The following is a 206756-nucleotide window of genomic DNA, read 5'->3' as shown; positions in this document are numbered from 1 at the left end:
GGGCCATCGCTCAACGGATAAAAGGTACTCCGGGGATAACAGGCTGATACCGCCCAAGAGTTCATATCGACGGCGGTGTTTGGCACCTCGATGTCGGCTCATCACATCCTGGGGCTGAAGCCGGTCCCAAGGGTATGGCTGTTCGCCATTTAAAGTGGTACGCGAGCTGGGTTTAGAACGTCGTGAGACAGTTCGGTCCCTATCTGCCGTGGACGTTTGAGATTTGAGAGGGGCTGCTCCTAGTACGAGAGGACCGGAGTGGACGAACCTCTGGTGTTCCGGTTGTCACGCCAGTGGCATTGCCGGGTAGCTATGTTCGGAAAAGATAACCGCTGAAAGCATCTAAGCGGGAAACTTGCCTCAAGATGAGATCTCACTGGAACCTTGAGTTCCCTAAAGGGCCGTCGAAGACTACGACGTTGATAGGTTGGGTGTGTAAGCGCTGTGAGGCGTTGAGCTAACCAATACTAATTGCCCGTGAGGCTTGACCATATAACACCCAAGCAATTTGCTTAAGAAGCGAGTTGCGGTGTGTGAAGACGAAACAAACCGAAAGTTTGCACCGCTCACAAAGCACACAAATCTATTACATACCCATTTGCTGGCACGTTGCATAAGCGACGGTCTGGCTACCGAATTTCTTGACGACCATAGAGCGTTGGAACCACCTGATCCCATCCCGAACTCAGAAGTGAAACGATGCATCGCCGATGGTAGTGTGGGGTTTCCCCATGTGAGAGTAGGTCATCGTCAAGATTAAATTCCGAAACCCCAATTGCGAAAGCAATTGGGGTTTTGTTTTTGCGCTGAGAAAAAATCGTTCTTATTCGCAAACAAATTTGCACAGTTATTTTCAAATTGGAACACTAGAATAGCCGCTACTCTTTTCACTTCCAGAGCCCTCTATGTCAGATCCGGTTGACGCCTCCGGGTTGTCAGAACTACCACTGGACGACTTGGTTGCCTGCCATGAGTGCGACTTGCTGATGCGCAAGCCAAAGCTCGCCCACGGTGAGAAAGCCCAATGCCCGCGCTGTGGCTATGAGCTGTATGCCCATCGACACAATGTCGTTGAGCGCAGTCTGGCTCTGGTAATTGCCGCCTTGTTGCTCTACGTGCCGGCGAACTTTCTTCCCATCATGCAACTCAATCTATTGGGACAGTCTTCCGAAGATACCGTCTGGAGCGGCGTGCAAGGCCTGTTCGATACCGGCATGGAAGGTGTAGCGCTGGTGGTGTTCCTCTGCAGCATGGGCATTCCATTGCTCAAGCTGATTTGCCAGCTGCTGGTCCTGTTGAGCATTCGCTGGGACATCGGCCGCAGTTACGGCCTGCTGCTCTATCGCATTTATCATCATCTGCGCGATTGGGGCATGCTCGAGGTCTATCTGATGGGTGTCCTGGTGGCCATCGTCAAGCTGGCGGATATGGCGTCCATTACCGTGGGCCTTGGCCTTGTGTGTTTTATCAGTTTGTTGTTGGTGCAGGTCTGGCTGGAAGTGGTGATGTCGCCGCACCAGATCTGGCAGGCGTTATCTGGAGAAGATGTGCATGCGGGCGATTGATGCAGGCATTCTGATTTGTACCGAGTGCCATGAATTGAACCGGCAGGAGGCCGACAGCGACGAGCAGACCTGCACTCGTTGCGGAGCTTTGGTACACCCACGGCGTCCCAATAGCATCCTGCGCACCTGGGCCTTGTTGCTTACCGCCGCCATTCTCTACATTCCCGCCAATGTCCTGCCGATCATGACCGTCAGCTCACTGGGGCAGGGCGATCCCAGCACCATCATGTCCGGAGTCATCCAGCTGGTGCAGCACGGTATGTTCCCCATCGCCGCCGTGGTGTTTGTCGCCAGTATTCTGGTGCCCACCTTCAAGCTGGTGGGCATTGCCCTGTTGCTGTTCTCGGTGCAGCGTCACCAGCCACTGTCAGCGCGGCAACGGATCATCATGTACCGCTTTATCGAGTTCATCGGTCGTTGGTCGATGCTGGATATTTTCGTCATCGCCATTCTGGTGGCGGTGGTCAACTTTGGCCGGCTGGCCAGTATCGAGGCCAATCTCGGTGCGGTCGCCTTTGCCAGCGTGGTGATCCTGACCATGTTGGCCGCAGTAACTTTCGATCCCCGACTGATCTGGGATAACACGGAGTCGGACGACGACCATGAGTGATTTGCCTACTGCCAAAACCCGCCCGGCCTCCAACTGGTCGGCTATCTGGGTGCTGCCCCTGATTGCCCTGATCATTGGCGGTTGGCTGGGCTGGCGTGCCTACAGCCAGACCGGCATCGAGATCCAGTTGCGCTTTGAAAGCGGTGAAGGGATACAGGCCAACAAGACCGAAGTGGTCTACAAAGGCATGCCCGTGGGAAAGGTCAAGACTCTGGCTCTGGACGATGAGGGCAACTCCAAGGGAGTGATCGCCACGGTCGAAATGAACAAGGATGTCGAGCAGTACCTGAAGACCAACACCCGCTTCTGGCTGGTCAAGCCCAGTGTCAGCCTGGCCGGGATCACCGGTCTGGAAACCTTGGTCTCAGGCAATTACATTGCGGTCAATCCCGGAGAAGGAGAACCCACGCGCAAGTTCAAGGCCCTGGCCGAAGAGCCGCCGTTATCGGATGCCAAGCCCGGCCTGCACCTGACCATCAAGGCCGAGCGCCTGGGTTCGTTGAACCGCGGCAGCCCGGTCTTCTACAAACAGATCCAGGTCGGACAGATCAAGAGCTTCCTGCTTTCCGAAGACCAGAACACAGTGGAGCTCAAGGTCTACATCGAACCGACCTACGCCAATCTGGTGCGCAAACACACGCGTTTCTGGAACGCCAGCGGCATCAGCATCGACGCCAATCTGTCCGGGGTAAAAGTGCGCAGTGAGTCCCTGTCCAGCATAGTGGCCGGCGGTATCGCGTTCGCCACTCCGGAAAATCGCAGGGACAGTCCGCCTACCGACCCGAGCCTGCCGTTCCGCCTTTACGAAGATTTCGATGCCGCCCAGGCCGGTATCCGGGTCAAGGTCAAGCTCACCGATTTCGAAGGCCTGCAGGCTGGGCGCACGCCCGTGATGTACAAAGGCATCCAGGTCGGCAGCCTGAAAGCCCTGAAGGTCGACTCCGATCTCACCAGCGCCACCGCCGAACTGACCCTCGATCCACTGGCCGAGGACTATCTGGTCCAGGGCACTCAGTTCTGGACCGTCAAACCCTCGATCTCCCTGGCGGGTATCACGGGGCTCGAGGCCCTGGTGAAAGGTAACTACATCGCCATCCGCCCCGGTGACAAGGGCGCCGCCCCCCAGCGGGAATTTGAAGCTCGGGCCAAGGCGCCTCCCCTGGACCTGCGAGCACCTGGCCTGCATATGGTGCTGTTTACCGACAATCTCGGCTCTCTGGATGTGGGCAGTCCGATTCTCTACAAGCAGGTCAAGGTCGGTTCGGTACAGAGCTACCAGTTCTCCCACACCCGTAAGCAAGTGGTGATCGGTGTTCATATCGAGAAAGAGTACGAGGGGCTGGTCAATGGCTCGACGCGCTTCTGGAACGTCAGTGGCATCACCCTCACGGGCGGCCTCACCGGCGGCATCCAGATCAAGAGTGAGTCGTTGCAAAGCCTGATGGCCGGTGGCATTTCCTTCGAGACACCACAACCCAACGTCCCGCTGAAAAAACGCATCCCGCGCTTCCGTCTGTTCGCTAACCAGGAAGAAGCCGCACAGCGGGGGATCCTGGTGAATATCAAGGTCGATCGTGCCGATGGCTTGCGTGCCGGTACTCCAGTGCGCTTCAAGGGCCTGGATGTAGGCAAGCTGGAAGCGGTGACTCTCAGCGCCGACATGCAGTCAGTGATGCTCAAGGCGCGGATCACCGAAGTGCCCGAGCGTATTGCCCGAGTCGGCAGCCAGTTCTGGGTGGTCAAGCCGGAGCTGGGCCTGATGAAAACTTCGAACCTGGAAACCCTGGTCACCGGTCAATACCTCGAGGTCCAGCCCGCAGCGAAGAACCTGGGCGTGCAAACCAGCTTTGTCGCCTTGCCGCAGCCGCCGGAAGCCAGCGTCCAGGAAGCGGGTCTGAGTCTGGTATTGAGCGCTGCTCGCCGCGGCTCGTTGAAGGTGGGTGTACCCGTGACTTATCGCGAAGTGACAGTGGGCAAGGTTACGGGCTACGAACTGGGACAGACCGCCGATCGGGTACTGATCCATATCCTCATCGAGCCCAAGTATGCGCCACTGATTCGCGGTGGTACGCGCTTCTGGAACAGCAGTGGATTTGGCGTGGACTTTGGTCTGTTCAAGGGCGCCACAGTGCGCACCGAATCCTTGGAAACTCTGATCCAGGGCGGCATTGCATTCGCTACCCCGGATGGCGAGCGCATGGGCAACCCGGCCCGCCCGCAACAGACGTTCCCGCTGTTCGACAAGTTCGAGGATGAATGGCTGACCTGGGCCCCCAAGATCCCCCTGGGCAAATAACCCTCTTGTAGGAGCCGGCTCGCCGGCGAAAAGGTCTTCAAGCGCAGAGGAGGCCTTCGCTGGCAAGCCAGCTCCTACAAAAGCTATCCAATAAAAAGGCCGCACTCGAAAGAGTGCGGCCTTCTTCGTTACAGCGTTAGCAAATCAGACTTCGTCCAGTTCCGCTTCTGCCTCGGCTTCGGGTTCCACGTTCAGAGTCGCTTTGACCTGATCATGACGACGGATGAACTTCCAGTCCGCCTCGTCGATGTAGATACCGTTCGGTCCGCTGCCGCCTTCCAGGTCGATGGCTACCTGGGCCGACACCTGCGGCTTCACACTGGCCAGGATCGGTACGAAGCCCAGCTGCAGGCTGGTTTCCAGCAGCGCCGCCTGGTTGCGTTCGTCGATGTCCGCGGCCTCGTCGAGGTAGTAGGGCAGGCGAATGCGCCCGGCCTGGTCGCGGTCCATCAAGTGCAGCAACAGGTACATGTTGGTCAGCGCCTTGATGGTCATGGTGGTGCCGTTGGACGCCGCGCCATCGATGTCGGTGTGGATCACCGGCTGGCCATTGACCTTGGTGATCTCGAACGCCAGTTCGAACAAGTCCTTCAGGCCCAGCTGGTTGTGGTTGGCTGCTACCAACCGCGCCAGGTACTCCTTGGCCTCTTCGTTCTTGTTGTCCTGCTCGGCGCTCTGACTCAGGTCGAACACCGACAGGGTCTCGCCTTCTTCGTACTGCCCGGCGCTGTGGATGATCTGATCGATGTGCTTGAGGGCTTCCTTGTTCGGCGCCAGGACGATGCGGAAGCTCTGCAGGTTGGACACCTGGCGCTTGTTGATCTCGCGGTTGAACAGCGCCAGCTGGTGTTCCAGGCTGTCGTAGTCGCTGCGGATATTGCGCAGGGTCCGGGCGATATCAGTCACCGCCGCGCGGCGTGCCTTGCCCAGGGTCAGGGCTTCGTCGGTGCGGTGCGCATAGGCGTTGATCAGCAACTGCAGTCGGCGTTCAACGTCATCCTCGCTGTCGAACTTGGCCACGCCCTTGAGGCGCACCTGGGCATACAGCGCCTCGATCTGTCCGTCGACCCGTTGCAGACCCTGCCAGCTGTCCTGGTAGTCGTTGAGCAGTGGCAGCAGGTTGTCCATGGAGTCGTCCACCGGGTCCATGAACGGCGTGCCGAACGGCAGGTCCGCCGGCAGCAACTGACGGCGGCGCAGGGCGTCGTCGAGGGTGCGCTGCTTGGCTTCCATGTCGGCAATCTGCCGGCCCACCAGTTGCAGCTTGGCCGACAGTTGCTGGACGCGTTCGGTGAAGGCGTCACTGGAGCGCTTGAGTTCGTCCTGAGCGGCTTCCATCTGTGCCAGCTGCTCCAGCTTCTCGCCTTCCTCGGCGCTCAGGGTCTGGGCACGGCGGAAGTCTTCCAGGGCCTTCTGCGCATCCAGTACCTGCTGGTACAGGGCTTCGGTCTGGGTCTTGCTCGCGGCGCGGTCGGCAGCCACGGCAGCCTGGGTCTTGAGCTGCTTGAGTTCTTTTTCCAGGCGCTCCTTCTGATCCCGCAGGGCGGCACGGTCAGCCAGGGCCTGCAAGGCTGGCGGCTCGATGTGGGAGATGTCGATGGACAGCCCCGGCACTTCGAAACGCTCGCCCTTGAAGCCATCGAGGATCAGCTCCACGGACTTCACCCACTCGCCGTTGTCGTCCAGGGCAATGCCGTGCTCGCCCAGGGGCAGGCTGAACAGCGCGCTGTTGAACAGACGCATCAGGCGTTCCACGTCCTGTTGGGAGAACTCCTCGCGCAGACGGGCGTAGCTGTTGTTGTCGGCGTGATCGAGCTGTTGCTTGACCGACTTCAGGCGTTTTTCCAGGTCCCGCAGGCGCTCTTCCAGGTCTTCGGCGGAGAACTGCCGGGACTGGGCCAGGGCGCCGGCCAGTTCATCGTGGGCATCCTTGGCCGCCAGCAGTTGCTGTTCCAGGACCTTGACGTCATCCACCAGGGCGAAGCGGTGCTTGAGCACCGACAGCTCGCCGAGCCAGCGCTGGGTGCCGGTGATTTCCCGTTCCAGGCGCATCATTTCCTGGGTGCTGCTGCGTTGGTCGTTTTGCAGCGCGTCCTGCTCGTTGCGGTAGTGCTCGGCCTGGATGGTCAGCTCTTCCTTGCGGGCGCCGGCGTAGTCCGACCAAGTGCCCAGCAGCGAATCCAGCAGTGGCGACAGGCGATGCAGTTTGCCCCGCAGAATGTCCCGCTGCTTCACGCCGTTGGCCAGGGCTTCTACCAGAGGGCCCGCGGCCACCAGGGAGTTGTAGTCTTGCTCCATGCGCCGCACATCGCGGAAGGCTTCGTCGCAGGCGGCGATGTAGTCGACGCTACCAGAGCGCAAGCTGTGCTCGAAGGCATCGAGGAACAGCTGCTTGAGCTTGGCCGCGGTGATCTCGCGCATGTGCAGCAGGTTGATGAACAGCGCACGGAAGGTCTTCAGGCTCTGTTCACTGGTGGAGCGCAGCGGGATCAGGGTCAGGTCCAGGGGGATCGACGTATGGCCGCCCACCAGTAGACGGCGCAGTTCATCCGGCTTGAGTTCATAGGCCTTCAGGCCCTGGCGCTCCAGGTTGGTGAACAGCTCTTTCTGCCGCAGGCAGGTGTCGTCCTTCTGGTAATGCGCCAGGTCCAGCTGTCCGGCGTAGGCGAAGAACTGGTGGCCGAAACCGCCGCCCGGACCGCGCCCGACCACGCCAATCACATGAGGGCCGTGGGGCAGCGAGACTTCCACCAGGATGTAACTGGTGTCCGAGGCGAAGTAGAAGCGCCGGGATTGCTCCAGGCTGTACTTGCCGAAGCTCATGTCCGACATGCGCGCCAGAATCGGGAATTGCAGGGCGTTGATCGACGCCGACTTGCCCAGGTTGTTGGCCCCGTAGACCGACAGCGGCTCTTCCAGGGGGAACAGGCCAAGGCTGTAGCCGGCGGTGTTCAGTAGGGCAAAACGGCGGATGCCGTAGCGTTCCTTGCTCATGCGTCGAGCTCCTGTTCTTCGGCGATGGCCCGGGCCAGCGCGTCTTCTTCACTTTCTTCGGACTCGTCGAATTCGCTCAGGTCCAGCGGGTCATCGGTCTGCAGCAGTTTCTCGTCGCTGTCGTTGTCCACCAGCACCGGGGTCGGCAACGGCAGCACGCTGTGCAGGCTGGCGGCCAGGTCACGGTCCTGCTGCACCGACAGGCAGACATCGAGGAAGCGGTGCATCGGTGGCAGGAAGCGGTAGATCCCCGGCTCCTCGGCGGCAAAACCCAGCTGGGTCATGCGGCGCATGATTTTCTCTTCCAGCTCTTCCTGGGTCTGTACTTCGGCCTGGATAAACAGGTCGCGGTACTTTTCCAGCAGCGAGGGCAGTTCGTCACGGCCCAGGCTGCCACCATCGAGCACGGCGATCGGGTCGCGACCCTGGTCGGCCAGGTGCTCCACCAGGATGAAGGTGAACAGCGCCAGGCGCTGGGCGGTCTTGTTCACCTGGGCGGCGGCGTTGTCGGGGACAAAGTAGTAGAAGCCGCGGGTATCGCACACCAGCTCGAAGCCCAGGGCCTTGAACAGGGTGCGGTACTGGTCCTGGAAGTTCGACAGTTGGGCGTACAGCTCCGGGTCGCGGCGGCTGACGTGATAACCCTTGAACAGCTCGCGAAAGATCGGCGCCAGCTGGGACAGTTCGGAAAGATCAAGATGCATTGGCGTTGCTCGCAGAATGCTCGGCGGCGTCATCGCGGGCCGAGAGCAGGGCGAAGGAGCGCAGGCTGACCTGGTGCTCCTGGGTGTGGTAATCGCGACGTTCGAGGCGCTCGCGCTTGAAGCGTTTTTCCCGGGACAGGCGGGAGAACCAGTACAGCAATTCGTCGGTGGCGCCATCCGGCTCCTGGTCCAGCAGCCAGCTCATCAGGTCCGGCATCGGCAGAGCGTCTTCGCAGCGCTCGAGCATTTCCCGGACCGTGCGCGGCGCCTTGGGGGCCACGCCCTTGTGGGTCTTGTGGGCCTTGGGGAAACGCGCCGGCTTGGGTTCGAAGCGGGCCAGGGCGTAGACATAGGCTTCCACCTGGCCGGAGCTGCCGAGAAAGGTGCTTTGCGGACGGGTGAACATCGGCATGGCGGCCTGAGGCACCGCGTCGATGCCCTTGCGCCGGATCGCCGACAGGGCCAGCGCTGCACCGCGGGTCACGGCGTTGTGGCGGCGGGCTTCCTCACGCAGCGGCAGCAGCAGTTCCCGGGCGTGGCGCAGGGTCAGCTGGGCGCTGGTCTGCATTTCCAGGATGCGCGCGTGGGTGCGCAACAGCATGTCGTCGTCCACCAGGTGGCCCAGGCGCTGTTGCTCGGTGAGCATGCGCAGCAGGACGTTCTCCACCTTGCGCACGCCCTGTTCGAAGGCGCCGTCGGCGTTCACCAGCTGGATCATCGGCTCGACGTATTCGTCCCAGGTGGCCAGCACCTCGGCGTAGCGCTGGCGCAGGGGGATCTGCCGGTCGCTGGTCTTGGCCCGTTCGGCCACGGCCACCAGGGCCTGTTCGTCGTTGGCGAGCTTCTTCAGGACATCGCGCACGCGCATGTCCAGCAGCCGCAACTGACGAGCCAGGTCGTTGCCGTCGCGCACGTCGAAGGCGTCCTGGATGTAACCGGCCAGGCGCTCCAGGTGGCGCAGGTAGGCTTCGATCTCCAGGCACAGGCCCAGGCGGTGTTCACGGCGCAGGTAGGCGAGGAAGTCGTGGATCTGCGCATTGAGCTCGAAACGGTTCGGGCTTTTCGCCACCGGGACCAGGATGTCCAGGCGTATCCATACGTCCAGCAGGTGGGTGATGTCCTGGGGCGTGCTGTCCAGTTGTTGGGCAGACAGCTGTGAACGCAGTTCGGCAAGACTCAGGGTGCCTTGGTCGAAGTGCTCGCACAGCGGCTCCAGAAGTGCCCAGTGTTCGGCGAGGGCGCGCAAGACGCGCTTGGGTTCGATCATCGGAATGGCCGGCTGGTTGGCAATGAAAAGCGGCGATTGTACTGCATCAGGGGGCTGACGATTCACCCCCAGGTCCAGGTATGAGACGGACAGTCGCTTTTGTGGGCAATCAACAGCAGGCGATCTTTGGCGAAGGACGGTAGAATCCCCCACCTCAGTTATCCACAAGTGGCCGACCTTTGCTTATCGAGTCCCGTCGTCGCGCTTATCTGTCCGCCATGCAGGTGGTCAGTTGGCTGCCGCGCAGCGAATTGCCCTTTGCCGCCCCTTCGCGCCCCGAGTTGCTGGCCCTGCCGGAACCGGAGCTTGCGGCGCCGCCTGCCCCTGTGGTCGAGGCCAAAGCCCCGGCGGCGCCAGCGGCAAGGACCAGCGAGCGACCGAAAATCGAAGTGCCGCGGCCATCCGCCACGCCCGCGCGCTTGGCCAGCAAGCCCGTGGTCGAAGGCGAAGAAGCCCCGGCCCCGGTGGTCAAGGCGCCGGTGGTACCGCCGCCGCGCTTTGCCCTGCAACTGCTGCGAGCCGGCCGTTGCCTGCTGCTGGTGGAGTTACCCACAGGGGAAGCCTTTCAGAGCCGCGATCCGGCCTATCTGCTGCTCAAGGATATGTTGCGCGCCGCCGGCCTGCCGGACAGCCCGCAGATCCTTGCCGAGCCCGTGCGCTGGCCGATGCTGACCCGAGGTCACCTCGACCAGGGCCCGGAAGCCGCCCGGGACTTCGTCCAGGCCTTTGTCGGTGTGCGAATCGAAGAAGAGCCCTGCGTCTGCCTGTGGCTGATCGGTCTGCCGGCGGTACGTTTCGCCGGGGAAGCCAACGCTGAATCCTACAACCGCGAACTTCAGGTCGAAGGCCTGGGTTCGGCCTGGGCCTTGCCCGGCCTGGAACTATTAATGGAAGAGCCACAGCGTAAGGCTGATGTCTGGCAAGCCATGCGTCGATTGATGACGCGCTGGAAAAGCACTGATGAGCAAAATGACCAATGAGTGACGCGTTGACCTTCCGCCTGGCCACCGAAGCGGACCTGGATGCCATCCTGAAAATCGAATATGCGGCGTTCAGCCATCCCTGGACCCGGGGCATTTTCATGGATGCCTTCAAGTCCTACGAAGTCTGGCTGATGTTCGAAGGCAGCCAGCAAGTGGGCCACGGGGTGATCCAGGTGATCATCGATGAGGCCCATTTGCTGAACATCACCGTCAAGCCGGAAAGCCAGGGCCGTGGCCTGGGTCTGCGACTCCTTGAAGAGCTGATGAAGCGTGCCTACCAGAAGGACGCGCGCGAATGCTTCCTCGAAGTGCGTTCCAGCAATCAGACCGCTTATCGGCTGTACGAGCGTTATGGCTTCAATGAAGTGGGGCGCCGCCGCGACTATTACCCGGCAGTGGGTGGCCGCGAAGACGCCCTGGTGATGGCCTGCACCCTGGTCGACTGAGCCTTAAACCAGCACGCGGGCAGCTGTAGGAGCTGGCTTGCCAGCGAAGGCGCCATACCGGGCGATGCATGGCTTGAGGGCCTCTTCGCCGGCAAGCCGGCTCCTACGGGAGATGGCGTCATTAAATGTGGCGCCGGGCTCAGGGTTTGCCATCCAGCGGGTCGCGGCGCGCAAGTTCGGCTTCATCCAGACCAGCGCCGCCACCAATGTCTGCGCCATCGACAATACTCAGATCCCAGTCCGCCGGTTTATCGGCTCCGGCTTCCCGGGCGGAACGGGCTCCATCCTCACGGATCAGGGTTTCCGGACTCAGGTCATCGTCGCTGGAGCCGTCGCTGGTGAGGCTGGCGCTGCTTCTGGCGGCAGGTTCGTCGTCATCGAAATGCAGCTCCTCCAGGGAGCCCATGCGGTCCTGATCATCGTCGATGGGGGCGGGCTGGGGAGCGGCGTAGGGGCGTCGTGATTCAGTCATGGCGATTCCTCATACTTTGGGGGCTTGAAGGGTGGACCCCAGTAGCCCGCTGAAGATTCCCCGCAAGGAATAGCCGGTATCTGTAGCAACACGCGTGACCCCGGCAGGCGGTCGTCTGTCAAAGCAGCGCATCATTCTTGAGGCTTCACAGCATGAACGAACTACAAGATCTGATTGATAACAACGAGCGTTGGGCCGAGGCGATCAAGCAGGAAGATCCGGACTTCTTCTCCAAGCTGGCTCGCCAGCAGACTCCGGAATACCTGTGGATCGGCTGTTCGGACGCGCGGGTGCCGGCCAACGAGATCGTCGGCATGTTGCCGGGTGACCTGTTTGTGCACCGTAACGTGGCCAACGTGGTGCTGCACACCGACCTCAATTGCCTGTCGGTGATCCAGTACGCCGTGGACGTACTCAAGGTCAAGCACATCCTGGTCACCGGCCATTATGGTTGTGGCGGTGTGCGTGCCTCGATGCAGGATCGCCAGTTTGGCCTGATCGATGGCTGGCTGCGTTCCATCCGCGACCTGTACTACGAGCACCGTGAGGCGCTGGGGCAATTGGCCACGGAAGAAGAGCGGGTCGACCGTCTCTGCGAGTTGAACGTGATCCAGCAGGTGGCCAACGTCGGCCACACCAGCATCGTGCAGAACGCCTGGCATCGTGGGCAGAGCCTGTCGATCCACGGTTGCATTTACGGGATCAAGGACGGTCGCTGGAAGAGTCTGAACGCGACCATCAGCGGTTTCGAGCAACTGCCACCGCAATATCGCCTGCGTCCCCTCGGCGCTGTCTGAGCGCTGGCTGGCCGCTGCGTCGAAAGCGCAGCGGCCAGCGGCGGACTTCAGATGTGCGGTACCTCGGTGCTTGGCGCCGGGGCCGGCGCCTTGAGCTGGTTGAGTTGAGTCTTGACCGGCGTGCTGGTGCATTTGGCCGCGGCCTGTTGCTCGGTCAGCTTGCGTACCGAGGTGTAGAACAACTCGCAGGTCTGGACTTTCTGCGTCACTTGCCAGGTCTGGGTGCAACGGCTGAGCAGGGTGCTCGGGTCCGTCCCCGGCTTGCTGCCCATACCGGCCTGCCAGCAGGCCGCACTCAAATCCTGTCCCATGACTTTCAGCCCTGCGGCGTCGGCCTTGGCCTCGTCGTTGTCATAGTTGTCCGGGTCCGCTGCGTACCAGATGTAGCTCGGGTGGTTGGAGCCCAGTACCGGCACCTTCACGCCTTCGCTGGGGCTGATCTGCGCCAGGCCCAGCACATTCACCGTGACCCCGTACTGCTGCTTGAGCCAATTGCGCACCGGTGCGCCGAAAGCCACCATCGGCAGGGCTGCGCCGCTGGCGTTCTGGCTGACCTGCTTGACCATGGTGGTCTGGTAGCTGTTGAAGTAGCTGTAGACCCCTTCCAGGTCCTTGCCGGCACTCGATGGCGCAGCGATCGGTGCGATGTCGACAATGGTCTGGTACGCCGGCGTCTGCTCGGCGGCAATGCCGTTGACGGTGAGCAGGGTGGCCCAGCGGTCGGTGGTGGCCGACTCCAGATAGTCCTGGGCCTGGGTCAATGAATAGTCCGGCGGGAAGTGCAGCAGCTCGACGCTCTTGCGGTTTTCCAGGGCCATGCCCAGAGGCAGGAACAGGTACCAGCTGTAGGCCCATTTGCCATCGGCATTGAGCTGGCTGGCGCCCTTGTAGGCCAGGTCGCCGGCATCCAGCAGGGCGCTCAAGGGCTTGTCGTAGCCCTCCGGCACCCCGCTGATGGAGGCCAGGACCTTGTCGCCGGCGGTCTTGACGCTGACTTTTGCAGCGCTATAGCCGTCACGCTGCACGCTCTGGGTCAGGTAGTGAGCCACCGTCTCTTCCAGGGTCCAGTTGCGATAGCAGATGACATTGCAGTTGTTGGGGTAGGCGAAGAGCTGGGTGACGCGCTGGGGACTGCCCAGATCGACCTCGACATCGGCCTGGGCCGTCGTGCTCAGGGCTGCGGCCGCCAGGGCCAGGGGGATTCCTGCGAATTTGAACATGCTCAGATCCTTTTCAGCGTGAACCCCTTCGAAGGGGGCAAGACATACTGAAACAGCCCGGCGCGCAGAAGAAGCCAGGAGCAAAAAAATATCCGCGGCTCCCAGCTGCTCGGGGCTCAGCCCGGGATCAGGCGCGTCCAGGGGAATCCGGGGGCATGGATCTGGCAGGCACGGATGAGCACCACCATGAACAGCAGGTAGACCGGCTGCCAGGGGCTGAAATGATTCCAGTGCAAGGCGCCCAGCCAGGGACTGCGAGCACAGAACTCCGGGTCCGGCTGGCCGATGCGTCGTGCATGCAGCAGGCCGATCAGGGTAAAGCCCAGGTAGGCCAGTACGCCTAGCAACCCCAGCCAGAAGCCGAAAAAACCCAGCATCAGCACTTGCGGCACGCCATGGCGCAGCACCAGCCAGTGCTGGTGCGGGTTCAGGCGCCTGGGCACCAGGCGGTCGCTCAGCCACAGGTCGATGGCCAGCAGGTGGGCGATAGCGGGGACCCAGTTGCTAAGCAAGACCAGCCCGAACATCGTCAGGGCTACACCACAGAGCAGCCCCAGCATCACCGCCGCTACCGGGTCATGTCGCGGCAGGTTAATGAAGAACAGGCACAGCGCCAGGCAGGTGGCCAGCCCCGACCTGATCCAGTTATCCACACCCAGTGGGCGAGGCATCAGTTCTTGCCAGAAAAACACGTCGCTGCGGGGCAGGCGCTTCAGGAGTTCGGGGAAACGTGAGGCCAGGGTGTTCGACAACTCCATGCAGGCTTGCCAGTGCTCGTCCTCGAACTCCCGCGCCAGGGCCACCTGGCGCCGGCGCGGCAAGGGGTTCAGCAGCAGGCGCGCAGCGGCGATGTGCGGGGTCGCCGCGCCGGTTTTTCCGGCGTTGGCCACCAGGTTCTGATAGAACGCCTCCTGGCGGCAGCGCTCGATCAGCGACTGCCAGATCCACGCCGGTTCGGGGGTGTTGCCGCGGCTTTCGTCCCAGCCGAACAACTGGCACACCCGGTCGAACAAGGGCACCTGCCAGGATTGCTGCTGGAGCAACTGCAGCATTTCATGCTGCCAGTTCTGGCGATGGTCGAAGATCCGCAGCCAGGGTTGTGCGCAGTAGTTTGTCAGGCGTTCGAGGAAGGCCCGTTCCTGGCCTGCCTGCAACAACTCCTCCAGCGTCCGCCGGTATTCCTGCAACAGAGTCTTCACCAGGAAGGCTTCCTGCCAGGCTTCCATCGATGGGCGCTGCCAGGGCGTCAGCCAGTCCAGATGCTCGGCGGTCCAGGCGAGGATCGCTGCGTATTGCTCTGGGTGTGCGCAACAGGACACCAGCAGGCGTTGTAGGAAGTCCTCCTCGCATGCTTGCTGCTGAGCCTGTTGCCAGCGCTCTGCCAGGTTTTCGACGCTCAGTCCCTTGAGCAGCGGTAATGCGGCAGAGGCGGGGGCGAGCGTTGGGACGGGCTCGGCTGGGGCTGGCGGGACCCAGTCCGGCAGCGGCTCGACGGACAGCGGGTAGCCCTCGGTCAGGCCGGCCCAGGACTGTGCCTGGACAGGTAGCAGCGGTGCTGGCGCTGGTTCCGGCAGCCCCAGTTCCACCAGGCTGGCCCATTGCTGCAGGTTGTCCGGGGGCGCTGTGTTCGCGGGGGCGGTCTGGGCCTCGGCAACCTCGTCCTCGATCTCGGCCCGCCAGCGGGCCAGCTGCAAGGCGCGCTCATAGGCTTCGCGCAGGCGCTGAAAGCCTTCGGCATCCTCGTCCGGGCGGGTGATCTTCAACTGCCGGGCATAGCTGCGCTTGATGCTGCGCTCATCGGCATCGTCCGGCAGTTCCAGCAGGGCCCAGCAATCCATGTCGCTGCTCCTCAGTGCCAGTGGCCATTTTCCAGGCGTTGCAGTTGTTCGTTGAGCTGGCTGCGCACTTCGCGGATCTTGCGCTCGTCCTGGGTCTCCAGCACTTGCTGGAATTGCCCGGCCCAATAGCCGATCTGTTCGCGCGTGTCCCCCAGGCTTTCCTGATACAGGCGTTCCAGGCGGGCGCTGAGCAGGGTGTTGGCCTGCTGGTCGCGGGGGTGAATCTTCAACTGCGCCAGGGCCTTGAGGCGCTCCTGGATTTCCTCCGGGGTCAGTACGCCGGGGTTGTTCTCGATCACCAGAGAGTGGCTTTCACCGGTCAGGGGAATGCTCACCTGGGCTTCCAGCAAGCCGTTGATGTCGTAGGTGAAGCGCACGTCCAGTGACACTTCGCCGGCCGGGCGCTTGGGCACGCTGATCTCCAGCTGGCCCAGGGCGACGTTGTCGCGCACCAGCCGGCTCTCGCCCTGGAAGATCTTCAGCAGCACCTGTTCCTGATTGTCGTGCAGGGTTTGTACGGTCTTGACCCGGCTCACCGGCACCACGCTGTTGCGCTCGATGATCGGCAGGTAGTGCCCGCTCTCGATCTGGTTGCCGTACTGCTGCGAGGTCTCGATGCCCAGGGTGTAAGAGCAGACGTCGGTCAGCACCACTTCTTCCAGGGCCGCGGACCGTGCCTTGAGGGCCGCCTGGACCGCCGCGCCCTGGGCCACTACCTGGTCGGGGTCGAGGCTGATGGAGGGAAAGCGCCCGAACAGCCCGGCCGCCAGCTTGCGCACCAGGGGCATGCGGGTGGCGCCGCCCACCAGGAGGATCTCATCCAGGTCGCTGACACGGATTCGCGCATCGCGCAGGGCGCGTTCGATGGGCGCCCGCAGGCGCTCCAGCAACGGCGTATAGAGATTGGCCAGTTGCGCCTGGGTAATGGTCTGGGTCCATTGCCGGCCGTCGACCCGCAAGCTGAACTCGGCGCTGGGTTCCTGGCCCAGGGCGCGCCGCACCCGCTCGGCTTCCCGGCGCAGGGCCTGGAGCACGCTCTGACGTTCGGGAAAGTCCGCCGCCTGGCCTTGCTGTTCGATGAAGTGCTCCAGCAGCAGGCTGTCGAAGTCCTCACCGCCGAGGAAGTTGTCGCCGGCGCTGGCACGGACCTCCATGACTCCGTCGAACAGTTCCAGGATCGACACGTCGAAGGTGCCGCCGCCGAGGTCGAAGACCAGAAACGAGGTTTCCTTGTCGCGCTGGTGCAGGCCGTAGGCCAGGGCAGCGGCGGTGGGTTCGTTGATCAGTTTTTCCACCTTGAGCCCGGCCAGTTCGCCGGCGATCCGCGTGGCCTTGCGCTGGGCGTCGCTGAAATAGGCCGGCACGCTGATCACCGCCTCTTCCACCGGCTCGCCGTAGGCGCGCTCGACATCTTCCTTGAGGCTTTTGAGTACCAGCGCCGAAAGCTCTTCCGGGCGGTAGGTCCGATCCCCCAGGCGCACTTCGGTGGCGCTGCCCATGTAGCGCTTGAACAGCGCGGTGGTCTGCTGCGGGTGAGTGTGCAGGCGCTCCTTGGCGGCTTGCCCCACCAGGATCCGGCCTTCGTCGTCGAGGCCCACCACGCTGGGGGTGAGCAATTGGCCCAGGGCGTTGGGCACCAGCTCGCTGGCGGTGTCGCGCCAGACCGCCACCAGACTGTTGGTGGTCCCCAGGTCGATGCCTACGATCATGACGACGAACTCCCTTTGCAATCGGAAAACTGATGAAACAAATAAGTGGCGCGCAGGATATTACCCGTCGGGTGGATGGGTAAAGTGCGTGATATTAGATGGCTATCATTGGCGCCGGTGCCGCAGCGCCGAAGCGGGTCTTGAGCTTCGGTTCTGCGGTGGTTGGCGGGCCCGTTGCGGGCCCCGCCGGGGTCAGACTTTGAAGTGCAGGGCGTTGGTCAGGTCGCCCATGGGTTTCTGGCCCCGGGCAAGCATGGCGTCATCACGCTCCTTGATGCCGTCCAGGGTCTCCAGTTGGAATACCCGGGTGATCAGCCGCAGGATCGAGGCGGTGTCATACACCGTGTGATCCACCGTGCCCTTGCGAGCGAACGGTGACACCACCAGGGCTGGAATCCGCGTGCCCGGGCCCCAGCGATCGCCCTGGGGCGGCGCCACGTGGTCCCACCAACCGCCGTTTTCGTCGACGGTGACGATCACCACCATGTTTTTCCATTGCGGGCTCTCGCGCAGCACTTTCAGCGCCCGGTCGATATGCCGGTCGCCGGCGGCCACGTCGGCATAACCGGCGTGCAGGTTGAGGTTGCCCTGGGGTTTGTAGAAGGTCACCGCCGGCAGCTTGCCGGCCTCGGCGTCGGCGAAGAACTTGTTGGTGCTCGACTCGTCCCCCAGGCCGCCGTCGCGCAGGCGCTTGGCACGTTCGGCTGGATTCTCCGGCCCCTGGCGCACGAAGTAGTTGAACGGCTGGTGGTGGTACTGGAAGTTGGGGATCTTGGGAATCCCGCCGGAATCCTTGAACTGCTCCAGGGTCGCCTGCCAGGCGCCGCCGTACCAGGCCCAGTCGACGTTCTTCTTCGACAGCTTGTCGCCGATGTGCTCGTGGGTTTGTGGCACCAGCACGCTGGGCAGGTCGGGCTTGGCGTAGTCCGGGCGCTCCGGATCGCGGATCCAGGTCGGCCAGTAGGGCGGGGCCATGGTATTGACCGCGTAACCGTCCGGGGTCAGGGCGCTGGGACCGAACTGTGGCGCACCTTCCATGGCACTGGCCGGGGATTTGTCCAGGGGCTTGAGGCGAGTGCCCTTGGGGTCGTCGCCCTGCAAGGTGGCGATCTGCGACTTGGCCACCGAGTTGGCGGCATCGGGGTAGAACGGCACCTTGGCGCTGATCAGGTACTGGTGGTTGAGGAACGAGCCACCGAAAGCTCCCTGGAAGAAGTTGTCACAGAGCACGAACTCCCGCGCCACATCCCACAGACGCAGGGAGTAACGGGTCTGGGCGTAGTGGCCCATGGTCAGGGCGCCGGAGTCGGCCCAGGCCACGAAGCCATCGTTCTTGCCACCGTTGATCTGCATCTGGTTCTGGTAGAACACGTGCCACAGGTCGCGGGTCACCAGGCCCAGAGGCAGGTCCTCGCCGCTCGGGCCCTTGAGGGCGAACGGCGCATTGGGCAGGTTTTCCTGGAACTGGGTTTCCACCGGGTAGGTAATGCCATCCAGGGTTTGTGGGCCAACCTGGAGAATGCCACCCCAGATCGGTGGCAGTTTCGACAGTAGGCTGCCATCGCGGTCCCGTTGCTGGAACGCTTCGGGCTTGAGGGCCGATAGCGGTTTTTCCACGCCGGGGAAGTTGGCGAACAGGTTGTTGAAGCTGCGGTTCTCGGCGAACAGCACCACCACGTTCTTGACCTGATCACGCAGCGCCTTGTCCAGCTCAGTGGGGGACAGCGGGCGCTCATCCGGTTGGCCTGCGGGTTCGCCGGATTTGCTGCAAGCGCTCAGGGTGGCGCCGACCCCAAGAACGGCAACGCCGCCAAGGAAGCGGCGGCGGCTGGTGTCGGTGGGGTGGTCGGTGTTGGTTTCGGCGGTGTCGCGCTGGTCGGTATCGTCGCTCATGTCGGCTCCTTGCACGTCGATCTGAAAAATTCGTTACAAACTATTTCGGTCGCACGGTAACAACCGAATATGACGCAAAGACTACAGGAATGCTTCAAGAGTCCACTGCGATGAGCGGTGAAAAGTCTGAAATCCGTGTCGACAAAGACTTATCCACAGGCCCGCTCCGCTACGACGGAGCGGGCTCGGGGTGCCCTCAGGGAATCACGGGCGGCAAGTAGGCCAAGGTGGTGCCCAGGGCCCAGAGCAGGGCCAGCACCAGGGGGGTGTGCACCAGCAACTGGACGAAGGAGAAACCGATCAGGTCCCGGGCCTTCAAGCCCAGCACTCCCAGCAACGGCAGCATGTAGAAGGGGTTGATCAGGTTCGGCAAGGCCTCGGCAGCGTTGTAGATCTGCACCGCCCAACCCAGGTGGTATTGCAGGTCATTGGCCACCTGCATCACATAGGGCGCCTCGATGATCCACTTGCCGCCGCCCGACGGAATGAAGAAGCCCAGCACCGCCGAGTACAGGCCCATCAGCAGGGCGTAGGTGTCGTGGGAGGCGATCTGCACGAAGAAGGTCGAGATGTGGTGGGCCAGGGTCTGGCCGTCCACACCCTTGACCACGGTCATCAGCGCGGCAATGGAGCCGTACAACGGGAACTGGATCAGCACCCCGGTGGTGGTGGGCACCGCGCGGGCCACTGCATCGAGGAAGCTGCGGGGCCGCCAGTGCAACAGGGCGCCGGCCATCAGGAACAGGAAGTTGTAGGTGTTGAGCCCGGAGATCGCGGTGATCGCCGGTTTGGTGGCGAACTCGTGATACAGCCAGCCGGCGGCCAGCAGCGCCAGGAGAATGGTCAGCAACGGGCTGTACTCCAGCCACTCGCCGGGACGGGTACGGGGCTGAGGCTTGGGCATGCTGAAGCTCGGGTCGACGCCACAGGCCTGGGCATCGCGGGCACTGTTTGGCCCCGGAGCTGTGGCGTAGGCGACGATCAGCGAGACGACGATCAAGGCCAGCAGCATCACCCCCGACTGCCAGAGAAAGATGGTCTGGGTGAAGGGAATCACCCCGGTGATGGCCAGGATCGATGGCGGCAGGCTGCCGGGGTTGGCCTGCAACTGTGCGGCCGAGGACGACAGGCCCAGGGCCCAGACAGCGCCCAGGCCCAGGTAGGCGGCCGCACCGGCCGCGCGGTAGTCCATGCGCAGTTCGGTGCGCCGGGCCAGGGCCCGTACCAGCAGGCCGCCGAACACCAGGGACAGGCCCCAGTTGAGCAGGGACGCGACCATGGAAATCAGCGCCACCCAGGCCACTGCCGAACGGCCGTTCTTGGGAATGCGTGCCAGCTTGTCGATCAGCTTCACCGCCGGCGGCGAACTGGCCACCACATAACCGCCGATGACCACGAAGGCCATCTGCATGGTGAAGGGAATCAGGCTCCAGAAGCCGTCACCGAAGGCCATGGCGGCATCGGTGGGCCTGGCGCCCATGGCCAGGGTGGCCAGGGCTACGATGATCACCGCCAGTGCGGCGAACACCCAGGAGTCGGGGAACCAGCGTTCGGCCCAGTTCGAACAGCGCAGGGCAAAGCGGGCGGAGCGGCTATCTTGAATATCAGCGGCCACGGAAATACCTCGGATTTCTTATGTTTATCAGGAGGTCGGCCGCCCCAGGCAGAGGCGGCCGAGAACTGTGCAAGAATGCGGCAATTGCCACGGACTGCAAAGGACTGAACGTCGATGTCATTTTCCCCTGAAGAACGCGCCGCACTGCTCAAGGTCAAGGGTGTCGGGCCTACCGTGGTGGGTCGCCTGGAGCAATTGGGGATCATTTCCCTGAGCCAGCTGGCCGCCGCCGATGCCCTGGATATCGTTACCCAGGCTTCGGCCCTGGTGGGGTCCAGCTGCTGGAAAAACAGCCCCCAGGCCCGCGCCGCGATCCAGGCCGCCATCGCCATGGCCAAGGGCAACTGAAGGCGTGAGCCGCGATCAGCCCTTCGCCTATCAGGCGGTGTATCGCTACCTGTTGCAGTGGCTCGACAGCGTTGCCAGCGATCAGGAGCAGCGCCTGCCGTCCTTGCGGGAGCTGGCGCTGCGCTTGAAGGTTTCCCTGTCCACCACCAAATACGCCTACGCCCTGCTTGAGGACGAGGGGCGCATTTGCTCGCGTCCGCGCCAGGGTTACTTCACCCGGGTGAAGGCCGGCGCACTTCTGCCCGTGGCTGGCCCCGCCTTGCTTGACGACCTCTATGCCCATGCCCGCCAGCCTGGGCGCCTGGCACTGTGCAGCGACGCCCCGGCAATGCTGCTGTCCCTGGAGCAACCGTTGCTGATGACCGAGCGCGAACTGGCGCGCCAGTACCCGCGAACCCAGGCGCCGCTGTACCAGCCCTTGGGCGAGCAGGAACTGCGCAGCGAGCTGGCCCGGCGCTACACCCGCTCCACCTGCGATTACTGGCAGGCCGACCAGGTGTTTCTAGGGGCGGATATGCGCAGTGTGCTGGAGTTGTCCTTGCAGGCGCTGGACCTGGGCGGCGGCGTGGCCCTGGTGGAGTCTCCCTGTTCCTGGGCGGTGCTGCGGCAACTGCGGGCCGCGCGCCTGCGGATCATCGAACTGCCGCTCAATGCCGCCGGCTGCTTCGACTTGCAACAGGTGCAGGTGTTGCTCAAGCACGAGCCGGTGCGCCTGGCCGTGCTCTCCTCGACGGTGAACATCCCCCACGGCAGCCTGATGCCCGCCGCTGACAAACAGCAGCTGTGTCGCTGGTTTGCCGAACGGGGGATCTGGCTGCTGGAGAACGACAACTATGGTGAATTCAGCTTTGTCCCCGAGGCTGCCCGTTATCGGGATTTCGCCGATCCCGAGCGCCTGCTGGTGTTTGCCAGCCTGGACAAGGCCATAGGGGCCGAAGCGCCCTTCAGTTATGTGTTGAATCGTAGCCTGGGCCCGCAGCTGCATCGGCAGTTTCTCGAGCGCTCCTTCCGGCTTTCACCGATCCGCCAGAAAGCCGTGGCCCGTCTGTTCAGCTCCGGGCGCATCGACCAGCACCTGCACAAGCTGCGGGGCATGCTGCAACAGCGCATGCACCAGTTGCGCCAGTTGCTGGCGGAGCAGGCCGGGGCGCAATTGTTCGCGCCGATCCCGGCCGGCGGTGCCACCTTGTGGGTCGAAGCACGCCGGCCTGTGGCAATGACCCGGGTGTACGAACAACTGCTGGCCCAGGGCATCGTGATCGCCCCGGGAACCATCTTCAGCCAGCAAGGCCTGTGGCAGCATCACTTGCGCCTGAGCTACACCCTGGATTGGAGCAAGGACATCGCCGGAGCCCTGGGCCAGTTGGCCCAGGCACTGGATCAGGCGTCCTGAGCCACCCCATAGCAGTGCCGCGCCTCGGGGAAGACACCGTCCCGAACTTCCGCCGCGAAGCGTTCGCAGGCCTGGCCGATCAGGGCGCCGGCATCGGCGTATTGCTTGACGAAACGGGGCACTTGCGGCCCCCCGAGCCCCAGCAGGTCCTCGGTTACCAGCACCTGGCCATCGCAGGCCGGTGAGGCGCCGATGCCAATGGTGGGCATCGACGAAAACTCGCTGATGCGCCGCGCCAGGGGTTCCGCGATCCCCTCCAGCAACAGACTGAAAGCGCCGGCGTCCAAGTGAGCGCGGGCATCCGCCTCGATCTTGCGAGCCGCCTCGTCATCGAGTCCCTGGGCCTTGAAGCCGCCCATCTGATTGACGTATTGCGGCATCAGGCCGATATGCGCCATCACCGGAATCCCGCGTTGCACCAGGAATTCCACGGTCGGCGCCAGGGCCTTGCCGCCCTCCAGCTTGAGTGCGTCGCAGCCGGTGCGCGCCATGACCTCGGCGCAGTTGCGGTAGGCCTGTTGCGCAGATTCCTGGTAACTGCCGAAGGGCATGTCGGCGATCACGCAGGCCAGACGGCTGCCGGCGACTACGGCGCGGGTGTGGGCGATGATTTCCGTCAGGCTCATGTCCAGGGTCGAAGTGCGACCGTAGCCGACCATGGCCGTGGAATCGCCGATCAGGATGAAGTCCACGTAAGGGTCCATCAGCCGTGCCATGTGGCTGGTGTAGGCGGTGAGGGAGACGATCTTCTGCCGGCCTTTCATGGCCACCAGTTGCGGGACGCTCAGACGGCGGGTGCGGGTATGCATGCTCATGACGACTTTCCTGGTTCTGCTGGGGTTGGAAAGTGCTCGATTATTGGCTCGGCGCCCGGGCATTCAATACACAGAGAACCGCGGAAAACCGACCCAGGACCCGCAACGGGTTGTTCACCGGATCTTTTGCGTAGACCATGGCGCCTTCGCTTTGGACTGCCACCCGAGTTGCCTTTATGACCCCTTCCACAGAATCGTCGCCGGCGCGCTTTTCCCGCTCCGACTACAAGACCCTGGGCCTGGCCGCCCTGGGCGGTGCCCTGGAAATCTACGACTTCATCATCTTCGTATTTTTCGCCCTGACCCTGAGTCAGCTGTTCTTTCCTCCAGAAATGCCTGAATGGCTGCGCCTGCTGCAAAGCTTCGGGATCTTTGTCACCGGCTATCTGGCCCGGCCGTTGGGGGGCATTCTCATGGCCCACTTCGCCGACCGGCTGGGGCGCAAGAAGGTCTTCAGCCTGAGCATCCTGATGATGGCGCTGCCTTGCCTGCTGATCGGCATCATGCCCACCTATGCCCAGATCGGTTACTTCGCGCCCTTGCTGCTGTTGGCCCTGCGCGTGCTGCAAGGCGCCGCGGTGGGGGGTGAAGTGCCCAGCGCCTGGGTGTTCGTCGCCGAGCACGCGCCCCGGGCCCATCGCGGTTATGCCCTGGGCTTCCTCCAGGCCGGCCTGACCTTCGGCTACCTGCTGGGCGCGCTGACAGCGACCCTGCTGGCGCGGGTCTTCAGCCCCGAGGAAATCCTCGATCATGCCTGGCGCTACCCCTTCCTGCTGGGTGGGGTGTTTGGGGTGATCGGCGTTTGGCTGCGCCGTTGGCTGAGTGAAACCCCGGTGTTCATGGCACTGCAGAACCAACGCGACAGCGCCGGCGAATTGCCCCTGCGGACCGTGCTGCGGGAGCACCGGCTGGCGATCCTGCCGGCGCTGATCCTCACCTGCGTGCTGACCTCGGCGGTGGTGGTGTTCGTGGTCATCACCCCGACCATGATGCAGAAGAGCTTCGGCATGAGCGCCAGCCATACCTTTGCCCTGAGCAGCCTGGGCATCGTTTTCCTCAACATCGGCTGCATCCTGGCTGGGCTGATCGTCGACCGCCTCGGCGCCTGGCGCACGGTGATGCTCTACAGCCTGCTGCTGCCCCTGGGCATTGCTGTGCTCTATGGCTGTCTGATCAGCGGCGGCGAGTGGATCGGCCTGGCCTACGCCATCGCCGGCCTGGGCTGCGGGGTGGTGGGGGCGGTGCCCTCGGTGATGGTCAGCCTGTTTCCGCCGCGGATTCGCGTCTCGGGCATTTCCTTCACCTACAACATCGCCTATGCCCTCTGGGCCAGCACCACGCCGTTGTTGCTGATTGCCCTGATGCCCTGGAGCCCATGGATCTGCGTGATCTATTGCGCGGTGATGGGGGCGGTGGGGGCGGCCAGTGCCGGCTACTTTGGTGGGCGCGTGGGTGGGGCTCGGCACGCATCAGCGCACAGTGATGGTTGCTACTGATCAGCTTCGCTGAATTTTCTTCAGAGGATTGCGATTGTGCGAAACAGCGAGCTAGAGCCCTTGCCATTCAACCTCTGAATCCAGGAAGCAATCGGGCTGAAAATTCGCCTTCAGCCCCAAGGTTTTTTCCCGCTACTCTCCCGGAATGCGCGGCCTGCGCTTGGGTTTCCGGGAGCTGTCTTGATTCGTTCGACGCTGTGTTCCTTGCGAAATTTCTCCACCCTGGAGCCACTGTTGCAAGTGGCGCTGGTGAGCTTTGTGCTGGGGCTGGTTTTTGCCCTGATCGAGGCCTGGACCTGCAACCTGGTGGACTACGGCCTGGAGGGCGCCAGTCCCGACAGCCTCAGTGCCCGAGTGCTGGCAGTGGAGACGGGGGCGCTGCTGGTGGAACAACTCGACACTGGGGAGCGCCAGCGTTTACGTCTGAGTCGCGACCTCAGTCAACTCCAGGTGCCGCTCACGCAACTGACAGGGCAGACCCTGGTACTGAGTCACCTGCGGGGTTACCTGCTCAGTTGCAGTCGCGACGATCAATCGTGGTGCACCGCCCAGTGCATCAACGCCGAGCAGTGCCAGGAACGCCTACGCGGGCGCGAGTCTTCCCTGGGCATGCTGTGCTTTACCTGGCTCGTCAGTCTGGCCTGCCTGCTGCTGCACACCTACCGCCCCCGCCCGTTCTCCCGGCGAACGGAACGCTGATGAGCTTCCCCGCCCCGTAGGAGCCGGCTTGCCGGCGAAGAGGCCCTCAAGCCTTGCATCGCTCTCAGGGGCGCTTTCGCTGGCAAGCCAGCTCCTACAACAGGCGGCCGTACACCTTTCTTCCGTAGGAGCCGGCTTGCCGGCGAAGTCCTTCAAGCCCCACATCGCTCTCAGGGGCGCCTTCGCTGGCAAGCCAGCTGCTATAGGGCAAGTGGGGCGGTTACTGGGGCAGCAGTTGGTCCAGGTAGCGGGTGCGTTCGTTGCTCAGGCGGGTCACGCAGAGGTTGATCAGGGTGACGTGGGCCGGCTTGCCCGGTTCCACTTCGAAAGCCTCCAGCACGCAGGTGCTGTCGCGGAATTTGATCCAGGCACGTTGGGCATTCTTCAATTTGCCGAGGTATTCCTGTTCTTGCAGCAGGCTGCTGGGATACAGGTTGTGAACCCGCACCAGCAGCGCCTGATAGCTCTGGTTGAGCGCAGCGTCGGCGCGATCCTTGTCCTGCTGGGCGCAGCGATCGACCTGTTCGCTGACGCTGATGTGCTCGCAGTCCAGCGCAGCGGCTCGGGCAGGCGCCCAGCCAGCGGTACTGGCGAGTACGGCGATGACAAGGCCAAAGATCCATGGCTGATGAGGCATGTCGGTCCCTTGCGCTGAGAATGGAGCAGGCATTCTACAGAGCTGTTGCCGATGCAGAAGGGGCGCACGCGTACGCCCCTTGCGCGGCCGTGGTAATGGCGACCATCGCCGAACCGGAGGCCCGGCTTAGGGCCTTGGGTCGGGGCGCTGAACAGGGCGCCGACGGCAATCGGCGGGTGTTTGCCTGCTTTTGGCGCATTCGCTGCCGGGCTAACGATGCCTGGCTGCAGATAACCGCCCGCTAACGGCAGCATGACAATGGGGTTATCCAGTGCAGGTGCGGCGGGCAATCGAACTATCATCAGGCCGACGCTTGTTTAAGCCACGGGAGGATGTTCCATGGGTGCAGGACACAGTCACGGCCAGGTGCGAGCCGGGCATGAACGCAAGTTGTGGATGGCCCTGGGCCTGACCGGCAGTTTCATGATTGCCGAGGTCATTGGCGCTTTTGTCACCGGCAGCCTGGCGCTGTTGTCGGATGCCGCCCACATGATGACCGACGCCCTGGCGCTGGCGATTTCCCTGGTGGCGATCCAGGTTGCCAAGCGCCCGGCGGACCGCAAGCGCACGTTCGGTTATGCCCGTTTCGAAATCCTGGCCGCCGCATTCAATGCCTTGCTGTTGTTCGTGGTGGCGTTCTACATCCTGTTCGAAGCCTGGCAACGGGTGCAGGCACCGGCGCAGATCCAGTCCATCGGGATGTTGGTGATCGCGATCCTGGGGTTGATCGTCAACCTGATCTCCATGCGCCTGCTGGCCTCGGCCAGCAGCGAGAGCCTCAACGTCAAGGGCGCGTACCTGGAGGTGTGGAGCGACATGCTTGGCTCGCTGGGGGTAATCATCGCCGCCTTGGTGATTCTGTTCACCGGCTGGGGCTGGGTCGATTCCGTGGTGGCGGCGGCGATTGGCTTCTGGGTACTGCCACGGACCTGGACCCTGCTCAAGGAGAGCATGAACGTGCTGCTGCAAGGTGTGCCGGACGGGATCGATATCGAGCAGGTGGAGCAGGGCATTCGCGAGGTGCCCGGGGTCAGCGATGTGCATGACTTGCATATCTGGGCCCTGACCAGTGGCAAGAACGTGCTCAGTGCCCATCTGGTGGCGCAGTTGCAGGGCCGGGATGAACAGGAGGTCCTGGCCCGGGTCACCGAGTTGCTGCAGGAGCGGTTCGAGATCGCCCACGTCACCCTGCAGGTGGAGCAGGTGGGGTTTCATCAGCAGGTGGATGAGCATTGAAGGTGGCCTTGCCGGCCTCTTCGCTGGCAAGCCGGCTCCTACGGGGCGGTGGGGCTGGTGCGCGGCTCAGTCACGCTCTTCGAGTACGTAGCCCACGCCCCGCAGGGTGTGGATCAGTTTGCGCTCGAAAGGGTCGTCGATCTTCGCGCGCAAGCGGCGGATCGAGACTTCCACCACGTTGGTGTCGCAATCGAAGTTCATGTCCCAGACAAAAGAGATGATCTGGGTCCGGGACAGCACTACCCCGCTCTGACGCATGAGCAGGTGCAGCAGGGCGAACTCCTTGGTGGTCAGGTCGATGCGTTGTTTGCCGCGAAAGGCCCGGTGCCGCCCTTGGTCCAGTTCCAGGTCGGCCACCCTGAGTACGTCGGGCACTGGTGCCTGTTCGCTGCGGCGCATCAGGGTGCGGACCCGGGCCAGCAATTCGGGAAACTCGAACGGCTTGACCAGGTAATCATCGGCCCCCAGGTCCAGCCCGCGGATCTTGTCCGCCAGCCGTCCCTGGGCCGTGAGCATCATCACTCGGGTGTTGCTGTCCTCGCGGATCTGGCACAGCACCCCCCAGCCGTCGATCTGCGGCAGGTTGACGTCCAGGATCACCAGATCGTAGGCGTGCTGGCGGGTCAGGTGCAGGCCATCCGCGCCGGTATTGGCGCAATCCACCACATAACCACTTTCAGTCAGTCCCTGATGCAGGTAGTCGGCAGTTTTGAGTTCGTCTTCGATAACCAGGATACGCATGCTGATGAGGTTCTCGGCGATAAGCGGCAATAAAGGAAAGTTGCTGTAAATGACTGGAGTAATAATTGGAAAGTGCACTTTTATACAGACAACTTGAGGCGCCTTTAACTTTGTGCTGGGCGCTTTGAAAGTGTGTCTGGCACTGTCTTTGGATGGCGGAATATTAATACAGAACATTGAGCCAGAGCCTTTGCTAACGGATTTGTAATCTTTGCGCCACCCTGCTGATAAGCAGCGAAAGTTACCCTTGGTCGATATTGAAACTCTCCCTGTCAATGGGCGGAATGTTGCAGTTTCATATCGGCCAGGGCTCTGTTGAATAACCACCGATATGTTCCGCCGCACTTTCGCAGAAACTTTGCCTCTGTAGGGGCCGGAACCTGTTATGCCGACTTTCCCGAGAACACTTCCCCGGGCCGCCTGGCGCTGCTCCGCGGCGTTGCTGCTGGCGCTGCTGGCGCAGTCTCCGAGTGCTGCCGAGCCCGCCTCGCTGAGCCTCGACAACGCTCTGGCCAATGCCTTTGCCAACAACCCTGAACTGGCCGCCGCGCGCTGGGAGATCGAAATCGCCCAGGGCGCTCGCCAACAGGCTGGGCTGATGCCCAATCCGGTGCTGTCGGTGGATGCCGAGGACACCCGCAGGGATACGCGCACCACCTCGGTCAAACTCAGCCAGGCGCTGGAACTGGGAGGCAAGCGCGGAGCGCGGGTGGAGGTGGCCAGCCGCGGACAGGCGCTGGCGGCCCTGGAGCTGGAACGACGGGGCAACCAACTGCGGGCCGATGTCCTGGAGGCTTTCTACGCCGCCCTGCGGGCCCAGGAGCGCACGCAACTGGCCGGGCGTTCCCTGGCCCTGGCCGAGCGTGGTGTCACGGTGGCCCAGGGCCGGGTCAAGGCCGGCAAGGCCTCGCCGGTGGAGGCCACCCGGGCCCAGGTGCAGTTGGCGGAAGTTCGCCTGGAGCTCAATCGTGGCCAGATGGAGCAGGACAATGCCTATCGGCAGTTGGCCCGGGTCACGGGCGCAGCCACCACGGACTTTGCCGCCGTGCAGGAGCCCTCGCTGTCGGTGGCGACTCTGCCGGCTTCGGCGCAATTGCTGAATCGGTTGCAGGACACCGCAGAACTGCGTCTGGCGGAGCAGGAGATTGTCCAGCGCGAGGCGTCCCTGGGCCTGGAAAAAGCCCAGCGCATTCCCGACCTCGACGTCAGCGTTGGCAGTCAGTACGACGCCACCGCCCGTGAACGGGTGAACCTGGTGGGGCTGTCGATGCCGCTGCCGCTGTTCAACCGCAACCAGGGCAATGTGCTGTCCGCCGCCCGTCGCGCCGATCAGGCCCGGGACCTGCGCAACGCCACCGAGCTGCGTCTGCGCACCGAAACCCGCCAGGCCCTGGAGCAATGGAGCACTGCCAGGGGCGAGGTGCAGTCGTTCAACCAGACCATCCTGCCCGCGGCCCAACGCGCGGTGGACAGTGCCACCCGAGGCTTCGAGATGGGCAAGTTCAGCTTCCTCGAAGTACTGGATGCCCAGCGCACTTTGATCGGCGCCCGCAGCCAGTACCTTGCCGCCGTGGCGCAAACCACCGAGGCCTGGGTGCGGATCGAACGCATCTACGGCGACCTCAGCCGTTGGTGAAAGCCTGGTTGAGGGGCCTCGCGTGCCTGGCCGCCCTGCTGGTCAGCGATTGCAGCGGTGCACCACTGGCGCCGCCGGATGAGCCGCCCCGGCACTGGTGTGTCCATGAATGGCACCGGGCTCTCGACGCATTTTTCTTTCCGCCTACCTCGTAAGGCGCTTTTCGCGCTGCCGAACATCGATTGTCAGGAGCACCCATGGATAAAAAACGCAGCCTTGTCATGGCCATTTCAGCGGTGGTCGGCCTGGGAGCGGCGGCCTTGCTGCTGCCGGACCTGTTCGCTACCCCGACCCCCGCCCGCACCCAGGCACCTGCAGTGGCAGAGCCGGCCGGGCATGGCGAGGAAGAACCTGAAGGGCATCTGGAGCTCAGCCCCGAGCAGATCCAGGCGGCCGGTATCGAACTGGTCGAGGCCGGGCCCCGGCGCCTCAACCGCCTGCTCAGCCTGCCGGGGGAAATCCGCTTTGACGAGGATCGCACCTCCCACATCGTGCCCCGGGCTGCCGGCGTGGTGGAGTCGGTGCAGGTCAATCTCGGTCAGGCGGTCAAGCGTGGCGAACTGCTGGCGGTCATTGCCAGCCAGCAGGTGTCCGACCAGCGCAGCGAACTGGCGGCTGCCGGGCGGCGGGTGGAGCTGGCCCGCACTACCTTCGAGCGCGAACGCCAGTTGTGGGTCGACCAGATATCCGCCGAGCAGGATTACCTGTTGGCGCGCCAGACCCTGCAAGAAGCGGAAATTGCCCTCAACAACGCCCGGCAGAAGATGAGTGCCTTGAGTGGCAGTGCGCAGTTGGTGGGAGGCAATCGCTATGAAATGCGCGCGCCATTCGATGGCGTGGTGGTGGAGAAACACCTCAGCGTCGGCGAAGTGGTGGGTGAAACCAGCGCCGCTTTCACCCTTTCGGATCTGTCCCGGGTCTGGGCCACCTTCGGGGTATTCCCCAAGGACCTGGACAAAGTCCGGGTCGGCCAGGCGGTGAATGTCAGCTCCAGTGAGCTGGGGACCCAGGTCCAGGGCAAGGTGGCCTACGTCGGCAGCCTGCTGGGGGAGCAGACCCGGACCGCCACCGTGCGGGTGACCCTGGCCAACCCTGATGACGCCTGGCGCCCGGGACTGTTCGTCTCGGTGCAAGTGGCCACTGAAGCCTTCGAAGCACCGGTCAGCGTGCCGCAGACGGCGATCCAGACCCTGGAAGACCGGCCTTCGGTGTTTGTCCGGGTAGCCGAGGGCTTCCAGGCCACGCCGGTGGTCACCGGAGCCACTCAAGACGGTTTCGTCGAAATCCGCGAAGGCCTGGCCGCCGGTGCCCAGGTCGCCACCCGTGGCAGCTTCACCCTCAAGTCCGAGCTGGGCAAAGGCTCGGCCGACCATGGCCATTGATCGGTCACAGCACAGAGTGATTTCCCATGTTTGAGCGCATCATTCAATTCGCCATCGAGCAGCGCATCATCGTCCTCCTGGCGGTGCTGCTGATGGCCGGGGTCGGCATCGCCAGCTACCAGAAACTGCCGATCGACGCGGTCCCCGACATCACCAACGTCCAGGTGCAGATCAACTCCGCAGCGCCAGGGTTCTCGCCCCTGGAAACCGAGCAGCGCATCACCTTTCCCATCGAGACCGCCATGGCCGGCTTGCCGGGGTTGCAGCAGACCCGCTCGCTGTCGCGCTCGGGACTGTCCCAGGTGACGGTGATCTTCAAGGACGGCACCGACCTGTTCTTCGCCCGGCAATTGGTCAACGAGCGCTTGCAAGTGGCTCGGGAGCAACTGCCCGAAGGCGTGGAGGCCGTGATGGGGCCGATCTCCACCGGGCTGGGGGAAATCTTCCTCTGGACCGTGGAGGCCGAGGACGGTGCCCGCAAGGAAGATGGCACCCCCTACACCCCCACCGACTTGCGGGTGATTCAGGACTGGATCATCAAGCCGCAACTGCGCAACGTTCAGGGCGTGGCGGAGATCAACACCATCGGCGGCTTCGCCAAGGAGTACCAGATCGCTCCGGACCCCAAGCGCCTGGCGGCCTACAAGCTGACCCTCAATGATCTGGTGACGGCCCTGGAGCGCAACAACGCCAACGTCGGCGCCGGCTATATCGAGCGCAGCGGCGAGCAGTTGCTGATCCGTGCGCCAGGGCAACTGGCGTCCATCGAGGACATCGCCAACATCGTCATCAGCAGCAGCGACGGCACGCCGATCCGCGTGCGCAATGTCGCCCAGGTGCAGATCGGTCGCGAATTGCGTACCGGCGCGGCCACCGAGAACGGCCGGGAAGTGGTGCTGGGGACGGTGTTCATGCTGATTGGCGAGAACAGCCGCAGCGTGTCCCAGGCCGTGGCGAAAAAGCTCGAAGAGATCAACCGCTCGCTGCCTGAAGGGGTGGTGGCAGTCACGGTGTACGACCGCACCAACCTGGTGGAAAAAGCCATCGCCACGGTGAAGAAGAACCTCTTCGAAGGCGCGTTGCTGGTGATCGTGATTCTGTTCCTGTTCCTGGGCAACATCCGCGCCGCATTGATCACCGCACTGGTGATTCCACTGTCGATGCTGTTCACCTTTACCGGCATGTTCAGCAATAAGGTCAGTGCCAACCTGATGAGCCTCGGCGCCCTGGACTTCGGCATCATCGTCGACGGCGCGGTGGTGATTGTGGAGAACGCCATCCGCCGCCTGGCCCATGCCCAGCAGCACCACGGCCGCATGCTGACCCGCTCCGAACGCCTGCATGAAGTCTTCGCCGCAGCCAAGGAGGCCCGGCGTGCGCTGATCTTCGGTCAGTTGATCATCATGGTGGTGTACCTGCCGATCTTCGCCCTCACCGGGGTGGCCGGGAAGATGTTCCATCCCATGGCCTTCACCGTGGTCATGGCTCTGCTGGGGGCGATGATCCTCTCGGTGACCTTCGTCCCGGCGGCCATTGCGCTGTTCGTCACCGGCAAGGTCAAGGAAGAGGAAAACCTGCTGATGCGCAGCGCCAAGCGCGGCTACGCGCCGGTGCTCGATTGGGTCATGGGCCATCGTGCGCCGACCTTCGCCCTGGCCGTGGCGATCCTGTTGGGCAGCGGTCTGCTGGCCAGCCGCATGGGCAGTGAATTCATTCCCAGCCTCAGCGAAGGCGACTTCGCCCAACAGGCTCTGCGGGTGCCCGGCACCAGCCTCACGCAATCGGTGGACATGCAGCAGCGCCTGGAGAAAACCCTGCTGGCGCAGGTGCCGGAGATCGAGCGGGTGTTTGCCCGCACCGGCACCGCGGAGATTGCCTCGGACCCGATGCCGCCGAATATTTCCGACAGTTACGTGATGCTCAAGCCCAAGGCGCAATGGCCGGACCCGGGCAAGTCACGGGAGGCGCTGATTGCCGATATCCAGCGCGCCAGCGCCTTGGTGCCGGGCAGCGCCTATGAACTGTCGCAGCCGATCCAGTTGCGTTTCAACGAGCTGATTTCCGGGGTGCGCAGCGATGTGGCGGTCAAGGTTTTCGGGGACGACATGAACGTGCTGAACAAGACCGCCAATGAAATCGCCACGGCCCTGCAGGGGTTGTCCGGTGCCTCGGAAGTCAAGGTCGAACAGACCTCCGGCCTGCCGGTACTGACCATCAATATCGACCGCGACAAGGCGGCGCGCTTCGGCCTGAACGTGGGCGATGTGCAAGACACCATTGCGGTGGCCGTGGGCGGGCGCCAGGCCGGTACCTTGTACGAAGGCGACCGCCGTTTCGATATGGTGGTGCGCCTGTCCGACCAGTTGCGTACTGACATTGACGGCCTGTCGCGGCTGTTGATCCCGATCCCGGCGACGGCGGGCAGTGGCAATGGGCAGATCGGCTTTATCGCCCTGTCGGAAGTGGCCAGTCTCGATCTGGTGTTGGGTCCCAATCAGGTCAGCCGCGAGAACGGCAAGCGCCTGGTGATCGTCAGCGCCAACGTGCGCGGGCGCGATATCGGTTCCTTCGTCGAGGAAGCCACGGCGTTGATCGGCGAGAAGGTCAAGGTCCCGGCGGGGTACTGGACCACTTGGGGCGGCCAGTTCGAGCAATTGCAGGAAGCGTCCCAGCGTTTGCAAGTGGTGGTGCCGGTGGCACTGCTGCTGGTGTTCGGGTTGTTGTTCATGATGTTCAACAACCTCAAGGACGGCCTGCTGGTCTTCACCGGCATCCCCTTTGCCCTGACCGGCGGGATCATGGCCCTGTGGCTGCGGGACATTCCGCTGTCGATCTCGGCGGGGGTGGGGTTTATCGCCTTGTCGGGGGTGGCGGTGCTCAATGGCCTGGTGATGATTGCCTTCATCCGCAACCTGCGGGAGGAGGGGCGTTCCCTGTCCATGGCTATTCATGAAGGTGCCCTGACCCGCTTGCGCCCGGTGCTGATGACCGCCCTGGTGGCGTCCCTGGGCTTTATCCCCATGGCCCTGGCCACCGGCACCGGCGCTGAAGTGCAACGGCCCCTGGCTACCGTGGTGATTGGCGGCATTCTGTCCTCCACCATCCTCACTCTTCTGGTCTTGCCGGCGCTGTATCAATGGGCGCATCGCAAGGAAGAGGACTAGCCCCTTTAGCTGGACTGTTGGCGAAGGTGCTCTTGCGGGCGTCTTCGCTGGCAAGCCAGCTCCTACGGAGGGCAGGTACATCGCGTCAATTTCTGTAGGAGCCGGCTTGCCGGCGAAGGCGATCTTGAGGGTGTCCTCGCTGGCAAGCCAGCTCCTACGGAGGACAGGCACATCGCGTCAATTTCTGTAGGAGCCGGCTTGCCGGCGAAGGCGTTCTTGAGGATGTCTGCGCCGGCAAGTCAGTTCCTGCAGGACGCTGCTCAATGGGCAGGCAAAAAAAAGCGCCCCATGCGGGACGCTAAAAATTCATCTCTTTCCAAAGGAGCATCAAAAAAACGCTTCAAGAGATGAATGTGCTCGGTAGGCAATCGCCGTTAAATATCTTCCTCGGCCGCAGCGGATGCGCAAGCGTCGCAAGGGGGAGTGCCGGTGTCAGCGGCGGCTGTTTCCTGGTTGGCGTCGCCGTGAATCTGTTCCTGGCTGGCCAGGAAGGTTTGGCGGGCCTGCTGTGGGCGTTCGCTGCCATCAGCAGCCCAGATGGCGGAGCTGGTAGTGGCCAGAAGGCCGATCAACAACAGTCGGGTGGGACCCATGGTGCTTCTCCTGACAAGCTCGCCGGCCGGTGGAATCACGGCGGATTCGAGTGTGTTCGGGAGTATATGGAGACCAACCTAACGAGAAGGTGAGGCCGATATTACAGTTCTGAAAGCCATGAGTCTGTGAAGAAGTTTTAACACCGGGCAGGCGTCAACCTGCCCGGCCAGGCACTTCAGAGCAGGGCCAGGGGGTACTCGACGATCAGTCGGAACTCTTCCAGGTCGGACTCGAACTGGCTGGAGCGGATGGTCGCCTGGCGGATACGCAGGGACAGGTCCTTGAGTGTGCCGCCCTGGAACACGTACTTGGCTTCGATGTCCCGCTCCCAGCGACGTTGATCGGTCAGCGGATCACCCGCCGCGTCGCGGCGCATATATACCGAGTTGGCGTTGCTGTAGTCGGCGCCGCTGCCGCGCCCGTAGCGGGTCATGAACGACAGGCCGGGGATGCCCAGGGTTTGCATGTCCAGGTCGTAGCGGACCATCCACGAGCGCTCCTTGGGCGAGTTGAAGTCGCTGTACTGGATCGAGTTGTCGAGGAAGATCGAGTCCGACTGGCGCAGATAATCGAAGTCGTCGTTGCCGTTGTTGCGCTGGTGCGACAGGGCCAGGGTGTGGGCGCCGTAGGTGGCGCCGACCTTGGCGCTCCAGATGTTGTTGTCGAACTCGCCCAACAGTTTCTTGCCCTCATCCACGGCCTTGTAATAGTTGAAGCCGCTGAACAGGCTCAACTCGTCGGACAGCGGGTAATTGCCCGTGACGCCAAGGTAGTACTGATCCCAGGCGTCTTTCAGGCGGCTGCTGTAGAGGCTGAAACCGAGGTTGGAGTTGAGCTTGTAGTCGCCACCGAAGTAGCCGACCCAGGGCGAATCCACCTTGCCCGCGTAGAAGGTGGCGAAGCCATCGCGCATGCCACTGCTGTCGGGCTGACTCATGGCGTGCAGGCGTCCGCCCTGCAAATCCAGGCCGTCGATGCTGGTGTTCTCCAGGGTCACCCCGCGAAAGCTTTCCGGCAGCAGGCGCGAGTCGCCGTAGTGCACCACCGGCGTCTTGGGGAACACGTCGCCCACTTTCAGCGTGGTATCCAGGGCTCGCAGTTTTACCGCGCCCCCAGCCTTGCCGTAGCCGTCGGCGGGCTCGTTGTCGTGGTTCACCGGCAGCATGCCGAAGGAGCCACCGCCACCGCTGCGACCGGTGCCGGAATCCAGCTTGAGGCCGTACATGGCGAAGGCATCGATGCCGAATCCGACAGTGCCCTGGGTGAAGCCTGACTCGAACTTGCCGATCAGGCCCTGGGCCCAGGCTTCGGAGTAGCCGTTGCCGGTGGGGCTGGACTGGCCTTTGCGATCATCGCGGTTGAAGTAGAAGTTGCGCAGCAGCAGGTCGAGGCGGCTGCCTTCGACAAAGCCTTCGGGCCGTTCCTCGGCGGCTACCGCCGCCACGGGACACAGCCCCAGTACCGCGGCAAGCACGGACAGGGACAGAGGGGGATTGATTCGCATGGGGTCGCTCCTGAGTGTTGGCAGCTATCAACTTTTATATCGCCAGAGGCGTTCTTATTGGGGGGACTGACAGGCGCAGAAACGCCATGAAAGTCGCGGTCGATAGTTGCAAACAGTCGATAACGGCGGGGTGACCCGGTGATTACAATTGTGCAAGAAAGCGCCGTGATAGCGGTCGGCAAAAGCCTCTGAATCCCCTATGAACAGGGGCTCTGGCGATGAGGGACGAGGTTGCCTGAAGGGGCATTACAGATAAGTAATGTGCCCGCGATCATTCTGACAGGGTCGGTTCCTTATCCTCGCTGGTGTCAACTGGACGAGGAAACTGTCATGAAGCCTTTCAACTTGAGTATCGCCGCGCTGCTGCTGTCCATTTCTTCCCTGGCTCTGGCCGAGGGCGGCGGTGATCGCACCTTTACCCGCGCCATGGTGGAGAACCAGAAGGCCATGGAGCGCTATGCCGCGAGCCAGGGCAAACCGGCCCCGGTGGTGCAGAACTACCGCTATGGTATGGCGCTGGATATCGCCAGGGTGGTCAACGTGACGCCTCCGATCAAGTCCTGCGAGGTGGTGCCCTCACGCATGACCTATGAAGACTCCGCCGGCCAGCTCAAGACCCTCGAATATCAGGTCGTGGGTCAGTGCCGTAACAACGGCAGCTGACTCTGGGCCCTTGATGCCGTGCCCTCAGGCGTCGCCCGGCTCGGGGTGCAGGGCAACGATCATGTCGACTTCCACCGAGGCGTTTTTCGGCAATTGATAGACCCCCAGCGAAGTGCGTGTGTGCACGCCGGCCTCGGCAAAGACCGAATACAGGATCTCTGAGGCGCCATCTGCCACTTCGCTCTGCTGGGTGAAATCCGCAGCGCTCTGCACATAGACGTTGATTCGCAGAATGCGCTTGATCCGCTGCAGGTCGCCCAGCATCTGTTCCAGGATCGCCAGAGCTCGCAGGGTACAGATCTGTGCCCCGTGCCGGGCCTGTTCCAGGGAGGTATCGGCGCCAACCCGGCCGACCACCATCACGGTGTTTTCGATGCGCGGGATCTGCCCGCTGACATAGACCTCATCACCATTGCGCACCGCCGGCACATAGTTGCCGCCAATGCGCATCTCGCCTTCGAAACTGTGCCCGATCCGGGCTGCCGCCTGCTGGAAAAGTGTCTTGCGTGTTGCATCCATAGTCCAACTCCGTCGATCGCCGTGGAATTTCCCGAAGCCGACTATACGCGCTCCAACGCGGCGATGAATCTTCGGTGAAAGCCCCGTACCGACGGGCTTTGCCTGCCGTTGAAGTTTTTTTGTCGGACAAGTCGCAGTTGCTATTAAGAAAATTCTTTCAGGGCCGATGTTAGGCCCAAAGCAGCCTATTTTTTCAGTCCCCCGCCCCCGGTGCATCCTCATGTTCAATAAACGCTTGAAGCAAGAGCTGTCGGCGCTTCGTGAAGAACTCTCGAGCCTTCAGCAAGTGAAGGAAAGTCTTGAAAGCGAGATGCTCGTGATCAATTTGAGCGCCGATGGACGGATTCAATCGGTCAACCACAACTTCGCCCAGGAAATGCTCTACAAGGGGGGTGATCTGGTGGGCCGTGCCCTGGAGGACATCGTTCCGGATCACGTCAAGCACGACGAGTTCCATCAACGCTTCAAGGCGACCCTGGCACGGGGCGAGCATTTTGCCGGGGCGGTGCGCTTGCTGCGGGGCAACGGTGAGGAAGCCTGGCTGCGCTCCATTTCCCAGCCGATTCGTGACTCCGAGGGACGGATCAAGTACTTCGCGATCTTTTCCAGCGACCTGACCCGCACCATCGAAGCCTCCCGCGAGCACGAGAACCTGATCGGCGCGCTGATGCGTTCCACCGCGCTGATCGAGTTCGACCTCAATGGCCATGTGCTGACCGCCAATGACCGTTTCCTGGTCGGCATGGGTTACAGCCTGGCGCAGATCAAGGGCAAGCATCACCGCATGTTCTGTGAGCCGGAGGAGTACAACAGCGCGGCCTACCAGGCGTTCTGGAGACGTCTGAATGCCGGGGAGTTCATCGCTGAACGCTTCAAGCGGATCGATGCCCATGGTCGCGTGGTCTGGCTGGAGGCCTCCTACAACCCGGTGCTGGATGCCAACAACAAGCTCTACAAAGTGGTGAAGTTCGCCACGGTGATCACCGATCAGGTGAACCAGGAGCTGGCGGTGGCCGAGGCGGCGAACATTGCCTACAGCACCTCTTTGCAGACCGACAACAGCGCCCAGCGTGGCACCACGGTGGTCACCGAGGCGGTGAACGTCATGCGTGATCTGGCCAAGCACATGCAGGACGCCGGCGAAGGCATCGGCGCCCTGAACGAGCAGTCCCTGGTGATTGGCAGCATCGTCAAGACCATCAGCGGGATTGCCGAGCAGACCAACCTGCTGGCCCTCAACGCGGCGATCGAGGCGGCCCGTGCCGGTGAGCAGGGACGGGGTTTTGCCGTGGTCGCCGATGAGGTCCGGCAATTGGCCTCGCGTACCAGCAAGGCCACCGAGGAAATCGTCGGCGTGGTCCGGCAGAACCAGGACATGGCGCGTGAAGCCGTGGAGTTGATGGCCGAAGGCAAGCTGCAGGCGGAGCAGGGCCTGGCCCTGGCCGCGGAAGCCGGCACGGTGATCGTCGAGATCCAGGACGGCGCACAGAAAGTGGTGAGCGCGGTCGGGCAGTTCGCCAATCAACTGTCGACCTGAGTCGTGGGGCCCCGGTGACGGGGCACAGCTCATCCTCCCGGGGCGGCGCTCGCCGGCCCCGACAGCCTTTAGGATTTTTCCGAAGAGGCCTTAAGAATATTCTGAAACGCCGAACACGGCTTGGAGAAAGGTTACGGGGCGCCGATGGCAAGAGGATCGCTGTATCCACTCTCAGTCTGTCGGTGTATCCATGTTCAACAAACGTTTGAAGCAACAGCTTGCCACCTTGAGCGACGAGCTCAATGCTCTGCAGCAGTTCAAGGCCTGTCTGGAAACCCAGGTGCTCAGCATCGAGCTCGATGGCGAGGGGATGATCCGCCGGATCAACCAGAACTTCACTCAAGTGCTGGACCTCGACGGCCAACAGCTCTGTGGACACTCCCTGGAGCGCATCGTGTCGCGCCACCCACAAGCGACTGAGCTGTACCGTGCCTTCAAGTCGGCCCTGGGGCGCAATGAAAGCTTTATCGGTCAACTGCGCCTGCAGCGTGGCAACGGCCGCGATGCCTGGCTGCACACCTGTGTTCAGCCGATTCGCGACAGTGCCGGGCGGCTCGACCATTACACCCTGATCTGCACCGACCAGACGGCGTCGGTGGAAAGCGCCTGCGAGCATGAAAACCTGATGGCGGCGTTGCTGCGTTCCACGGCGGTGATCGAGTTCGATCTGCAAGGCCGGGTGCTGACCGCCAACCCGCGCTTTCTGGCGTGCATGGGTTACCGCCTCGATGAAGTCCAGGGGCAGAACCACCGTCTGTTTTGCGAACCCCAGGAATATGAAGGGTCGTCGTACCAGGAGTTCTGGGCGCGCTTGAACGCTGGCGAGTATGTCGCCGACCGCTTCAAGCGTATCGACAGCCAGGGCCGGGTCGTGTGGCTAGACGCCTCCTACAACCCGGTGCTGGATGCCAGCGGCCAACTCTACAAGGTGGTGAAGTTCGCCACCCTGATCACTGATCAGGTGAATCAGGAACGCTCGGTGGCCGAGGCCGCCGACATCGCCTACAGCATCTCCCGGCAAACCGACACCAGTGCCCAGCGCGGCTCGGCAGTGGTCACCGAAACCCTGGACGTGATGCGTGACCTGGCCAAGTGCATGCAAGAGGCCGGTGACGGTATCGAAGCCTTGAACGAGCAGTCCCTGGTGATTGGCAGCATCGTCAAGACCATCAGCGGGATTGCCGAACAGACCAACCTGCTGGCCCTCAACGCGGCCATCGAGGCCGCTCGGGCCGGTGAACAGGGGCGCGGTTTCGCCGTGGTCGCCGATGAGGTCCGACAACTGGCCTCGCGTACCAGCAAGGCCACCGACGAAATCGTCGGTGTGGTCCGGCACAACCAGGACATGGCCCGCTCGGCCGTGGAACTGATGGCCGAAGGTCGGCAGCAGGCCGAGCAGGGCCTGACCCTGGCGGCGGAGGCCGGCACGGTGATTGTCGAGATCCAGGACGGTGCGCAGAAAGTGGTGGGCGCGGTGGGGCAGTTTGCCAGTCAGCTGTCCAACTGAGTGCCACGCTGAGGGTTCAAGTTTCGCGTCCGCCTGGCCCAGCGGACGCGGAGGGTCTCAGTGCTGCAACGGCCCATGGCATTCGTAATGCAAACGGTCGAACCACTGCCCGTGCAGCAGGAAGCTGCGGCGTGAATGGCCGTAGCAGGAGAACCCGGACGCCTCCAGTACGCGCACCGAGCCGAGGTTCTCCGGTCGGGCGTTGGCTTCGATACGGCTCAGTTGCAACTCCCCGAAGGCTCGTTGCAGGACTTGCTCCACCGCTGCCCGGGCGATGCCGCGACCGTTGAAACGGGCGCCCACTCGATAGCCCAGTTCGGCGCAATTGAAATAGGGGCGCTGCACCCGGTGCAGGTTGATGCGTCCCACCAGCTGTGAGTTTTCACGGATCAGGAATTGATAGCCGCGATCCGCTTCGGCGTCCTGTCGAGCCTGGGCGATGGCCTCGGCGACGCCTTCGGCACAGTAGTACGCAGCGGGTCGGGCGTTGATCGAGGCTTCGAAAAAAGCGCGGTTTTCTTCTTCAAAAGTCAGTAGTTCATGCACGTCGTCAGGCTGTGGGGCGGTGATGTACAGGTGCGTCATGGTCCGGTGGCCTCAATCCGTTGAAGGCGCCTTCATCTCACGTTCTGCAGGTCGGCTTCAAGCCTCCAGGTGCGGTTTGATCAGCTCGGCGAACCATTCGATAAACACATTGAGACGGCGCGAGCGATGGCGGCGGTCGGGGTACAGTGCGCTGATTTCCATGGGCGCCACCGGCAGTTCATGAAGCACCTGCACCAATTCGCCACGCTCCAGCAGGTGCTGCACATCGAAGCGCGGCACCTGGATCAGCCCCAGGCCCTGGCGACAGCAGGCAATGTAGTTCTCGACGTTGTTGACGATCACCCGACTGGGCAGGCCCAGCAGGTGCTCGCGACCTTCCAGCAGGTATTCCCAGGGCTGTTCGCGGCCAGTGTCCGGGGAGGCGTAACCGACCATCCACTGGCCGTTCTGCAAATCCTGGGGCGTGTGGGGTTCGCCTTGTTCGGCGAGGTAGGCGGGGCTGGCGCAGTTGATCAGTGCCAGGCGCCCGAGGGGGCGGGCGATCAGGCTGCTGTCCGCCAGGCTGCCGACGCGGATCGCGCAGTCGATGCCTTCCTGGACCAGGTCGATGCTGCGATCGCTGGCCCCCAGGGACAGTTGCAGGCCCGGGTATTGCGCCAGCCATTGGGGCAGGGCAGGCACGATCAGGCGCCGGGCGATACGGCTGGGCACGTCGATGTTCAAGCGCCCGCTGACGTCCACCTGGCGATGGTGGAACAGTTGGCTGAGTTCGGATGCATCCGCCAGCAGGCGCCGAGCCCGCTCCAGGAGGATGGCGCCGTCGGCGGTCAATTGCACATGCCGGGTCGTGCGGTGCAGCAGGCGAGTACCGAGGCCGGTTTCCAGTTGCTGCACGGCGGAGGAGACGGTGGCCCGTGGCAGCTCCAGAGCATGGGCAGCCTTGATGAAGCTGCCCATGTCGGCCACCTGGATGAACACGCGGTATTGTTCAAGCTTATCCATCGTATGAACGATCCTGGTTCGGGGACGCCGAGCGGCAGTGAATTACTGCATCGTCCGAGGCGATCGATGCAGCGGCTCGGCAGGCCAATTTACCCCTTGAACGCCAGGATTACTTGGTGGTGTAGCCGCCGTTGATCAGTAAGGTCTGGCCGGTGATCCACCAACCCTCGGTCACCAGATGGCGAATGAAGGGCACCACGTCCTCGATATCGGTGAGTCCGGTCTTGCTCGAAGGCGACAGCGCCGCGGCGCTCTTGTGGTAGGCCACGGCGTCGTCCCCTTCGGCAGGGTAGAAGAACGGCGTGTCCATGGGACCTGGTCCTACAGCGGTGACCGAGATGCCCCGGGCACCGAACTCCTTGGCCGCGGCCCGGGTGAAGTGTTCCACCGGTGCCTTGGAACCGCCGTAGGCGGCATAGAACGGGGTGAAGGCCCCCAGCAGCGAAGTCACCAGGGTCACCAGCTTGCCATTGTCCTCCAGGTGTTTGCCGGCTTCCTTGATAAAGAAGAAAGCGCTCTTGGCATTGACCGCAAACATCTGGTCGTACTCGTCTTCGCTGATGTCGACTATGGGTTTTTTCAGCACCTTGCCCACGGTGTTGATGGCGATGTCGATCTTGCCGAAGCGCGCCTTGACCTCACTGAACAGACGCTCCACGGCAGCGGCGCTGGTGAGGTCGGCCTGCCAGGCGTGGGCCTCGACCCCCAGGGCCTTGAGCGCCGCCAGGGTGCGTTCGGCATCGGCCTGGCTGGCGTGGCTGTTGTAGTGCACGGCCAGCGCTTTGGCCCCGTGGCTGGCAAGGTCACGGGCAATCAGGCCGCCGAGGTTTTTCACCCCTCCGGCAATCAGCACGACTTTGTTGTTCAAGGAATGATCAGCCATGGTGCGGCTCCTTCGACGGTTGAGGTGAAGGCTGAGTCTAGTCTCTGGAGGGGTACGGATAAGCCGTCGACGGCTGGACGGATTATCCAGAAAATCCATCTAATGCTGTGGTCTGCCCGGGGGCTGGATAGGGCTACAATCGGATTTTTTCAGGAGCCTGCCATGCCCGCATTTCGTCGTCCGGTCCCTTTGGAAAAGGCTTACCGCCTGCTCAATCACGGGCCGACCGTGCTGGTCAGCGCCGCCCAGGGCGGCCAGCGCAACATCATGGCCGCTGCCTGGGCCATGCCCCTGGATTTCGAGCCGCCGAAGGTGGCGGTGGTACTCGACAAGTCCACCTGGACCCGGCAACTGCTGGAGGCTTCGGGCACCTTCGTTCTCAACGTGCCTTGTGCCGCTCAAGTGGACATTGTGCAGAGCCTGGGCAACAGCTCCGGACTGGAGCTGAACCACGCCGGCCGCGACAAGTTTACCGCCTATGGTTTGTCGACCTTTGCCGGCCAGGCCCTTGAGGCTCCGCTGCTGCAAGGCTGCGTAGCCTGGCTGGAATGCCGGCTGTTGCCCGAGCCCCACAACCACCAGCAGTACGACCTGTTCCTTGGCGAAGTGATTGCCGCCCAGGCCGATGCCCGGGTGTTCAGCGAAGGGCGTTGGCACTTCGACGGTCAGGACCCGCTGCGCACTTTGCACCATGTGGCGGGCGGGCACTTCCTGACCATCGGTGGCGCCGTTGACGGTCACCAGTTGCCCTTGGCCGGCGAGTCCTGAGTCAGGGAATCAGCCGATAGTCACGCAGCCGCTGCAACTGTTCGAGCACGCTCTGATGGCTGTCGATGCAGCCGGTAAAGCCGGCCTGGCGGATCTTGATGGTGCTTTGCACCATGTCGTAGCCGGCGTTGAGCCAGCCATCGACGAAGGGCCAGGCGGCAATCTGTTCCCAGGGCGTGGGGCGCAGCTGCTGCTCCTGGACAATGCGTGCCCACAGCGGTGCCTTGTCGGCCATCTGCACCCCCAGGTGCATCGGTTGCGGTGTTGCGCAGTCCTGGCCGAAGAAAGCGGCAATTTCTGGCCACAGGTGCTGCCAGCGGAAGTGATCGCCATTGGTCACGTTGAACACCTGCTGCTGTGCCTGCGGTGAGGTCAGGGCCCAGAGCACGGCCTGGGCCAGCACCCGGGAGTCGGTGGCCTGGTGCAGCGCCGACCAGGCCTGCAGGCTGCCGGGGAAGCGCAGCGGCAGCTGCAGTGCCTGGCTGATGGCAGCGAAGCTGGCGATGCCGGTGAGGATATTCATCGGTGAGTTGAGGCTGGGGCCCATGATTCCGTCCGGGCGCAACACCGTCCAGGCAAAACCCTGGCGTTCGGCTTCGCGCCACAGCAGGTCTTCCTGATCGTTGTAGAAGATCGGCCCCATGAAGCGCGGATCGCTCTCCCTGGCCGGCGTCTTATAGGGCCCCAGGTGTTCACCGTAGGATTTGCCGCCGCCGATCAGCACCACCTGACGCAGTTTCGCCCCGGCCTGACGCAGGGCCTGGAGGCTGTGGTCGAGCATCGCCAGGTTCGGTGCCACTGTGGCGGCCATGGTTTCCCGCTCGCTGTAGGCGCAGAACACCAGGTCGGTGACGCTGCCCAGTTCGGCAAAGGCGCGGGCGGTGCCGGCGGCGTCCAGTAGGTCGGCGCTGAGATGGGCCGGTGCCGGGCTGCCGTCCAGCAGGCTGGCTGGTGGGCTGCGGCGGGCGGCGGTGGTCAGTTGCCAGCCCGGGGTACGGTGCATCAGCTCGACCACTGCGGTGCCGACCACGCCATAGCCGCCGATCACCAGCAAGTGACGGTCCGGGGAAGTTGAAACGCTCATCGGGGATACCTCGAATAAAGGGATCGCCAGCATAGAGTCGGGCCCTTGAGTGAAATAGACTGCCGGCCGGCACAGCATCTGTGAGTTGAATTCATATGGCGGGCAGCGAGATCAACCGGTTTGCCGAGATGGAAACCTTTATCGCGGTGGTGGAGTGTGGCGGCTTGTCGGCCGCGGCACGATTGAAGCAGGTGACGCCTTCCTCGGTGAGCAAGTTGCTGGCGCGGCTTGAAGCACGCCTGGGGGTGCGCTTGCTCAACCGCTCCACGCGCCAGTTGCAACTGACCCCGGAGGGGCGCGGCTTCTATGAAAACAGCGTGCGCCTGCTGGCGGACCTGCGTGAAGTGGAAGGCGAGGCCAGCAGCGCCCGGGCCCCGGTGGGCCGGGTGCGGGTCAACACCAGCGCGTCCTTTGGCCTGCATGTGCTGGCGCCCCTGGTGGCGGAGTTTCTTCAACTGTACCCGGAAGTTTCCCTGGACCTGGTGCACAGCGATGCCCTGGTGGACCTGCTGGGGGAGCAGACCGATGTGGCGATCCGTACCGGGCCGCTGGCGGATTCGCAATTGATTGCCCGCAAGCTCGGGGAAACCCGCGGCGTTGTCGTCGGCTCCCCGGCCTACCTGGCCCGTTGCGGCGTACCGCAGACCCTGGAGGATCTGGCCGCGCACCACTTGCTCGGCTTCGACTACGCCCGGGCAGTGCCGGGCTGGCGCCTGGGCGTGGCGGGCGAGAGCCAGCTGCTGCAGCCCAATGGCCGGGTCCAGGCCAGCGACGGCGAAGCTTTGCGCCATCTGGCGTTGCACGGCGCGGGGCTGGCGCAACTGGCGGCCTTCACCATCGCCGATGACCTGGCCAGCGGCCGGCTGGTGCCGGTGCTGGAAGCCTTCAACCAGGCGCCGCTGGAAAGTTTTTATGCGCTCTATGTCGGCCAGGGCGGCCACGTGCCGTCGCGGGTACGGGTGTTCGTCGACTTCCTGGCGCAGCGGGTGCGCTTGTAGCCTGCCTCTGGTCAGGTGCGGCGGCGGATGCTTGAATCAACCCCCTGGCGACTTTTCCAAGGACAGAACATGCATGAAGTTTTCCAGCGTCTGGTGAGCCTGCTGGACAGCCACCAGGCGCGCTATCGGGTGATCCTGCACCCGGCCGAAGGGCAGTCGGCGCGGGTTGCCGAGATTCGCGGTACCGAACCGGGGCAGGGGGCCAAGGCCATGCTTTGCAGTCTCAAGGGAGCGAGTGATGTGTATGGGCTGGTGATTCTCTCCGGGGACCAGAAGCTCGACATGAAAAAGGTCGGTGCGGCCCTGGGGGGCAAGAAGGCGCAACTGGTATCGGCGGAGTTGGCCAGAGAACTGACCGGTTGTGTGATCGGTGCCATTCCACCGCTGAGTTTCGATCCGCGCATCCTGCTGATCGTCGATCCGCACCTGATCGAACGCTACGCGCAAGTTGCTTTCAATGCCGGGCGCCTGGATGCGTCCATGGTGCTCGATACCCAGGACTACCTGAGGATCGCCCAGCCTCGTCTGCTGGACGTGACCCAGGATCTGCAAGCCCAGAGCACCGCCCCCGACTGAGCCTTGGCTACCAGCTCACCTGCCCCAGGGCGTCGGCAAAGGCGTTGAGCTTCGGCGAGCATTGGCGTGAGGGCGGGTAGACCAGGGACAGTTCCCGGCAGCGTCCGTCATGGGCCTGAAGAACCGGCACCACAAGGCCTGCGTCGAGGGCATCGCGCACGGCGAACTCCATCAACTGGGCGATGCCGAAGCCGCCCAGCACCGCGTCCACCAGGGCGTCGCCGATGTCGAAGATCAGCCGTCCCTGGACCGCCAGGTCCAGGGGCTTGCCTTGGTCCATGAACTGCCATTCCACCAGGCGGCCGCTGCGCAGGTTACGCACGGTCAGGCAGTTGTGCTGCTGCAAGTCCGCCAGTTGCCGGGGCGTGCCATGGCGCTGCAGATAAGCCGGCGCCGCCACGGTTACCCAGCGCAGGGGCGCCAGGGGCCGGGCGATCAGGCGCTGGTCGTTGATCACCCCGGTACGCAGCACCGCGTCGAAGCCTTCGTCGATGATGTCCACCACCCGATCGGTCATTACCGCCTCGATGCTCAACTCGGGATAGCGGGCGGTCAGCTCGCCAATCACCGGCATCACTACCTTGCGCCCGAACAGTGAGGGCGTGCTGATCTTCAGCGCTCCGGTGGGAGAGTCCCGGCGGTCCAGCAGCAGATGCTCGGTATGGGCCAGTTCCGCCAGCAGCGGTCCTGCCCGGTCCACCAGGACCTGGCCGTCCGGGGTCAGGCTGACACTGCGGGTATTGCGCTGCAGCAGGCGCACGCCCAGTCGCTGTTCCAGGCGGGAGATGGCCCGGGACAGGCCGGATTGAGTCAACCCCAGGTCGCCGGCGGCCCGGGTGAAACTGCGGGTCTCGGCCACGCGGACCAACAGGCGAAGGGCGTTCAGATCCATGATTAAAGTCATTACTGAAAGAGAGAATGGCTTGTTTATCATTTAAACGGCATCGATGACACTGGCCGCCGTTTAATTTCATACAAGGATTTTCGCGATGTCCGCGACCCCGTTAACCAAGCCGTCGGGCTGGATGCTGTTACTGCTGGCCACCGCGCAGTTGATCATCGCCCTGGACGCCACCATCGTCTTTGTTGCCCTGCCGGACATTGGCCAGCGTCTGGGGTTCTCCGCCCAGCAACTGCAATGGGTGGTCAGTGCCTACAGCGTGGCCTTTGGCGGTTTCCTGCTGCTGGGCGGGCGTGCGGCGGACCTGCTGGGCAAGCGGCGTTTCTACATCATTGGCCAGTCCCTGTACGCCCTGGCGTCACTGGCCGGCGGCCTGGGAGGCAGCGCCCTGTTGCTGGTGCTGGCCCGGGCCGTGCAGGGCGTCGGCGGGGCGATGCTGTTCCCGGCCACCCTGGCCCTGATCAACACCTACTACGCCGAAGGCCCGGCACGTAACCGCGCCTTTGCGGTGTGGAGCGCGGCCTCGGCGGCGGGGCTGGCCCTGGGGGCGTTGCTGGGCGGGGTGTTGACCCAGTACTGGGGCTGGGAAGCGGTGTTCCTGGTCAACGTGCCCCTGGCCGGTGCCTGCGCGCTGATGGCCCGGCGCTGGATTCCCGCCGACCCGGCGCGCCAGCGCGGTCGCCAGTTCGATCTGCGCGGTGCCCTGACTGTGACCCTGGGGGGCACTCTGCTGGTGTTTTCCATTGTTCAGGGGCCGGAGTGGGGTTGGACCGCGCCGCCGACCCTGGCTTGCCTGATGCTGTCCCTGGCGTTGCTCTGGCTGTTTGTCCGACTTGAACAGCGCAGCCCGGACCCCTTGATGCCGCTGCGCTTGCTGGGTTATCCACAACTGCGCATGGCCATGGTGATTACCGCATTGTTCATGAGCAGCTTTGGCGTGCAGTACTACTTTCTCAGCCTGTATTTCCAACAGGTCTACCAGTTCAGCGTGTTGCAGAGCGGGTTGGCGTTCCTGCCTTCGACCCTGCTGTGCACGGCCGGGATCTGGGTGGCGGAGCGGGCGCTGCTGCGTATCGGCTTGCGGGCGACCCTGGTCAGCGGCTTGCTGCTTGGGGCGGTGGGCATCGGCATGATGTACCTGGCCTTGCCCGGCAGCAGCGGTTTTGTCGGCCTGTTGCCGGGGATCGTGGTCATGAGCATCGGCCAGGGCATGACCTGGACCTCAATGTGGGTCTCGGCCGGGCAGGGTATTGCTGCGTCCGAGCAAGGGGTGGCAGCGGGGGTGGCCTCCACCAGCCAGCAGATCGGCGGGGCGCTGGGGCTGGCGTTGCTGGTGTCCCTGGCCAATACCTTGAGCCCTACGGGCAACCAGGCTTATGGCATCGAAATGGCCACTGCGGCCAGCGCCTTGCTGGCCTTGCTCGGGGCACTCCTGGCGCTGCGCCTGCCCCGGGCCTCAGCGGCCTTGCCGGCCTGTTCCGTGGCCCAGGGCTGAGGGGGATTTAATCGGGCTGGGGCAAGTGGCGGCGCACGGCCCACAGCACCCCGGCCAGCAACAGCAGGGCTGCCGAGCTTTGCATCAGGCTCGGCAGGTGTTGCAGGCAGATAAAGCCGTACAGCAGGGCGAACAGGGTCTCGAACACGATCAACTGGCCACTGAGGGTCAAGGGCAAGCGCCGGGTCGAGGCATTCCACATGCGATTGCCGAACCAGGAACCCAACACGGCACTGGACAGGCTCAGGCCCCAGAACAGCATCCAGCGTTGATCGCTGGCCTCGATCTGGGTACCCGGCAGTGAAAAGCCCTGGGCCAGCAGCCAGACCACGGCACTCATCAGACCGGTGGTGATACCCCACAGGGTCGACCACTGACCGCTGTTGAAGCGGCTGCTCTTCAGGTAACGGGCGTTGTCGGTGGCGAACCAGGTCCAGCACAGCAACGCACCGAAAGCGCAGAGCAGACCCAGGGCCCGTTGGCCCAGTTCCACGGAATCGCTGTGTGCCGTGAGCAGAGTGTCGAGGTTGATGCAGCAGATGCCGGCGAACACCAGCAGCAGCGGCCAGCGCAGTCGGCGCAGGGGCAGCGCGTCGGCGTCGGCGCGTCCGGCCAGAGTGATGGTCAGGGGCAGCAGGCCGACGATCAGCGCGGTGCTGGCCACTCCGGCCCACTGGATGGCAGTGGCCAGGAGCATGAAATAGATCAGGTTGCCGGTCAGCGCCAGCTTCACCAGCAAGGCGGCGTCGCCCCAGGTCAGGCGTTGTAGCAGCTCCCGGGCCTGGGGCGCAGCCAGGAGCAGGGAGAATGCGCCATACAGCGTGAAGCGGGCACAGCTGAGCATCAGCGGACTGAACTCCGGCAACAGGCTGGGCACCACAATGGCCAGGCCCCAGACCGCGCCGGCCAGGGCGGCGTAAGCAACTCCGCGTTTCATGCACACACTCGCAGCGATTCATCAAAGCGCGCAGCCTAGTCATTGCTGACCGACCGGACAAAGGATATATAGGCACCCACCTATTCTTCTGGGGAATGCCTGATGAGCCGCTTTGCCCGCCATTTACCACCATTGGAAACCCTGGTGACCTTCGAGGCGGTGGGACGCAGCGCCAGTTTCACCCGCGCCGCCACCGAGCTGTGCCTGACCCAGAGTGCAGTGAGCAAGCAGATTCGTGCCCTGGAGCTGTCGCTCAAGACCGAGCTGTTCGAGCGCCAGGCCCGGGGGGTGAAACTCACCGTCAGCGGTGCCTCGCTGTTTGCTGAGGTCAGTACCCAGTTGGAAGCGTTACTGCGCAGCGTCAGCCGTCTGCGGGCCGGGCGCGACGCCAACACCATCACCGTGCAATGCACCCATGCAGTGGCACAGTTCTGGTTGTTTCCGCGCTTGCTGGCGTTCAACAAACAACACCCGGACATCACCGTGAGCATCCACGCCAACAACGACATGGACGAGTCCAGCGTGGCCGAGCACGACTTCGCCATTCTCTACGGCGCCGGGCACTGGTCGTCCCTGACCGCCACGCCGTTGTTCGCCGAGATGGTCTATCCCATCGCCAGCCGGCGCCTGGAGTTGCCGGCCATTGACGCGCTGGCACAACTGGCCGAGCTGCCCTTGATCCAGCTGGATGCCTCAGCCTGGAACTGCATCGACTGGCGCGACTGGTTCCGGCATTTCGGACTGGACTACAGCGCACCGCCAGGGGCCATGGGGTTCAACCAATTGACGCTGATGTTCAGTGCCGTGCAGCAGGGCATGGGGGTTGGCCTGGGCTGGGATTTCATGGCCAGTGAGTTGGTGGCCCAGGGCGAGTTGCAGCGCGTCGGCCAGTGGGCGTTTCGCACCGGGCAGGCAGACTTTCTGGTGCATGTGCGGCACAAGCGCCTGTCCGCCAGCGGCCAGCTGTTTCGCGACTGGCTGGTGGCGCAATCTGTTGAATGAGGGGGCGGGGCTCGGCAGGGAGCCCCGGAGTGCGGTCTAGAGGCTGGCCCGGGGCACGCTGAAGCGGAACTCGCTGCCCTTGCCCACTTCACTGTGGGCCTCGATCTTGCCACCGTGGGCATGAATGATGCCCTGGGTGATGTACAACCCCAGGCCGGTGCCGTTGGGGTTGCCTTCCTTCAGGGTCCAGTAGCGATCGAAGATGAACGGTAGCTGATCGGCGGGAATGCCTTCCCCGGTGTCGCGGACGCTGAATACGATCTGCTCGCCGTCGGACATCGCCACCACCCCGACCTTGCCCTGCTTGGGGGTGAACTTGATGGCGTTGCCCACCAGGTTCGACAGCACCTGGAACAACCGCTCGGGGTCGGCATTGATGGTCAGGTCCGGCTCGGCGTGAAAGCTGATGTCGATGGCCTTGTCCAGAGCCAGGGGCGCCAGCAGCGAATAGGCTTCTTCAAAGATCTGGCTGACCTCCAGCGGCTGCGGCGCAATGCTGTAGCGCCCGGCTTCGATCTTCGAGGTATCCAGCAAGTCCTCCAGCAGGTTGTTCATGCGGCTGGCGGCTTGTTGCATGGTGTCGATGGCCGAGGAAATGCGCCGTGACGTGTGTGGGCCGTCGGAGCTGAAGGCTTTTTGCATCATGCCGCAGAGCATGGAAATCACCGTCATCGGATTGCGCAGGTCGTGGGACACCACCGCCACCAGCTCGTCCCGGGCGCGCACCGCCTGTTGTTCACGCAGTACCTGGCGCGCCAGGTCGTTTTCCAGGGCCGAGCGGCGCAGGTCGTTGGCGGCGAAGAGATCGCCGTGGCTCCACTTGCTGGAAATGCCGGCCATCTCCACTTTCCAGATCTCGAACGAGGTGCGTGGCCGCAGGCGCAGGCCGGCGTCTGAGTTTTCCAGGTCCAGGGGTTTTTCCGGGTTGCCGCTCCAGTTGATGTTTTCCTTCACTTCGGGGCGGAACCACAGCACGCCGTTATCCACAGGCTTGGGCAGGCTCATGGCCAGGACGCCGCTGGCGACCTGTTGATAACTCGCCGCCGGCGGGTAGACGTTGGCCAGGTGATGACTGGCGAACACCGCTTGCCCGGTGCCTTGCAGCCAACGGTACAGGGCGCGGATTTCGTCCTGGGGCGGGCAGTTGCCGAAGCAGTGCAGCTGTTTGTCCTCGATGATCGCCACGCCACCGGCCTGGGTCAGTTCCAGCAGCTGTTGCGACGCCTGGGCCAGGCCGTCGAAGACGCTGTCGGGGGAGTCGCGCATGGCCTGGTCGAGGCTGGCCAGGGCGGCGACTTTTTCTTCTCGCTGGCGACTGATGTCCAGGGCTTGCATGGCACTGATCTGCAACGACAGCACCTGGCCGATGGTCTGGCAGGCAATGCGCAGCTCGTGGGGCACCAGCAGCGGCTGGCGGTTGCCACAGCTGATCAGGCCCCAGAGCTGATCGTCCTTGAGCAGGGAAATGCTCATGGACGACAGCACGCCCATGTTCTTCATGTACTGGCAGTGGATCGGCGACACACTGCGCAGGGTGGCGAAACTCAGGTCCAGGGCCTCCTGGGTGTCCGGGCGCAGGGTCGGCAGCAGCGGCACTGGCTGGTAGTCGGCATTGGGGATGATCCGCAGCCAGTTGCTGCGATACAGCTCGCGCGCCTGTTGCGGAATGTCCGAAGCGGGGAAGAACAGGCCGTTGAACACCTCCATGTCGGGGCGGGTGGCTTCGGCGATCACCTGGCCGTGGCCTTCCTCTTCGAAGCGGTAGATCAGCACCCGGTCGTAGCCGGTCATGGCCTGGATCTCGGCGACGCTGATGCTGTACAGCTCGTGCAAGGTCTTGGCCGCTTGCAGGCGCCGCAGCAGGCGCCCGAGATTCTCGGTCTGCTGCTTGAGGTGCTGGTGTTGCGGGTGATCGGGCTGGATTTCCAGCTCCAGCATCAGCACCCCCTGATGGCGATGCAACAAGCCTTCGAAGCGCGTGCCGTTGAGTGACAGGTGCAGCGGCGGGGCATCGAACAGCCGATCCAGTTGCAGCACTTCACGGATGCGTTGGCCATTCGCTTCTCCCAGCAATTGCTCCAGGGGCTGACCCAGCAGCGGTTCGGCCGGCCGACCCAATAGGATGTCGACGTTGGCACTGATCTGCTGGATACGCAGTTGCGGCTCGGACAGGGTCAGCAACACACCGTGGGGCTGGATCGCTCCCGGGGAGCGGATCGGCTCGTTGGCGCAGTTGGCCAGCAGCTTTTCGAAGGCTTGGGAGTCTTGTGGGGTCATAGCAGCACCTCGCGGCGGTCGAGCCAGCGTTCGAAACAGGCAAATGTGGATTGCGCGGCGCTGACCACTTGTTGGCGTGCCTTCGCGTCTTCGGGCATGCGCCCCAGATAATCGAGAAAGTCCTTCCAGCGCCGGCCGGTGGCCGCGCCATAGATGTCCAGAAAAGCGCCACCGTTATCGGCGTCGAGATCCAGGCGTTGGGCCATCTCCCGGCGCAGGATCTGTCCGCCCAGGGTCGCGCCTTCCAGTACGTAGAGGGTGCCGAGGCAGGCACCGGCGCTGCTCAGGTGCGGCAGTTGCTCACAGCGGGGCAGGGCCTCGATGCTGGCTGCATTCAAGCCCAGGGCATGCAGATCCCCTCGTAGGGCCGGGGTCTTCAGGCGTTGGCTCGGATCGTAGCCCGCAGGGATCAGGCCGCTGTCATGCAGGGCCGCCTCCAGGGGCTGATAGAAGCCGTAGTAGGCCTGGATCAGGCGTCGATACCAGGCGCCATCAAGATGCTCGGAGAAGAACGGCAGGCGTTTTTCCAGGGCTACGTGCAAGGTCGCGGTGCCGGCGCGCAGGTCTTGAAGCAGGGTGGGAGCGGCAGTGTTTTGGTGCGGTTTGGGCATTCAGGGATCAGGGGTCGCAACAGGTAATGGACGCGCCATGGGCGTCATCGAAAGCCGGGACCAGGCTGTAGTCCCTGCACTAGAGCCATCGCACAGAAAAATGAGAGCGTCACTCTACCTGTGCTTTTTGCACCGACGTACAGTTTTTGACGCACCATTGGTCGGCAAAGGGTAGTTGATCGATGACGTGTTGCTGTGTCTGACTCCGTTAATGAGGCAGAAATTCCTTTTTCCGTCTCGCGGATTCTGCGGTGAGGGTCAGATCCAGACGTCGTTCTGGGCGGTGCGTTCGCCACCCTGATCGCCGGTGTTGAGCACGCCCTTGGGTTCGATCAGCAGCAGCTTGACCTCCTGTTCGGCCCAGGGCTTGTGCTCGACGCCCTTGGGCACCACGAACATCTCGCCACTGCCAATGGTCACCCGGCCGTCACGGAAGTCGATGTGCAGCAGGCCCTCGAGCACGATGAAGGTTTCATCGGTGTCGGCGTGGCAGTGCCAGACGAACTCTCCCTGCAGCTTGGAGATCTTGAATTGGTAGTCGTTCATCTCGGCGATCACCTTGGGGGTCCAGTGTTCGCTGAACAGGCCGAGTTTCTGGGCGAAGTTGATGCTCTGGTAGGCGTTTTGCGGGGCAGGGTTTTGCATGTTGCGGTCCACCTCAGTGATGAATGAGCACTGAGGGTAAACAGCCAGGGGCGAAGGTTTCTTGAACGATCGTGTGTGGCTCAGCGGCCGAGCATCTTCAGCCAGCGTGCCGGTGGCAGGCCGTAGGTCTGGCGAAACTGCCGGGTCATGTGGCTCTGGTCGGTGAAGCCGGCGATCAGTGCGGCGTTGGCCAGAGTCTGGCCCTGCACCAGCAGCGCGCGGACCAGGTCCAGGCGGCGCATGCTCAGGTAACGGTAGGGGCTGGTGCCGAACAGCAGGCGAAAATCCCGGGACAGGCTCCAGCGGTCACGCCCGCTGTGGGCCGCCAGTTCCTCCAGGGTCAGGGTACGGTCCAGGGCGCTGTGAATGTATTCCCGGGCTCGCTCGGCCGCCACATAGTCGAAGCGCTGCCGCGATTGGGCGACCCCGGAGACGCTGTTCAGGGCATGGGCCAGGTCGAACAGGGCGTCTTCCTGTTCCAGCGGGTCCATGGGGCTTTCGACCCCGCGCAGCAGGGCCTCGGTAGCGGCGAACAGTCGCGGGTCGTTGGATAGGCCGCCGGTAATGAAGGGCAGGGGCTGGCCGCCGAGGATCTGCTGGATCAGCGCCGGCTCGACATACAGCATGCGGTAGTGAAAGCCGTCATGGGTGCCGGCCTCGCCGTCGTGGGCTTCATCGGGGTGCAGGACCATGGTGGCGCCGGGCAGGCTATGGCGCCAGCCGCCGCGGTACTGGAAGCTCTGGACCCCGCGCAGGGTGCGGCCGATGGCGTAAGTGTCGTGGCGGTGCATGTCATAGCCATGGCCGGCGAAATACGCCTCGATGCGCTCCAGGCCCCGGGCGGGCGGCGCGCGGTGAACCCAGTCGGTGACAGCTGCGGGTTTGGCCATGGAACGGTCCTGATGGATGAAACCGAGGGCGGTACGTTAACTCAGGGGCGCGCTGGCTGTCTTGCCCCTCGGTTCACGCCGTGGCGGTGATGCCGGAAGCCGGGGGCCTTGCAGGAGGGCTCCGGTGCCGCGCGGCCTATTGCCTGAGCCGGGTTTCGAGGCCAATCGGCGGTTGCCTGGGCAGGCGCGAGTGGAGTAGCGTCGTTCCCCCGGACCCCCTTTACGGCCACTCGCACTCATGCACGCCCCACACCTGGTTTACCTTGCCCCGCTGTTGTCGCTGGCCCTGCTCTGGAGCGTGGCGGTGATCACCCCCGGACCGAACTTTTTCACCACCGCACAACTGGCGGCGGGCAACTCGCGGCGCCATGGTCTGTTCGCCGCCCTGGGGGTGGCCAGCGGCACCGTGCTCTGGGGGCTGGCGGGAGGCTTGGGCATCAAGTCGCTGTTCAGCGCGGCGCCGGCGCTGTTCGTGTTGTTCAAGGTTGCCGGTGGCTGTTACTTGATCTACCTGGGGCTCAAGCAGTTCAAGCGCAAACCGGCCCTGGATAATCCAACCGCCAATGGCGCGGTCCATGCTGAGCGCAGCCTGTTCTCGGCCTACCGGCTGGGCTTTCTCGGCAACATGACCAACCCCAAGTCGGCGCTGTTCGTGGCCACTATCTTTGCCACGTCGATGCCGGCTTCCCCGCCACCTCTGCTGCTTGGGCTGGCAGTGCTGACCATGGCCGGCCTGTCGCTGTCCTGGTACTGCTGCGTGGCGCTGTTTTTCGCCAGCAGCCGGGTGGCCGGGTTCTACGCCCGGGCCCGTCGCTGGCTGGACCGTCTGGCCGGTGGTTGTTATGTGCTGTTTGGCGGGCATCTGCTGGCCAACCGCTGAACGGCCGGCGCCTTGCGCTGGCCAGGATACGCCCCCCAACAAGGACGACCCGTCCCCGTATCAGGAGACTGAACATGGCTGTTGTTTTTCGCCCGGTGGCAGAGGCGGACATTCCGCGGATCTGCAGTTTCGTGGGCAATCCCCAGGAGTTGTATTTCTTCTTTCCTGCCGCCACCTGGCCACTGACCCACGCGCAACTGCGCGATTCCATCGCCCAGCGCAGCGACTCGACGGTGATCGAGCGTGACGGGCAGGTGGTGGGTTTTGCCAACTTCTACCGCTGGGCCAGCGGCGGCACCTGCACCATCGGCAATGTCATCGTCGACCCAGAGGTGCGCGGCGCGGGCCTGGCGGCGCAACTGATCGGGCAGATGATCCACATCGCCCACAGCAAGCACCAAGCCTGCGAGGTGACGCTGTCGTGCTTCAACAGCAACGTGGCGGGGTTGCTGCTCTATCCGAAGCTGGGTTTTGTGCCGTTCGCCATCGAAGAGCGCAAGAACAAGGAGCAGGAGCGGGTGGCGCTGATCCATTTGCGCTACAGCCCCAGCTGAAACCAACAGCCGTCAGCAATCACTTTTTCAACGGAAACCATTTATGAGCAAGTTGCGGGTCGGAATTATTTTTGGTGGCCGTTCGGCCGAACACGAAGTGTCGCTGCAGTCGGCGCGCAACATCGTCGATGCCCTGGATCGCTCGCGTTTCGAGCCGGTGCTGATCGGCATCGACAAGCAGGGCCACTGGCACCTCAATGACACCTCGAACTTTCTGATCAACCAGGAAAACCCTGCACTGATCGCCCTCAACCAATCCCACCGCGAACTGGCGGTGGTACCGGGCAAGGCCAGCCAGCAACTGGTGGAGACCTCCAGCCAGGAACTGTTGGGGCATGTCGATGTGATCTTCCCCATCGTCCACGGCACCCTGGGGGAAGACGGTTGCCTGCAGGGCTTGTTGCGCATGGCCGACCTGCCCTTTGTCGGCTCCGATGTGCTGGGCTCGGCGGTGTGCATGGACAAGGACATCAGCAAGCGCCTGCTGCGCGATGCCGGGCTGGCGGTTACGCCGTTTATCACCCTGACCCGAGCCAGTCGTGGCCGCTACGGTTTTGCTCAGATCCGGGACAAGCTCGGCCTGCCGCTGTTCGTCAAACCGGCGAACCAGGGCTCGTCGGTGGGGGTGAGCAAGGTCGAAAACGAAGCCGATTATCTGGCCGCTGTGGAGCTGGCGCTGGGCTTTGACCACAAGGTGCTGGTGGAGTCGGCAGTGCGCGGACGGGAAATCGAATGCGCAGTGCTGGGCAATGACCAGCCGCTTGCCAGTGGCTGTGGCGAGATCGTGGTCAGCAAGGGTTTCTACTCCTATGACAGCAAGTACATCGACGAGCAGGCGGCCCAGGTGGTGGTACCGGCGGCGATCAGCCCGGCTGATAGCCAGCGGATTCAGGCCCTGGCCATCGAGGCATTTCAGGTGCTGGGTTGCTCCGGGCTGGCCCGGGTTGACGTGTTTCTCACCGACAGTGGTGAAGTGCTGATCAATGAAATCAATTCCCTGCCGGGGTTCACGCGTATCAGCATGTACCCCAAACTCTGGCAGGCCGCCGGCATGAGCTACAGCGAGCTGGTCAGCCGGCTGATCGAGCTGGCCCTGGAGCGTCATGGCGAGCGCCAAACCTTGAAAATCACCCGCTGAGGTGGGGCTCAATTGACTAGGGAAGTAACGGATGAGCGTGGTAACAGAAGCATCGGTTTTTCTTTTTTCCTACGGCACTTTGCAGGACAAAGCGGTTCAACTGGCCAACTTCGGCCGTGAGCTACAGGGCAGCAAGGACGCGATGCTTGGTTACGAGCAGAGCTGGGTGGAAATCACCGACCCCGACGTCCTGGCTGCCAGCGGCAAGACCCATCACCCGATCCTGCGCCCGGGGTCGGCAGACAGCGCGCCGATCGCCGGCACGGTGTTTCGCATCACGCCCAAGGAGCTGGCGGCGGCCGACAGCTATGAAGTCTCGGACTACAAGCGGGTCAGAGTGACCCTGGCCTCCGGGATCGAAGCCTGGGTCTACGTCAGCGCCTGATTCCGGGCTCATTCCGGTGGCAGCATCACCCCGATGCAAGCCAGCGCCAGCAGCAGCGCCCCGAGCACGATGAACACATAGTTGATCGGTGTGAAGCGGGCGTTGCTGCGACCCTCGGGATCGCCCGCTGCAGCATTCAGACCCCGCTGGCCGAGCCAGGTGATCCACGCCAGAACGGGCAGCAGCGCCAGACTGGCGATGTCGGTCACCGGGTAGCCGATGTTCTTGCGCGACAGCGCATCCACCACGTTGTTGATGATTAGCCCCACTACAAACAGGGTTGCCAGCTCACCGGGCCGCCAGTCATGACTACGGCCGTCGCGCTTGAGCTGTGCATCGGCTTCGCGGTACAGCGCGTGGGTGAAAAAGATGGCAAAGAAGGCCCGGGCCACCGGCCACAGCTCCTGGCCGCTGGCATGCCTGAATTGATGCCAGTTCTTGTAGGCCCAATACACTTGGTAGATGCCGAAAGTGACGATGTACAGGGTGATGAACTTGACCCGGGACACCACATAGAAGGGCTGTAGCGGCGCTTGGGCATCAGGGGTGACTAGTTCCGCCTTGGGCGGGGCATAGAGGTTGTCAGACACGGGCACTCCTTGGTTGGGTCTGAAGAAGCGGCATTGTTAGCGCCGCTCGGGGGGACGCCTACTGGCATTCAGGCAGGTCTGCGTAGGATGCCTCAACGACCCAGCGGATCTGCCGGGCGAAGGTAATGAATATCCCATTCGCTTTCACTGGCCTGAACAAAACCCAGGCGTTGATAAAAACGATTCGAGTCACTGCCACGCAGAGCATCCAGGCGGATCGGCAACTGTTCCAGGGTTGATCGATCAATCAGCGGTTTCAAGGCCTTCTCGCCGATGCCCTGCCCCTGAAAATCAGGCATGACGTACAGGTGCTGCAAAAGCAAATGATCGCTATAGGCTTGGCTCTGAATGAAGCCTACATGCTGTCCGTTGAGACAGATGAATTGGCATCGTTCGCAAGCAAAACTTGCCACAAAGCGTTCTCGGGCGCGCTGCGGGTCGAAGCGTCCGATGCGTTCCAGGCTGTCGCGCATGGCCGTTATACGCATTTTTACTAGGGTTTCCAGATCGTTCACGGTGGTGGCCAGCAATGCAATCGCCGGGCTCATGTGCGGGCAATCCAGGAGTATTGAAAGGCCTTCTCGTCACCTCGATGGCCCCGGCGCCGGTAGCTGGCCAACTTCGGGGTCGAGCAGTAGGTGCACAGCGGACTGAACTCGACCTGTTCATCATTCACCCCGGCCGCACGCAGCAAGTACAGGGCATAGCGGCTCAGGTCGAACCACAGTGAACCCTCCTGAGTGGGTTGCGGCGGGGTGATCTCGGGCGGCAGCAATGGGGCCGGTTGCTGACGACTCCAGGGGGCCTGCGCTGCGGGCCACAGATGGCCTTGGCTGGCAGACAGGTGATTGACGAAATCCGCGCTGACTTCATAGCAGCAAGGCTTGATCGACGGCCCGATGGCCACGCGCAATTGATGCACGTCGATGCCCCGGGCGGCGAAGTGTTCCAGCACATTGGCAATGATCCCGCCGTGCAGGCCTTTCCAGCCGCCGTGCACCGCTGCCACCCAGGCGCCATCGTGGCTGCTGATCAGCATCGGCAGGCAATCGGCGGTGACCACCGCAATCGGCCGGCTCGAGCGGGTCAGCACCGCGTCGCCGCGAATGATGCCGCTGGGCAGGGTGGTACTGGCTTCGACCACTTCGCCGCTGTGGACCTGGGAGCAGAAGAACAGATTGGCCGGCAGGGCAGCGCCCACGATGGAAAAGTCATGACGGATACCGGTTATCTGCTGCAACACACCTGCCTGGAAACTCATCGGGCCTTCGCTCGGTTACCTGGGAATGGTTGCAGAGCATAACGGCATCTGCGGTACTTTTGCTGACAACGACTGGCCCGGGCAGGGTGCCAGACCAGCGGTCGTCCCAGTGCGGGCCCGTCTGCCGGGCGTTTCAGGCGCTCAACGGGATATACAGCTCCACCACGCTGTGGGGATTCATGGGGCCGAGAAAGCGTTCGCCGCTGTACTCGAATTCCAGGGCTTCGATGGGCCGCAGCCCGGCCGCAGGCAGCCACTCGCTGTAGGCGGCGCGGAAGGTTTCCGGCAAGGTTTGCACCGTGCCGTGATGCTCGACCCTGGCGTAGTGGCGGCCGGGGATTTGCAACTCCACCATGCCCGGCACCAAGGGCGCGTCGGCCGCCACCGGCAAGCCGGCTATGTAACGCCAGTGGCCGTCGTCCAGGGGTTGGCAGATACCGTAAGTGCCAACGGGGTCGGCCAATCGCTGGATCTCCTGCTCACGGGGTTCGAAGCGTTGCCAGAGTTCGGCGATGGAGCCCGGATCATCCTGCTGCCAGGCCATGCCGATGATCCGCAGCGGCGCCAAGAGCACTTTTTCCGGCGTTTGCGGCGCAGGAATCTGGCGTTGCGGTTGAGCCAGATAGCGTTGCAGATGGCCGAGCACCTTCTGGCTGCGGGCAATCTCGCTTTCCAGATGCCGGGCGTGGTCCTGCAGTGATTGCTGCATGTGCAGCACGCTGTCCAGGCCACCTTGATCCGCCAGGGCGCGGATGTCTTCCAGGGACATGCCCAGTTGCCGCAGCCAGACGATGCGGCCCAGGGTCACGATCTGCTCCGGGCTGTAGTAGCGATAGCCGTTGTCACGGCCGGTGAGGGCCGGGGTGAACAGGCCGATGCTGTCGTAGTGGCGCAGGGTTTTGGTGGTGAGGCTGTGGCAGCGGGCCATTTGTCCGATGGTGAGCATGGAGCGTCCTTTGGGTGGTGGGGCTGGACGGCAGTCTGAGGGTTTACCCAAGGGCAAGCTCAAGTCCTGGTTCAGGCCGTTCGTTTCCTGAATTGCAGATATGAGGTTCATTTTTAGGCTGGAAGCGGGAATCGTGATTCGTTTGGACACACCAAGCGTGTTCGTCGATTTTGCTGCGGCAGGCAAACCAAGGCGAGTGGGTAGCACAGCATCTAAGCGGTAAATACCCTGGGGATTAGCAATTAAACAAACCTTGAATCAAAGACTTTGTTAACCCACCAACCAGCTACTATCACCCTCTACCAGTGTGCCGCCATGACTGGTGTTGTCTCCTATACGTGCTACTGGCTTGCCCTCAACGGACATTTGCGGTGAGCCGCTCAGGATCACTGCTCCGCAGCTGATACGGTCTCCCACACGAGCAATGGCCCTGCCATTGACCTTAGCTTCACTGGCACCGCTGACGATGTTTCCGCTGTCGTGAATGGGGCAAAAGTGACGGTGACCAACAAGAGCGATCGGCCGCATAGCGCGTGCCTCCTTTACATTAATTGTGTTGTTAGTCTGGAAATAGAGAATCTAAGTATTGGATTCGGGTGGTTGAGCGCTCGGCATTGCAAGTGTTTATGGCTGTTTCATAAGCTAGTGTTCCTGTTTCTATTATGAAAGCTTCGATTTCACATTCTGAGTCTCTGAGAATCGTCCAGGTTTTTTGTGAGTCTTCTAATTTTTTTGTGAGAGAGGCTTTTAGGTCAGGGGCTTTGGTGTATTGGGTTGCTATTCTTTTTTCAAGGTTTTTGTATGAGATTTTTAATGAAGTGTCAGAATCTTTCTTATAATTTGCTGAGCACTCAAAGAAAGCTTGACTGTTCTCGGCGGATTTGCAAGGAATAGCGGCTTGAATTGTATAAGGGAGGCTAAAAGCTATTGTCATCATAAGTTTTAAGGGTGGATATTTTTGTTTAATGATGTTTTTCATTTGTTTCTCCTTAAGTATTCGGCTCTACGTCTCGAAGGCTCATGTTTACTAATATCTGGAGTGTTCTCAATATACTGGATCAAAATGTCAAAATTATTTTTCATTCCTGCAGTCATTGGTTTCCCACCTTTGGTGAAGCCTTGGTAAACAAAGTCAACTAAAACGTCCTGTATTATTGGTGATAATTCCTCCCAAGGAGTTTTTTCCGGAGTTTCTGAGGTCCAGTAATCATAGTTTTTTATTGTTCTTTCTACATATGTTGGATAGATAGTGTTGAATAAATTTATTTGTTGGTCTTGCGTAATTGTACCGATGTCCAATTTGTAGTTAGATACAAAGTCTTTAGCTGATGCTCCTCTGAGTCCATGAGCTTTTGCTATTTTCTTAGCTTGTGCTGGAGGGATTTCGGATGAAATCATATGGCTATATATTTCATCCTCACTTCTGAAGCCCATGTCGTAGCCTCGACCTAAAGTGACACCAGATAAGTCATTTCCGGGCCAGTGTATTACACGACTAAAGTAGATAGAGCTTGGTTCATCATTACCTTCACCATCAAACGTTAATTTCCCTGCCGTAACTATCGGTGAGAAGGCTTCAAAACATCCAGCCAACCCAATTGGATGAAAGTGATAAACCTTGGCATCCTGCGGCAACCCTAGTGACTTGGCCACTACGCTCCACCACTGCAACATTTGCACACTTGGCTTTTCCGCCTCGAGTGCATGTTGGGCAACTTTACCCAGCCCCGCGGCAATTTCATCAAGCAGGCCAAAACGATCTGCCCAAGAAGGAACATGCCAAGCATTGACATGGTAGGCAATCATGCCGCCGAGGCGGGCGGCCACTACGCGGTTATTTAATGCGGTATCCAGTTCCTTCTCGCTTAGGTGGCCGTCGCCGTCGGTATCAACTAACTCCCTGACTTTGCTGAAGAACGGTGTTTCCTTTGGCCGCAGACCTCTGAGGATATAGCTGAGATACGCTTGTGCACCGCCTTCCCACCAGCACCCACTAGCACTGCTACTGGCATCTACCACTTCGAAACCGCGCCAATGCCAGGGGCTGCAAAGATGGTTGATTTCAGGAACCCAACCTTTTAGTCCCTGAATGTTCACCTGGTACCAACGCTGCCCCGCATTGTCGATGTTGGTCTGCAAGCCCGCGAGAGGGAGGGTCAGGTTATCTGGCAGGCAGAGCAACGCTTCGGCTTCAGCTTTGGGCTGGCTATTTATGCTTTCGCCTTTGCGCAGCGCCAACAGGTTCCATTGCTCCTTGGGTGTGTCTTCAACCCAGTTGCGGCAGAGATAGATGAAGCGGGGTACATCGTCTGCGCTGAAGACTTCAAGATGCATTAAAGGTGAAGAGGCGGGCTGTTCTCCGATTAGTCCGGCCTGTGATGAGACGCCCTCGCCGAGGTGACCGATCAGTGCACCGGCCTTGAGGCGAATGGGTGAGGAAGGTTGGATGATGAGGTCGTAATCTTGGTCTTTCAATGCACGAACTTCGTCTTCCAGTTCTTCGAGGAACACCCAGCCTTTTTCAGCAGGGGTCTCCACGGATGCCCCCGCTGGTGAAACTTCGAGGGTGCCCTTCAGTACTTGCCTGATGCGCCTCCATTTCCTGTTTGGTGAGTGTTCGCCGACTTCAATGACTGAGTCGCGAGGAGCCAGCCCCAGTAATGTGCTTCGTGAAGTTGGTTTTTCACGAATGTTCAGCCCTAGTAGGGGTGGGTTTTTTGCGACCCATGTATCGGTTGCTTTTGCTCCAACCTGATGGGTCGATGGCCACCATGCAGGGACTGAACGAGTTGGCTCATTTGCATAACTGGCAGCATCTGCCAAGTGCATGTAGAGGCTGTAATAGGTCAAGGTCGGCCGCGCCGCTGCAGCTGCACATTGGCGTTGGTAATCGGCTTGGGCCGCTTTGGCGTCGAGCACGGCTTGGAGCTGATCTGGGTGGGGAGTGCAGGCGCTGACAAGTTCGCGCGAGAGGGGGTGGCCGGCCAGGCGTGCGAGCCTTATACCTTGTGGTACTTCTCCCAATGCACTTATGGGTATCCAAGCATCGGCAACTGGCTGTGCCAGCCAGTGCACTTTCTCTCCGGTAACTTGGCCGATCAGAACCCAATCGCGTCTCAACTCCAGCAGTTTGACCCGTGTTCCCAGCGGTAACCAGCCGACGCTTGGGCCGAAGGGGTATTCAGCCAGACGAACGCCATATTCGAGTACTCGTTTTTCGGTCGCGGGCGCCTCTGATGATGGAGCTGAGGGGGGTTGCAGGCTATGGCGCATCAGAACGAAGCCAGTGGAGAGGGGGCGTTTTGCCGGAACTGCAGAGGTAAGGCTTGCGTCTGGATAATGACGATTGATGCGATACGCCACTATTTCTCCATCGGCGAGACACATGACACCGCTGCTTTGTTCAAAACGGTTGGCGGTACCGCTGGTGAAATGAATGCCCCCGTGGAAGAAACCGTTGCTGCCCAGCGGATAGTGGCCACCCTCGGCGCCCGCTAAACCTTCATATGCTGGTTGCGGGTCGGTGAAGCGCTTACTTTCCTGATTTTTGAAGGGGTATCCGATATGTGCACTTGGCTTCAAGGGTTTTGGCATGACCAATGACCTCCGTGGCAGCTCAGCGGTTGAAGCTCCATGACCATGGCTGCTGGTTGAGAGCTGCTGTTTCGAGTTCAGCGTTGATGATGAACGGGTTGCCTTTGCCATCTCCCAGGTGAACGAGAGGACCTTTGAGGTTGATTGCTACACCTTCGAGAGTGATGCCGCTGGCGTCCATGGTGATGGTTCCGCCCGGTCCTCGTAGCACCAGGCGTTCGCTGGTTTGCAGGTGATAAGTACGGGTCTTGGTGTCGATACCATGTCCCACATCAAGACGGAGCTGGCCTTGTATTGTTTGTGCAAGGTCACCGCCAATGTTCATGTCGTGGTTGGCGCGAGTGCTGTCGAAGCGGTTGTTCCCAACGTCTTCCCGCCGATCCTTGGCTGTTCGGATGCTGTGGTTGCGACCAACAAACAGGGAGTCGTCCTGGCCAATGTCGTGGTGTCGGTCCCGGCCTAAAGTGAGTTTTTCATCCTGGCCGACTGTTTCCAGCCGGTCGCGGCCGACGCCTAGACTCTCGTCGTTTTCTACCCGCTCGCTGCGGTCGTGGCCGACGAAAGTGGTCTCGTCATTTTTGATATGTAAGTTCTGATCTTTTTGCGCGTGGAGATAGATTTCTTCTTGGCCGGCTTTGTCTTCAATGCGCAACTCGTTGAAGCCCTTGCCACCAAGACTGCTATTGCTCTTGAACACGCTGCGGGTTTTATGTGCTGGCAGTTCATAGGGCACGGGGTTGGCGCTGTTGGGTACACAGCCGGTGATCAGGGGTTTGTCCGGATCACCCTCCAGGAAGCTGACCAGCACCTCCATGCCGATGCGTGGAATCACTACTTGGCCATATCTGGGGCCGGCCCAGCTGGAGGCCACTCGCACCCAGCAACTGCTCTTGGCATCGTGCTTTCCCTCCCGGTCCCAATGAAACTGCACCTTGACCCTTCCATATTGATCGCAGTGTATTTCCTCATTTTCGGGACCTGTGACAATCGCCGTCTGGCTGGCCAACTGTGGTTTTGGGGGCGGTGCAGGGGGGCGGTAGAAAGTGTCCCATGGGATTGCTTCAAAGCGGTTTTGGTAACCCGGGAGAAGGTCCGGTGAGTCTTGTGTTTGAGTCGGCATTGCCTCCTCAAGAACCTGTGGCTGTTGGCCCTGATGCTCAATCCCAGTTAGTAGCCACAAGTCGTTCCAGGTTGGTTCAGGATGGTTTTGCAGTTTGACGAAATGACCACTTACCAGGGCTGGCTGATCGCTCTCGCCAGTGACCATCCTGTAGTCACTACGATGATGCTCCAAGGCTCGTTCACTCAGACGTTTCCCATCATCTCGATGGGTGAAGCGTCCCGGGTAGCCGTAATCCTCCAAGTCAGGCTGCAGGGTTTGTTGTTCCGGGTGGTGTCTCGACTCCAGCAATAGTCGTGATTTTTTGAAGTCGTAGTCACGACGAGTGGTGCGACTGGTGCGGGTTTCCAGGCGCAGGTCAAAGCGAGTGATCACCGGTTGTTCTGCTACCAGGCCACTTCCCGCTTGAAAAATGGTGGCTTCAGGGAGGCGGGGGAGCGAAGCCTGATGATCACCGAATGACAGCACATTTCCCGCACGGCTATGACGGAAGTGGAAGTGAATGCCTTCCTCGTGACACAGGCGCTGTATGAATTGCAGGTCAGACTCGTGGTACTGCACGCAGTACTCACGCTCAAGGTAGTTGCTGTTCAACTGGAATTGGTAGGCATCGCCCAGGATGCCGTGCTCCTCAAGAATGTGGGCGATGATTGTGGGGACCGACAGGTGTTGGAAAATGCGTTGGTTGATTCGGTGTTTGAGATAGGCCAGATGCGGCTTCAGAGTCAGGTTGTATTGATGCAGGCGCTTGCCCCGGGCGCCTTGTTGAACTTGATAAATCAGTCCATGAATACCGTGGTTACGATCACTGAAAGTCAAATAGGCCGATCGGTGGAGCAGTTGTTCCAGATTCAAGTCCGGGCGTTCGCTGACCAGTTCCACATCGAAGGTATAAGGGCGGCTAATGTATTCCTGACCGGTAAAGGATACGACCCGCAGGTCGTGTTGGAAGTCATTGATCAATAGCTGGAAGTGAGGCTGGTTGGCTGGGCTGAACATCCGATGTTCCTCGATTTCAAATCCTTGAAATGGCTTTGAAGCGTGTTACGGCATTGCTTTGATAAGCAGACGAAAGGGTGGACCCATGGGGCTTTAATAACCACCTGGCGCTGTTAATTCAGCCGTATCTGAATGCTCTGGAAGAAAAGGCGTACCTATTTTCTGCGCACCAATCACGTTATCCGTTGTATTGACCGTTCTTCAGCCACAGTCTTTTGCCATCTCATTGGTCGCGCTCTACCCCTTTCCTTGATAAAGCGGCTGGCCAGCCTCGGTCGCATGTTGTCTTTTGTCAGGCAAAAGACGACATCCCGAGTATCTGTAAGGTTGTGCGCAAGCCCGAAGTGCTCAGCGCAGTGGATGATGTCCAGGCTCAGGACGATTTGATCGGCTTGATCAGGCTCTCGGCGGGAATGCCGAACAGCTGGTGCAGTTTCCAGATCATGGGCAGGGTCAGCGCGCGCTTGCCGTTGAGCACTTCGTAGACGCGGTTGGTGCGGCCGATGGCGGGGGCCAGGTCGGCGGCAGACAACCCGGATTGTTCCATGCGGAACTTGATCGCCTCGATCGGGTTGGGCAGGTCCAGGGGAAACTGTTTGGCTTCGTACGCCTCGATCAGGGTGATCATCACGTCGAAGTAATCGCCTTCAGGTGTTCCGGGCTGCGGTTCGTTGTCGAACAGGGGCGAGACGCTTTTCAGCGCGGCGCGGTAGTCCTGGTCGGTGTGGATAGGGCGGATGTTCATCTGGGTTACTCCATGTCTGCGCTGTCGGCATCAATGGCGTCGTACTGCCGGTGGGTGCCTACGAACTTGATGTACAGCGCGCCGAAACGATAGGCCACGGCAACGACCAGCCGATACTCGTTGCCCTTGATGTTGAAGACCACCCTGCGGCTTTTGAGAATGCTTGCGTTGCGATACTGCTCCTTGATCTGCGCAGGGTTGGACCACTCGGCATTCCTTGCTTCATCGATCCAAGCCAGTAAAGGCTGCTCTGCATCCGGGTACTTCTCCCAGAAGGCCTTCAACTGACTGACTGCAATAATTCTCATGGCGCGATCCTAGTCCCGTCCTGGGACTTAAACAAGTCACCAAGTGCATCAGGCGATGTACGGGCAGATCGCTGGATCTGCCCGCGCAGGCGACGTCGGCTCGGTGACGATCAGGTCATGCAGAGAGCGTGGCGTGCACGTCGTCCATCAGTGCCTTGCCCATCTCCGCCAGGTAGTGTGCCGCCCAAGCATAGCGGTCGCACCGCGGCTCCATGGCCGCCTCCAGAGTGAATTGCTTTGCCAGATGCAACAGGGTCGAGGCGTGTTCCAGGGCGTCGTTGATCGGCACGTCGGCATTCACCCGAAACAGCGGATACGAGTGTTCGCCGCAGTGGGAAAAGCGGATTTCACCGAGGGTAGTCAGGGGCGATTGAGTGGTCATCGGGCACCTCCGGTTTTGTGTGACGGGAGGTGTTGGGGAAGCAGATTGCAGAAGCAGTTCATGGTCACGACTCCTTGATTCGAAGGACCGTCACCGTCTGCCGCCAAGCAGATCAGGGTGGCGGATTGCGCAGGATTGGCGGACCGGGAATCAAGGAACCGGCGAACCCGAAGGTTCTCCCACGCAACCCGCCATAACGCAGGTATGCGGGCGCAAAAAAAGCGCCTGCATGATTGGTGGGGGCGCTGTTGCGCCTCGATTCTATCAGGCCGCCAAGCCTGTTCGCTGATTTTGCAGCGACGGTCGAACCATAGGTTGGACTAGGGGGCGCCGCAACGGCATTACTGCGACATTTTGTGAACCAACCCTTTAGCCGCTGCCGCAGGCTGCGAACGATCGGAACGGTCGCAGCGATCTCCCAGGCGCCGAAGGCCCTTCGGTCCTTATCGCAGCCTGCCGCAGCGGCTACAGAGGTTGTGCCAGCACCTCACGAAACACATCGGGCCTGAGCATCGCGATATGCAGCAATGAACGGGCCGCTCCGGAAGGCGAGCGCCGACCTTGCTCCCACTCTTGAAGGGTCCTTACCGACACGCCAAGCAGTTGCGCAAATTTGGGTTGCGACAACCCGGTTTTACCCCGCGCTTCGGCGGCCTTGGTGATCGGAATGCTATGGGTATGGCCATGCCGGCCGGCTTTGACATCGATGATCGCGTCCAGAAGCTCCTGGCCGATATTGCGCTTGGCATTGCGCTCCAATAGTTCTTTTTCAGTAAGGGGCATGATTCATCTCCTTCGCAATTCTGCGTAGAACAGGTGCTGGAATGTTTTCGGTAGCGCCTTTGCCATAGATCACCAGCGCAACCAGGGCTCCGCATGCGAGCTGGGTGGTATGGATGACCCGCACCGAGCCACTTTTTCCACGTCCATCAACGCTCCATCTGATTTTCCTGCAACCGCCAGAACCCGGGATGACAACGCCGGGCTCTGGGTCGCTGGCAAGAAATGTCATGAACGCTCCACGCTCTTCTTCGGACCAGTAATCGGGCCAGAGTCTGGAAAACAGCGGAGATTCTATGATCGCCAGCATGCGGGAGGGTTTTACGTCTTTGACGTACCTTGCGGCAATGGTGGGTGCTAGGAGATGACTCCTGAAAGATTAAGAACGTGGAGTTGCAACTCCAATGAGCGGAGTCCTGATTTCCAGTCAGCCCATTCGTTTTCTTGTGTGTGATCCATGCCCCCGATGTCACCTTTTGCATGACCTGAAACCCGGGCAACTCTGCTCAGTGCGGCTCTATGATCCAGAGCAGCTAACTCAAGCTTCCAACGCTTTCGCCATCTCGCTGGTCGCTACCCAACCCAGCCCCTGATACAGCGGCTTGCCGGCCTCGGTCGCATGCAGCACCGCAAAGCCCAGCCCGCGCTGGCTGAACTCGGCCTCTGCCAGTTTCATCAGCGCCGAAGCCAGGCCGCGCCGCCGGTAGGCCGGTTCGACGTAGACGTTGAGCACATAGCCGCGTTGATCCTGGGTCGGATGGGAAGGGTGGGGCGGCCAGTCGATGCTCATCAGGCCGATGCTGGCCACGCTCTGCTCGGCGTCCATCAGGGCGAAGCCGTAGTAGCGGCCGTCCTCCAGGCGTTCACGCAACCAGGGGCGAAAGTGCTCGGTCATCACTTGCAAGGTGCAGAGATCCTTACCCGCATCGAGAAACATCGCCTGGCGATGGCGGCAGATCAGTTCAAGGTCCTGGGACGTCAGGCGTTGTGGACTCAGGCCTGGGATATCTAGGTCGGCTGCAATTTCGTTCATCGTCGGTTCCTCGGTGGACAGGGACGATGCTAGGGCAGATCCCCAGGCCGGGTCAGACACAGACCGCCGCAAAATTTTGCATACAGCGCCGTTGTTTCCCGCCCACAAAAAAGGGCCAGCCTCACGGCCAGCCCTCGGGTTCATCCGATTACTCTCAATCCCCCAGCGCTTCCCCTTCGCGCCGTGGATCGGCGCCGCCGGCCCAGGAGGCCTTGCCCTGGGCATCACGCACGCGAACGATGGCCTGGGTGCCGCTGGTCATGTCGATCTCGTTGACCTCATGCCCCTGAGCTTGCAGTGCCTGTTTCAGCGCCGGGCTGAACTGGCCTTTCTCCAGTTCGGTGGGGCCATTGCGGCTGCCGAAGTTGGGCAGGCCGACGGCGGTTTGCGGGTCGAGGTTCCAGTCGAGCATGCCCACCAGCGACTTGGCCACGTACTCGATGATCTGCGAGCCGCCGGGGGAGCCGACGCTGGCCAGCAGTTCACCGCTGGCGCGGTCGAAGACCAGGGTCGGCGCCATGGACGAGCGCGGGCGCTTGCCGGGTTCGACGCGGTTGGCCACCGGCTGGCCATTTTCCTCGGGGATGAAGGAGAAGTCGGTCATCTGGTTGTTGAGCATGAAGCCCTGGACCATCAGGTGCGAGCCGAACGCCGCCTCCACGGTGGTGGTCATCGATACGGCGCCGCCCAGGTCATCCACTGCCACCACTTGCGAGGTGGAGATGCGCATTGGCGAACGGTCCGGTGCGTAGGCCACCTGGATGCCCTGGGGCTTGCCCGGTTCGGCCTTGCCCATGCTGCGTTCGCCAATCAGCGCGGCGCGTTTGGCCAGGTAGTCCGGGGCGATCAGGCCGGCCACCGGCACTGGCACAAAATCGCTGTCGGCCACGTACAGGCCACGGTCGGCATAGGCCAGGCGCTCGGCTTCGGCGATCAGGTGTACCGCTTGTGGCGCTGGCTCCAGGCCGGCGGGCAGGTTGGTTTTCTGCGGTTTGAGGTTGGCCAGGGTGTAGCGCGGGTCGCGCTGTTCCAGGGCCTGCAGGGTGCCGAGAATCTGCGCCACCGCCACGCCGCCGGAAGAGGGCGGCGGCATGCCGCACACCTGCCAGCGCTTGTAGTCGCTGCACAGCGGTGCGCGTTCCTTGGCGCGGTAGCCTTGCAGGTCGTTGAGCGACAGGCTGCCGGGGTTGGCGTGGCCCTGGACCTTGGCGACGATTTCTGCGGCCACCGGGCCTTTGTACAGAGCGTCCGGACCTTCCTTGGCGATGCGCTTGAGCACCGCGGCCAGTGGCGGGTTCTTCAGCAGGGTGCCCACGGCTTTTGGCGTGCCGTCGGCATTCAGGAAGTACGCGGCCATGTCCGGCGAGCGCGCCAGGAACGGATCGGCGCTGATCATGGTGTGCAGCCGTGGCGAGATGGCGAAGCCTTGCTCGGCCAGGCGGATCGCCGGTTCGAACAATTGTGCCCAAGGCAGGCGGCCGTGTTTCTGGTGGGCCATTTCCAGGGCGCGCAGCACGCCTGGGGTGCCCACCGAGCGTCCACCGATCTGCGCCTGAGGGAAGGCCATGGGCTTGCCGTCCGCCTGCAGGAAGAGCTGCTCGGTGGCGCCGGCCGGCGCGGTTTCCCGACCGTCATAAGTGCGCACGGCCTTGCCGTCCCAGAGCACGATCATCGCGCCGCCGCCAATCCCCGAGGACTGTGGTTCCACCAGCGTCAGCACCGCTTGCATGGCAATCGCCGCGTCGATGGCCGAGCCACCTTTGCGCAGCATCTCGCGCCCGGCTTCGGCGGCCAGGGGGTTGGCGGCGGCCGCCATGTGTTTGTCGGCGTGCCGGGTCTGCATGTCGCTGCGGTAGCCCGAGGCGATCTCCGGGGCGGCGGGCAGGGCGCTGGAAGAGGGCGGGTTGTTGCAGGCGCTGAGGCTGAGGGCGGCGGCGAGCAGGCTGAGGCGGGCCAGCCGGTGGTGACGCGGATGGAAGATCGAGAACACGCGTTGAGCTCCGTTCACTGGGAAATGAGGTGTCGTCCGTGGGGGGAATGTACAGCAGTGGCGCTGGCAGTTGGACCCCGAACGCGGTTCAGGGGCGTGCTGGCCATGGAAGCGGCAAGGTGACATGAAACGGCGATCTCCCCTGTTCACGGGGTCGCAGCCACTGTCGCACTCGATCACCGCTTGATCTGAGTCAGGGTAACTGGGGACTGTTGGGCACATGGTGCAGCAAACCATAAGCCTGATGAGAGGACGCCATGCACCGTTGTAAGTGGTTACTTGTGTTCGGATTGCTGTTGGGGGGCGAGGTACGGGGGGAAACCCCCAGTGAACCGATCTTGCCGATACAGCCGGCGAAGATTACCGATGTGGACAAGGTGGAGCTGGGCAAGCAATTGTTCTTCGATCCACGGTTATCCAAGTCCGGTTTCATTTCCTGCAACTCCTGCCACAACCTGAGCATGGGCGGCAGCGACAACCTGCCCACCTCCATCGGCCACAACTGGCACCAGGGGCCGATCAACTCGCCCACCGTGCTCAACTCCGGATTGAGCTTCGCCCAGTACTGGGATGGCCGTGCGGCCACGCTCCAGGAACAGGCCAGCGGCCCGATCACCAACCCGGGGGAGATGGGCTTCACCCATGAGTTGGCGGTGGACGTGCTGCGTTCCATTCCCCAATACCGGGCCTCTTTCAAGCACGTGTATGGCAACGATGAGATCAAGTTCGAGGACGCCACCAACGCCATTGCCGCGTTCGAAGACACTCTGGTGACGCCCAATGCGCCGTTCGACCGCTGGCTCAAGGGCGACAAGGCGGCGATCAGCCCGACGGCGCTCAAGGGCTATCAACTGTTCAAGTCCATTGGCTGCGTGGCTTGCCACAACGGTGAGGCGGTGGGCGGCGGCTCGTTCCAGAAGATGGGCATGATCGAACCCTATGTCACCCAGAACCCGGCCCAGGGCGTGGCCGGGCTGACCGGAAAGGATGCCGACCGCATGCTGTTCAAGGTTCCGACCTTGCGCAACGTGGCGCTGACTTACCCCTACTTTCACGATGGCGCCTACTGGAAGCTGGAAGAGGCAGTGGACGTGATGGCCCGCCTGCAATTGGGGCGCAAACTGGGCGATGAGGAGATCCAGCAGATCGTGGCGTTCCTCGAGACCCTGACCGGTGATCAGCCGGACTTCAAGCTGCCGATCCTGCCGCCATCCTCGGCGCAGACACCGCGTCCGCAACCGTTCAACTGAGCGAAAAAAAACCGCGGCTTGCTGCGGTTTTTTTAGCCCGACGTTCTGGGTCAGCCCTGCTTGTCCCCGGTGGCGCAATTGAACCGGTCATCGATGGTGTGGCCAGGCGAGGGTTCTAAGTCGCCGGGGCTGCGGCAGCTTTCGGCGCGTTGCCAGCGCTGGGGACAAGAACCCATCGAATAGGGGGACTGGTCCCTGAATACAGGGGCTGGCGGTTTATGACGTCCCAGGGCGCGCGCAACACTGGCCATTGCGGGCCAGCGCTGCGCACAGTCTGCCAAGTCCTGTCAGGGCTTGTCCTGCCAGGCCGTTGACGCGGCCGCCGCCTTGAACTTGGCGCGGTTTTCCGGGGTGGCCGGCGGTTCGGAATCACCGAAGATCGCCTTCAGCCAATGGCCGTCGGTGGGGTTGGGGAAGAGGATGAACTTGCGCCCGAACTGTTCCTTGTCCTCGGTCATCAGGCTGTTGCGTTGCTTGACGTCGGCCACGTAGTACTTGCGTTTGAAGTCGTTGAGGTTGTCGCCCAGCATCAGTACCACGTTGTGCTCCTTGGCGATTTCCTGCTGCCGCGGTTCCTTGTTGGAGCTGTCGCGATACACCGTCAGGTGCTGCTCGTCGGCATAGGGCAGCTGGTTCTTGCGCAGGTTGGCCAGGGCGTATTCGTAGGTTTTTTCCCCTTGATCGCGGCTGGTGACGTAGAACACCTCGACGCCCTTGGATTGCGCGTACTTGAGGAATTCCACAGCGCCTGGGGTGGCTACCGGGCCATTGTCGGCGACCCACTTGTCCCAGGCCTCGTCATCGAAGAACTCTTTGCCCGAATTGATCATGTAGCCCCAGTAGCTGTTGCTGCTGAGCACCGTGTCGTCAACGTCGCTGATGATCGCCAGCGGCCGGTCGCCGGCCTTGTGTTCTTGCAGGGCGCGATCCAGTTGCAGGCGGGCGATGTTGAAGCCCTGATAGTACAGCGCCTCGAATTCGGCGGCGGTCTGTTTCCAGGCGACGGCGGCGGTCAGCAGGTTGGAGGGCGGGGTAGGGGCCTGTTCGGCGAAGGCTGGAGTACAGGTGATTGCCAGGAGCGAGAACAGCCAGGGGGCGACTGAAGTCCTGTGGTTTTTTATTGTCATTATCGAGCCCTTGAAGTGAGGATTGCGCAGCTCTCACAAACACTGCCCCGGTGTTCTATCTCACCCCGGGCGGGGGCTCAATGCAGGTGTCGCGTTTGTGGATCAATGCGGCGTAATCTCCGGCACTTTTCTGCAGGCATAAAAAAACGGCCTACCTTGCGGTAAGCCGTTTTTAGTACTTGGTGGCTACACAGGGACTTGAACCCCGGACCCCAGCATTATGAATGCTATGCTCTAACCAACTGAGCTATGTAGCCAAGTGGCGCGCATTATTCGCGCAGAACGACAATGCGTCAAGCGTTTTTATAAAAAAATTATCTACGCTATCAACCGTTTATCCCTTCCCCCCGAAAATCAGCGGCGACGGGCAGCGCTGGAACCAGCGGCTGGCCTGTTCGTAGGCGTATGCCAGTTGCAGGACGGCGAAGTCGGCCTGGTGCTTGCCGATGATCTGCAAGCCCATGGGCAGGCCGCTGGCATTGAAGCCGGCCTGGACGCTGGCCACTGGGCAGCCGGACAAGGTGCCGGGAATCACCACCTCCATCCAGCGGTGGTAGGTGTCCATGGTCACGCCTTCGATGCTGCGCGGCCAGGGGCTGTTCTTGTCGAAAGGGAAGACCTGGGCGCTGGGCAGCAGCAGGTAATCGAAGCGTTCGAACAGCCGGGAGATGGCGCGGTACCAGTCGCTACGAATCACCGAGGCTTCGAATACCTGACTGGCGGAGAGCTTGAGTCCGTTCTCCACTTCCCATATGGCCTCGTCCTTGAGCTGTGTGCGCTTCTGTGGATCGGCATAGGTGCTGCCCAGGGACCCGGCGACCATCCAGTGGCGCAGGGTGCGCCAGCTGCTCCACAGGCGCTCGGGGGCGAAGTCGGGGCTGGCCGGTTCAACGCTGCAGCCCATGCTGCGGAAATCGCCCAAGGCCTTTTCGCAGAGCTCCATTACTCCTTTTTCCATCGGCAGGTAACCGTTGAAGTCCCCCAGCCAACCCAGGCGCGTGCCTTTGAAGTCGCGCTCCAGTGGGGCAGCGAAGCCCTGGCCGGATTCGGCGATGGACAGCGGCGCCCGGGCATCGCCGCCGGCCTGTACCGACAGCAGCAGGGCCGCGTCGCGCACGCTGCGGGCCATGGGCCCTTCGTAGCCGAGCTGGTCGATGAACAGATCGCTGCTGTCGTCGAAGGGCACCCGGCCCTGGGACGGTCGGAAGCCGAAGATGTTGTTGAAGGCCGCCGGGTTGCGCAGCGAGCCCATCATGTCGCTGCCGTCGGCCACCGGCACCAGGTGCAAGGCCAGGGCCGCGGCGGCGCCACCACTGCTGCCGCCGGCGGTCTTGCTCGGGTCATAGGCACAGCCGGTGGCGCCGAACAGCGGGTTGTAAGTCTGGGAGCCGAGGCCGAACTCCGGGGTGTTGCTCTTGCCGATCAGGATCGCACCGGCGGCCTTGATTCGTTCCACCATGATGCCGTCGCGCTCGGGGATGAAATCCCGGTACAGCGGCGAACCCAGGGTGGTGCGGATGCCTTGAGTCAGGGACAGATCCTTGATCGCGTGGGGCAGGCCGTGCATCCAGCCGCGATATTCGCCACGGGCCAGTTCAGCATCGCGCTGCTCGGCCTGGGCCAGCAGGCTGTCGGCCGGTTGCAGGCTGACCAGGGCATTGACCTTGGGGTTGTAGCTTTCGATGTGGGCAAGGTAGGTCTGCATCACTTCCCGGCAGGAAACCTGACGCAGGCGGATACGCTCGGCGAGTTCATGGGCCTGGAGCAGGACCAGTTCGCTGGGGGGGGTGGCGATCATGGCAGGAGGGCCTTTCAAACGGCTTGAGAAACGCCCCGGCATCCAGGCCGGGGCGACAGAAGTCGACGCAGCTCAGCGCATCAGGTTGGTCCACAGACGGTCGGCGAGGCGGATCGCGCCTTCGCCGCAGGTCTGGCTGAAGACCACCTTGGTGCCCTCGGGAATGTGCAGCTCGGGGGCATCCTTCAACCCGGCGTCGAGGAAGGGTTCGACGCCCTTGATCGGGCTCTGGTGCTTGAGAAAGTTCTGGGTCATGGCGGCGTTCTCAGGTTGGCTGAGGAAGGCGATGAAGGCCTTGGCGTTCGCCGGATTCTTGCTGCCCTTGGGGATGACCATGTTGTCCACCCAGGCCAGCACACCTTCTTTCGGATAGAGGTACTTCAGGCCGGGCTTCATCTCCCGGGCACGCATCGACGAGCCGCCCCAGAACATCGACATGTCGATTTCCCCGGCCGCCAGGTTCTCGCGGATCGCCCCGGCCTTGGAGCTGTAGGTCTTGACGAAGGGCTTCTGCGCCTTGAGCAGGCCAAGGATCTGCTGCATCTGCTTGGGGTCCTCGCTGCACAGCGGGATGTTCAGGTACAGGCTGGCCATGTCGATCACTTCGCTCACCGAGTCGAACATGTTGATCCGTCCTTGCAGCTCTGCCGGCGGCTCGTAGAGCACCTTGTAGCTGTCGCTCGGGCCTGTGTAGCGTTCGCCGTTGAGCACCACGCTGGTGGTACCCCAGATGAAGGGCACCGAGTAGGCGCCTTCCGGGTCCCAGGTGGGCTGCTTCAGGTTGTCGACCACGCTGGCGTAATAGGACTGCTTGGCCGGGTCGAAGCGTTCCAGCAACTGCTCCTTGATCAGGATCGGGATGAACTGGTGGGACGGGATCGCCACGTCATAGCCGGTGCCGCCCTGTTTAAGCTTGGCCAGCAGGGTTTCGTTGGAATCGTAGGAGTCCACCGTGACCTCGATACCGGTCTGCTTCTGGAACTTGGCGAGAATTTCCGGCGAAAAGTAGCCGCTCCAGCTCACGACGTTGAGTTTCTCGGCGGCCTGCACGGCCAGTGGCAGGCTCAGCAACAACGAGGTACCCAGGCTTGCGATCAACTTGCTCATGTCATTTCCCCAAGGTCAGTGGAAGGTTCAAGCGTGTTTCTTGCTCAGCAGATAAGAGAGGCTGACGAACAGCACCGAGACGCCGAGGATCAGCGTCGACACGGCGTTGACGTCGGGTGTCACGCCCATGCGCAACAGGCCGAAGATGAAGATCGGCAGGGTGGTGGTGCCAGCCTGGGACACCATCATCGAGATCACGAAGTTATCCAGGGAGACGATGAAGGCCAGCATCAGCCCGGAGACGATCCCCGGCATCAGCAGCGGCAGGGTCACCTTGCGGAAGGTGCGCCAGGGGCCGGCGTACAGGTCCGCCGCCGCATGCTCCAGGGACAGGTCCATGTCGTTGAGGCGGGCGCGGATCGGCAAATAGGCGAAGGGGATGCAGAACACCGTGTGGGCGATGATCAGGTTGCCGTAGCCCAGGGACAGCCCCAGCGTGGAGAACAGCGCCAGGGTGGCCACACCGACGACGATTTCCGGCAGCACCAGGGGCAGCATGATGGCGCCCATGGACAGTTGCAGGCCCTTGAACTTCGCCCCGCGTGAGGTGCCCAGAGCCGCCAGGGTGGCGATGGCGGTGGCCGCCATGCTGGCGCACACGGCGATCAGCAGGCTGTTGCCCGCCGCCTGGCGCAGGGCCTGGTTGGCGAACGCCGCGCGGTACCAGTCGAGGCTGAAGCCGCTCCACACCGTGGCCGACTGGTTGGCGTTGAAGGAGAACACCACCAGCACCAGGATCGGCGCGTAGAGGTACAGGTAGAACAGGAAGCTGAAACCGCCGAAGCCGGGAAAGTCCTGGACGCCGAGGCCGTTGCGTTTGAACAGGCTGATCATCATGCACCTTCCTGAAGGGTTTTCTGGCGCTGGGCGCGCAGGGCGTAGACGGTCAGCACCAGCATCACCGCGGCCATCAGCACCAGGGACAGGGCCGCGCCGAAGGGCCAGTTACGGGCGTCGCTGAACTGGCGGAAGATCAGGTTGCCGAGCATCATCCGAGTGCCGCCGCCCAGCAGTTCCGGAGCGATCATCGCCCCCAGGCAGGGCACGAAGGTCAGGATCGCGCCGGCGAAAATCCCCGGTTTGGCGATTGGCAGCACCACTTTGCGCAAGGTGCGCCAGCGTCCGGCGTAGAGGTCCTGGGCCGCTTCCAGCAGGCGGATGTCCATTTTCTCCAGGGTGGCGTAGATCGGCAGTACCACGAAGGGCGCGTAGGTGTAGACCAGACCCAGCAGCACCGCGCCGTCGGTGTACAGCAGTTGCAACGGCTCGTGGATGACCCCCAGGCCCATCAGGCTGTTGTTGATCACCCCGGTGTTGCGCAGCAGCAGGATCCAGGCGTAGGTGCGGATCAGCAGGTTGGCCCAGAACGGCACGGTAATCAGGAAGATCAGTAGGCCCCGACGCTGCACCGGTTGCATGGCCAGCCACACCGCCACCGGAAATCCGATCAGCAGGGTGATGATGGTGGTCAGCCCGGCAATGCCGATGGAGCGCAGGGCGATCAGCAGGTAGGAGTCGGCGAAGGCCAGGCTGTCATCCAGCTGCCGTTCGAACAGCAGTGAGGTGTAGGCGTCGCTGCTGAAAACCTTGTTCACCCCGCCGTAGGGGTTGGCTTCCATCAGTGAGTAACCGATGACGATCAGGATCGGCACGATCAGAAACAGGCCGATGGCAATCAGCGCCGGGCTGACCCCGAGCACACTGCGCAAGGCTTTGCGCCGTTCCAGATGGAGGGAAATCGATGAGGCGTGCATGGCGGATCCTCGTGGTCAATCCAGCAGGACGCTGGCGCTGCCGCGTTCGAACACCAGCCCGGCACTGCTGCCCACGGCCAGGCGCTGGTTGTGCTCAACGCTGTTGGGCGTGCGCACCGTAAGGCGTGTGCCGTCGCCGAGACTGACTTGGTACTGCAGGTCGGTGCCCAGGTAGATCTGGGTTTCGATCCGGCAGGGCAAGGCGCCGTCAGTGGCAGCGCTGCACAAGTGCAGGCGCTCGGGGCGTACCGACAGCGTCACTTGCTGGCCCACTTGCACCTCTTTGCAGGGCTGCGCCGGCAAGGCTTGTCCGGCGGGGCCGCTGAACCAGGCCAGGCCTGCTTCGATGCGGCTGACGGTGGCCTGGATAAAGTTGGTCTCACCGATAAAGTCGGCGACGAAGCGATTGCGCGGCTGCTCGTAGATCTCTTCCGGGCGGCCGACTTGCTGCACTTCGCCTTCGGAGAGCACGGCGATACGGTCGGAGAGGGTCAGGGCTTCTTCCTGGTCGTGGGTGACGAAGATGAAGGTGATGCCGGTCTTGGCCTGGATCGCCTTGAGTTCTTCGCGCATGGCCTGACGCAGCTTGAGGTCCAGGGCCGACAGCGGTTCGTCCAGCAACAGCACTTTGGGATGGGGCGCCAGGGCCCGGGCCAGGGCGATGCGTTGTTGCTGGCCGCCGGACAACTGGTTGGGCTTGCGCCCGGCGAAGCGTTCCATCTGTACCAGGGCCAGCATCTCGCGCACCCGCTCGGCGATCTGCGCCTTGCTCAGTACCTGGCCCATGGGCCGGGATTCCAGGCCAAAGGCCAGGTTCTCGGCCAGGGTCATGTGGGGGAACAGGGCGTAGTGCTGGAACACGGTGTTCACCGGACGCTCGAAGGGCGGACGGTCGGCGATGTTCTCGCCATAAAGGAGGATCTCGCCCTGGGTCGGGAATTCGAACCCGGCGATCATCCGTAAGAGGGTGGTCTTGCCGCAGCCGGAGGGCCCCAGGAGGGTGAAGAATTCGTTGTCGCGGATATTCAGGTCGATGTTCTTCAGGGCCACCGGGCCGCTGTGTGGATCGCCGTAAACCTTGCGCACCGAGCGGATGGACACCGCCAGTGTTTGCAGCGAATGCAGAGCATTCATGCCTTACCTCCGATTCCCCCATGAGCTGCCGTGCAGGCCATGGATATTGTTTTTCTTGGGCAGGATCGAGATGTGTTCGGGTGTCTGAGGAGCCTGTTTTTCCAGGCTTCTCAGGGAGTTTTTATTGTTCTGCTGGGGCTGATTATCAGTGAGGGGTTGCAGGGGCGAAACATCAATTTTAACATACCGGCTGTTAAAAAATTTAATAGCAGAGAGCGTGCAGAACCATGGCCGAACAGCGTTTGCCGCCATTGAATGCGGTGCGGGCTTTTGATGCCGCGGCGCGTCTGGGCAGCTATGTCGAAGCGTCCAGGGCGCTGCACGTGACCCAGCCCGCCATTGGCCGTCATGTGAAGTTGCTGGAGGACTGGCTTGGCGTGCAGTTGTTCGAGCGCACCTCCCGTGGGGTGACCCTGACGCCGGCAGGGGAGAAGTACCACCGCAAGATCGCCGCCGCCTTGCAACTGATCATCGAGGCCGGACGCGAGGCGCAGCCCAAGGCCGCCGAGCGCTGGTTGCGGATCATGGTGGTGCCGGGGTTCGCCAAGCGCTGGCTGACTCCGCGCCTGGAGGCGCTGCGGCATGTGCGTCCGGGTTTGAAGTTCGCCATCGAGCCGAACTCCACCTTCACCGAAGTCGACGCCAAGAGCGCCGACTTGGGCATCGCCTATGGTCTGGACGGGCAATATGCCGAGTCCCGGGTCGGTCTGATCTGCCCTCGGGTGTTTCCGATCTGCACCCCGGCTTACCTGGCCGGAATCGAGCCGATCAAGGGCCCGGCGGATCTGGCCCGTCACGAGCTGATCCATTTTGATGACGGTGAGTGGTGGAACCTGTGGTTTGCCGCCAATGGCCTGGATATCCACCTCACGTCCGACCTGATCTATGTGAACAACGATCATGCCCTGTCGGTGGCTGAAAGCGGTGGCGGCATTGCCCTGGCCAATGAAGTGCTGGTGCGCGAGGAACTCAAGGCCGGCACGCTGGTACGGGTGCTGGAGGATCAGGTGAAGCTGGAAAGCTACCGAGTGCTGACCCCGGCCACTGAGTGGTCGGAGGACGTCGAGTGGTTCATCCAATGGCTCAAGGCCGAGCTTGAAGCGGATTTCCCCGAGGCGCGGATAGTGGGTCGTTAGCAAGCTAATGGGATGGCGCGGGCGCACTAAAAAATGGCACATTGACGCACCTGCCCCTGTGCACCCACCCGTTGTACGGAAAATTCTATGGCTAGCAGCAACTCCCCGAGCGTCGCAGCGACAGCATCTCCCGCTTCGCAAAGCAGCCCACTGGTCCTGCGCATCATTGGCGCGGTGGCCCTGGCGCACTTGATCAACGACCTGATCCAGGCGGTGTTGCCGGCGATCTACCCGATGCTCAAGGACAACTACGGCCTGACCTTCACCCAGGTCGGCCTGATTACCCTGACGTTCCAGCTTACCGCCTCCCTGCTGCAGCCCTGGGTGGGTTTTTACACCGATCGGCGGCCCCTGCCGTTCCTGCTGCCGGCGGGAATGATCTGCACCCTGATCGGCATCATGATGATGTCTCAGGTCGGCAGCTTTCCCTTGATCCTGCTGGCGGCTGCATTGATCGGCATTGGCTCCTCGACCTTCCATCCGGAGGCTTCGCGGGTCGCGCGGCTGGCCTCGGGCGGGCGCTATGGCCTGGCCCAGTCGAGCTTTCAGGTCGGCGGCAATGCCGGCACCGCCTTCGGCCCCTTGCTGGCCGCGGCCATCATCATTCCCTACGGCCAGGGCAATGTGGCCTGGTTCGGCCTGTTTGCGCTGTTTGCCCTGGTGGTGCTCTACGCCATCAGCCGTTGGTACGCCAACCATCTGCGCCTGTACAAACTCAAGCAGGGCCAGGCGGCGACCCATGGCCTGTCGAGGAACCGGGTGATTAGCGCCCTGGTGGTCCTTGGGCTGCTGGTGTTCTCCAAGTATTTCTACATGGCCAGCTTCACCAGCTACTTCACCTTCTACCTGATCGAGAAATTCGACCTGTCGGTGGCCAGCTCGCAATTGCATCTGTTCCTGTTCTTGGGAGCTGTGGCGGCGGGGACTTTCTTCGGCGGGCCGATTGGCGACAAGATCGGGCGCAAGGCAGTGATCTGGTTCTCGATCCTCGGGGTGGCGCCGTTCACCCTGTTGCTGCCCCATGTCGACTTGTTCTGGACCAGTGTCCTCAGCGTGGTGATCGGCTTTATCCTGGCCTCGGCGTTCTCCGCTATCGTGGTCTACGCCCAGGAACTGGTGCCGGGCAATGTCGGCATGATCGCCGGGGTATTCTTCGGCCTGATGTTCGGTTTTGGCGGGATCGGCGCGGCGCTGCTGGGGCACCTGGCGGACATCCATGGTATCGAATACGTGTACTACCTGTGCTCGTTCCTGCCGTTGTTCGGGGTGCTGGCAATTTTCCTGCCGCGCACCAGGAAAGCCTGAAAGCCGCCTGTGTGAGTGGTTGATGCAAAAACGCCCGAGGCTTTGGCCTCGGGCGTTTTGCATTTCGGAGTGCTTTAGCCGTCCTGTGAGCCGGCGCCCTGGCGGAAAGCGTTGGGCGATTGGCCGCTGAGGCGCTTGAAGAAGCGGGAGAAGTAGGTGGGGTCGCTGAAGCCGAGGTTGTCCGAGAGCTGGCTGATGCTGATGTTGGTGTAGATCAAACTGCGCTTGGCCTCCAGCATCAGGCGTTGGTGGAGGATCTGCAGTGCGGTCTGTCCGGCCAGTTCCCGGCACAAGGTATTAAGGTGCACGCTGGACAGGCCGATGCGGTGGGCCAGGGATTCCACGGTGGGGTGCTCCTGGTAGTGCTGCTCCACCAGCTTGATGAAGTGCCCCAGCAGCTGTTGATTGCGCTCGCTGCGATTGCTCGGCGCTACGTTCTGCTGGCGGCGACGACTGATCCACACCAGCAGTACGTTGACCAGCGAATGCAGCAACAGGTCCCGTGCCGAGGCGCTGCCTTCGTATTCCTCCAGCAGGGTCTTGAACAAGCTGTTGAGGCTGCGCCGGTCACGGCCCACCGGATAGCAGCCGGCAGCGGCCAGCACCGCCAGTGGTGCGCCCAGCTGGCTTTCCAACTGAGCCACCAGCGGGGCTCCGAGGGTCAGTACGTAGCCCTCGATATTTTCGGAAAACTGAAAACCGTGGACCATCAACGGCGGAACCACCTGGATCGCCGCCTCGCGCACTTCCTCGCGCTGTCCTTCGACGTCCACCAGGGCCTGGCCGCCTTGCACGTAGAGCAGTTGATAGAGGTCGGCGTGGCGGTGCGGCTTGATTTCCCAATGGTGCAGGCTACTGCGCTTGGGGATGGATTCGCAGTGCAGCAGGTCCGGGGTCGGCCAAGCCTGGTTTTCACCATAGAGCTTGAACACCGGGATGCTGGAGCGGTTGGCTTTCATTGGGCGCGACCCTGCGGATGTGCGACGTAGGAATGCTCGATAATCGAACGCTGTTATCAAAAGTGCATTTTTACGCCGGTAAATCACCTTTTTTTACGGTTTTTGTCGGCAAAAATGCAGGGGTACAACAATAACCATAAATTCCGGATTTCGCCTGCGCGGTGACTGGAATGCCCTAATGAGATGACAGCATGAAAACTCAGGTTGCGATTATTGGCGCCGGACCTTCCGGCCTTCTGCTGGGCAAACTGCTGCACAAGGCCGGCATCGATACGGTGATTGTCGAGCGCCAGACCCAGGACTACGTCCTGGGCCGAATTCGCGCCGGCGTGCTGGAGCAAGGCACGGTAGACATGCTGCGCGAGGCTGGAGTGGCGCAGCGCATGGACGCCGAAGGCCTGGTTCACGAAGGGGTGGAGTTGTTGATGGGCGGCAAGCGTGTGCGCATCGACCTCAAGGCCCTGACCGGCGGCAAGACGGTGATGGTCTATGGCCAGACCGAAGTCACTCGCGATCTGATGGAGGCGCGCGCCGCCAGCGGAGCACCGATCATCTACTCGGCAAATCAGGTGCAGCCCCATGACATGAAGGGCGCACAGCCCTACATCACCTATGAAAAGGACGGCCAGCTGCATCGCATCGATTGCGACTACATCGCCGGCTGCGACGGTTTTCATGGCGTGGCGCGCAAGAGTATTCCCGAGGATGTGCTGACTCACTACGAGCGCGAGTACCCCTTCGGCTGGCTTGGACTGTTGTCCGATACGCCGCCGGTCAACCATGAGCTGATCTATGGCCAGCATGAGCGTGGCTTTGTGCTGTGCAGCCAGCGCTCGCTGACCCGCAGCCGCTATTACCTGCAAGTGCCACTGACCGACAAGGTCGAAGACTGGTCCGATGAGCGCTTCTGGAATGAGCTCAAGGCCCGCTTGCCGGCGCAGGTGGCGGACGATCTGATCACCGGACCGTCCCTGGAGAAAAGCATCGCGCCGTTGCGCAGCTCTGTGGTTGAACCGATGCAGTACGGCAAGCTGTTCCTGGTGGGAGACGCGGCCCATATCGTTCCGCCGACCGGAGCCAAGGGCTTGAACCTGGCGGCGTCCGACGTGTGCTACCTGTACCGCATCCTGGTCAAGGTCTATCGAGAAGGGCGCCGCGACCTGCTGGAAAAATACTCCGAACTGGCCTTGCGACGGGTCTGGAAGGGCGAGCGTTTCAGCTGGTTCATGACCAACCTGCTGCACGATTTCGGCGAGCATCAGGACGCTTGGGACCACAAGATGCAGCAGGCCGATCGGGAGTATTTCCTCAATTCCCACGCGGGTCTGGTGAACATTGCCGAGAACTATGTGGGCCTGCCTTACGAAGAAATCTGCTGAACCATCGGCCTTGGAACCGCCTGCGCATAGGGGGTGGTTTCAGGGCAGTGTTTGCAACCAGGCAGGGGCCGAAATGTATCGGTCGAGAAACATTCCTATTTCTAAATGATATTTATTAGCATTACACTTCGATCCCCTCTCCCTTGATGCACCACCAAGGTGCATTGCATCGACAAGGATCGTTTGTAATGAAAGTCAGCTCCTGCCTGTTCAATTCGCTTCTGCTCAGCGCCGGTGTCGGCCTGCTGGCTCCGCTGGCGCAGGCCGGCGAGGCCTCAGAAGAGGTCAAACCGGCGCCGTTGGAACTGGACACCGCCTTCGTCACTGCCACCGGCGGCGCCACGGATCTCAAGGATGCTCCGGCCAGTGTCAGCGTCATCACCCGTGAGGAAATCGAACGCCAGCCAGTCTATGACCTCAATACGCTGTTGCGCCGTGTGCCGGGAGTGACCGGTGGTTTCGGCCCGGTGGGCGAGCAGTCGAAGATCAAGTTGCGGGGCCTGGACGACAAATACACGTTGATCCTGGTGGACGGCAAACGTGTCGGCAGCTCCAGTGACCTGAGCTATCGCCGGGATCTGGCGCGCCAGGATCTGAACTGGATCTCGCCGAACATGATCGAGCGCATCGAGATCGTGCGTGGGCCGATGTCGTCACTCTATGGCTCGGACGCCATGGGCGGGGTGATCAACATCATCACCCGCAAGGTCTCGCGGACCTGGACCGGTTCGGCCAGCACCAACATCACCGTGCCCAAGGACTCCGATCGCGGTCAGACCACCCAATACAGCGTGAATGCGTCGGGCCCATTGACCGAATCCCTGGGGTTGCGCCTGGGGGCCAACGTCACGCGTCGGGCTGCGGATGAGGTCGAGGCGCGGCGCGATGCCCAAGGCGATTTCATGTACGACGACGGCGCGGGCGGTTCCAAGGACCAGAGCTTCAATGCACTGCTGGACTGGCAGATCAACGAGGAACAGAGCTTGTCCTTCGAGGCGGTGCATGGCGTGGAACGTTCCTGGGCATCAAAGAAGACCTTTGGTGATTGGGACGAGACCATTGGTGGCGCCTTTGGCCCCAGCCGACTGACTCGCGACAGCTACATCCTGTCCCACACTGGTGACTGGAGCTTTGGTACCACGAAGCTCGATGCCTACCTGAACAAGTACCGCAACGACCTGGATATGGGCAAAGCCAACTCCGAGGAGAAGATTGTCGAGGGCAGTCTCAATCTGCCTTTCGAGCTGCTGGTGGATCAGCGCCTGACGCTGGGTGGGCAATGGAAGCGCGAGGAGCTGACCAACACCAATACCCTTGGCACCGTACCGGTGGATTACCAGGGCACGCCCGTCAATGGCTCGACCTTGAAGGGTGATTACTCGGCGGCCTTTATCGAAGATGAGTTGTTTCTGCTGGACAACCTGTCCCTGACCCTGGGCAACCGTTTCGACCACAGTGACAAGTACGGCAACCACAACAGTCCGCGGGCTTATGTGGTCTATCACCCGCACCCGGACTGGACCGTGCGTGGCGGTGTTTCCAAGGGCTTTCGTGCGCCGAGCCTGAAGGAAGGCAGTGCGGGAGCGGCGACTGAATCCGGTGGCCGTGGTTGTGGTTCCTTGCGTCCGTTGGGCTATGTCACCGGAAGTTGCTGGATGGCCGGCAATCCGAACCTGATGCCGGAAACCAGCACCAACAAGGAAATGGGGGTGTCGTTCGATCATGACGGCTGGGAAGCCGGCCTGACCTACTTCCACACCGACTTCACCGACAAGATCGAATATGGTCCGTTGGGCCAGTACCAGGGCCGCTGGTGGACCATGCTGGAAAACGTCGACAAGGCCCGCACCCGTGGTTGGGAAGGCACCACCCGGGTTCCGCTGGGTGACTCCGTGACGTGGCGTACCAACGCCACCTACATGCTGGAAAGCAAGAACCTGTCTACCGGCGAAGACTTGATCAGCTCGCCCAAGCTGTCGGCGTTTAGTGCGTTGGACTGGCAGGTCAACGACCGTTTGAGTACCGAACTGTCGGCGCAGCACGTCGGCAAGCAACGGGGCATAGGCACTGATTTCGTGCAGTCCTACACCACTTACGACCTGACGGCGAATCTGGCGGTGACCAAGTGGCTGACCCTGAATGGCGGGGTGCAGAACTTGATGGACAAGGACCTGCGGGACGGATCGACCAACTTCTATGTGCCCGGACGGGCGTTTTTCGCGGGGGCGACCACTTACTTCTGAGGCCGCTGGATGTAGCGGGGGAATCAGCCCCATTGCCAGGCAATGGGGCTGAAGGGGATCACACGTTGAAGCGGAAGTGCATCACGTCGCCGTCCTTGACGATGTATTCCTTGCCTTCCAGGCGCCATTTACCGGCTTCCTTGGCACCGGCTTCACCCTTGAACTGGATGAAGTCGTTGTAGGCGATGACTTCGGCGCGGATGAAGCCTTTTTCGAAGTCGGTGTGGATCACGGCGGCCGCTTGTGGCGCGGTGGCGCCGACACGCACGGTCCAGGCGCGAACTTCCTTCACACCTGCGGTGAAGTAGGTCTGCAGGTTGAGCATTTCGTAGCCGGCACGGATCACCCGATTCAGGCCAGGCTCTTCCAGGCCCAGGGCTTCAAGGAACATGTCCTTTTCTTCGCCGTCATCGAGCTCGGCGATTTCCGCCTCGATCTTGTTGCACACCGGCACCACGATCGCGCCTTCTTCCTCGGCAATGGCCTTGACCACGTCCAGAAGGGGGTTGTTCTCGAAGCCGTCTTCGGCAACGTTGGCGATGTACATCACCGGCTTGGTGGTCAGCAGGTGGAAGCCACGGATGATCAGCTTCTCGTCGGCGCTCATGTCCTTCATCAGGCTGCGGGCCGGCTTGCCTTCGGTGAAGTGGGCGATCAACTGCTCCAGCAGGGCTTTCTGGGCCACGGCATCCTTGTCACCGCCCTTGGCGTTGCGGGCGACTTTCTGCAGTTGCTTCTCGCAGCTGTCGAGGTCGGCAAAGATCAGTTCCAGGTCGATGATCTCGATGTCGCGCTTGGGATCGACGCTGTTGGACACGTGGATCACGTTGTCGTCTTCGAAGCAGCGGACCACGTGGGCGATGGCATCGGTTTCGCGGATGTTGGCCAGGAACTTGTTACCCAGGCCTTCACCTTTCGAGGCACCGGCTACCAGGCCGGCGATATCGACGAACTCCATGGTGGTCGGCAGCACGCGCTCAGGCACGACGATGGCGGCCAGGGCGTCCAGGCGCGGGTCGGGCATCGGCACGATGCCGCTGTTGGGCTCGATGGTGCAGAAGGGGAAGTTCTCGGCCGCGATCCCGGATTTGGTCAGGGCGTTGAACAGGGTGGACTTGCCGACGTTAGGCAGGCCGACGATGCCGCAATTGAATCCCATGGTGTATTCCCCTAGGAGTAGAGTCAGGCCTTCTGGCTGTGCAGGTTTTTCATCGCACGGTTCCATTCACCGGCGAAGATATCCGGCAGCACGCCGAGGGCAAAATCGATGCTGGCATCGAGTTTTTCCTGTTCGGCGCGTGGCGCACGACCCAGGACAAAGTTTGAAACCATACTGGCAACACCCGGGTGGCCGATGCCGAGCCGCAGGCGGTGAAAGGTATTCTGATTACCGAGCTGCGCGATGATGTCCCGCAGTCCGTTGTGCCCGCCATGCCCGCCGCCGGTCTTGAGCTTGGCGACGCCGGGTGGCAAGTCGAGTTCGTCGTGGGCCACCAGGATCTCTTCCGGCTTGATGCGGAAGAAGCCGGCAAGCGCCGCCACGGCCTGGCCGCTGCGGTTCATGTAGGTGGTGGGAATCAACAGACGAATGTCCTGACCCTGGTGACTGAAGCGCCCGGTCAGGCCGAAATATTTGCGATCGGCAACAAGGTTGACACCTTGTTTTTCAGCGATGCGCTCAACAAAAAGGGCCCCTGCGTTATGCCGGGTCTGTTCGTATTCGGCGCCTGGATTACCCAGGCCAACGATCAGTTTGATGGCAGTCACGATAGGGGCCCTTCTTTGGAGTGGTGGATAACATCGCCGCAACCGGTGCTACGGCGAAAGGGGACGACAAGAGCTTGGTTGCCTTGCGGCAAACTTCGCGTTCTCGCCCGCTTTCTCGCTACGTTCCAGTCCGCGATGTGTTCCGCTCAACTCCGGCGTCAGAGTGAATTACTCTGCAGCGCCTTCTTCTTTCTCAGAAGCAACACGTGGTGCGTAGACGTTGGCTACTGCCAGGTCGTTGCCGTGTGCCAGAGCAACAAACTCAACGCCTTTAGGAGCGGTGAGGTTGGACAGGTGGATCACGGTGCCGATGTCGGTCTCAGCCATGTCGACTTCGATGAACTCAGGCAGGTCTTTCGGCAGGCAGGAAACTTCGATCTCGGTGGCTGCGCGGAAGATCTCGCCGCCTTTCTTGATCGGTGCTGCTTCGTTGATCAGGTGCACTGGAACCATGGCGGTCAGTTTCTGACCAGCAACTACGCGAACGAAGTCAGCGTGCATCACGTGGCCTTTGGCCGGGTGACGTTGCAGGGCCTTGATCACGACGTTCTGCTTGGTGCCACCAACGTTCAGTTCGATGATGTGGCTGTAGGCAGCTTCGTTTTCCAGCAGCTTGGCCACTTCTTTGGCCAGCATGCTGATGGATTCAGGGGCTTTGTCGCCACCGTAAACTACAGCTGGAACCAGGCTTGCGAGACGACGCAGGCGGCGGCTCGCACCTTTCCCCAGGTCGGAACGCACTTCAGCATTCAGAGTAAAATCGTTCATGTTGTATCTCCAAAATAACCACACTCGCCCCAGCGTTTGCGACCAGCGCTAAAGGCGATATGGGCAAAAAAGCCCCGTCCCAACACAGGTTGGGACGGGGCGCTTTTCGTCATCGGGATGTTTTGCCAGGGACTAGCCCTTAGCGGAACATCGCGCTGATCGATTCTTCATTGCTGATGCGGCGGACCGCCTCGGCAACTACCGGTGCGATATCCAGTTGGCGGATACGCGCACAGGCTTGTGCTGCAGCGGACAGCGGGATGGTGTTGGTCACCACCAGCTCGTCCAGCACGGAATTTTCAATGTTCTCGATGGCCCGACCCGACAGCACAGGGTGTGTGCAGTAGGCAAAGACCTTGGCTGCGCCATGCTCTTTCAGGGCCTTGGCCGCGTGGCACAGGGTGCCGGCGGTATCGACCATGTCATCGACCAGAATGCAGGTGCGTCCTTCGACGTCGCCGATGATATGCATCACTTCGGAGTGATTGGCTTTCTCACGACGCTTGTCGATGATCCCGAGATCCACGCCCAGGGACTTGGCCACGGCACGTGCACGCACGACGCCGCCAATGTCCGGGGACACGATCATCAGGTTTTCGAAACGCTGGTCTTCGATGTCATCCACCAGAACGGGGGAGCCGTAGATGTTATCTACCGGAATATCGAAGAAACCCTGAATCTGGTCAGCATGCAGATCAACCGTGAGGACACGGTCGATGCCGACTACGGTGAGCATGTCAGCCACGACTTTCGCGCTGATAGCCACACGTGCGGAACGCGGACGGCGATCCTGACGGGCATAACCAAAATAAGGAATAACAGCAGTGATACGAGTTGCTGAGGAACGGCGGAAGGCGTCGGCCATCACCACGAGTTCCATCAGGTTATCGTTGGTCGGAGCGCAAGTCGGCTGAATAATGAAGACGTCTTTACCGCGGACATTTTCATTGATCTCGGCAGTAATTTCGCCGTCGGAAAATTTTCCAACAGAGATGTCACCGAGAGGGATATGCAGCTGACGTACGACACGCCGAGCCAGATCGGGGTTAGCGTTCCCCGTAAAGACCATCATCTTGGACACGCGCAGTACCTGAAGGCTGAGGGTATACCTGGATGAGTATAAGGAAAATGGCAGGGGCGGCTGGATTCGAACCAACGCATGGCAGGATCAAAACCTGCTGCCTTACCGCTTGGCGACGCCCCTGTATCTGTTGCTTCGAGTGCCTGGCACTCGGTTCCTTTAGAGCAGACTCTGTAGCTTGCGATGCAACATCGAAACGTTGCTTCCTTTCGCTACAAACCCTGTAAGGGTCTCTGTAAGAAGGGCCGAGACTTTATCAGCTTCAGCTTTGCTTGGGAAGCCCCCAAACACACAACTTCCAGTTCCAGTCAGTTTTGCTTCGGTAAATTTACCTAGCAAATTCAATGCGTTACGAACTTCTGGATAACGCCTTGCGACTACCGGAAGGCAGTCATTTCTGCTGTTTCCCTTGGGAACGGGGCGCACTTTAATGGGCGGAGTGTCACGTGTCAACAGCGGATCGGAAAAAATTTCTGCTGTACTAACAGACACTTGCGGGACCAGTACCAGATACCAGGGTTCTTCGGGGTATTCAGGGGAGAGTTTTTCCCCGACTCCTTCGGCAAAGGCTGCATGCCCACGCACGAAAACCGGGACATCAGCGCCCAGAGTCAGTCCGAGTGCTGCCAAGCGGTCTTCGTCCCAGCCCAGTTGCCACAGATGGTTGAGGCCCAGCAGGGTAGTAGCGGCATTGGAACTGCCGCCGCCGATGCCGCCGCCCATAGGCAGGATTTTGTCGATCCAGATGTCGATGCCCTGGGTGCAGCCGGACTGTTCCTGGAGTTTTTTTGCGGCCTTGACGATCAGATTGCTGTCGTGGGGCACGCCCTCGAACGCGGTGTGCAGGCGAATCACGCCGTCATCGCGCAGGGCGAAAGTGATTTCATCGCCGTAGTCGAGAAACTGGAACAGGGTCTGCAGCTCGTGATAACCGTCTTCACGGCGACCCAGAATGTGCAGCATCAGATTGAGCTTGGCCGGGGAGGGCAGTGTCAGTTTTTCCACGGACATGTCATTGCCCCAGCTTGCGAGGCAGCCATTCCTTGATCACCAGGGTGACGTCAAGGTCGCTGCCATGCAGTTTGATCCGCTCGGGCAGCCAGTAGCCGTTCTGCTCGGAGTAACTGCTGTATTGCACTTGCCAGCCATCCTGCTCCAGGCTCGCCAGGTGGCTGTCGCCATCCAGGGTCAGGCGGCTTTTGCTGTCGGGGGCGGGCAGGCCGCGAACCCACCAGGCGAGGTGGGAGACGGGTAGTTTCCAGCCCATTTGTTCTTCAAGCAGGGTTTCCGGACTGGCCGCTTCGTAACGACCCTGATTGGCCACTTCCAGGCTGACCTGGCCGGGACGGCCGGTCAGGCGTGCAGCGCCACGGCCCAGCGGACCGGACAGACGAATGTCGTAATAGTCCTGGCGTTGTAGCCAGAACAGCGTGCCGCTGCCGGAATCCTTGGGGGCCCGAATGCCGATTTTGCCGTTGATCTGCCAGCCGTCGAGGCCGGTCAACTGATCCTTGTGCTGGCGCCATTGGGCAGGGTTGCCCTGGCCCTGGACGGACTCACGGGCGCCAAAGCCGGCGCAGCCGGCAAGCAGGGCGATAAAGCTGAAAACAATAACGTGGCGCAAAAACATAGTCTTAAAGAGTCTCTGATCCGGTCAGGCGTTTGATGGTGTCGCGCAATACGGGGCTGTCTGGCTGGTCCTTGATGAACTTGCTCCAGATCTGTTTGGCCTCGCGCTGCTTGCCGTTGTTCCACAGGACCTCGCCCAAATGTGCGGCCACTTCCTGATCCGGGAAGCGCTCCAGGGCCTGGCGCAGCAGGCGCTCGGCTTCGTCGAGGTTACCCAGACGGAAGTTTACCCAGCCCAGGCTGTCCAGTACCGCCGGGTCTTCCGGGGTCAGTTGGTGGGCTTGCTCGATCAGTGCCTTGGCTTCGGTGTAGCGGGTCGTGCGGTCCGACAAGGTGTAGCCCAGGGCATTCAAGGCCATGGCGTTATCCGGCTCACGCTGGATGATCAGGCGCAGGTCTTTTTCCAGCTGTGCCAGGTCATTGCGTTTTTCCGCTTGCATGGCACGGGTATAGAGCAGGTTCACGTCATCGGGATACTGTTGCAGCGCCTGCTGAATAACTTTCCAGGCGCGATCGCCCTGATTGTTCGCCGACAGTGTCTCGACTTCGATCAGGTATAGCTGGATGGCGTAGTCGGGTTGGGCGTCGCGAGCCGCCACCAGGCGCTTTTGCGCCTCGTCGGTGCGGCCGTTGTTCATCAGGATATCGGCCTGTCGCAGTTGCGCCGGTAGGTAATCGTTACCCGGTCCGACCTGAGCGTATTCGATCAGCGCTCCTTGCGGGTCATTGAGCTCTTCGGCGATTCGTCCCAGGTTCAGGTGTGCGGAGTCTTCGTGGCTTTCCCGGGCGATCAGGTCTTCCAGGTAACCCTTGGCCTCTTCCCAGGCCTTGGCTTCCAGGCAGACCAGTGCCAGGGAATAGCGCAGTTCATCGTCTTCCGGATATTGCTGGACCAGGCTGGAGAACTGGGTCTTGGCGTCCTCCATGCGGTCCTGCTCCACCAGCATGCGGGCGTAGGTCAGGCGCAGACGCTTGTCGTCCGGGTACTTGCGGATGCTTTTTTCCAGCAGCGGCAGGGCTTCCTTGCCGCGGTTCAGACTCTGCAGCAAGCGGGCGCGCAACAGCAGCGGCGCCACCTCGCCGTCTTCCGGGGGATTCTGCTCCAGCAGGGTCAGGGCATCCTTGGCGTCGCCATCCTGCTGCATCAACAGGGCCTTGCCGAAGATCAGTTGACTGTTGTGCGGGTGCTTCTGCAACAGACGATCGAAGCTTTTCATCAGACCGTTGCGTGTGTCCTGGTCGGTATCGGCAGCCGACAGCGCAAGAAAGTCGAAGTGGGTGTCGCCCTTGCCCTGCAGAACCTTCTCCATATACAGCATGGAGTCGTCGTAGCGTCCGGCCCGTGCCAATTGGATGGCGGCAGCCCGTTGCGCTTCCAGATCGTCGGGAGCGTTCTTTGCCCAGATCAGCGAAGTGTCCAGGGCTGCCTGGTCGGCTCCCAGGTACTCGGCAATACGAAAGGCACGCTCGGAGATGCCCGGGTCCTGGGTGTTGATGGCCTGGGTCACGTAGTTGTCCAGGGCAATGTCGAAACGATTGCGCTGGCCCGCCAGTTCAGCGCTCAGCAGGCTGAAGATGGTGTCTTCGCTGAACGATGAATAGACCTTGGGCTTTTCAGGGGCGGGGGTGCTGTCTTCCACCGGCGACGTAGCGTCCGATGAAACGGGGGCCAGTGACTGGCAACCGCTGAGGAAGACAAAGGCGAGGAGCAACGCGGAAGATCTATTCATATAGGAAGAGGGCGACTAACCTGCGGTCGGATCATCATGACACAAGCCTTCGGCCAAACATAACCGAGACTCAACGGGATGCCAGAACAGAGGCAGTCTATTAGTTTCTGCGCGAAAACTGCCTGCGCTTCGATCATGCTGCGTTGAAAACAGGCTCGGAATGCTCATTTAGGCCCCTAAACTCCGCTTCCTCGCCTGTTTTCGCCTTGCCTGATCTTCGCTCGGCGAGTTTTGGCACAAAACTAGGACAATAGTCGGCGGTAGTTGTTCTGCGTCTGTCGAAGTAGGACAATTGTCGGCTTCTCGACATCATCAGCGACCTTGAATGGCCTTCCTTGCACTCGGTATTAACCACAAGACTGCTTCTGTAGACGTCCGCGAGCGCGTGGCCTTTACCCCTGAGCAGTTGGTTGAGGCCTTGCAGCAGCTCTGCCGACTCACCGACAGCCGCGAAGCTGCGATCCTCTCCACCTGCAATCGCAGTGAGCTCTATATAGAACAGGATCATCTTTCTGCGGATGTGGTGCTGCGCTGGCTGGCGGAATATCACCACCTGAGCCTAGACGAGCTTCGTGCCAGCGCCTATGTGCATGAAGATGATGCGGCAGTTCGTCACATGATGCGGGTGGCGTCGGGGCTGGATTCCCTGGTGTTGGGCGAGCCGCAGATTCTCGGGCAGATGAAGTCCGCCTACGCTGTGGCCCGGGAGGCCGGGACTGTCGGCCCACTGCTGGGGCGGCTGTTCCAGGCTACCTTCAGTGCCGCCAAGCAAGTACGCACCGATACCGCCATTGGCGAAAACCCGGTGTCCGTGGCCTTTGCTGCGGTGAGCCTGGCGAAACAGATTTTCAGTGATCTGCAGCGCAGCCAGGCGTTGCTGATCGGCGCGGGCGAGACCATTACCCTGGTGGCCCGGCACCTGCACGACCTTGGGGTCAAGCGCATCGTCGTTGCCAACCGCACCCTGGAGCGGGCCAGTCTCCTGGCGGAGCAGTTCGGCGCCCACGCGGTGCTGTTGTCGGACATCCCCCAGGAGCTGGTGCACAGCGATATCGTCATCAGTTCCACTGCCAGCCAGTTGCCGATCCTCGGCAAGGGCGCGGTGGAAAGCGCTCTGAAGCTGCGCAAGCACAAGCCGATTTTCATGGTGGATATCGCCGTTCCCCGGGATATCGAGCCAGAAGTCGGCGAGTTGGACGACGTTTACCTCTACACCGTCGATGACCTGCACGAAGTGGTCGCGGAAAACCTCAAGAGCCGTCAGGGCGCGGCCCAGGCCGCCGAGGAGCTGGTGAACATCGGCGCCGAGGATTTCATGGTGCGCCTGCGTGAATTGGCGGCGGTGGACGTACTCAAGGCCTATCGTCAACAGAGCGAGCGCCTGCGCGACGAAGAATTGCAGAAAGCCCTGCGCATGCTGGCCAATGGCAGCGGCGCCGAGGACGTGCTGGCCCAACTGGCCCGCGGCCTGACCAACAAATTGTTGCACGCGCCGAGCGTGCAGTTGAAAAAGCTCTCCGCCGAAGGCCGCCTCGATGCGCTGGCCATGGCCCAAGAACTCTTTGCCCTCGGTGAGGGCTCATCGGATAAAACCCCGTAATGAAAGCGTCACTGCTCAGTAAGCTGGACATTCTCCAGGACCGTTTCGAGGAACTGACCGCCTTACTCGGCGATGCTGAGGTCATTTCCGATCAGGCCAAGTTCCGCGCCTACTCCAAGGAATACGCAGAAGTCGAACCGATCGTCGCCTCCTATAAACAGGTACTCAAAGTCCAGTCCGACCTTGAAGGTGCCCAGGCGCTGCTCAAGGACAACGACCCGGACCTGCGGGAAATGGCTGCCGAGGAAGTGCGTGAGGCCAAGGAGCAACTGGCCGAGCTGGAAAGCGCCCTGCAACGCATGTTGTTGCCCAAGGACCCCAACGACGGTCGCAACGTGTTCCTGGAAATCCGCGCCGGTACCGGCGGCGATGAGGCGGCGATTTTCTCCGGCGACCTGTTCCGCATGTATTCCCGTTACGCCGAGCGGCGTGGCTGGCGGCTGGAGATCCTCTCGGAAAACGAGGGTGAGCACGGCGGCTACAAGGAAGTCATTGCCCGGGTCGAAGGCGAGAACGTCTACGGCAAGCTGAAGTTCGAATCCGGCGCGCACCGTGTGCAGCGGGTACCGGCCACCGAATCACAGGGCCGCATCCACACCTCGGCCTGCACCGTGGCGGTGCTACCGGAGCCGGATGAGCAGGAAACCATCGAGATCAATCCGGCGGACCTGCGCATCGATACCTATCGCTCCTCGGGTGCCGGCGGTCAGCACGTGAACAAGACCGACTCGGCGATCCGCATCACCCACATTCCTTCGGGGATCGTGGTGGAGTGCCAGGAAGAGCGTTCCCAGCACAAGAACCGGGCCCGGGCCATGTCCTGGCTCTCGGCCAAGCTCAACGACCAGCAGACCAGCGCTGCGGCCAACGCCATTGCCAGCGAGCGCAAGTTGCTGGTGGGCTCGGGGGATCGCTCCGAGCGCATTCGTACCTACAACTTCCCCCAGGGCCGGGTCACTGATCATCGGGTCAACCTGACCCTGTATTCCCTGGACGAAATCCTTGCCGGGGGCGTGGAGGCGGTGATCGAACCGCTGCTGGCCGAATATCAGGCCGATCAACTTGCGGCATTGGGTGAGTAAATGACCATCATCGCCAGCCTGCTGCGCGCAGCCCAATTGCCCGATTCGCCGACGCCGCGCCTGGATGCCGAACTGCTCCTGGCGGCAGCCCTGGGCAAGCCGCGGAGTTTTCTCCATACCTGGCCAGAGCGCATCGTGCCCAGCGAGGCCGTGTTGCTGTTCACTGAATACCTGCAACGACGCCGTTCCGGCGAACCGGTGGCCTACATCCTCGGCCAGCAGGGCTTCTGGAAACTGGATCTGGAAGTGGCACCGCACACCCTGATCCCGCGTCCCGACACTGAACTGCTGGTGGAGGCGGCGTTGGAGCTGCTGCCGGCGAGCCCGGCCAAGGTCCTCGACCTGGGGACCGGCAGCGGCGCCATCGCCCTGGCCCTGGCCAGCGAACGTCCAGCCTGGGAGGTAACGGCCGTGGACCGGGTGCTGGAAGCCGTGGCCCTGGCCGAGCGCAACCGCCAGCGCCTGCAACTGAACAACGTCACCGTGCTCAGCAGCCACTGGTTCAGCGCGGTCGAGTCCCAGCGCTTCCAGTTGATCGTCAGCAACCCTCCTTATATTGCCGAGGCCGATCCCCATCTGGTGGCCGGCGATGTGCGTTTCGAACCCGAAAGCGCCCTGGTGGCGGGCAAGGACGGCCTGGATGACCTGCGCCTGATCGTCACCCAGGCTCCGCAACATCTGGAAGCCGGCGGCTGGCTGATGCTGGAGCACGGTTACGACCAGGCTGCAGCCGTGCGCGAATTGTTGACGGCCCAGGGTTTTATCGAGGTCCACAGCCGCGTTGACCTGGGTGGGCATGAGCGCATTACTCTCGGTTGCCTGCCATGCTGACCGATCAGGAACTGTTGCGTTATAGCCGGCAGATTCTGTTGCAACACGTTGATATCGACGGTCAATTGCGCCTCAAGCAAAGCCGGGTACTGATAGTCGGCCTGGGTGGCCTGGGGGCCCCGGCGGCCTTGTACCTGGCGGCCGCCGGTGTCGGTGAGCTGCACCTGGCAGACTTCGACACGGTGGATGTGACCAACCTGCAACGGCAGATCATTCACGACAGCGCCAGTGTCGGGGTCAGCAAGGTGGACTCGGCCATCAGCCGGCTGTCTGCCCTCAACCCGGAAATCCGCCTGGTGCCTCATCGTCACGCGCTGGATGTCGACAGCCTGGCCGCTACCGTGGCCGCGGTGGACCTGGTGCTTGATTGCTCTGACAACTTCACCACCCGCGAGGCGGTGAACGCCGCTTGCGTGGCGGCCGCCAAGCCCTTGGTCAGCGGCGCGGCGATTCGCCTGGAAGGGCAGTTGTCGGTGTTCGACCCGCGGCGCCCGGAAAGCCCTTGCTACCACTGCTTGTACGGGCATGGCAGCGAAGCCGAGCTGACCTGCAGTGAAGCCGGGGTGCTTGGCCCGCTGGTGGGCACCGTGGGCAGTCTGCAAGCGCTGGAAGCCCTGAAACTGCTGGCCGGATTTGGTGAGCCACTGGTGGGCCGACTGTTATTGATCGATGCCTTGGGCACGCGCTTTCGTGAACTGCGAGTCAAGCGTGATCCCGGTTGCAGTGTCTGCGGAGTTCATCATGAGTGAAGCGCCCATTGCGGTGTTCGATTCCGGTGTTGGCGGCCTGTCGGTACTGGCGGAAATACAGCAACTACTCCCCAACGAATCGTTGCTGTACTTTGGCGATTGCGGGTATATCCCCTATGGCGAGAAGACCCCGGAGTTCATTCGCCAGCGCTGCGCACTGATGGCGAGTTACTTCCGCGAGCAGGGCGCCAAGGCGCTGGTACTGGCCTGTAACACTGCGACCGTGGCCGCAGTGGCCGAGCTGCGCCGGGACTTTCCGGACTGGCCCATCGTCGGCATGGAACCTGCGGTCAAGCCCGCAGCGGCTGCGACCCGCAGCGGTGTGGTGGGGGTGCTGGCGACCACCGGCACCTTGCAGAGCGCCAAGTTCGCCGCCTTGCTCGATCGTTTTGCCGCTGATGTGAAGGTGGTCACCCAGCCCTGCCCCGGCCTGGTGGAAATGATCGAAAACGGCGACCTCAACAGTAGCGCCCTGTGCCAACTGTTGCAGGGCTATGTCGAACCGCTGCTGGCCGCCGGTTGCGACACCATCATTCTGGGCTGCACCCATTACCCGTTTCTCAAGCCGGTGCTGGTGCAGATGCTGCCTGCCCACATCAGCCTGATCGACACCGGTGCTGCGGTTGCCCGGCAGTTGCAGCGCCTGCTGGACGAGAGCGACCTGCGTGCCCGGGGAGTCGCCCGTGAGGCGCGCTTTTGGACCAGTGGCGATGTCCAGCACTTTGCTCAGGTGCTTCCTCTGCTATGGAACAATCCGGGTAGCGTTCAGCGTTTCGACTTGTGAAAAAGCCGGTTCAGCGATACGCCGTGGCGATTCCCCGGCGCTCGCTCAGGCAGTCCGCCTCTCCCAGTTCGAACTCGCGGCAGATCAGCGGCCGCAACTCATAGATGGTGCAGCGCATGCTGTCGCGATCCAGTGCTGCGCACCAGCCGTCGTCCAGGCGGCGCATGACTTCGCCGCCCCAATCATCGGTATCGATAAAGCGTTCGGGCACCCCGGTGTCGGTGATCAGCATGACTTCCAGCTGGCAGCAGCAAGCAGCGCAGGTCGAGCAACTGATGGCCGGTTCGGGGATGGGGGTAACGGGGATGTTAGTCATAGGCGCGCAGTGTAAGGCAGTGGGCCAGGGCTGTGTGAAAGCCCTGACGGACGCTCAGTCCTGAATGGCCGGTTGAGGCGCTTCGACAGTGGGACGTGCAAGCACGTGGAACAGCGGCAGGAGCACTGCCCAGAGCAGGCTCAGCCCCAGCAGGGTCGGCCATAGGCCGTAGGCAAAGGTCACTCCGGCCAAGCGGCCCCCGGCGTAGTAGGACAGCGGTCCGCACAGCGCCCCGAGGATGCAGGCCAGCCACCAGGGACGTGCTGTCCATGCCAGGCAATGGCGCAGAGTGGTGCCCAGCAACATCCAGAGCAGCATCAGCCAGAGGGGAATCAGCAGGCTCACTTCCTTGAACTGGAGCACTCCCAGCCAGTGCAGGAAGCTGTCCAGGGTGATGCCGATCAGGGCGATGCCGACAATCATTCGACCTTCCCCGGCCCAACTGCCGATCCAGCGTAAATGCGCCAGCAGGATGGCTACCCCCAGCAGCAGCCAGGGGCTGTCGCCAGACAGCACGCAGATGAACCAGCCCAGCTGGAACAGCAGGGCGTTGGCCAGTTGCTTACGCATCGAAACGGCCCAGCAAGGGTTGCGGCACTGCCGAGGGCTTGGCCAGGAGCATCTGCGCGGTGCCGATGCTGCGCTCCAGAAAGCCGCCTTCGCAGTAGCACAGGTAGAACTCCCACAGCCGCAGAAAGTACGGGTCATAGCCCAGCTCGCTCAGGCGACCGTGGGCGCGCCGGAAGTTCTCGTGCCACAGGCGCAGGGTACGGGCGTAGTGCAGGCCGAAGTCCTCCATGTGCAACAGATTCATGTCGGTGTCGCGACCGACCACTTCAAGCATTTTCTGCACGCTGGGCAGGGCGCCGCCGGGGAAGATGTAGCGTTGGATGAAGTCCACGCCGTTCTTCGCCTGTTCGTAGCGCTGGTCGCGGATGGTGATGGCCTGCAGCAGCATCAGGCCGTTGCTTTTCAGCAACAGAGCGCACTGCTTGAAGTAGGTGGGCAGGAAACGATGGCCCACGGCTTCGATCATTTCGATGGACACCAGCTTGTCGTATTGCCCGGTGAGGTCGCGATAGTCCTCCAGTAGCAGGGTGACGCGATCCTGCAGGCCGGCGGCGTCGATGCGTTGCCGGGTAAAGGCGAACTGCTCCTTGGACAGGGTGGTGGTGGTCACGCGGCAGCCGTAATGCTGGGCTGCATACAGCGCCATGCTGCCCCAGCCGGTGCCGATCTCCAGCAGGTGATCCTCGGGCTGCAAGGCGAGCTTCTGGCAGATGCGTTCCAGCTTGTTCAACTGGGCCTGCTCCAGGCTGTCGTCGTCGCTGCGAAACTGTGCGGCGGAATACATCATGGTGGGATCGAGAAACTGCTCGAACAGCTCATTGCCGAGGTCGTAGTGGGCGGCGATGTTTTTCTGCGAGCCTTTGCGGGTGTTGCGATTGAGCCAGTGCAGACCGCGCACCAGGGGCCGACCGAGTCGCGCCAGGCCGCCTTCCATGGCGTCCAGTACCTCAAGGTTGCTGACGAATACGCGGATCACCGCCGTGAGATCCGGAGTGCTCCAGTAGCCATGGATAAAGGCCTCGCCGGCGCCGATCGAACCGCTGCTGGCCACCAGCCCCCAGACGCTGCTGTCATGAATGTGGATTTCCCCGATCAGGGGCGCGCTGTTGCTGCCGAAGACCAGGCGCTCGCCGTCTTCGACGATCAGCAGTTGCCCGTGCTTGAGTTGCCCCAGTTGTCGCAGTACGCCACGGCGCAGCAGGCTGGCAGTGAGGCTGTGGGTGCTGAACAGGGTGTTTCTGGCCGATACGCTAGAGGATTTCATGGCGGCGATCCTTGGGTTGTACAGCGGCTGTGCGATAGGCGCCGTCGGCAGCCTCGTGGGGAAAGAACTTGATGCCCTTAGCGGCCAGGCGCAGGGCCTGCCAGTAGATCGCCAGGCAGGTCTTGGCGGTCATCCACGGAAAGCGCAGCAGATACTGGTGCAGGCTGCGGCGGTCCAGGGGCTGGCGTTGCAGGCTGAGAGTGGCGTCGAACACCTTGAGCTCGCCCTGCCAGTCGGCCATGTGCACCCCGAGCCGTTCGGCCGGGGGGCTGAAGCTCATGCGGTACTCAAGGTCCCGCGGTAGAAACGGCGACACGTGAAAGGCCTTGGTCACGGCGAAGTGCTGGTGCTCGGGAGCGGTGGCGCTGCCTGGGCGGGCCGGCAGTACATAGTGGTAGCGCTCGCGCCAGGGGGTGTTGGTGACCTCGCAGAGAATCGCCGCCAGTTGCCCGTCGGCCTCGAAGCAGTAGAAGAAACTCACCGGGTTGAACGCCAGGCCCCAGCTGCGAACCTGGGTCAGCAGGCGCACTGAGCCCCCGGGCACATGACCGATCGCCTCAGCCACTTGCTGGCGTACGGCGTCGATCAGGCGCATGCCCTGGCCGGTGAAGCCCTTGAGGTAGTCGCTTTCGCGGAAGGCGAACGGCGCGAAGCGACTCTGGCCTGCCAGGGGCGAAAGCCCCAGCACCCTGTCCTGCTCTTCCAGATCCAGGTACAGCAGGCCGATCCGGTAGCGGAAGGCATGGCCCTTGGGGGCAAAGCGCCGATGGCTGATCCAGCCGCTGTACAGGGCGCTGTTCACAGTTGTTCACCAAAGGCCTGGGCCACGCGCAGCGCGCTGACCACACCGTCCTCGTGGAAACCGTTGGCCCAGTAGGCGCCGCAGTAGAAGCTGTGCTGGGCGCCTTGCAGTTCACCCCAGCGCCCCTGGGCCGCTACCGCGCCGAGGCTGTATTGCGGGTGGGCGTAAGTGAAGCGGGCGAGGATCTGCGTCGGATCGATGGCGGCGGTCTGGTTGAGGCTGACGCAGAAGGTGGTGTCACTCTTCAGACCTTGCAGAATGTTCATGTCGTAGGTCACGGCGGCAGCTTTCTCGCCGCTGGCGTCGAGGCGGTAGTTCCAGCTGGCCCAGGCCAGGCGCCGCCGAGGCAGCAGCCGGGTATCGGTGTGCAGCACCACTTCGTTGTCGGCGTAGGGCAGGGCCTGGAGAATCTCCCGTTCGGCCCGGCTGGGGCTGGCCAGCAGCTGCAGGGCCTGGTCGCTGTGACAGGCGAACACCACCTTGTCGAAACGCTCGCTGCCCGCAGCGCTGTGGATCACCACGCCCAGTTCGTCACGCTCGACTCGCTGCACCGGGCAGTCGAGGCGGATGTGCTGGCGGAACGCGGCGGTCAGCGGCTCGATGTAGCGGCTTGAGCCGCCTTCGATCACGCACCACTGCGGACGATTGCTCACCGACAGCAGGCCGTGGTTCTTGAAAAAACGCACAAAGAACTGCAGGGGAAAACCCAGCATCTGCACCCGCGACATCGACCAGATCGCCGAGCCCATGGGCACGATGTAATGCTGGATGAAACGCTCGCCGTAGCTCTGGTCCCGGAGGTAGTCGCCGAGGGTGGTGTCAGCGCTGATGCGTTGCTGCTGCAAGTCGCGCAGGGCCGCTTTGTTGAAGCGCAGAATGTCCCGCAGCATGCCCCAGAACCCGGGCGACAGCAGGTTGCGGCGCTGGGCGAAGAGGCTGTTGAGGTTGTTGCCGTTGTACTCCAGGCCCGAGGCCGGATCGCACACCGAGAAACTCATTTCGGTGGGTTTGAACTTGACCCCGATCTGCCCCAGCAGGCGGATGAAGTTGGGGTAGGTCCAGTCGTTGAAGACGATGAAACCGGTGTCCACGGCCTGGGTTTCGCCGTTCAGGCTGACATCCAGGGTATGGGTGTGGCCGCCGATCCAGCTGCCGGCCTCATAGACCCGAATGTCATGGCGACGGTTCAGGACGTAGGCGCAGGTCAGGCCGGCGATGCCGCTACCGATAATGGCGATTTTCACGATGCATTCCCCGTGCGGGCCAGGCGTTTGGCGATGGCCAGTTGCAGGCGGCCGGGCAGCCAGGACAGCAGCTTGAGGCCGAAGATGAACGGGGCGGGGAAAGCGATCTCCAGATCCCGGCGTGACAGATGCTTGTGGATGTGTCGGGCGGCCCTCTCGGCGGACCAACTCATGGGCATGGCAAAGTCGTTGCGCGCGGTCAGCGGGGTATCGACGAACCCGGGGCTGACCACGGTGACGTCGATGCCCTCGGCGGCCAGGTCAATGCGCAAGGATTGCAGCAGGTAGCGCAAGGCGGCCTTTGAAGCACCATAGGCGCCGGCCCGTGGCAGCGGCAGATAGGTCACGGAACTGGCCACGCCCACCAGATGGGGGCGATTGCCGGCGCGCAGCAGCGGCAGCGCAGCCTCGATGCAATAACTGGCGGACAGCAGGTTGCTGTTCAGCACACGCTCGATCAACGCCGCGTCGAATTGCTGCACATCGATGTATTCACAGGTCCCGGCATTGAGGATCGCCGTGTCCAGGGCACCCCAGGCCTGGGCGATGCGCTTGCCGATCTCGCGCACCTGCAGGGCGTCGGTGAGATCGCCGGGCACCACCAGCACCCGGCCCGGATAACGCAGGGCCAGCGCTTCCAGGGGCTCGCGCGAGCGAGCACTGATGGCCACTTGGGCGCCGGTCTTGAGCAGTTCTTCGGCCAGCGCCGCACCGATGCCGCTGCTGGCACCGGTGAGCCAGATCCGCCGGGGCATTGCAGGGTTCATCCGAGCCTCCTTTTCAGCCAGGCGATCACCGCACCGAGCACGGGCAGGTGTTCATAGAGCAAGGCACCGGCGTCGAAATAGTCCCGGTGGCGGTAGACCTTGCCGTCGCGCCAGTGCAGGTGCGAGCAGCCGGGGACCCGGATCATCTGGCCGCCCTTGAGGCGCGGGTGGCAGTAGCTCATGGTCCAGCGCAGATAGCCTTGGTCCTCGCCGCAGGGGTCCGCGCCATGGAAGTCGAAGCGCAGTTCGCTGACGTTGGCGTACAGCTCGGCAAAGTAGTGCCGCAAGCGCGGCAGGCCATTGATCTCGTGCAGCGGGTCGGTGAACTGGATGTCCTCGCTGTAGAGCTGGTCCAGGCGTTGCAAGCTGTGCTTGTCGAGGCTGGAGAAATCCCGGGCAAAGCGCTCGAGGAAGTCATTCATGGGCGTCTCCCGCATCCAGGCGCGAAGGCAGGGCTTTGAACGCCGCCAGAGCTCGATCCCGGGACATCGACAGGTTGACCATGGGCGCCGGGTAATCGGCGACAGCGAACAGCCCGCCCATGGCGCCAGGGTTGTGGATATCTTTTTTGTTCAACCCCGCCAGTTGTGGCAACCAGTGCTTGATGAAGCGTCCTTCCGCGTCGAAGCGTTCCGACTGGCTGACCGGGTTGAAGATGCGGAAGTAGGGTGCGGCGTCGGTGCCGGTGGAGGAGCTCCACTGCCAACCGCCATTGTTCGCCGCCAGGTCTCCGTCGATCAGGTGGCGCATGAAGAAACGCTCGCCTTCACGCCAGTCGATCAACAGGTTCTTGGTCAGGAACATGGCCACCACCATCCGCAGGCGATTGTGCATCCAGCCGGTTTCCAGCAGTTGGCGCATGGCGGCATCGATGATCGGCAGGCCGGTGCGGCCTTCCTGCCAGGCAGCGAGTTCCTCGGGTGCGTCGCGCCAGGCCACGGCTTCGGTTTCCGGACGGAAGGCGCGGTGCCGGGAAACCCTCGGGTAGCCCAACAGGATGTGTTTGTAGAACTCGCGCCACAGCAGTTCGTTGATCCAGGTGACGGCACCGGGATTACCGCTTTCGAACTCTCCCTGGTTACAGCGCAAGGCGGCGTGCAGGCACTGTCGGGGCGAGATCACCCCGGCGGCGAGGTAGGGCGAGAGTTGACTGGTGCCGGGCTTGGCCGGGAAGTCGCGTTCGCTCTGGTAGTAGTTGATCTGCTCGTCGGTGAACTGTTCCAGACGGCCCAGGGCTTCATCTTCACCTGCGGGCCAGAGGTCACGCAGAGCCTGGCTGGGCTGCGGGAAACCTTCGATCCGGCGCGGCAACGGGTCGGCATTGATCGAGAGTGGCAGTTGCGCCCTGGGGCCGCTCACCAAGGGCGGGAGTGCGCTGTGCAGGCGGCTGTAGCAGACTTTGCGGAACTGGCTGAAGACCTGGAAGTAGCCGCCGCTCTTGGTCAGCACGGTGCCGGGTTGGAACAGTAATTGATCGAGGTAGCTCTGGACGCTGATGTCGGCTTCTTCCAGGACCCGGGTCACGGCGGCATCGCGGCGGCTCTCGTGAATGCCGTACTCCTGGTTGAAGTGCAGCATGCGTACCTGCAGTTGCCGGCACAGTTCCAGCAGCACCTGGGGTGCCTGGTCCCAGGTGCTGGCGCTGCGGATCAGCAAGGGTATGTTCAAGCGGCCCAGGGCGCTGCTCAGGGTTTGCAGGTTGCGCAGCCAGAAGTCGACCTTGCACGGTGCATCATCATGGTCTTGCCACTGTTCCGGGCTGAGCAGGTACACGGCCACGGTGGGGCCACGCTGGGCGGCGGCGCTCAGGGCGGTGTTGTCATGTAGGCGCAGGTCGCTGCGCAGCCAGATCAATTGCATGCTGATTCCCGGTTCAGAAGAGTCCTCGCTCAAGCAGTGCCTGGCAGGCCGAGATCGGGTCCTGGGCCAGGTACAGATCAGCGATTTCAGTGATACATACGGACCAGTCGGCGGGGTGGATGCACACCGCGGGGCCGGCAATGATTTTTTTGCAGGCAATGCCGTTGAGCAGCCTGGGCAACAGCGCGGGATTGAGCGCTTTGCTGGAATACAGCAGCAGGCCGCGGGCTTGCAGGCGTTCGATGGCCAGGGACAGTTCGGCGCCGGGCAACGGCCAGTCGAAGACCTCCACCGGGCAGTCGGCGCTGCTGGCCAGCCAGGCGGTCAGCCACAGATGGGGTTCCAGGGCCAGGTCCGACTGGTTGACCAGCAGCAGTGGAGGGCCCTGCAGTTGGCGGTTGTTGTGGTAGATCCGCGCCCCCAGCTTGCTGCGTAGCCAGGAATAGAAGAACACCTGCTCCATCTGGCTGCCGAACTGGCCCTGCCAGTGCTGTTCCAGCTCCGCCAGCAATGGCATCAGCAAGTGCTCGCACAGGGTGCGGGGCGGGTACAGGGCCATGGCCTGATTGAAGGTGTCGTCGACCTTGCGTTCCGCCAATTGGCTGATGGCCAGGCTCAGGGTCTGGCGCAGGCGCTGCCAGTCATTCTCGGCCGGTGTGCTGATGCTTGGGGCGCTGTCCAGCAAGTGCTTGACCTGGCTGACCGCGACCCCGCGATTGAGCCAGGTAAGAATGGTCAGGATTTCTTGCACCTGATCCTGGGAATACAGGCGATGGCCCTTGGGCGTACGCAGGGGCACGATCAATCCGTAGCGGCGCTCCCAGGCGCGCAGGGTGACGGCGTTGACCCCGGTCTGGCGCGCCACTTCGCGAATCGGCAGCCATCCCTGTTCCAGGGCGCGTCGGTACTGGGCGCTGTTGTCGGCTTCTTGAGCGAGTTGTTTCATGGCTCAGATCGCGTTGCGCAGGCTGAGATTTTCCGGATGTGGCTGCAGATATAACTGCTGCGCGATGTAGGGATCGGGGTGTTGGCGAAAGTGGTGCTTGAGCAGGGTCAGCGGCACGACTAGAGGCACGATGCCGTGGCGGTATTGGCCGATTACGTGTTGCACTTCCTGCTTGTCCTCGGCGCTGATGGACTGCTTGAGATAGCCGCTCAGGTGCTGCAGGACATTGCTGTGGGTGCCACGGGTCGCGCATTTGCTCAATGCTGCCATCAGTTCACTGAAGTAGCGCGGGCCGATCAGGGTCGGATCGCCCTTGCCCATGCTGCCCAGCAGATTGCCCAGGGTCTTGTACTGTACGGGATGGTGAGCCATCAGCAGGTATTTGCAGCGCGAGTGGAAGTCGGTGAGGGCGCGGCGGGTCAGGCCTTGCTTGAGCAGCGCCTGCCAGTCGCGATAGACGTAGACCCGGGTCAGGAAGTTTTCCCGCAGTACCGGGTCGTTCAGGCGTCCGGCTTCTTCCACCGGCAGATTGGGATGCTGTGCGCAGAATGCCTGGGCATAGACGCCCCGGCCGCCGTTTCTATGGGGAATGCCGTTGGCCTGGTACACCTTGACCCGCTCCAGCCCGCAGGATGGTGAGTTCTGCATGAAGATGTAGCCACAGATATCGCCTACCTGGGCCGCCATGCGCTCGCCATATTCCGCCAGGGGCAGGGTGACATCCAGGCTGGCATCCACGGTGCCTACGGCCCGAGGTTGCTCGGGGTCGCCGACCAGTCGAATAGGTTCGCGGGGGGTGCCCATGCCGATCGCAACTTCTGGACACAGAGGCACGAAATCGAAGTAGTCACTGAGTACTCGGCTGCACAGACGAGACTCCTTGTGTCCACCGTTGTAGCGGACCTCGACGCCCATCAGGCAGGCGCTGATGGCAATTTTCGGCTTGGTGGACATGGTGCAACCTCCGGGGCTTACCTGTACAAAAAAGCAACGTTGTACAACTTGTCTTCATCATAGGATTAAAGTTGTACAAGTCAAATTATTTGTATAGGTATTGCTCGATAGGTTGTCGGGTTATTGCCAGCCCATTCGCCAGTCGCTGTCGTTGAGCAGGGTTTGCCAATTCAGGCGCTGGCTGCGTCGGGTGAGTACGGCTTGCAGTTCGATGTCCAGCACGGTGCCTTCTTCGTCGCAGAAAAGCTCGGTGACCAGGAAGTGTTTCTCGCGGTGTTGCGGGTGGGCTGCTGTCCATTTCGACAGCAGCAGTTTGCGCGGGTTGAGTCGATTCACTGCAGGCTCTCGTGCAAACGGCGTGCGGCTTCCTGGCCACTGAGCCAAGCGCCTTCGACCCGACCGGACAGGCACCAGTCACCACATACGTACAGCCCCAGGTCGGCGTCGGCCAGCGCGCCCCATTCATGGCTGGTTGCCGGTCGGGCGTAGAGCCAGCGATGGGCCAGGCTGAAGGTCGGGGCAGGCATGACGCTGTGCAGCAATTCGGCGAAGGCGCCGTGCAGTTGCTCGGTCACGGCCTCTTTGCTGAGGTCAATGTGTTGCCGGCTCCAGGCACTGGTGGCATGCAGAATCCAGGTGTCGAGATGGCTGTCGCGTCCGGGTTTGCTGCGGTTGCGGGCCAGCCAGTCCAGTGGGCTGTCCTGGACGAAGCAACCCTCCATGGGGGTTTCCAGGGGCGTATCGAAGGCCAGGGCGACCGCCCAGGTCGGGTCCATTTTCACCCCGGCGGCGACTCCGGCGAGCTTCGGCGCGGCTGCCAGCAGGGCCGTGGCCTGGGGCGCCGGAGTGGCGATCACCACGTGGCTGAAGGGACCATGGGTAAAGCCTTCGGCGTCCTGCAGGTGCCAGTGTTGTTCGCCGCGGAAGACTTCCGTGATGCGGCAGGCAAAGTGCACTTCCAGGTCGCCGATCAGGGCGCGAGTGATGGCGCTCATGCGCGGCGTGCCGACCCAGCGAGTCTGTTCATCGGGAGAAGGACTGAGTTGTCCGCCATGGGAGTTGTAGAGTTGCGGCGCCCATTCGGCGACCCAGCCCTTGGCTTGCCAGCGCTGGACTTCGGTCACGAAACGGCGGTCGCGGGCGGTAAAATACTGGGCCCCCAGGTCCAGGCTGCCGGCATCGCTGCGTTTGCTCGACATACGCCCACCACTGCCGCGGCTTTTGTCGAAGAGTTGGACGCTGTGCCCGGCATCTCGAAGTGCCTGGGCGGCGGAGAGTCCGGCGATGCCGGTACCAATGATTGCGATGGGTACTGTCATAGGGGCCTCGTTTACCATTCTGTACAGATTACGCCGCTACTAAAACCTGTACAATATTGTTATTTGGTATAGCTTTCGGCGTCATCGGTTGGGCAGGTTGTCTATCGTTAGATAACAGCCTGTCCGCTTGAAAAGATCCCTGCTTATAAAAATAGACTAGTGATTCGGGTAAAACGCCACGTGAGGAAGATGTCATGCATATATTGCTGACCGGCGGTACTGGTTTGATCGGGCGTGCACTGTGTCGTCATTGGCAGGCCCAGGGTCACCAGCTAAGTGTATGGACTCGCCAACCCGAAAAAGTTGCCGCCCTGTGCGGTCCCCAGGTACGGGCCATCAAGACTTTGCAAGAGCTGGACCAGACGCCGTTGGACGCGGTGATCAATCTGGCCGGAGCACCGATTGCCGATCGACCCTGGACCCACAAGCGCAAGGCGCTGCTATGGAACAGTCGTATCACCCTCACCGAAACCCTGCTGGCCTGGCTTGAAAGTCGCGAGCAAAAGCCACGGGTACTGGTCTCTGGATCGGCAGTGGGTTGGTACGGCGACGGTGGCGAGCGGGAGCTGAGCGAGGATTCGCCTCCGGTCAACGAGGACTTTGCCAGCCAGTTGTGCATTGCCTGGGAAGAAACTGCCCAGCGTGCCGAAGCCATGGGCGTGCGTGTGGTGCTGGTGCGCACTGGTTTGGTGCTGGCGGCCGAGGGCGGCTTTTTGTCGCGCCTGCTGCTGCCGTTCAAGCTGGGGCTGGGCGGGCCGATTGGCAACGGCCGTCAGTGGATGCCGTGGATTCATATCGACGACCAAATCGCTCTGATTGATTTTCTTGTGCATCAGGATGAGGCACGTGGTCCCTATAATGCCTGCGCGCCGAAGCCGGTGCGCAACCGCGAATTCGCCAAGAGCCTGGGGCGCGTGCTGCGCCGGCCGGCGCTGATACCGCTGCCGGCTTTTGTCTTGCGCCTGGCGCTGGGTGAGTTGTCGTTGCTGTTGCTGGGTGGCCAGCGTGCCGTTCCCGCGCGGTTGCTGGAGGCAGGATTCACTTTCCAGTTCACTGATTTGTCCGCGGCCCTGGACGATGTGTCCAGCCGCCTTTGAAATAGGACGTTGCATGACCGATCACGCGTTGCTCCTGGTCAATCTCGGTTCGCCGGCCTCCACCTCGGTGGCGGATGTGCGCAGCTACCTCAACCAATTCCTCATGGACCCCTATGTCATCGACCTGCCCTGGCCGGTGCGGCGCTTGCTGGTGTCGCTGATCCTGATCAAGCGCCCGGAGCAGTCCGCCCACGCCTATGCGTCGATCTGGTGGGAGGAGGGTTCGCCGCTGGTGGTGCTCAGCCGCCGGCTGCAACAGGTGATGAGCGAGCAGTGGAAGCAGGGCCCGGTGGAGTTGGCGATGCGTTACGGCGAGCCTTCGATCGAGTCGGCGCTGCTCAAGCTGGTGGCCCAGGGACAGAAGAAAATCACCCTGGCACCGCTCTATCCACAGTTCGCCGACAGTACCGTGACTACGGTGATCGAAGAGGCCAAGCGCGTGGTGCGCGAGCGCAAGCTGGATGTGCAGTTCAGCGTGTTGCAACCCTTCTACGATCAGCCGGAGTACATCGAGGCCCTGGCGGCCAGTGCCAAACCGTACCTGGCCCAGGAACATGATCACCTGCTGCTCAGCTTTCACGGCCTGCCGGAGCGTCACCTGACCAAGCTGGACCCTACCGGCCAGCATTGCTTCAAGGACGCCGATTGCTGCCGCAATGCATCTGCGGCGGTATTGGCCACCTGTTATCGCGCCCAGTGCATGCGGACGGCGTCGGCCCTGGCCGCGTACCTGGGGTTGGCGGATGGCACATGGTCTGTGTCGTTCCAGTCGCGTTTGGGACGGGCCAAATGGATCGAGCCTTACACCGAGGCGCGGCTTGATGAATTGGCCAAGCAGGGGGTGAAGAAGGTCATGGTGATGTGCCCGGCATTTGTCGCCGATTGCATCGAGACCCTGGAGGAAATTGGTGATCGCGGTCTTGAGCAGTTCCGCGAAGCCGGAGGGGAGGATCTGGTGTTGATCCCGTGCCTGAATGACGACCCGCAATGGGCTCAGGCCTTGAACACCTTGTGCGCCAGGGCGCCGTTGGCGTTGTAAACAGCTTCGCCGGCAAGCCGGCTCCTACGGAGCAGACTTGCCGGCGAACGCGTCTTCAGATCAGAGGCTCGTCGGCCTTCTTGTTCTTCCAGCCGTCGTTACCCGGCAGCACCAGGTTCAGCACAATGGCGACGATGGCGCACAGGGCGATGCCCTTGAGGCCGAAGTCGTCCGGACCGGTACCGGTTCCCACCAGTACGCCGCCGATGCCGAACACCAGGGTCACCGAAACGATCACCAGGTTGCGGGCTTCCCCCAGATCGATCTTGTGACGGATCAGGGTGTTCATGCCCACCGCTGCAATCGAACCGAACAGCAGGCAGAGAATCCCGCCCATCACGGGTACCGGGATGCTTTGCAGCAGCGCGCCGAACTTGCCGATAAAGGCCAGGGTGATGGCGAAGACCGCCGCCCAGGTCATGATTTTCGGGTTGTAGTTCTTGGTCAGCATCACCGCACCAGTGACTTCGGCATAGGTGGTGTTGGGCGGGCCGCCGAACAGGCCGGCAGCGGTGGTGGCGATGCCGTCACCGAACAGGGTGCGATGCAGGCCGGGTTTCTTCAGGTAGTCGCGACCGGTGACGCTGCCGACGGCAATCACACCGCCGATGTGTTCGATGGCCGGAGCCAGGGCGACCGGGACAATGAACAGGATCGCCTGCCAGTTGAACTCCGGAGCAGTGAAATGCGGCAGTGCCAGCCAGGGAGCGGCGGCGATCTTCGCGGTGTCCACCACGCCGAAGTAGAAGGACAGGGCAAAGCCCACCAGCACCCCGGAAATGATCGGTACGAGACGGAAGATGCCTTTGCCGAACACCGCGACAATCAGCGTGGTGAGCAGCGCCGGCATCGAGATCATCATCGCCGTCTGGTAATGAATCAGCTCGCTGCCATCGCCAGCCTTGCCCATGGCCATGTTGGCGGCGATCGGGGCCATGGCCAGGCCGATGGAGATGATCACCGGGCCGATGACCACGGGTGGCAGCAGACGGTCGATGAAACCGGTGCCCTTGATCTTCACCGCCAGCCCCAGAAAGGTGTAGACGAAGCCTGCCGCCATCACCCCGCCCATGGTCGCCGCGAGGCCGAACTGGCCCTTGGCGAGAATGATCGGGGTGATGAAGGCAAAGCTCGACGCCAGGAAGACCGGCACCTGGCGTCCGGTCACTACCTGGAACAACAGAGTCCCGAGACCCGCCGTGAACAGCGCCACGTTCGGGTCAAGACCGGTAATCAGCGGCATCAACACCAGGGCGCCAAAGGCCACGAAGAGCATCTGCGCGCCAGACAATACCTGGCGCCAGAGCGGATCGTTGAACTCGTCCTGCATGATCAGGAGTCCTTCTGCTTGGTGCCGAAGATCTTGTCACCGGCATCACCCAGACCTGGAATGATGTAGCCATGCTCGTTGAGCTTCTGATCGATGGAAGCGGTGTAGATGGTCACGTCCGGGTGGGCCTTTTCCACGGCGGCGATGCCTTCCGGGGCGGCCACCAGGACCATGGCGCGGATATCCCGGCAGCCGGCTTTTTTCAGCAGGTCGATGGTGGCGACCATGGAGCTGCCGGTGGCCAGCATCGGGTCGATGATCATCGCCAGACGTTCGTCGATCTCCGGAACCAGTTTTTCCAGGTAGGTGTGGGCCTGCAGGGTTTCTTCGTTGCGGGCCACGCCCACGGCGCTGACCTTGGCGCCCGGGATCAGGCTCAGCACGCCTTCGAGCATGCCGATACCGGCGCGCAGGATCGGTACTACGGTAATCTTCTTGCCGGCGATTTTCTCGACCTGGACAGGGCCGCACCAGCCTGGAATCTCGTAGCTTTCCAGGGGCAGGTCTTTGGTGGCTTCGTACGTCAGCAGGGCACCGACTTCCTGAGCGAGCTCGCGAAAGTTCTTCGTGCTAATGTCTGCGCGGCGCATAAGGCCAAGTTTGTGTCGGATCAGCGGATGGCGGATCTCACGGATGGGCATAGGGAAAGGCTCCGGCGGCGGGCAAAAAAAACGGCCTAGATTAATCTATCCGGGGTTGTTGTCCTATAGACATAAAGTACGTTAGTCCAGAAACGCTTGATCTGATCGGGCCGGATGCGTACCTTTGCCCGCTTTTCCGAAACTGCCACCCCCTTGGAGAGCGCCATGTCCGCTGATCTCGAGCATATCCGTCAAATCATGCGCGAGGCTGACTGCCTGTACACCGAAGCTGAAGTCGAGGCGGCCATCGCCCGTGTCGGTGCACAAATCACTGAAGAACTGGCTGAGCGCAATCCGGTGGTGTTCTGCGTCATGAACGGCGGCCTGATCTTCGCCGGCAAACTGCTGACCCACCTGCAGTTCCCCCTGGAAGCCTCCTACCTGCACGCCACTCGTTATCGCAACGAAACCAGCGGCGGCGAGCTGTTCTGGAAGTCCAAGCCGGAAGTCTCCTTTATTGATCGCGACGTGCTGATCATCGACGACATTCTTGATGAAGGTCACACCCTGGGCGCCATCATCGACTTCTGCAAGCACGCCGGTGCCCGTGCAGTACACACCGCGGTGCTGATCGACAAGGAACACGATCGCAAGGCCCGTCCGGACCTGAAGGCCGACTACATGGGCCTGCCTTGCGTCGACCGTTACGTCTTCGGCTACGGCATGGATTACAAAGGCTACTGGCGCAACGCAGCCGGCATTTACGCCGTGAAGGGGATGTAAGACATGTCCGGGCCGAGCTTTCTCGATCAAGCGTTGTTCAGCGACCTGGCTGAGAAGGCCTCGGCCAATCCCCGTGGTCGTCAGCATCACAACTTCCATGCCATGGAAGAGCCCTGCCATCGCATGGCAGTGGCGCTGCAACCTTGCACCTACGTTCCGCCGCACCGGCACCTGAGTGCCGACAAGGCCGAGACCCTGCTGGTGCTCAAGGGGCGGCTTGGCGTGCTGATTTTCGATGAAGCGGGCCAGGTCCAGGGCAAACGGGTCTTGCAGGCCGGTGGTGACTGCATCGGTGTTGATCTGCCGGCCGGGGTCTTCCATGGTCTGGTGGTGCTTGAGCCCGACAGCCTGATGTTCGAGTGCAAGGCCGGGCCTTACCGTCCGGTGGGCGAGGGCGAGCAGGCCAGTTGGGCCCCTCGGGAAGGCGAACCCGGTGTGGCGCAATACCAGGCCTGGATGCGCGCGCAATTCGACTGATGGTGTGCCCCGCTTGTCGCATCCGCAGCCTGGGGCAGTCGCCTCAGACTGCGGCGCAGGATTTGCGGTAAAAACCCGTGCTAGAGTGCTCAGCCCTTGATTGGAGCCTGTCATGAGCCTGTTGATTCGCACTAGCGCGGCCCTTCTTCTGAGCTTGAGCCTACCCCTGGCAGCCGCCCCGGCGCCCCTGCATGGGCAATTTCTGCCGCCTGACGACCTGACTCTGCGCGACTCGGTCCCTGAACAGCAGCAGCTGTTGCAGGTCACCGAGTATTCCGTGGTGATCGGCAGCCAGCGCCAATCCAATCAGCAGCCGATTCCGGTGACATCGCCGGTATGGGTGCGACTCAAGGGCAAGCCGCTGAACAAGGGCGCCACCATCAGCCAGGTGCTGGTGAATTTCGATGGTGAAAGCAAAAGCCTGAAAAAGCCCCAGTACGATGCCAAGTCCAGAACCCTGACCTTGTATTACCCCCTGGCCCAGTACCGGGCGGTGATGGACCTGTTGCGTAACGACACTGTGTATTGCCAGTTCCTCAGTTATGCCAATGGCCATATCTGGGCTGACTTGCACACCGGCAGCGTGCGTCCGCGTTGAGGCCTGAGGCGGGCTGAGGGTAAACTGCCCGCCCCGTGAAATGTCTGCGAGCTGGAGTCGGCGATGCGTAAAGATAAGAAACAAGTGATTGGTGACGAGATCGGCGATGAGCAGATCAAGTTGTTCCTCGATTTCGAGCCGGTCGACGCCACTTCGCCGTCCCTGCACAAACTGATCAAGGCCTATCGTGGCCTGCGTATCGACGACTTTGAGCGCTTCCTGACCTTCTTCGTTGCAGCCGGTTTGGATCTGGACGGCAAGGATGAGCACGGCCAGACCTTCGTCGACCTGATCAAGGATCAGCGTAACGCCGCCGACTACATCGAACTGATGGACAACGCCCGCGGCTGAACCGCTCAAAAGGCATAAAAAAACGCCCCGTCCTTTGCAGGCCGGGGCGTTTTTTATGGGCGTCAGATCAGGCGCAGCTTTCGGTTTCCTTGCTTGGCTCGACCAGCTCCAGGCTCAGGTTATTTTCGCTGTTGATCTTGTGGTAGAGCGCCGCGTCGGTTTCCAGGACCTTTTCCCGCGCCGGGAAAATTTCCTTGAGCTTGGCAGCCCATTCGCCATTGGCCTTGGCCGGGAAGCAGCGCTCGATCAGTTCCAGCATGATCGAAACGGTCACCGAAGCACCCGGCGAAGCGCCGAGCAGGGCGGCCAGAGAGCCGTCCTTGGCCGCCACCAGCTCAGTACCGAACTGCAGGATGCCGCCTTTCTTCGGGTCCTTCTTGATGATCTGCACCCGTTGGCCGGCCACTTCCAGGCGCCAGTCTTCGGCCTTGGCCTCCGGGTAGAAGCGGCGCAGGGATTCCAGGCGCTGCTCCATGGACTGCATGACTTCGCTGACCAGGTACTTGGTCAGGTCCATGTTGTCCCGGGCCACGGCCAGCATCGGGCCGATGTTGCCGGCGCGTACCGACATCGGCAGGTCAAGGAACGAGCCATGTTTGAGGAACTTGGTGGTGAAGCCGGCATAAGGTCCGAACAGCAGGGACTTCTTGCCGTCGACCACGCGGGTGTCCAGGTGCGGCACGGACATTGGTGGCGAACCCACGGCGGCCTGGCTGTAGACCTTGGCCTGGTGCTGCTTGACCACTTCCGGGTTGTCGCAACGCAGCCACTGGCCGCTCACCGGGAAGCCGCCGAAGCCTTTGCTTTCTTCAATGCCTGAAGCCTGCAGCAGCGGCAGGGCCGCGCCACCCGCACCGAGGAACACGAACTTTGCGTCGACTTCACGGCTGTTGCCGCTGTTGACGTCCTTGATGCTCACGGTCCAACCGTTGTCCTTGTTGCGCTTGAGGCCGGTCACGCGCTTGCAGTACTTGACCTGGGCATCGGGGGCGCTGGTCAGGTGCTTGAGCAACTGGTTGGTCAAGGCGCCGAAGTTGACGTCGGTGCCGTTGATCACCCGGGTCGCGGCGATGGTTTCGTCTGCCGGGCGGCCCGGCATCATCAGCGGCATCCACTCGGCCATCTTGGCCTTGTCTTCGGTGTATTCCATGTCCGCGAAGGCATGGTGCTGGCTCAGCACTTCAAAACGCTTCTTGAGGAAGGACACACCCTTGTCGCCCTGCACGAAGCTCAGGTGCGGCACTGGGCTGATGAATGACTTGGACGAGCCGAACGTGCCTTGCTTGGTCAAGTAGGACCAGAACTGCTTCGACACCTCGAACTGGGTGTTGATGTGCACGGCTTTCTTGATATCAACGCTGCCATCGGCGGCCTGTGGCGTGTAGTTCAGCTCACAGAGACCTGCGTGGCCGGTGCCGGCGTTGTTCCACGGGTTGGAACTCTCCGCGGCACCCGAATCCATCAGCTCGACGACTTCCAGCTTGATTGCGGGGTCGAGCTCTTTGAGCAGTACAGCGAGGGTGGCACTCATGATGCCGGCCCCAACCAATACGACGTCTACTGCTTCGTTATGCGCCATTAACGCGTCTCCAAAATCTGCAGCACCAAATTGACGGCATGGCTGCCAGGAGTGATGGGGCGGTTCACGTGATGCCCCAGGTTACCCATGGCCAGGATTGCCATGTCCGAATCTTCGCAATTCTTTGCAACTACTGCGGACGCTGCCAATCGGGCCTCAAGGTGCATATGAACGCATCTCGGGGAGCCTCGGGCAATTCGACTTATGGTCGATACATCCGTTCGTGCAACCAAATCCGTCAGCGGACAGGCATCAAGCGCAAGTGTCTGAGGAGGGCTCGGTCCTGTGTAATTGGGCTGTTGTAGAGGCTAATGGTGCCAGTTCAGACGCAAAACTATTCATTTGCTCGCCACACTCTTGTGAAGTTGTGAAAACCCGTTTTTTCACGCTCTTTTGAAGACGTGAACCTCAAAAAAGGGCTGCCTCGGCCTGGCACCTGGCCCGAGCGGTGTTGCCGGCATGCAAGGCATGCGGGCACAACGGGCAAACAGCTTCAGTGGCCGAGCAATGGCAGCTCTGCAGATTCGCGAAAAGTGGAGGTTTGCAAGGTGGTACAGCAAGCACGCCAGCTTCACTCGATCTGTGTGGGCGGCTCTCTGTGGGCGGTGCGGGGTGCCAATGCAGTGGCGTTGGCGGTACTGCGAGGCCCGATCAGGAGACGTCCTTATAATCGGGGGGAGATTGTAACGAAGAAATGCGCAGAAATGATCCTGTTTCGTGACTTTTATTAGGCTGTTGGTCAGGTGGCCAGTATCGGTTGCACCACGGACCGGGCGCAGCGTGGGCTGATCCGGGCGCTGGCGGGCAATACCTGGTGCAACCAGTTCAGGCGAATCTCTTCGATTTCCACCCAGCCGTCACCCACGGGGGCTGTGGGGCAGTGCTTGAAGGCGCAGCAACGGCCTTGGCCATCGAGCAGGGCAAAACTGCGGAACTGCTGACGCGGGGCGAACAGGGAGCGAAGGAAGTTCATAACCGAACACCTGTGAGTGTGTCATTGACGATAAGAGTGCCCTTGAGCCGTTACATCATGATGTATTGCGAGTGAACGGCAGGTTACAGGAACCTGGTTGTACGGCACCTGTCTGAGACTTGACTAACTCTTGCCTGACGCTGGTTCGTCGCGGTTATGCACCGCTATACTGCGGCCCTGTTTGTGCCTGATTCCTGGAGAGATGAGCATGTTGCAACGCCTGTTGTTCGGTTTGATCACTGTGACCAGCCTGTCGCTGGTGGGTTGCGCCCACAGCCCGCAACAACTGAGCCCGGAGCCGAAGCTCACGACCCAGTTGGCCCCCGTTGGCCATGGCCAGCCGGTGGTGGTGAAAGTGGTTGATGGACGTCCATCGCCCACCCTGGGTACCCGTGGCGGCCTGTATCCGGAAACCAGTGCCATTACTGTGCAGAGCGCGCAGATCCTGCCGAAGCTGCAGGCCCAGGCCGAAGCCGCGGTGCGTCTGTTGGGCTTCACCCCGACGGCGGGCGGCAGCAACGCTCCGCAGTTGACCGTGACCCTGGCCGAGCTCAAGTACCAGTCGCCCAAAGAAGGCCTGTACGTGACCGAGGCCACCATTGGCGCCACCTTCCGTTCCGATGTGCAGAACGCCAACCGGCGCTACAGCGGTCGCTATGGCGCGTCCCTTGACCAGCGTTTCGGCATGGCACCGAACCAGGACACCAACACCAAGCTGGTGGGCGATGTACTGAGCGATGCGCTGACCCGTCTGTTCAAGGATCCGACCGTGGGCCAGATCCTCGGTGAGTAATCCGTGCCTGGCCGGGGCCTGAGCCCTGGCCAAGTAATGCCAAAGCCCGGCTGCCTGATGGCGAGCCGGGCTTTTTTATGGGCGCAGATCAGGCCGCTTCGACGTAGAAGTCCAGCATGCTGACGCCGGTCAGCAGATCGGTTTCCGGCAGGTCCGCATGCTGATGCCCACCCAGGGCGCAATACACCAGCCAGTGTCGGTCCTGAACGTTGAAGGCCAGGGCGCCCACCAGCGCCTGCTGTTCTTCACTAGGGGCGATCAGATAAAGGCGATCCTGGTTTTCTGCGTGCAGCATGACAAGCTCCGTGGGGCATCGAGGGGCAACAGACTGGCTTGTTTAGATGACGAAAAGATGACGTTTTAAATTAATTGATCGACGCCTCGTTATTGGTCGGAAAGCCCCCCGCGTTTATTCGGGGATTGAGTAGAATCCGCGCCGCGGGTGCACTCGACGGCCCGAATACAGGTTTCATTCGAGGTTCATGATGTCGCTGCAACTGATCTGGTTGATGTTCAACGCCCACCCTGCCAAATTGATCAACCTGCTGGCGTTGCTGTTCGCTTGCCCGGGCAGCTGGCTGTTGCACGCCACTCGTCGCCGTGAACGGCGGGCCCTGGCCAACCTTGCAGTCCAGAGTGAAGGCCGGGCCGTGGATCAGCCTCTGCTGATGCTGGACCCCGCCACTTTGCGAATGAACCGATTCTTCTACCGCTTCGGTTTTGCCTGCCTGGGGCTGGCGTTGCTGGTCTCTTGGATCAGTACGCGTTTCTGATCGATCCTTGAACCGTAGACATGACAACGGCGCCCGCAGGCGCCGTTGTGCATTGCAGTGCCGCGATTACAGCGCCAGGCCTGCCTTGACCCGGTACTGATTGCGCACCGGATTGGCATATTGCAGCACCAGATAAGGGCGGTGCTCCGGTGGGCAGGCGTCCAGTCGGCGCTGCCATTCTTCCTCGGCCTTGGCCAGTTCCTGGGGCGCAAAGACCTCGGCGGCGCTCGGTACCTGCAGTTGCGGGTCGGCATCGTTCCACTGGGCATAGGCCAGGTAATGCACCGGGAACAGGCGATAGCCGCCGAGAATCTGCCGGTCCATTTCCATGGCCAATTGCTTGGTGTCTTCGAACAGTTCGCTGATGGGGGCGGCAAAATTCACGTGGACCCGGCCTTTATAGCCAGTGATGCCTTTGGCGATGCTCACGTCATCCTCCCCTGGCGCCTTGGTGTAGCTGCCGGTGGTGGCGCGGATATACAGCTCCCGGGCCTTGGCCTGATCGCACGGGTCATATTCGTAGCTGATGGACACCGGGGTCAGGTTCAGCGATTGGATGACTTCGCCGAACGGTTCATCCTTGCGGCTCATGTGGAACATCTTGAGGATCGCCGACTCGGTGCGGTCGTCGCCATCCTTGGCCCGGCCTTCGGCCTGGGCAATCCAGATCGACTGGCCGTCGTTGCGGATCGAATGGTTGATGTAGGCCGAGAGCAGTTGATAGGCCGCGAGTTTTTCCCGACGCCCGCTGATGGAGCGGTGGACGATGAAACTCTTGTTCAGGCGCATCAGGTCACTGACGAACGGCTTCTGCAGCAGGTTGTCGCCAATGGCGATGCGCGGTGTCGGCAGGCCGGCGTGATATACCGCGTAGTTGACGAAGGCCGGGTCCATGACGATGTCGCGATGGTTGGCCAGAAACACATAGGCGGTGCCGGACTTGAACTGCTCGACGCCGGTATAGGTCACGCCGTCGGTGGCACGTTCAATGGTGTGGTCGACGTAGAACTCGACCTTGTCCTGCAGGGTCGCCACCGAAGTGACTCCGGCGAATTCGCGGCGCAGGCGATGGGCGATCAGGGGTTTGAGCAGCCAGCCGAAAGTATGGGCAAAACGCGGGAAGCGAAAGTGGGTGAGGATATCTAGAAACGCCTTGTCGCTGAGCAGCCGGGCCAGCACCGCTGGTACTTCGCTGTCGTGGTAAGGTCGGATGGCATCGAATTCGCCCATCATGCTCTCTTGTTAGAAACGGCTAGGGTAAGAAAAGGTTTGTATCGAAAAAAGCCGGGCATGGTCTGAAAGTTCAGCTCAAACAAAAAAAGCCCTGCAAATAGACCGGCGATTATACGCATAAGTCACTCTGGAGACGGCGATGCTGGAAACCGACCATTATCAATGCCCCTACTGTGGCGAACAGGCGGAAGCTGTACTGGACCTGTCCGCTGGCGACCAGACCTATATTGAAGACTGTCCGGTGTGCTGCCGACCCATTGTCTTCACGCTACAAACCGATGGTCGGGAATGGATGCTCGACGTCCACAGTGAAAATGACTGAGTGGGGAGTGGTCCTTATGCAGCGCATCTACGAGCCGGAAAATCTGATGGAAGGCGAGTTGCTCCAGTGCATGCTGGCGAGCGAGGGCATCGAGGCGCACCTGCAAGGGCGCGACCTGCTGGGTGGGGCGGGGGAGTTGCCGTTGTTCGGGCTGCTGGGGCTGACGGTGGAGAACGATCAGGCGCAGCAAGCGCGGGAGTTGATCGCTGCGTACAATGCGGCCCTGCCGTTGCCCTTTGAAGAACCGGATAGTTTTGCCGGGGTGCTGGTCTGTTAGGCTGAGCGCCGATTTGCCGAGAGTTGTATTGCCCCATGTGTGGACGTTATGCCCTGTTTCGCTGGAACCCTGCATTTGCCGCCTTGCCGGGATTTCCCGAGGATCAGCGCGCGCAGTGGAATATATCGCCCAATGATTCGGTGCTGATCCAGCGGGCCGAAAACGGCCAGCGCGCTCTGGCCCGGGCTCGTTGGGGCCTGACCCCGCCCTGGTTGACAGACCTGTCGCGTACGCCGGCCCATGCCCGGGCGGAAACCCTGGCGGAGCAGCCGATGTTTCGCCAGGCATTCCGTGAGCGCCGCTGCCTGCTACCGGCCAACGGCTTCTATGAATGGCGCGGAGGGAGTCGCAAACGCCCCTATTGGCTGACGCCAGGCGAGGGGTCGTCGATCTTCTTTGCTGCGATCTGGGAGGCCTATCCGGTACAGGAACAGGTCTGGCTGAGCACTGCCGTGGTGACTCAGGCCGCTTCCAATTTGCGTCGACCGTTGATCCTGGATGCTGGCGCCCAGGAAGTCTGGCTCGATCCCGAGACACCGCTGCATGCCTTGCAAGCCTTGCTCGCCAGCCCGCCTGCCGCCTTGCGCGAGCGGGTCCTGGCCAATCTGGTCAACGACCCCAAGCTCAACGGCCCCGAGTGCCTGACCCCCGCCTGAAGCATCAACTGCAGGAGTTGGCTGTAGGAGCTGGCTTGCCAGCGAAGAGGCCCCCCGGTTTGCTGCCCAAGCCAGGATCGCTTTCGCCGGCAAGCCGGCTCCTACAGGTCCGTGATTAGACCTTGAACTGGTTGATCAGGCGTCGTTGCTGTTCGGCGAGCTTGGTCAGCCCGGCACTGGCGGCGCTGGATTCGTCGGCGCCGCCGGCCACTTCGTTGGCCACCTGGCCGATGTTGATCACGTTGCGGTTGATGTCCTCGGCCACTGCGCTCTGCTCCTCGGCGGCGCTGGCGATCTGGGTGTTCATGTCGTTGATCACCGACACCGCCTGAGTGATGGTTTCCAGGGCTTGGGCCGCCTTGGCTGCATGCTCCACGCTCTGGTCAGTCTTGTGCTGGCTGTCCTCCATGACCCGCACCACTTCCCGGGTGCCCTGCTGCAGTTGCTGGATCATCGACTGGATTTCTTCCGTGGCCTGCTGGGTCTTCTGTGCCAGGTTGCGCACTTCGTCGGCGACCACGGCAAAGCCGCGGCCCTGTTCGCCGGCCCTTGCCGCCTCGATCGCTGCGTTAAGGGCCAGCAGGTTGGTCTGCTCGGCAATCCCGCGAATGGCGATGAGGATGGCATTGATGTTTTCGCTGTCCTTGGCCAGGGTCTGCACCACGCCGACTGCACGGCCGATTTCCTCGGCCAGGGCGCCAATCGCGCTGGATGTGTCGCGGACGATCTGCATGCCCTGGCTGGCGGCCTGATCGGCATGGCTGGCCGCTTGCGCGGCCTGGGTCGCATTGCGTGCCACGTCCTGGGCGGTGGCGGTCATTTCATGCACCGCGGTGGCCACCTGATCGATTTCCACCATCTGTTTATGCACGCCCTGGTTGGTCCGAATGGCGATATCGGCGGTGTGTTCCGAGGAGTCGCTGACGCTCTGCACCGAGGTCACCACCTGGCTGATCATTGCCTGCAGCTTGGCCAGGAAGGTGTTGAAGCCTTTGGCGATGGAGCCCAGCTCGTCGGCTCGGTCGCTGGTCAGGCGCCGGGTCAGATCACCTTCGCCCTGGGCGATATCATCGAGCATGGCCACCATTTGCCGCAGCGGACGTGCGATGCCATGCCCCACCAACCAGATCACCAGCAGGCCGAGGCCGGCAATCACCAGGCCGACCATGGCCATGCCGAAAGTGTCGGCCTTGCGCTGTTCAGCCAGGTCGCCCTGCAGTTTGTCCAGATCGGCCATCACCGCCCCCAAGGGCAGTTGCAGCATCAACGTCCAGTTGGCATCGGTCTGGCCGATACCGAACGGCAGGTACAGGGCAATCTGGCCGTTGGCCTGGTCGACGTTGTAGGTCACTTCGCCGCGCTTGAGGTTGGACAGTCTGGCCACGGTGTCTTGGCGCAGAACATCGCTGACCTTCTCGCCGAACTTGCTTGAATCCTTGGTGTAGGCCACCAGACGGCCATTGCCACCGATCAGGGCCATTTCTCCGGCGCCGCTGTAGAGCTTCTGATTGGCAGCGACCAGCATGTCCTGGATGAAGTTCACCGACAGGTCGGCGCCGACGATGCCCTGGAATTTGCCGTTGAGCAGGATGGGCTGAATAAAGGAGGCGAGCATCACCACCTTGTCGCCGACCTTGTACGGGGCGGGGTCGATGACGCAGGACTTGAGGCTGTCCTGGGAGCACAGGTAGTACTCGCTGGTGCGCACGCCGGTGGAGAGTAGGGTCCGGTCGTTGACGTCGGCCAGCTTGTCCAGGCCCAGGCTGCCGTCTTCGTTGCGGAACCACCAGGGCAGGAAGCGCCCGTTGGCGGCGTCGATGCCCACCACCGAGGTGCCGACGTAGGCCGCGTCATTGTGGTCGATGGCGCCAGGCTCCCAGCCGATGTAGGCGCCGAGGATCTTCGGATTCTGGGTAACGTTTTCCTTGATCAGGGCGATCAGCTGTTCACGGGTGAGGCTGAGTCCGGCATGGCTTTGGGAGTCCTGGGTGCCCATCAGGGCATTGACCCGCACCAGGCCGCCGGCAATCAGCAGTGGCGCTTCCAGTTCCCGTTGGATCTGGCTGACCTGAGTCTGCGCCAGGCCGCTCAGGCGCTGTTCGATGACTTGCTCGAATTGGGCCTGGGTCCGCTCTTGCACCATTTGCTGGGTCCTGGCGCCGGAGAACAGGGCGTACAGCACCAGGGCTGCAACCACGCTGAGGACAATGGCACCGGCCAGGGCGGCGACGGAAAACTGGATCGACTTGAACTTCATAGAGGCTCCGGGCGCAGGAATTTAGGTCTGCCGTGCTGTATCGGCCGCAGCCTCACCGGTCATTAGCCTTGAGAGGCGAAATGCCTGTTTCAGATGGGTAGAGGTCGTGATTGGCGGGGACGTGTTGCGGCGGTTGGAGGCCTTGGGCGGTATGTGAAGTTTTTTTGTCAGGGTCTGGATGTATCTGAATTGCGACTGAATGCGTGTTTTGCATCTGGCGCGGACACAGTTCCGCCCTTAGGATACGCGCCATGTTTTCAGGGAGGTTTCATGATGAAGAAGTCGTTACTCGTATGTGCATTGAGCGCCGCTGTTTTGCTGACCGGCTGTGAAACGGTCAACACCACCAGCGGTGGCGTGGTGGGTGTGGATCGCAAGCAATCCATGTTCAGCATGGTGTCCAGTGCCGAGGTCAATCAGTCCTATGCTCAGTCCTATCAGGAGACCCTGGGAGAGGCCAGCAGCCAGGGCGTGCTGGACAAGACCAGTGCCAACGCCAAGCGCCTGCAGGTCATCGCCAACCGCCTGATCGCCCAGGCGCCGACCTTCCGCCCCGACTGCGCGCAGTGGAAGTGGGAAGTCAACCTGATCAAGAGCGACGAACTCAACGCCAACTGCGGTCCTGGCGGCAAGATCATTTTCTACTCCGGTCTGATCGAAAAACTGAAACTGACCGACGATGAAATTGCTGCGGTAATGGGCCACGAGATTGCACACGCCCTGCGTGAGCATGGTCGTGAGGCGATGTCCAAGCAGTACGCGGTCGGTGCAGGCAAGCAGATCGCTACCCTGTTCGGGGTTTCCCAGGAAACGGTTGCCCTGGGTGACAATGGGGTGAGCCTGCTGATGACTCTGCCCAACAGCCGCGAGAACGAAAACGAAGCGGACCTGATTGGTCTGGAGCTGGCCGCCCGCGCCGGTTACAACCCGAACGCGGCCATCAGCTTGTGGAACAAGATGGGTCAGGCTGCCGGTGGTTCTGCGCCGCCCGAGTTCATGAGTACTCACCCGGCTTCCACCAGCCGTATCGCGTCTTTGCAGGCGGCGATTCCGAAGGTGATGCCGCTGTATGAGCAGGCCAAGAAGTCCTGATCCCTTCGCCTCATTTTCGCTGAGGCTTTCGCCGGCAAGCCGGCTCCTACAGGTTGTGTGGGAGTCGGTTTGCCGGCGATTTCATTTACAGCCAGCCACTGATCTGCATGGCCTTGTACACCGCCACCACGGCGAGGATGAAGAAGGCCGTCGCCGCCAGTCGACGAATCAGGGTCAGGGGCAGCTTGTCCGCAGCGAAGTTACCCGCCAGAACCACCGGTACGTTGGCAATCAGCATGCCCAGGGTGGTGCCGATGATCACCAGCCACAGATCCGGATATTGCGCCGCCAGCATGACCGTAGCGACCTGGGTCTTGTCGCCGATTTCAGCCAGGAAGAACGCGATCAGGGTCGTGAGGAAGGGCCCGAACTTGCGGGCGGTAGTGGCCTCATCGTCATCCATCTTGTCCGGAACCAGGGTCCACAGGGCCGTGGCGGTGAAGCTGGCGGCAAGAATCCAGTGCAGGGTTGCGTCGGAGAAGAAGCTGCCGAACCAGGCACCTACCGCGCCGGCGGCCGCATGGTTGGCCAGGGTCGCGGCGACGATACCGGCGATGATGGGCCAGGGTTTGCGAAAGCGGGCGGCCAGAATCAGGGCGAGCAGTTGCGTCTTGTCGCCGATTTCGGCCAAGGCAACGATTGCGGTGGGAACGAGGAGAGAATCCAGCATCATCAGGGTTTTCCTAAGGGGCGGGTCGACACGGCTATGACACGTACAGCCTTCCCGCCCCGGGTAAGGTGTGCGTGTCATAGGTCTTGTCAAACCCTGCGGTCCGTCTGTGCGGACTCTTGGGTCGCATGCGCCATGGTCTGAGGACCAAGTATGTTGACGCATGCCGGACGAGCGTGGCGCTCGTGGGAGACTACTCCCCTAGGACGGAGCGGATTCTGCCTAGGCAAAATCCATTCGGCAAGCCTTGTTTGCGAAAAAGAATGTCAGCCGCGCTTGGCCCGATAAATCCGAAAGCCCTGGCCTTCGGCCTTGATTGCGCAAGGTCCAAGGTGCTCTTCGATCAGTGGCTGATAGCGCAGGAAGCTGTTGGCAACTACTCGCAGTTCGCCGCCTTTTTGCAGATGTTTTGCCGCTTTTCGCAGCAGGTTTTCTGTGGCCTGGTAGTCGGTGTGGACCCCGGTATGGAAGGGAGGATTGGTCAGGATGCAGTTCAATCCCATGGGCGCTGCATCAATGCCGTCGCCGGTCAGAACCTCGGCTTCAAGACCGTTGGCGGCCAGGGTCAGGCGACTGCTGGCGGCGGCGAAGGCGTCCACATCGAGCAGGGTCACGCTGTTGTCCGGGTAGCGGCGTTTCACTGTGGCTCCCAGTACCCCGGCGCCACAGCCGAAGTCCAGCAGGTGGCCGGCGGGCAAGTGATCCAGATGCTCCAGCAACAGCGCGGTGCCGCGGTCCAGGCGCCCATGGCTGAATACGCCGGGCAGGCTGACGACTTTCAATGGACCTTCGGCCAGGGGCAGCTCGTACTCCTGGGCCAGGCTCTCCAGCGCTACCGGCGTGGGGGCGTTGGCCACCGTCACCTGCCATAGCTGACAGTGTCGAGCACTGTCTAACTTGCGCGGCTTGCCGAAAGGGTTGAGTTGCTTGGCGGCGCTCTCCACGCCGCTGCGTTTCTCGCCCACCAGATATAGCTCGCGTCCGGCCAGGCGTGAGGCCAGGGCGTTGAGCAGGTAGTCGGTGAGGTCCTTGGACTTGGGCAGGAACAGCACGGCGCTGTCGAAGGATTCTGCCGGTGCTGCTACGCCAAAGTGGCTGCGGCCTGGAAAGCGTGCCTCCAGGGCTGCCTGATCGCCGGCGTGCCAGCTCCAGCCTCGGGCGTTGGGCAGGCGACCCAGCAGGTCATCCGCGGTTAGGCCGGCCAGCAGCAGTGAGCCTTGAAACAATTGAGCCTGGCGTAACAGTACTTCACTGCGAGTGTCCATGGTCGCCCCCGAAAAAAGTGGCGAAGTTTATCAACTCACGACCCGCAGTGGGGCGCCACTGAAGAAGGCTTGGGCATTTTCCGTCAGTTGCCCGACGATTCGCTGGCGAGCTTCGCGGCTGCCCCAGGCATTGTGCGGCGTGACGATCAGGCGCGGGATATCGCTGGCCAGCAGTGGATTGCCGTTGGCCGGCGGCTCGACGCTCAGGACGTCGGTGGCTGCGCCCCCAAGATGACCACTGCGCAGCGCATCGGCCAGGGCCTGTTCGTCGATCAGGCCGCCACGGGCAGTATTGACGACCAGGGCGCCGGGCTTGAGCAGGGCCAGCTCCCGGGCGCCGATAAAGTGTCGGGTGTGTTCGTTGAGCGGGCAGTGCAGTGTCAGGGCATCCACCTGGGGCAACAGTTCCTCCAGGGGCAGGCGGTCGGGTCGGGCCGGTCGTCCAGGGATCTGCCCCAATACCACGCGCATGCCAAAGGCTTCGGCCAGGCGCGCCACGGCGCTGCCCAGTTCGCCATTGCCCAGCAGGCCCAGAGTCTTGCCCGCCAGTTCGATGATGGGGTAGTCCAGCAGGCAGAACTGCTGGGCCTGCTGCCAGCGGCCGGCAGCCACGGCTTTTTGGTAGTCGGCAACCCGAGTGGCGAGATTGAGCAGCAGCATCAAGGTGTGCTGGGCCACCGATGGGGTGCCATAACCCTGGCAGTTGCTGACGCTGATGCCTTGCCCACGGGCAGCGGCCAGATCGACATTGTTGGTGCCGGTGGCGGCCACCAGGATCAGTTGCAGATCAGGGCAGGCCGCCAGTGTTTCGGCGCTCAGGGCCACCTTGTTACTGATGGCGACTTGAGCCCCCTGCAGGCGTTCGATCACTTGGTCCGCGGGGGTGTGGGCATGTACTTGCAGGGGGCTGAAGCAGTCATGCAGCGCACTCAGATCCAGGTCACCCAGGTCCAGTGAGCTGTGATCGAGGAAGACGGCGCGGCGATTGTTGATCATGAACTGTACCTTTTGCACGAGGGATCTAAGGCGTAATCTGCCGAGCCTAACAGATGAAATAATTAGACATACACAGGAGCCTGCATGTACCTCACCGAGTTCTTGACCGTTGCCCTGATCCACTTGCTGGCGGTGGCCAGCCCCGGCCCGGACTTCGCCGTAGTGGTGCGCGAAAGCGTGACCCACGGCCGCCGCGCCGGTACCTGGACTGCCCTGGGAGTGGGCTGTGCGATCTTCCTGCACGTGGGTTACTCATTGCTGGGGATCGGCCTGATCGTTTCCCAGTCCATCGTGCTGTTCAACGCCCTGAAGTGGTTGGCGGCGGCGTACCTGCTGTACATCGGCTACAAGGCCCTGCGCGCCCAGCCGGCCAAGCCGGCAGCGGACGACCTGCACAAGGAAGCCGGAGTGCGTACCGCGCGCGGCGCCTTTACTTCTGGTTTTGTCACCAATGGGCTGAACCCCAAGGCGACCCTGTTCTTCCTCTCCCTGTTCACCGTGGTGATCAACCCGCACACGCCCCTGGCGATCCAGGCTGGCTACGGGGTGTATCTGGCGGCGGCCACTGCCGTCTGGTTCTGTCTGGTAGCCATGCTTTTCAGCCAGCAACGGGTGCGTGCCGGTTTCGCTCGCATGGGGCACTGGTTCGACCGCACCATGGGCGCGGTGCTGATCGCCATTGGCGTAAAACTGGCGTTCACCGAGATGCATTGATCGCGCTGCTCGGGCGGGACACACAGGATCACCTGAGCCGCACCGATACTGGCCTGGAGCTAGTATTGGTGCGGCCCTGCAAATCATCCCTTTGGCTGATTTAGCCGGCGCTCGGGAACTCTAGAGTGGGAATCCTCCAGTCACGACCGAGCCGTCAGAAAAGGGATTCTTATGTTGCAGACTCGTGTTATTCCTCCCGCCGAAGGCGCTTACCAATACCCGCTTCTGATCAAACGGTTGCTGATGTCCGGCAGCCGTTACGAGAAAACCCGCGAGATCATCTACCGTGACCAGTTGCGTTACACCTACCCGACCCTGATCGAACGGGTAGCGCGCCTGGCCAACGTACTGACTGCGGCCGGGGTCAAGGCTGGGGATACCGTGGCGGTCATGGACTGGGACAGCCATCGTTACCTGGAATGCATGTTTGCCATTCCGATGATCGGTGCGGTGATCCACACCATCAACGTGCGTCTGTCGCCGGAGCAGATCCTCTACACCATGAACCACGCCGAGGACCGCTTCGTGCTGGTCAACAGCGAGTTCGTCGGCCTGTACCAGGCCATCGCCGGGCACTTGACCACGGTGGAGAAAACCCTGCTGCTCACCGACGCGCCGGAGAAGACTGCCGATTTGCCGAATCTGGTGGGCGAGTACGAGACCCTGCTGGCCGCTGCCAGCCCCCAGTACTCCTTCGAGGATTTTGACGAAAACTCGGTGGCCACCACCTTCTACACCACCGGGACCACCGGCAATCCCAAGGGTGTGTATTTCACCCATCGGCAACTGGTGCTGCACACCATGGGTGTGTCCACCATCATGGGCTCCATCGATAGCGTGCGCCTGCTGGGCACCAACGACGTGTACATGCCCATTACGCCGATGTTCCATGTGCACGCCTGGGGTCTGCCCTATGTGGCCACCATGCTTGGGCTCAAGCAGGTCTATCCCGGGCGTTACGACCCGGAGTACCTGGTGGAGCTGTGGCGCCGGGAGAAGGTCACCTTCTCCCACTGTGTGCCGACCATCCTGCAGATGGTGCTCAATGCCAAGGCGGCCCAGAACACCGATTTCGGTGGCTGGAAGATCGTCATCGGCGGCAGTGCGTTGAACCGTGCGCTGTACGAGGCGGCCAAGGCCAAGGGCATCCAGCTGACCGCCGCCTACGGCATGTCGGAAACCGGCCCGTTGGTGTCCTGCGCTCACCTCAATGAGGAGTTGATGGCGGGCAGCGAGGATGAACGCACCACCTACCGGATCAAGGCCGGGGTGCCGGGGCCCTTGGTGGAAGCGGCGATCATCGATGCCGAGGGCAACTTCCTGCCGGCGGACGGTGAGTCCCAGGGCGAGTTGGTGCTGCGGGCGCCCTGGCTGAGCGAGGGGTATTTCAACGAGCCGCAGAAGGGCGCCGAGCTCTGGGACGGCGGCTGGTTGCACACCGGCGATGTGGCGACCCTGGACAGCATGGGGGTGATCGACATCCGCGACCGGATCAAGGACGTGATCAAGACCGGTGGCGAGTGGATCTCGTCCCTGGACCTGGAAGACCTCATCAGTCGCCACCCGGCGGTACGTGAGGTAGCAGTGGTGGGCATTGCCGATCCGCAGTGGGGCGAGCGCCCGTTTGCCTTGCTGGTGATCCGCCAAGGCCATGAGATTGGTGCCCGGGAGCTTAAGGAACACCTCAAGCCGTTCGTGGAACTGGGGCACCTCAGCAAATGGGCAATTCCCAGTCAGATTGCCCTTGTTACTGAAATTCCCAAGACCAGCGTTGGCAAGCTCGACAAGAAGCGCATCCGTGTCGACATCAGCGAATGGCAAGCCAGTAACAGCACCTTCCTCTCCACGCTTTGAGCGTCCTCTGCCGTGCCCGCCAGGGCATGGCATGCCCACCCGGCAAGCCTTTGCCTTGTACTCACGGATTTTTCAGTCATTCTTGCCGCGCCGTTTTTCAAAGGTTGTGGCAAAGGGTTGTTCCAGTGCGGTGGGTGGCTGCAAATCACACTTTAGAGGGATCAAGCAGTAATCCCTGCTGGATATAGTCCGTTCACGGATTTTTCTGAACGACGGAGCATTGCGGGGTGCTCGCGCCACGCAACTTCGGAGCCGGGACAAGTGTTCATCCAACCGGTATTCGAAGCGTTTTCAGAAAAGCGTACTGCCATAACAATAATGCACATGGAGTAGCGTCGATGACATCAGCAAACCAGTTCTGGCGCCGGGCGAAACTGCCCCTGGCCGTCGGTCTCGCCTCCACGCTCGCCGGGCCTGCATTCGGCGTCAGCTTCAATATCGGTGAAATCGAAGGTAGCTTCGATTCGTCCCTGTCGGTGGGGGCCAGTTGGTCGACCGCCGGACGCAACAAGGACCTGATCGGGGTCAACAATGGCGGCAAGGGCCTGTCCCAGACCACCGATGACGGCCACTTGAACTTCAACAAGGGCCAGACCTTCTCGAAGATCTTCAAGGGCATCCATGACCTGGAGTTGAAGTACGGCGATACCGGTGTGTTTGTTCGTGGCAAGTACTGGTATGACTTCAAGCTCAAAGACGAAGACATGGACTTCAAGAACATCAGCGACAACAACCGCAAGGAAGGCGCCAAGTCCTCCGGCGGGCAGATCCTCGATGCCTTCGTCTATCACAACTACTCCATTGCCGATGAGCCGGGTTCGGTGCGTTTGGGTAAGCAGGTCGTAAGCTGGGGTGAAAGTACTTTCATCGGCGGCGGTATCAACTCGATCAACCCCATCGACGTGTCGGCGTTCCGCCGTCCCGGTGCCGAGGTCAAGGAAGGCCTGATCCCGGTCAACATGTTCTACATCTCCCAGAACCTGACCGAGAACCTGTCGGCCGAAGCCTTCTACCAGCTGGAATGGGACCAGACCGTTACCGATAACTGCGGCACCTTCTTCTCCCAGCCGGACAACATTTCCGATGGCTGTGACGACAATCTGCGACTCCTGTCCAAGCGTTCGACCATTGCCAGGCTGAGCCCTGCTGGCCTGGCGAACCTTACCGCACGTGGAGTAGATATAAACGAGGAGGGTGCTCTGGTGCGCCGTAGTGGCGACCGTGACGCCCGTGACAGTGGTCAGTTTGGCGCGGCGTTCCGTTACAACTTCGAGCCGCTGGACACTGAGTTCGGCGCTTACTTCATGAACTATCACAGCCGTGCACCGATCTTCAGTGCTACGGGGGCTCCTCAGTCGGCATACAACATCGCCGGAGCGTTTGGCGCATTGGCGCCGGTGTGGATTGCCGGTAACTCGAAGTACTTTATCGAGTATCCGGAAGACATCCGCCTGTACGGACTGAGCTTCTCCACCACTTTGCCTACAGGTACCGCCTGGAGCGGCGAACTGAGCTATCGGCCGAATGCGCCGGTGCAGTTGAACAGTACCGATATTCTCTATTCCGCTGTTCGGCGCTTGGGGGGGGCCTACACCAACGCCTCCTTGCTCGACGGGATTCCTGGACAGGACCTGCATGGCTATCGCCGCAAGGAAATCACTCAATTCCAGACCACCTTCACGCACTTCTTTGATCAGGTCATGGGCGCCAGCCGTCTGACTCTGGTGGGTGAGGTGGGGGTTACCCACGTCGGCGGTCTGGAGAGCAAGTCGGATGTCCGTTATGGACGTGATCCGGTGTTTGGTCCTGGCGCCTTGCCAGCCACCGGCGGGCAAAACACCTGTCGCGCACTCAACTCCACCACCATCGCCGGCGCAGGACCGGGCGCAGATGCCAGCAATCTCAGCAGCAACTGCAACAACGACGGCTTCACCACCGCCACCTCCTGGGGCTACCGCGGTCGGGCCATCTGGGAATACCCGGATGTATTCGCCGGTGTGAACCTCAAGCCGAACGTGGCCTGGTCCCACGACGTCAAGGGCTACTCGCCAGGTCCTGGCGCCAACTTCGAGGAAGGTCGCAAGGCCATCAGCCTGGGCCTGGACGCCGAGTATCAGAACACCTACACCGCGAGCCTGGCTTACACCAACTTCTTCGGTGGCGACTACAGCACCGTGGATGACCGGGACTTCCTCGCCTTGAGCGTTGGCGTGAACTTCTAAGCACACTGCATTTTCAGGAAGAACAACAATATGAAAATCACCAAGAGTCTGTTGCACGTCGGTGTGCTGGGACTGTCACTGCTAGCGACCGGGGTCATGGCCGCGGTCTCGGCCGATGAAGCGGCCAAGCTGGGCACCAGCCTGACGCCGATGGGCGCGGAAATGGCCGGTAACGCTGCCGGCACCATTCCCGCCTGGAAGCCCCTGGCAACCAACGCCGGCACTGTGGACAGCAAGGGTTTCCTGTCCAACCCTTATGGCAGCGAGCAGCCGCAGTTCACCATCACCGCGCAGAACGTCGAGCAGTACAAGGACAAGCTGGCCCCGGGGCAGTACGCGATGTTCAAGCGCTACCCGGAAACCTTCAAGATGCCGGTCTATCCGTCCCATCGCGGGGCCACGGTGCCGGCTGAGGTGTTCGCCGCGATCAAGCGCAACGCCACCAGCACCAACCTGGTGTCCGGCGGCAACGGCCTGGAGAACTTCGAAACCGCGATTCCGTTCCCGATTCCCAAGAGCGGTGTGGAAGTCATCTGGAACCACATCACCCGCTATCGCGGTGGCAGCGTGACCCGTCTGGTGACCCAGGCCACGCCGCAGGCCAACGGCTCCTACAGCCTGGTGTACTTCCAGGACCAGTTCGTGTTCCGCGACAAGATGAAGGACTACGATCCGAAGAACCCGGGCAACATCCTGTTCTACTTCAAGCAGAAAGTGACGGCCCCGGCGCGTCTGGCCGGTGGTGTGCTGCTGGTCCACGAAACCCTCGACCAAGTGAAGGAACCGCGTTCGGCCTGGGTCTACAACGCCGGTCAGCGTCGTGTGCGTCGTGCTCCGCAAGTCTCCTATGACGGCCCGGGTACCGCCGCCGACGGTCTGAGGACTTCCGACAACCTGGACATGTACAACGGTGCGCCGGATCGCTACGACTGGAAACTGGAAGGCAAGAAGGAGATGTACATCGCCTCCGACAGCTACAAGCTCGACTCGCCGAGCCTGAAGTACGCCGACATCATCAAGGCCGGGCACATCAACCAGGACCTGGCTCGTTACGAGTTGCGCCGGGTCTGGCATGTGGTCGCCACCTTGAAGGAAGGCCAGCGCCACATCTACGCCAAGCGTGACTTCTATATCGACGAAGACACCTGGCAAGCTGCGGTGATCGACCACTATGACGGTCGTGGCCAACTGTGGCGTGTGGCCGAAGCCCACGCCGAGAACTACTACGACAAGCAAGTGCCGTGGTATGCCCTGGAAACCCTCTACGACCTGCAGTCCGGCCGCTACCTGGCACTGGGCATGAAGAACGAAGAGAAGCAGGCGTATGACTTCGGCTTCACCGCAACCACCAGTGACTTCACTCCAGCCGCCCTGCGTCAGGACGGAGTTCGCTGATCCGCTGTCAATAGAGGCCGCATCCTCGGAAATTGCCCCGACTGGTTCGGGGCTTTTTTTTGCCTGAAAAATTGTGCATTCGCAGATATGCACAACAATCTAGGCTGCTCCGGCGGGCTTTCTCTAGGCGAATTAGCAGGTTGCCGGATAAATAACTGAAATATCGGCTGATAAATCAGATGTATCTGACCCATTTGGTCATAGTCTTTTTCACTCGAATGGTCGCAAAAATCTTCAACAGGTCGCTTTTTACCGCTAGTCTGCGGGCATCTGCTACGCCGACAACCCTACATCAATAAGAGTTGGCCATGACTGAGCTGTCCCCCCTTCAACGGTCTGCCAGCGCGGTGATTCCTGCGTTGGAAGGGCGTTTCTATCGACCCCCTCTGCCCGACGGATACGTGCAGCGGCCGCGTCTTTGCGAGCGCTTGAGTGCCGGGTTGAAGGGAAGACTGTTGCTGGTCAGTGCGCCGGCCGGGTTCGGCAAGAGCTCGCTGGCGGTGGAGTTCTGCCAGGGTTTGCCGGACAACTGGCAGAGCCTATGGCTGGGGTTGAGTCGCCGAGACAGTGATCCCGGGCGCTTCCTCGAACGCTTGCTGGCCGGTTTGCAGCAGTACTATCCCCAATTGGGCCGGCAGTCTCTCGGTCTGTTGAAAATGCGCCAGCGCCATCAGCCTTTCGCCTTTGAAGAGTGGCTGGATGGCTTGCTGGACGAACTGGCGATTCACCTGTCCAGCAACACGCCGCTGTTGCTGGTCCTGGACGACTATCACCTGGCCCAGGGGCCGGTGCTCGATCGTTGCCTGCAGTTTTTTCTCAATCACCTGCCCGATGGTCTGCTGGTATTGGTCACCAGTCGTCAGCGTCCGGATTGGCATCTGGCGCGGCTGCGGCTCTCACGACAGTTGCTGGAGCTGAATGAGCAGGATCTGCGCCTGACCCATGACGAATCCCTCAGCTTGTTGGACCGCCACAGCAGCTCCTTGCGCGGCGAGGCTCTGGAAAGCCTGATCCAGCGCAGCGAGGGCTGGGTTGCCGGATTGCGTTTCTGGCTACTGGCAGCGTCCGAGGCGGGTGCGCTGGGCACCTTGCCCCAGGGATTGCATGGAGGCGAAGGGCTGATCCGCGACTACCTGCTGGAAGAGGTCATCGACTGCCTGCCCGCCGAAGTCCAGGCTTTCCTCTATGACACGGCGCCCCAGGAGCGCTTCTGCGCCGAGCTCTGCGACGCCCTGCGCGAAGCCCATGACAGTGCCGAGATCCTGGGTTTTCTGCAGGCCCACCAAGTGTTCCTGGTGCCCCTGGACGAACACGGACACTGGTATCGCTATCACCATCTGTTTTCCGATCTGCTGCGCACCCGGCCCACGGCCAATACCCTGGTGCCGGCCGCCAGCCTGCACTTGCGGGCCTGTCGCTGGTTCAACGCTCAAGGGCTGCTGGACGAGGCCGTGGAGCAGGCGCTGCGCGCCGGACACCTGGATGTGGCGGCCAACCTGGTGCAGAACCTGTCGGAGGAGCAACTGCTGGCTGAGCAGAATGTCGGCATGCTGCTGCGCTGGAAGATGGACCTGCCTGACAGCCTGCTCATCAGCACACCAAGGCTGATCGTGCTCTACAGCTGGGCCCTGGGCCTGGCCTGCCAGCTGGATGCGGCAGAGGAGCTGGCGGATCACCTGAGTCGTTTCCTGCCGGCGCCTTCGGCCACTGCGCAGAAGTCGATGCTGGCGCAATGGCTGGCGTTGAGCGGGATCATCGCTCGCGGGCGCGGGCAACGGGAGCTGACCCTGGCCTACTGCAGCGAAGCCCTGGAAAGCCTGCCGCACAAGCGCTACGGGCAACGCCTGATGTGCCTGTCGACCTTGTCCAACCTGGCGATTACCGACGCCGATCTGTGGCGCGCCCGCAGCCTCAATCGTGAGTCTCTGGAGCTGGCGCAGCGGGTCGGCAATCCGTTGTTCGAGGCCCTGGCCCACTATGATCGGGCGCGGGTTCTGCAGGCCCGGGGTGAAGTGCTACGGGCCCTGGAAGAGGTGCATCAGGGATTACGGCGCCTGCAGGGCCTGTCGGCTCAAAGACTGTACGCAGTGCGGGCCCGGCTGACCCTCTATGAGGGTTATCTGTTGACCTTGCGAGCCCAGCCCGAGGCCGGCCTGGTGCGTTTACAAGCCGGATTGGTGGAGGCCCGGGCCTGTCGCGATATCAGTGTGCTGATCGCTCATTGCGTGATCGCCAAGCAGGAGGGCCTGCGGGGCGAGTTTTCCCGGGCCTTTGCCGAGCTGGCCGAGGCCGAGCGCCTGATGCATATCTGGGACGTGCCACCGATCTACTACCTGGCGATGATCACCCTGGTGAAATGCGAACTCTGGCTGGCCCAGGGCCGCACCGACCTGGCCGAGGCCTGGCTGGCGAGGCTGGGCCAGACCTACACCGGGGAACAGGCAGCGGCGCCGCCGGAGTTCCATCCGCAGTTGCCCTTGCACATCGAATTGCAGCAGGCCCAGCTGGAAACCATCAAGGGCGACTCTGCCCGAGCCGAACAGCGCTTGAATCGATTGGTGGAACATGGCCAGCAAAGCGGTCGGCAGCTGTTGAGCGTTATGGCCCTGACCCAGAAAGCCCTGCTGTTACTGGCGTCCGGGCGCGGCCCAGAGGCACGACAGGACTTTGCCCGGGCCCTGGAAGCGGCGGTGGGGGGCGCGGTGCAACCTTTCGAGAGCTTGATCCGCAGTCACCCCTGCTGGATGCGCGAGCAACTGCAGCACTGCGTGTCGACCGCCTTGACCCAGGCCCTGTTGGAGCGCTTGCCTGCAGCCCCCCGTGAGCTTCCTGAGGTGGCGGCTCACAGTGAGTCGTTGAGTTCCCGGGAGCTGTCGGTGCTGCAATTGATTGCCCAGGGTTGTTCCAATCAGGAAATCAGCGAACGCTTGTTCATTTCGCTGCATACGGTGAAAACCCATGCCAGCCATATCAACAGCAAGCTGGGGGTGGAGCGCCGTACACAGGCTGTGGCGCGGGCCCAGGAATTGGGGTTGCTGGGTTAGGCGCCACTCTGCTGGCGAGGCCTTCTGCTGGCCCATCGCTGTGGGCCGATTGGCAGCATCTGCGTCCTGACACTGCGCCGGGCCCGGGGTTATCGGGCCAGGTGCTGTTTGCAGTAATCGGCGAACAGGCGCGCCGGTTTGGTCAATTGGCCACGCTTGAGCCAGGCCGCCACCAGCCCGGAGCCGGTCACGTCCTCGACAATGTCCACGCACACCACCGGCTTGCCGTCGTAGGAGCACTGGGAGTGGGGGCGGGTTACCAGAATCGAAAAACCGAAGCCTTGGCCCACCATGCCCCGCACCATCTCGATGGAGGGCGAGCTGAAGGCGATCTGTGGCGTCAATCCCAGCTCCTCGAACAGGCTGACGAAGTAGGTCCGGCTCGGCTGCACATCCAGCAGGATCATCGGTTCCAGGCTCAGGTCCCGCAGTGAAACCTGGGCTTGCTGGGCGTAGCGGTGGTCGGCGGGAAGCAACGCGTAGGGCCTTTGCGGTGGCATCAGCGGCTCGGTTTCGATGGTGCCGTCCAGTTCGTGCTCGTACAGGATCACCAGGTCGAAGGCGCCGCCGGTCAAGCCCTGTACCAGTTCCTGCTGTTCGCCATCGCGGATACGGATCTCCACCCCGGGATACAGGGCACTGAAGCCGGCGATCAGTTGTGGCAGGTACAAAGGCGCGACGGTTTCAAAGCAGCCGATGTCGATCTGTCCGGCCACCACGTCGTTGTCCGCCAGGGCGTTCTGCTCGAACTCCTTGGCCATGCGCAGTAGCTCCTGGGCCTTGCGGTAGAAGCGTGCACCACTTGGGGTCAGGGATACGCCCAGGGCGTGATGGCGGATCAGCAACTGCACGCCGAAGCTGTCCTCCAGGCCTTTGATGGCGGTGGAGATCGACGGCTGGGCGATGTACAGCTTGCGTGACGCTTCAGCGACACTGCCGCATTCGACGGTGGTGATGAAGTACTTGAGTTGACGCAGATTGTAGGCGGCCACAGCGAACCTCATTCTTTGCCTGGGCACGGGGATGGGTCGTACTGACCCGGCGCTTGATTGCATCACGCCAATCGCATTGCGCTCCATGCAAGCAAGTTATGCACCGGCCAGCCCCAGGCATGATTTTTTGTCCCTCAACAATACCCATAAGCGCTGTTGGAAAGGACGAGGTTTAGGCAGTTTTTTCATCGCTTGCGAAGACATATTTCCTCGCCTTGCGGGTCCTGGACCAGGAACACGAGGCTTATCCGTTGGCGTCGGGCGGGCTCTCTGGAGCCGGTAACGGCTCGGGGGATGGAGCAGCTTCGAAATTCAGGGTGACAGTAAAGTGCTGCTGCTCGTCGAGCACTTCGATATGCCAGCCCAGCCGTGCGCATAGCTGGCACATCAACTCCAGGCCCAGGCCATAGCCGAAGTCGCTGGAGGGCTCCAACTGCTTGGCTTCGCGGATGCGGTTGACGATACGCAACTGCGGGTGCTCGAAGCTGATCTCGACACTGCCTTCATCGGCGTATTGCAAGGCATTGCGCAGGAAGTTGCCCACCACGATGCGGCAGGCGGTCAGGGGCAGGCGGCAGGGTTCGCTACTGATGTCGAGGATCAGTTCGATATCCCGCGTGCCGATCAGGTAGCGGTGTTCCTCGATCAGTTCATTGACCAGGCCGCTCATGTCGATGGCTTCCTCCGGCAAGGGCTCAGGCAGTTCGCGGCTCATCCACAGCAAGGTTTCCGCGATGCGCTGCATGTTCAGCACCGAGCGCTCGATGCGTTGCAGGGGCGGGGGCAGGACGCCGCCGGATTGCAGGGTCAGCAGTTCGATATTGGCCTTGAGCACCGCCAGCGGCGTGCGCAGTTCATGGCTGGTATAGCGCAGTAGGCGACCTTCGCGCAGGCTTGCGGCCTGAACTTGCTGCACGCTTTGGGCCAGGGCGTCGGCCAGCATATTGAACTCCTTGAAACTGAAATTCGGCCGTTGGCTGGACTCCGCATCCTTCAGGGTCGTGGACCACTGGGCCAGTCGCCCCAGTGGACGAACCAGCCACCAGACCAGCAGGGCAATGATGATCAGCGCCGGGATAAACACCGCGAGGCTGATGAAGATGACGCCTCGCAGCTCATGATCCAGGTAGGCATCGGACAGTGGCGTTTCGACTTCGCCGCCTTCTTCCTGGTCGTGGTCGACGTCGTACATGTACAGGGTCTTGCCGTCAGCCAGGGGCTGGGCCAGGATCGCCCGCCCTTCATCCTCATCATCGGACTCCAGGTCGCCAAACACCTGCACCGCACCGAAGGACAGGCTGGGTGGCGTGTCCAGCATCTGACGGATTTTCTCTGGCAGCGCCTCTTTGCCGATGACGCTGGTATAGAAGTAGTTGTGCGGCGGTGGGGTGTTCGGATCTTTCTTGTAATGCCTGGCGAAGTACTGGGCTTCCTCCTCCATCATCGCGCTGGCGGTATAGAGCAGGCCGCGGACACTGTATTCCGGCAGCAGCAGGCTGTAGATCAACAACACCACGGCGATCAATAGCAGGAAGCTGCCGCTGATCACCCATTTCAGACCCAAACCGTTACGCATGTGACCTCAGTTGGATACCAATACCGGGGAGGGTGTGGATCAGCGGCTGGCCGAAGGACTTGTCCACGGTCTTGCGCAGTCGGTGCATGTGCACTTTGAGGGTGTTGCTGTCCGGTGGCTCGTCGCCCCAGATTGTTGCCTCCAGGCGTTCCCGGGTCACCGGCTCCGGGCTGGCACGCATCAGACACTCCAGCAGGGTCCAGCAAATGGGCGACAGATGCAGCTCCTGGCCGGCGCGGCTGACCTTGCGGGTAGACAGTTCCATCACCAGGTCGGCCACTTGCAGGCGGCTCGCCTGGCCGCTGCGGCGCATGCTCAGGGCGCGAATACGGGCCACCAGTTCCGCCATTTCAAAGGGCTTGACCAGATAGTCGTCGGCCCCGGCAGCGAAGCTGGCGAGCTTGTCGGAAAGGGCATCCAGCGAGGTAAGCATCAGGATCGGTGTCTGGCTGCCTTGCAGGCGCAACTGTTGGCACAGCTGCTGGCCGTCCAGTCGCGGCAGCATGATGTCCAGCAGGATAACGTCGTAGTGCTGGCTTAGAGCCAGGTTAAGGCCGGTCTGACCGTTGCTGGCGTGGTCGCAGACGATGCCGCTGATTTCCAGGTACTCGATGACAGTATTGGCCAGGTCGAGGTTGTCCTCGACCAGTAGCAGTTGAATATGCACGGAAACGTCCCCTTGGACCCTTGGCGCTCAATGGGCCGAAGGATAGCGGAGTCGGGCGGCTTTCTGCCGATGTTTACCCGGTGTTAACCCGGTCGTCTCTAAGCTGGGGCTCTTCTTAACTCCAGAGCGTGGCACCGCCATGAACCTGACTTCGGTGGTCAAAGGAATCCTGCTGGTTCTGATTCTTCTCGTCCTGATGGCCTGCGCCCTGCCTTCCCAGGCACCTTGGGGGCGCCTGGGAGGGGGCGGCCCCCTGAACTGGTTACTGATTGGCCACAGCGTTGAGCAGGCAGGATCCGATCATGTCATCAGTGCATGCTGATAAGGCCGGCGCCAGCTACACCGATCAGTTGGTGTTGTGTCTGGTGCTGATTCTCTGTGTATCGATTTCCCTGGGGGTCTACATCATGCGCTTCAATGCGCAGATCGACCGGCAGCGCGAACTCTCTCCGGTGCGCTTGCTCGAATGCGGCCAGGGGCGCGGGGCCTTCATTGTCGATCCCTATGGCCAGCGCAGTAGCAGTGACAACTGTTTCCTGGTGGATGAGGACGACTAGCTTCGGCTCTGCCCGGCACTCAGAATGATTCGCCGTCGAGTTCAAGCGCAAGAAACGTGGTTCTTGCGCTTGAATCTCGCTTTACAGTGTCGGTGTACTGAGAGGAAGGCCATGAACCACAGGGTTCCGGGTCCGATTCCACTGGCGGATTGAAGGAGACCTGAGATGTCCTGCGTATTCAAACTGATGGCGTCCCCCGTTGGCCAACTGACTCTGGTGGCCAGAGGGACGAAGCTGGCAGCGATTCTCTGGGAGCACGAACGGCAGAACCGGGTACGTCTCGGGCCTTTGCAGGAGGCGGTTGACCATCCTCTGCTGCTGGAAGCCGAGCGTCAGCTCCGGGAGTACTTTGCTGGCAGCCGTGAGCGCTTCGAGCTTGAGCTGGATTTCGCCGGTACCGAGTTTCAGTGCAAGGTCTGGCAGGCGTTGCTGACCATTCCTTTCGGTGAAACCCGCAGCTACAGCCAGATTGCCCGGCAGATCGGCAGTCCCAAGGCGGTGCGGGCAGTGGGCGCAGCCAATGGCCGTAACCCGATCTCGATTGTGGCTCCCTGTCACCGAGTGATCGGCGCTTCGGGGAGCCTGACCGGGTTTGCCGGGGGGCTTGAAGCCAAGCAGTTCCTGCTGGCGCTGGAAGGCGAGGAGACGCTGCAACTGGCGTTCTGAGTGAGTGCTGGCGGCGAGCTGTGCCAGAATGTGTCATCGTTTTTTCTGGAACCCTTCCATGGACGCCGCCAAACCCAGTCTTATCCGTGAAACCTTCCCCGTCGGCCCGCTGCAGTGCAACTGCACCATCATTGGCGACCCGCTGACCAAGAAAGCCATAGTTGTCGATCCGGGAGGCAATCCCGATTTGATCATGGCCCGCCTCGATTCTCTGGGGTTGAAGGTGGTGAGCATCATTCATACCCATGCGCACCTGGATCATTTTCTCGCCTCCGGGCAGATGAAGGAAAAGACCGGCGCCACCTTGCATCTGCACAAGGACGACCAGTTCCTGTGGGACAACCTGGAGATGCAGTGCAGCATGTTTGGCGTGCCCTACACACCGGTCCCGTCCCCGGACCGCTGGCTGGACGACGATGAGGAACTGGCCTGCGGTTGCGGCGTGGCTCTGCATACTCCCGGGCATACCCCAGGTTCCATGAGCTTTTGGTTTTCTGAGGCTAAGCTTCTGATTGCCGGCGACACGCTGTTCAAGCGCGGGGTCGGGCGCACGGACTTGTGGGGCGGTGATCAGGCCACCCTGGTGCGTTCGATCAAGCAGCGTCTGTATACCCTCGATGAAGACGCCACAGTGATTGCCGGGCACGGCCCAGACACTCGATTGGGCGATGAGATGCGCCAGAACCCGTTTGTGAGAGCCTGACTTTTTGCCTGGTCGCTGACGGAATTTTTGCCGCTCTGTGTGTTCCAACGCCAGCAAAGGTCTGTTGCCAACGTCCGCTGCACCACAGAATGCAAAATGTAGGAGCTTTCCATGTTCACCTCGCGTCGTTTGATTATTGTCGCTACTGCTGTGGCCTTGTTGTCCGGCTGCGCTTCGCCTAACCCCTATGACAACCAGGGGCAGGCCGACGGCGGTTCGTCGGGCATGAGCAAAACTGCAAAATACGGTGGCCTGGGTGCCCTGGCTGGTGCATTGGCCGGTGCTGCCATTGACCACAACAACCGTGGCAAGGGCGCGTTGATCGGTGCCGCCGTAGTGGGTGCCTCCGCCGCCGGTTACGGTTACTACGCCGACCAGCAGGAGAAGAAACTGCGCGCCAGCATGGCCAATACCGGGGTTGAAGTGCAGCGTCAGGGTGATCAGATCAAGCTGATCATGCCGGGCAACATCACGTTCGCCACTGACTCGGCGAACATCGCCTCAAGCTTCTACCAACCGCTGAACAACCTGGCCAACTCCCTGCGCGAGTTCAACCAGAACCAGATCGAGATCGTCGGCTACACCGACAGCACCGGCAGCCGTCAGCACAACATGGACCTGTCCCAGCGTCGTGCCCAGAGCGTGGCGACCTACCTGACTTCCCAGGGTGTGAGCAGTGCCAACCTGTCCGCTCGCGGTGCTGGTCCGGATAATCCGATCGCCAGCAACGCCGACGTCAACGGCCGAGCACAGAACCGTCGTGTTGAGGTCAACCTCAAGGCAATCCCGGGCCAGCAGTATCAGCAGCCTGGTCAGCAATACCAGCAGCCCTACCAGCAGCAAGGTCAGCAGTACTGATTGAGTCGACTGGAATCCCAGATATAAAAAAGCCCGCCCGATGCAAATCGGGCGGGCTTTTTAATGACTGAAGCGGATTACTTCTTCAAGCCGTATTGCTCGTCGAGCATGCCCGGAGCGTTTGGTGTCTTCGGTGCGTAGTCCCGTGGTGGCTCCTGATCCCGCGGTGGAGTCAGACGCTCCCGCGGAGCTTGTGCCGACTCCGAGTGCAGTGCGGCCAGCAGGCGTTGCCGGGTCAGCTCGTCCAGGGCCAGGCGATTGGCACCCTCGGCGAGATGGTCCTGCACTTCCTGATAGCTCTGGGTGAGCTTTTTCACCAGGGTGGCAGTGCTGTTGAAATGGGTGACCACTTCATTCTGATAATTGTCGAAACGTTCCTGAATATCGTCCAACTGACGCTGCGTGCGGTTAGGCGCGGCATTGGGCAGCAGGCGAGCAACCAGGAATCCAATGGCGACACCCGCGACCAGGGCAAGAGTCGGCAACAACCAAACTAAGAGCGAGTGTTCCACGAGTCCTTCCTCTATAAACGGCTTTGCTTTACGTTAACGGCTCGAACCTGCGCTGTATACCGCGATTCACTCGCAATAGATTGGCACAGACCATTTGCTAGACGAGTCGACCCCCTTCGAGGTCACGGAGTTCCTTCCTTGCTAATGCGTGAAACCCCTGTAGTGATTGCCGGCCCGGTGGGCCAACTGGAAGCCCTGTATCTGGAGGTGCCCGATCCTCGCGGCGTGGCACTGATTTGTCACCCCAACCCGGTGCAGGGCGGCACCATGCTCAACAAGGTGGTGTCCACCTTGCAGCGCACCGCACGGGATGCCGGTCTGATCACCTTGCGTTTCAACTATCGAGGTGTTGGTGCCAGTGAAGGCAGTCACGACATGGGCAGTGGCGAAGTCGATGACGCCCAGGCTGCCGCCCAATGGTTGCAGGCCAAGCATCCGGAGCTGCCCTTGACCCTGCTGGGGTTCTCCTTCGGCGGTTTTGTCGCCGCCAGCCTTGGCGGGCGCCTGGAGGCCCAGGGCGTGCAGCTCAAGCACCTGTTCATGGTGGCGGCGGCGGTGACCCGTCTGCGCGATACCGACCTGCTGCCGGAAAACTGCCCGCTGACCCTGATCCAGCCAGAAACCGATGAAGTCATTGACCCTCAAGCGGTCTATGACTGGTCCGACGCGCTTGTTCGCCCCCATGAGCTGCTGAAAGTGGCAGAATGCGGGCACTTTTTTCATGGCAAGCTCACTGATCTCAAGGATCTGGTGCTGCCGCGACTTTCGAATTGATAGCAGTCTGATAAGCGATTACCCATGACTACTCGTACGCGTATCCTCACCGGCATCACCACCACCGGCACCCCGCATCTGGGCAACTACGCCGGCGCGATTCGCCCGGCGATCCTCGCCAGCCGCGACAGCAATGCCGACTCCTTCTACTTCCTGGCCGACTATCACGCGTTGATCAAGTGCGATGACCCGTTGCGCATTCAGCGTTCGCGCCAGGAAATCGCGGCTACCTGGCTGGCAGGTGGTCTGGATGTGGAGCGTGTGACTTTCTACCGTCAGTCGGACATTCCGGAGATTCCGGAACTGACCTGGCTGCTGACCTGTGTCGCCGCCAAGGGTCTGCTCAATCGCGCCCATGCTTATAAGGCATCGGTGGACAAGAACCTCGAAACCGGTGAAGACCCGGATGCCGGCATCACCATGGGGCTCTATAGCTATCCGGTGCTGATGGCTGCGGACATCCTGATGTTCAACGCACACAAAGTGCCGGTGGGTCGTGATCAGATCCAGCACGTGGAAATGGCCCGGGACATCGGTCAGCGGTTCAACCATCTGTTTGGTCAGGGCAAGGAGTTCTTCACCATGCCCGAGGCATTGATCGAGGAAAGTGTTGCCACCCTGCCTGGCCTGGACGGTCGCAAGATGTCCAAGAGCTACGACAACACCATTCCGCTGTTCACCAGTGCCAAGGACATGAAGGATGCGATCTCGCGGATCGTCACCGATTCCAAGGCGCCGGGTGAGGCCAAGGACCCGGACAACTCCCATCTGTTCACTCTGTTCCAGGCGTTTTCTACCCCGTCGCAGGCCGCCGAGTTCCGTACTGAGCTGTTGCAGGGGCTGGGCTGGGGCGAAGCCAAGAACCGTCTGTTCCAGTTGCTGGATGGCGAATTGGGTGAGGCCCGTGAGCGCTACCACCAGTTGATTGCCCGTCCCGGGGACCTGGAAGACATTCTGCGTGCCGGTGCCGCTAAAGCTCGTGCCGTGGCCACGCCGTTCCTTGCCGAGCTGCGCGAAGCCGTGGGCTTGCGTTCCTTTGCCAGCCAGGTGCAGGTTGCCGCCACGACCAAGAAAAAGACCGCCAAGGCCGCGCGCTTCATCAGCTTCCGTGAAGACGATGGTAGCTTCCGTTTCCGCTTGCTGTCCGCCGATGGTGAGCAGTTGCTGCTGTCGCGCAACTTCGCCGACGGTAAGGCCGCCGGTGCGGTGACCAAACTGCTGCAATCGGGGCAGGAGCTGGATCTGCGTAGCGAAGCCGGCAGTTTCAGCGTTTGGCTGGATGGCGCCTGCGTGGCTGACAGCCCAGCCTTCGCTGACACTGCCGCGCGTGACGCAGCCATAGATGCACTGCGGATTGCGCTGACCCCGGCGCAGGACTAATCGGAATCTTCCCGACCAAGGGCTGATTGCCATTCCCCAGGGCCGTCGCTAAAGTGACGGCCCGTTTTTGTTGCCTTGCTAACGAATTATGACGCCCCTAGAACGATACCAAGCAGATCTGAAACGCCCGGACTTCTTTCATGACGCGGCACAGGAAACCGCTGTGCGTCATCTGCAGCGCCTGTATGAGGATCTGATCGCGGCCGAGCAAAACAAGCCGGGACTGCTCGGCAAGCTCTTTGGCAAGAAGGATCAGACGCCGGTCAAGGGTCTGTACTTCTGGGGGGGCGTAGGGCGCGGAAAGACTTATCTGGTGGACACCTTCTTCGAAGCCTTGCCGTTCAAGGAAAAGGTTCGTACGCACTTTCACCGCTTTATGAAGCGCGTACACGAAGAAATGAAAACTCTGGGTGGCGAGAAGAATCCGCTGACCATCATTGCCAAGCGTTTCTCACAAGAGGCGCGGGTGATCTGTTTTGATGAGTTCTTCGTGTCTGACATTACCGACGCGATGATTCTTGGCACCTTGATGGAAGAGTTGTTCAAGAACGGTGTGACCCTGGTGGCGACTTCGAACATCGTTCCGGATGGTTTGTACAAGGACGGTCTGCAGCGTGCGCGCTTCTTGCCGGCCATCGCCCTGATCAAGCAGAACACCGAGATCGTCAACGTCGACAGTGGCGTCGACTACCGTCTGCGGCATCTGGAGCAGGCGGAGCTGTTTCACTATCCATTGGACGAAGCTGCCCATGAAAGCCTGCGCAAGAGCTTCCGTGCGCTGACGCCAGAGTGCACTCAGTCAGTGGAAAACGATGTGTTGATCATCGAGAACCGAGAAATTCGTGCGCTGCGCACCTGTGATGACGTGGCCTGGTTCGACTTCCGCGAACTGTGCGATGGCCCTCGTAGCCAGAACGACTACATCGAATTGGGCAAGATCTTCCATGCGGTACTGCTCAGCGGCGTGGAGCAGATGAGCGTCACCACGGACGATATCGCTCGGCGCTTCATCAACATGGTCGACGAGTTCTATGACCGTAACGTCAAGCTGATCATCTCCGCCGAGGTCGAACTCAAGGACCTCTATACCGGAGGGCGCCTGACGTTCGAGTTCCAGCGCACCCTCAGCCGGTTGCTGGAGATGCAGTCCCACGAGTTTCTGTCGCGGGCGCACAAGCCATAATCTCGAGCCAATGAAAAAGGGCCTGCATTGCAGGCCCTTTTTTTATGCCGCCTGTTGCTGGAACTGCTGGCGGTATTGATTGGGGGAGAGTTCGGTGTGCTGGCGGAACAGGCGGGCGAAGAAGCTGGCGTCGTCGTAGCCGACTTCATAGCTGATGGTCTTGATGCTCTTGCGGGTCCCTGAAAGCAGACCCTTGGCGGTTTCGATGCGTAGACGCTGCAGGTAGTGCAGGGGCTTGTCACCGGTAGCGGTTTGAAAGCGGCGCATGAAGTTGCGAATGCTCATGCCATGTTCGCGGGCCACGTCTTCGAAGCGGAACTTGTCTGCGAAGTGCTCTTCGAGCCAGTGCTGGATCTGCAGGATGATCACATCCTGGTGCAGCTTCTGGCCGCCGAAGCCGATGCGCCCGGGGGCGTAGCTGCGTTGCACTTCGTAGAGGATGTCCCGAGCTACTGCTTGGGCTACGTTGGCTCCGCAGAACCGCTCGATCAGGTAAATGTACAGGTCGCAGGCCGAGGTGGTGCCGCCGGCGCAGTAGAGGTTGTCAGCGTCCGTCAGGTGCTTGTCCTGATTGAGCTGGACCTTGGGGAAGCGTTCGTTGAAGGTGCTGAAGAAGCGCCAGTAGGTGGTGGCTTCCTTGCCGTCGAGCAATCCGGCTTCAGCCAACCAGAAAACCCCGGTGGCTTCACCGCAAAGCACCGCGCCGCGGGCGTGCTGGGTACGCAGCCAGGGCAGTATCTGTGGGTAACGCTGGCACAGGGTGTCGAAGTCATCCCAGAAGGCCGGGAGAATGATCACTTCGGCATCTTCCAGCGCACCATCCACCGGCATGATCACATTGCTGAAGCTGCAGACCGGCTGGCCGTCGGGGCTGACCAGGCGAGTTTCGAACGCCGGAGTCAGGCCTTGGCCCAGTTGTTTGCCGTAACGCAGGCTGGCCAGATGAAAAAAATCCTTGGCCTGCATGAGGGTGGAAGCGAAAACCCGGTCGATAGCCAGGATGCTGACGCGCCGCAAGGGCGTGGAGGTTTGGTTAGACATAATTCAATTGTTCTTATAGGGGAAAGTGGTCACCAGACGGCTGGATCGTCTTATTTTTTGTCGGATGTGTCCAGTGTCCCGTGCAGGTGCCTGGGCTTAGGCTCTGGCAGCCAATCCCGATCAACAACAACCACAGGTGGCTGCATGATTCCCAGAACTTTGTTCAGTTCCGAGCACGAACTCTTCCGTGACAGCGTGCGCAGCTTTCTCGAGAAGGAAGCGGTGCCCTTCCATGGCGATTGGGAAAAGCAGGGCTATATCGACCGTCAGCTGTGGAGCAAGGCGGGGGAGGCAGGGATGCTCTGTTCGCACATCCCGGAGCAGTACGGCGGCTTGGGTGCTGACTTTCTCTACAGCACTGTAGTGATCGAGGAGGTCGGTCGCTTGGGGTTGACCGGCATTGGCTTTTCCTTGCATTCGGACATTGTCGCTCCCTATATCCTGCATTACGGCAGTGAAGCGTTGAAATTGAAGTACCTGCCCAGGCTGGTGTCGGGTGAGATGGTCACCGCTATCGCCATGACCGAGCCGGGGGCGGGCTCCGACCTGCAAGGGGTGAAGACCACCGCGGTGCTTGATGGTGACGACTATGTGATCAATGGCTCCAAGACATTTATCACCAATGGCTTTCTGGCCGATCTGGTGATTGTGGTGGCCAAGACTGATCCCAAGGCGGGAGCCAAGGGCACCAGCCTGTTTCTGGTGGAGGCCAACACTCCGGGGTTCTCCAAGGGCAAGCGACTGGAGAAGGTCGGGATGAAGGCCCAGGACACTTCGGAGCTGTTCTTCCAGGATGTGCGGGTGCCCAAGGAAAACCTCTTGGGGCAGGCCGGGATGGGGTTTGCCTATCTGATGCAGGAATTGCCTCAGGAGCGCCTGACTGTGGCGATTGGCGGGCTGGCCAGCGCTGAGGCCGCTTTGCAATGGACTCTGGAGTACACCCGTGAGCGCAGGGCATTTGGCAAGGCAATTGCCGATTTCCAGAACAGCCGCTTCAAGCTGGCGGAAATGGCCACGGAAATTCAGATCGGCCGGGTCTTTGTCGATCGCTGCCTGGAGCTGCATCTGCAAGGCAAGCTCGATGTGCCGACTGCCGCTATGGCCAAGTACTGGGGAACTGACCTGCAGTGCAAGGTGCTCGATGAATGCGTGCAGTTGCACGGTGGCTACGGTTTCATGTGGGAGTATCCGGTCGCCCGGGCCTGGGCGGATGCCAGGGTGCAGCGTATCTACGCGGGGACCAACGAGATCATGAAGGAAATCATCGCTCGTTCATTGTAGAAGCCGGTTCGCCGGCGAATCGAACGAAGCGCATTGCGCGTTATGTTCATTCGCTGGCAAGCCAGCTCCTGCGGGAGCGTTATGGTGCGGGGTTGGGGTGGTCCTTATGGATTGCTTCGATTCCGGCCAGCACTTCTTCCGACAGCTTCAGTTCGGCGCTGGCGATGTTGCTGTCGAGCTGTTCCAGGGTCGTGGCACCGATGATGTTGCTGGTCACGAACGGCTGTTGGGTGACAAAGGCCAGGGCCATTTGTGCCGGATCCAGGCCGTGCTCGCGGGCCAGAGCCACGTAGCGGCTGCAGGCGGCTTCCGACTGTGGGTTGAAGTAGCGGCTGAAGCGGCTGTAGAGGCTCAGTCGCGCCTTGGCTGGGCGGGCGCCATCTTCGTACTTCCCGGACAGAAAGCCGAACGCCAGGGGCGAGTAGGCCAGCAGGCCGCACTGTTCGCGAATGGCTATTTCCGCCAGGCCCACTTCAAAGCTGCGGTTGAGCAAGTTGTAGGGGTTCTGGATCGAAACGGCCCTTGGCCAGCCGCGGCTTTCGGCCAGGGCGAGGAACTTCATGGTTCCCCAGGGTGTTTCATTGGACAGGCCGATATGGCGGATTTTGCCGGCCTTGACCTGCTCGTCCAGGGCTTCGAGGGTTTCTTCCAGCGGGGTGAAGTCTTCGTCGGCCTGGTGCTTGTAGCCCAGTTGGCCGAAGAAGTTGGTGCTGCGCTCGGGCCAGTGCAGTTGGTAGAGGTCGATCCAGTCAGTCCGCAGGCGCTTGAGGCTGGCATCCACGGCTTCAATAATATGCTTGCGGTTGTGCTTGAGCTGCTTATCGCGGATGTAGTCGATGGTGTTGCCCGGGCCTGCGATCTTGCTGGCCAGGACCCAGTCGGCGCGGTCGCCGCGTTGCTTGAACCAGTTGCCGATATAGCGTTCGGTGGTGGCGTAGGTTTCGGCCTTGGGGGGCACCGGATACATCTCGGCGGTGTCCATGAAGTTGATTCCGGCATTCTTGGCCCGCTCGATCTGAGCGAAGGCCTCAGCCTCGGTGTTCTGCTCGCCCCAGGTCATGGTTCCCAGGCAAATCGCACTCACATTCAGATCGGTTCGGCCTAGCTGGCGATAGTCCATCGGGTGCTCCCTCGGCAAAACAATCATAAAAGCAGGTTGAAATTTTTTTCGCAATCTGCATAATTCGGCAGCTCTTTCTGCAGTGGAAGTGATGCGCCGCCTGCCGAAGAATCTTGCCGTATTTCAGACGCGCTGACCCGAGCCCCCGATAGCGTCTGTGTCCGGCTGCCTTTGACCTTGTCAAAGTACGCACTATTCAGTAAGATCCGCCGTCTATTTTGCTGGGCGGCCCCTGAGGCTATAAAGAATGAAAACTTTTACTGCTAAACCGGAAACAGTAAAGCGCGACTGGTTCGTCGTCGACGCTGCAGGTCAGACCCTGGGTCGTCTGGCCACCGAAATCGCGAGCCGTCTGCGTGGCAAGCACAAGCCTGAGTACACTCCTCACGTTGATACCGGCGACTACATCGTCGTGATCAATGCCGAGCAGGTACGTGTTACTGGCGCTAAAACCACTGACAAAATGTACTACTCCCACTCCGGTTTCCCGGGCGGCATCAAGTCGATCAACTTCGAAAAGCTGATCGCTAAAGCCCCTGAGCGCGTGATCGAGACCGCGGTAAAAGGCATGCTGCCTAAGAACCCGCTGGGTCGCGACATGTACCGTAAGCTGAAAGTCTATGCGGGCGCTGCTCACCCTCATACTGCTCAGCAGCCCCAAGAACTGAAGATTTAACGGAATAGTTCATTATGTCGGCGACTCAAAATTACGGCACTGGCCGTCGCAAGACTGCAACCGCACGCGTTTTCCTGCGTCCGGGCACTGGCAACATCTCGATCAACAACCGCTCCCTGGATAACTTCTTCGGCCGCGAAACTGCCCGCATGGTAGTTCGTCAGCCGCTGGAGCTGACCGAGACTGTTGAGAAGTTCGATATCTACGTTACCGTTATCGGCGGCGGTGTAAGTGGTCAAGCTGGCGCAATCCGCCACGGTATCACTCGCGCTCTGATGGATTACGACGAAACTCTGCGCGGCGCTCTGCGTAAAGCTGGTTTCGTAACCCGTGACGCACGTGAAGTTGAGCGTAAGAAAGTGGGTCTGCGTAAAGCGCGTAAGCGTCCGCAATACTCCAAGCGTTAATTCGCTACTGCGTTCAAAAACGCCCAGTCTCCTCGCGGAGCTGGGCGTTTTTTATTGTCTAGAATTTGCGCTGTGACAACTTGCCACATCCGCGGAGGCCCTATACTACAAGGCTTCGGGCTGGGTCTGCTTGGTAATTACCTTGTCAGAATAGGGGCTTTTCATTACCATTCGGCAAAATTTTTATAAGTTCAGATTTTTACTTAGTAGATGCCTGATTTAACAGGCCACAAAGCTGATGGGAGAGGACTGAATGAGCAATGACGGCGTGAATGCAGGCCGGCGTCGCTTCCTAGTAGCAGCCACATCCGTGGTGGGTGCTGCTGGAGCGGTGGGGGCTGCGGTCCCGTTCGTGGGGTCATGGTTTCCCAGTGCCAAGGCGAAAGCCGCAGGTGCACCGGTGAAAGTGAATATCAGCAAGATCGACCCAGGTCAGCAGATGATTGCTGAATGGCGTGGTCAGCCGGTATTCATCGTCCGCCGGACTGAGGAGATCCTGGGGAATCTTAAAAAGATCGAGGGCCAGTTGTCTGACCCTGACTCCAAGAACTCGGTACAACCAACCTACGTCGACCCGGAAGTGCGCTCGATCAAGCCAGAAATTCTGCTGCTGATCGGTATTTGCACCCACCTGGGCTGTTCTCCGACCTTCCGTCCTGAAGTGGCGCCCGCGGATCTGGGCAAGGACTGGGTAGGTGGCTATTTCTGCCCTTGCCACGGCTCCCACTACGATCTGGCTGGTCGCGTCTATAAGTCGCAACCTGCGCCTTTGAACCTGCCAGTACCCCCGCATTCCTATGAGTCGGATGACATCATTGTCATTGGCGTCGACACGGAGAAAGCGTGATGAGCAAGTTCATGGATTGGGTCGATGCGCGCTTCCCCGCGACCAAAATGTGGGAAGACCATCTCAGCAAGTATTACGCTCCGAAGAACTTCAACTTCTTCTATTTCTTTGGCTCCCTGGCACTGTTGGTTCTGGTCAACCAGATCGTCACCGGCGTCTGGCTGACCATGAGCTATACCCCTTCGGCGGAAGAGGCCTTTGCTTCCGTTGAGTACATCATGCGTGACGTCGAGTACGGCGCGATCCTGCGTCTGCTCCATTCCACTGGCGCTTCGGCGTTCTTCATTGTGGTCTACCTGCACATGTTCCGTGGCCTGCTCTACGGTTCCTACCAGAAGCCTCGTGAGCTGGTATGGCTATTCGGCATGTTGATCTACCTGGCGCTGATGGCCGAAGCGTTCATGGGCTACCTGCTGCCCTGGGGCCAGATGTCCTACTGGGGAGCCCAGGTGATCATCTCGCTGTTCGGTGCGATCCCGGTCATTGGTGATGACCTGACTCAGTGGATCCGTGGTGACTACCTGATTTCCGGTATCACCCTGAACCGCTTCTTCGCCTTGCACGTGGTGGCCCTGCCGATCGTTATCCTCGGTCTGGTGGTGCTGCACATCCTGGCGCTGCACGAAGTGGGTTCGAACAACCCGGATGGCGTCGACATCAAGAAGAACAAGGATGAGAACGGCATCCCGCTGGATGGCATTCCTTTCCACCCTTACTACACCGTGAAAGATATTGTCGGCGTGGTGGTGTTCCTGTTCATCTTCTGCTCGATCGTATTTTTCTTCCCGGAGATGGGTGGTTATTTCCTCGAGAAGCCGAACTTCGAACCGGCCAACCCGTTCAAGACGCCTGAGCATATTGCTCCTGTTTGGTACTTCACTCCGTTCTACGCGATTCTGCGTGCGGTGCCTGACAAGCTAATGGGTGTTATTGCCATGGGCGCCGCGATTGCTGTCCTGTTTGTATTGCCTTGGCTTGACCGTAGTCCGGTCAAGTCCATGCGCTACAAAGGCTGGCTGAGCAAGATCTGGCTGCTGGTGTTCTGCATCTCGTTCGTGATCCTGGGTGTGCTGGGTGTACTGGCGCCGACTCCAGGGCGTACGTTGCTGTCGCAGGTATGTACCTTCCTGTACTTCGCCTACTTCATTCTGATGCCGTTCTACACCAGGCTCGAGAAGACCAAACCGGTTCCGGAAAGGGTGACTGGCTGATGAAAAAGCTATTTGCTGTACTGATTCTTGCTGCTATGCCTGTATTGTCTTTCGCGGCCGAGCACGGTGGTCCTGAGTTGGAAAAGATCGATATCGATCTGTCTGACAAGGCTGCCTTGCAAGACGGCGCGCGCACCTTTGCCAACTACTGCATGGGCTGCCACAGCGCCAAGTTCCAGCGTTATGAGCGAGTTGCGGATGACCTGGGCATTCCTCATGACCTGATGTTGAGCAAGCTGGTTTTCACCGGTGCGAAGATCGGTGATCACATGAACATCGGTATGCAGCCGGCGGACGCCAAGACTTGGTTCGGTGCTGCGCCACCTGACCTGACCCTGGTGGCTCGCGTTCGTGGTACCGACTGGCTCTATGGCTATCTGAAATCCTTCTATGAGGATCCGGCTCGCCCTTGGGGTGTGAACAACAAGGTTTTCCCGAATGTGGGCATGCCTAACGTCCTGGTCGGTCTGCAAGGCCGTCAGGTGGTTGGCTGCAAACAGGTTCAGATCGTCGAAGACGGTAAGAAGCAATACGATCCGCTGACCGGTACTCCTCTGACTCATGAGGCTTGTGATCAGCTGACGATCAAGGAAAACACCGGCACCCTCAATGAGGCGCAGTTCGATGAGAAGGTCAAGAATCTGGTGACCTTCCTGGCCTACTCGGCCAACCCGGTCAAGCTGCAACACCAGCGCATCGGTACTTACGTACTCTTGTATCTGGCCTTCTTCTTCGTATTCGCCTATCTGCTCAAGCGCGAATACTGGAAGGATGTGCATTGATAGCGTTTTAAGCGTCAGTTGTTGAACATGCGCGCCCAAGGGCGTCTCTGAAGCTGTAACAACCCTGTATCATTCGGGGGTTACCAGAGGCGCCCTGAGGGCGCGCTTGTTTTTTCTGCTTCCGATAATTTCAACAAGCGAGGAGGATCGCCATGGGCGTGACCAATCGGTTGGCCTGTTACTCCGACCCCGCCGACCACTATTCCCACCGGGTGCGCATTGTGCTTGCGGAGAAGGGTGTCAGCGCCGAGATCATCAGTGTGGAGGCGGGGCGTCAGCCGCCGAAACTGATCGAAGTGAACCCTTATGGGAGCTTGCCAACGCTGGTCGATCGGGACCTGGCGTTGTGGGAGTCGACAGTGGTGATGGAATACCTGGATGAGCGTTACCCTCATCCTCCATTGCTGCCGGTTTACCCTGTTGCGCGTGCCAACAGCCGTTTGCTTATACATCGCATCCAGCGTGATTGGTGTGGGCAGGTGGACCTGATTCTGGATTCGCGGACCAAAGAGGCGGTGCGGGTGCAGGCGCGTAAGGAATTACGCGAAAGTCTGACAGGGGTTTCTCCGTTGTTCGCCGATAAGCCATTTTTCCTCAGTGAGGAACAAAGCCTGGTGGACTGCTGCCTACTGCCCATACTCTGGAGATTGCCAATTCTGGGTATCGAACTGCCGCGGCAGGCCAAGCCGCTGCTTGATTATATGGACCGCCAATTTGCGCGTGAGGCTTTCCAGGCGAGTTTGTCTGGTGTCGAACGTGATATGCGCTGAGGCTTAAGGAGCCGCTATGAACTCCAGTCGACCTTATCTGGTCCGCGCGCTCTATGAGTGGATTGTGGACAACGATTGCACCCCGCACATGCTGGTCAACTCCGATTACCCGGCTGTGCAGGTGCCCCAGGGTTTCGCCAGTGATGGGCAAATTGTCCTGAATATATCTCCCAGTGCCGTGCGCCATCTGCATATGGACAATGATGCAGTCACTTTCGAGGGGCGCTTCGGCGGTGTACCTCATAGTCTGCACGTGCCGGTTGCTGCGATCCTTGGGATTTATGCGCGGGAGAATGGGCAGGGCATGGTCTTTGATCTGGAATCGCCTCTGGATGAGGAGGACGATATCGAGCCGGAAGACGACCTGCCTCCACCGGACAGCGAGCCGCCACGGCCTAGCGGCCGGCCGAGCCTGAAAGTGGTCAAGTAATAAAAAAGGCGATCCGGATGGATCGCCTTTTTTGTATCTGCTGCTGTGCTGTGTCAGTCGATGTATTCAAACAGCTTGACGATTTTTTGTACGCCGGAGACGCCTTGTACCAGGCTGGTGGCTTGGGCGGCTTCCTGTTGGGTCAGCAGGCCCAGCAAATAGACGATGCCGTTTTCGGTCACGACCTTGATCCGTGAAGCGGGAATGCTGGCGTCGGTAAGCATCTGGGTCTTGATCTTGGTGGTCAGCCAGCCATCGTTCTGCCGTGCCAGGAATCCGGAGGGCGGCAGCACTTGCAGTTCGTTATGTACCTTCTTGACTCGCTGCACCTCGCTGGCGGCCTGTTCGGCCATGGCCTTGAGGTCGGGGCGCGGTGTCTGGCCGGCCAGCAGGACGATACCGTTGAAGCTGGTGACGACGATGTGCGAGTTGTTTTCCAGGTCCGGGTTGGCCTTGGCAACGTTCACGGCGACTTTGGTTTCGATCAGTGAATCGTCGATCTTGCTGCCGAAGGTGCGGGTGCCGCGATCGTCATCGATTGGTTTGTCGCGGGTGGCGGTAATCACCGAGCTGCAACCAGTGATGCCGAGGCACAAGGTCAAGGCCAGAAGGCCAAGGCGATTAGGGGTCATTCTTCACTCCCGAACAATTGGCTGTCGATCAAGTCGCAAAGGCAATGGATCGCCAGCAGGTGGACTTCTTGAATACGTGCAGTGACGGTGGCCGGTACGCGAATTTCCACGTCTTCAGGCAGTAGCAGCGAGGCCATGCCTCCGCCATCGCGACCGGTCAATGCTACGACAATCATTTCACGATCATGTGCGGCTTGAATGGCTTGAATAATGTTCGCCGAGTTACCGCTGGTGGAAATTGCCAGCAACACATCGCCGGGTTGGCCGAGAGCACGGATCTGTTTGGAGAAGACTTCGTTGTAGCTGTAGTCGTTGGCAATCGAAGTGATGGTCGAGCTGTCGGTAGTCAGAGCGATGGCGGGCAGGCTGGGGCGTTCACGTTCGAAGCGGTTGAGCAACTCGGAGGAGAAGTGTTGGGCGTCGCCGGCGGAGCCACCGTTGCCACAGGAGAGCATTTTGCCCTCATTGAGCAAGGCATTGACCATGACCTGGCTGGCCTGCTCGATGTGCGGTGCAAGTACGTCCATCGCCTGTTGCTTGGTGTCGATGCTGGCCTGAAAAAGCTGGCGAATTCGGGATTGCATGTCCATCTGTGTGACCTTAAGTGGCGCGGCTTGGTGGCACGTGAATGTGCAGCCCGCAAAGCAAAGAGCAAAAAAGTTGAGTGAAAATGGGTGCGGCCTGAGGGCGTCTTTCAGCTATCAAAGGCATTGCGTAGCCAGTTCAAACGGGCTTCTGCACCCGGGGCGCCTTCAATGGCGACCACGTCGAAACGGCAGGGGTGGTTGGACCAGCGTGACTCGCGTTGCAGGAAAGTCTGCGCGGCAAGAATCAGTTTTTGACGCTTGCGCCCATCGATACTGCCCAGAGCTCCACCCCATTGCGTGTGTTGTCTGTAGCGGACTTCGACGAATACTACTGTATCGCCGTCAAGCATGACCAGATCAAGCTCGCCGCGTTTGCACAGCCAGTTCTGCGCCAGCAGGCGCAGCCCTTGCTGTTGGAGATGCCGGAGCGCTTGGCTTTCGGCATCTCTTCCGCTTTGCTGGCGTGATCCTTGGAGCATTAGCGCGGTGTGTCGGGCAGGCGGGTGACCTGGCCATTGACGAACTTGGCCCAGGGCAGTTGACGCTCAATGCGCTGACCGGCGGCCATGCCCAGGCTACCGGACTCGCCCTCGATCCGGCTGTCAGGCAGGGCCTTGAGTTGACCCAGGCGTGGTGCCAGGCGATAGGCGTCGACACCCATTGCGTACAGGCGACCGAGGCTGCCTCCAGCTTGTGGCCATTGTGCAGTGACTTGGCGGCGCAGAAGGCCATTGGCATCCAGCAGCCAAGGTGTTTCGCAGAACATTACACCGTTCATATCGTTGTATTGATTCTGATCGCCGCTGGCGCTGAACACGTTGGAGGTTGCATACACTGGAACATCGCCAGCGTACTGGAAGTTCAGGGTCGGCTTGATCTGCTGTGCCTGCTGCGGAGTGGAAGCGAGGAAAATGAACTCGATATCCTGGCGGCGCGACGGTTGTGCGGCGACTTGAGTGCCTACGGTGCTCTGCAGGCTCTTGGCGCGACCCTCGCTTTGGCGCAGTCGGAACAAGTCGGCAATTTGTTGGGCCAGAGCGACAGGCTGATCGACTCGCTCGATGCCGATCACGCTACCACCGTTGGCTTCCCAGTCCTGGCGGAAGGCCTTGAGCACGCGGTCGCCCCACTCACCCTTGGGGACCAGCGCCGCAGCGCGATGCAGGCCATCGGCGCGGGCGCGACGAGAGACTTCACGGGCTTCGTCTTCGGCCGCCAGGCCGAATTGGAACAGTTGCGCCGGGCCTTGTTCGCCTTCGCTGTAGTTCAGTGCGAGGGTGGTAATCGGCAGCTGCGAGCGTGTAGCCAGTTGCTTGACCAGTGGTTTTTCCAGGGGGCCGACTACCAGTTGCACACCGGCAGCCTGGGCTTTGCGGTAGAAGTCGTCCAGGGAACTCAGGCGCGAGCTGTCGTAAAACTCAATGCTGGGTGGCTTTTGCCCGGCTTGCTGAGCCTGGTAGTGAGCGGCCATGAAGCCTTCACGCAGGGCCTTGGAAACCGAAGCCAAGGGCCCATCTTGTGGCAGTAGCAGGGCAATTTTCGAAACAGGCTGGCTAGCCAGCTCTTTAAGCTGGGTCAGCGGTTGAGGCAGTTGAATGGCGGCAGGATGCTTTGGATTCTGCGCGCGCCAGTTATCAATGGCCGACTGTTGTTGCTCCAGAGTACCGGCGGTCTTGACTGCCAAGGCCAGGCTCAACCAGCCGGCCAGGTCATCGTTGCCTGCAGATTGCAGTTGGTCGGTGGGCAGCGCGGCAATCAGTACCCAGATGGCCTCATGGTTCTTTGCCGCCGCTTCATCTTTCAGCAGGGGCGCGATAAGAATCCGCTGCTTGGCGGCAGCCAGCGTCTGGCCGTCCGCTTCCAGAGCGCGCGCATAAACGTTGCCGGTACGGATCTGCTGAGTTGCAGGCAGTTCGCTGAGGTGCTGCAGGCTTGGGTGGCTCAGCGCAGTCAGTGCGGCTTTCGGCTGATTGCGGATCATGGCCAGCTCTGCTGTCAGAGTGCTGGCGAAGATCTGCTGGGCAGGTTTGAGCTGATCCAGCGGCACTTGCTGGAGGATTTGTCCGGCGCGTCCGGCGTTGCCCTGGCGGTATGCCAGGTCTGCTGCGCTCAAGCGCAGCAGGGCTGCCTTGTCCGGGCTTTTGCTGGTGGCGGCCTGTTCGAGCAATTGCTCGATGCTGGCATCCGGTGTCCGTGGAAGTTCGCCAAGGCTGGAAGAGGGCGAGCTGGCGCAAGCCACCAAAAGGGTAGCCAGGCAGAGGGCAAGAAGCAGCCGCAGGCAAGCGATCATGTAAGTGTTCCTGATACTCGATCAAATGAGCGTGGAATTGTACCCAAGCGCTGGCCGGGGCGCGATGTTACTGGCGATAAACCGTCTATTTAACGGGTGCAAATGTTGCTGTAGCGCATAAAAGGCCACAAAGGGCTGCAGTGTTGAACGATCGCCAGGCATATTGAGAGGACTTCAACGCGCTACAATGGCGCTTTTGCCGATCAAGAGGTGTGCGCTTTGACTGCTCCAGGTCCTTTGAATTCCGCTGCTGGCTCGCTTTATGTGGTGGCGACGCCCATCGGCAACCTGGACGACATCAGTGCCCGGGCCCTGAAGTTGTTGCGCGAAGTGTCCCTGATCGCTGCCGAGGATACTCGGCACTCACAGCGTCTGATGCAGCACTTTGGCATTTCCACGCCCTTGGCAGCCTGCCATGAGCATAACGAGCGTGATGAGGGCAGTCGTTTCATTACCCGTTTATTGGCGGGTGATGATGTCGCATTGATTTCCGATGCCGGAACGCCGTTGATTTCCGATCCGGGTTATCACTTGGTGCGGCAGGCCCGTGCAGCAGGCATCAATGTGGTTCCTGTGCCAGGGGCCTGCGCATTGATCGCGGCACTGTCGGCGGCAGGCCTGCCATCGGATCGGTTTATCTTCGAGGGTTTTCTGCCGGCCAAGGCCGTTGGGCGGCGGGGGCGTTTGGAGTTGGTCAAGGAAGAGCCTCGCACGTTGATTTTTTACGAGGCGCCGCATCGTATTCTTGAGTGTCTGCAGGATATGGAGACGGTATTTGGTGGCGAGCGACCGGCACTGTTGGCTCGAGAACTGACCAAGACCTTCGAGACCCTCAAGGGGCTACCACTTTCCGAGTTGCGTCAGTTCGTGGAGGCCGACAGCAACCAGCAGCGCGGTGAGTGCGTAGTGCTGGTGGCGGGATGGACGGCGCCGGAAAGCGATGAGGCGATCAGTAGTGAGTCGATGCGCATTCTTGACCTGTTGCTTGAGGAGATGCCTCTCAAAAGGGCGGCGGCGCTGGCGGCTGAGATCACGGGTGAGCGCAAGAATGTGCTGTATCAGGTGGCCCTGAATAAACAGAAAGAGCAATAAATTGCGTAGCAGGGTGGCCAAAGGCTTTTAGCGCTTGTTCTTGGGCCTCTCTGCCGTTAACCTTCGCGGCGGAGAGTCGATTGGACAGTCGCTGCCCTCTATGAAAATTAGAGGGGGGAGGAAAGTCCGGGCTCCATAGGGCGGAGTGCCAGGTAATGCCTGGGAGGCGTGAGCCTACGGAAAGTGCCACAGAAAATAACCGCCTAAGCACTTCGGTGCCGGTAAGGGTGAAAAGGTGCGGTAAGAGCGCACCGCACGTCTGGTAACAGTTCGTGGCTAGGTAAACCCCACTCGGAGCAAGACCAAATAGGGTTCCAAGGCGTGGCCCGCGCTGGAACCGGGTAGGTTGCTAAAGATGTCCAGTGATGGCCATCGTAGAGGAATGACTGTCCTCGACAGAACCCGGCTTACAGATCGACTCTCCACCTTTTCCCTCCCTGCTTGAATCAATAGCAGAAGCGTTTTTGTAATACCGAAAAAATCTTACTCTTAATAAATTACTTTAACTTCGTGCTGCAGCTTATTGGGCTGTCTGAAGTTGATGCTCTGGAATGCCCTCCGAATTCTCGTTACCTCTCCTTTTAGTCTCCTAAATCTCCGTTCTATAAGGCTTTTCCGTCGCTGCGCGCCTTGACGGTGGTGTGGGCGCATTCCTATAGTGTGCGCAAGTGGCGGAAAGTGGCATGAAGTGGGTTTTTTGAGCGCAAAACGCTAAAATTTGGAGAAACGCTGACGTGTTTCGCGGAGCTAACGCTATCAGTCTCGATGCAAAAGGCCGTCTCGCCATGCCGAGCCGGTATCGTGACGAGCTCGTTTCGCGAAGTTCTGGGCAATTAATCGTCACCATCGACGCGGTTGATCCTTGTTTGTGTGTTTACCCCCTCGATGAGTGGGAGCTGATAGAAACCAAGCTGCGCGCACTGCCTTCGCTTCGCGAAGAGAACCGTCGTTTGCAGCGTTTGCTGATTGGTAATGCCGTCGATCTCGAGCTCGATGGCAGTGGTCGTTTTCTGGTGCCACCGCGCCTGCGTGAATATGCCAAGTTGGATAAGCGCGCAATGCTGGTGGGCCAACTGAACAAGTTCCAATTGTGGGACGAGGATGCCTGGGATGCTGTTTCTGCAGCTGACCTGGCGGCTATTCAACAACCGGGCGCCATGCCTGATGAACTGCGTGATTTGATCCTGTGACTATTGATAGCGGCTTTAACCACATCACCGTGCTGCTTGACGAAGCCGTCGAGGCTCTCGCCGTGCGCCCTGATGGCTGCTATCTGGATGGCACCTTCGGCCGTGGCGGGCATAGCCGCTTGATTCTCAGCAAGCTCGGAACGGAGGGCCGACTCCTCGGATTCGACAAGGACCCCCAAGCGATTGCCACCGGGCAAGCGCTAGCGGCCGAAGACGGCCGCTTTGTCGTTGTACAGCGCAGTTTTGCCGAGTTGGGTTCGGAGGTCGCGGAGCGCGGCCTGGCAGGCAAGGTCAGTGGTGTTCTGCTGGATCTTGGCGTGTCTTCTCCACAGTTGGACGATCCTGAGCGTGGCTTCAGTTTTCTCAATGATGGCCCTCTGGACATGCGCATGGACCCGACTCGTGGCATTAGCGCTGCGCAGTTCATTGCCACCGCGCCCGTCGAGGAAATTGCCCGTGTGTTCAAGGAGTACGGCGAAGAGCGCTTCTCCGGGCGCATGGCGCGAGCCGTGGTCGAGCGTCGTGAAATCCAGCCCTTCGAACGTACTGCCGATCTGGCCGAAGTATTGAAAGTCGCCAATCCTGCCTGGGAGAAGGGCAAGAATCCTGCTACCCGGGCTTTCCAGGGATTGCGCATCCATGTGAATAACGAACTGGGCGATCTCGAGGCTGGCCTTGAAGCAGCGCTGGAGTCGCTGGAAGTGGGCGGTCGCTTGGTGGTGATCAGCTTTCACTCCCTGGAAGATCGCATCGTCAAATTATTCATGCGGCGCCTGGTGAAGGGCGAGTCCGACAATCTGCCGCGCAACCTGCCGGTACGTTTTGAAGCCTTCGTGCCGAAAATCAAGATTCATGGCAAAGCGCAGTTCGCCTCCGAGGCCGAGCTCAAAGCCAATCCCCGTTCCCGTAGTGCGGTCATGCGTGTTGCGGAGAAGCTTCGGTGAGCAAGCTCTTCGCCAAGCCTCTTCCAGGCGGAAGCTTTTTCATGCTTCTGCTATTCGTTGGCGTTTTGGTCTCCGCGATTGCGGTGTCCTACAGCGCTCACTGGAATCGTCAATTACTCAATACGCTGTATGGCGAGTTGAGTGTGCGTGACAAGGCCCAGGCCGAATGGGGACGGTTGATTCTTGAGCAAAGCACCTGGACCGCTCATAGCCGGATCGAAGTGCTGGCCACTGAACAGCTGAAGATGCACATCCCGGGCGCGGCTGAAGTTCGCATGGTGGCGCCATGAAACTTGAAGGCGCTCTCTACCCTTGGCGTTTCCGTGTGGTGCTGGGCTTGCTGGCGATCATGGTGTCGGCGATTGGCTGGCGCATTATCGATTTGCAGGTGGTCGACCGTGACTTCCTCAAGGGGCAGGGCGATGCGCGCAGTGTCCGGCATATTCCTATCCCTGCCCATCGTGGCCTGATCACCGACCGCAATGGCGAGCCTCTGGCCGTAAGTACGCCAGTGACCACGCTTTGGGCCAATGCCAAGGAAATGCAATTGGCCAAGGACCGCTGGCCAGCATTGGCCATGGCCCTTGGTCAGGACCCCAAGGCGCTGACTGAGCGTCTCGAAGCTCAGGCCAATAAAGAATTCATCTACCTGGTTCGGGGTCTGACCCCTGAACAGGGCCAAGCGGTGCTCGATCTGAAGGTGCCGGGCGTCTATGGCATCGAGGAGTTCCGGCGTTTCTATCCGGCCGGCGAAGTGACTGCGCACATGGTTGGTTTTACCGACATTGACGACCGTGGCCGCGAAGGGGTCGAGCTGGCCTATGACGAATGGCTCGCCGGCGTTCCCGGCAAGCGCCAGGTGATCAAGGACCGGCGAGGCAGATTGATCAAGGATGTCCAGGTCACCAAGAACGCCAAGGCCGGCAAGCCCTTGGCGTTGTCGATTGACCTGCGCCTGCAATACCTGGCCAACCGTGAACTGCGCAATGCCATTGTCGAAAACGGCGCCAAGGCCGGCAGCCTGGTGATCATGGACGTGAAGACCGGCGAGATCCTGGCCATGGTCAACCAGCCGACCTACAACCCGAACAATCGCCGCAATCTGCAGCCGGCGATGATGCGTAACCGCGCGATGATCGACGTATTCGAGCCCGGCTCGACCATGAAGGCGATCTCCATGAGTGCCGCCCTGGAAACCGGACGCTGGAAGCCCAGCGATACTGTCGAGGTTTATCCGGGCACCCTGCAGTTGGGCAAGTACACCATTCGTGACGTGTCGAAGACCGAAGGGCCGGTGCTCGATCTGACCGGTATTCTGATCAACTCCAGTAACGTCGGCATGAGTAAGGTCGCCTTCGATATCGGTGGCGAAACCATTTTCCGTCTGGCGCAGAAGATCGGTCTGGGTCAGGACACAGGCCTCGGCTTCCCTGGCGAGCGAGTCGGCAACCTGCCGAACTACCGTGAGTGGCGCAAGGCTGAAACCGCAACTCTGTCTTATGGCTACGGCCTCTCGGTGACCGCGATCCAACTGGTCCACGCGTTTTCCGCGTTGGCCAACAATGGTCGGATTGCTCCGCTGACGCTGATCAAATCCGACAAGACGCCGCAAACCGCTCAGGTGATTCCGGAAAACGTCGCTAAAACCATGCAGGGCATGCTGCAGCAGGTGATCGAGGCTCCCCGGGGCGTGTTCCGTGCCCAGGTCCCGGCCTATCACGTGGCTGGCAAGAGTGGTACCGCGCGCAAGACGTCGGTAGGCACCAAGGGCTATGCCGAGAACTCCTATCGTTCGCTATTTGCCGGTTTCGGCCCGATGAGCGATCCGCGCTACGCCATCGTGGTAGTGATCGACGAGCCGAGCAAGGCCGGTTACTTCGGTGGCCTGGTATCGGCTCCGGTGTTCAGCAAAGTGATGTCCGGCACCCTGCGCCTGATGAACATCACTCCGGATAATCTGCCGGCCACGCAACAGGCCAATGCGGCGCCCGGTACCCCAGTACGAGCCAATGGAGGGCGCGGCTAATGTCTCTTAGCCTGAACAAGATTTTCGCCCACGCCGGCCGCGATCTGCTGATCCGCGAGTTGACGCTGGACAGCCGCAATGTACGTGCCGGTGATTTGTTCCTGGCGGTACCCGGCGCCAAGTTTGACGGCCGTGCACATATTGCCGACGCCTTGCAGCGCGGTGCTGCTGCAGTGGCCTATGAGGTGGAAGGTGCAACCGTGCTGCCGCTGACCGATGTGCCGCTGATTCCAGTCAAGGGCCTGGCGGCGCAGTTGTCGGATATTGCCGGGCGCTTTTATGGGGATCCAAGCCGCCAGCTGAATCTGGTGGGCGTGACCGGTACCAACGGCAAGACCAGCGTCACCCAGTTAGTGGCCCAGGCGCTGGATCTTTTGGGCCAGCGTTGCGGTTTGGTAGGCACGCTGGGTACTGGCTTCTATGGCGCGCTGGAAAGTGGCTTGCACACCACGCCTAACCCTATCGCGGTGCAGGCGACCCTGGCTGATCTGAAGAACGCCGGTGCCAAGGCGGTGGCCATGGAGGTCTCGTCCCATGGTCTGGATCAGGGGCGCGTGGCGGCCCTGGCTTTCGATGTTGCGGTGCTGACCAATCTGTCCCGCGACCATCTGGATTACCACGGAACCATGCAAGCCTATGGCGCAGCCAAGGCGAAGCTCTTCAACTGGACTGACCTGCGTTGCCGGGTGATCAATCTCGATGATGAGTTCGGTCGGCAACTGGCAGCGGACAAGCACGAATCGCGGTTGATAACCTACAGCCTCGAGGATGCCTCTGCTTATCTGTACTGCCGTGAGGCGAACTTTGATGACGACGGCGTGCGCGCAACCCTGGTGACTCCGCAGGGTGAACACCATCTGCGCAGCACCTTGCTCGGACGCTTCAACCTGAGCAATGTGCTGGCGGCGGTCGGTGCTTTGTTGGGCCTGGAGTACGCACTGGATGAAATTCTCGCCGTGCTGCCCAAGCTCGAAGGTCCTGCTGGGCGCATGCAACGCCTGGGTGGTGGTACTCAACCCTTGGTGGTAGTGGATTACGCCCACACTCCGGATGCCCTGGAGAAAGTATTGCTGGCCCTGCGCCCTCACGCCAAGGGGCGCCTGCTCTGCCTGTTCGGCTGCGGCGGTGACCGCGATCGTGGCAAGCGTCCGCTGATGGCAGAAGTGGTAGAGCGCCTGGCAGATGGCGTGCTGGTCACCGATGACAATCCACGCAGTGAAGACCCAGCGCAGATTTTCGACGATATCCGTGCTGGTTTCAGCGCGGTAGACAAGGTCGATTTTGTAGCCGGTCGTGGTCTCGCCATTGCTCGATTGATCGCCGCCGCGTCGGCAGACGATGTGGTGGTTCTGGCGGGCAAGGGCCATGAGGATTATCAGGAGATCAATGGCCAGCGCCATGACTTCTCCGACCTTGCTGAAGCCGACAAGGCCTTGACTGCATGGGAGGTGGCACATGCTTAAAGCCTTGCTGCTCAGTGAAGTATCGTCTCCATTGGACGCCCGCCTGATCGCGGGCGATGTGCGTTTCAGTGGTGTCAGTATCGATAGCCGGGCGATTCAGGCGGGGCAGCTATTCGTTGCCCTGACCGGCCCCCGTTTTGACGGTCACGATTACTTGAACGAAGTGGCGGGCAAAGGTGCCGTAGCCGCGTTGGTCGAACGTGAAGTTCCCGACAGCACGCTGCCTCAATTGCTGGTCAAGGACACCCGTCTGGCCCTCGGCCAATTGGGCGCTCTGAATCGTGGCGCCTTTACCCGGCCGGTGGCTGCGGTGACCGGTTCCAGCGGCAAGACCACGGTCAAGGAGATGCTGGCCAGTATCCTGCGTACCCGTGGTCCGGTGCTGGCAACCCGGGGCAACCTGAACAATGACCTGGGCGCGCCGCTGACACTTCTGGAGCTGGCCCCCGAACACACCGCTGCCGTGATCGAGCTTGGCGCGTCGCGCATCGGCGAAATCGCCTACACCGTGGCCATGACTCGTCCCCATGTGGCGATCATCAATAACGCTGGTACCGCTCACGTCGGTGAGTTCGGCGGCCCGGAGAAAATCGTCGAAGCCAAGGGCGAAATTCTCGAGGGGCTCGATAGCGCCGGGATTGCCGTGCTGAATCTGGACGACAAGGCCTTCCCGATCTGGAAGACCCGCGCCGCCGGTCGTCAGGTGCTGAGCTTTGCCCTGGACAACAGCGCAGCAGATTTTCATGCCTCGGATATCGGTCGTGATGCCCGTGGTTGCCCGTCCTTCACATTGCACAGCCCAAAGGGCGTGGATAGGGTGCAATTGAACCTGCTTGGCACCCATAACGTGGCCAACGCCTTGGCCGCCGCAGCCGCGGCCCATGCCATGGGCGTCTCGCTGTTCGGCATCGTCACCGGCCTGAATGCGGTGCAGCCGGTCAAGGGCCGCACCGTTGCCCAACTGGCCAAGAACGGCATGCGGGTGATTGATGACACTTACAACGCAAACCCCACCTCAATGTGTGCCGCCGTTGATATACTCACCGGCTTTTCCGGCCGCACCGTCCTGGTGCTCGGAGACATCGGCGAGTTGGGCGAGTGGGCGGAGCAGGGGCACCGCGAAGTAGGTGCGTATGCCGCTGGCAAGGTTTCGGCCCTCTACGCCGTAGGCCCGATGATGGCTCATGCTGTCGCCGCCTTCGGCGAACACGCGCGCCACTTCGCCAGCCAGGCTGATCTGATTGCTGCCCTGGACGTCGAGCAAGACCCAAATACCACCATTTTGATCAAGGGATCGCGCAGCGCGGTGATGGAAAACATCGTCGCGGCTTTGTGCGGCTCGAGCACGGAGAAACATTGATGCTGCTGCTGCTAGCGGAGTACCTGCAACAGTTCTACAAAGGCTTCGCGGTCTTTCAGTACCTGACCCTGCGCGGGATTCTCGGGGTACTGACTGCGCTGTCTTTGGCGCTGTGCCTGGGTCCGTGGATGATCCGTACTCTGCAAAACCGGCAGATCGGCCAGGCCGTGCGTAATGACGGTCCGCAATCTCACCTGTCCAAGTCGGGTACACCGACCATGGGGGGCGCGCTGATTCTTTCCGCCATCGGTATCAGCACCCTGCTCTGGGCCGACCTGCGCAACCACTATGTGTGGGTAGTGCTGGTGGTGACCCTGGCGTTTGGCGCCATCGGTTGGGTCGATGACTACCGCAAGGTGATCGAGAAGAACTCCCGTGGCTTGCCCAGCCGCTGGAAGTATTTCTGGCAATCGGTGTTCGGCCTGGGCGCTGCGATCTTCCTTTATATGACCGCGCAGAGCCCGGTGGAAACCACCTTGCTGATCCCGATGCTCAAGGACGTGAGCATTCCTCTGGGCATCGGTTTCGTGGTCCTGACCTACTTCGTCATCGTCGGTTCGAGCAACGCGGTCAACCTGACCGACGGCCTCGATGGCCTGGCGATCATGCCGACGGTGATGGTCGGCGGCGCGCTGGGGATCTTCTGCTACCTGTCGGGTAACGTGAAGTTCGCCGAATACCTGCTGATTCCTTATGTACCGGGGGCGGGCGAGCTGATCGTCTTCTGCGGTGCGCTGATCGGTGCAGGCCTGGGCTTCTTGTGGTTCAACACCTATCCGGCACAAGTTTTCATGGGCGACGTCGGCGCGCTGGCGCTGGGCGCGGCCCTGGGCACCATCGCCGTGATCGTCCGTCAGGAAATCGTCCTGTTCATCATGGGCGGCGTGTTCGTGATGGAGACCCTGTCGGTGGTGATCCAGGTGGCTTCCTTCAAATTGACTGGTCGCCGTGTGTTCCGCATGGCACCTATTCACCACCACTTTGAACTCAAGGGCTGGCCCGAGCCTCGTGTGATCGTCCGTTTCTGGATCATCACCGTGATTCTCGTGTTGATCGGCCTTGCCACCCTGAAGCTGAGGTAGAACGAGTGTCTCTGATCGCTTCTGACCACTTCCGCATCGTTGTCGGCCTCGGCAAGAGCGGCATGTCCCTGGTTCGCTTCCTGGCGAACCGGGGCGTTGCTTTTGCGGTGGCCGATACGCGGGAGAATCCACCTGAGCTGGCCACGCTGCGTCGTGACTACCCGCAGGTGGACGTGCGTTGTGGCGAGCTGGATGTCGAGTTCCTGTGCCGTGCCGACGAGCTCTACGTGAGCCCAGGCCTGGCCCTGGCGACCCCGGCCCTGCAGGCCGCTGCTGCCCGTGGCGTGAAATTGTCCGGTGACATCGAGCTGTTCGCGCGTAACGCGAAGGCGCCGATTGTCGCCATCAGCGGTTCCAACGCGAAAAGCACCGTGACCACCCTGGTGGGCGAGATGGCCGCTGCGGCGGGCAAGCTGGTCGCCGTGGGCGGCAACCTGGGCACTCCGGCCCTGGATCTGCTCAGCGACGACGTCGAGCTGTACGTGATGGAGCTGTCCAGCTTCCAGCTGGAGACCACCGACCAGTTGTGCGCCGAAGTGGCCACCGTGCTGAACATCAGCGAAGACCATATGGACCGCTACAGCGGCCTGCCGGCCTATCACCTGGCCAAGCACCGGATCTTCCGGGGCGCGCGGCAAGTGGTGGTCAATCGCCAGGATGCGCTGTCCCGGCCGTTGCTGAGTGAGAACCTGCCGTGCTGGACCTTTGGCCTGGGTAAGCCCGATTTCAAGGGCTTTGGCCTGCGGGAAGAAAAGGGTGAGAAGTACCTGGCCTTCGAGTTCCAGAACCTGATGCCGGTGCGCGAACTGAAGATCCGTGGTGCCCATAACCAGTCCAACGCCCTGGCGGCATTGGCCCTGGGGCATGCGGTCGGCTTGCCGTTCGACGCCATGCTTTCGGCTCTGCGCACCTTCGCCGGCCTGGAGCACCGTTGCCAGTGGGTTCGCGACGTGGATGGCGTGGGTTATTACAACGATTCCAAAGCCACCAACGTCGGCGCCGCCTTGGCTGCCATCGAAGGCCTGGGCGCGGACATCGATGGCAAGATCGTGCTGATCGCCGGTGGCGACGGCAAGGGCGCCGAGTTCAAGGATCTACGGGATCCGGTAGCGGCCAACTGCCGCGCGGTGATCTTGATGGGCCGTGACTCCGACAAGATCGGTGAGGCGGTTGGCGATGCTGTGCCGCTGATTCGTGTCGATTCGCTGGCCGACGCTGTGGCTCAATGCCGCGCCGCTGCACAGCCTGGTGACGTGGTGTTGCTGTCGCCCGCCTGCGCCAGTTTCGACATGTTCAAGAATTACGAAGACCGGGGTCACCAGTTCGTCCGTGTCGTGGAGGAGCTGGCATGAACTTGAGGAATTTCATCAAGCCGTATCCGTCGCCGCTTATCACCGGGCGTGGCATCGACCTGGATTTCCCGATGCTCGCCGGCTGCCTGACGCTGCTCGGCCTGGGGCTGGTCATGATTGCATCGGCCTCTACCGAAGTGGCGGCGGCGCAGTCGGGCAGTGCCCTGTACTACATGATTCGCCACCTGATCTACATCGTGCTGGGCCTGGGGGCCTGCATTGTTACCATGATGATTCCCATCGCCACCTGGCAGCGCCTGGGCTGGATGATGCTGATTGGTGCCTTCGGTTTGCTGGTGATGGTGATCATTCCGGGGATCGGCCGTGAAGTGAACGGTTCGATGCGCTGGATCGGTTTCAGCTTCTTTAACGTTCAGCCCTCCGAGATTGCCAAGGTGTTCGTGGTGATCTACCTCGCCGGCTACTTGGTGCGGCGCCAGAAGGAAGTGCGTGAAAGCTGGATGGGCTTCTTCAAGCCATTCATCGTTCTGCTCCCAATGGCGGGCCTGCTGCTGATGGAACCGGACTTCGGTGCCACCGTGGTGATGATGGGGGCCGCAGCGGCGATGCTGTTCCTCGGCGGTGTCGGGCTGTTCCGGTTTTCCCTGATGGTGGTCCTGGCAGTGGCAGCGGTTGTCTTGCTGATTCAGATGCAGCCCTATCGAATGGCGCGTCTGACCAACTTTGCCGACCCCTGGGCGGACCAGTTCGGTGCCGGATATCAATTGTCCCAGGCACTGATTGCGTTTGGTCGCGGCGAGTGGCTGGGGGTTGGACTGGGTAACAGCGTGCAGAAGCAGTTTTATCTGCCGGAGGCTCACACCGATTTCGTGTTCTCGGTATTGGCCGAAGAGCTGGGTGCCGTGGGCTCCTTGTGCACGGTGGCACTGTTCGTATTCGTCTGTATTCGCGGCATGTACATCGGTCTGTGGGCCGAGAAAGCCAAGCAGTTCTTTGCCGCCTATGTGGCTTATGGCTTGTCGTTCCTATGGATTGGTCAGTTCTTGATCAATATCGGGGTGAACGTCGGTCTGCTGCCGACCAAGGGGCTGACCCTACCGTTCCTCAGTTATGGCGGTAGTTCGTTGGTGATCTGCTGCGCCTGCCTCGGATTGTTGCTGCGTATCGAATGGGAGAGCAGAACCCACCTGGGCAGTGAAGAGATGGAGTTCAGTGAGAGTGACTTTGCCGAGGATCCAGTCCATGGGCGCTAACGTGCTGATCATGGCGGGCGGCACCGGTGGCCACGTGTTCCCGGCGCTGGCGTGTGCCCGCGAGTTCCAGGCCCGTGGCTACAGCGTGCACTGGCTGGGTACTCCCCGTGGGATCGAGAACGAACTGGTACCGGCGGCCGGCTTGCCGCTGCATCTGATTAACGTCACCGGGCTGCGGGGCAAGGGCAAGCTGTCGCTGCTCAAGGCGCCGTTCGTACTGATCAAGGCGGTGCTCCAGGCGCGGCGGATCATTCGCCAACTCAATCCGGTCTGTGTGCTGGGTTTTGGTGGTTATGTGACCGGCCCTGGTGGTGTTGCCGCCAAGTTGTCCGGGGTGCCGGTCATCGTTCATGAACAGAATGCCGTGGCCGGTACCGCCAATCGGCTGCTGGTGCCGTTGGCCGCCCGAGTCTGCGAAGCTTTCCCGGACACCTTCGGGGCCTCGGACAGCCGCCGCACCACGGGCAATCCGGTGCGTACCGAACTGTTCCTCGAAACACCGCGCGAGGCCCTGGCCGGACGCAAGGCGCGTTTGCTGATCCTGGGCGGAAGCCTGGGGGCAGAGCCGTTGAACAAATTACTGCCGGAAGCCCTGGCACAGGTCGCCCCCGAGCTGCGCCCGGAGGTGTTCCATCAGGCCGGTAAAAACCACGATGAAGTCACTGCAGACCGCTATCGCGCCGCCGGCGTCGAGGCGCAGGTGCAGCCCTTTATCAAAGACATGGCTCAAGCCTATGGCTGGGCCGACCTGGTGGTCTGTCGCGCAGGCGCGTTGACTGTCAGCGAACTGGCTGCCGCCGGTCTGCCTTCGATGCTGGTGCCTTTGCCCCATGCGATCGACGATCACCAGACCCGCAATGCCGAATATTTGGCTCGTGAAGGTGCTGCCTTCCTGATGCCGCAAAGAACGACTGGTGCAGCGGACCTTGCCGCTCGCCTGACAGAGGTTTTGATGCAACCAGAACGACTCGACAACATGGCCCAGGCCGCGCGCCGCCTGGCCAAACCCGACGCCACCCGTGATGTGGTGAATATCTGCCTGGAGGTGGCCCATGGTTGAGAATCAAAAAGCCATGCCGCAACCGGAAATGCGCCGCATCCGCCGTATCCACTTCGTCGGCATCGGCGGCGTGGGCATGTGCGGGATTGCCGAGGTGCTGCTGAACCTGGGTTACCAGGTCTCCGGTTCCGATCTCAAGGCGTCGCCGGTCACCGAGCGCCTGGAGTCCTTTGGCGCGCAGATTTTCATCGGCCATCGCGCCGAAAACGCCGCCAATGCCGATGTGCTGGTGGTGTCCAGCGCCGTGAATACCTCGAACCCGGAAGTCGCCACTGCCCTGGAACGCCGTATTCCGGTGGTGCCGCGGGCGGAGATGCTCGCCGAGCTGATGCGCTACCGTCATGGCGTGGCCGTGGCCGGTACCCATGGCAAGACCACCACCACCAGCCTGCTGGCCTCGGTATTCGCCGCCGGTGGCCTGGACCCGACTTTTGTCATCGGTGGCCGGCTCAATGCAGCGGGCACCAATGCACAGCTGGGCACCAGCCGTTACCTGATTGCCGAAGCCGACGAAAGCGATGCCAGCTTCCTGCACCTGCAGCCGCTGGTAGCCGTAGTCACCAATATTGACGCCGACCATATGGCGACCTACGACGGTGACTTCAACAAACTGAAGAAAACCTTCGTCGACTTCCTGCACAACCTGCCGTTCTATGGGCTGGCGGTGATGTGCCTGGATGATCCGGTGGTGCGCGATATCCTGCCGCTGGTCAAGCGTCCGACCGTGACCTATGGCTTCAGTGAAGAAGCCGACGTGCGTGCCATCAATGTACGCCAGCAAGGCATGCAGACCTTCTTCACTGTGCTGCGTCGCGACCGCGAGCCGCTGGACGTGTCGGTGAACATGCCGGGCAACCACAATGTGCTCAACTCCCTGGCGACCATCTGTATCGCCACCGACGAAGGCATCAGCGACGAAGCCATTGTCCAGGGCCTGTCGGGCTTCCAGGGTGTGGGCCGGCGCTTCCAGGTTTACGGTGAGCTGCCGGTGGAAGGCGGCAACGTCATGCTGGTGGACGACTACGGGCACCACCCGACCGAGGTCGCGGCAGTAATCAAGGCCGTGCGTGGTGGCTGGCCTGAGCGCCGCCTGGTGATGGTCTACCAGCCGCACCGCTTCAGCCGTACCCGTGACCTGTACGACGACTTCGTGCAGGTGCTGGCCGATGCCAACGTCCTGCTGTTGATGGAGGTCTACCCGGCCGGCGAAGAGCCGATCCCCGGCGCCGACAGTCGCCAGCTATGCCACAGCATTCGTCAGCGTGGCCAGCTGGATCCGATCTACATCGAACGTGGCGTCGATCTGGCTCCGCTGGTCAAGCCGTTGCTGCGCGCCGGTGACATCCTGTTGTGCCAAGGTGCCGGTGATATCGGCGGCCTTGCGCCTAAATTGCTCAGCAGCCCGCTGTTCGCCGGTGCTGTGGCCGCTGGCAAGGGGGCGAAATGACCGCTGCCTACGCCAATCTGTTCTCCACCGTGAAGCCGAGCGATTTCGGTCGCGTTGCCGTGCTCTACGGCGGCAAGAGCGCCGAGCGCGAAGTGTCGTTGAAGTCCGGCAAGGCCGTAATTGAAGCCTTGCAGAGTGGCGGTGTGAACGCCTTCGGCATTGATGTCGGCGACGACCTGCTGCAGCGCCTCTTGAGCGAGAAGATTGATCGCGCCTTCATCATTCTCCACGGTCGTGGCGGTGAAGACGGCAGCATGCAAGGCCTGCTCGAGTGCCTGGGGATTCCCTACACCGGTAGCGGCATCCTTGCTTCGGCTCTGGCCATGGACAAACTGCGCACCAAGCAGGTCTGGCACAGCCTGGGGATTCCGACGCCGCGCCACGCAGTATTGAGCTCCGAGGCCGACTGTATTTCCGCAGTGGCGGAACTGGGCCTGCCTTTGATCGTCAAACCGGCTCATGAAGGCTCCAGTATCGGTATGGCCAAGGTGACTTCCGCGCCCGAATTGATCGACGCATGGAAGGCGGCCAGTACCTACGATTCGCAAGTGTTGGTCGAACAATGGATCCAAGGTCCGGAGTTCACCATCGCGACCCTGCGTGATCAGGTGTTGCCCCCGATCGCCCTGGGTACTCCCCACACTTTTTACGACTACGACGCCAAGTACCTGGCTTCCGATACTCAGTACCGGATTCCGTGCGGCCTCGATAGCGCCAAGGAACAGGAACTCATGGACCTCACGGCGAAAGCCTGTGAGGCGCTCGGTATTGCCGGTTGGGCGCGTGCCGATGTGATGCAGGATGCCCAGGGACAGTTCTGGTTCCTGGAAGTGAACACCGCTCCGGGGATGACCGACCACAGTCTGGTGCCGATGGCCGCTCGTGCGGCCGGTCTGGATTTCCAGCAGTTGGTCCTGGCCATCCTGGCAGCCAGTCTTGAGGCGAGAGGTTAAGTCCATGCAAGGCGCGTCGCTTCGTCATCAGCAACCCGCACCCGGCCGCAAGCCGGTGCCGCGGGGTGCCAGCCGAATGGTGGCTAAAGAGCCGATGTCGGTGCGCCTGCCGAAAGCCAACTTTGGCTTTCTGAAAAGCCTGTTCTGGCCGGTGCTGCTGGTGGCTCTGGGGTTTGGCACCTATGAAGGTGCCCAGCGTCTGTTGCCGTACGCCGACCGCCCGATCACCAAGATCGCGGTGCAGGGGGACTTGAGCTACATCAGCCAGCAGGCGGTGCAGCAGCGGATCGCGCCTTATGTCGCGGCGAGCTTCTTCACCATCGACCTGGCGAGCATGCGCACCGAGCTGGAACAGATGCCCTGGATCGCCCACGCCGAAGTTCGTCGGGTGTGGCCGGACCAAGTGGTGATTCGCCTGGAAGAGCAACTGCCGGTAGCCCGTTGGGGCGACGAGGCACTGTTGAACAACCAGGGCCAGGCCTTCACTCCGCGTGAGCTGGCGAACTATGAACACTTGCCGCAGTTGTTCGGGCCGCAGCGGGCCCAGCAGCAAGTGATGCAGCAGTATCAGGTGTTGAGCCAGATGCTGCGGCCGCTGGGCTTTTCGATCGCCCGTCTGGAGCTGCGCGAGCGCGGCAGCTGGTTCCTGACCACCGGTGCCGGCAGTGCCGGTCCGGGTATCGAGTTGCTCCTGGGTCGCGATCATCTGGTGGAGAAGATGCGCCGCTTCATTGCCATTTATGAAAAAACGCTGAAAGAACAGATCACGAATATCGCGCGCATCGATCTGCGTTATGCCAACGGCCTGGCCGTGGGTTGGCGCGATCCGGCGGCACCCACGACGGCGCAACCTGCCGTCGCGAAGAATTAAGAAGAGGCAGGACCATGGCAAATGTGCAAAGCGGCAAAATGATCGTCGGCCTGGATATCGGCACCTCCAAGGTTGTGGCGCTGGTAGGCGAAGTCGCGGCCGATGGCTCGCTGGAAATCGTCGGCATCGGCACCCATCCTTCCCGCGGCCTGAAGAAGGGCGTGGTGGTGAATATCGAATCCACTGTGCAGTCGATCCAGCGCGCGGTGGAAGAGGCGCAACTGATGGCGGGCTGCCGTATTCACTCGGCGTTCGTTGGTGTGGCGGGCAATCACATTCGCAGCCTGAACTCCCACGGCATCGTGGCGATCCGCGATCGGGAAGTCAGCTCGGCGGACCTGGAGCGGGTATTGGATGCAGCCCAGGCTGTGGCGATCCCGGCTGACCAGCGAGTCCTGCATACCCTGCCGCAGGATTACGTGATCGATAACCAGGAAGGCGTGCGCGAGCCCCTGGGCATGTCCGGCGTGCGTCTGGAAGCCAAGGTGCACGTGGTGACCTGCGCGGTGAATGCGGCACAGAACATCGAGAAGTGCGTGCGCCGCTGCGGCCTGGAAATCGACGACATCATCCTCGAGCAACTGGCCTCCGCCTACTCGGTACTCACCGACGACGAGAAAGAGCTGGGCGTGTGCCTGGTGGACATCGGCGGCGGCACCACCGACATGGCGATCTTCACCGAAGGCGCGATCCGTCACACCGCGGTGATCCCGATTGCCGGCGATCAGGTGACCAACGACATCGCCATGGCCTTGCGCACACCGACCCAGTACGCCGAGGAAATCAAGATCCGTTACGCCTGCGCCCTGGCCAAGCTGGCCGGTGCCGGCGAAACCATCAAGGTGCCGAGCGTTGGCGATCGTCCGCCGCGCGAGCTGTCGCGTCAGGCCCTGGCCGAAGTGGTCGAGCCGCGTTACGACGAATTGTTCACCCTGATTCAGGCCGAGCTGCGTCGTAGCGGCTACGAAGACCTGATCCCGGCGGGCATCGTGCTCACTGGTGGCACCTCGAAGATGGAAGGCGCGGTGGAACTGGCCGAGGAAATTTTCCACATGCCGGTTCGTCTGGGCGTGCCCCACAGTGTCAAGGGCCTGTCCGACGTGGTGCGCAACCCGATCTATTCCACGGGCGTTGGCTTGCTGCTGTACGGACTGCAGAAACAGTCCGACGGCATCTCGTTCTCCGGCATCGGCAGCCGCGACAGCTACAGCAGCGACGAGCCCAAGACCGCGTTGCTGGACCGCATCAAGAGCTGGGTCCAGGGCAACTTCTAAAGATTTACCGCAACACCGTTTCAAAGCAGTAGGCAGTAGGCGAAAAACTAGAGAAATGAAAGGAGAGGGAAAATGTTCGAACTCGTAGACAACATCCCGCAGAGTCCGGTAATCAAGGTTATCGGTGTTGGCGGTGGCGGCGGCAACGCGGTCAATCACATGGTCAAGAGCAACATCGAAGGCGTCGAGTTCATCTGCGCCAACACTGATGCTCAAGCGCTGAAAAACATCGGCGCGCGGACCATCCTGCAACTGGGTACCGGTGTGACCAAGGGCCTGGGTGCGGGTGCCAATCCGGAAGTCGGCCGTCAAGCCGCTCTGGAAGACCGCGAGCGCATCGCCGAAGTACTGGCGGGCACCAACATGGTGTTCATCACCACTGGCATGGGCGGCGGTACCGGTACCGGTGCGGCGCCGATCATCGCTGAAGTGGCCAAGGAAATGGGCATCCTCACCGTTGCGGTGGTGACCCGTCCGTTCCCGTTCGAAGGCCGCAAGCGCATGCAGATCGCCGATGAGGGCATCCGCGCGCTGAGCGAAAGCGTCGACTCGTTGATCACCATTCCCAACGAGAAGCTGCTGACCATCCTCGGCAAGGACGCCAGCCTGCTGTCGGCGTTTGCCAAGGCTGACGACGTGTTGGCTGGTGCCGTTCGCGGTATCTCCGACATCATCAAGCGTCCGGGCATGATCAACGTCGACTTTGCCGACGTACGTACCGTGATGAGCGAAATGGGCATGGCGATGATGGGCACTGGCTGCGCCAGCGGTCCGAACCGTGCGCGTGAAGCCACTGAAGCGGCCATCCGCAACCCGCTGCTGGAAGACGTGAACCTGGAAGGTGCACGCGGCATCCTGGTGAACATCACCGCCGGTCCTGACCTGTCCCTGGGTGAGTACTCCGACGTGGGTAGCATCATCGAAGCCTTCGCTTCCGAACACGCCATGGTCAAGGTCGGTACCGTTATCGATCCGGACATGCGTGACGAGCTGCATGTAACCGTAGTGGCCACCGGCCTGGGCGCGAAAATCGAGAAGCCTGTGAAGGTCATCGACAACACCGTTCAGACTTCCATGTCCGCACAATCGCAAGCGCCAGCTGCTGCTCGTCAGGAACTGCCGTCGGTGAACTACCGTGACCTGGATCGTCCGACCGTTATGCGCAATCAGGCGCAGTCGAACGCGGCGACCGCGGCGAAGCTGAATCCGCAAGATGATCTGGACTACCTGGACATCCCGGCATTCCTGCGTCGTCAGGCCGATTGATGGAATGTATCAGGGGTATTAGGGTGATTGGTGTTCAGCAAAGGCATGGTCTGCTATTATCGCCAGCCTTTGTTGATACCAGTTCGCAATTTGCGCTGAAGCGGCCCAAGCCATGATTAAACAACGCACCCTGAAGAATATTATCCGTGCCACAGGTGTAGGCCTGCATTCCGGGGAAAAGGTTTACCTGACCCTCAAGCCTGCGCCTGTCGACACCGGCATTGTGTTTTGTCGTGCCGACCTGGACCCTGTGGTGCAGATTCCTGCTCGCGCGGAAAATGTTGGCGAAACCACGATGTCGACCACGTTGGTCAACGGTGACGTCAAAGTGGACACGGTGGAGCACTTGCTCTCGGCCATGGCTGGCCTGGGCATCGATAACGCCTACGTCGAGCTCTCCGCGTCCGAAGTCCCGATCATGGATGGCAGTGCCGGACCCTTCGTATTCCTGATTCAATCTGCTGGCCTCGAAGAACAGGACGCAGCTAAAAAGTTCATCCGCATCCTTCGTGAAGTGACCGTGGAAGACGGCGACAAGCGCGCCACTTTCGTGCCTTTCGATGGTTTTAAAGTGAGCTTCGAGATCGATTTCGATCACCCGGTTTTCCGTGACCGCACCCAGAGTGCAAGCGTGGACTTCTCCAGTACTTCGTTTGTAAAAGAAGTCAGTCGCGCCCGTACCTTTGGTTTCATGAGTGATATCGAGTACCTGCGCAAGCACAACCTCGCACTCGGCGGCAGCGTGGAAAACGCCATTGTGGTCGATTCGGATGGCGTACTGAATGAAGACGGTCTTCGCTACGAAGACGAATTCGTCAAGCACAAGATCCTGGATGCAATTGGTGACCTCTACCTGCTGGGCAACAGCCTGATAGGCGAGTTCAAGGGCTTCAAGTCGGGCCACGCACTGAACAACCAGCTACTGCGCAAGTTGATTGAGCAGAAAGATGCCTGGGAAGTCGTGACCTTCGAAGATGCCAGCACTGCACCGATCTCTTACATGCGTCCGGTCGCGGCCGTGTAATTACTCTCTCTTTCCTTTTGTTTTTGAAGGCCATCCCCCCGGATGGCCTTTTTTTATGCCGCAAGGTTCAGGCGCTGCGCCGTGACATGTTGGAAACCACTCGGTTGCGGCCGCTGTACTTGGCTTGATACAGGGCTTTGTCGGCGTCGCTCACCCATTGGTCGAGGCTGATGTCCGGATTGCCCGACCAGGTGTTGATGCCAATGCTTACCGTCAAGGGCGTGGCCTGTTCGCTGACGGACGGCAAGGCGGCGATGCTGGCGCGGATTCTCTCGGCGAGTACGGCGGCGCCGGCGCTGTCGGTCCCCGGCAGGATCACCGCGAACTCTTCGCCCCCATAGCGTGCCGCCAGGTCAGCCGGGCGTCCTGCGCAAGCGCCAATGTTCTGCGCCACCACACGCAATGCCTGGTCCCCCAGCGGATGGCCAAAGCGGTCGTTGAACGACTTGAAGTGGTCGACGTCGATCATCAGCAGTGACAGGGGCAGGTTTGCGCGCCGGGCCCGGGCCCACTCATTGTTCAATACCTGGTCCAGGGTACGACGATTGGCCAGGCCGGTGAGGGCATCGACGGCTGCCAGGCGCGCCAGCTCCTGCTCGGCATTCTGCCGGCGCCGCAGTTCGCGACACAGTTGCCAGGTCAGCCAGAACAGGGCGATGCACAGCGCCCCAGTGGCGCCGCTGATCAGCAACGCCGTGCGTTGCCAGGCAGCAAAGACCTCATCGATGGACAGTGCCACGACCACGATCAGCGGCAGGTCGCCCACCTGGGAAAAGGTATACAGCCGTTGCATCCGATCCACGCTGGACACGCTGCTGAAGCTGCCATTGCCTTCGCGCAGGATGCGGACGAAGTTGGGGCGGTTACTGAAACTCTTGCCAATCAGGTCGTCTGCCAGGGGCGGCTGTTGGGCCAGCAAAACCCCATCGCGGCTGATCAGGTTGATCGAGCCGTTGCGCCCGATATCCAGATTCTTGAACAGCTCATTGAAGTAGCTCAGGCGCATCGCCGCTTCGGCGACGCCAATGAACTCGCCATTCTCGTTGCTGAGCCGACGACTGAAGCTGATCCGCCAGTCATGCTCGGCGGTGCGGGCGCGGAACGGCGGGCTGATCATCATCCTCGGGTCCGGATTGTCGATGTGCGATCGAAAGTACTCGCGATCGGCGTAGTTGCCCGTACGAGGTACGAGCGAAGCCGAGTCGGCCAGCACATCGCCGTGCTTGTCCAGCAACAGGATATCGCCCTTGTAGGGCGCTGCGGTGGCGCGGTCGAACAGCGCCAGATGGCGGATGGGCAGCGAAACGTCCTTCAGGTCGTTGCGTTGCGCCGCACTGATCAGTCCCTTGAGGGACAGGTCGTAGAGTTCGACGTTGCGCAATACATCAGCGTCGATCAGTTGCACGATGTTGTTCGCGGCACGGGTGGCAGCCTGTTCGGCAGCAGCGTGTTCACGGATCAACAGGTAGGTGACGATACTGAGAATGGCCACGACGATCAGCGAACTGGCCAGGACCAACAGACGTTCCGGATTTGACGCGATTTTCCCTGTGCGGGGTGTCGCACTACTCACGCTCATGATTTTGATTTCTGCTACGTCGACAGATTTAAGTCTAGTGTGGACGTGGGCTACAGAAATCGGTCACGCCTTCGCGCCTGTATAAATCCCGAATAAAAAAAAGGCCAGCAAAACATGCTGGCCTTTTGCTTATATCGGCTTAGAACACGTTGATCGGATAGTCGACGATCACCCGGTACTCATCGGTGTCGTTGTCCAGTGCGCCGTAGCCGTTGCCACCACGGTTGGTAGCCCATTGCAAGCGCACGGCCAGGTCCTTGGCGGTGCCGCCCTGCACCACGTATTTGAGGTCAAGGTCACGTTCCCAGTGCTTGGCATTCTTGCCGTCGGCGCTGTACCAGCTGGCATAGCCGCGGCTGGCCGGATCGACCTTGGTCAGGTCCAGCTCGCCCCGGGAGTAAGACAGGGCCGAGGTCAGGCCCGGCAGGCCGACGCCGGCAAAATCGTAGGCGTACTTGAGCTTCCAGGAGCGCTCGTTGGGACCGTTGAAGTCCGAGTACTGCTGGGAGTTATCCAGGTAGATGCTGTCGCCTTGGGCGATGTAGTCGAATGGCGTGTTGCCGTTGACCCGCTGGTAGGCCGCAGTGACGCTGTGGCTGCCCACGCCCACGGTGAAGTGCAGGCTGTAGGTGTTGTTGTCGATATTGCCCAGCAGCGCCTGGCCCGTGTCCTGGGTGTGATAGAAGTGCAGGCCCGGATTGAGGCTGACCAGATCGTTGAGCGCGTAGGTGTAGTCCAGGTCGTAGTAGTACTGGTTCCAGATGTCCTTGAGCTCGGAGGCATACAGGCTGCTGGTCAAGCCTGGAACACCGCTCCAGGCCACCCCGGTCCAATTCAGGTGCAGGCTTTCGTCACCTTTTTGCAGGGCGCCGTAGGAGGTGCCGATGCGCTTGTGACCGCTCTGGTTGTAGGGCTTGGTGAAGCTGGCCTGGCCGCCTTCGATCAACCAGCCGTCGAAGCTGTGGTTGGTCAGGCTGACGCCGCGGAAGGTCTGCGGCAGCATGCGGCTCATGCCCCCGGCGATCACCGGGTTGTTGAGGAACAGGTCGCCGGCCTTGAGCTCGGTGTCGAAGGCTCGCATCTTCAAGGTGGCACCGGTGGTTGAGAACGAGCCGGGCGCCTTGTGCCGGCCATCTTCGCTGAGGGGCAGGATGCTCGACTTGGTGGTGCCGCCTCCGCCGTCCAGCTTGAGGCCGAGCATAGCGTTGGCATCGATACCAAAGCCCACAGTGCCTTGGGTATAGCCGGACTCGAAGACACCGAGGAAACCCTGGCCCCATTCGATGTTGTCTTTGTTCTGCTGCTGGCGATTGCGGTTCATGTAGTAGTTGCGGGCGTTGAGCTTGAGGCTCGAGCCGGCGACGAAGCCCTGGTTGTCGCTCTCTTCGGCCGCTTGGCCCAAGGCGGGAATAGTTGCAGCGATTGCAATGAATAGCGGGCTGATTCTCAGCGTGGTCCTGAACAACGTGTAGCTCCTTTGGTGAATGAACATGGTTTTTTATTGTGAATTCGGGTGTTTCTTGTTCTGGGTATGACGTATTTGCCATGGGTTTCTCCACAGCAAAAAAAAGCCGCTGAACTCAGCGGCTTTAAGACAACTTACTCCCGGGTTGAAAGCAGAGAAGTTGTCGAGGGAAGCAAGTCGGTAGCGCGGATCAACTGTCTTTCTGAGCGTCGCTCTTACTGTGCTCGGCGGTGATCTTCTGGGCTTGCTGAGTGTTTTGCTGCTGGGCGGCCTGGGCAATCTGTGCTTGTTCGAACGCGGCGGCGCGTGCGGCATTTCTCGCCACGAATCCCTGGGATTCTTCGGCCATGGCCATTGGCACCACGAACAGGGAAGACAAAACAAAGGCGCTGGCCATACCCATACTGTTGGACATTTCTGAAGACCTTCTTGCTGAGCAAGTTCAATTCGGTGCGACAAAAATATAACCATGAGGCTGCTGGAAAAAGAGCCGAACAGGATAAGGACTGTTACCAAAAAAACAACAGTAGGCGCTGGCTTGTAGGGGCTGGCTTGCCAGCGAACGCGCCATATCGTCATGCGCCGGATGTGTTGACGCCTTCGCCGGCAAGCCGGCTCCTACAGAATCCGAGAATCCGAGAATCCCGAGTCAGAGAGGCAGGTACAGGCCGAAGGTGTTGATGCCCCGGTCACTGCGCACGAACACGTCGCCGCCGTGCATCAGGGCGATGGCCTTGACGATGGCCAGTCCCAGGCCGTGGTTGGCGCCGCTATTGCTGCGGGATGCATCGACCCGGTAGAAGCGCTCGAACAAGCGAGGCAGGTGTTCGCTGGCGATGCCTTGGCCCGGGTTGCTGACGGCGATCGCCACTTGCTGCTCCTGCACTTCAATCCGCACCTGGATCACTTCCCCTGCCGCCGTGTGCTGCACGGCATTGCTCAGCAGGTTGATCAGGGCTCGGCGCAGGTGGGCAATCTCGATCCGCACCTGGGCATCGCCCTGGACCTCGACCCTGACTTGCGCGTCTTCGAGGATGAAGTCCAGGTAGTCCAGGGTTGTGGCCACTTCCGTCGCCAAGGAGGTGCTGGTGAGCTTGGTGGCCTTGCTGCCCTGGTCGGCGCTGGCCAGGAACAGCATGTCGTTGACGATGGAACGCAGCCGTTCCAGCTCTTCAAGGTTGGATTGCAGCACCTCGAAGTAATGCTCCGCCGAGCGGCCGCGGGTCAGGGCCACCTGGGTCTGACCAATGAGGTTGGTCAGGGGCGAGCGCAGTTCATGGGCGACGTCGGCGTTGAACGACTCCAGGCGCGAGTAGGCCTGCTCGACCCGTTCCAAGGTGGAGTTGAAGGAGTTGACGAACTGGCTCAGTTCCGGCGGCAGGGGCGAGAGCTGCAGGCGTCCGGAGAGGCGCGGCGGAGCCAGGCGCTGCGCCTCCTGGGACAGCTTGATCAGCGGCTTGAGGCCGATCCGCGCCACCCAGTAACCCAGGGCCGAGGCCAGTAGAACACCGACGATGGCCAGGCCGATCAGGGCGATCAGCAACTGGTGCTGGGTCTGGTGGAAGGTATCGGTATCGATGGCAATCAGAAAGCGCAGGGCCGGCCGCTGTTCTTTGGCCGGCAACTGGCTGACCAGTACCCTCAGTGGGTAGGGATGATCGCTCAGAATCAGATCGCGCATGCCCAGCGGACCTTGGGCGAATGCGCGGATCTGTGGGTCCGGGTTGCCGTATTCATAACCGGGGTCACCGCTCACTGCCCAGAAGCGGATGCGTTTGTCCTCCTCGCTGAGCAGCTTGAGCTTGGCGTTGATCTTGGCCCAGTGCTCAGGGGTGCCGTAACGATTCAGGGCCGACTCCAGCACGCTGTAGCGCGCATCCAGCTCGGCTTCCGGCAGCAGGCCCAGGCCCTTGTCCACCTGTTGATAGAGAGCACCGCCAATCAGCAGGAAGATCAGCAGTGCCACCAGGGTGAACAGCCCGCTCAGGCGCAGGGCAATGGAGTTACTCGGCACTGCGGCTCTCCAGCACATAACCCATGCCGCGGATGGTGTGCAGCAGCTTGTGTTCGAAAGGGCCATCGAGTTTGGCCCGCAGGCGCTTGATCGCCACTTCGACGACATTGGCGTCGCTGTCGAAATTGATGTCCCAGACCATCTCGGCAATCGAGGTCTTGGACAGGATCTCGCCCTGGCGTCGGGCCAGCACGCTGAGCAGGGAGAACTCCTTGGCGGTCAGGTCCAGGCGAGTGCCGGCGCGGCTGGCCTTGCGGCTGATGAGGTCGATCCACAGGTCGGCGATGCTGATCTGCACCGGCTCGTGACCGCCGCTGCGGCGGGTCAGGGCTTGCAGGCGGGCCACCAGTTCAAGGAAGGAGAAGGGCTTGCCCAGGTAGTCGTCGGCGCCATCGCGCAGGCCGCGAATCCGGTCCTCCACGCGCTCCCGGGCGGTGAGCATGATCACCGGGGTCTGCTTGCGCGCACGCAGGGCCCGCAGCACGCCAAAGCCGTCCAGGCCGGGGAGCATCACATCCAGCACGATCACCGCATAATCGCCTTCCAGGGCCAGGTGCAGACCCTCGATGCCCTCTCGGGCCAGGTCGACGGTGTAGCCCTGTTCGGTCAACCCGCGATGCAGGTAGTCCGCAGTTTTTTCTTCGTCTTCGATAATCAGAACGCGCATGACCCGCCTCAGGTATTGGTGGCCGGCGAAAGGGCCGGCTGGGGCCGGTGGAACAGCCGCTCGAGCCACAAGTATATGACCGGCGTGGTGAACAGCGTCAGGGCCTGGCTCACCAGCAACCCGCCGACCACGGCGATACCCAGGGGCTGGCGCAGTTCGGCGCCGGTGCCGTAGCCGAGCATCAGCGGCAGGGCGCCGAGCAGTGCGGCCAGAGTGGTCATGATGATGGGCCGGAAACGGGTGATACAGGCCTGGTAGATCGCTTCTTCAGGCGGCAAGCCACGGTTGCGCTGGGCCTCCAGGGCGAAGTCGATCATCAGGATGCCGTTTTTCTTGACGATGCCGATCAGCAGCACCAGGCCGATCAACGCCATGATGGAAAAATCCTGGCCGCAGAGCCAGAGCATCAACAAGGCGCCGAGCCCGGCCGAAGGCAGGGTGGAAATGATCGTCAGCGGATGCACGAAGCTTTCGTACAGCACCCCGAGAATGATGTAGACCGCCACCAGCGCGGCGAGAATCAGGTACGGCTGGCTGGCCAGGGAACTCTGGAAGGCCTGGGCCGCGCCCTGAAAGTTGCCGCTGATGGCCGCCGGCATGCCGATCTCGCTCTTGGCCTGGTCAAGCAGGATCACCGCGTCCCCCAGCGCCACGCCGGGGGCCAGGTTGAACGACAGGTTGGCCGCCGGAAACATGCCGTCGTGGGCGATCGACAAAGGACCGATGCTGGGGGCATCGAAGCGTGCCAGGGCCGACAGCGGGACCATTTCCCCGGTCAGCGGCGAGCGCAGGTAGAAGTAGTTGAGGCTCTCGGCCTTGCCCCGTTGCTGGGTGTCGAGTTCGAGGATCACGTTGTACTGGTTGATCTCGGTCTGGAACTCGTTGATCTGACGCTGGCCGAAGGCATCGTACAGCGCTTCGTCGACATCGCTGGCGGTGAGGCCGAAGCGCGCGGCGGCGGTCCGATCGATGTTGATGTGGGTAATGCTGCCGCCCAGTTGCAGGTCGTTGGAAACATCCCGGAACGCCGGGTTGCTGCGCAGCTTCTCGGTCAGGCGCTGGGTCCAGGTACTCAGGGTCGGGCCGTCGTTGCTTTTGAGCACGTACTGGTACTGGGCACGGCTCGGTCCGGAACTGAGGTTGATGTCCTGGCCGGCCCGCAGGTAGAGCACGATGCCGGGCACCTGCATCAGTTGCGGGCGGATGCGATCGATGAAAGCGCTGGCGGAAACATCCCGGTCGCCACGTTTTTTCAGTGAGATCCAGAAGCGGCCGTTGGCGATGGTCTGGTTGCTGCCGGAGACACCCACCGAGTGGGAGAAGGCTTGCACCGCCGGGTCGGCAGCGACGATTTCCGCCAGGGCCTGGTGTTTTTTCACCATGTCCGGATAGGAGATGTCCGCCGCCGCTTCGGTAGTGCCGAGCACGAAGCCGGTGTCCTGCACCGGGAAGAAGCCCTTGGGGATCAGGATATAGCCGGCAATGGCCATGCCCAGGGTCAGGCCGAAAATCCCCAGCATCAGTTTCTGATGGGCCAGGGCCTTGCGCAGGCCGCGTTCATAGAAGGCCAGCAGGCGCTCGCCGAAGCCCGGCTGGGCATGGGCCGGGTGCACCGGGGTGCGCATGAACAGGGCCGCCAGGGTGGGCGCCAGGGTCAGCGAAACCACCACCGAAATCATGATGGTGGAGGTGGCGGTCAGGGCGAATTCCTTGAACAGCCGCCCCACCACGCCGCCCATGAACAGCAGGGGAATGAACGCTGCCACCAGGGAAAAGCTGATGGAGACCACGGTGAAGCCGATTTCTCCGGCGCCCTTGATCGCCGCCTCGCGCATGCCGTCGCCGGCCTCCAGATGGCGGTGGATGTTCTCCACCACCACGATGGCATCGTCCACCACAAACCCCACGGCGATGACGATGGCCACCAGGGTCAGGTTGTTCAGGCTGAAGCCCATCACATACATCAGGGCGAAGCTGGCGGTCAGCGATACCCCCAGCACCGCAGAGACGATCAGGGTCGCCGACCACTGGCGCAGGAACAGCGCCATCACTGCCACCACCAGCAGCACGGCGATCAGCAGAGTGATCTCCACCTCGTGCAGCGAGGCCCGGATGGTCTGGGTGCGGTCCACCAGCACCTTGACCTGCACCGACGCCGGCAGCATGGCCTCAAGGCCCGGCAGCGCGGCCTGGATACGGTCCACGGTGTCGACGATATTGGCCCCCGGCTGGCGCGAGATCACCAGGTTGACCCCTGGCTGGTCACCGGACCAGGCCTGGACGTAGGCATCTTCCGAACCGTTGACCACACGCGCCACGTCCTGCAGATGCACCGGCGCGCCGTTTTTGTAAGAAACGATCAACTGGCCGTATTCCTCGGGATGGAACAGCTGGTCGTTGGTGGACAGGGTGGAGATGCTCGACTCGCCATACAGCGCGCCCTTGGCCAGGTTGAGGCTGGTCTGCTGGATCGCCAGGCGGATGTCGGCCAGGGTCAGGCCGATGGCGGCCAGCTTGTCTGCCGACGCCTGGACCCGGATCGCCGGGCGCTGCTGGCCGGTGATGTTGATCTGACCAACGCCGTCGATCTGGCTGATCTGCCGGGCCAGCAGGGTTTCCGCGTAGTCGCTCAGTTCGGTGCCAGGCATCTGCGTTGAACTGATGCTGAGGATCAGCACCGGGCTGTCCGCCGGGTTGACCTTCTTCCAGGTCGGCAGGGTGGGCATGTCCTTGGGCAGCTTGCCGGCGGCGGTGTTGATGGCCGCCTGGACTTCCTGGGCGGCGGTGTCGATGCTTTTGTTCAAGGTGAACTGCAGGGTCAGCAGGGACGAGCCCAGGGCGCTGCTGGAGGTCATCTGGGTCATGCCGGGGATGGCGCTGAACTGCACTTCCAGGGGCGTGGCCACCGAGGAAGCCATGGTGTCCGGGCTGGCCCCGGGCAAGGCGGCGGAAACCTGGATAGTGGGAAACTCGGCTTCCGGCAGCGGCGCCACTGGCAGGCGCGGAAATGCGATCAACCCCAGCAGTACCAGCGCAAACGTCAGCAACACGGTGGCGACCGGATGGTCGATGCACCAGGCGGACACCGAGCCACGGCCCTTCATGGCTTGGACTCCGAAGCCTGCACCAGGGGCGGCGGGTCGCTCAGCACCTGGACCTGGGAGCCGGGCTTGAGCCGCGACTGACCGTCACTGACCAGCACATCTCCGGCCTGGACGCCGGAGATGATGTTCAGGCCACTGTCCTGATACACCACCTGCACCGGCACGCTTTCCACTTGCCGGCCTTTGACCCTGAACACGAAGTGCTGATCCAGGCCGCGCTGGACCACGGTAGGCGGTACGGTGAGCGCGGCCTGGTCCAGCGCGGTCTGGATCTTCACTGTCACCAATTGTCCGGGCCAGAGCTTTTGCTGAGCGTTGTCGAACTCGGCCTTGACGCGAATGGTGCCGGTACCAGCATTGATCTGGTTGTCGATCAGCGTCAGGTGGCCGTTGCCCAGCAGAGCGCTGGGGTTGTTGCTGTCGGCGCCCAGGTAGGCCTGGACCGTCGCCGGCTCGGGGGCGCGGATCAGTTGTTGCAGGGTCGGCAGCATTTGCTGGGGCAGGGAGAACTCCACGGCGATGGGGTCAATCTGGGTGACCGAAAATAGGCCCTGGGTGTCGGTCATGCGCAGGAAGTTGCCCTCATCCACGGTACGAATACCCACTCGGCCAGTGACGGGAGAGCGGATCTGGGTGTAGGAGAGTTGTACCTGGGTGGCGTCGATGGCGGCCTGGTTACCCTGGGCTGTGGCATTGAGCTGATTGACCAGGGCCACCTGTTGGTCGTACGTCTGCTTCGAGATGCCGTCATCCACCGACAGCAGCTTGTAGCGCTTGAGATTGATCTGCGCCACCTGCAACTGGGCCTGATTTTGCGCCAGTTGGGCCCGTGCCTGATCCAGGTTGGCGCGGATCGAACGGTCATCGAGAGTGGCCAGCAGGTCACCTGCTTTCACCAGTTGCCCTTCCTTGACCAGCAACCGGGTGAGGATGCCGTCCACCTGGGGGCGAATGACCACACTGTGCAGCGACAGCACCGAGCCGATGCCGCTGGTGTAGCGCGGTATGTCCTGCTGGATCACTTGCACCACTCGTACCGGTATCGCCGTGGGCGCGGCGAGCCTGGGGCTCGTGGGTTTGTTGAGGAACCAGATCGCAGCGGCGGCGACAGCCAGGAGAAGCGTTGCGGTCACGACGGTTTTCTTGGCAATGGACATGAGGGGAGGGCGCCGGGCAGTAATGTCGGAAGGGTGGCCATGATCTGTGCACAGTTATAGTCCGCTAACTCGGTCAGCAGGGTGACGGCCAGCTGTCAGCCCTGTCAGAAAAGTACCTGCCAGCCGTTGCGATCCAGGTCAAAGATCGCAGGCACACAGGTATACTGCCGGCCACTGTGGCCCGTCCCTCGGCCCGGCTTTTCTTTCTCTCTTGGAGTTTCCATGACTTCCCCTGCACAACCTGCTGCGGATGACGCCCTGAGCGTTGATCCTGCGGCCGAGCCGGTCACCCCTGAAACCGAGGGCAAGGCTGCGATCCCGGCGTTCAAGTTTCCCTTCAAACCGTCCGAATTCGCCGCGGCAAAAAACGTTCAGCAGCCCTGGTATAAGAACGGCGCCAGCAATGGCCACACCAAGACCCCCGGCGCAGCGCCTCCCGGCACTCGGCGCTCCATGGGCAAACGTTGATATCGCCGACAATCGAAGACATTGCCTCGATTTGCGCTTTTTAATCGCAATGATGGCTAATTGCTTTAAACCTGAGCTGGATCAGTATTCGTGGCATCAGTGCGCTTAGAGTCAGCAGCCCTGCCGACTCCTCCTAACAATTACGAGCGCGCTTCCCATGAAGATCAACCTTCCGGTTACTGGGCGAAACGTGGACTTTGCCCCTGATGCGAACATCCTCTCGACCACCGATCTGACCAGCGCGATCACCTACGCCAATCCTGATTTCATCGAGATCAGCGGTTACAGCCGCGAGGAGTTGCTGGGCTCGCCCCACCACCTGATGCGCCATCCGGACATGCCTGCGGCAGCGTTCGGCCACATGTGGCGTACCCTCAAGCGCGGTCGTTCGTGGATGGGCCTGGTGAAGAACCGTTGCAAGAACGGCGATCACTACTGGGTCAGCGCTTACGTCACGCCGGTGACCCGCGACGGGCAGGCGGTGGAATACCAGTCGGTGCGCACCAAGCCCAGTGCACAGCAGATCGAGGCTGCGCAACGGGCTTATGCCCGGCTCAACGGGGCGGGAGCTTCCTGGTGGAGTCTGTTGCCGGTCATGAGTCTGCGTCTGCGCTTGTGGGCATCGATCAGCGCCGGTTTCGTTGGTACCTACGGTGTTTCGGTGTGGTTGCTGCCCGAATCCTGGATGGTCCAGGGTGCGGTGATGGCCATGGGCTGGTGCCTGAGCCTGGTCGCGGTCGGTGCCCAGCTGCGGCCGCTGGATCGGCTGACCGAGCGGGCCCGGCAGATCGGCGACAACCCGTTGAGCCAGGGCATCTACACCGGTCGTGCCGATGAGTTCGGGCGTATCGAGTTCGCCTTGCAGATGCTCGAGGCCCAGGTGGGGGCAGTGGTGGGGCGGATCGGCGATGCGTCCCAGCGATTGGCCGGGCATGCCGCGGAGCTGGTGGAGCATCTGCACAGCAGTCACAACAGCACCCTGGAGCAGCAGGCGGAAACCGATCAGGTGGCGGCCGCCATTCACCAGATGGCCGCCAGCGTGGCGGAAGTCGCCACCCATGCCCAGCAGGCATCGGTGGCGGCGGATCAGGCGGAAAGCGAAACCCGCGAAGGTCATCTATTGGTGGGTGAAAGCCGCAGTGCGGTGTTGCGCCTGGCCAGTGAGCTGGAGCGGGCCACCGAGGTCATTCATCAGTTGGAAAACCACAGCGCGGACATTTCCGGTGTGCTGGAGGTGATCCGCAGCATCGCCGAGCAAACCAACCTGTTGGCTCTGAACGCTGCGATCGAGGCGGCGCGGGCCGGTGAGCAGGGACGCGGCTTTGCCGTAGTGGCCGATGAGGTGCGCGGGCTGGCCCAGCGGACCCAGGATTCCACCAACGAAATCCAGCGCATGATCAGCACCCTGCAAAATGCGGCGCGCAATGCCGTGGAGGCCATGCAGCACAGCAGTCAGCATGTGGAAAGCAGCGTCGATCAGGCCCAGCGCGCCGCGGTGGCGCTGGACGGCATCAGCCAGCGGGTCAACCAGATCACCGAAATGAGCCTGCAGATTGCCGCAGCGGTGGAGGAGCAGAGCGCGGTGAGCGAGGACATCAACCGCAACATCATCGGTATTCGCAATGCCTGTGAAGTGACGGTCAGTGCCGGCCAGCTCAGTCATGTCAATTCAGGCGACGTGGCCGGGCTGGCGGGGGACTTGCGGCAACTGGCCCAGGAGTTCTGGCACAAGCGTGGATAGGCCGGTTCGCGGGGCGCCGGTTCGCCGGCAAGCCTGATCCTGCGGAGTCAGGCGGCGCGCAGCGAGATGAAGGCATAGTCCAGGGCGGCTTCGCTGACCACCAGGGCGCCGGCAGCCTGGACCTGGCCGGCGATGTCGTTCCCGGACAGGTGAAAGCGCCAGGGCTGATTCGATGCCGCGGGTGGCGCTGCCTGAACCTGATCGATGGCCCTGGCCAGGGCATTCATGTCGGGCAAGTAGGCGGTGAAGCCGTCGCCCTTGAGGGCCGTGGTGCGAATGCCCAACAGGGCGCAAATGGCTTCCTTGGTATGGATATCATCGCGGTCGGCCTGACGCGAGCGGTCGATCAGCTCGGCCAGTTCCCTATCCACCAGTGCTCCCCCCAGAATCAGTTGCGGTCCCTGTTCCCAGGATTCCGGCGGGCACTCCTTGGCCAGTGGGTTGAGGGGGATATGGGGGTTGATCTCCATGGGGTAGATGCGGCACACCAGGGGGCGACGCTCATAGATGCGGCACAGCTGGTCTTCGTCAAGATTCCGGCAGGGGCCGACGTTGTAGGCGGCAAAGGTGATCGCCACGTAGGCTTCGGTACTGCCACTGGTGACCCGGCAGGAACGGCGCTCGGCGTGTTCGCGCTGTTGCGTCGGCAGCCCCAGGCCATTGCCGAGGAAGGCCTCCACCAGAACGATCACCTGACCGCCGTCGGCGGCCCAGGCCCGGGCTTCGGTGAGGGTCAGGGGCACATGGTGATCGTTGCAGCACTTGCCGCAACCAACGCAGGAAAACTGAGTATTCATGGAGCGAGTAAACCGTTCTGGGTCGACAGGGATAGCGCCATAAATGCTGTTATTGACGCGGCCAGGGAGCGTGTCGAAGCAAGTTGCACGCCAGCTGTCGGGTCTTGATGGCTGTCGTCTAGGGCACGACTTCGCGACGCACGATATGCATGCCGACGCTTTCATACAAGCGCCGCGCCCGCAGGTTGTCCTCCAGTACCCTGAGATCGACAAAGCCTTCCCGGCGTTCGGCGAACATCAGGAAGGCTTGTAGCAGCAAGGCGCGGCCCAGTCCTTGACCACGGGCCCGAGGGTGCACCACCAGATCCTTGATATAGGTGCTGGTCCAGCACTGGGCCACCGCCACCACGCCCTCCGCATCCCGCACCACCAGGCACAGCTGGGGGTCGTACTCGGCATCGGTTTCGAAGGCCCGGCGCCAGTCTTCCAGGGGCGGCACCCGGCCACCGCCGTCCTGGTAGCCCAGGTGCATCAGTTGATGCACGGCTTCGGCCAGTTCCGGGCTGTAGTGCTCCAGGGTGATACCCGCCGGCCACTGTGGCGTGGTCTGGGGAGCGCTGAGATCGCGGCGCAGCAGCAGGCAGTGGATCTCGCTCATGGCTCAGGCCGCCTGGCTGGCGATGGCCTTGGCGGCGTCGATCAGGCAGCGGGTCAGTTCCGGCGAGGAAAACTTGGTGAGCACCGCATTGGCTCCGGCCAGGCGGGCTTTCTCGCTGTTCATGGCGCTGTCCAGCGAGGTGTGCAGCAACACATACAGATGGGCGAAGTCCGGGGTTTCCCGCAGGGTCCGGGTCAGGGCATAGCCATCCATTTCCGACATCTCGATGTCCGAGACGATCAGGTTGATCTCGTTGGCCGTGCCTTGCAGCTCCAGCAGGCAGTCGATGGCCTCTTTGGCGCTGCGGGCGGTGTGACATTGCAGGCCCAGGTTACGCAGGGTGTGCACCGATTGCTGCAGCGCTACCTGGCTGTCGTCCACCACCAGGATGCGTGCATTGCCCAGGGCTTCGGCGTCTTCCATGCTCAGTTCGGTGGGCGCCATCTCGATCTGCGCCGGGGCGATGCCGTGGATCACTTTCTCGATATCCAGCACTTGCACCAGCGTGCCGTCCACCTGGGTTACCCCGGTGATGTAGGACTTGATACCGCCGGAGCCAAAGGGTGGCGGGCGGATATCGGTGGTCAGGCAATGGACGATCTTGCTCACCGCCTGTACGTGCAGGCCCTGTTTGGAACGGCTGACGTCGGTGACGATCAGGCAGCCGCTGTCCGGGTCTGCCAAGGGGCGCTCGCCGATGGCCCGGCTGAGGTCGATCACTGACAGGGAGTTGCCCCGCAAGGTGGCGATGCCTTTCACATGGGGGTGGGATTCCGGCAGCTTGGTCAGCGGCGGGCAGGGGATGATTTCACTGACTTTAAGCAGGTTGATTGCCATCAGCTTGCCGCTGCGCAAGGTAAACAGCAGAAGCGAAAGCGAGTCTGCGCGGGCTTTGTTGGAGGACATAAAAACCTTCTCTGGAAAAAATTGGCTTGTGGCTCGACCCACGGATAACCCTTGATAACGGGTTATCGACGTATTCAGGGCGGGCTTTAGCGGCGAGGCTGCTTTCCGTCGGCCGGTGCGCAGGTCCCTGGATTGGCGGCGTGCCCTTCGCTGGCAAGCCGGCTCCTGCGAGCCTGCCCCTGGCGTCTACCGCAGGCCCAGGCGCTTGGCCAGACGGCTGAGGTTGGCCCTGTCCAAGCCTAGCTCACGGGCGGCGCTGGCCCAGTTGTGCTGGTGCCGTTCAAGGCAGGCGTTGATCAGCTGGCGCTGATAGTGCTCGGTGGCCTGGCGCAGATCGCCGTTGGCGAGGGCCAGGGGCGTGCTTTCTAGGGCTTGCTCAGGCACGGCAGGCGCCTTTTCGCTGACCCGTGGCAGGTCCAGGTCCGTTGCATCCAGGCTGAGGATCTTCGGCCGTTCACGGCAGTTGCCCAAGGCCTTGAGGGCGCTGCGGCCTATCAAGTGCTCCAGCTCGCGGACGTTGCCCGGCCAGCTGTAGGCCAGCAGCGCCTGTTGCGCATCGACGCTCAGGCGCAGGCTGCCCAGGCCCATGCGCGAGCGGTTTTGTTCCAGGAAGTAGCCGCTGAGCAGCAGCACGTCCCGGCCCCGATCCCGCAGGGCCGGCACCCGCAGCGGATAAACGCTGAGGCGATGGTAGAAGTCGGCGCGATAGCGACCGTTGCGTACTTCTTCTGCCAGGTCACGGTTGGTGGCGGCGATCAGGCGCACGTCTACCTGATGTTCCTTGTCCGAGCCCAGGCGCTGCAACTGACCGCTTTGCAGCACCCGCAGCAGTTTGGCCTGCACCGTCAGCGACAGCTCGCCGACTTCATCGAGAAACAGGGTGCCGCCATTGGCCAGCTCGAATTTACCCCGACGATCCTGGGTGGCCCCGGTAAAGGCGCCGCGCACGTGGCCAAACAGCTCACTCTCCACCAGGGTGTCGGGCAAGGCCGCGCAGTTGAGGCTGATAATCGGTTGCTCAGCCCGGGGTGAGGCAGCGTGAATGGCTTGGGCCACCAACTCCTTGCCAACGCCGGTTTCACCGGTGATCAGCACGGTCAGGTCGCTGCCGCCAACCAGGCTGATCTCTTCCAGCAATCGCTTGTGGGCCTTGCTTTGGCCGATCATCTCGCGGTTCTGTCCGCTGGCCTGGCGGAAGACCTCGGCCCGTTGATGCTCGTTTTCGGCGCGCAGTGCCAGGCGCTCGATGCGTTCGGCTGCGCTGACAGTGGCCGCTGCGAGGCTGGCGAAGGCTTGCAGGGCGTCCAGCTCAATAGGTTCGAAGCGCTGCGGATCGAGGGCGTCGAGGGTCAGCAGGCCCCAGGGGCGCTCATCGACAAACAGCGGACATCCCATGCAGTCGTGGACTTCCAGGTGATCGTCGAGACCTTCCACCAGGCCGTCATAGGGATCGGGCAGTTCACTGTCGCTGGCAAAACGGGTCGGCCCCGGGCTGCTGAGCAGGGCGGCAAAGCGCGGGTGCTCGCTGACCTTGAAGCGCCGGCCCAGGGTATCGGTACTCAGGCCGTTGACCGCCAGCGGCACCAGCCATTCGCCATCCAGGCGCAGCAGCGCAGTGGCATCGCAGGGCAGCAGGGCGCGCAGGGCTTCCAGCAGGCGGCGGTAACGCTCGCCCTCGGGCAGTTCCCGAGACAGGTCGGTCACCAGGGGCAGCAGGGTCATGAGTAGGGATTTTGCAGTCATAAGGACTCCATGTTGTCCTAATGACTATAAATGCATAAGTGTCTTTATGACCATATATATTTCAAGTTATTGATTTATAAGGATTTAATTTCTGGCATGAAAACTGATTAGACAAGGGCAACCTGCAAGCAGTCAAAAAGTCCAGGAGTTGTCCCTATGCTAAGCGTTCAAGATCGCGCCATCATCAAATCCACTGTGCCCCTGCTGGAAAGCGGTGGCGAAGCCCTGATTACCCATTTCTACCGGATGATGCTCTCCGAGTACCCCGAGGTGCGTCCGCTGTTCAACCAGGCACACCAGGCCAGCGGTGATCAGCCCCGGGCCCTGGCCAACGGCGTACTGATGTATGCCCGGCATATCGACCAGTTGGATCAACTGGGGGATCTGGTGGCCAAGATCATCAACAAGCATGTGGCCCTGCAGATCCTGCCGGAGCATTACCCCATTGTCGGCACCTGCCTGTTGCGGGCCATTTCGCAGGTGCTGGGCAGCGAGATCGCCACTCCTGAAGTGATCAATGCCTGGGGCGCGGCTTACAACCAGCTGGCGGATATCCTGATCGGCGCCGAGTCGGCCATCTACGACGAGAAGGCCCAGGCCCCCGGTGGCTGGCGTGGCGCGCGGGAATTCAAATTGGTGGATAAGGTCGAGGAAAGTGCGGAAATCACCTCCTTCTATTTCGAACCATCGGACCAGGGGCCGATCCTCGCCGCCGAGCCTGGGCAGTACATTGGCTTGCAGCTCTTCATAGAGGGCGAGGAAGTGCGGCGCAATTATTCCCTGTCGGCGCTTTCCAGCCAGGGCCAGTACCGCATCAGTGTCAAGCGCGAGGCCGGAGGCTTGGCGTCCAATTACCTGCATGACCAGTGCCCGGTGGGCGCGCGCATCATGCTGTTTCCGCCGGCGGGTGAGTTCACCCTGGTGGCCAGCGACAAGCCCCTGGTGCTGATCAGCGGCGGGGTCGGTATCACCCCGACCCTGCCGATGCTGGAGGCAGCGCTGGCTACCGAACGCCCGGTGCATTTCATCCACTGTGCACGCAACGGTCAAGTGCACGCGTTCCGTCACTGGGTCGACGAGTTGGCGCAACGTTATCCACAGCTCAAGCGTTTCTACTGCTATGCCGAGGACGACGGCGTCAGCCCCGCGGCGGACAAACTGGGGCTGCTGACCCGGGAGCAGTTGGCCGACTGGTTGCCGGAGCAGCGTGACCTGGATGCCTATTTCCTCGGTCCCAAGGGGTTCATGGCGGCCATCAAGCGCCACCTGAAGGCCCTGGGCATCCCCGAGCAACAAAGTCGCTATGAGTTCTTCGGCCCGGCGGCGGCCCTGGAGTAACCCTGTCACCGGCTCCTGCCTGCAGGAGCCGGCTTGCCGGTGCATCCGTCGGTGACCCAAGTGCTATCGGCACCGATGCCTTCGCTGGCAAGCCAGCTCCTACACAAGCCAGCTCCTACAAACGTCAGCCCTGCAATGGGGCAGGGCTGTTAATCCGTGCTTAACCTGCCTGTCGTTAATTCCCCTCGATGCTGGCATGGCAGTGCCATGCCGGCCCTTTCATTGTGCGTCCTCCAGGCCCGTAAACCTTGGGGTGTTGCCTTCGATGCAATGCATTCAAAGGTCATGATCAGCGTGTAGACTTCCGGGCACCCGATGGCAATCAGATCAACTTCGCAATTCAACCGCGGGCTGCCGTGACCAGCACTGGCGGCCCGGTTGGACAGACAACAGAAAAAAGGAATAGGGATGAGTGACGACAGACTGCGTTTGGGACGTGAACGGCGCTTCCTGGTGCTGCTGGGGGTTATCTGCCTGGCACTGATCGGCGGGGCCCTGTACATGCAGGTGGTATTGGGCGAGGCGCCTTGTCCGCTGTGCATCCTGCAGCGCTACGCCTTGCTGCTGATTGCACTGTTCGCTTTCATCGGCGCAGCCCTGAGCTCGCGACGGGGCATCACCATCATGGAGGCCCTGGTGGTCATCAGTGCCATCGCCGGCGCGGGAGTCGCCGGGCACCATGTGTACACCCAGTTCTATCCGGCGGTGAGCTGCGGCATTGACGTGCTGCAGCCGATTGTCGACAGCCTGCCCTTGGCGACGATCTTTCCCCTGGGCTTTCAGGTAGATGGCTTCTGCTCCACGCCATATCCGCCGATTCTTGGGCTGTCCCTGGCCCAGTGGGCACTGCTGGCGTTCGTGCTGACGGTGATCCTGGTGCCGCTGGGCATTGTCCGCAATCGCAAGAAAACCTACTGATCCACCCGGAAAAGCCCCGGTCTCCCAACAGAGGCCGGGGCTTTTTCATGCCGTTCATTCGACACCTGAAAAGTCCGTGATTTGCGGCAAGTCGGGGTGCGGCAAAAGTGCGACATGTTGTCACACTGTCGCAGTCGCAGAGGGGCGATCGGGGGCTTGCAACAGACTGCATTCCGAGCAACTGGTTCCATGCAAGTCTGTCAGTTTGTGTAAGCCGCGCTGTTGGGGAAAACCCATAGCCTGCTATCTATACAATTCTTCACAGACCCCGTTTTACAAGGGGTGAAGCCATATGAAAGACGGCTTTCAGGGGCGGGCGGAGGCCCGGTAGCCGGGCGCTGTGGAGTCCTTTTTGGGGCTTTTTGTTGATAATGAAAATCGTTATGATTGCGATCCTTCGCAACAATCATGAGCGATTGTTGCGCTCAGCGATAAAAATTATTTCGGGATAAGACATGGTTTATAAAACGCGACATATCTACAATCGCCCGCACTGAATTTCCGACGCTGCTCATCCCTGAGCACACGAGGACGGTCGAGGGGCGGATAGAGCGCTCCATGCGACTGCGGGTGTCGGCGCCTTCCAAACTTCCGCACCAAATGGAATTGGTCTGTAACAAGGCCTTTGACCACGAGATCGAATAAGAACCACTGCTAGCCCGGGATGTGTCGTTGAGCGTTTAACCCAACGGGCAGGCCCTTATTCAATTGAAGAAAAATGCCAACCCTTGGCAGGGTGAAGTGTTGGCGATCAAAACCCAACTGCATTGCGCAAGCTGCTTTAGAGGTCGTGAGATGAGTAAAAACAGGTACCCCAGATTACTAGGCTTATTGCCGCTGCTCGGCATGTTGATGCTGGGAGGCTGCAAATGGACCTTGCTCGATCCTAAGGGTCAGGTCGGTCTGGATGAACGAAACCTGATCATCACGGCAACCATTCTGATGCTGCTGGTGGTTGTGCCGGTCATCATCATGACCTTCGCCTTCGCCTGGAAATACCGCGCCTCGAACAAGGACGCGACCTACGCGCCGAAGTGGTCCCACTCCACCAAGATCGAAATTGCGGTGTGGCTGGTTCCGGTGCTGATCATCATTGCCCTGGGTTATGTCACCTACAAGTCGACCCACGCCCTGGACCCTTACCGTCCGCTGGAATCCGACGCCAAGCCGGTCACCATCGAAGTGGTCGCCATGGACTGGAAGTGGCTGTTCATCTATCCCGACCAAGGGATCGCCACCGTCAACAAGATCGTTTTCCCGGCCCATACCCCGGTGAACTTCCGCGTGACCTCCGACACCGTGATGAACTCGTTCTTCATCCCGGGCCTGGGCGGCCAGATCTACGCGATGGCGGGCATGACCACCAAGCTGCACTTGATTGCCAACCAGAACACCGAACTTGAAGGTATCTCCGCCAACTACAGCGGCGCGGGCTTTACCGGCATGAAATTCAAAGCGATCGCAACCAGTCAGGAAGATTTCGACGCCTGGGTAAACGAAGTCAAGAAGGCACCTAAACAGCTGGACACCGCTGAATACGAAGCCCTTTCCAAGGCGAGCCAGAACAATCCTGTAGAGCTCTACTCCGCGTACGCGCCGAACCTGTTCCAGACCATCATCGACAAGTATGAAGGCATGAAACCGGGCAAGCCGCTCAAGCACGAGAAGAAAGAAAAGGAAGTGGCCGCAACCGAAGGGATGGACGTGAGTTCGCATTCAGCTGCCGGGGCAGAGGAGTAAACGATGTTTGGTAAATTAAGTCTGGAAGCGATTCCGTTCCACGAGCCGATTGTCATGGTGACCATTGCCATGATCGCGCTCGGTGGTCTGGCGCTGTTCGCGGCAATCACCTACTTCAAGAAGTGGACTTACCTGTGGACCGAGTGGCTGACGTCCGTCGACCACAAGAAAATCGGTGTGATGTACATCATCGTCGCCATGGTCATGCTGCTGCGTGGCTTCGCTGACGCCATCATGATGCGTACCCAGTTGGCCATGGCCACCGAGGGTTCGCCTGGCTACCTGCCACCTGAACACTATGACCAGATCTTCACCGCCCACGGTGTGATCATGATCATCTTCATGGCGATGCCATTCTTCACCGGCCTGATGAACCTTGTCGTGCCGCTGCAGATCGGCGCGCGTGACGTGGCCTATCCGTTCCTCAACTCCCTGAGCTTCTGGCTGCTGGTATCGGGCGTGGTGCTGATCAACCTGTCCCTGGGCGTTGGTGAATTCGCCAAGACCGGCTGGGTTGCCTATCCGCCGCTGTCGGGCTTGCAATACAGTCCGGGCGTGGGTGTGGACTACTACATCTGGGCGCTACAGCTATCGGGTCTGGGGACAACGCTGACGGGGGTCAACTTCCTGGCCACCGTGCTGAAAATGCGTACCCCGGGCATGAAGATGATGGACATGCCGATCTTCACCTGGACCTGCACCTGGGCCAACGTGCTGATCGTGGCTTCGTTCCCGATCCTCACTGCTACCCTGGCACTGCTGACGCTTGACCGTTACATGGATTTCCACATTTTCACCAATGAACTTGGTGGCAATCCGATGATGTACGTGAACCTGTTCTGGGCTTGGGGTCACCCCGAGGTGTACATCCTGATCCTGCCGGCGTTCGGTATCTTCTCCGAAGTCATCTCGACCTTCTCGGGCAAGCGCCTGTTCGGCCACCACTCGATGATCTACGCTTCCGGCGCGATCTCGATCCTGGGCTTCATGGTTTGGCTGCACCACTTCTTCACCATGGGTTCGGGTGCCAGCGTCAACGCCTTCTTCGGCCTGGCAACCATGCTGATCTCGATCCCGACGGGGGTGAAGCTATTCAACTGGCTGTTCACCATCTACCACGGCCGTCTGCGCATCACCAGCCAGGTTCTGTGGACCCTGGGCTTCATGGTGACCTTCGCCATCGGCGGCATGACCGGCGTACTGCTGGCCATCCCGGGGGCGGACTTCGTCCTGCACAACAGCCTGTTCGTGATCGCTCACTTCCACAACGTGATCATCGGCGGCGCGGTATTCGGCTACATCGCCGGCTTCAGCTTCTACTTCCCGAAAGCCTTCGGCTTCAAGCTGCATGAAGGTTGGGGCAAGGCAGCATTCTGGTTCTGGATCTCGGGCTTCTTCGTCGCCTTCATGCCGCTCTATGCACTGGGCTTCATGGGCATGACCCGTCGTCTGAACGCCACTACCAACCCTGAGTGGGTGCCGTACCTGTACGTCGCCATGGTGGGTGCACTGATGATCGCTGTGGGTATCGCCTGCCAGCTGATCCAGCTGTATGTCAGTGTGCGTGACCGCAAGCAGAACATGTGTGTCTCCGGCGACCCATGGAACGCCCACACCCTGGAATGGTCGACCTCGTCGCCACCGCCGTTCTACAACTTCGCTGTACTGCCGAAAGCCGAAGGCATCGACCCGTTCACCGAAGCCAAGGAAGACGGCACTGCCTACGCGAAGCCAGGCCGCTATCAGCCGATCCACATGCCCAACAACACCGCTACCGGTGTGGTCATGGGGGCACTGCTGACCGTATTCGGTTTCGCCATGATCTGGCACATCTGGTGGCTGGCCATCGCAAGCCTGGCCGGCACCGTGATCTATTTCGCGATCCACGCTGCCCGTGATGATCAAGGCTACATGGTGCCGGTCGAGACGATCGAACGCATCGAAGCCGAGCAGCACAAGCGTCTGGTATCGGAGAACAAGATCCCGGCTACCCGTGTTGAAACCTCGTTGGAACAGGCTTAATCCATGTCGAACTTAGTGACCAATGCTGGACACGCCCATGTCGATGACCATGGGCACGATGACCATCACCACGACTCGGGCGAGATGACCGTATTCGGTTTCTGGCTCTACCTGATGACCGACTGCATTCTGTTTGCGTCGATCTTCGCGGTATACGCGGTACTGGTTAATAACGTAGCGGGTGGCCCATCGGGCCACGACATCTTCGAACTGCCTTACGTACTGGGCGAAACCGCTCTGCTGCTGTTCAGTTCGATCACCTACGGCTTCGCCATGCTGGCGTTCTTCCGGGGTAACAAGAAGCAGGTACTGGGCTGGCTGGGCATGACGTTCCTGTTCGGCCTGGGCTTCATCGGCATGGAGATCAACGAGTTCCACCTGCTGATCTCCGAAGGCTACGGCCCTAGCCGTTCCGGCTTCCTGTCCGGCTTCTTCACCCTGGTTGGTACCCACGGTCTGCACGTGACCAGCGGTCTGATCTGGATGGCGATCATGATGTATCAGGTGCAGAAAAACGGCCTGACGGCGACCAACAAGACCCGTCTGAGCTGCCTGAGCCTGTTCTGGCACTTCCTGGACGTGGTGTGGATCTGCGTATTCACCGTTGTTTACCTGATGGGGACTATGTAAATGGCCAACACACACTCCCACGACGAAGCCGGTCACGGCAGCGTCAAGTCCTACGCCATCGGCTTCATCCTGTCGGTCATCCTGACACTGATCCCGTTCGGCCTGGTGATGTACCCGTCGCTGCCTAAAGACGTGACCCTGTGGATCGTCCTGGCATTCGCAGTGATCCAGGTGCTGGTACACCTGGTGTACTTCCTGCACCTGGACCGTTCCGCGGCACAGCGCAACAACGTGGTGGCGTTCATCTTCGCCGCGTTGGTCATTGTTCTGCTGGTTGGTCTGTCGTTGTGGATCATGTTCAGCATCCACACCGTCATGATGGCCAAGTGAGGTAAACCCGATGTCGCTCAAGCACTTTATCCAAATCACCAAACCGGGGATCATTTTCGGTAACGTGCTTTCTGTGGCAGGCGGGTTTTTCCTGGCCTCGAAAGGGCATGTCGATCTGGCCATTTTCCTGGCCGCCATGATCGGCACCTCGCTGGTGGTAGCGTCCGGTTGCGTGTTCAACAACTGCATCGACCGTGACATCGACCTGAAGATGGAGCGCACCAAGAACCGCGTGCTGGTCCAGGGCTTGATCTCCCTGGAAGCGGCCCTGGTCTATGCCTCCATCCTCGGTGTCGCCGGCGTCGCCCTGCTGTACTACGTGGCCAACCCGTTGGCTGCGTTGTTCGCGGTAATCGGCTTTGTCATCTACGTCGGTCTCTACAGCCTGTACCTCAAGCGCAAGTCGGTTCACGGCACGCTGGTGGGCAGTCTGTCCGGGGCCATGCCGCCGGTGATCGGTTATGTGGCTGTGAGCAACAGCTTTGACATGGCCGCATTGACCCTGCTGGTGATGTTCAGCCTGTGGCAGATGCCGCATTCCTACGCCATCGCGATCTTCCGCTTCAACGATTACTTGGCCGCATCGATTCCGGTGCTGCCCGTGAAGCGTGGCATTCGCGTGGCCAAGAAGCACATCCTGCTCTACATCCTGGCATTCCTGGTGGCGACCCTGATGCTGACCTTCAGCGGTTACGCCGGCATGAGCTACCTGGCGGTAGCGGCGGCGATGGGCATGTACTGGTTGTACATGGCCTGGACCGGCTACAAGGCAGTGGATGACACTGTGTGGGCGCGCAAGCTCTTCGTGTTCTCGATCTTCACCATCACCGCCCTGAGCGTGATGATGTCGGTGGATTTCAAGGCCCCGACCGAGCTCTTGCTGACCTACGCACACTAAGCTGTCCAGGCCACAGAAAAGCCCCGCCTTCGAGAGAAGCGCGGGGCTTTTTTATACCGCTCGGGGGGACCGTCACATCATTTAAAGCTTTTCGGCCCGATGACTTTGCATGGCCGGGTAAAATGCCTCGTTCGTGGATGAACCTGAGTGGATGTAATGGAAAGCCGTATCGAAATATACGATTCGCAGGCGCGTTATGGCGTTATCAGTCGCGGATTGCACTGGGTCATGGCATTGGCCTTTGTCTGGATCTACAGCACCACCGGTGCACATTACCTGCTGGCCGAATCGGCATTGGATGAATTTCTCTGGCCGACCCACAAGCAAGTGGGGCTGCTGTTGATGGGCCTGTTGCTGGTGCGTGTGCTCTGGAGCCTGTTGAACCGTCATCGCCGGCCGCCGAGCCTGAACTTCGCCGCGCGTCTGGGGCACGGGTTGCTGTATGTCGGCATGTTCGCCATTCCGTTTCTCGGACTGCTGCGTCAGTACGGATCGGGGCGGGCATTTTCCGCCTTTGGCCTGCCGGTGATGAGCGGCTTCGAGGGGGCGAAAATCCAGTGGATGACCGACCTGGGCAACAACTTCCACAGCTTGCTGGGCTGGACCTTGCTGGTACTGATCGTGGGCCATGTCGCGGCGGTGATCCTGCACTGTGTCAAAGGCCAGGCGCATATCCTGCGGCGCATGGCCGGTAGCAGCCCCTCGGCTTGATTTTTTGTCCTAGACAAAAAAGCCCCGCCTTCGAGAGAAGTGCGGGGTATTTTATTCAGAGCCCGTCAATGGGCCGTTTAACTCATGAAATGACTCTACTTATGCAGGAAGCAGAATGATGAAGAAAATAGCCGTCGTCGTTTTTAGTGGCGGGCAGGACTCGACAACCTGTTTGATCCACGCATTGCCGCTTTATGACGAGGTGCATTGCATTACGTTTGACTATGGTCAGCGGCACCACGCAGAGATAGAAACGGCGCAGCGGCTTGCAAAACAACTGGGAGCGACAGTTCACAAGGTGCTGGATGCTTCGCTGCTGAACGAGTTGGCAATCAGCAGTCTCACTCGGGACAATATCCCGGTGCCGACGGTGAACAGTTCAGGTGAGAGCCTGCCCAGTACCTTTGTGCCGGGACGCAATATTCTGTTTTTAACCCTGGCATCCATTTATGCCTATCAGGTAAAAGCCGAGACTGTCATCACCGGTGTCTGTGAGACGGACTTCTCTGGTTATCCTGATTGTCGCGATGAGTTTGTAAAGGCCTTGAACAAGGCGCTGGAGCTGGGCATGGAGTACAAGCTGCAGCTTGAAACTCCACTGATGTGGCTGAACAAGGCAGAAACCTGGGCGTTGGCTGACTACCACAGCCAACTGGACCTGATTCGTGAACAAACACTGACTTGCTATAACGGGATCATGGGCAGTGGCTGCGCTAATTGCGATGCGTGCAATCTTCGCGCAAGAGGCTTGAACAGCTATCTGGAGAACAAGACAGAGGTCATGAATAGCTTGAAAGGCAAGTTGAGTCTCAGCTAAAGGCTTGATTGCTGGCCAATGGGATTCAACACTGCGTCTGGCTGTCAGATGAGTGTTGAATCCAATGCCTTGAGACAATCAGGCACTCTGTTGCTTGTTCTGGCCGTCCGGGATGTATCTCTTGAACAATGACCTGGCACCATAAGCTGGCAGGATGTTGAAGAAGGCAAAACATACTTTAATCGCGATTTGAACATAGATCATGTTCAGGATGTCGCTGTTTTGCATCGCTCCATAAAATGCGATGTAGCAAAATACAAAGCTGTCGATGATGACTGCAAACAAGGTGCTCAAAAATATTCGCAGAAATAGAAATCTGGAATTCGTCAGCTCTTTTATCTTGCACAACAAGTATGAATTTATATTCTCAGAAACAAGGAAAGAGACGGAGGAGGCTACCAATACAGACGACACATGAATGATGACGTCATTGTAGGGCGTGTCGAGTTTCCAGCCCGGTAGTCCGGGGAGAAAGGTCGATCCATAGAGCAGGATGATAATCATGGCGTTGCTTGCAAAGGCGAACAAAATGGCTCTTCTTGCAAGCCTAAGCCCGAAGTTTTCGTTCAGCAAGTCAACGATTAAAAATGTCAGAGGATAGAGGAAGGTGCCTGGAGTGATAATGATATCGAGCGTCTCCAGATAAATCGGCTTGGTCGCAGCAATACTGGTGAAAATGTAGAACGTAAAGAGCAGCAGGTTCAGGATGATGTAAATCATCCATGAGTTCTCGTGTCGGTCGTTCAGGTCGTACGCAGTCAGTGCCCCTCCTTGGGAATAGAATTTCTTGTAAAGATTTTTGATTTCCATTTTATTTAGATTGTCCATTATTTCGCTGTTCAGCACTTCACTTAACTTGATTCTGATGACCTTGCCTGTGGCGATAATCATGATTACGGCCAGGCTTTTGTTATTTTCAAACCCCAGTAACTTGTACTTGCTGTTCTCGGCTTCTGCTTCATAGGCTGTCATTGAATCGCTCCTCGATGATGTCGCCTACTACAGATAGGCGATCGGTATCGGAGTACGGGCCATTGATGATGAGCAGCTTCTTTGTCAGCCTGTCGTAAACCAGCTTCTCTTTATCGTCAGTCGAGGATCCCTTTTGTACGATCAGGAGATCGCCAGGTTCATTCAAGCCATTGATTGCATGCTCCAGCAACACCGCTATCAAGTTGTAGGATGTGCCGAAGTAATAGGTCAATGGGTAAAGCGTGGCCAGTTCACCGATCCGTCTATCCATATTGGCTATCAGCAAACTCTCCTTGATGATCGGTACGGCAGCCGGATTCATGTTGCCTTGAGGGGAGATACTGCTCTCGATGATCTCCTTCTCTTCAAAGTCGATGGTTTCGATCTCTTCATAGGAAACGCCGAAGAAATCGGAAATCTTTCGAATGGTGGACTGCTGTACATTGGTTACCTTACCTTCCAGAATATTATAAATAGTTGTTCTGGTCAGGCCGCTGGCATTGCACAAAGACAGTTGCGTCTCACCGCGACTTTTTATCAGGTATTTAATGTTGCTCTTTAAATACTCTGTTCTTTCTCTTCTGTGCATCAAATGCTCACCATTTCCTTATAGTCGCCACATATTGATTTTTATAGCGGTCGTGCCGTACTTGATGTTCGGCACCAGTGACTGGGTTACTGCAGCAGATTTTTTTCAGACTTTTTACGGATATGTACCAACTTGCTAGTGCTCCTTTAGTCAGCTGCATCCGTCCAGGGATACTTCGCCGTCGGTATTGAGGGCGTTGGAATCGTGGAAGGGGCCGATTCCGGGGGGGACGCCGCAATGGACAAGTGTTGCATGCGCCAGCCATCACAATAAAGCCCCTCAGGACTGTAGTGATGGCCCTTCGCCGGCCAAGACCCCACAGCGAGGCAAGGCGGGTGTCCTTTCGTCTTAAAAAAAGAATCATTTAATTTGGAAAATGTTTAATTCTTTGATTAATCCTGTTGTGCCTTATACAGTCTGGACCAAGGCTTGGATGAGCCTGATCCGCATAAACGAACGTGAAACTCAGGAAGCGTGCTGTCGTTCGTGGCGCGCAATACACAAGGAAGGGACACAGAATAATGGCAGCTGATACTGAACCACTCAGGACCCAGGCCGACCTGCTGCGACGAGGCTTGGCCGATCTGCGTACTGAAGACGCCGAACTGGCAAGCATCCTGGACGCGGAAGTCACGCGCCAACACTGCACACTGTCCTTGGGTTCATCGTCCTGCGCGGCCGGCCCACGGACCTTGGCGGCTTCGGCATCGGCGTTGCTCAACGTCACCGTAGAGGGCACTCCAGGCCGGCGTCATCACGCCGGGTG

At 61.1% G+C, this 206756-nt stretch carries 197 protein-coding genes, 2 tRNA genes, 2 rRNA genes, 1 other RNA gene, 4 pseudogenes and 1 riboswitch (2 of these 207 cut by a window edge); of the genes and pseudogenes, 103 read left to right on the top strand and 103 right to left on the bottom strand.

The features are described 5' to 3' along the window. From ACSSVC_RS30740 to ACSSVC_RS30720, 5 genes are all read left to right on the top strand, one after another. A 23S ribosomal RNA gene (locus ACSSVC_RS30740) occupies positions 1-492 on the top strand; it begins 2400 nt to the left of the window's first position. A 148-nt stretch (positions 493-640) separates the two neighbouring features. Then, a 5S ribosomal RNA gene (gene rrf / locus ACSSVC_RS30735) occupies positions 641-756 on the top strand. Positions 757-905: 149 nt separating this feature from the next. Next, the gene (locus ACSSVC_RS30730) at positions 906-1565 is read left to right on the top strand and encodes a paraquat-inducible protein A (RefSeq protein WP_123724883.1); all 660 of its coding nucleotides are present in this window, start codon (positions 906-908) and stop codon (positions 1563-1565) included. Beyond that, positions 1552-2175: a paraquat-inducible protein A gene (locus tag ACSSVC_RS30725; RefSeq protein ID WP_346633744.1), complete on the top strand. Its 624-nt coding sequence runs from the start codon at positions 1552-1554 to the stop codon at positions 2173-2175. The genes ACSSVC_RS30730 and ACSSVC_RS30725 overlap by 14 nt, the downstream gene beginning before the upstream one ends. Then, positions 2168-4471 carry a PqiB family protein gene (locus ACSSVC_RS30720; protein ID WP_346633745.1) on the top strand — a complete coding sequence of 768 codons (2304 nt, stop codon included), beginning with the start codon at positions 2168-2170 and terminating at the stop codon, positions 4469-4471. Before ACSSVC_RS30725 ends, ACSSVC_RS30720 begins: the two co-directional genes overlap by 8 nt. Positions 4472-4615: 144 nt before the next feature. Here ACSSVC_RS30720 and mksF read toward each other — a convergent pair whose 3' ends face one another. From mksF to mksB, 3 genes are read right to left on the bottom strand one after another with little or no spacing between them, the layout of a single operon-like run. Continuing rightward, positions 4616-7465, bottom strand: a complete 2850-nt coding sequence (gene mksF, locus ACSSVC_RS30715) for an Mks condensin complex protein MksF (RefSeq protein ID WP_346633746.1) — start codon at positions 7463-7465, stop codon at positions 4616-4618. Continuing rightward, positions 7462-8169 carry an Mks condensin complex protein MksE gene (mksE, locus tag ACSSVC_RS30710; protein WP_015637041.1) on the bottom strand — a complete coding sequence of 236 codons (708 nt, stop codon included), beginning with the start codon at positions 8167-8169 and terminating at the stop codon, positions 7462-7464. Before mksE ends, mksF begins: the two co-directional genes overlap by 4 nt. Next, positions 8159-9436, bottom strand: a complete 1278-nt coding sequence (gene mksB / locus ACSSVC_RS30705; RefSeq protein ID WP_041120711.1) for an Mks condensin complex protein MksB — start codon at positions 9434-9436, stop codon at positions 8159-8161. Before mksB ends, mksE begins: the two co-directional genes overlap by 11 nt. Before the next feature lie 179 nt (positions 9437-9615). On the opposite strand from mksB, the gene ACSSVC_RS30700 reads away from it, so the two are divergent. Together ACSSVC_RS30700 and rimI are read left to right on the top strand one after the other, a co-directional pair. Further along, positions 9616-10416 carry an energy transducer TonB gene (locus ACSSVC_RS30700; protein WP_492611833.1) on the top strand — a complete coding sequence of 267 codons (801 nt, stop codon included), beginning with the start codon at positions 9616-9618 and terminating at the stop codon, positions 10414-10416. After that, positions 10413-10865, top strand: coding sequence for a ribosomal protein S18-alanine N-acetyltransferase (gene rimI, locus ACSSVC_RS30695; RefSeq protein ID WP_047285456.1), 453 nt, complete (start codon positions 10413-10415; stop codon positions 10863-10865). Before ACSSVC_RS30700 ends, rimI begins: the two co-directional genes overlap by 4 nt. A 139-nt stretch (positions 10866-11004) precedes the next feature. Here rimI and ACSSVC_RS30690 read toward each other — a convergent pair whose 3' ends face one another. After that, entirely contained in the window at positions 11005-11337 is a 333-nt protein-coding gene (locus ACSSVC_RS30690) for a serine kinase/phosphatase (RefSeq protein WP_404937677.1), read from the bottom strand. A 152-nt stretch (positions 11338-11489) separates the two neighbouring features. Between ACSSVC_RS30690 and can the strand changes: the two genes are divergently transcribed. Then, complete coding sequence (gene can, locus ACSSVC_RS30685; protein WP_346633749.1) at positions 11490-12134, top strand: carbonate dehydratase; 645 nt, start codon at positions 11490-11492, stop codon at positions 12132-12134. Positions 12135-12181: 47 nt separating this feature from the next. Here can and ACSSVC_RS30680 read toward each other — a convergent pair whose 3' ends face one another. The 5 genes from ACSSVC_RS30680 to ACSSVC_RS30660 form a co-directional block, all read right to left on the bottom strand. Further along, positions 12182-13354 (bottom strand): hypothetical protein, encoded by a 1173-nt coding sequence (locus ACSSVC_RS30680; RefSeq protein ID WP_492611832.1) that lies wholly within the window; start codon positions 13352-13354, stop codon positions 12182-12184. A gap of 116 nt (positions 13355-13470) precedes the next feature. Next, on the bottom strand, positions 13471-15192 hold the full coding sequence (locus ACSSVC_RS30675) for a J domain-containing protein (protein WP_492611831.1): 1722 nt from the start codon (positions 15190-15192) through the stop codon (positions 13471-13473). Positions 15193-15203: 11 nt separating this feature from the next. Then, positions 15204-16901 (bottom strand): molecular chaperone HscC, encoded by a 1698-nt coding sequence (locus ACSSVC_RS30670; protein ID WP_346633752.1) that lies wholly within the window; start codon positions 16899-16901, stop codon positions 15204-15206. Between the two features lie 192 nt (positions 16902-17093). Beyond that, a complete protein-coding gene (locus tag ACSSVC_RS30665; RefSeq protein ID WP_346633753.1) occupies positions 17094-18794 on the bottom strand; it encodes an acid phosphatase in 1701 nt (566 codons plus the stop codon). 196 nt (positions 18795-18990) lie between these two features. Then, complete coding sequence (locus ACSSVC_RS30660; RefSeq protein ID WP_346633754.1) at positions 18991-20409, bottom strand: short-chain fatty acid transporter; 1419 nt, start codon at positions 20407-20409, stop codon at positions 18991-18993. Positions 20410-20523: 114 nt separating this feature from the next. Here ACSSVC_RS30660 and ACSSVC_RS30655 point away from each other — a divergent pair, with 114 nt between their 5' ends. Continuing rightward, positions 20524-20757, top strand: coding sequence for a helix-hairpin-helix domain-containing protein (locus tag ACSSVC_RS30655; RefSeq protein WP_346633755.1), 234 nt, complete (start codon positions 20524-20526; stop codon positions 20755-20757). A 4-nt stretch (positions 20758-20761) separates the two neighbouring features. Continuing rightward, positions 20762-22150 (top strand): aminotransferase-like domain-containing protein, encoded by a 1389-nt coding sequence (locus ACSSVC_RS30650; RefSeq protein WP_446439102.1) that lies wholly within the window; start codon positions 20762-20764, stop codon positions 22148-22150. Here the strand turns inward: ACSSVC_RS30650 and panB are convergent. Next, on the bottom strand, positions 22138-22965 hold the full coding sequence (panB, locus tag ACSSVC_RS30645) for a 3-methyl-2-oxobutanoate hydroxymethyltransferase (protein ID WP_404937671.1): 828 nt from the start codon (positions 22963-22965) through the stop codon (positions 22138-22140). The two genes, ACSSVC_RS30650 and panB, sit on opposite strands and share 13 nt — an antisense overlap. Positions 22966-23141: 176 nt before the next feature. Here panB and ACSSVC_RS30640 point away from each other — a divergent pair, with 176 nt between their 5' ends. After that, entirely contained in the window at positions 23142-24461 is a 1320-nt protein-coding gene (locus ACSSVC_RS30640; protein WP_404937670.1) for an MFS transporter, read from the top strand. A 180-nt stretch (positions 24462-24641) separates the two neighbouring features. Continuing rightward, positions 24642-25160, top strand: coding sequence for a hypothetical protein (locus tag ACSSVC_RS30635; protein ID WP_492611830.1), 519 nt, complete (start codon positions 24642-24644; stop codon positions 25158-25160). A 220-nt stretch (positions 25161-25380) separates the two neighbouring features. On the opposite strand, the gene ACSSVC_RS30630 is transcribed toward ACSSVC_RS30635, so the two are convergent. Beyond that, complete coding sequence (locus ACSSVC_RS30630; RefSeq protein WP_346633760.1) at positions 25381-25797, bottom strand: lysozyme inhibitor LprI family protein; 417 nt, start codon at positions 25795-25797, stop codon at positions 25381-25383. A gap of 339 nt (positions 25798-26136) precedes the next feature. Here ACSSVC_RS30630 and ACSSVC_RS30625 point away from each other — a divergent pair, with 339 nt between their 5' ends. After that, complete coding sequence (locus tag ACSSVC_RS30625; protein WP_492611829.1) at positions 26137-27033, top strand: cation diffusion facilitator family transporter; 897 nt, start codon at positions 26137-26139, stop codon at positions 27031-27033. Between the two features lie 66 nt (positions 27034-27099). On the opposite strand, the gene ACSSVC_RS30620 is transcribed toward ACSSVC_RS30625, so the two are convergent. Together ACSSVC_RS30620 and ACSSVC_RS30615 are read right to left on the bottom strand one after the other, a co-directional pair. Further along, entirely contained in the window at positions 27100-27774 is a 675-nt protein-coding gene (locus ACSSVC_RS30620; protein WP_123724863.1) for a heavy metal response regulator transcription factor, read from the bottom strand. A gap of 272 nt (positions 27775-28046) precedes the next feature. Beyond that, the gene (locus ACSSVC_RS30615; RefSeq protein WP_430962725.1) at positions 28047-28127 is read right to left on the bottom strand and encodes a helix-turn-helix domain-containing protein; all 81 of its coding nucleotides are present in this window, start codon (positions 28125-28127) and stop codon (positions 28047-28049) included. A gap of 32 nt (positions 28128-28159) precedes the next feature. Between ACSSVC_RS30615 and ACSSVC_RS30610 the strand changes: the two genes are divergently transcribed. The 3 genes from ACSSVC_RS30610 to ACSSVC_RS30600 all read left to right on the top strand — a co-directional run bounded on the left by ACSSVC_RS30610 (position 28160) and on the right by ACSSVC_RS30600 (position 33956). Further along, the gene (locus ACSSVC_RS30610) at positions 28160-29410 is read left to right on the top strand and encodes a TolC family protein (protein ID WP_346633762.1); all 1251 of its coding nucleotides are present in this window, start codon (positions 28160-28162) and stop codon (positions 29408-29410) included. A gap of 197 nt (positions 29411-29607) precedes the next feature. After that, on the top strand, positions 29608-30792 hold the full coding sequence (locus ACSSVC_RS30605) for an efflux RND transporter periplasmic adaptor subunit (protein WP_404937666.1): 1185 nt from the start codon (positions 29608-29610) through the stop codon (positions 30790-30792). A 26-nt stretch (positions 30793-30818) separates the two neighbouring features. Beyond that, positions 30819-33956 carry a CusA/CzcA family heavy metal efflux RND transporter gene (locus ACSSVC_RS30600; protein WP_346633764.1) on the top strand — a complete coding sequence of 1046 codons (3138 nt, stop codon included), beginning with the start codon at positions 30819-30821 and terminating at the stop codon, positions 33954-33956. Positions 33957-34330: 374 nt separating this feature from the next. On the opposite strand, the gene ACSSVC_RS30595 is transcribed toward ACSSVC_RS30600, so the two are convergent. Continuing rightward, entirely contained in the window at positions 34331-34549 is a 219-nt protein-coding gene (locus ACSSVC_RS30595; protein ID WP_346633765.1) for a hypothetical protein, read from the bottom strand. 176 nt (positions 34550-34725) lie between these two features. Next, positions 34726-36054: an OprD family porin gene (locus ACSSVC_RS30590; RefSeq protein ID WP_404937665.1), complete on the bottom strand. Its 1329-nt coding sequence runs from the start codon at positions 36052-36054 to the stop codon at positions 34726-34728. Between the two features lie 330 nt (positions 36055-36384). Here ACSSVC_RS30590 and ACSSVC_RS30585 point away from each other — a divergent pair, with 330 nt between their 5' ends. Then, entirely contained in the window at positions 36385-36717 is a 333-nt protein-coding gene (locus tag ACSSVC_RS30585) for a DUF2790 domain-containing protein (protein WP_346633767.1), read from the top strand. 24 nt (positions 36718-36741) lie between these two features. Here the strand turns inward: ACSSVC_RS30585 and ACSSVC_RS30580 are convergent, their stop codons facing one another. Then, positions 36742-37236, bottom strand: a complete 495-nt coding sequence (locus ACSSVC_RS30580; protein WP_492611828.1) for a RidA family protein — start codon at positions 37234-37236, stop codon at positions 36742-36744. 166 nt (positions 37237-37402) lie between these two features. Here ACSSVC_RS30580 and ACSSVC_RS30575 point away from each other — a divergent pair. The 4 genes and pseudogenes from ACSSVC_RS30575 to ACSSVC_RS30560 form a co-directional block, all read left to right on the top strand. Then, a pseudogene (locus tag ACSSVC_RS30575) lies at positions 37403-38179 on the top strand (PAS domain-containing protein); the annotation flags it as partial. 162 nt (positions 38180-38341) lie between these two features. Then, positions 38342-38773: a methyl-accepting chemotaxis protein gene (locus tag ACSSVC_RS30570; RefSeq protein ID WP_404940104.1), complete on the top strand. Its 432-nt coding sequence runs from the start codon at positions 38342-38344 to the stop codon at positions 38771-38773. Positions 38774-38963: 190 nt separating this feature from the next. Then, positions 38964-39737, top strand: a pseudogene (locus tag ACSSVC_RS30565) (PAS domain-containing protein); the annotation flags it as partial. After that, positions 39735-40280 carry a methyl-accepting chemotaxis protein gene (locus ACSSVC_RS30560; RefSeq protein WP_259744679.1) on the top strand — a complete coding sequence of 182 codons (546 nt, stop codon included), beginning with the start codon at positions 39735-39737 and terminating at the stop codon, positions 40278-40280. The pseudogene ACSSVC_RS30565 and the gene ACSSVC_RS30560, both read left to right, overlap by 3 nt. 57 nt (positions 40281-40337) lie before the next feature. Here the strand turns inward: ACSSVC_RS30560 and ACSSVC_RS30555 are convergent, their stop codons facing one another. The 3 genes from ACSSVC_RS30555 to ACSSVC_RS30545 form a co-directional block, all read right to left on the bottom strand. Continuing rightward, the gene (locus ACSSVC_RS30555) at positions 40338-40865 is read right to left on the bottom strand and encodes a GNAT family N-acetyltransferase (RefSeq protein ID WP_346633771.1); all 528 of its coding nucleotides are present in this window, start codon (positions 40863-40865) and stop codon (positions 40338-40340) included. 57 nt (positions 40866-40922) lie between these two features. After that, positions 40923-41828, bottom strand: coding sequence for a LysR family transcriptional regulator (locus ACSSVC_RS30550; RefSeq protein ID WP_346633772.1), 906 nt, complete (start codon positions 41826-41828; stop codon positions 40923-40925). A 109-nt stretch (positions 41829-41937) separates the two neighbouring features. Continuing rightward, positions 41938-42711: an SDR family oxidoreductase gene (locus ACSSVC_RS30545; RefSeq protein WP_346633773.1), complete on the bottom strand. Its 774-nt coding sequence runs from the start codon at positions 42709-42711 to the stop codon at positions 41938-41940. A gap of 162 nt (positions 42712-42873) precedes the next feature. Between ACSSVC_RS30545 and ACSSVC_RS30540 the strand changes: the two genes are divergently transcribed. Continuing rightward, on the top strand, positions 42874-43479 hold the full coding sequence (locus ACSSVC_RS30540) for a flavin reductase family protein (protein WP_346633774.1): 606 nt from the start codon (positions 42874-42876) through the stop codon (positions 43477-43479). A 1-nt stretch (position 43480) separates the two neighbouring features. Here ACSSVC_RS30540 and ACSSVC_RS30535 read toward each other — a convergent pair whose 3' ends face one another. Further along, a complete protein-coding gene (locus ACSSVC_RS30535) occupies positions 43481-44563 on the bottom strand; it encodes an SDR family oxidoreductase (protein ID WP_492611827.1) in 1083 nt (360 codons plus the stop codon). A 95-nt stretch (positions 44564-44658) separates the two neighbouring features. Here ACSSVC_RS30535 and ACSSVC_RS30530 point away from each other — a divergent pair, with 95 nt between their 5' ends. Next, positions 44659-45561, top strand: a complete 903-nt coding sequence (locus tag ACSSVC_RS30530; RefSeq protein WP_346633776.1) for a LysR family transcriptional regulator — start codon at positions 44659-44661, stop codon at positions 45559-45561. Between the two features lie 69 nt (positions 45562-45630). Then, on the top strand, positions 45631-46137 hold the full coding sequence (locus tag ACSSVC_RS30525) for a YbaK/prolyl-tRNA synthetase associated domain-containing protein (protein WP_346633777.1): 507 nt from the start codon (positions 45631-45633) through the stop codon (positions 46135-46137). Positions 46138-46144: 7 nt separating this feature from the next. Here the strand turns inward: ACSSVC_RS30525 and ACSSVC_RS30520 are convergent, their stop codons facing one another. After that, positions 46145-47029 (bottom strand): LysR family transcriptional regulator, encoded by an 885-nt coding sequence (locus tag ACSSVC_RS30520; protein WP_492611826.1) that lies wholly within the window; start codon positions 47027-47029, stop codon positions 46145-46147. 97 nt (positions 47030-47126) lie between these two features. On the opposite strand from ACSSVC_RS30520, the gene ACSSVC_RS30515 reads away from it, so the two are divergent. After that, positions 47127-48533 carry an MFS transporter gene (locus tag ACSSVC_RS30515; RefSeq protein WP_492611825.1) on the top strand — a complete coding sequence of 469 codons (1407 nt, stop codon included), beginning with the start codon at positions 47127-47129 and terminating at the stop codon, positions 48531-48533. Positions 48534-48540: 7 nt separating this feature from the next. Here the strand turns inward: ACSSVC_RS30515 and ACSSVC_RS30510 are convergent, their stop codons facing one another. Continuing rightward, positions 48541-49470: a DMT family transporter gene (locus ACSSVC_RS30510; RefSeq protein WP_346633780.1), complete on the bottom strand. Its 930-nt coding sequence runs from the start codon at positions 49468-49470 to the stop codon at positions 48541-48543. A 102-nt stretch (positions 49471-49572) separates the two neighbouring features. Here ACSSVC_RS30510 and ACSSVC_RS30505 point away from each other — a divergent pair, with 102 nt between their 5' ends. Next, on the top strand, positions 49573-50472 hold the full coding sequence (locus ACSSVC_RS30505) for a LysR substrate-binding domain-containing protein (protein WP_053160043.1): 900 nt from the start codon (positions 49573-49575) through the stop codon (positions 50470-50472). 36 nt (positions 50473-50508) lie between these two features. Here ACSSVC_RS30505 and ACSSVC_RS30500 read toward each other — a convergent pair whose 3' ends face one another. The 4 genes from ACSSVC_RS30500 to ACSSVC_RS30485 all read right to left on the bottom strand — a co-directional run bounded on the left by ACSSVC_RS30500 (position 50509) and on the right by ACSSVC_RS30485 (position 54895). Then, entirely contained in the window at positions 50509-52749 is a 2241-nt protein-coding gene (locus ACSSVC_RS30500) for an ATP-binding protein (RefSeq protein WP_492611824.1), read from the bottom strand. After that, a complete protein-coding gene (locus tag ACSSVC_RS30495) occupies positions 52746-53360 on the bottom strand; it encodes a biliverdin-producing heme oxygenase (RefSeq protein ID WP_346633782.1) in 615 nt (204 codons plus the stop codon). Before ACSSVC_RS30495 ends, ACSSVC_RS30500 begins: the two co-directional genes overlap by 4 nt. Before the next feature lie 258 nt (positions 53361-53618). Continuing rightward, positions 53619-54005, bottom strand: coding sequence for a cupin domain-containing protein (locus tag ACSSVC_RS30490; protein WP_346633783.1), 387 nt, complete (start codon positions 54003-54005; stop codon positions 53619-53621). Between the two features lie 80 nt (positions 54006-54085). Further along, a complete protein-coding gene (locus ACSSVC_RS30485) occupies positions 54086-54895 on the bottom strand; it encodes an AraC family transcriptional regulator (RefSeq protein ID WP_346633784.1) in 810 nt (269 codons plus the stop codon). A gap of 238 nt (positions 54896-55133) precedes the next feature. On the opposite strand from ACSSVC_RS30485, the gene ACSSVC_RS30480 reads away from it, so the two are divergent. The 4 genes from ACSSVC_RS30480 (at position 55134) to ACSSVC_RS30465 (ending at position 57852) form a co-directional block, all read left to right on the top strand. Further along, the gene (locus tag ACSSVC_RS30480) at positions 55134-55775 is read left to right on the top strand and encodes a LysE family translocator (RefSeq protein ID WP_346633785.1); all 642 of its coding nucleotides are present in this window, start codon (positions 55134-55136) and stop codon (positions 55773-55775) included. Between the two features lie 74 nt (positions 55776-55849). Next, positions 55850-56329 (top strand): GNAT family N-acetyltransferase, encoded by a 480-nt coding sequence (locus tag ACSSVC_RS30475; protein WP_346633786.1) that lies wholly within the window; start codon positions 55850-55852, stop codon positions 56327-56329. 43 nt (positions 56330-56372) lie between these two features. Next, entirely contained in the window at positions 56373-57467 is a 1095-nt protein-coding gene (gene ddlA, locus ACSSVC_RS30470; RefSeq protein ID WP_492611823.1) for a D-alanine--D-alanine ligase, read from the top strand. Between the two features lie 31 nt (positions 57468-57498). Next, on the top strand, positions 57499-57852 hold the full coding sequence (locus ACSSVC_RS30465; protein ID WP_492611822.1) for a gamma-glutamylcyclotransferase family protein: 354 nt from the start codon (positions 57499-57501) through the stop codon (positions 57850-57852). An 8-nt stretch (positions 57853-57860) separates the two neighbouring features. On the opposite strand, the gene ACSSVC_RS30460 is transcribed toward ACSSVC_RS30465, so the two are convergent. The 15 genes from ACSSVC_RS30460 to ggt all read right to left on the bottom strand — a co-directional run bounded on the left by ACSSVC_RS30460 (position 57861) and on the right by ggt (position 71600). Further along, positions 57861-58442 carry a DUF4234 domain-containing protein gene (locus ACSSVC_RS30460; RefSeq protein WP_346633788.1) on the bottom strand — a complete coding sequence of 194 codons (582 nt, stop codon included), beginning with the start codon at positions 58440-58442 and terminating at the stop codon, positions 57861-57863. Positions 58443-58534: 92 nt separating this feature from the next. Next, positions 58535-58990, bottom strand: coding sequence for a GNAT family N-acetyltransferase (locus ACSSVC_RS30455; RefSeq protein ID WP_492611821.1), 456 nt, complete (start codon positions 58988-58990; stop codon positions 58535-58537). Next, entirely contained in the window at positions 58987-59703 is a 717-nt protein-coding gene (locus tag ACSSVC_RS30450) for a purine nucleoside phosphorylase YfiH/LACC1 family protein (RefSeq protein WP_492611820.1), read from the bottom strand. The genes ACSSVC_RS30455 and ACSSVC_RS30450 overlap by 4 nt, the downstream gene beginning before the upstream one ends. Positions 59704-59836: 133 nt before the next feature. Then, positions 59837-60649, bottom strand: a complete 813-nt coding sequence (locus ACSSVC_RS30445) for a MerR family transcriptional regulator (protein ID WP_492611819.1) — start codon at positions 60647-60649, stop codon at positions 59837-59839. Between the two features lie 270 nt (positions 60650-60919). Beyond that, positions 60920-61177 carry a PAAR domain-containing protein gene (locus tag ACSSVC_RS30440; protein WP_404937658.1) on the bottom strand — a complete coding sequence of 86 codons (258 nt, stop codon included), beginning with the start codon at positions 61175-61177 and terminating at the stop codon, positions 60920-60922. 31 nt (positions 61178-61208) lie between these two features. Further along, the gene (locus ACSSVC_RS30435) at positions 61209-61628 is read right to left on the bottom strand and encodes a lysozyme inhibitor LprI family protein (protein WP_404937657.1); all 420 of its coding nucleotides are present in this window, start codon (positions 61626-61628) and stop codon (positions 61209-61211) included. Beyond that, a complete protein-coding gene (locus ACSSVC_RS30430; protein WP_492611818.1) occupies positions 61625-64243 on the bottom strand; it encodes a pesticin C-terminus-like muramidase in 2619 nt (872 codons plus the stop codon). The genes ACSSVC_RS30435 and ACSSVC_RS30430 overlap by 4 nt, the downstream gene beginning before the upstream one ends. Before the next feature lie 22 nt (positions 64244-64265). Further along, positions 64266-66362 carry a type VI secretion system Vgr family protein gene (locus ACSSVC_RS30425; RefSeq protein ID WP_492611817.1) on the bottom strand — a complete coding sequence of 699 codons (2097 nt, stop codon included), beginning with the start codon at positions 66360-66362 and terminating at the stop codon, positions 64266-64268. Between the two features lie 373 nt (positions 66363-66735). Next, complete coding sequence (locus tag ACSSVC_RS30420; RefSeq protein WP_041119869.1) at positions 66736-67107, bottom strand: helix-turn-helix domain-containing protein; 372 nt, start codon at positions 67105-67107, stop codon at positions 66736-66738. A gap of 5 nt (positions 67108-67112) precedes the next feature. Beyond that, positions 67113-67415, bottom strand: a complete 303-nt coding sequence (locus ACSSVC_RS30415) for a type II toxin-antitoxin system HigB family toxin (RefSeq protein WP_041119868.1) — start codon at positions 67413-67415, stop codon at positions 67113-67115. 115 nt (positions 67416-67530) lie between these two features. Further along, entirely contained in the window at positions 67531-67797 is a 267-nt protein-coding gene (locus ACSSVC_RS30410) for a DUF3077 domain-containing protein (RefSeq protein ID WP_041119867.1), read from the bottom strand. 465 nt (positions 67798-68262) lie between these two features. After that, on the bottom strand, positions 68263-68580 hold the full coding sequence (locus ACSSVC_RS30405; protein WP_492611816.1) for a helix-turn-helix domain-containing protein: 318 nt from the start codon (positions 68578-68580) through the stop codon (positions 68263-68265). Beyond that, positions 68567-68809 carry a hypothetical protein gene (locus tag ACSSVC_RS30400; protein WP_346633792.1) on the bottom strand — a complete coding sequence of 81 codons (243 nt, stop codon included), beginning with the start codon at positions 68807-68809 and terminating at the stop codon, positions 68567-68569. The genes ACSSVC_RS30405 and ACSSVC_RS30400 overlap by 14 nt, the downstream gene beginning before the upstream one ends. Before the next feature lie 306 nt (positions 68810-69115). Next, positions 69116-69610 carry a GNAT family N-acetyltransferase gene (locus ACSSVC_RS30395; RefSeq protein ID WP_492611815.1) on the bottom strand — a complete coding sequence of 165 codons (495 nt, stop codon included), beginning with the start codon at positions 69608-69610 and terminating at the stop codon, positions 69116-69118. 154 nt (positions 69611-69764) lie between these two features. Next, on the bottom strand, positions 69765-71600 hold the full coding sequence (gene ggt, locus ACSSVC_RS30390) for a gamma-glutamyltransferase (protein ID WP_446439114.1): 1836 nt from the start codon (positions 71598-71600) through the stop codon (positions 69765-69767). A gap of 257 nt (positions 71601-71857) precedes the next feature. Between ggt and ACSSVC_RS30385 the strand changes: the two genes are divergently transcribed. After that, on the top strand, positions 71858-72850 hold the full coding sequence (locus tag ACSSVC_RS30385) for a cytochrome-c peroxidase (RefSeq protein ID WP_346633795.1): 993 nt from the start codon (positions 71858-71860) through the stop codon (positions 72848-72850). Positions 72851-73137: 287 nt separating this feature from the next. Here ACSSVC_RS30385 and ACSSVC_RS30380 read toward each other — a convergent pair whose 3' ends face one another. The 7 genes from ACSSVC_RS30380 to ACSSVC_RS30350 form a co-directional block, all read right to left on the bottom strand. Beyond that, positions 73138-73977 (bottom strand): 5'-nucleotidase, lipoprotein e(P4) family, encoded by an 840-nt coding sequence (locus ACSSVC_RS30380; protein ID WP_404937652.1) that lies wholly within the window; start codon positions 73975-73977, stop codon positions 73138-73140. Positions 73978-74157: 180 nt separating this feature from the next. After that, positions 74158-74234, bottom strand: a tRNA-Met gene (locus ACSSVC_RS30375). A 77-nt stretch (positions 74235-74311) separates the two neighbouring features. Continuing rightward, on the bottom strand, positions 74312-75775 hold the full coding sequence (locus ACSSVC_RS30370; protein ID WP_492611814.1) for an amidase: 1464 nt from the start codon (positions 75773-75775) through the stop codon (positions 74312-74314). 72 nt (positions 75776-75847) lie between these two features. Further along, a complete protein-coding gene (locus tag ACSSVC_RS30365; protein ID WP_346633800.1) occupies positions 75848-76882 on the bottom strand; it encodes an ABC transporter substrate-binding protein in 1035 nt (344 codons plus the stop codon). 27 nt (positions 76883-76909) lie between these two features. Further along, complete coding sequence (locus tag ACSSVC_RS30360; RefSeq protein WP_025131815.1) at positions 76910-77716, bottom strand: ABC transporter permease; 807 nt, start codon at positions 77714-77716, stop codon at positions 76910-76912. Beyond that, the gene (locus tag ACSSVC_RS30355) at positions 77716-78636 is read right to left on the bottom strand and encodes an ABC transporter permease (RefSeq protein ID WP_404937650.1); all 921 of its coding nucleotides are present in this window, start codon (positions 78634-78636) and stop codon (positions 77716-77718) included. Before ACSSVC_RS30355 ends, ACSSVC_RS30360 begins: the two co-directional genes overlap by 1 nt. 15 nt (positions 78637-78651) lie before the next feature. Continuing rightward, complete coding sequence (locus tag ACSSVC_RS30350) at positions 78652-79770, bottom strand: ABC transporter ATP-binding protein (RefSeq protein ID WP_346633802.1); 1119 nt, start codon at positions 79768-79770, stop codon at positions 78652-78654. 227 nt (positions 79771-79997) lie between these two features. Between ACSSVC_RS30350 and ACSSVC_RS30345 the strand changes: the two genes are divergently transcribed. Further along, positions 79998-80906 (top strand): LysR substrate-binding domain-containing protein, encoded by a 909-nt coding sequence (locus tag ACSSVC_RS30345; protein WP_346633803.1) that lies wholly within the window; start codon positions 79998-80000, stop codon positions 80904-80906. Between the two features lie 87 nt (positions 80907-80993). Next, positions 80994-82211 (top strand): MFS transporter, encoded by a 1218-nt coding sequence (locus ACSSVC_RS30340; protein ID WP_346633804.1) that lies wholly within the window; start codon positions 80994-80996, stop codon positions 82209-82211. Between the two features lie 74 nt (positions 82212-82285). On the opposite strand, the gene ACSSVC_RS30335 is transcribed toward ACSSVC_RS30340, so the two are convergent. Then, a complete protein-coding gene (locus ACSSVC_RS30335; RefSeq protein WP_404937648.1) occupies positions 82286-83170 on the bottom strand; it encodes a helix-turn-helix domain-containing protein in 885 nt (294 codons plus the stop codon). A 191-nt stretch (positions 83171-83361) separates the two neighbouring features. On the opposite strand from ACSSVC_RS30335, the gene pobA reads away from it, so the two are divergent. Both pobA and ACSSVC_RS30325 read left to right on the top strand, forming a co-directional pair. Then, entirely contained in the window at positions 83362-84549 is a 1188-nt protein-coding gene (gene pobA / locus ACSSVC_RS30330; protein WP_492611813.1) for a 4-hydroxybenzoate 3-monooxygenase, read from the top strand. A gap of 188 nt (positions 84550-84737) precedes the next feature. Further along, entirely contained in the window at positions 84738-86792 is a 2055-nt protein-coding gene (locus tag ACSSVC_RS30325) for a TonB-dependent receptor domain-containing protein (RefSeq protein ID WP_492611812.1), read from the top strand. A 58-nt stretch (positions 86793-86850) separates the two neighbouring features. Here ACSSVC_RS30325 and ychF read toward each other — a convergent pair whose 3' ends face one another. The 8 genes from ychF to ACSSVC_RS30285 form a co-directional block, all read right to left on the bottom strand. Further along, entirely contained in the window at positions 86851-87951 is a 1101-nt protein-coding gene (gene ychF, locus ACSSVC_RS30320; RefSeq protein WP_152686428.1) for a redox-regulated ATPase YchF, read from the bottom strand. Between the two features lie 23 nt (positions 87952-87974). Next, positions 87975-88559 (bottom strand): aminoacyl-tRNA hydrolase, encoded by a 585-nt coding sequence (gene pth, locus ACSSVC_RS30315; protein WP_060841030.1) that lies wholly within the window; start codon positions 88557-88559, stop codon positions 87975-87977. A 168-nt stretch (positions 88560-88727) separates the two neighbouring features. Next, positions 88728-89327: a 50S ribosomal protein L25/general stress protein Ctc gene (locus ACSSVC_RS30310; protein ID WP_346633808.1), complete on the bottom strand. Its 600-nt coding sequence runs from the start codon at positions 89325-89327 to the stop codon at positions 88728-88730. Positions 89328-89466: 139 nt separating this feature from the next. Beyond that, entirely contained in the window at positions 89467-90408 is a 942-nt protein-coding gene (locus ACSSVC_RS30305) for a ribose-phosphate pyrophosphokinase (protein ID WP_003171603.1), read from the bottom strand. Positions 90409-90456: 48 nt separating this feature from the next. Beyond that, positions 90457-90531, bottom strand: a tRNA-Gln gene (locus ACSSVC_RS30300). Between the two features lie 36 nt (positions 90532-90567). Next, positions 90568-91419 carry a 4-(cytidine 5'-diphospho)-2-C-methyl-D-erythritol kinase gene (gene ispE / locus ACSSVC_RS30295; protein WP_492611811.1) on the bottom strand — a complete coding sequence of 284 codons (852 nt, stop codon included), beginning with the start codon at positions 91417-91419 and terminating at the stop codon, positions 90568-90570. 1 nt (position 91420) lies between these two features. Beyond that, positions 91421-92038 (bottom strand): lipoprotein insertase outer membrane protein LolB, encoded by a 618-nt coding sequence (lolB, locus tag ACSSVC_RS30290; protein ID WP_346633810.1) that lies wholly within the window; start codon positions 92036-92038, stop codon positions 91421-91423. 4 nt (positions 92039-92042) lie between these two features. After that, positions 92043-93767, bottom strand: a complete 1725-nt coding sequence (locus ACSSVC_RS30285; RefSeq protein ID WP_346633811.1) for a tetratricopeptide repeat protein — start codon at positions 93765-93767, stop codon at positions 92043-92045. A gap of 325 nt (positions 93768-94092) precedes the next feature. On the opposite strand from ACSSVC_RS30285, the gene hemA reads away from it, so the two are divergent. Genes hemA through murI form a run of 5 tightly spaced genes read left to right on the top strand, consistent with a single transcriptional unit; the run spans position 94093 to position 98813 of the window. Further along, positions 94093-95367, top strand: coding sequence for a glutamyl-tRNA reductase (hemA, locus tag ACSSVC_RS30280; RefSeq protein WP_011063407.1), 1275 nt, complete (start codon positions 94093-94095; stop codon positions 95365-95367). Continuing rightward, positions 95367-96449 carry a peptide chain release factor 1 gene (gene prfA, locus ACSSVC_RS30275; RefSeq protein WP_346633812.1) on the top strand — a complete coding sequence of 361 codons (1083 nt, stop codon included), beginning with the start codon at positions 95367-95369 and terminating at the stop codon, positions 96447-96449. Before hemA ends, prfA begins: the two co-directional genes overlap by 1 nt. Continuing rightward, on the top strand, positions 96450-97280 hold the full coding sequence (prmC, locus tag ACSSVC_RS30270) for a peptide chain release factor N(5)-glutamine methyltransferase (protein ID WP_492611810.1): 831 nt from the start codon (positions 96450-96452) through the stop codon (positions 97278-97280). Then, positions 97274-98029: a molybdopterin-synthase adenylyltransferase MoeB gene (locus ACSSVC_RS30265; protein WP_446439123.1), complete on the top strand. Its 756-nt coding sequence runs from the start codon at positions 97274-97276 to the stop codon at positions 98027-98029. Before prmC ends, ACSSVC_RS30265 begins: the two co-directional genes overlap by 7 nt. Beyond that, complete coding sequence (gene murI, locus ACSSVC_RS30260; protein WP_446439124.1) at positions 98022-98813, top strand: glutamate racemase; 792 nt, start codon at positions 98022-98024, stop codon at positions 98811-98813. Before ACSSVC_RS30265 ends, murI begins: the two co-directional genes overlap by 8 nt. A 10-nt stretch (positions 98814-98823) precedes the next feature. On the opposite strand, the gene ACSSVC_RS30255 is transcribed toward murI, so the two are convergent. The 12 genes from ACSSVC_RS30255 to ACSSVC_RS30200 all read right to left on the bottom strand — a co-directional run bounded on the left by ACSSVC_RS30255 (position 98824) and on the right by ACSSVC_RS30200 (position 108855). Continuing rightward, positions 98824-99129 (bottom strand): YkgJ family cysteine cluster protein, encoded by a 306-nt coding sequence (locus ACSSVC_RS30255; RefSeq protein WP_273923104.1) that lies wholly within the window; start codon positions 99127-99129, stop codon positions 98824-98826. 54 nt (positions 99130-99183) lie between these two features. Continuing rightward, on the bottom strand, positions 99184-99699 hold the full coding sequence (locus ACSSVC_RS30250; protein ID WP_346633816.1) for a DUF2878 domain-containing protein: 516 nt from the start codon (positions 99697-99699) through the stop codon (positions 99184-99186). After that, positions 99692-100963: a class I SAM-dependent methyltransferase gene (locus tag ACSSVC_RS30245; protein WP_346633817.1), complete on the bottom strand. Its 1272-nt coding sequence runs from the start codon at positions 100961-100963 to the stop codon at positions 99692-99694. The genes ACSSVC_RS30250 and ACSSVC_RS30245 overlap by 8 nt, the downstream gene beginning before the upstream one ends. Further along, positions 100950-101765, bottom strand: a complete 816-nt coding sequence (locus ACSSVC_RS30240; protein ID WP_404937639.1) for a DUF1365 domain-containing protein — start codon at positions 101763-101765, stop codon at positions 100950-100952. The genes ACSSVC_RS30245 and ACSSVC_RS30240 overlap by 14 nt, the downstream gene beginning before the upstream one ends. Then, the gene (locus ACSSVC_RS30235; protein ID WP_492611809.1) at positions 101762-103009 is read right to left on the bottom strand and encodes an NAD(P)/FAD-dependent oxidoreductase; all 1248 of its coding nucleotides are present in this window, start codon (positions 103007-103009) and stop codon (positions 101762-101764) included. The genes ACSSVC_RS30240 and ACSSVC_RS30235 overlap by 4 nt, the downstream gene beginning before the upstream one ends. Further along, a complete protein-coding gene (locus ACSSVC_RS30230) occupies positions 103006-103776 on the bottom strand; it encodes an SDR family NAD(P)-dependent oxidoreductase (RefSeq protein ID WP_346633820.1) in 771 nt (256 codons plus the stop codon). Before ACSSVC_RS30230 ends, ACSSVC_RS30235 begins: the two co-directional genes overlap by 4 nt. Further along, entirely contained in the window at positions 103773-104198 is a 426-nt protein-coding gene (locus ACSSVC_RS30225; RefSeq protein ID WP_492611808.1) for a nuclear transport factor 2 family protein, read from the bottom strand. Before ACSSVC_RS30225 ends, ACSSVC_RS30230 begins: the two co-directional genes overlap by 4 nt. Beyond that, positions 104191-105636: a deoxyribodipyrimidine photo-lyase gene (gene phrB, locus ACSSVC_RS30220; protein WP_492611807.1), complete on the bottom strand. Its 1446-nt coding sequence runs from the start codon at positions 105634-105636 to the stop codon at positions 104191-104193. Before phrB ends, ACSSVC_RS30225 begins: the two co-directional genes overlap by 8 nt. Positions 105637-105649: 13 nt before the next feature. Next, positions 105650-106582 (bottom strand): MerR family transcriptional regulator, encoded by a 933-nt coding sequence (locus tag ACSSVC_RS30215; protein WP_346633823.1) that lies wholly within the window; start codon positions 106580-106582, stop codon positions 105650-105652. Positions 106583-106585: 3 nt separating this feature from the next. Beyond that, positions 106586-107536: a YbgA family protein gene (locus ACSSVC_RS30210; RefSeq protein ID WP_346633824.1), complete on the bottom strand. Its 951-nt coding sequence runs from the start codon at positions 107534-107536 to the stop codon at positions 106586-106588. Positions 107537-107656: 120 nt separating this feature from the next. After that, positions 107657-107872, bottom strand: a complete 216-nt coding sequence (locus ACSSVC_RS30205; RefSeq protein WP_346633825.1) for a TIGR02450 family Trp-rich protein — start codon at positions 107870-107872, stop codon at positions 107657-107659. Continuing rightward, positions 107869-108855 (bottom strand): NAD(P)/FAD-dependent oxidoreductase, encoded by a 987-nt coding sequence (locus ACSSVC_RS30200; protein ID WP_346633826.1) that lies wholly within the window; start codon positions 108853-108855, stop codon positions 107869-107871. Before ACSSVC_RS30200 ends, ACSSVC_RS30205 begins: the two co-directional genes overlap by 4 nt. A 194-nt stretch (positions 108856-109049) precedes the next feature. On the opposite strand from ACSSVC_RS30200, the gene ACSSVC_RS30195 reads away from it, so the two are divergent. After that, the gene (locus ACSSVC_RS30195) at positions 109050-109952 is read left to right on the top strand and encodes a TIGR01777 family oxidoreductase (protein ID WP_346633827.1); all 903 of its coding nucleotides are present in this window, start codon (positions 109050-109052) and stop codon (positions 109950-109952) included. Positions 109953-109965: 13 nt separating this feature from the next. Continuing rightward, positions 109966-110991 (top strand): ferrochelatase, encoded by a 1026-nt coding sequence (hemH, locus tag ACSSVC_RS30190; RefSeq protein ID WP_346633828.1) that lies wholly within the window; start codon positions 109966-109968, stop codon positions 110989-110991. Positions 110992-111046: 55 nt separating this feature from the next. Here hemH and ACSSVC_RS30185 read toward each other — a convergent pair whose 3' ends face one another. Next, complete coding sequence (locus ACSSVC_RS30185; protein WP_016965962.1) at positions 111047-112321, bottom strand: uracil-xanthine permease family protein; 1275 nt, start codon at positions 112319-112321, stop codon at positions 111047-111049. Between the two features lie 2 nt (positions 112322-112323). Then, the gene (gene upp / locus ACSSVC_RS30180; protein WP_346633829.1) at positions 112324-112962 is read right to left on the bottom strand and encodes a uracil phosphoribosyltransferase; all 639 of its coding nucleotides are present in this window, start codon (positions 112960-112962) and stop codon (positions 112324-112326) included. Positions 112963-113127: 165 nt separating this feature from the next. On the opposite strand from upp, the gene ACSSVC_RS30175 reads away from it, so the two are divergent. From ACSSVC_RS30175 to ACSSVC_RS30160, 4 genes are all read left to right on the top strand, one after another. Next, positions 113128-113685: a hypoxanthine-guanine phosphoribosyltransferase gene (locus tag ACSSVC_RS30175; RefSeq protein ID WP_042941423.1), complete on the top strand. Its 558-nt coding sequence runs from the start codon at positions 113128-113130 to the stop codon at positions 113683-113685. 3 nt (positions 113686-113688) lie between these two features. Then, positions 113689-114162, top strand: coding sequence for a WbuC family cupin fold metalloprotein (locus tag ACSSVC_RS30170; protein ID WP_446439130.1), 474 nt, complete (start codon positions 113689-113691; stop codon positions 114160-114162). Between the two features lie 112 nt (positions 114163-114274). After that, complete coding sequence (locus ACSSVC_RS30165) at positions 114275-114760, top strand: hypothetical protein (RefSeq protein ID WP_102860276.1); 486 nt, start codon at positions 114275-114277, stop codon at positions 114758-114760. A gap of 63 nt (positions 114761-114823) precedes the next feature. Next, positions 114824-115111 (top strand): PA4642 family protein, encoded by a 288-nt coding sequence (locus ACSSVC_RS30160; RefSeq protein WP_346633831.1) that lies wholly within the window; start codon positions 114824-114826, stop codon positions 115109-115111. A gap of 67 nt (positions 115112-115178) precedes the next feature. Here ACSSVC_RS30160 and mqo read toward each other — a convergent pair whose 3' ends face one another. Further along, entirely contained in the window at positions 115179-116690 is a 1512-nt protein-coding gene (gene mqo / locus ACSSVC_RS30155) for a malate dehydrogenase (quinone) (protein ID WP_123724802.1), read from the bottom strand. 739 nt (positions 116691-117429) lie between these two features. Continuing rightward, positions 117430-117663, bottom strand: a complete 234-nt coding sequence (locus ACSSVC_RS30150; protein ID WP_346633832.1) for a hypothetical protein — start codon at positions 117661-117663, stop codon at positions 117430-117432. Positions 117664-117871: 208 nt separating this feature from the next. Here ACSSVC_RS30150 and ACSSVC_RS30145 point away from each other — a divergent pair, with 208 nt between their 5' ends. Then, on the top strand, positions 117872-118456 hold the full coding sequence (locus tag ACSSVC_RS30145) for a YajG family lipoprotein (protein ID WP_317069912.1): 585 nt from the start codon (positions 117872-117874) through the stop codon (positions 118454-118456). 88 nt (positions 118457-118544) lie between these two features. Here ACSSVC_RS30145 and ACSSVC_RS30140 read toward each other — a convergent pair whose 3' ends face one another. Then, a complete protein-coding gene (locus tag ACSSVC_RS30140) occupies positions 118545-118751 on the bottom strand; it encodes a hypothetical protein (RefSeq protein ID WP_011063378.1) in 207 nt (68 codons plus the stop codon). A 190-nt stretch (positions 118752-118941) separates the two neighbouring features. Here ACSSVC_RS30140 and ACSSVC_RS30135 point away from each other — a divergent pair, with 190 nt between their 5' ends. After that, the gene (locus ACSSVC_RS30135) at positions 118942-119229 is read left to right on the top strand and encodes a hypothetical protein (protein ID WP_492611806.1); all 288 of its coding nucleotides are present in this window, start codon (positions 118942-118944) and stop codon (positions 119227-119229) included. Between the two features lie 66 nt (positions 119230-119295). Here ACSSVC_RS30135 and ACSSVC_RS30130 read toward each other — a convergent pair whose 3' ends face one another. Beyond that, positions 119296-120462 (bottom strand): 1-acyl-sn-glycerol-3-phosphate acyltransferase, encoded by a 1167-nt coding sequence (locus tag ACSSVC_RS30130; RefSeq protein WP_346633834.1) that lies wholly within the window; start codon positions 120460-120462, stop codon positions 119296-119298. 139 nt (positions 120463-120601) lie between these two features. Between ACSSVC_RS30130 and ACSSVC_RS30125 the strand changes: the two genes are divergently transcribed. The 3 genes from ACSSVC_RS30125 to ACSSVC_RS30115 are packed head-to-tail and all read left to right on the top strand — an operon-like array spanning position 120602 to position 121717. Beyond that, the gene (locus ACSSVC_RS30125; protein ID WP_016967048.1) at positions 120602-120784 is read left to right on the top strand and encodes a CPXCG motif-containing cysteine-rich protein; all 183 of its coding nucleotides are present in this window, start codon (positions 120602-120604) and stop codon (positions 120782-120784) included. Between the two features lie 16 nt (positions 120785-120800). Then, the gene (locus ACSSVC_RS30120) at positions 120801-121061 is read left to right on the top strand and encodes a putative signal transducing protein (RefSeq protein ID WP_123724797.1); all 261 of its coding nucleotides are present in this window, start codon (positions 120801-120803) and stop codon (positions 121059-121061) included. Positions 121062-121096: 35 nt separating this feature from the next. Beyond that, on the top strand, positions 121097-121717 hold the full coding sequence (locus ACSSVC_RS30115) for an SOS response-associated peptidase (RefSeq protein ID WP_346633835.1): 621 nt from the start codon (positions 121097-121099) through the stop codon (positions 121715-121717). A 115-nt stretch (positions 121718-121832) separates the two neighbouring features. Here the strand turns inward: ACSSVC_RS30115 and ACSSVC_RS30110 are convergent, their stop codons facing one another. Continuing rightward, entirely contained in the window at positions 121833-122576 is a 744-nt protein-coding gene (locus tag ACSSVC_RS30110) for a methyl-accepting chemotaxis protein (RefSeq protein ID WP_370059449.1), read from the bottom strand. A 111-nt stretch (positions 122577-122687) separates the two neighbouring features. Continuing rightward, positions 122688-122885: pseudogene (locus ACSSVC_RS30105) on the bottom strand (HAMP domain-containing protein); the annotation flags it as partial. A 1362-nt stretch (positions 122886-124247) separates the two neighbouring features. Here ACSSVC_RS30105 and ACSSVC_RS30100 point away from each other — a divergent pair. Further along, a complete protein-coding gene (locus tag ACSSVC_RS30100) occupies positions 124248-125066 on the top strand; it encodes a M48 family metallopeptidase (protein ID WP_346633989.1) in 819 nt (272 codons plus the stop codon). 85 nt (positions 125067-125151) lie between these two features. On the opposite strand, the gene ACSSVC_RS30095 is transcribed toward ACSSVC_RS30100, so the two are convergent. From ACSSVC_RS30095 to ACSSVC_RS30085, 3 genes are all read right to left on the bottom strand, one after another. Then, positions 125152-125736 (bottom strand): TMEM165/GDT1 family protein, encoded by a 585-nt coding sequence (locus ACSSVC_RS30095; RefSeq protein ID WP_102860988.1) that lies wholly within the window; start codon positions 125734-125736, stop codon positions 125152-125154. Between the two features lie 91 nt (positions 125737-125827). Next, a riboswitch (yybP-ykoY riboswitch) is annotated at positions 125828-125951 on the bottom strand. Positions 125952-126002: 51 nt separating this feature from the next. Then, the gene (locus ACSSVC_RS30090) at positions 126003-127001 is read right to left on the bottom strand and encodes a methyltransferase (protein ID WP_404937631.1); all 999 of its coding nucleotides are present in this window, start codon (positions 126999-127001) and stop codon (positions 126003-126005) included. 30 nt (positions 127002-127031) lie between these two features. Beyond that, positions 127032-127997, bottom strand: coding sequence for a 2-hydroxyacid dehydrogenase (locus ACSSVC_RS30085; protein WP_346633838.1), 966 nt, complete (start codon positions 127995-127997; stop codon positions 127032-127034). A gap of 84 nt (positions 127998-128081) precedes the next feature. Between ACSSVC_RS30085 and ACSSVC_RS30080 the strand changes: the two genes are divergently transcribed. The 5 genes from ACSSVC_RS30080 to ACSSVC_RS30060 all read left to right on the top strand — a co-directional run bounded on the left by ACSSVC_RS30080 (position 128082) and on the right by ACSSVC_RS30060 (position 137226). Beyond that, on the top strand, positions 128082-128711 hold the full coding sequence (locus ACSSVC_RS30080; protein WP_346633839.1) for a LysE family translocator: 630 nt from the start codon (positions 128082-128084) through the stop codon (positions 128709-128711). 171 nt (positions 128712-128882) lie between these two features. Beyond that, complete coding sequence (locus ACSSVC_RS30075; protein ID WP_346633840.1) at positions 128883-130565, top strand: fatty acid--CoA ligase; 1683 nt, start codon at positions 128883-128885, stop codon at positions 130563-130565. A gap of 338 nt (positions 130566-130903) precedes the next feature. Further along, the gene (locus tag ACSSVC_RS30070) at positions 130904-132787 is read left to right on the top strand and encodes a DUF1302 domain-containing protein (RefSeq protein ID WP_346633841.1); all 1884 of its coding nucleotides are present in this window, start codon (positions 130904-130906) and stop codon (positions 132785-132787) included. A 30-nt stretch (positions 132788-132817) separates the two neighbouring features. Next, complete coding sequence (locus ACSSVC_RS30065) at positions 132818-134182, top strand: DUF1329 domain-containing protein (protein ID WP_346633842.1); 1365 nt, start codon at positions 132818-132820, stop codon at positions 134180-134182. Between the two features lie 308 nt (positions 134183-134490). Further along, entirely contained in the window at positions 134491-137226 is a 2736-nt protein-coding gene (locus tag ACSSVC_RS30060; RefSeq protein WP_346633843.1) for a winged helix-turn-helix domain-containing protein, read from the top strand. An 89-nt stretch (positions 137227-137315) separates the two neighbouring features. On the opposite strand, the gene ACSSVC_RS30055 is transcribed toward ACSSVC_RS30060, so the two are convergent. The 3 genes from ACSSVC_RS30055 to ACSSVC_RS30045 all read right to left on the bottom strand — a co-directional run bounded on the left by ACSSVC_RS30055 (position 137316) and on the right by ACSSVC_RS30045 (position 140461). Further along, positions 137316-138218 carry a LysR family transcriptional regulator gene (locus tag ACSSVC_RS30055; protein WP_102860294.1) on the bottom strand — a complete coding sequence of 301 codons (903 nt, stop codon included), beginning with the start codon at positions 138216-138218 and terminating at the stop codon, positions 137316-137318. 244 nt (positions 138219-138462) lie between these two features. Further along, positions 138463-139794, bottom strand: a complete 1332-nt coding sequence (locus ACSSVC_RS30050; protein WP_346633844.1) for a sensor histidine kinase — start codon at positions 139792-139794, stop codon at positions 138463-138465. Further along, complete coding sequence (locus ACSSVC_RS30045; protein ID WP_346633845.1) at positions 139787-140461, bottom strand: response regulator transcription factor; 675 nt, start codon at positions 140459-140461, stop codon at positions 139787-139789. The genes ACSSVC_RS30050 and ACSSVC_RS30045 overlap by 8 nt, the downstream gene beginning before the upstream one ends. 302 nt (positions 140462-140763) lie before the next feature. Here ACSSVC_RS30045 and ACSSVC_RS30040 point away from each other — a divergent pair, with 302 nt between their 5' ends. The 4 genes from ACSSVC_RS30040 to ACSSVC_RS30025 all read left to right on the top strand — a co-directional run bounded on the left by ACSSVC_RS30040 (position 140764) and on the right by ACSSVC_RS30025 (position 143245). Further along, the gene (locus ACSSVC_RS30040) at positions 140764-141018 is read left to right on the top strand and encodes a hypothetical protein (protein ID WP_346633846.1); all 255 of its coding nucleotides are present in this window, start codon (positions 140764-140766) and stop codon (positions 141016-141018) included. 165 nt (positions 141019-141183) lie between these two features. Further along, entirely contained in the window at positions 141184-141684 is a 501-nt protein-coding gene (locus ACSSVC_RS30035; RefSeq protein WP_404937628.1) for a methylated-DNA--[protein]-cysteine S-methyltransferase, read from the top strand. 58 nt (positions 141685-141742) lie between these two features. Continuing rightward, positions 141743-142387, top strand: a complete 645-nt coding sequence (locus ACSSVC_RS30030; protein ID WP_404937627.1) for an MBL fold metallo-hydrolase — start codon at positions 141743-141745, stop codon at positions 142385-142387. A 111-nt stretch (positions 142388-142498) separates the two neighbouring features. After that, positions 142499-143245, top strand: a complete 747-nt coding sequence (locus ACSSVC_RS30025) for a YiaD family glycine zipper/OmpA-like lipoprotein (RefSeq protein WP_346633849.1) — start codon at positions 142499-142501, stop codon at positions 143243-143245. A gap of 77 nt (positions 143246-143322) precedes the next feature. On the opposite strand, the gene ACSSVC_RS30020 is transcribed toward ACSSVC_RS30025, so the two are convergent. Next, a complete protein-coding gene (locus ACSSVC_RS30020; RefSeq protein ID WP_123724784.1) occupies positions 143323-143757 on the bottom strand; it encodes a Z-ring associated ZapG family protein in 435 nt (144 codons plus the stop codon). A gap of 144 nt (positions 143758-143901) precedes the next feature. Between ACSSVC_RS30020 and ACSSVC_RS30015 the strand changes: the two genes are divergently transcribed. The 3 genes from ACSSVC_RS30015 to zapE all read left to right on the top strand — a co-directional run bounded on the left by ACSSVC_RS30015 (position 143902) and on the right by zapE (position 147094). Beyond that, positions 143902-144531: an alpha/beta hydrolase gene (locus tag ACSSVC_RS30015; RefSeq protein ID WP_346633850.1), complete on the top strand. Its 630-nt coding sequence runs from the start codon at positions 143902-143904 to the stop codon at positions 144529-144531. A 24-nt stretch (positions 144532-144555) separates the two neighbouring features. Beyond that, positions 144556-145911 (top strand): tryptophan--tRNA ligase, encoded by a 1356-nt coding sequence (locus ACSSVC_RS30010; protein WP_404937626.1) that lies wholly within the window; start codon positions 144556-144558, stop codon positions 145909-145911. An 88-nt stretch (positions 145912-145999) separates the two neighbouring features. Continuing rightward, positions 146000-147094: a cell division protein ZapE gene (zapE, locus tag ACSSVC_RS30005; RefSeq protein WP_346633852.1), complete on the top strand. Its 1095-nt coding sequence runs from the start codon at positions 146000-146002 to the stop codon at positions 147092-147094. A gap of 42 nt (positions 147095-147136) precedes the next feature. On the opposite strand, the gene ACSSVC_RS30000 is transcribed toward zapE, so the two are convergent. After that, on the bottom strand, positions 147137-148036 hold the full coding sequence (locus ACSSVC_RS30000; RefSeq protein ID WP_346633990.1) for a GlxA family transcriptional regulator: 900 nt from the start codon (positions 148034-148036) through the stop codon (positions 147137-147139). 243 nt (positions 148037-148279) lie between these two features. On the opposite strand from ACSSVC_RS30000, the gene ACSSVC_RS29995 reads away from it, so the two are divergent. Beyond that, positions 148280-149416, top strand: coding sequence for an acyl-CoA dehydrogenase family protein (locus tag ACSSVC_RS29995; RefSeq protein WP_402884852.1), 1137 nt, complete (start codon positions 148280-148282; stop codon positions 149414-149416). A 79-nt stretch (positions 149417-149495) separates the two neighbouring features. Here ACSSVC_RS29995 and ACSSVC_RS29990 read toward each other — a convergent pair whose 3' ends face one another. After that, entirely contained in the window at positions 149496-150536 is a 1041-nt protein-coding gene (locus ACSSVC_RS29990; RefSeq protein WP_346633854.1) for an NADP(H)-dependent aldo-keto reductase, read from the bottom strand. Positions 150537-150783: 247 nt separating this feature from the next. On the opposite strand from ACSSVC_RS29990, the gene rplM reads away from it, so the two are divergent. From rplM to ACSSVC_RS29955, 7 genes are all read left to right on the top strand, one after another. Next, positions 150784-151212, top strand: a complete 429-nt coding sequence (rplM, locus tag ACSSVC_RS29985) for a 50S ribosomal protein L13 (RefSeq protein ID WP_007928449.1) — start codon at positions 150784-150786, stop codon at positions 151210-151212. Between the two features lie 14 nt (positions 151213-151226). Then, positions 151227-151619, top strand: a complete 393-nt coding sequence (rpsI, locus tag ACSSVC_RS29980) for a 30S ribosomal protein S9 (RefSeq protein ID WP_003205364.1) — start codon at positions 151227-151229, stop codon at positions 151617-151619. A gap of 253 nt (positions 151620-151872) precedes the next feature. Further along, positions 151873-152466 carry a ubiquinol-cytochrome c reductase iron-sulfur subunit gene (gene petA / locus ACSSVC_RS29975; RefSeq protein ID WP_011063329.1) on the top strand — a complete coding sequence of 198 codons (594 nt, stop codon included), beginning with the start codon at positions 151873-151875 and terminating at the stop codon, positions 152464-152466. Further along, entirely contained in the window at positions 152466-153677 is a 1212-nt protein-coding gene (locus ACSSVC_RS29970; RefSeq protein WP_404937625.1) for a cytochrome b, read from the top strand. Before petA ends, ACSSVC_RS29970 begins: the two co-directional genes overlap by 1 nt. Beyond that, positions 153677-154459 carry a cytochrome c1 gene (locus ACSSVC_RS29965; RefSeq protein WP_346633856.1) on the top strand — a complete coding sequence of 261 codons (783 nt, stop codon included), beginning with the start codon at positions 153677-153679 and terminating at the stop codon, positions 154457-154459. Before ACSSVC_RS29970 ends, ACSSVC_RS29965 begins: the two co-directional genes overlap by 1 nt. A gap of 152 nt (positions 154460-154611) precedes the next feature. Continuing rightward, complete coding sequence (locus ACSSVC_RS29960) at positions 154612-155229, top strand: glutathione S-transferase N-terminal domain-containing protein (protein WP_102860311.1); 618 nt, start codon at positions 154612-154614, stop codon at positions 155227-155229. A 16-nt stretch (positions 155230-155245) separates the two neighbouring features. Next, complete coding sequence (locus ACSSVC_RS29955; RefSeq protein WP_346633857.1) at positions 155246-155659, top strand: ClpXP protease specificity-enhancing factor; 414 nt, start codon at positions 155246-155248, stop codon at positions 155657-155659. A gap of 53 nt (positions 155660-155712) precedes the next feature. On the opposite strand, the gene ACSSVC_RS29950 is transcribed toward ACSSVC_RS29955, so the two are convergent. From ACSSVC_RS29950 to ACSSVC_RS29935, 4 genes are all read right to left on the bottom strand, one after another. Next, entirely contained in the window at positions 155713-156291 is a 579-nt protein-coding gene (locus tag ACSSVC_RS29950; RefSeq protein ID WP_346633858.1) for a BON domain-containing protein, read from the bottom strand. Next, positions 156288-156881: a phosphoheptose isomerase gene (locus ACSSVC_RS29945; protein WP_015636934.1), complete on the bottom strand. Its 594-nt coding sequence runs from the start codon at positions 156879-156881 to the stop codon at positions 156288-156290. Before ACSSVC_RS29945 ends, ACSSVC_RS29950 begins: the two co-directional genes overlap by 4 nt. 104 nt (positions 156882-156985) lie before the next feature. Next, the gene (locus ACSSVC_RS29940; RefSeq protein WP_446439134.1) at positions 156986-157357 is read right to left on the bottom strand and encodes a YraN family protein; all 372 of its coding nucleotides are present in this window, start codon (positions 157355-157357) and stop codon (positions 156986-156988) included. After that, on the bottom strand, positions 157357-159168 hold the full coding sequence (locus ACSSVC_RS29935) for a penicillin-binding protein activator (RefSeq protein WP_492611805.1): 1812 nt from the start codon (positions 159166-159168) through the stop codon (positions 157357-157359). The genes ACSSVC_RS29940 and ACSSVC_RS29935 overlap by 1 nt, the downstream gene beginning before the upstream one ends. Before the next feature lie 237 nt (positions 159169-159405). On the opposite strand from ACSSVC_RS29935, the gene rsmI reads away from it, so the two are divergent. From rsmI to lpxC, 18 genes are all read left to right on the top strand, one after another. Continuing rightward, positions 159406-160260 (top strand): 16S rRNA (cytidine(1402)-2'-O)-methyltransferase, encoded by an 855-nt coding sequence (rsmI, locus tag ACSSVC_RS29930; protein ID WP_346633991.1) that lies wholly within the window; start codon positions 159406-159408, stop codon positions 160258-160260. Between the two features lie 72 nt (positions 160261-160332). Next, positions 160333-160686, top strand: an RNA gene (gene rnpB, locus ACSSVC_RS29925) — RNase P RNA component class A. Positions 160687-160994: 308 nt separating this feature from the next. Next, positions 160995-161450, top strand: coding sequence for a division/cell wall cluster transcriptional repressor MraZ (gene mraZ / locus ACSSVC_RS29920; protein WP_019693566.1), 456 nt, complete (start codon positions 160995-160997; stop codon positions 161448-161450). Then, complete coding sequence (gene rsmH, locus ACSSVC_RS29915; protein ID WP_162884089.1) at positions 161447-162394, top strand: 16S rRNA (cytosine(1402)-N(4))-methyltransferase RsmH; 948 nt, start codon at positions 161447-161449, stop codon at positions 162392-162394. Before mraZ ends, rsmH begins: the two co-directional genes overlap by 4 nt. Beyond that, positions 162391-162684 carry a cell division protein FtsL gene (gene ftsL, locus ACSSVC_RS29910; RefSeq protein WP_003188663.1) on the top strand — a complete coding sequence of 98 codons (294 nt, stop codon included), beginning with the start codon at positions 162391-162393 and terminating at the stop codon, positions 162682-162684. Before rsmH ends, ftsL begins: the two co-directional genes overlap by 4 nt. After that, on the top strand, positions 162681-164420 hold the full coding sequence (locus ACSSVC_RS29905) for a peptidoglycan D,D-transpeptidase FtsI family protein (RefSeq protein WP_123724771.1): 1740 nt from the start codon (positions 162681-162683) through the stop codon (positions 164418-164420). Before ftsL ends, ACSSVC_RS29905 begins: the two co-directional genes overlap by 4 nt. Next, on the top strand, positions 164420-165883 hold the full coding sequence (locus ACSSVC_RS29900) for a UDP-N-acetylmuramoyl-L-alanyl-D-glutamate--2,6-diaminopimelate ligase (protein WP_346633861.1): 1464 nt from the start codon (positions 164420-164422) through the stop codon (positions 165881-165883). Before ACSSVC_RS29905 ends, ACSSVC_RS29900 begins: the two co-directional genes overlap by 1 nt. Next, a complete protein-coding gene (locus tag ACSSVC_RS29895; RefSeq protein ID WP_492611804.1) occupies positions 165876-167243 on the top strand; it encodes a UDP-N-acetylmuramoyl-tripeptide--D-alanyl-D-alanine ligase in 1368 nt (455 codons plus the stop codon). Before ACSSVC_RS29900 ends, ACSSVC_RS29895 begins: the two co-directional genes overlap by 8 nt. Further along, positions 167243-168325: a phospho-N-acetylmuramoyl-pentapeptide-transferase gene (gene mraY, locus ACSSVC_RS29890; RefSeq protein ID WP_102860321.1), complete on the top strand. Its 1083-nt coding sequence runs from the start codon at positions 167243-167245 to the stop codon at positions 168323-168325. Before ACSSVC_RS29895 ends, mraY begins: the two co-directional genes overlap by 1 nt. A 5-nt stretch (positions 168326-168330) precedes the next feature. Beyond that, a complete protein-coding gene (gene murD / locus ACSSVC_RS29885; protein WP_492611803.1) occupies positions 168331-169677 on the top strand; it encodes a UDP-N-acetylmuramoyl-L-alanine--D-glutamate ligase in 1347 nt (448 codons plus the stop codon). Continuing rightward, on the top strand, positions 169674-170891 hold the full coding sequence (ftsW, locus tag ACSSVC_RS29880) for a putative lipid II flippase FtsW (RefSeq protein ID WP_404937622.1): 1218 nt from the start codon (positions 169674-169676) through the stop codon (positions 170889-170891). The genes murD and ftsW overlap by 4 nt, the downstream gene beginning before the upstream one ends. Next, positions 170881-171951 carry an undecaprenyldiphospho-muramoylpentapeptide beta-N-acetylglucosaminyltransferase gene (gene murG / locus ACSSVC_RS29875; RefSeq protein ID WP_446439137.1) on the top strand — a complete coding sequence of 357 codons (1071 nt, stop codon included), beginning with the start codon at positions 170881-170883 and terminating at the stop codon, positions 171949-171951. The genes ftsW and murG overlap by 11 nt, the downstream gene beginning before the upstream one ends. Next, positions 171944-173398, top strand: a complete 1455-nt coding sequence (gene murC / locus ACSSVC_RS29870; protein WP_346633865.1) for a UDP-N-acetylmuramate--L-alanine ligase — start codon at positions 171944-171946, stop codon at positions 173396-173398. The genes murG and murC overlap by 8 nt, the downstream gene beginning before the upstream one ends. Next, positions 173395-174351 carry a D-alanine--D-alanine ligase gene (locus ACSSVC_RS29865; RefSeq protein WP_404937621.1) on the top strand — a complete coding sequence of 319 codons (957 nt, stop codon included), beginning with the start codon at positions 173395-173397 and terminating at the stop codon, positions 174349-174351. Before murC ends, ACSSVC_RS29865 begins: the two co-directional genes overlap by 4 nt. A gap of 4 nt (positions 174352-174355) precedes the next feature. After that, the gene (locus ACSSVC_RS29860; protein ID WP_016966667.1) at positions 174356-175222 is read left to right on the top strand and encodes a cell division protein FtsQ/DivIB; all 867 of its coding nucleotides are present in this window, start codon (positions 174356-174358) and stop codon (positions 175220-175222) included. Between the two features lie 14 nt (positions 175223-175236). After that, complete coding sequence (gene ftsA / locus ACSSVC_RS29855; protein ID WP_346633867.1) at positions 175237-176496, top strand: cell division protein FtsA; 1260 nt, start codon at positions 175237-175239, stop codon at positions 176494-176496. 72 nt (positions 176497-176568) lie between these two features. After that, on the top strand, positions 176569-177762 hold the full coding sequence (gene ftsZ / locus ACSSVC_RS29850) for a cell division protein FtsZ (protein ID WP_346633868.1): 1194 nt from the start codon (positions 176569-176571) through the stop codon (positions 177760-177762). A 112-nt stretch (positions 177763-177874) separates the two neighbouring features. Further along, positions 177875-178786: a UDP-3-O-acyl-N-acetylglucosamine deacetylase gene (gene lpxC / locus ACSSVC_RS29845; protein ID WP_011063304.1), complete on the top strand. Its 912-nt coding sequence runs from the start codon at positions 177875-177877 to the stop codon at positions 178784-178786. 67 nt (positions 178787-178853) lie between these two features. On the opposite strand, the gene ACSSVC_RS29840 is transcribed toward lpxC, so the two are convergent. From ACSSVC_RS29840 to ACSSVC_RS29810, 7 genes are all read right to left on the bottom strand, one after another. Then, positions 178854-180365, bottom strand: a complete 1512-nt coding sequence (locus tag ACSSVC_RS29840; protein ID WP_346633869.1) for a sensor domain-containing diguanylate cyclase — start codon at positions 180363-180365, stop codon at positions 178854-178856. Between the two features lie 139 nt (positions 180366-180504). Beyond that, entirely contained in the window at positions 180505-181857 is a 1353-nt protein-coding gene (locus ACSSVC_RS29835; RefSeq protein ID WP_492611802.1) for an OprD family porin, read from the bottom strand. Between the two features lie 163 nt (positions 181858-182020). After that, positions 182021-182245 carry a hypothetical protein gene (locus ACSSVC_RS29830; protein ID WP_346633871.1) on the bottom strand — a complete coding sequence of 75 codons (225 nt, stop codon included), beginning with the start codon at positions 182243-182245 and terminating at the stop codon, positions 182021-182023. A gap of 234 nt (positions 182246-182479) precedes the next feature. Beyond that, positions 182480-183844, bottom strand: a complete 1365-nt coding sequence (locus ACSSVC_RS29825) for a heavy metal sensor histidine kinase (RefSeq protein WP_346633872.1) — start codon at positions 183842-183844, stop codon at positions 182480-182482. After that, positions 183834-184511: a heavy metal response regulator transcription factor gene (locus tag ACSSVC_RS29820; protein WP_346633873.1), complete on the bottom strand. Its 678-nt coding sequence runs from the start codon at positions 184509-184511 to the stop codon at positions 183834-183836. The genes ACSSVC_RS29825 and ACSSVC_RS29820 overlap by 11 nt, the downstream gene beginning before the upstream one ends. Positions 184512-184519: 8 nt before the next feature. Beyond that, entirely contained in the window at positions 184520-187615 is a 3096-nt protein-coding gene (locus ACSSVC_RS29815; RefSeq protein WP_492611801.1) for a multidrug efflux RND transporter permease subunit, read from the bottom strand. After that, positions 187612-188772 carry an efflux RND transporter periplasmic adaptor subunit gene (locus ACSSVC_RS29810; RefSeq protein ID WP_492611800.1) on the bottom strand — a complete coding sequence of 387 codons (1161 nt, stop codon included), beginning with the start codon at positions 188770-188772 and terminating at the stop codon, positions 187612-187614. The genes ACSSVC_RS29815 and ACSSVC_RS29810 overlap by 4 nt, the downstream gene beginning before the upstream one ends. Positions 188773-188994: 222 nt before the next feature. Between ACSSVC_RS29810 and ACSSVC_RS29805 the strand changes: the two genes are divergently transcribed. The 3 genes and pseudogenes from ACSSVC_RS29805 (at position 188995) to ACSSVC_RS29795 (ending at position 190981) form a co-directional block, all read left to right on the top strand. Then, positions 188995-189240 carry a hypothetical protein gene (locus ACSSVC_RS29805; protein WP_346633876.1) on the top strand — a complete coding sequence of 82 codons (246 nt, stop codon included), beginning with the start codon at positions 188995-188997 and terminating at the stop codon, positions 189238-189240. Between the two features lie 157 nt (positions 189241-189397). Then, positions 189398-189679 (top strand): annotated as a pseudogene (locus tag ACSSVC_RS29800) (PAS domain-containing protein); the annotation flags it as partial. 246 nt (positions 189680-189925) lie between these two features. Continuing rightward, positions 189926-190981, top strand: coding sequence for a methyl-accepting chemotaxis protein (locus ACSSVC_RS29795; RefSeq protein ID WP_404940100.1), 1056 nt, complete (start codon positions 189926-189928; stop codon positions 190979-190981). Positions 190982-191028: 47 nt separating this feature from the next. Here the strand turns inward: ACSSVC_RS29795 and ACSSVC_RS29790 are convergent, their stop codons facing one another. The 4 genes from ACSSVC_RS29790 to norR form a co-directional block, all read right to left on the bottom strand. Then, a complete protein-coding gene (locus ACSSVC_RS29790; RefSeq protein WP_346633878.1) occupies positions 191029-191778 on the bottom strand; it encodes a YkgJ family cysteine cluster protein in 750 nt (249 codons plus the stop codon). Positions 191779-191896: 118 nt separating this feature from the next. Beyond that, entirely contained in the window at positions 191897-192376 is a 480-nt protein-coding gene (locus ACSSVC_RS29785; protein ID WP_346633879.1) for a GNAT family N-acetyltransferase, read from the bottom strand. 3 nt (positions 192377-192379) lie between these two features. After that, complete coding sequence (locus ACSSVC_RS29780) at positions 192380-193282, bottom strand: chemotaxis protein CheV (RefSeq protein WP_123724752.1); 903 nt, start codon at positions 193280-193282, stop codon at positions 192380-192382. A gap of 186 nt (positions 193283-193468) precedes the next feature. Then, the gene (norR, locus tag ACSSVC_RS29775) at positions 193469-195025 is read right to left on the bottom strand and encodes a nitric oxide reductase transcriptional regulator NorR (protein WP_346633880.1); all 1557 of its coding nucleotides are present in this window, start codon (positions 195023-195025) and stop codon (positions 193469-193471) included. Between the two features lie 156 nt (positions 195026-195181). Here norR and hmpA point away from each other — a divergent pair, with 156 nt between their 5' ends. The 9 genes from hmpA (at position 195182) to queC (ending at position 204429) form a co-directional block, all read left to right on the top strand. After that, positions 195182-196363 carry an NO-inducible flavohemoprotein gene (gene hmpA, locus ACSSVC_RS29770; protein WP_404937614.1) on the top strand — a complete coding sequence of 394 codons (1182 nt, stop codon included), beginning with the start codon at positions 195182-195184 and terminating at the stop codon, positions 196361-196363. Between the two features lie 408 nt (positions 196364-196771). Beyond that, a complete protein-coding gene (locus ACSSVC_RS29765) occupies positions 196772-197281 on the top strand; it encodes a disulfide bond formation protein B (protein ID WP_346633882.1) in 510 nt (169 codons plus the stop codon). Positions 197282-198076: 795 nt separating this feature from the next. Then, on the top strand, positions 198077-199021 hold the full coding sequence (gene cyoA / locus ACSSVC_RS29760) for a ubiquinol oxidase subunit II (RefSeq protein ID WP_346633883.1): 945 nt from the start codon (positions 198077-198079) through the stop codon (positions 199019-199021). Positions 199022-199024: 3 nt separating this feature from the next. Then, on the top strand, positions 199025-201043 hold the full coding sequence (gene cyoB, locus ACSSVC_RS29755) for a cytochrome o ubiquinol oxidase subunit I (protein WP_346633884.1): 2019 nt from the start codon (positions 199025-199027) through the stop codon (positions 201041-201043). A 3-nt stretch (positions 201044-201046) separates the two neighbouring features. Beyond that, positions 201047-201673 (top strand): cytochrome o ubiquinol oxidase subunit III, encoded by a 627-nt coding sequence (locus ACSSVC_RS29750; protein ID WP_025129487.1) that lies wholly within the window; start codon positions 201047-201049, stop codon positions 201671-201673. Continuing rightward, positions 201674-202003: a cytochrome o ubiquinol oxidase subunit IV gene (gene cyoD / locus ACSSVC_RS29745; RefSeq protein WP_092310581.1), complete on the top strand. Its 330-nt coding sequence runs from the start codon at positions 201674-201676 to the stop codon at positions 202001-202003. Positions 202004-202013: 10 nt separating this feature from the next. Then, a complete protein-coding gene (gene cyoE, locus ACSSVC_RS29740; RefSeq protein ID WP_123724747.1) occupies positions 202014-202901 on the top strand; it encodes a heme o synthase in 888 nt (295 codons plus the stop codon). A gap of 156 nt (positions 202902-203057) precedes the next feature. After that, positions 203058-203612 (top strand): cytochrome b, encoded by a 555-nt coding sequence (locus ACSSVC_RS29735; protein WP_492611799.1) that lies wholly within the window; start codon positions 203058-203060, stop codon positions 203610-203612. Positions 203613-203730: 118 nt separating this feature from the next. After that, positions 203731-204429 carry a 7-cyano-7-deazaguanine synthase QueC gene (queC, locus tag ACSSVC_RS29730; protein WP_346633886.1) on the top strand — a complete coding sequence of 233 codons (699 nt, stop codon included), beginning with the start codon at positions 203731-203733 and terminating at the stop codon, positions 204427-204429. Between the two features lie 78 nt (positions 204430-204507). Here the strand turns inward: queC and ACSSVC_RS29725 are convergent, their stop codons facing one another. Both ACSSVC_RS29725 and ACSSVC_RS29720 read right to left on the bottom strand, forming a co-directional pair. Beyond that, entirely contained in the window at positions 204508-205401 is an 894-nt protein-coding gene (locus ACSSVC_RS29725; RefSeq protein WP_346633887.1) for a queuosine precursor transporter, read from the bottom strand. Then, on the bottom strand, positions 205388-205990 hold the full coding sequence (locus ACSSVC_RS29720) for a helix-turn-helix transcriptional regulator (RefSeq protein WP_346633888.1): 603 nt from the start codon (positions 205988-205990) through the stop codon (positions 205388-205390). Before ACSSVC_RS29720 ends, ACSSVC_RS29725 begins: the two co-directional genes overlap by 14 nt. A 521-nt stretch (positions 205991-206511) precedes the next feature. Between ACSSVC_RS29720 and glyA the strand changes: the two genes are divergently transcribed. Further along, on the top strand, positions 206512-206756 hold the beginning of the coding sequence (glyA, locus tag ACSSVC_RS29715; protein WP_492611798.1) for a serine hydroxymethyltransferase. Its footprint extends 1111 nt past the window's final position; 245 of the gene's 1356 nt are visible here — the first part of the coding sequence; the start codon lies at positions 206512-206514; its stop codon lies beyond the right edge, outside the window.

It is taken from the genome of Pseudomonas sp. E1BtOHC1, assembly GCF_058744285.1.
This window is presented reverse-complemented; position numbering and strand designations above follow the sequence as displayed.

Coding starts and splice junctions, on each gene's coding strand:
- ACSSVC_RS30730 (WP_123724883.1), top strand. CDS start 906: ATGTCAGATCCGGTTGACGCCTCCGGGTTGTCAGAACTACCACTGGAC.
- ACSSVC_RS30725 (WP_346633744.1), top strand. CDS start 1,552: ATGCGGGCGATTGATGCAGGCATTCTGATTTGTACCGAGTGCCATGAA.
- ACSSVC_RS30720 (WP_346633745.1), top strand. CDS start 2,168: ATGAGTGATTTGCCTACTGCCAAAACCCGCCCGGCCTCCAACTGGTCG.
- mksF (WP_346633746.1), bottom strand. CDS start 7,465: ATGAGCAAGGAACGCTACGGCATCCGCCGTTTTGCCCTACTGAACACC.
- mksE (WP_015637041.1), bottom strand. CDS start 8,169: ATGCATCTTGATCTTTCCGAACTGTCCCAGCTGGCGCCGATCTTTCGC.
- mksB (WP_041120711.1), bottom strand. CDS start 9,436: ATGATCGAACCCAAGCGCGTCTTGCGCGCCCTCGCCGAACACTGGGCA.
- rimI (WP_047285456.1), top strand. CDS start 10,413: ATGAGTGACGCGTTGACCTTCCGCCTGGCCACCGAAGCGGACCTGGAT.
- ACSSVC_RS30690 (WP_404937677.1), bottom strand. CDS start 11,337: ATGACTGAATCACGACGCCCCTACGCCGCTCCCCAGCCCGCCCCCATC.
- can (WP_346633749.1), top strand. CDS start 11,490: ATGAACGAACTACAAGATCTGATTGATAACAACGAGCGTTGGGCCGAG.
- ACSSVC_RS30680 (WP_492611832.1), bottom strand. CDS start 13,354: ATGTTCAAATTCGCAGGAATCCCCCTGGCCCTGGCGGCCGCAGCCCTG.
- ACSSVC_RS30675 (WP_492611831.1), bottom strand. CDS start 15,192: ATGGATTGCTGGGCCCTGCTGGAACTGCCGGACGATGCCGATGAGCGC.
- ACSSVC_RS30670 (WP_346633752.1), bottom strand. CDS start 16,901: ATGATCGTAGGCATCGACCTGGGGACCACCAACAGTCTGGTGGCGGTC.
- ACSSVC_RS30665 (WP_346633753.1), bottom strand. CDS start 18,794: ATGAGCGACGATACCGACCAGCGCGACACCGCCGAAACCAACACCGAC.
- ACSSVC_RS30655 (WP_346633755.1), top strand. CDS start 20,524: ATGTCATTTTCCCCTGAAGAACGCGCCGCACTGCTCAAGGTCAAGGGT.
- panB (WP_404937671.1), bottom strand. CDS start 22,965: ATGAGCATGCATACCCGCACCCGCCGTCTGAGCGTCCCGCAACTGGTG.
- ACSSVC_RS30640 (WP_404937670.1), top strand. CDS start 23,142: ATGACCCCTTCCACAGAATCGTCGCCGGCGCGCTTTTCCCGCTCCGAC.
- ACSSVC_RS30630 (WP_346633760.1), bottom strand. CDS start 25,797: ATGCCTCATCAGCCATGGATCTTTGGCCTTGTCATCGCCGTACTCGCC.
- ACSSVC_RS30625 (WP_492611829.1), top strand. CDS start 26,137: ATGGGTGCAGGACACAGTCACGGCCAGGTGCGAGCCGGGCATGAACGC.
- ACSSVC_RS30620 (WP_123724863.1), bottom strand. CDS start 27,774: ATGCGTATCCTGGTTATCGAAGACGAACTCAAAACTGCCGACTACCTG.
- ACSSVC_RS30610 (WP_346633762.1), top strand. CDS start 28,160: ATGCCGACTTTCCCGAGAACACTTCCCCGGGCCGCCTGGCGCTGCTCC.
- ACSSVC_RS30605 (WP_404937666.1), top strand. CDS start 29,608: ATGGATAAAAAACGCAGCCTTGTCATGGCCATTTCAGCGGTGGTCGGC.
- ACSSVC_RS30600 (WP_346633764.1), top strand. CDS start 30,819: ATGTTTGAGCGCATCATTCAATTCGCCATCGAGCAGCGCATCATCGTC.
- ACSSVC_RS30595 (WP_346633765.1), bottom strand. CDS start 34,549: ATGGGTCCCACCCGACTGTTGTTGATCGGCCTTCTGGCCACTACCAGC.
- ACSSVC_RS30590 (WP_404937665.1), bottom strand. CDS start 36,054: ATGCGAATCAATCCCCCTCTGTCCCTGTCCGTGCTTGCCGCGGTACTG.
- ACSSVC_RS30585 (WP_346633767.1), top strand. CDS start 36,385: ATGAAGCCTTTCAACTTGAGTATCGCCGCGCTGCTGCTGTCCATTTCT.
- ACSSVC_RS30580 (WP_492611828.1), bottom strand. CDS start 37,236: ATGGATGCAACACGCAAGACACTTTTCCAGCAGGCGGCAGCCCGGATC.
- ACSSVC_RS30570 (WP_404940104.1), top strand. CDS start 38,342: ATGCGTGATCTGGCCAAGCACATGCAGGACGCCGGCGAAGGCATCGGC.
- ACSSVC_RS30555 (WP_346633771.1), bottom strand. CDS start 40,865: ATGACGCACCTGTACATCACCGCCCCACAGCCTGACGACGTGCATGAA.
- ACSSVC_RS30550 (WP_346633772.1), bottom strand. CDS start 41,828: ATGGATAAGCTTGAACAATACCGCGTGTTCATCCAGGTGGCCGACATG.
- ACSSVC_RS30545 (WP_346633773.1), bottom strand. CDS start 42,711: ATGGCTGATCATTCCTTGAACAACAAAGTCGTGCTGATTGCCGGAGGG.
- ACSSVC_RS30540 (WP_346633774.1), top strand. CDS start 42,874: ATGCCCGCATTTCGTCGTCCGGTCCCTTTGGAAAAGGCTTACCGCCTG.
- ACSSVC_RS30535 (WP_492611827.1), bottom strand. CDS start 44,563: ATGAGCGTTTCAACTTCCCCGGACCGTCACTTGCTGGTGATCGGCGGC.
- ACSSVC_RS30530 (WP_346633776.1), top strand. CDS start 44,659: ATGGCGGGCAGCGAGATCAACCGGTTTGCCGAGATGGAAACCTTTATC.
- ACSSVC_RS30525 (WP_346633777.1), top strand. CDS start 45,631: ATGCATGAAGTTTTCCAGCGTCTGGTGAGCCTGCTGGACAGCCACCAG.
- ACSSVC_RS30520 (WP_492611826.1), bottom strand. CDS start 47,029: ATGGATCTGAACGCCCTTCGCCTGTTGGTCCGCGTGGCCGAGACCCGC.
- ACSSVC_RS30515 (WP_492611825.1), top strand. CDS start 47,127: ATGTCCGCGACCCCGTTAACCAAGCCGTCGGGCTGGATGCTGTTACTG.
- ACSSVC_RS30510 (WP_346633780.1), bottom strand. CDS start 49,470: ATGAAACGCGGAGTTGCTTACGCCGCCCTGGCCGGCGCGGTCTGGGGC.
- ACSSVC_RS30505 (WP_053160043.1), top strand. CDS start 49,573: ATGAGCCGCTTTGCCCGCCATTTACCACCATTGGAAACCCTGGTGACC.
- ACSSVC_RS30500 (WP_492611824.1), bottom strand. CDS start 52,749: ATGACCCCACAAGACTCCCAAGCCTTCGAAAAGCTGCTGGCCAACTGC.
- ACSSVC_RS30495 (WP_346633782.1), bottom strand. CDS start 53,360: ATGCCCAAACCGCACCAAAACACTGCCGCTCCCACCCTGCTTCAAGAC.
- ACSSVC_RS30490 (WP_346633783.1), bottom strand. CDS start 54,005: ATGCAAAACCCTGCCCCGCAAAACGCCTACCAGAGCATCAACTTCGCC.
- ACSSVC_RS30485 (WP_346633784.1), bottom strand. CDS start 54,895: ATGGCCAAACCCGCAGCTGTCACCGACTGGGTTCACCGCGCGCCGCCC.
- ACSSVC_RS30480 (WP_346633785.1), top strand. CDS start 55,134: ATGCACGCCCCACACCTGGTTTACCTTGCCCCGCTGTTGTCGCTGGCC.
- ACSSVC_RS30475 (WP_346633786.1), top strand. CDS start 55,850: ATGGCTGTTGTTTTTCGCCCGGTGGCAGAGGCGGACATTCCGCGGATC.
- ddlA (WP_492611823.1), top strand. CDS start 56,373: ATGAGCAAGTTGCGGGTCGGAATTATTTTTGGTGGCCGTTCGGCCGAA.
- ACSSVC_RS30465 (WP_492611822.1), top strand. CDS start 57,499: ATGAGCGTGGTAACAGAAGCATCGGTTTTTCTTTTTTCCTACGGCACT.
- ACSSVC_RS30455 (WP_492611821.1), bottom strand. CDS start 58,990: ATGAGCCCGGCGATTGCATTGCTGGCCACCACCGTGAACGATCTGGAA.
- ACSSVC_RS30450 (WP_492611820.1), bottom strand. CDS start 59,703: ATGAGTTTCCAGGCAGGTGTGTTGCAGCAGATAACCGGTATCCGTCAT.
- ACSSVC_RS30445 (WP_492611819.1), bottom strand. CDS start 60,649: ATGCTCACCATCGGACAAATGGCCCGCTGCCACAGCCTCACCACCAAA.
- ACSSVC_RS30440 (WP_404937658.1), bottom strand. CDS start 61,177: ATGCGGCCGATCGCTCTTGTTGGTCACCGTCACTTTTGCCCCATTCAC.
- ACSSVC_RS30435 (WP_404937657.1), bottom strand. CDS start 61,628: ATGAAAAACATCATTAAACAAAAATATCCACCCTTAAAACTTATGATG.
- ACSSVC_RS30430 (WP_492611818.1), bottom strand. CDS start 64,243: ATGCCAAAACCCTTGAAGCCAAGTGCACATATCGGATACCCCTTCAAA.
- ACSSVC_RS30425 (WP_492611817.1), bottom strand. CDS start 66,362: ATGTTCAGCCCAGCCAACCAGCCTCACTTCCAGCTATTGATCAATGAC.
- ACSSVC_RS30420 (WP_041119869.1), bottom strand. CDS start 67,107: ATGAACATCCGCCCTATCCACACCGACCAGGACTACCGCGCCGCGCTG.
- ACSSVC_RS30415 (WP_041119868.1), bottom strand. CDS start 67,415: ATGAGAATTATTGCAGTCAGTCAGTTGAAGGCCTTCTGGGAGAAGTAC.
- ACSSVC_RS30410 (WP_041119867.1), bottom strand. CDS start 67,797: ATGACCACTCAATCGCCCCTGACTACCCTCGGTGAAATCCGCTTTTCC.
- ACSSVC_RS30405 (WP_492611816.1), bottom strand. CDS start 68,580: ATGCCCCTTACTGAAAAAGAACTATTGGAGCGCAATGCCAAGCGCAAT.
- ACSSVC_RS30400 (WP_346633792.1), bottom strand. CDS start 68,809: ATGACATTTCTTGCCAGCGACCCAGAGCCCGGCGTTGTCATCCCGGGT.
- ACSSVC_RS30395 (WP_492611815.1), bottom strand. CDS start 69,610: ATGAACGAAATTGCAGCCGACCTAGATATCCCAGGCCTGAGTCCACAA.
- ACSSVC_RS30385 (WP_346633795.1), top strand. CDS start 71,858: ATGCACCGTTGTAAGTGGTTACTTGTGTTCGGATTGCTGTTGGGGGGC.
- ACSSVC_RS30380 (WP_404937652.1), bottom strand. CDS start 73,977: ATGACAATAAAAAACCACAGGACTTCAGTCGCCCCCTGGCTGTTCTCG.
- ACSSVC_RS30370 (WP_492611814.1), bottom strand. CDS start 75,775: ATGATCGCCACCCCCCCCAGCGAACTGGTCCTGCTCCAGGCCCATGAA.
- ACSSVC_RS30365 (WP_346633800.1), bottom strand. CDS start 76,882: ATGAGCAAGTTGATCGCAAGCCTGGGTACCTCGTTGTTGCTGAGCCTG.
- ACSSVC_RS30360 (WP_025131815.1), bottom strand. CDS start 77,716: ATGATCAGCCTGTTCAAACGCAACGGCCTCGGCGTCCAGGACTTTCCC.
- ACSSVC_RS30355 (WP_404937650.1), bottom strand. CDS start 78,636: ATGCACGCCTCATCGATTTCCCTCCATCTGGAACGGCGCAAAGCCTTG.
- ACSSVC_RS30350 (WP_346633802.1), bottom strand. CDS start 79,770: ATGAATGCTCTGCATTCGCTGCAAACACTGGCGGTGTCCATCCGCTCG.
- ACSSVC_RS30345 (WP_346633803.1), top strand. CDS start 79,998: ATGGCCGAACAGCGTTTGCCGCCATTGAATGCGGTGCGGGCTTTTGAT.
- ACSSVC_RS30340 (WP_346633804.1), top strand. CDS start 80,994: ATGGCTAGCAGCAACTCCCCGAGCGTCGCAGCGACAGCATCTCCCGCT.
- ACSSVC_RS30335 (WP_404937648.1), bottom strand. CDS start 83,170: ATGAAAGCCAACCGCTCCAGCATCCCGGTGTTCAAGCTCTATGGTGAA.
- pobA (WP_492611813.1), top strand. CDS start 83,362: ATGAAAACTCAGGTTGCGATTATTGGCGCCGGACCTTCCGGCCTTCTG.
- ACSSVC_RS30325 (WP_492611812.1), top strand. CDS start 84,738: ATGAAAGTCAGCTCCTGCCTGTTCAATTCGCTTCTGCTCAGCGCCGGT.
- ychF (WP_152686428.1), bottom strand. CDS start 87,951: ATGGGATTCAATTGCGGCATCGTCGGCCTGCCTAACGTCGGCAAGTCC.
- ACSSVC_RS30310 (WP_346633808.1), bottom strand. CDS start 89,327: ATGAACGATTTTACTCTGAATGCTGAAGTGCGTTCCGACCTGGGGAAA.
- ispE (WP_492611811.1), bottom strand. CDS start 91,419: ATGTCCGTGGAAAAACTGACACTGCCCTCCCCGGCCAAGCTCAATCTG.
- lolB (WP_346633810.1), bottom strand. CDS start 92,038: ATGTTTTTGCGCCACGTTATTGTTTTCAGCTTTATCGCCCTGCTTGCC.
- ACSSVC_RS30285 (WP_346633811.1), bottom strand. CDS start 93,767: ATGAATAGATCTTCCGCGTTGCTCCTCGCCTTTGTCTTCCTCAGCGGT.
- hemA (WP_011063407.1), top strand. CDS start 94,093: ATGGCCTTCCTTGCACTCGGTATTAACCACAAGACTGCTTCTGTAGAC.
- prfA (WP_346633812.1), top strand. CDS start 95,367: ATGAAAGCGTCACTGCTCAGTAAGCTGGACATTCTCCAGGACCGTTTC.
- prmC (WP_492611810.1), top strand. CDS start 96,450: ATGACCATCATCGCCAGCCTGCTGCGCGCAGCCCAATTGCCCGATTCG.
- ACSSVC_RS30265 (WP_446439123.1), top strand. CDS start 97,274: ATGCTGACCGATCAGGAACTGTTGCGTTATAGCCGGCAGATTCTGTTG.
- murI (WP_446439124.1), top strand. CDS start 98,022: ATGAGTGAAGCGCCCATTGCGGTGTTCGATTCCGGTGTTGGCGGCCTG.
- ACSSVC_RS30255 (WP_273923104.1), bottom strand. CDS start 99,129: ATGACTAACATCCCCGTTACCCCCATCCCCGAACCGGCCATCAGTTGC.
- ACSSVC_RS30250 (WP_346633816.1), bottom strand. CDS start 99,699: ATGCGTAAGCAACTGGCCAACGCCCTGCTGTTCCAGCTGGGCTGGTTC.
- ACSSVC_RS30245 (WP_346633817.1), bottom strand. CDS start 100,963: ATGAAATCCTCTAGCGTATCGGCCAGAAACACCCTGTTCAGCACCCAC.
- ACSSVC_RS30230 (WP_346633820.1), bottom strand. CDS start 103,776: ATGAACCCTGCAATGCCCCGGCGGATCTGGCTCACCGGTGCCAGCAGC.
- ACSSVC_RS30225 (WP_492611808.1), bottom strand. CDS start 104,198: ATGAATGACTTCCTCGAGCGCTTTGCCCGGGATTTCTCCAGCCTCGAC.
- phrB (WP_492611807.1), bottom strand. CDS start 105,636: ATGCAATTGATCTGGCTGCGCAGCGACCTGCGCCTACATGACAACACC.
- ACSSVC_RS30215 (WP_346633823.1), bottom strand. CDS start 106,582: ATGAAACAACTCGCTCAAGAAGCCGACAACAGCGCCCAGTACCGACGC.
- ACSSVC_RS30210 (WP_346633824.1), bottom strand. CDS start 107,536: ATGTCCACCAAGCCGAAAATTGCCATCAGCGCCTGCCTGATGGGCGTC.
- ACSSVC_RS30200 (WP_346633826.1), bottom strand. CDS start 108,855: ATGACAGTACCCATCGCAATCATTGGTACCGGCATCGCCGGACTCTCC.
- ACSSVC_RS30195 (WP_346633827.1), top strand. CDS start 109,050: ATGCATATATTGCTGACCGGCGGTACTGGTTTGATCGGGCGTGCACTG.
- hemH (WP_346633828.1), top strand. CDS start 109,966: ATGACCGATCACGCGTTGCTCCTGGTCAATCTCGGTTCGCCGGCCTCC.
- ACSSVC_RS30185 (WP_016965962.1), bottom strand. CDS start 112,321: ATGCAGGACGAGTTCAACGATCCGCTCTGGCGCCAGGTATTGTCTGGC.
- upp (WP_346633829.1), bottom strand. CDS start 112,962: ATGCCCATCCGTGAGATCCGCCATCCGCTGATCCGACACAAACTTGGC.
- ACSSVC_RS30175 (WP_042941423.1), top strand. CDS start 113,128: ATGTCCGCTGATCTCGAGCATATCCGTCAAATCATGCGCGAGGCTGAC.
- ACSSVC_RS30170 (WP_446439130.1), top strand. CDS start 113,689: ATGTCCGGGCCGAGCTTTCTCGATCAAGCGTTGTTCAGCGACCTGGCT.
- ACSSVC_RS30165 (WP_102860276.1), top strand. CDS start 114,275: ATGAGCCTGTTGATTCGCACTAGCGCGGCCCTTCTTCTGAGCTTGAGC.
- ACSSVC_RS30160 (WP_346633831.1), top strand. CDS start 114,824: ATGCGTAAAGATAAGAAACAAGTGATTGGTGACGAGATCGGCGATGAG.
- mqo (WP_123724802.1), bottom strand. CDS start 116,690: ATGGCGCATAACGAAGCAGTAGACGTCGTATTGGTTGGGGCCGGCATC.
- ACSSVC_RS30150 (WP_346633832.1), bottom strand. CDS start 117,663: ATGAACTTCCTTCGCTCCCTGTTCGCCCCGCGTCAGCAGTTCCGCAGT.
- ACSSVC_RS30145 (WP_317069912.1), top strand. CDS start 117,872: ATGTTGCAACGCCTGTTGTTCGGTTTGATCACTGTGACCAGCCTGTCG.
- ACSSVC_RS30140 (WP_011063378.1), bottom strand. CDS start 118,751: ATGCTGCACGCAGAAAACCAGGATCGCCTTTATCTGATCGCCCCTAGT.
- ACSSVC_RS30135 (WP_492611806.1), top strand. CDS start 118,942: ATGTCGCTGCAACTGATCTGGTTGATGTTCAACGCCCACCCTGCCAAA.
- ACSSVC_RS30130 (WP_346633834.1), bottom strand. CDS start 120,462: ATGATGGGCGAATTCGATGCCATCCGACCTTACCACGACAGCGAAGTA.
- ACSSVC_RS30125 (WP_016967048.1), top strand. CDS start 120,602: ATGCTGGAAACCGACCATTATCAATGCCCCTACTGTGGCGAACAGGCG.
- ACSSVC_RS30120 (WP_123724797.1), top strand. CDS start 120,801: ATGCAGCGCATCTACGAGCCGGAAAATCTGATGGAAGGCGAGTTGCTC.
- ACSSVC_RS30115 (WP_346633835.1), top strand. CDS start 121,097: ATGTGTGGACGTTATGCCCTGTTTCGCTGGAACCCTGCATTTGCCGCC.
- ACSSVC_RS30110 (WP_370059449.1), bottom strand. CDS start 122,576: ATGGTGGAAATCGATCAGGTGGCCACCGCGGTGCATGAAATGACCGCC.
- ACSSVC_RS30100 (WP_346633989.1), top strand. CDS start 124,248: ATGAAGAAGTCGTTACTCGTATGTGCATTGAGCGCCGCTGTTTTGCTG.
- ACSSVC_RS30095 (WP_102860988.1), bottom strand. CDS start 125,736: ATGCTGGATTCTCTCCTCGTTCCCACCGCAATCGTTGCCTTGGCCGAA.
- ACSSVC_RS30090 (WP_404937631.1), bottom strand. CDS start 127,001: ATGGACACTCGCAGTGAAGTACTGTTACGCCAGGCTCAATTGTTTCAA.
- ACSSVC_RS30085 (WP_346633838.1), bottom strand. CDS start 127,997: ATGATCAACAATCGCCGCGCCGTCTTCCTCGATCACAGCTCACTGGAC.
- ACSSVC_RS30080 (WP_346633839.1), top strand. CDS start 128,082: ATGTACCTCACCGAGTTCTTGACCGTTGCCCTGATCCACTTGCTGGCG.
- ACSSVC_RS30075 (WP_346633840.1), top strand. CDS start 128,883: ATGTTGCAGACTCGTGTTATTCCTCCCGCCGAAGGCGCTTACCAATAC.
- ACSSVC_RS30070 (WP_346633841.1), top strand. CDS start 130,904: ATGACATCAGCAAACCAGTTCTGGCGCCGGGCGAAACTGCCCCTGGCC.
- ACSSVC_RS30065 (WP_346633842.1), top strand. CDS start 132,818: ATGAAAATCACCAAGAGTCTGTTGCACGTCGGTGTGCTGGGACTGTCA.
- ACSSVC_RS30060 (WP_346633843.1), top strand. CDS start 134,491: ATGACTGAGCTGTCCCCCCTTCAACGGTCTGCCAGCGCGGTGATTCCT.
- ACSSVC_RS30050 (WP_346633844.1), bottom strand. CDS start 139,794: ATGCGTAACGGTTTGGGTCTGAAATGGGTGATCAGCGGCAGCTTCCTG.
- ACSSVC_RS30040 (WP_346633846.1), top strand. CDS start 140,764: ATGTCATCAGTGCATGCTGATAAGGCCGGCGCCAGCTACACCGATCAG.
- ACSSVC_RS30035 (WP_404937628.1), top strand. CDS start 141,184: ATGTCCTGCGTATTCAAACTGATGGCGTCCCCCGTTGGCCAACTGACT.
- ACSSVC_RS30030 (WP_404937627.1), top strand. CDS start 141,743: ATGGACGCCGCCAAACCCAGTCTTATCCGTGAAACCTTCCCCGTCGGC.
- ACSSVC_RS30025 (WP_346633849.1), top strand. CDS start 142,499: ATGTTCACCTCGCGTCGTTTGATTATTGTCGCTACTGCTGTGGCCTTG.
- ACSSVC_RS30015 (WP_346633850.1), top strand. CDS start 143,902: ATGCGTGAAACCCCTGTAGTGATTGCCGGCCCGGTGGGCCAACTGGAA.
- ACSSVC_RS30010 (WP_404937626.1), top strand. CDS start 144,556: ATGACTACTCGTACGCGTATCCTCACCGGCATCACCACCACCGGCACC.
- zapE (WP_346633852.1), top strand. CDS start 146,000: ATGACGCCCCTAGAACGATACCAAGCAGATCTGAAACGCCCGGACTTC.
- ACSSVC_RS29995 (WP_402884852.1), top strand. CDS start 148,280: ATGATTCCCAGAACTTTGTTCAGTTCCGAGCACGAACTCTTCCGTGAC.
- ACSSVC_RS29990 (WP_346633854.1), bottom strand. CDS start 150,536: ATGGACTATCGCCAGCTAGGCCGAACCGATCTGAATGTGAGTGCGATT.
- rplM (WP_007928449.1), top strand. CDS start 150,784: ATGAAAACTTTTACTGCTAAACCGGAAACAGTAAAGCGCGACTGGTTC.
- rpsI (WP_003205364.1), top strand. CDS start 151,227: ATGTCGGCGACTCAAAATTACGGCACTGGCCGTCGCAAGACTGCAACC.
- petA (WP_011063329.1), top strand. CDS start 151,873: ATGAGCAATGACGGCGTGAATGCAGGCCGGCGTCGCTTCCTAGTAGCA.
- ACSSVC_RS29970 (WP_404937625.1), top strand. CDS start 152,466: ATGAGCAAGTTCATGGATTGGGTCGATGCGCGCTTCCCCGCGACCAAA.
- ACSSVC_RS29965 (WP_346633856.1), top strand. CDS start 153,677: ATGAAAAAGCTATTTGCTGTACTGATTCTTGCTGCTATGCCTGTATTG.
- ACSSVC_RS29960 (WP_102860311.1), top strand. CDS start 154,612: ATGGGCGTGACCAATCGGTTGGCCTGTTACTCCGACCCCGCCGACCAC.
- ACSSVC_RS29955 (WP_346633857.1), top strand. CDS start 155,246: ATGAACTCCAGTCGACCTTATCTGGTCCGCGCGCTCTATGAGTGGATT.
- ACSSVC_RS29950 (WP_346633858.1), bottom strand. CDS start 156,291: ATGACCCCTAATCGCCTTGGCCTTCTGGCCTTGACCTTGTGCCTCGGC.
- ACSSVC_RS29945 (WP_015636934.1), bottom strand. CDS start 156,881: ATGGACATGCAATCCCGAATTCGCCAGCTTTTTCAGGCCAGCATCGAC.
- ACSSVC_RS29940 (WP_446439134.1), bottom strand. CDS start 157,357: ATGCTCCAAGGATCACGCCAGCAAAGCGGAAGAGATGCCGAAAGCCAA.
- ACSSVC_RS29935 (WP_492611805.1), bottom strand. CDS start 159,168: ATGATCGCTTGCCTGCGGCTGCTTCTTGCCCTCTGCCTGGCTACCCTT.
- ACSSVC_RS29905 (WP_123724771.1), top strand. CDS start 162,681: ATGAAACTTGAAGGCGCTCTCTACCCTTGGCGTTTCCGTGTGGTGCTG.
- ACSSVC_RS29900 (WP_346633861.1), top strand. CDS start 164,420: ATGTCTCTTAGCCTGAACAAGATTTTCGCCCACGCCGGCCGCGATCTG.
- ACSSVC_RS29895 (WP_492611804.1), top strand. CDS start 165,876: ATGCTTAAAGCCTTGCTGCTCAGTGAAGTATCGTCTCCATTGGACGCC.
- mraY (WP_102860321.1), top strand. CDS start 167,243: ATGCTGCTGCTGCTAGCGGAGTACCTGCAACAGTTCTACAAAGGCTTC.
- ftsW (WP_404937622.1), top strand. CDS start 169,674: ATGAACTTGAGGAATTTCATCAAGCCGTATCCGTCGCCGCTTATCACC.
- murG (WP_446439137.1), top strand. CDS start 170,881: ATGGGCGCTAACGTGCTGATCATGGCGGGCGGCACCGGTGGCCACGTG.
- murC (WP_346633865.1), top strand. CDS start 171,944: ATGGTTGAGAATCAAAAAGCCATGCCGCAACCGGAAATGCGCCGCATC.
- ACSSVC_RS29865 (WP_404937621.1), top strand. CDS start 173,395: ATGACCGCTGCCTACGCCAATCTGTTCTCCACCGTGAAGCCGAGCGAT.
- ACSSVC_RS29860 (WP_016966667.1), top strand. CDS start 174,356: ATGCAAGGCGCGTCGCTTCGTCATCAGCAACCCGCACCCGGCCGCAAG.
- ftsA (WP_346633867.1), top strand. CDS start 175,237: ATGGCAAATGTGCAAAGCGGCAAAATGATCGTCGGCCTGGATATCGGC.
- ftsZ (WP_346633868.1), top strand. CDS start 176,569: ATGTTCGAACTCGTAGACAACATCCCGCAGAGTCCGGTAATCAAGGTT.
- lpxC (WP_011063304.1), top strand. CDS start 177,875: ATGATTAAACAACGCACCCTGAAGAATATTATCCGTGCCACAGGTGTA.
- ACSSVC_RS29840 (WP_346633869.1), bottom strand. CDS start 180,365: ATGAGCGTGAGTAGTGCGACACCCCGCACAGGGAAAATCGCGTCAAAT.
- ACSSVC_RS29835 (WP_492611802.1), bottom strand. CDS start 181,857: ATGTTCATTCACCAAAGGAGCTACACGTTGTTCAGGACCACGCTGAGA.
- ACSSVC_RS29830 (WP_346633871.1), bottom strand. CDS start 182,245: ATGTCCAACAGTATGGGTATGGCCAGCGCCTTTGTTTTGTCTTCCCTG.
- ACSSVC_RS29820 (WP_346633873.1), bottom strand. CDS start 184,511: ATGCGCGTTCTGATTATCGAAGACGAAGAAAAAACTGCGGACTACCTG.
- ACSSVC_RS29815 (WP_492611801.1), bottom strand. CDS start 187,615: ATGAAGGGCCGTGGCTCGGTGTCCGCCTGGTGCATCGACCATCCGGTC.
- ACSSVC_RS29810 (WP_492611800.1), bottom strand. CDS start 188,772: ATGTCCATTGCCAAGAAAACCGTCGTGACCGCAACGCTTCTCCTGGCT.
- ACSSVC_RS29805 (WP_346633876.1), top strand. CDS start 188,995: ATGACTTCCCCTGCACAACCTGCTGCGGATGACGCCCTGAGCGTTGAT.
- ACSSVC_RS29795 (WP_404940100.1), top strand. CDS start 189,926: ATGGTCCAGGGTGCGGTGATGGCCATGGGCTGGTGCCTGAGCCTGGTC.
- ACSSVC_RS29790 (WP_346633878.1), bottom strand. CDS start 191,778: ATGAATACTCAGTTTTCCTGCGTTGGTTGCGGCAAGTGCTGCAACGAT.
- ACSSVC_RS29785 (WP_346633879.1), bottom strand. CDS start 192,376: ATGAGCGAGATCCACTGCCTGCTGCTGCGCCGCGATCTCAGCGCTCCC.
- ACSSVC_RS29780 (WP_123724752.1), bottom strand. CDS start 193,282: ATGTCCTCCAACAAAGCCCGCGCAGACTCGCTTTCGCTTCTGCTGTTT.
- norR (WP_346633880.1), bottom strand. CDS start 195,025: ATGACTGCAAAATCCCTACTCATGACCCTGCTGCCCCTGGTGACCGAC.
- hmpA (WP_404937614.1), top strand. CDS start 195,182: ATGCTAAGCGTTCAAGATCGCGCCATCATCAAATCCACTGTGCCCCTG.
- ACSSVC_RS29765 (WP_346633882.1), top strand. CDS start 196,772: ATGAGTGACGACAGACTGCGTTTGGGACGTGAACGGCGCTTCCTGGTG.
- cyoA (WP_346633883.1), top strand. CDS start 198,077: ATGAGTAAAAACAGGTACCCCAGATTACTAGGCTTATTGCCGCTGCTC.
- cyoB (WP_346633884.1), top strand. CDS start 199,025: ATGTTTGGTAAATTAAGTCTGGAAGCGATTCCGTTCCACGAGCCGATT.
- ACSSVC_RS29750 (WP_025129487.1), top strand. CDS start 201,047: ATGTCGAACTTAGTGACCAATGCTGGACACGCCCATGTCGATGACCAT.
- cyoD (WP_092310581.1), top strand. CDS start 201,674: ATGGCCAACACACACTCCCACGACGAAGCCGGTCACGGCAGCGTCAAG.
- cyoE (WP_123724747.1), top strand. CDS start 202,014: ATGTCGCTCAAGCACTTTATCCAAATCACCAAACCGGGGATCATTTTC.
- ACSSVC_RS29735 (WP_492611799.1), top strand. CDS start 203,058: ATGGAAAGCCGTATCGAAATATACGATTCGCAGGCGCGTTATGGCGTT.
- queC (WP_346633886.1), top strand. CDS start 203,731: ATGAAGAAAATAGCCGTCGTCGTTTTTAGTGGCGGGCAGGACTCGACA.
- ACSSVC_RS29725 (WP_346633887.1), bottom strand. CDS start 205,401: ATGACAGCCTATGAAGCAGAAGCCGAGAACAGCAAGTACAAGTTACTG.
- ACSSVC_RS29720 (WP_346633888.1), bottom strand. CDS start 205,990: ATGCACAGAAGAGAAAGAACAGAGTATTTAAAGAGCAACATTAAATAC.